This window comes from Calidifontibacillus oryziterrae (assembly GCF_000331575.1).
Classification (GTDB): domain Bacteria; phylum Bacillota; class Bacilli; order Bacillales; family Bacillaceae_J; genus Calidifontibacillus_A; species Calidifontibacillus_A oryziterrae.
Map to the genome: position 1 here is coordinate 621,212 of NZ_KB223527.1, position 230,686 is coordinate 851,897.

Here is a 230,686-nt window from a genome sequence, read left to right on the forward strand (position 1 = left end):
CAGTTCCTAGTGGTCCATAGTCCCACGTATTGGCTAAACCACCATAAATTTCAGAGCCTGGAAAAATAAACCCCCGATGCTTAGCGGTTGCAACAATTTGATCCATTGTTTTTTCTACTGACATTTCTGACACTCCTCGTAAAATATTAATTGAAAAATAAAAACTCCCCTCCCCAGACTATAACAATAGCCTAGGGACGAGAGTATTCCCGCGGTTCCACCCTAATTGGCACATCCAAAAAAAAGGTTGCGCCCACTTTACTAATCAAAAACTCAAGACTGCCGTTTCACTAAAATCTCTTTACAAGGCTCCCACCATCCCCTGCTCTCTTAAAAAGAGTTTCTTAGTTACTATAGTTCCATCATCGTTTAGGTAATATATTATCTTTTATTTTGGAATTATCATACCAATTTGTACGATAGACGTCAAGATTACCTCGTTAAATAGCTATTCGTTACGAATTACTTCAATGGCATTTGTCGTTTCAACATCACTGATTAAAGAACCTTCAGCTTGGGATTGATTTTGACCACCTTGGTCATTGTTGTCAGGTGAATCAATTTGACCTTGAACATTGATTGCTGCCGAAGTAGAAGTATTTCTTGATTGCTTCAATCCAAAATAGGCATCTAAAATTCTCCGCCCGATTGTTTTATTAACAGCATCTTTATCAGTACTCATCCATGGTACAACAACTGAAAAAGCTACTTCCGGATTATCATGTGGAGCATATCCAACCAAAGTCAAATTGTACGTATTATCACCGTAAAATTCTTTTTTAGGCCCATAGTAACGACTTTGGGCAGTTCCGGTCTTACCAGCAGGACTATAAGGAGCGTTGTAAAATTGCGTATATGCTGTTCCACCTGCTTCTTGGTATACTTGCCGAAACCCTTCCTGAACACGTTTTATATATTTATCATCCATATCAACTCGATTCAATACTTGTGGGGTGATTTGGTACACCACATTTCCTAGCTTTGAGTCATTGCTAGGTTGTCTTATTTCCTTTACAATTAATGGCTTCATTCGGTATCCACCATTCGCAATGGTAGAAATATATTGCGCCATTTGTAATGGTGTATAAGAATCATATTGCCCAATGCTTAAATAAAGTAGTAAACCTGGTTTTGTTTCCGTACCTCTATAACCTGTTGCCTCGTTCGGTAAATCAATGCCTGTTTTTACACCTAAGCCAAATTGACTAAAATAGTACCGCATTGTATCAAAATACTTGGGATTGATATTCAATGCTTCGTTATATCGGTACACCGCATTCGCCATACTTATTGTTGTTTTAAACATATAAACGTTTGAAGATTTTTTCAATGCTGTTAGATCATTAATCCGACCTAGCCTAGTATAAGATCCGGTTAATGGCGTATCTTTAATTTTTATTGGTTCATCATATTGATACGTTCCAATATCAATTGCACCTGTTTGATAACCTGTTAAAATTGTCGCACCTTTTACAGCTGACCCCATTTCATATTGACTTGTCATCGTTCCAATTGAAAAATCCTGAACTTCAACACTGCCATTATTATCAATCAACTGCTTTCCACCTAGCGATAATATTTCCCCTGTTTTTGGATTCATCATCACAACAAAGGCCCTATCCAGCATATAATTCCCGGAATTTTTTTTAGCTTGTAATAGTTCTTCCTCAATGATTTGCTCAACCTTTTTTTGTAATTCCATATCAATCGTCAAAACAAGATCCTGACCACGTTCACCAGAGGATACAGGAACTGTTTCAATAATATTACCAGACTTATCTTTAATATATTTAGTTTCTTCCTTCGTCCCTTTTAATACATCTTCATACTGCTCCTCTATATAACTTGCTCCAATTCTATCATTACGGCTGTATCCTCTTGATAAGTAATAATCTATTTTTTCGGACGGTAATCCGCTTGTTACATTGCCTAATATTGTTTGAAAAGTAGAACCATAATTGTATTTCCGATCCCAGTTTGTCATAATATCTACACCTGGAAGCTCGCCTAAATTCTCGCTAACAACTGCAAATTCCTCTTGAGAAACGTTGTCTTTTATAATATTTATTGTGAGATCATAGCCACGATCAAGTTCACGCTTAATCTTAAAGATTTCTAATTCCTCTGGTGTAAACACGGAAAGATCACTAGCTGTAATCCGTTCAAGCTGAAGCTTATACAATTCACTATCCTCTAGCTCAGCAAATTCTTTTTCACTATATTTTTCTTCCGCCTTTTCAGGGAATTTTATAAGCCAATAATCTTTTAAATCCCGTTCATCCTTATCGGAAATATCATCAATCGGTACTTCAATATATTTCGAAAGCTTAGTCGCCACTTCCAATCGTTCTTTTTGAGTCGTCCCAGGCATTCGGGAATAGACGATGGCATTGACTGGTTCATTATCAACAATAACCCGCCAATTGCTATCAAGAATTCTTCCTCTTGGTACTGGGTTTTTAACAATAATATTCTCTGTTCTTTCTAATTCCTTTTTATATTCCTCGCCATTAACTATTTGGACAACTCCTAATCGTAATATAACAATTGAAAATAAAAGGAAAACCGCAAAAAATAAAAAATTCAAGCGGAATGGTATATGTGATTTCTTTTTTTTCGTTAAATTTTCATGACTTTCCATCATTTTCCATCCTTATCTGTTGCACTGTATTGAATTTATCCCTTTTTTCTCTTAAGCTTCAAAAATATATATGATATAGATCATTATAGCATGTGTACGTAAAATCATTAAGTGTACAACAAAACCAAAAAAATAACCTTGCTAGTATGCCTAGAGTCAAGGTTATTCTAATTTATAATTATAGTAATTACTGGTCATCACTTTTATCTTCATTTTTATGGACACATCTATGACAAATGCCATGAAAAGTTAAACGATGGTCCTTTATAATAAAGTGCCAATCACGTTCAACTATTTTTTCAACATCACCTAATAAATCTTCCTGAATCTCGTCAACAGCTCCGCACTCCATACATACAAGGTGGTGGTGGAAATGTGCTGCACCTTCAGTACGTAAATCATAGCGGGAAACCCCATCACCAAAGTTAATCTTATCAACGATTTTTAATTCTGTTAACAGTTCTAACGTGCGATACACTGTTGCAAGCCCAATTTCGGGAGACTTTTCTTTTACGAGGAGGTATACATCTTCAGCACTTAAATGGTCTTCTTCATGCTCAAGCAATACACGAACGGTTGCTTCACGTTGCGGTGTCAATTTGTAGCTTTGAGAATGCAGCTGCTTCTTTATTCTTTCTATTCTACTTTCCATCGAAAAGACCCCTCCCTCGTATATCAATCTTATTATAATCTCAATGAAAAACTGTGTCAATTTAGAATAATAATTAGGAAGAGATTATAAGAGTTATTATATTGTAATAATTATACTTATTTATATATTATTTCAACAACACTTTTCATAAGAGAAGGAGATACATACGCTTCATAAGTTGACGCAAATCCTACTACCACCAATATTCCTGCCATCGTTAAGGTGTAACGGAAAAAATAAGGTAAAATTGGGTCATTTATTTTTTTTACAAACTGCTGACGAATCATCCTTAATGAAAACGAGATCGATATTGTCCCGACAAAGATAAATAGAGGGACTAAAATAAAATTTTGTGGCATGACGGATACGAACGATAATAAAAAACCATACCATCCCATTTGATTCACCAAAAATCCAACAGTAAACCCGACTACTACCCCTTTTAAAAATAATAGGATTAAGATAATCGGTAATCCGATAATGGATAATCCTAAAATCCACATTAAACCGATATTTTTTACATAATGCATAAAGCTTTGTTTAAACATTAATGTTGAGTTTGCAAATTCACCATTCACAATTTGTCCAAAAAATCGATTTAAATAATAATATAAATCGTCTTTTTGCGAAAAGCTTAAGCTATTAACAATAATAGCCCCGAACATAACCCCTATTAAAAAAAGAATAGTTGTAAATAAGTAAATCGAAGAGTTTTCACGAAAATGCATATTTATTATCGCTTTTAGCTGGCGAGTCATAGATATCCCCCTATTAACCGATAGTAAAATCAAAATCTAGTTATTGTATTCTATGAAATTATCGGAAATCTATGACTTTTATTTTTGGTATGCGTAAATTCTTCATTAGTTTAATTTTTATTAGTTCGTTTTATATTAACTCTTCCGTAGCGGCCACCACCACCCGCAGTTACAGAAAGACTCCCCTTCCTCGCTTGCAAAATGAACTGAGCTATCTGAGGGCCTACAATTTGCTGTAATTGCTGTTCTGGTACAGCATGAATGATATTCATTTCAGTTCCGAAATGATCTCGGAGCTTATTCAATGTTTTTGGCCCAAGCTTTGGAATAAATTCTAATGGAATTTGATGTATATAGGCTGGTCGTTCAATTTTATTATCATTTAAGACGGCTATTTGTTGAACTTGTTTTAATTGTTCAAGCCTTTCATAAACCCCTTGTGTAACTCTTGTATGACCACACTTTGGGCATGGTTGACGATCTATTATTTGTGTTAAGCATTTTTCACATGTCGTCCGATGATACTTCCCAAGCCTAGGGTCTAGTCCATAATTAACTATAATTTTTCTATTTTCTAGATGATGAAGCGCTTTCCCCAGTTCTTCAAAAGTCGGCTCCTGCATCTTTATCACTTGGTATTCCCTTGCAATCTTACCTAATGAATGAGCATCCGAGTTTGAAACAAATGTATAGCGTCGAAGTTCTACTATTTGGTCCGCCATCTCAGTATCAGAGCTTAATCCTAGTTCTATCGCGTCAATTAACATAGGATTTAATGCTTCAGTTAGTGATGATTTTACGCCACTGCCATATAAACTTTTAAATGGTGTGAAAACGTGTGCTGGGATAAACAAACCACCTAGCTGCTTTATTTTCACTTGTAAATTCTCGGCCGTTTCATAAATACGCTGCGTACTTAACGTAATATTTTTCATTCGCTTTGAAAGCCAATCGCTTAATTCATTCATTGTTTCAAGTGTTGGCATATATGCTAAAACATGCATTGGCCCTTGACAATGTTCATCATACACTTCAATTTCAGAGCCTAAAATCAAGGTTACATTCCCGTATCGAAGACCGCCACCTTCTAATTCACTCATCTTGCCATCAGCAAGTAAATTTACGAGCTCTTGCAATACTTCTGGGACGTGACAGTCTATGACACCAATCATATCCATACCTTTTATATTAGAAGCCTCTACTAAAATATTTTCAATTGTTAATGACTTTGCACCTGTAATTTTAACTGGTCGCCCCGTTTGGGTCCGACCAATATGTATATGCAAATCAACAAAGTACTTGTTCATTATTTTTTTATACTCTCTTTCAACTGTAGGTATTGTACGGCATATATTGTTTTTGCATCGAAAATTTTCTTTTCTTCTATTAGTTTCTGGGCTTCTTCAAGAGTTACCTCTACGGCATCTAGAAATTCGTCGTCATCAAGCTGTTGTGTGATGTCTAATCTTTCAAGTTGATCAGTATAAAACACATGGACTATTTCATTTGCGAATCCAGGTGACGTATAAAACGATTGAACTGGCACGATAGAGGTAGAATTATAGCCGGTTTCTTCAGCCAACTCCCTTTTTACACATTCAAGCGGTTCTTCTCCAGGCTCTAACTTTCCAGCTGGAATCTCATAAATAACACGTTCAAGCGGTTTGCGAAATTGGCGAACTAACAGGAGCTTCTTCTCGTCCGTTAGCGCAATGATCGCAACTGCACCAGGGTGCTTTACGATTTCCCTCATACTTTTTTCTCCATTCGGAAGCTCCACTTCCTCCAAATGAACTTTTATAATTCGTCCATTGTATATTTCATTAGTAGAAATCGTTTTTTCTATTAAATGATCCACTTTTTCATCCCCTAATGTTCTATTTTTGATATTTCTATCATAAAGTCTAGCAAAGACATTTGAAAGGAGCTTTTTCATGTTAAAGGTATATGTACAAGCTAACGGATTTAAAATGATAGGCAAAGCAAAAGATATATGCAAAAAGTTAAGAGAGTACGAAAATCGTCATATCACTGTAGTGGATTTTTTAAAAACCAATCAATGTACAGCAAATCATTCACCATATACATTTTTATATGATGGTCATACCTTTACATTATTTACTTATAATAACGAAGTTCATAGGCTAACTAATTATTATTTATTATTTCCTTCTAAAAATAAAAATAATAATAATAAAAATAAGTAATATAAAATTATTGTGGGTATCCATGTACAACATTTTGATAAGAAAGAATTACTTTGTTGAACATGAAACCCACTGTTTGATTTTATATAAGGGAACTTCATTTATAATTACATATACAAACCTGCTAAGAATATACCTAATGCTTCCTCATATATTTCGTCATATTGTGTGAGCGGTAGAGGATTCGTACCTAATCCGAGCTCTACTGTATAGCCTGGGCGGCGCCAATCTTGAATAAACCAATCCTTGTAACCAGCATAGCTATCTACCGTCCTAATTGGGTCGTAGCCACTAACTCGAGCAAATTCTTCAACAATCGTTCTTGCTTCTGGTGGTTCTAAATTTAAAAATCCCCAATAAATAACCTTTCCTTGTGTATGGAAAGCTAATACTCGATCAAAGTCCTTTCTCCTAGTTAACTCCGCCATTGCAATGGTCTCCGGTTCAGTTAACGGGCGTTCTCCTGGATAGTCTCTTGGCGAAGGTTGTTGAGGCTTTCGTGCTTGTTCTATTTCCCATCTAGCCGGGAACTGGTTATTCAGATCAACACCACGAATATTGGCTTTCCAGCCTGAAAAATTCCTGCTCCCGTTGTTAATCTCTACAACCCTACTTCGCCATGGCTCACCCTCTGGTGGTCCATCTATGACAAGATTTACCCCGTCTGGATTCACCATTGGCACAATAGATAAAGATACTAGAGAATAATAGGGATGCATATATAGGCCTCGAATCGGTGTTTGATTTGTCAATGCTAACAAATAGTCATTTAAAAATTGCATGATGACAGGTGTGGTAATCCATTCATTAGCATGAAACGAGCCATTATAATGTACTTTTTTCGCACCATTTCCAATGTTAACTTCAGGAATCGTGCGATTAAGAACAGTGTTGCCAATTGAGGGTATCTGAATAAACGGGTAAACATTTTTCAAACGAACTAGATGATCCATCATAATATCATAATCATATTGTTGCTTCCCTTGAACTATTCTCCAAGTTACCCTTAATGGCACATTAATCGTTTGACCAACTCGAAGTAGTTGCGGATTAATATTTGGATTCACTAAAAGTAAACTATCTAAAGGCAAATTACGGCGACTCGCGATTGCCCACAGTGTATCACCACGAACAATTTGATAATTTGTTATGACAAATCCTGGTATTTTGATCGATTGTCCTATAGAAAGCTGATTTGCCGGAATCCCACGATTGGAATCAATAATGAGCTGGAGTGGAACTTGGAACAATTGGCTATAATACCAATATGAATCACCTCGTCTTACAGTTATATCCATAAAAACAACTCCCTCACTTTTATTAAAAAATGAAACCATTCCTAACCAATTTATGAGGAAAAATATTACTTTATTCTCCATTGTACGAGCTGAAAAATTTACTTTTTTAACTATTTAGTATAAAATATTTATTAATAATAATTATCAATACATACATTAGGAGGAATAGTAAATGTTCGATGTTGTTATCATTGGTGCAGGGCCTTCAGGTGCTAGCGCTGCTTTATTTACTGCAAAAGCTGGAAAAAAAACTTTGGTAATTGATAATGATAAAAGCGTAACAAAACGGGCCTGGATGGAAAATCACTATGGAGTAATGGAAATTTCTGGACCGGATATGATTGAAATTGGAAAAAATCAAGCTGAAAAATTTGGTGCCGAAATCATTCAAGATACAGTTGTTAATGTTGTAAAAGCTGAGTCAGGATTTGTAGTTGAAGCTGAAAATCAAAAATTTGAAGGAAAGCATGTAATTTTTGCAACGGGTATGCTAGCAGATCTAGCGGAGAAGGTTGGATTAAATACTGTTCCAGGAACGGAGCCTCGCGTTAAAACAATTATCGCTGTGGATACTGCCGGAAAAACAAGTATTGATGGCATTTGGGCAGCAGGGACAATCGCTGGTGTCAGTATGCATACGATCATTACTGCTGGTGATGGGGCTAAAGTTGCAATTAATATAATTAGCGAGCTAAATGGTGAACGCTACGTTGATCATGATATTTTAAAAGCTTAAAAAGTAAATTTCTTTTCTACAAATGAAAAACAACGATAATCGCATTGATTTGCGACCATCGTTGTTTTTCTACTTTCTATTTAAACTTCCGCCAATCTAAATCACTTTCACCTAATAGTTCTTCAAATGATTTGTTCTTTTCACGCTGCCTGCGCTCCTCACGCTTACGCTCTTCCTCTGCCTCTTTTTGCTGATCAGCTTCTCGTTTTAGCTGTAGTTGTTTTTCCTTTAGTTTTGCATATACATTTTGATCTAAGTGATCAAGGACACTAATATTATCTTCGTTCTGCTTATTTTTTTCACTTAGCCTTTTCTGCGCTTTCTTTTTTGCCACAATAATCACCTCAAAATTAATTATATCATGTGGTAGATGCGCATTAAACTTATTATAAGTAGCGGTTATCGAATAGAAGCTATTCTATATTTTCAATAATAGTAGCAACTCCTTGGCCTCCACCTATACACAATGTTGCTAATCCATAGCGATCACCGCGACGCTTCAATTCATGGATAAGCGTAACCAATATCCGTGCTCCACTAGCACCAACAGGATGTCCTAAAGCAATTGCTCCACCATTTACATTTAATATTTCCTTATTAAAATGCAATTCGCGATCAACAGCAATTGATTGCGCCGCAAACGCCTCATTTGCTTCAATTAAGTTCATATCCTGTAAGCGTAGACCTGTTTTTGTGAGTGCTTTTTTTACGGCTTGAACAGGCCCTATTCCCATAATACTTGGATCTACACCAGCGCTAGCATTTCCACGAACGATAACAAGCGGCTTTATCCCTAAGCTTTCCGCTTTCTCGCGACTCATCATGACAAATGCCGCGGCACCATCGTTAATTCCAGATGCGTTCCCAGCCGTTACTGATCCATCCTTTTTAAAAGCTGGACGTAATGCTGCTAATTTCTCCAGCGTCGTACTAGCCTTTACATATTCATCAGTATCAAAAATTATCGGTTCTCCTTTTCGTTGGGGAATTTGTACAGCTACAATTTCTTCTTTGAATTTCCCAGTCGCTATTGCTTTTGTTGCTCTTTCTTGGCTTGTTAATGCAAATTGATCCTGCTCATCCCTTGTAATTTCATATTTATCACAAAGATTTTCTGCTGTCATTCCCATATGGTAGTCATTGAAGGCGCACCATAAGCCATCCTTAATCATACTATCAATAACATTATGGTCTCCCATTCGATAGCCATCTCGAGCACCCTGCAATAAATATGGGGCTTGACTCATATTCTCCATACCGCCTGCGACTACTATGTCTGCATCACCGACCATTATCGCTTGTGTGGCTAAATGAACGGCCTTTAAACCCGAGCCACATACTTTGTTTATTGTCATCGCTGACGTTTCCTGTGGTAAATTTGCATTAATCATTGCTTGTCTTGCTGGATTTTGACCTAATCCTGCTTGGAGAACGTTCCCCATAATAACCTCATCTACTTGATCAGCTTTTACACCTGCACGTTTTAAAGCTTCTTCGATTACAACTGCACCAAGCTTCGGTGCTGAAATATTTTTCAAGCTACCGCCAAAGCTACCAATCGCTGTTCTTACTGCACTTACAATTACGACATCTTTTAATGTCAAAATAATCTCCCCCTATCCCTTTATCGATACTTTACTATATATTTTCGGAACTGCTTACATATAATCCTTTTTACTAAAAAAATTAACTATTTTGACTCTCAAAAACTAACTTTAACCCCAAACCAATGTAAATTGATCCGACAATTTTGTTTTGCCAGCGTGAAATCAGGCCATTCTTCGGTAGCCAATTGCCGATTGAACTTGTTAGTAATGCTAATAAAGTTGTATACATAATACTCATGAACACAAAAACAAATCCTAGCATTAATAGCTGTAATACGACTGAAGACCCATCATTTCGTACAAATTGTGGTAAAAATGCAAGAAAGAAAAGCGCTGTTTTCGGGTTTAATAATTCGATTAATACAGCTTGGCGAAATGATACTGCAGGATTGGTTCTTTGTATTTCTACTGGCTGGTCCGCTTGTTTTTTAGATTTTTCAATAAATGCATGAATACCTAAATAAAGTAAATAGGCTGCCCCTAAGTATTTAATGATCTCAAAAGCAAATGCTGATGTCATCAAAATTGCCGAAAGTCCGAGAACTGCAGCAATTGTATGAATTAAATCTCCAACTGCTATCCCTACACCTGTTACTATTCCTGCTTTTTTCCCTCCTTTTACCGTTTGCGATATTGTTAACAATACCGCAGGCCCTGGAATAAGAAATAAGACTAGTACAACTAATATAAATGCTAGCATTTTTTGCCCCCCCATTTGATGCCTCTATCTTCATCTATTAAAATTCCTGAATTTTACAAAAATGTTAACACAATTCTAAATTAACATAACTTCGGTCATTCCGTAAGGTGTATGTTAAAAAACAATATTTTTCAAGCCTTGTGCCCACCGACTAGCTTGCTGCGGTGCAGAGTTGTACCCGCTTTTGTATACGACACTGCACGTAAAATTGCATTGGAACCATGCTTCTTACGAATTGCATCCATGACATAGCCTAATTCACGCTCTTTTATTTTGTTTTCTTGAAATAGGCTAAGCTGAACCATTTCATCGTCACATACATTAGATAATGTAATCGAAATTTGTCGAACGGTTCGATTCGTATAGTTTTCTTCAAACAGTTCCAAACAGGTACGATAAATTTCCATCGTTACGTTTGTTGGCTCCGCTATCGTTCGTGAGCGATGAAAGCCCCCACCGCCTTCATCCTTACTATAGCCGATCCCTAGACTGACCGTTCGACCACATTTTTTTTCAGTTCGAGCTCGTCTTGCCACCTCTTCACACATTTCCAAAATGACTTGCTTTATCTCCTTCGGATCGTCATAATCACGAAGTAAAATTTGTCCCTTTGCATAGCTAATTTGGCCTTGAATGATCGGTGCACCTAGCTTTGAGTAATCAATCCCATGGGCATGATAATAGAGCTGATTGCCGATAACACCAAACTTTTTTTCAAGCTGTGCTAACGGATAGTTTGCAAGCTGCCCAACTGTCATAATCCCCATTCGATTTAATGCTCGTTCAATTCTCGAGCCGATTCCCCACATTTCGCGAAGAGGGGTCACATTCCAAAGCTTTGCTCGCACATCCTCATATGTCCACTCGGCAATTCCTGAACCTTTCGCTTCAAGATCTAAACAAAGCTTTGCAAGAAGCATATTAGGACCAATTCCGATGGCACAAGGTAACCGAAATTTACTAGCAATGGCATCTCGAATTTTTTCAGCGGTTTCCCAAGCAGTTCCCCATAATCGCTCAGTCCCATCTATCTGCAAGAAGCTTTCATCTATGCTATACGTATGAATACATTCCTTTGGAACAAATTGATAAAAAAGCTTTGATATTTCCGTTGAAGTTTTCAAATAGGTTGCCATCGTCGCATTCACAATTTTAATTCTAGGATCATTTGGGATTTCAAATAGGCGATTTCCTGTTTTAATTCCAAATTCAGACTTCATTTTTGGAGACGAAGCCAATACAATACTTCCTTCCCGCTCTTTATCGCCAACTACTGCTAAATAGCAAGTAAGCGGGTCTAAACCAAGCTTAACTGCGGCACAGCTCGCAAAGAAGCTTTTCATATCAACACATAAAATTTTTTGATTCGGAACAGTTGAATAAGAAATCATTTGTGCACCCTCCATAACAACAGGAACTAATGTTCCTATATAATTATAGGGAATGCCTGTTCGTTTTTCAAGGGTATTACATCATAATTCCACCATCGACATGGAGCACCGTGCCATTTACATAATTTGCTTCATCAGAGGCTAAGAATAAGTATGCATTGGCAATATCCTCTGGTTTTCCTAGACGTCTTAACGGAATTTGCTCCACTAATTTTTGAAGTACTTTTTCAGGGACTTGTGCTGTCATATTTGTTTCAATAAATCCTGGTGCAACTGCATTCACGTTTATTCCTTTATAGCCCAGCTCCTTTGCCCATGATTTCGTCATTCCAACTACCCCGGCCTTTGTTGCAGCATAATTCGTTTGGCCAACATTGCCATACACGCCAGAAACTGAAGATGTATTAATAATTTTCCCTTTCCCTGCCTCAAGCATATGTGGTATGACAGCTTGAGTACAATAAAACACACCTGTTAAATTGACATCGATCACCTTTTGCCATGCATCCGCTGAAAGTTTAGCAAGCAAACCGTCACTCGTAATTCCAGCATTATTTATTAAAATATCAATTTTACCAAATTTCTCTATAGTCGTTTCTACCATCCTTATTACACTTTGCTGGTCAGCGACATTGACCTTAACAAATATTGCTGAACCACCTTGTTCATTGACCGCCATTAACACATGCTGACCATTTTCTTCATTAAAATCAGCAATAACAACCTTTGCTCCTTCTTTTGCAAAGCGGAGAACTGTCTGCTTGCCAAGTCCATTCGCACCACCGGTCACAATGGCCACTTTTCCTTGTAGTCTCATTAATATTTCTCCCCCCAGATGTTTAATGACAAAATTTTCAAACACATTACGTAACTTTATATTAACATAGGACAAAAAAAGTTATCGATTCTTTTCCGTGTTAAGTTTTGATTTTTGTAAAAACACCATTCTACTAAAAATGGTAAAATATAAAATATAGGCCCATAGCAACAATAAAAAAATATAGCAGTGACAAATAAAAAAGGGAGAGATTTAACAATGATGTTCTCAAAAATACTAGTAGCCTATGACGGCTCAGAACTATCAAAAAAAGCACTAAAAATGGCAATAGCTTTTGCCAAGGAGGATCCGAATTTATTTATTGAAGTCGTGCATGTTTATCAATTCCCAACAGTAGCAGTTGGTGAAGGAATGTTTACCCCACCTCCATCAGTAGCAATGGAATACTATAATCACGCTGAAGAAATCGTCGCCGAGGCGAAACAAGAACTAGAGAAAACAACAACAAACTGTAATGTTGTGTTAAAAGAAGGCAGTTTTGCTAAAAACATATTAGACCATGCTAAGGAAACAGGCTGTGAATTAATTTTAATCGGCAGCCGTGGATTAGGTGGTATAAAAGAATATTTCTTAGGTAGCGTTAGCCATCAAGTTGTGCAGCATTCTAAAATCCCTGTACTAATCGTAAAATAACGAAAAGACCCCTTTCGGGGGTCTTTCGTTTCGCTAGAAAAAAATCACCACGCACATTTAATTGGCTTAGTTTAATAGTGATCTATCTTAATTTAATTAATTGTTTCTGTTAATACACTCATATCCTCATATTTAAAGAAATAATCGAACGCTTCCTTTTCATCTTTCAAAAATGTAACAATTGTTTGGAAACGTAGTATATCAAATAATTTTTGCATCGTTTTTTCAACTCTAATAATCACTATCTCTCTATCCTTCTTTTTTGCCTCTACAATCGCATAAGCAATAATTCCAAATGCTCGACTGTTAGCGTATTTCGTTCCTTTCAAATCTAATATTAATTGTCTGGAGGGGCTTGCAAGTAACTCATTGATTTTGTCTTTAAATTCATTAAGATTATTTAATGAAACATCTTGACTCCATTGAATCTTTCGCATACCTAAACTACCTCCCTATTTGATTTAGATTTTGAATAGATAGAGAAATTGTTAAATGTTAAACTTTGCTGCTAGTTGACTTAAATTTTCAGCCATTTTTGCTAAATCCTGTGCAGTAGCTGCTGTTTCCTGTACGCCTGCAGCTGTTTGCTCTGACACAGCTGCAATGCTTTCAACAGATTGTAGTACTTCCTGTGATTGAGCATTTTGCTGTTCACTTGCAGCTGCAATTTCAGCTACTTTATTAGCAGAGATTTTCACCAGGCTAATAATCTCTTCAAATGCTTTTCCAGCATTATTTGCTTTTTCATTTCCTATATTTACAGCTTCTACGGAAGCATCTGTATTCGCTTGAATTGATTGAATTAATTCCGAAATTTCCTTTGTTGCTTTGCTGCTTCGTTCCGCTAATTTTCTAACTTCATCAGCAACAACAGCAAAGCCTTTACCAGCCTCACCGGCCCGAGCTGCCTCAATCGCTGCATTTAATGCCAATAGATTTGTTTGCTCCGCAATATCATCGATTACCTCAACGATTTCACCAATTTGCACCGATTTACTAGACAGTTCTAATATTTTTTCGCTAATTTGTTGCATTCCTTGTAATGTATCTTGAATAACTTCATTCCCTTTTCCTGCTGCTTCGACCATATTTTCAGATGCATTTGATGTATCATCAGCGTTTTTCGAAACAGCATGAATAGCTTGAGCCATTTCCTTTACCATTTCAGAAGCGAGTCCAGCATTGTTCGCTTGTAATTGGCTGCCCGATGCAATTTGCTCCGTACTTGCAGAAATTTCTTCTGAGCTTGCTGCTAAATTATTCGCATTTTCAAGCACATCGCCGATTAGTGCCCGCAATGAAGAAATCATATCGTTAATCGCACCTGCTAATTGGCCAACCTCATCCTTTGATTTAACACTAACCTTTTCCCCTGTTAAATCTCCGGCTGCAACCTTTTTCAACCGACGAACAATTTCAAGAATTGGAGCGGTAATCCGGTGTGCTAAAACAAAGGCAACAACTATTCCTAATGCAACTGCAATTACACTAATGATGATTGTCATATAGATAATTTGATTCCCAGTTTCGACAATTTCTTGCTTTAGTTGTCCCATTGTCGCTACATTCTCAGCGACAGCATTTTCAAAATCAGCAGTTAATTCATTCGATAGCTCTCGAACTCGGTCCGCTTCTTCTATAGCTGCTTCTGGATCTAGCCGATATAGTTCAATTAACCCATAAATATCTAGATCCCACTGCGCACTTTTTTCAAGGATTTCTGTTACTTCAGCTGATGAATTTAATTTTTGTAAGCTTTCCTGCGTACTTAAATTTTCATTTGTTAAGTTTTCAAATTCAGATGCATGCGTCTCATTACCGGTTAATAAAAAAGCACGTAAAATTGCTGTACGATTCGCTAAACTATAATTTAAATCTCGCCAATAAGTGAGCTCCTGTAGTTCATTCCCAAGAACGTGTTCAACCTCAGCTTTAAACTTATTAATTTGCAAATAACTATAGATCGATAAAATTAATAATAATGATAGAATAATAGCAAAACTGCCTAATATTTTACTACGTAAGCTTTTCATAGAAACACTTCTCCTTTGGAATCGGATAATATCAACTAATAACTTTTACATTATTATTGATAAAATGTACTTTCTTTACACTACTGTGTAGGTTAATTTGAATTGGAACAATTTTTTCCGTACTGTTACAAATAGGACAACATCCATGCTCTTTCATAATAGTCAAACAGTCTTTACACGTATATTTCATACCTTCTCATCCTTTCACTTTTTTAAGGTATTTCAATATGGGCTTTTCCCCTAGAATCCTTATCGAAGCTATCTACGATTAATCCTCCTCGTTATCGCCGTCACAGCGGAAGATTTTAAGAAGTTCTTGACACATCGTCACACGTCCAAACCAATATAGACTGTTATTGCTTTCATGCAAACCTTTAAGAGCTTCCGTTTGTTTTTCCTTTATTTTTTCACTCAAATGTTCTAAAGAAATCCTGTTCAAAACACCACCTCATTAAAATTTTTTAGAGAAGTGTCCGTGATTACCTAGGTAATTATTTGCAATTCTTCCTCTATTTCCAATTATGGAACTATTTAACATAATTAGTTATCGGGGTATTCCCTTAATATTCTTGATAAATTCCCCTAATTCGAGGTTTTTTTACAAAATAAGCCTACAATTCTTTTTTAAAATACGATTCCATTTTCGGTATTTGAACTTGAATGATCGTCCCTTTTCCCTTTTCAGTTGAAATTGAAAATGAACCATTAACAGAATAAGCACGTTCTCTCATCCCGATTAAACCAAGATTTTTCTCCTCATAGTATTCTGGCCTATATAAAAACCCTCGCCCATTATCTTTGATCATTACTGTAAGAGATGTTTCAGATTCTATTAAACTCACGTTGATTTGATCAGCGTGAGCATATTTCATCGCATTCGTTATCGATTCCTGACAAATTCGAAAAATAACATTTTCAACTTTTGGGTTAACCAAATGGTCAGAAAAACCTTCGTAAGTAATTGTAATCTTTTTGTTATAAAGTCTATTAATCCGCTCTATAAGAGATTTTAGTGCTGATATTAAACCAACCTCTTCTACTAAAGAAGGTCTAAGTTTAAACGCTAATTCTTTCACTTCAATCTTTAAATTTCCTAACATTAATTCTAAATTTTCAATTTGCTCATTTATTGTTGTATCCGAACCATTTTTTTTCAAAAGCTTTAGTTCTAGCGCCATCGCGAATACAGTTTGGCCAATGCTATCATGTAAATCTTGAGATACTCGTTTTCTTTCATTTTCTTTAATTTTGTTAATTTTTCTTTTGATCGAGCTTTTCGTTTGCACTAATTTTTTTTTCACTAATTCCAATTCTTGTTTTACTAACTCACATTCAAGATAAATCCGGCTAAATTTAGAGTAAAAAATCCCTTTCAATAAAAAGAAATAACCTAGCATATCAAAGAAATGAGCTGCTAGCAATTGCATTTCAAAGTTATTATTAGCTTTGAATAATACTGTTTCTCCTAAAAGCAACAATAATAGGCCAATAATAATAAATATATAATCAAGGTTTTTAGTTAGATAATAACAGTTTGATAGGATAAGAATACTTAAGAAAAGAAAGATGACTATAATAGAGACAAGTTTAATCCCAAAACTTGTTAATCCATTTTTAGAAATCAATAAAGGTAGGAATTCTGAAAAAGAAAAAAGTAACGCCACTGAGGTAAACGTAAAAGTTATGAATGAGAGTAGAATGTTATTTTTATTCATTGATAATTGATTTAAAAAGTTTTTAAATAAGAAAGCGAAACATATCCCTATGCTTTCGTATAATCTTGATAATGTTAAAAACCACTGATTAGAACGTACATAATTTTGATTTACTCCAGAAAACAAGTTGTTATAAGTAACCATATGGAAAAATTCATACGTTCCTACAGTAAAGAAAACTAAGCCAATAATAAATTCGAATCCACCATTATCATATTTATACGAAAAAGTTCCTTGCATAAAAATAAGGGAAGCTACAATAATTGTAAAAATTCCAAATAACGGGTGTAATAATACATAATAATCTGGATTATAAGGTTGATTAAATGTTTTATAGAAAATGTGAATGACTCCAATTACAACAATAAGTTTAATACCATGTTTAGCATATTTATTATTGAAGCGGTAAAAATACATATCTCCTCACCACCAATATAAATTTGCTTTAATAATTCAACAATCCTTTCTTAAGAGCATATTTGACCAATTCAGGCCTACTTTTTACACCTATTTTCCCTTTGATTCTCGCCTGGTAGGTTTCTAATGTTTTAACAGATAAAAACAGCATATTAGCTAATTCTTTATTTGTGTAGCCTTTTGCTATGTATCCTAGTATTTCTTGTTCCCGAGCTGATAATGGTTGTTGTTTGCTATTTACTTCTTGTTCATAATTCTTGTAAAAATCACTTAACTGTCTATTTCCTTTATGAAAAATATAATACTCACCGCTATTGACAACTTCTATTGCTTTTATTAAGTCAAAATTATCTGCGCTTTTTAATATGTAACCATCAGCGCCATTCTCTAATGCACTTAATACCATTTCCGGTTCGTCATGCATCGTTAAAATAAGCACTTTCACATTTGGTAGATGTTCCTTTATACGTTTTAGAGTCACCAATCCAGACTCACCAGGCATGCACAAATCCATAATGACTACATCAGGCAAGAGTTGCATAGTTTTCTCGAATGTTTCAATCCCATCCTTTGATTCACCTACAATGTTCACATTCTTCTCGCAACTTAGAAGTCTTACTATCCCTGTACGGACGATCGTATGGTCATCTGCAATTAATATGCTAATCTTCATTTACTCACCTCACAAATTTTCAAAATGATAAAGTAGTAACAACTAATTTCAAATATTTACCACCTCCTACTTTTATGTTAACTGACAAAAACTTCAAAAACAATTTAAATTCCGTTTAATTTTTCCAATAAAACTAACAAAAACCGACATATCGATGTCGGTTTATAGCGAAAAATGTATATTATTTTTTGTTAAGGAATTTTACAGCAAGCTTCTCAAAAAGACCAGGAAATAAGGTCTGCACAACACTTCCAGCATTCATCCAAACAGGTAAATTTAATTCCCGCCTCGGCAAAATCATCAGCTGAATAATTTGGTCTGCTACATAATCTGATTTAAGCATAAACCGTTTTACATTTTTCACATAATTCCCCGATTTATCTGCAATGGTAAAAAAGTTTGTTTCAATCGGGCCGGGGTTTACAGCAGATACAATAATATTTGTATTAATAAGTTCCATTCGGAGGCTGTTTGTAAAACCAAGAACCGCATGCTTTGTAGCTGAATACCCGCTTGATTTTGCCGTTGCAAATTTCCCTGCTTGCGAGGCAATGTTAATAATATGACCTTTATTATGGCCGATCATCGAGGGGAGGACTTCTTTCGTACAGGCAATTAACCCAAGAACATTTACCGCAAACATTCGTTCAATATCCTCAAATTTTGATTCATAGAACGAATCAAAAATGCCAAAACCAGCGTTGTTAATTAAAATATCAATATGACCAATATCATTTATAATGCCTTTAAAAACGACCTTCACTTGTTCAAAATCACTTACGTCAAGTTGATAATACAAACAATTTACTGCCGTCTTTTCATTAATAGATTCGCTAATTGCTCTTATTTTATCGATTGAACGGGCAAGTAATATTGGTCTCGCTCCCAATTCAGCTACCTTCATCGCAACTTTTTCCCCAATTCCAGATGAGGCTCCTGTAATTACTATGTTTTTACGATGTAGCTTTTGCAATCATCTCACCTCGACAGTTGTGAATATTAACAGGCGAAAAATTTCCAAACATCATTTGCTTTATCTATTGCAATTAAGTTTCTTTCTTCAAGTAAATCTAATTGACCTACAGCTACTGAAAGCGTTAAGCCTAGTTCTTTTTTATATAGTGTAGGATATAGTAGCTCGCTAATTTCAAATGCAGTTAATGGCTTTTCTTTTAACCATTCATATACACGACTCATTCGTTCCTCTTGTTTCTGCATCCGCATATCGATCAATGCATGACAATTTTCCACGTTTCTTCCATGTCCAGCTAACACCAGATTTATATCTAATTGCAAGCATTTTCGCAAAGATTCATGATATTGAAGTAATGCTTTCGCTCTTTCCGATTCACCAGGATATGGCGGCTCCACAAGAGGATTCGAGGAAACATGTTCGATAATTAAATCTCCAGCCATCATTAACCCGTCCTTTTCTCGATAAAGAGCGATATGACTACCCGCATGACCTGGAGTTTCAAGTATTTTCCAATCTTCTAACCCTCGGAGTAGATCACCATCATGTACTTCATGGGAAATCACACGATTATCACAAGCATAGGAAAGAGTTGCTTTCATACTTTCAATCACCGGCAAATGCATCCAGTCTTCAACGCCTAGGCGCTTAAAATATGTCATAAAAAAATCATCATGCAGCTTGATAAAATCCTCACTTTTGTTTAACCAAGGATTATTTTTCGGGTGACCTACTACAGTTAAATTCTCTGGCATAAATTGTAATAATCCAACATGATCAGGATGGTGATGTGTTAACACGACTTGTTCAATATCCTCAGGTTTTAGATTGATTTGTTTAAGTGATTCGCAAAAAACAGCCCAAGCTTCTTTAGTTTTTGGACCCATATCTACTAATGTTACTACATCGCCCTTGATTAAATACACGTTAATTGGTCCAACTGAAAACGGTGTAGGTAATACGATTTGATAAACACCGTTTATTTCATTGATTTGTATATCCACCTATATCTCCCTTTCTATCTACCACTATCCACTCGTTACTATTTTATCATTATAAAGTTATTTTTTACTAAAAAAAAACTATTGACATTATAAACTAAAAGCGCGCATAATATTTTAAATAAACAAAATATTTCATAAATTAATTCGGCGTTGAAAGGGATTAGTAAATATTGTTATTGCAAAAGAGAGTAAAGTCCACTGGCTGAAAGACTTTACTGCACCATGCATATTGAACCTACCCTGGAGCTATTAGGGAAACCTGATCGTATGCTCACGTTACAAGCAGCAAGAGGACATCAATAGTTTGTTTTACGATTGATGTCAATAAAGGTGGTACCGCGGATCAAGACCTTTCCGTCCTTTTTATGGACGGAAAGGTCTTTTTATTTTCATTTGGGGGGATTTAAAGTGTATAAAAATCTAACGTTTACATTTATTGGTGCAGGTTCTATGGCTGAAGCGATGGTATCTGGTATGTTGAATAGCACAATTTTTGTTGCAAAGCAATTAATTGTAACGAATCGTTCTAATACGGCGAAATTACAATTTTTTAAACAAGAATATGGAGTTAATGTTACTCATGATCAAGCAGCTGCCTTGGAAAAAGCGGATGTCGTTATTTTAGCTATGAAACCAAAGGATGTCACAGCTGCCCTTGATGGCTTGAAGCCGTTCATAACTGAAAATCATCTACTCGTATCTGTAATTGCCGGTGTATCTACAACAAGTATTGAGGATTTACTAGGAATTAACATCCCAATTATTCGTGCCATGCCGAATACATCTGCGGCAATCGGAGAATCGGCAACTGCAATATCAAGAGGTCAATACGCTATTGATCTACACCAAAAAATTGCTGAAACATTATTTTTAACAATCGGAACAGTATCATTAGTTGATGAAACAGATCTTCACGCTGTAACAGGCCTATCAGGAAGCGGACCTGCCTATGTCTATTATTTAGTAGAAGCAATGGAAAAAGCTGCGTTGGAGCTAGGATTAAATCAAAAAGTTAGTAAAGAACTAATTTTACAAACAATAAAGGGCGCGGCCGAAATGTTAAAAGCTTCACCAAAGCATCCTTCTACATTACGAAAAGAAGTCATGAGTCCCGGCGGAACAACCGAGGCTGGCTTAAAAGTATTAGAGGAATATCAATACCAGGAAGCGATGATCAATTGTATAAAACGTGCTGCTCATCGTTCTCATGAGATGGGTGCAGAAATCGAAAATATGATGATAAAACTAAGATAATAGTGACATAGCTGGATTCATAGCCCTTCTATATGATATTTTAAAGAAAGGCTTAGTTGCTATATTTTGTTAGCTACTAACTAATCCTAAACTCATTATGTTATGAAAGGGGATAATATCATGAATACGGCGCTCTTTTCAACTTTAACGATTAAAAATGTTACATTTAAAAACCGAATCGTAATGTCGCCAATGTGCATGTACTCATCTTCTAATCAAGATGGCAAGGTCCAAAACTGGCATTTAACTCATTATGCAAGTCGGGCAGTTGGACAGATCGGACTTATTATAGTTGAAGCGACGGCTGTTGAGCCACAAGGTAGAATTTCTAGTCACGATTTAGGGATTTGGGATGACGACCACATAGATGGATTGAGGAAAATAGTTGATCTCTGTCATGAGCATGGTGCAAAGGTTGGGATTCAACTCGCACATGCCGGAAGAAAAGCGAAACTAGAAGGGGAAATATTGGCTCCATCAGCAATTCCTTTTGAAGAAAAAATGAAAACTCCAAAAGAGATGAGCGAAGCAGAAATAACTGAAACCATTGCCGCTTTTCAAGCCGGAGCTCGCCGAGCAAAAGAAGCAGGATTTGATGTGGTTGAAATCCACGCTGCACACGGTTACTTAATTAATGAATTTCTTTCACCTTTAACGAATAAAAGGAGCGATCAGTTTGGTGGCAACGCCGAAAATCGTTTTCGCTTTTTACGTGAAGTGATCCGAGCAGTTATGACCGAGTGGGATGGTCCATTATTTGTTAGAATATCAGCGAGTGATCATCATCCTGAAGGGCTATCAATTCATGATTACGTAAACTATGCTAAAGAATTAAAAATCCTAGGTGTTGATTTAATTGATTGCAGCTCTGGATCTGTAGTCCCTGTTAATATCGATGTCTACCCTGGGTACCAAGTAAAATTTGCTGATCGAATTAAAAATGAGGCTCATATATTAACCGGTGCAGTAGGCTTATTAACATCAGGTCTACAAGCAGAGGAAATCTTAAGAAATAATCGAGCGGATTTGATATTTATCGGGAGAGAATTGCTGCGAAATCCTTATTGGGCATTTCATGCCGCTTGCCAATTAAATACAAAGATTGAAACTCCGAAACAATATGAACGGGGTTGGAATTTTTAAAAGATAGGTTTAGCAACCTATCTTTTATTTTTTGCTTAAGTTTGTCCATGCTGTTATAACACAACAAACTGTCTGTTATATAATTATCAACAGGTAAAAAAACAAGTGATTATAAGGATTTTATCACACTTTTTCAGATGTGTATTAATGTTTTTTTGAAAAATATTTAACATTTAACTTGGCTTTATGTATAATAGGATATATAATCTAGAAAACAATCATTTTTTTTTAAAAATTAGATTGCTAGGGGTGATTTAAAAAATGTCAATTTTACCAAAGAAGAATAGTTTAGGATTTTATGGTATTAGATTAGAGTCAATCGGTGGACTTGGAGCTAACTTGGCTGGAAAAATGCTTGCTGAAGCGGGCGTGTTAGGCTTAGGCTTAAACGGCTCTAACTTTTCATCCTATGGCTCTGAAAAGAAAGGATCACCTGTAAAAAGCTTTATCCGCTTTTGTGATCCAGATACTGAAATTCGCGTCCACAGCCCGATTATGAGACCGCATGTTGTTGGTGTTTTCCATGAAGCACTTTATAAAACGGTTGATGTTGTAAGCGGTTTACCAGCGGACGGAATTGTATTAGTAAACACTACTCGTGATTTTGATGAAGTAAAAGAAGATCTTCAGCTAGAATACGGCACGCTAGCAATTGTCGATGCACTTGGAATTGCTGTTGAGGAAAAAACAAAGGTCAATACTGCTATGCTCGGTGCGTTGTTCCGTATTTGTGATTTCCTCGATCCGGAAGCGATGAAACAAGTAATTCGAAAAACTTTTGAAAAGAAATACCCTCACCTTGTTGAAGCAAACATTCGTACGTTTGACCGAGGTTATAATAGTGTTCAATTTAAGGAATATAAAGTTCCTGAAGGTGCAGAAGGTAAAACTTTTAAACTTCCAGAACCACAGCTAGGTTACGAGACTCAAGAAATGGGTGGAATTATTACCGCTCAAGCAAATAGCATAACGAAAGATTTAAGCGGTTCTCGCCAAGGTTTTATCCCAAATTTGGAAATTGAAAAATGTATTAACTGCGCTCAATGCGACACCGTTTGCCCAGATTTCTGCTTTATTTGGGAAAAACGTAAAGATAAACGCGGTAGAGACCAAATGTTTTTAGAAGGAATTGATTATCAATATTGTAAAGGTTGTTTGAAATGTGTGGAGGTTTGTCCTACAGAAGCGTTAACTGATATTCGTGAAACAATTGGATTTGCTGAAAGTAATCGAGTGGCCCGTAATTTCCCAAGAGTATCTGGAGGAGTGATGTAAGGTGTCAATTTCTGAAGAAAATCTAAAAACTACTAGTAAGATTGAACAGACGGTTACATTTGAATCAGGTAATGAAATGGCTGCTATGGCTGCGGCACAAATTAACTACCACATTATGGGATACTTCCCAATTACACCATCAACAGAGGTGGCTCAATTTTTAGATCAAATGAAGGCTCGCGGCGAGCATGATATCAAATTAATTGCTGCAGATGGTGAACATGGATCAGCCGGTATTTGTTATGGTGCTGCTGTAGCTGGAGCTCGCGTCTTTAATGCAACTAGTGCAAACGGCTTTATGTACATGCTTGAACAGCTTCCAGTTCAATCTGGAACACGTTTCCCGATGGTTATGAATCTAGCAACACGTTCCGTTAGTGGACCATTAGATATTCGCGGTGACCATTCAGACCTTTACTTTGGTTTAAATATCGGCTGGGTCATTTTAACTGCCCGTACACCACAAGCTGTTTATGATATGAACATTATGGCCCTAAAAATCGCTGAACACTCTGATGTACGTTTGCCTGTTATAGTTGCCTATGACGGCTTCTTTACATCTCATCAAAAGCGTAAAGTTCAACATTTTACTGATCGAAAGATCGTGCAACAATTTGTTGGTGAACGGAAAACAGACTACCCTACTGCAATTGATCCAACAAAACCGGTGACAATTGGTGCCCACATGTTAGGTGATGATTTAATTAACAATCATTATCAGCAATCAAACGCCCTCTATAATGCTTATGATGTATATAAGAAAGTAGCGGAGGAGTATGAAGCTATTTCTGGTCGAAAATACAATGTATTAGACACATATATGATGGAAGATGCAGAAGTAGCATTATTCCTATTAAATTCAGCGGCAGAAACTGCTAAGGATGCAGTTGATACATTACGGGCTAAGGGCATTAAAGCTGGGGTTATTAGTCCAAACATTATTCGTCCATTCCCAACAGCTGACATTCGTAATGCCCTTAAAAATGTGAAGGCTTTGCTTGTTGGTGAACGTGCTGATTCTTACGGCGCAAATGGACCTAATTTAACTCATGAAATAAAGTCTGCTCTTCAAGATGATAAAGATAACAAAACAATCGTCTTAAGTCGGGTATTCGGTCTCGGTGGAAAAGACTTCTTTGATGAAGAAGCATTACAGATGTTCCAGCTTGCAATTGACGCGATGGAAAAAGGCTATGCTGAAAAGCCGTTTGACTACTTTGGGGTAGTACCTGGTGATCCGAAATCCAAATTGAAGCCAGTTATAGAACCGATGCACGGCAGTGCATTTAAATCAGGATTAATTGAAGTAACACCTGATCCAAAGACAAATAAAGTAAACGTTAAAGTTCCGCCATTACGCCAATTAACAGACAAACCTAAGCGTTTAGGTTCTGGTCATGGTGCTTGCCCAGGTTGTGGAATTTTCCCAGGGCTAGAGTTATTCTTTAAAGGAATTGAAGGTGATGTTGTAACATTGTTCCATACTGGATGTGGATACGTTGTTTCAACTGGTTATCCTTATACATCACATAAGCAAACAATGATTCATAATTTATTCCAAAATGGACCTGCAACATTATCTGGTACTGTGGAAGCTTTTTATGAAATGCGTCGTCGTGGTGAAGTTGAATTTGCAGATGATGTTACGTTTGTAATGATCACTGGTGATGGTGGAATGGACATTGGTATGGGCTCTGCCATTGGTACTGCAAACCGTAATCACAAGCTTATCATTCTTGAATATGATAACGAAGGTTATATGAATACTGGTTCCCAAATGTCATATTCAACTCCACTTGGCCATATGACAAGTACGACTAATGTAGGGAAAAACCAAAAAGGTAAAGCATTCCACCATAAAGATACAGCACAAATTATGGCTGCAACAAACATTCCTTATGTCTTTACTGGAACTGAGGCATTTCCACAGGACTTAGTGAAAAAAGCAGCTAAAGCACAATGGTATGCACAAAATGAAGGAATGGCATATGGAAAAATATTAATCACTTGCCCGTTAAACTGGAAATCAGAAGATCGTTTTGGTGCAACTATTATGGAAGCAGCAGTAAATTGTAACTTCTTCCCTCTATATGAGGTTGAACGTGGTGAAACAACGATCACATATAACCCAGAGGAAAAGAAATCTAAGGTTGAACTTACTGAATGGTTAAAATATATGGGCAAAACAAAGCATTTGTTAAAAGAAGAAAATGCCGAAATGCTCCGTGAGTTCGAACAAGAAATTGAGCGTCGTTGGCAACGGTTAAAATCAAAACACGAAAATCCTTATTTGTAAGGAAAAAGGCGCAGACGCCTAATGACTGCAAAAGAGCGTTTCACGTTTAAGTGAGACGCTCTTTCTACCTTCTAGTTAATGTATATCGCCAGAAGTCATTGGCGATTGAAACATCTTCGAAAACCTTCTTAGCTTCAGCTTCCAATTGATGAATATCTTGACCTTGGTAACGTGAGCTTATATGTGTTAAGATAAGCTTTTTTGCATTTGCATTCTTAGCAACTTGTGCTGCTTGAACTGTTGTCGAATGAAAATAATTATACGCAATTGTTTCGTCTTCATACGCAAACGTTGCTTCATGGACAAGTAAATCAACGTCACAAGCTAATTCAATTGCTTTTTCAGTGTAGCGTGTATCACCTAGTATCGCAAGTCTTCTACCTGGTTTGTCTTCTCCTACGAAATCATCACCATTGACGACTGTTCCATCTTTTAAAGTTATTGTTTCGCCATTTTTTAATTGTTGATAAATCGGCCCAGGAGATATGCCAAGCTCTGTTAATTTTTCAACTTGAAGTGCACCTTTTATATCTTTTTCAATTAATCGGTATCCAAAACTTATAATGCCGTGCTCTAATCTGCCTGCTTCGACGATAAACTGATCGTCCTCAAACACAATCCCCTCTTCTATTTCAGCGATTTCAAGTGGATATTTCAAATGAGTTGAACTTATTTTTAACGACACGTCAACAAATTCCTTAATTCCCTTCGGACCATATATCGTTAATAATGATTCACCATCTTGAAAAGAACGGCTGCCAAGCAAACCGGGTAATCCAAAAATATGATCACCATGGAGATGTGTGATAAAAATCTTCTCAATTTTTCGTGGCCTTATTGATGTATGTAAAATTTGATGCTGAGTCGCCTCTCCACAATCGAACAACCAAGTTGTTCCGCGTTCCTGCGACAGATCAAGTGCTATCGCCGTTACATTCCGATGCTTTGCAGGAACACCTGCACCTGTACCTAGAAATATTAACTCCAATGTTTGATCATCCTTTCCATACTTAGTCTTACTTTCCGAATTTATACTCCTTCTTTCCATACTTAGTCTTTCTTTCCGAACTTATAGTGTTTCTTTTCGTACTCAGTCTTTCTTTCCGAACTTATAGTCGCGTAAAAAGTCTTTTTGAAAGCTTGTAGTCGGTTCTATAGCTTCATCCGCGATATGTTTTTTGCTGGTAGACTTCGTAACGCCTTTTGCAATTATATGATCACCAAACTTATCCCTTAGCTTTTCTATGGTTGAAACTAAAGGTTCATCTCTAACATCACCCTCATATGTAAACAAATTTAATTGTTTCGTCGAGTCGTGCTTTTCTTCCAAATCTTGTGCAGTAATTCCTAATAAACGAATAGGTTGTTCATTCCAATGCTTTACAAATAATTGCCAGGCTGCTTTTAAAAGATCATCCTTCGTAAAAATTGCACTTTTTAGCTTCCGACTTCGAGTAACCGTTAGACGGTTATAATAGCGAATTGTTATTTGAACATTCCAAGTCACCATTTGCTGACGCCGCATCCTTTTTTCAACAGACTCCGCAAGTCGCTCCAAAACGCTTTTTATTTCTTGTTCATCCGTTGTATCCTCTGGCAACGTAGTCGAGTTCCCAATACTTTTGAAATCTGATACTGCATCTGGATCAACAGGACGCGGATCTATCCCATTCGCCCGTTCCTTTAAGCGTATACCATTGATCCCTAATAGCTGTTTAAGCTGGTATTCATCAGCTTTCGCTAGCTCACCGATTGTGATAATTCCAATTTGATTTAATTTTTCTGCGGTCCGTTTACCAATGCCATGCATGTTTTCAACCTTTAAAGGCCATAGTATATCGGGCACATCACGTTTTCGTAAAATTGTGATCCCCAACGGTTTTTTCATGTCTGAAGCCGTCTTTGCCAAAAATTTATTGGGGGCTATTCCAATACTACATGGGAGATCGAGTTCCGCTAGGATTTGTGTTTGAATTTTTTCAGCTATTTCAATTGGTGTTCCTAACGCTTTACTATCCGTTATATCCATATAACCTTCATCAATTGAAACAGGCTGGACCAAGGTACTATATTGTGCCAAAATTTGAAACATTGCTAATGAAGCTTTCCGATACTTTGCAAAATCCGGTCGCATGACAATGATCTCAGGACATAACCTTTTTGCTTCCCATAGCGGCATCGTTGTTTTGACACCTTTCGCCCTTGCCTCATAGCTACAAGTGACGATAATTCCACGCCGTTCTTCAGGATTTCCGGCTATCGCTAACGGTTTTCCTTTTAGCTCAGGATTATATGCCATTTCTACTGACGCATAGAAGCTATTCATATCAACGTGTAGTATTACGCGGCCTTTTTTAGGATATTGATTAGACATGACACTATCACTTCCGTAATTTAGAAAACTTACCCAATTATGGATTGTATCCACTTTTAAAGTTTTGCTCTTCTTTAATATAGCTTTTTTCATTATATAATGAAAGGGACTCCATTATGGGGCGACGCATCAGCAGTAATAGTTGAAGTCCAACGTCGTTTTAAATTACATAATGAAAGGGACTCCATTATGGGGCGACGCCCAAAAGTAGATTATCACTCTAATTTCCGGGGCGCAGTACATAAAAGTCCCTTTCGCTCATTATTGATTTACAACTTCATTAATAATCGCAACAACAAGTTCAGCTGTTTTTACAAGCTCCTCAATCGGCATTTTTTCATTTGTCGTATGAATTTCTTCATAGCCAACCGCTAAGTTAACGGTTGGGATACCATGACCTACAAAAATATTAGCATCGCTTCCACCGCCAGATTGTTGTAGTTTTGGGGTGCGTCCAATTTTGGCAACTGCTCTTTTCGCAACCTCAACAACATGGTCGCCATCGCCATATTTAAAGCCGGGGTACATCACTTCAACATCAACCATTGCTTCCCCACCCATTTCTTTAGATGTCGTTTCAAACGCTTCCTTCATTTTTGCTACTTGAGCATGCATTTTCTCATCAATCAATGAACGTGCTTCAGCCAAAATTTCAACATGGTCACAAACGATATTTGTTTGGGTTCCACCTTCAAAGCGGCCGATATTTGCTGTTGTTTCTTCATCGATTCGTCCTAATGGCATTTTTGAAATTGCTTTTGCTGCAATCGTAATCGCTGATACTCCTTTTTCAGGAGCTACTCCAGCATGGGCTGTTTTCCCTTTAATAATTGCATTTATTTTTGCCTGTGTCGGTGCTGCAACCACTATATCGCCAACAGGACCATCACTATCTAATGCATACCCATATTTTGCGGTCATTAACGATGGGTTAAGCACTTTTGCCCCTACAAGACCTGACTCCTCACCAACTGTAATCACAAACTCAATTGTCCCATGGTCAATGTTTTGTTCTTTAAGAACTTGAATTGCCTCAAACATCGCTGCAAGGCCTGCTTTGTCATCAGCCCCAAGTATTGTTGTTCCATTTGTCACAATGCGATCACCTTGAATCGAAGGCTTTACACCTTTACCTGGAACAACGGTATCCATATGCGAAGTAAAGTAAATCGTATCTATATTTTCTTTTGTCCCTTTTAAAGTACAAACTAAATTACCGGCACCATGACCAGTTTGCGAAGTTGTGTCATCCTCAACTACTGATAGTCCAAGCTCTTCAAATTTTTGTTTTAAATACTTTGCAATTTCAGTTTCATATTTCGTTTCTGAATCGACTTGAACAAGCTCTAGAAATTGGTTTATTAAACGATCTTTATTAATCATGGCTAGTATTCCTCCTCTGTTTACGGTTACGATATTATTATATAGCTACTTCAACCCAATTACCAATGTAGAGGAGTATATTGTTTCTACAAAAATTTATATAATGATTATCATAAAAATCAGATATTTCATTGTTTGTAGTGGGGAATCAATCCTAATTTAAAATTGCGTAATCTCTACTATTACACTCACCAAATTGATTATCACGCTGTTTTGCTGATTGTAAATCCTTTTTATTGTCAGCAAAACCAATCCCGCGCCGTTTTGCTGATCGTAAATCCTTTTTATTGTCAGCAAATCCAGTTTCACGCTGTTTTGCTGATCGTAAATCTATTTTATCGTCAGCAAATCCAGTCTCACGCCGTTTTGCTGATTGTAAATCCTTTTTATTGTCAGCAAATCCAGTCTCAGCCGTTTTGCTGATCGTAAATCCTTTTTATCGTCAGCAAATCCAGTTTCACGCCGTTTTGCTGATCGTAAATCCTTTTTATCGTCAGCAAATTGAGTCCCACGCTGTTTTGCTGATCGTAAATCCTTTTTATCGTCAGCAAATCCATTCTCACATCGTTTTGGTATGTCTAAAACACTGTTAGCATACAATTTGTTGTTGGTAAACTAGCGAATAAAACCTTGCCAGTTTCATAAATACTAAAACGGATTAAGCCTATGCTCAATCCGCTTTAGTAGATGATAAATTTTATATAAAATTTTTATAATGGAATATTGCCGTGTTTCTTGTTCGGCCTACTATCCTTTTTATTGCGAAGCATTTCAAGAGCTTGAATAATTTTAATCCGTGTTTCACGCGGATCGATAACATCATCAACCATTCCACGTGAAGCCGCAACATATGGATTCGCGAATTTTTCACGGTACTCATCGATTTTTTCTTGTCGTTTTGCTTCAGGATCTTCACTTTCATTGATTTCACGAGCGAAAATAATATTTGCCGCACCTTGTGGACCCATAACAGCAATTTCTGCATTTGGCCAAGCTAATACAATGTCGGCACCAATTGATTTACTGTTTAAGGCAACATAGGCACCACCGTAAGCTTTTCGTAAAATAACAGTTAGCTTTGGTACAGTTGCTTCCGAGTAAGCATAAAGAATTTTCGCGCCGTGGCGGATAATCCCGCCATGCTCCTGCTTTATGCCTGGGAAGAAGCCGGTCACATCTTCAAATGTAATAATCGGGATATTGTAGCAGTCACAGAAACGAATAAACCGGGCTGCTTTGTCTGATGAATCAATATCAAGACCACCTGCCATTACCTTTGGCTGGTTACAGACAAGTCCAACGGTCTCACCTTTAATTCTTGCTAGACCAATAACAACATTTTTCGCAAAACCTGATTGAATTTCCATAAAAGAATCTTTGTCAACTACCTCTTCAATCACAACTCGAACATCATATGGCCGGATTGCATCGAAAGGAATCGCGTCCGTTAAATTTGGACGGTAGTGATCGTCTTCTTCGTTGTATTCAACCATTGGCGGCTTTTCTTCATTACTTTGTGGTAAATAGCTTAATAATCTACGAACATCCTTTAATACCTGTTCTTCATTTTCAGCATGGAAATGAGCATTCCCACTTATTGTATTGTGAACCTTTGATCCGCCTAAATTTTCAGCAGAAATTTTCTCGCCTGTTACCGTCTCAATAACCTTTGGTCCGGTAATAAACATTTGGCTTGTTTTATTGACCATAAATACAAAATCCGTTATTGCAGGAGAATATACGGCTCCACCGGCACATGGACCCATAATGACAGAAATTTGCGGTACGACACCAGAATAGATAGAATTCCGGTAGAAGATATGGCCATATCCATCCAATGATACGACACCTTCCTGAATTCTCGCTCCCCCTGAGTCATTCAAGCCTATAATCGGCGCACCATTTTGTGCAGCTAAATCCATAATTTTTGCTATTTTCTTCGCATGCATCTCACCTAAGGCTCCACCAAAAACTGTGAAGTCTTGAGAAAATACAAATACTAGCCGGCCATTTATTTTTCCGTATCCTGTTACGACACCTTCACCAGGTCCTTTTTGATCTGTCATCCCAAAATCTGTACATCGATGTTCAATAAATGGATCTGTTTCAACAAATGTTCCTTCATCTAATAAAAGATCAATTCGCTCACGTGCTGTCATTTTCCCTTTCTCGTGTTGCTTATCGATGCGAGCGTCACCACCGCCAAGTTCAACTTCACGACGTCGATCATAAAGTTCATTAATTTTTTCGTAAATATCCATTACTTATTCTCCTTTTGTGGTTTTTCACATAGTTCATATAAAACTCTACCAGTTGATTTAGGATGTAAAAAGGCTACCTTCGCACCTGCAGCACCCTGTTTTGGTTCATTATTGATCATTTCTAAACCATTTTCTTTGATCTGCTTTATTCTATCCTCGATGTTATCAACACCTAACGCAATATGGTGAATTCCCTCGCCTTTTTTTTCAATAAATTTAGCGATCGGGCTTTCACCATGAAGTGGCTCTAACAATTCAATTTTGGACTCTCCAACCTTTAAAAAAGCAACTTTAACACCTTCTGATTCTACCTCTTCAATCCCTAAAAGGTTTAGCTTTAGTCCCTCGGTATAAAGCGGCAATGACGCTTCTAGCGATTTCACCGCAATTCCAATGTGGTCAATTTTTTTAGCCATACCTTCAACCCCCTTTTGATTCGACAATATTACTCTATTTATATATATATCCTATAATAGATTCGTGGTTAATCTAAAATTCTCCTGCTAGAGTTAGGAAAAATTCGCATTATTTTATTTAATTCGACAATTTTTTTCGGCTTGTGCCTTGTTATTAAAGAAGGTACAATTAAATAATAAAAGACGTTACGTAAAAAAGCAGTTGTAACAAAGGAGGCTGTTTTAATGAATCGAAAAATGATGAAGCTTATGGTTTATTTAATGATTGGTACAATGTTATTAACAACTTTACTAGCGGGAGTTAGTTTTTTATTTTAAAAACAAAAAGCGCAAGAGCTAGAAAAGTACATGAAAAGCCAACAGCAATCTGACGTGCTGTTGGCTTTATTAATAAATAGCATTATATTGTTTTGCAATCTCCGCAAACGACTGATCCGAACTTGTGATAACAATTTGAGTACCTATAGGTATCTGTTTGAATAATGCCTCAATTTCATTATTATGCATACGGATGCAGCCTTGGGTTATGTAGGTGCCAATTGATTGTGGATTATTGTTACCATGAACCCCATATATTCGGCCATCTGTATCATTAGCATCAAAACCAATCCATCTCGAACCTAATGGATTTTCCTTTGCTCCACCTGTAATATTCTTTTTTCGATAATAAGGATTAATCGCTTTAACAGTTATTGTAAATTTACCTTCGGGGGTAAGGTCTGCAGTTAAGCCGGTAGCAACAGAATAAACCTTTTGAATTTCCCCTTCATTTATGAAAGCTAGCTCATTTGTTTTTTTATTTACAATGAGAAAAGGATCTCCTGGAAGCGGATTTACGCCAAGTGGCCAAAGCGGTGATATAAACATAAGCATCAAAACAAGTTTGAGGATCACGTTATTCTACATCCCTTCCAAAACAACCTACTATCGTCTTATTTACTGATTAGCTTTAACATACTGCTATTTTCTATACATTATAGTAGCTTATCTAAGAAAGCTTTTGCACGATCAGACTTTGGATTCGTGAAAAACTCCTGTGGTGGGGCATCTTCTACTAATTTTCCATCATCTAAAAATAACACACGATCAGCAACTTCCTTAGCAAAACCCATTTCGTGAGTGACAATCGCCATGGTCATTCCAGTATGGGCTAACGATTTCATTACCTCTAATACTTCCTTAACCATTTCAGGATCAAGTGCAGAGGTCGGTTCATCAAAAAGCATCGCCTCTGGTTCCATTGCAAGTGCCCTAGCAATCGCCACCCTTTGTTTTTGACCGCCTGACAACCGATTAGGATACTCGTTCTCTTTACTCAAAAGTCCTACTCGATCCAGCAATTCCCGCGCTTTTTTTTCTGCTTCGTCCTTTGGTAATCCCTTCACTCTAATTGGGGAGTAGGTTAAGTTTTCCAAAGTTGTCATATGGGGAAACAAATTGAAGTGCTGAAATACCATCCCTATTTTTTCTCTAATGTTATTTATGTCGGTCTTAGAATTCGTAATTTCTTCATTATCAATCCACACTTTACCTGATGTTGGCTCTTCAAGTAAATTTAAACATCTTAAAAAAGTGGACTTCCCTGAACCTGAAGGACCAATAATTGCAACAACAGCTCCATCCTCAATCGTTGTTGAAATTCCTTTAAGAACTTCTAATTTATCAAATGATTTGTGTAAATTTTCAACTTTAATCACTGCGCTTCATTCTCCTCTCAATTGCTTTGCCAAGAAGAGTTAATCCCATGACCATCACATAATAAATAAGACCCGCTATTAACATCGGTGGTAGAAACGAATAATTATCACCGCCAACAATATACGAACGGCGCATAATATCGGTAACACCAATGACTGATACTAGTGCAGACTCTTTTGTCAATGAAATAAATTCGTTCATTAACGCTGGTAAAATATTTTTAATTGCTTGTGGTAAAATGATGTCCTTCATCATTAATTTATAAGGGACCCCTAATGCTAACGCTGCTTCACGCTGCCCCTTGTCAATAGCCTCGATTCCAGCACGGATTATTTCTGAAACATAAGCGCCTGAATTAAGTCCGAATGCGAGAACTGCAGCCATAAAACCTGGAATTTGAAAACCAATTAACTGCGGCAACCCGTAGTAAATAATCATTAATTGTAAAATTAAAGGTGTTCCACGGAAAATTGATGTATAGGCATCGCCAAACCACACAAGCGGCCTAATTCTCGAAATTTTAAATAAGCTTAGAAGCACCCCCAACAAAAAACCAAACAATATGGAAATGCTAACAATTCCTAACGTAACCCAGATCCCTTTCAATATATAAGGGATTGAGGGGACGATTGGTCCAAAATCTATAAACCCCATGCCCGTCCTCATTCCTCTCTATTCTTGACTATTACTGTACCTAGAAATTCAAAAGGAAAGCGGCAAACTTGTCATTCGCCGCTTCCAATTATTTTTATTGTTACGGCAGAACTAATTAAAATGGCAGTTGGTGCTTTTAGTTGTCGTTCGCCGCTAATTATTTTTATTGTTACTCTTCGCGGAACCATTTATTTATAATCTGTTCAAGTTCACCGCTCTCTTTCATTTCATTAATAACGCGATTAAAATCTGCCACCATTTCTTCACTACCTTTTTGGAAAGCTACCGCAAAACCGGTTTCTTCATCGTTATTAATAACAAATCCGGTTAAGTCTTCATTCCTCTCCAAATAGCCTTTGGCAACCATATCTTCTATGATTACCGCGCCATAACGTCCCGCTTTAAGCTCTTGAACAATTTCTGGAATTCGATTGCGACTATCAATCGTAATATCAATCGATTCGCTAATTTCTTCTGCTTTTTCCGCCTGAATCGAACCAAGTTGTACCCCTACTTTTTTCCCTGCTAAATCTTCTAAGGTGTTAATTCCACTATCCTTCTTTGTTACAATCATATTAGTAGCTACATAATAAGTATCCGAAAAGTCAACGCTTTGTCTACGTTCATCTGTTGCTGACATCCCTGCCAAAACAAAATCAACTGTACCGGTCTTTAACGCTTCAATCAAACCAGCAAATTCAATATCTCTAATTTCGATTTCATACCCTAACTTTTCTGTAACAGCTTTCGCTAGATCAACATCAAAACCGATAATTTCTTCGCTTTTAGCTGTATCGACGTATTCAAATGGCGGGTAATCAGCAGAAGTGCCCATGATTAAAACATTCTTTCCACTCGCTTGTCCACCATTTTGATCAGCCTGTTGTGCTGTATCTGTATCGCTTTGTCCACAGGCAGATAACAGACTTACAAGAAAAATCGCCATAATTCCAAATGAAATTAACTTTTTCAAAATAACGTCCTCCCTTAATTGTCTTTGTTGTCATTATGATTATTCTATAAACTAATAAATATAAATATTAACTAATATTTATACGATAAATGAATTTTATCATGTCTGTTATATGAATCAATAGTTTCGGAAAAAGCTTAAATATATAAATATTTCAGAATAATGAATAAAAGCGCAAGCGCCCCGATTAGCGACGTATAAACTAAGAGCGCATCGACTGAGATAAAGGAAACACGACGAGGACGAGTCGATGTTGATTTATCGCAAAAGAGATGAGCGAAGTTTACTAATCGCTGGACGCTGAAGCTGGACGACTACTCTCTTTGCTATAGTATTTACCCACAGGATCAAATATTATAATTTCCTAGAGAATTAAAAAGAGGACCGATTAACGATCCTCTCCCCAATTTTTTCTATAATTACACTTCTTCACAGTAAGCTTCAAATAATCCTTGTAGCTTTTGAACAACCTCAATCGGTTCAGAACCTTCGATTTCATGCCGTTCAATCATTCCCATGCATTTTCCATCTTTCATTAATGCGAAAGAAGGCGATGATGGCGGATACCCCTCAAAATAAGATCGGGCTTTTTCTGTTGCTTCTTTATCTTGCCCAGCAAAAACTGTTACCATTTGAGTAGGCACCTTATCATAATGAACTGCATGTGAAGCAGCTGGACGCGCAAGTCCACCTGCACAGCCACAAACAGAATTCACTAATACTAATGTCGTTCCAGACTTTTTAAAAGCCTCTTCTACATCCTCGGGTGTTCTTAGTTCTTGGAAACCAGCTGCAACAGCTTCGTTACGTGCCTGTTCCACTATATCATTCATAAAAAAATTGAAATCCACCTATTTCACTCCCTATTTATACATGTTAACTCGCTTTTTACGTAAAGTAGAGTTTAGATTAATACTACCAATTTATTTTTGGTGAAGCAAATTTAACACACTCTTTATAGTGAAAATTATTGGTGAAAAACTGTTAAATTCACGTTTATTTTATTTAAATTTGGGAACTATAATAATAAATCTAGGCCCCATACCCCTAGACTCCCTAGATTGCAGAAGGTGAGTAACCCCCATCACTCACCTTCTTTTTATTTGACTTGTTATATTTTATTAATTTCCTTCATAACGTTCAAATAATAGTTTTACAGCTTGAGTAACTGGCTGTTTGCCGCTAATGACATCCCTTTCAATTGATGGCATGATTTTTTTAACCTCCGGATGACGAAAGAACTTTTGTTCAAGCTGATCTTTGATCATGGAATAAATCCAATCCTTAACTTGGGACTCTCTTCTTTTCTGAAGCAATCCTGAAGCTTGAATATTACGTTGGAAGCTCTTCATTTCGTTCCAAATAATATCGATGCCTTTACTATAATAGCTAGAGCAGGTGAAAGCTTTTGTCTCCCACCCCTCCGTTGCTGGGCGCAAATAGTGAAGAATCTGATTGTACTCTTTTTGGGCAATAATGGCTTTTGTTTCATTATCGCCATCCGCTTTATTTATGATAATAATATCAGCAAGCTCCATAATGCCTTTTTTCATCCCTTGAAGTTCATCCCCAGCACCCGTAAGCACGATCAAAGCAAACATATCGACCATTGAGCGGACGACAATCTCACTCTGCCCAACCCCAACTGTTTCGATTAAGATTACATCATAGCCAGCAGCTTCACAAAGCAGCATTGTTTCACGTGTTTTCCGATTCACACCACCAAGGTTTCCACTCGAAGGAGACGGTCGAATAAACGCATTTTTCTTACGAGCCAGTTTCTCCATTCGCGTTTTATCACCAAGAACACTCCCACCTGTAATCGTACTTGATGGATCGACAGCCAAAACCGCAACACGAAGACCTTGATCACATAAATAGCTTCCTAATGCTTCGATAAATGTACTTTTACCGGCACCGGGAACACCAGTAATTCCAATCCGCAGCGCCTTCCCTGTGTACGGAAGAATCTGGTTAAGGATTTGTTGTGCCTTTTCAATATGTTTAGGTGCATTACTTTCAACAAGTGTTATTGCACGAGCAAGGATCGGCCGTTCATTATTTAAAATACCATTTACAACTTCATCAAGTGACAGACCGCGTTTTATAGGAGTATCTGACGGCAGCGATTTTGCTTGGCTTTGACTAAAGCCATCATGCCCGCCATCCACCCCCTTCATTATTTTCGTAGCAAAGCCTTTCGTTGCGTTTTCTGGTACCCATTCTGGTCTCTCATCTTTATCAGTCATAAACTAAAACACATCCTCAGCCTCATTAATACGACGGTTAATCTCTTCAATAACTTTTTGTGCTGATACCGGAATTACCGTACCAGGACCAAAGATCGCAGCTGCACCATTCTCCTTCAAATATTCGTAATCTTGAGCAGGGATAACTCCGCCACAAACGACGAGAATATCTTCACGTCCAAGTTTTTTTAATTCAGAAATAAGCTGCGGCAACAATGTTTTATGTCCTGCTGCCAATGAACTCATCCCAATAACGTGGACATCGTTTTCTACAGCTTGCATCGCTGTTTCTTCAGGGGTTTGGAATAGCGGACCGACATCAACGTCAAATCCTAAATCGGCAAATGCTGTTGCAACTACCTTCGCTCCACGGTCATGTCCATCCTGACCCATTTTCGCTATCATAATACGTGGACGGCGTCCTTCTTTCTCAGCGAACTCATCAGTCATTTGTTTAACTTTTTTAATTTCTTCCTCATCACTGAATTCAGTTGAATATACTCCACTAATAGAACGAATAACCGCTTTGTGACGGCCAGATACTTTTTCAATCGCATCGGAAATTTCACCTAATGATGCACGGGCACGAGCTGCTTCAACTGATAACGCTAGTAAATTACCTTCACCAGTTTCAGCTGCTTTAGTAAGTGCAGCTAACGCTTCTTGAACCTTTTGTTCATCACGATTTTTACGAAGCTTGCGTAAACGTTCGAGCTGTTGTTCTCTTACCAATGTGTTATCAACCTCTAAAATATCAATTGGCTCTTCTTTTTCTAGACGGTATTTATTTACACCAATAATGGATTCAACGCCAGAATCTATTTTTGCTTGGCGTCGGGCCGCGGCTTCTTCAATCCGCATTTTTGGAAGACCTGTTTCGATCGCTTTCGCCATACCACCGAGTTTTTCGATTTCTTCGATATGACCCCAAGCACGTTCAACAAGCTTTCCTGTTAGATACTCTACATAATAAGAACCCGCCCATGGATCAATTACGTTACAAATTCCAGTTTCATCCTGTAAATATAACTGCGTGTTTCTTGCAATTCGTGCTGAAAAATCAGTTGGTAAAGCAATCGCTTCATCGAGAGCATTCGTGTGCAAAGATTGGGTATGACCAAGTGCTGCAGCCATCGCTTCAATACAAGTCCGAGTTACGTTATTAAAAGGATCTTGCTCCGTTAAACTCCATCCAGATGTTTGAGAGTGAGTCCGCAACGCCATCGACTTATTATTTTTTGGATTAAACTGCTTCATTAATTTTGCCCAAATTAATCGACCTGCACGCATTTTTGCTACTTCCATAAAATAGTTCATGCCAATGGCCCAGAAAAACGATAACCGTGGAGCAAATTTGTCAATATCAATTCCAGCCTTTAATCCAGTACGTACATATTCCAAACCGTCTGCAAGTGTATAGGCAAGTTCAATATCTGCTGGTGCGCCTGCTTCTTGCATATGGTATCCAGAAATACTAATAGAATTAAACTTTGGCATGTATTGAGATGTATACTCAAAAATATCAGCTATGATTTTCATAGACATTTCAGGTGGATAAATATAAGTATTGCGAACCATGTATTCCTTTAAAATGTCATTTTGAATCGTACCTGCAAGCTGCTCAGGCTTAACCCCTTGCTCTTCTGCAGTCACAATATAAAAGGCCATAATTGGTAATACAGCCCCGTTCATCGTCATTGAAACAGACATTTGGTCGAGCGGAATCCCATCAAATAATATTTTCATATCTAATATTGAATCAATGGCAACACCTGCTTTTCCAACGTCACCAACAACCCGAGGATGATCTGAATCATAGCCGCGATGTGTAGCTAAATCGAAGGCAACCGATAATCCCTTTTGCCCTGCAGCCAAATTGCGACGGTAAAAAGCATTGCTTTCCTCAGCCGTAGAAAATCCAGCATATTGGCGAACTGTCCAAGGACGGGTGACATACATCGTAGGATATGGCCCTCTTACATACGGCGCAATCCCTGGCATGTAGTCCATATATTTATTATCTTCAATATCTTTCACTGTATAAAAAGGCTTTACATTGATTTGTTCATTTGTTGTAAATAACAATTCATCAAATGAGCGATCTATTTGTTGTTCAACTTGTTTTTTCCAAGTATCTACATCCACCTTCGTACGTTCCGTTTGATAGGATATTTGTGTGAAGTCAGGTTTCTTAGTCATTTTAGTTAACCCCCTTACGCGCTTGAAGCTGAGCTAATGTATGGTAGCAATTGGATTTTATATGAATAAATTCATCAACTCCAGCATCTCTAAATTGCTTCTCAAGCTCTGGTGATGGTTTACCTGCCACCATAATAAACATTTTTTGATTTTTTGTTTTTAGCCCTTCAGCTATGACAGGAACGAACTCAGGATATTGATCATCAGCTCCACAAATTATTACAGTATCTAAGCCAGATGATATTACAGCTGAAATTGCATCTTGAGATGAATCATAACCATTATTTGTTATAGCTTCAAATCCACCTGCTGCAAAGAAGCCAGCAGCAAAATCAGCACGAGCCTTATGCTTTGAAATCGGTCCAAGGTTTACAAAGAAAATTTTTGGATATGAACCGTGTACTTGTTTATAGTCTTCTGCAGCTTTTCTAAGCTGTTCGAAGCCTTCTGAACGACGATAGCTTGTTAACTTTTCAATTTGTGTGCCAGCACAATGGCCGCCCTTACAGTTTCTTGCTAAAACTGCAATCATTTCTTGAATAGTAGCACCTTGCACGGCCGCCTCTATAAATAGCGGGACTAATTGTTCACCACTATGAAGTGCTAATTGTATTTCACCTAAAGCTTTTTCCTTGAGGTCACGATTTTCTAACTTTAAAGCCTTTAGCTCCTCGATTCTCGAAGATTTGAAATCCGCAATATTTTCCCTTTCCTGTAGTGGTTTTTCATCTAAATTAGGATACATATTTGTGCCAACAATCCGATCCTTACGGAGTTCAACACTTGCTTTTTTCTTTGCAGCAGTTTCAGCAATTTGTTGCTGAACTTTACCTGATTTAAGTGATTCAAACATTCCACCACTTTTTTCAACTTGCAGAAAGTATTCCCAAGCCTTCTTGGCAACTGCGTCAGTTAAAGCTTCCACATACCATGAGCCTCCCGCAGGATCAATAACTTGATTTAAATATGACTCTTCTTGAAGGATGACTTGTGTATTTCGCGCAATCCTCCTTGAAAAAGAATCTGCTGGACGGATTGCCTCATCAAAAGGTGATACGTGCATGCTGTCAGCGCCACCAACTGCTCCGGCAAACGCCTCTGTTGTTGTTCGTAACATGTTTACATATGGATCATTTACAGTTTTTGTCCAACTAGATGTTCTTGCATGGATATACATTTTCTGCGATTCTTGATCCCCGCCAAAACTTTCTATAATTTTTGACCATAATAGTCGTGCTGCGCGAAGCTTGGCAATTTCCATAAATACATTGGAGCCAACAGCAAATGAGAAATAAATATGTTTAGAGACTTGATTAATCTCAAGTCCTCTGCTTAGCATTTCTGAGATGTATTCAACACCGGTTGCAAGTGCGTATGCCAATTCCTCAGTTGCACTTGCTCCTGCGTTATGATAAACCTCTCCTTGCACATAGACCACTTTTACTGCTGGTGTATGCTCATTAGACCATATAATTAAATCGGCCATTAAATTGTATAGTCGTTTCATACCAAGCTGAATATTTCCGGCTGCAGCAACAGTTCCTATTGGATCGAGACCGATATATGCTTCGATATCCTCTATTCCGCTATTTTGTTTCTCTAACAATGCGACTAAACCTGCATATAACGGGAGGGTACTAATGCCTGTTTGCATATATAACGGAATTTTCTTAAAGTCAATGTTTTGTAAAGCTGCTTCTAAATCAGCTAATGAAGATATAGGAATTCCATTTAAACCAACCCATTCTTCATTAGCTTCGTCTGAATCAAAGCCTCGCTTTGTCGCTTCGTCAACAGCCAAATTGACCATGGTTTGTCCATTTTGAAGATCATTAATTAGTGCTTCATTAAATGCTTGTGGACTTTTACCTGTAATTTCTTGGGCGATATCCCAAGCACTTGCTCTTTCTTTAATGTAGCGTGTACCTCTAACGAAAGAATGATCACCTGGCAGATCATTTATATGTGGAATATTTTCCACATCTTTCCTCACATATAACGGTTTTAATTCAATACCTTCATATGTTTTTGTTGTTAATGTTTCAAACGGTCTTCCCTTAAGTGATTCCTCTGCTGTTTCTTTCCAGCTATCTTCAGTTGGAAATGGAAATTCACAAAAATCATTCAAGTTAATTTTATCTTTTTCTGTTTTCATACACTTCGTCTCCATAGGAGACATGCCCACCCCTTTCCTTCAATAAGTTTCTCTGTCATATTTTTAAATTTTCAAAAAAGTTCACACCTGTTTCTATAGTAGTATAAATGGTTTGATGTAGCAATATTTCAAATAAATGAAAACATACAATTAGAAAATTTATTTTAAAAAACGCAATTTTTTATAATTATAAACATGAAAGAAGCCGTGCAACTCTTGTTACACGACTTTACTACATTGAATATATAAATTTGAAAAACCCGCTCCCTTTCCGCGGACGAATCATCGTGCAGCTTCGCTCATTCCTCGCTACAGGGTCTCGCCGGCTCGTTGTTCCGCAGGAGTGTCGCGGTTTCTTCTTCATTAATTAAAACTAGAATATTTCAATTCGTAAATTGTGAAGGTTGTAAACCATTAATAAATTGGCGTATTTTCATTTGTGATATTTTCCAAAATTTCTTTTATTCGTACTAAGAATCGTCCACATATTAATCCATCTAACACACGATGGTCGAGTGACATACAGAGATTGACCAAGTCACGAATTGCAATCATATTTTCATTGAATACAATAGGTCGTTTTACAATTGATTCAACTTGTAGGATTGCTGCTTGTGGATAATTAATAATTCCCATTGACTGAATCGATCCAAATGAGCCTGTATTATTTACCGTAAAGGTGCCACCCTCCATGTCTGTCAATGAAAGTTTCCCAGAACGGACCTTGTTTGCTAATTCATAAATTTCACGGGCAATGGCCTTGATCGTTTTTTCGTCAGCATTTTTGATAACAGGTACATATAACGCGTCTTCGGTTGCTACAGCAATCGAAATATTAATATCTTTCTTCTGAATAATTTTTTCTCCAGCCCACATCGAATTAATCATCGGGTATTCCTTTAATGCTTGAGCAACCGCTTTTACAAAAAAGGCAAAATACGTAAGCGGAAAACCTTCGTTCTTTATAAATTCATCTTTAATCGTCTCTCGATAGGCAACTAAGTTCGTCACATCAACCTCAATCATTGTCCAAGCATGTGGAGCTTCATGCTTGGAGCGAACCATATTGTTAGCTATCGCTTTCCGTACTGCTGTGACAGGAATTTCAATATCAAATGGTTCACCTACTGTTTGCTTTGCTTTTGAACTTGTAAGTTGTGATTGAGGAAATGTCTCAACCGACTTTTCAAAAGAAACCTTTTGGACTGGCTGTGCTTTTTCACTCTCTTCTTTTGTCTGCGGTATATTCCCTGTCTCGATAATTCGTTGTAAATCCTTCCTTGTAATTCTTCCCCCATTACCAGTGCCTACTACTTTTGATAAATCAATATTATGTTCTTGAGACAATCGTAAAACTGCCGGGGAATAACGATGTTTATTGGATTGATTCGTTTCATCAACATGTATCGTTGATATTTCTAGTTCATCTTTGTTATTATGGTCATCTCTGTTATCATTTCCAGATTGACCATCGGTTTCAATGTAACAAATTAATTCACCAACTTGTAAAGTTTCCCCTTCCTGTGCAATTAATTCGGTTATTACACCGGCATAGGATGATGGTATCTCCGCTGTTACTTTATCTGTTTGAACTTCTGCTAATGGATCATACTTTTTTACAATATCACCTTTCTTAACAAACCAAGCCGTTATTGTACCTTCGGTCACACTTTCACCCAACTTCGGCATTGTAATTTTTTCTAAAGCCACGCGAACACCTCCTAGTGCTGTTTGAACTCTATTTTCTAAAAATCTAGTTCTTTTTCCCCCTAATACTCTGCTAACTCTCTCATTGCTTTTTCGACCTTTTCAGGGGTTACCATAAAAAACTTTTCCATAGTTGGTGCGTATGGCATCGCTGGTATGTCTGGACCAGCTAACCGCATTATTGGTGCATCTAATTCAAATAAACAATTCTCAGCTATAATCGCTGCTACTTCACTTAAAATACTTCCTTCTTTGTTATCCTCTGTAACTAACAATACTTTCCCAGTTTTTGAAGCAGCTTCAATAATTGTATCTTTATCTAAAGGATAGACTGTGCGTAAATCTACGACGTGTGTTGATATACCGTCCTGCGCGAGCTTTTCAGCAGCTTCTAATGCGAAATGAACACATAAGCCATACGTGATAACAGTAATATCTTCACCTTCACGTTTTACATCCGCTTTTCCAATTGGTAGTACATAGTCATCATCAGGTACTTCCCCTTTGATTAGTCGGTATGCACGCTTATGCTCAAAGAAAATAACTGGATCATCATCACGAATTGCCGCTTTCAATAACCCCTTCACATCATATGGTGTTGATGGCATCACAATTTTTAAACCGGGCTGATTTGCAAATATAGCTTCAACTGATTGTGAATGGTAGAGGGCACCGTGTATACCACCGCCATATGGAGCACGAATTACCATTGGACAATTCCAATCATTATTGGAACGATAACGAATCCTAGCTGCTTCAGAAATAATTTGATTTACAGCCGGCATAATGAAATCAGCAAATTGTATCTCCGCTATCGGCCGGTGTCCATATAGGGCTGCACCAACACCAACTCCTACTATTGCTGATTCAGCTAACGGAGTATCAATTACCCGACTTTCACCGAATTCATCATAAAGGCCCATGGTTGCCTTAAAAACCCCACCCTTTTTGCCGACATCTTCACCTAAAACAAACACTTTATCGTCACGTTTCATTTCTTCATAAAGCGCTTTCGTAACAGCTTCGATGTATGACATAATAGCCATATTATCCCCCCTATTCTCCATATACATATTTCAATGCTTGTTCCGGGTCTGCATATGGAGCATTTTCCGCATATTCAGTCGCTTCATCGACAATATTTTGGGTACGATCAAATATTTCTTTTTCATTAAGGTCCGTTAAAATATTCACTTCTTTTAAATAATTTGAAAACTTAAAAATCGGGTCGTTCTTTTTGGACTTTTCAACCTCTTCACGGGAACGATACGTCCGATCATCATCATCACTTGAGTGTGGTGTTAAGCGATAGACAAGTGTTTCAATTAGAGATGGGCCTTCACCCCTTCGTGCTCTATTTGCTGCATTTTTAATTGCCTCATAGACAGCTAGCGGATCATTGCCATTCACAGTAACGCCTGGCATACCATAGCCAATAGCACGATCTGACACTTTTTCACACGATAATTGCTTTTCCAACGGTACGGAAATGGCATATTGGTTATTTTCACACATAAATATAACTGGTAATTTATGAACACCTGCAAAGTTTGCCCCTTCATGGAAGTCACCTTGGTTAGAGGACCCCTCACCAAACGTAACAAACGATACTAAATCTTTCCCTTCCATTTTTGCTGCTAGACCAATTCCTACTGCATGGGGAACCTGAGTAGTCACTGGTGAAGAACCCGTTACAATTCGATACTTCTTCTGGCCAAAATGGCCTGGCATTTGGCGCCCACCAGAGCTCGGGTCTTCTGCCTTTGCAAACCCGGATAATAACAAGTCTTTCGCCGTCATCCCAAAAGCAAGAACAACCCCAACATCACGATAATAAGGTAATACATAATCTTTTGTTCGATCTAAAGCAAACGCAGCGCCTACCTGTGCAGCCTCTTGACCTTGGCAAGATATAACAAATGGAATTTTACCTGATCGGTTTAATAGCCACATACGCTCATCAATTTTCCGTGCTAAAACCATTGTTTCGAACATTTCTAATAAGGTCTTTTCACTTAACCCCAGTGCTTCATGTCGATTTCCCGCCATATCGATTCCCCCTTATCTATTCTTATGAATGAATTGCCTTCCCATCAACCGCAAGTGCGGCTTCACCAATAGCCTCTGACAAAGTCGGATGGGGATGAATTGTGTGGGCGATTTCCCACGGTGTTGCGTCAAGTACTCTAGCAAGCCCCGCTTCTGAAATCATGTCTGTTACATGTGGTCCAATCATATGGACTCCGAGTAAATCATTATTATCCTTATCAACGACTAGCTTCACAAATCCATCAGATTCTCCAAACACTAGCGCCTTCCCAATTGCTTTGAAGGAAAATTTCCCAACTTTTACGTTGTATCCTTTTTCACTTGCTTCCTCTTCGGTATAGCCGACACTTGCAATTTCCGGATTGGAGTATACACATTTGGAAACAAGTGAATAGTCGATCGGATTTGGTGTTTTATTTGCAATATGTTCAACTGCAACTATTCCTTCATGTGAAGCAACGTGAGCTAACTGTAAACCACCGTTAACATCACCGATCGCATATATATGAGACTCTTTCGTTTGAAAAAATTGATTAGTTTTTATATAGCCACCTTCAACTTCTATAGCCGTATTTTGTAGGCCAATATCTTCGACATTCGCTCTTCTTCCAACTGAGACTAAAAGCATATCAGCAGAGTATATCTTTTCTTCCCCTTTTTGCTCTGCCATAATCGTAACACCATTACCTGCTTGTAATGTTTGTGGTAATACCCTTGCATTCGTTACTATTTTGATTTTTTTCTTCTTCATAATTCTTTGCATTTCTTTCGATATTTCACGGTCCTCTGTAGGTAAAATGCGATCAGCAAACTCAATGACTGTTACTTCAACACCAAAATCAGATAACATCGAGGCCCACTCTATACCAATCACACCGCCGCCAACAATAATAATAGAACTCGGTAAAGAATCCATCATTAGCGCCTCATCAGATGTAATGACATATTTCCCATCAATTTCAAGACCTGGAAGTGTTCTTGGCCTTGAACCAGTCGCGATTATAACATTTTTAGGGATTAGCATTTCATTTTCTCCGCCACTGTTCATTTCTACAGAAATTGTCCCGGGGGTTGGTGAAAAGATCGATGGACCTAATATCCTTCCCGTCCCTTCATAAACATCGATTTTCCCTTTTTTCATTAAATGCTCGATCCCACGAAGTAGTTGATTAATAACCTTTTGTTTTCGTTCTTGAACCTTGGAAAAATCAAGCTTTATATCCCCCAGAATAACGCCAAACTCTTCACCACGTTTAGCAGTTACGTATACTTCGGCACTTCTTAATAATGCTTTACTTGGTATACAGCCCTTATGCAAGCATGTTCCCCCAAGTTTATCCTTTTCAACAATTGCTGTTTTCAAACCAAGCTGCGCTGCCCGAATTGCAGCGACATAACCACCAGTACCGCCACCAAGGATGACGAGATCATATTCCGTTGCCATTATTTATTCCTCCTAACCAGTTCACACAAAGTTCTTCCTACTCACATCTTTTTAATTAATACGACGATTTATGATGTGCTTTCCATTTTGTAAAAATTGACTACGTGATTGCTTTAAGCTGTTAATTCTTTCTTCTGCTAATCTGTCTGCTGCTTTGTATGTTGGAATGCTATCACGTTTTGATATTTCTATTACTTTTGCAATATTTTCATAGATCGATTCAATCTTTTTCATTGCACGTTCCCTATTATAGCCATATAGCTCGTCAGCTACATTGATTACTCCACCTGCATTAATGACATAATCAGGGGCATATACAATCCCTAGCTCTTGAAGCTTCGTACCATGACGCTCCTCTCTTAATTGATTATTCGCCGATCCCGCAACAACCTTTGCCTTTAGCTGGGGTATCGTTTCATCATTAATAACTGCACCTAATGCACATGGAGAATAAATATCACAATCTATACTGTAAATATCATTAGGATCAACCGCTTTTGCGCCAAACTCGTGAACAACACGATCTACTGCTGCCTTATTAATATCAGTGACAATCAACTTTGCACCCTCATCAGATAAATGGCGACAGAGATGATAAGCAACATTGCCTGCACCCTGAACTGCAACAATTTTTCCTTCAAGTGAATCCGTTCCAAATGCTTCCTTGGCCGCAGCCTTCATTCCACGATATACACCATATGCAGTTGCTGGTGAGGGATTCCCTGATGAACCAAACGCGGGTGAAATTCCGGTTACATAGTCTGTTTCTTCATGAATTACATCCATATCCTCGACCGTAGTACCGACATCTTCAGCAGTTATATATCTCCCATTTAATCCTTGAATAAACCTCCCAAACGCACGAAACATAGCTTCACTTTTATCTTTACGAGGATCACCGATAATAACCGTTTTTCCGCCTCCTAGATTTAAACCTGCTGCTGCATTTTTATAAGTCATTCCTCTTCCTAATCGCAAAGCATCAACAATTGCATCCTCTTCTGTTTCATAGGTCCACATTCTCGTACCACCTAAAGCAGGCCCTAATGTCGTATCATGTATACAGATAATGGCTTTTAGTCCTGACTGTTTATCTTGACAAAATAAAAGTTGCTCATAATCATACTCTTCTAAATACTTAAAGATTTCCATTCAAACTTCCCCCTGAATTATTAGTTACACAATTTTCTTTCTTTTTATTAATAAAATATGCAAAAACTATGCCAACTTGAAAACATTGAAAGCGCTTTATAAATTAAAATGTTACTATGCAATAAATTGCAAATATGAATTTTATTGCACGCTGTTATTTGCAATATTATATTTTTCAATTTTATAGTACAGATTCCTTAATGAAATCTTTAAGTCGTTTGCTGTTTTTGTTTTATTCCCGTTATTTCTAATTAAGACTGTCTGAATTATTTCAGCTTCAAATTCTTCAAGTAAGCTAGATAACGGCCGAGAGCTTTCAAGTTTAACTTGAAATGGTTCTTTTCCTTCTTTTGCGTCTTTCAGTGGTTCTTGTAGCACTGGAAGATGAATAATATCTACTAAAACTTCATTATAATTCATATAAATGACAGCTCGAGCTAAAACATTTTCTAACTCCCTTACATTACCTGGCCATCGATATGTAAGCAAATAATCGATAGCCTTTGTAGTTAAGCCTTCAACTTTCCTTCCGTAATCTTGATTGATTTTTTGCAAAAGGTGATGGCATAATAACGGAATATCTTCCCTCCGATCTCGTAATGGGGGGATATGAATGGGAAGTTTATTAATTCGAAAAAATAAATCCTCACGGATTTTCCCTGTTGCCATAGCCTTTTCAAGATTTACATTTGTTGCTGCAATGACACGAACGTTAATTGGGATCGACTTTGTTCCACCTACCCTAACAATTTCATGCTCTTGCAATACCCTTAATAATTTAGCTTGTGTATTTGCAGATAACTCACCAATTTCATCAAGAAAAATACTACCATTGTTCGCTTCTTCAAATAAACCTTTTTTCCCACCTCGTTTTGCCCCCGAAAAAGCCCCTTCTTCATAGCCGAATAATTCACTTTCTAATAACGATTCTGATAAAGCAGCACAATTGACGCGTATAAATTTGTTAAATCTACGATCACTTGCATTATGTATAGCATGGGCAAATAATTCCTTCCCTGTTCCTGATTCTCCTCTTAATAAAACTGTTGCGGGGGTTTTCGCACCTAATTTCGCCTGTTCAATTGCAAACTGCATTTCGTCAGAAGAACCGATAATATCTTCAAAGGAGTACTTCGCTTCTAACGTCCTGATTATTTGCTTAGCCCGCTGGAGTTCTTCAGTAAGGGATTTTATCTCCGAAACATCATGTATGACACCAACGCTCCCTTTTAAAATTCCATCTACTATTACTGGTGCTACATTTACAATTACATCGCGACGTTTCGGCCCTACCTTCATACGAACTCCACGGACTGGTTTTTTTGTTTGAAGTACCTTTAGATGCATGCTTTCGCCTTCTGAGATATCGGCAGTAGCGGGTTTCCCAACAATTTGCTCGCTTGTTAATCCGGTTATTCGTGTATAGGCTGGGTTGATCATAATTCCATTCCCATGTTCATCGACAACAGATATTGCCTCATCTGACGATTGTATAATTGCTTCAAGCATTGACTTTATATCTTTGAGATTTGTTATTTCCTCTGCTAATTTTACAACATCAGTTATATCTTTAAATACTGCAAAAGCTCCGATGATATCGCCATGCTCATTTTTCATAGGAATTCTAGTTGTAATAATTTTTGAACCGTTGTCTAATTCTTGTTCTTGGTTCACCTCTAGCTTTCCAGTCTCCAATACTCTTGGTAGCTTAGAAGACGGGAAGACTGCGGTTATTTTTTCCCCAATAGCCTCATTTTTCTTTATACCCATAATTCGCTCTGAACTGTTATTAAATAATATAATTTCTTCATTAGTGTTGATTGCCATCATACCGTCATGAGTTGTATTTAAAATGACATTTTGAATATAAGATTGTTTTTTTAACTCTGATATTAAATTTTCTTTTTCAGACATTAATTTAACAGTTATATAAGCGACTGACCCAGGGATAATAACCATATTGGCAAAGCGCTTTTCCCGTATAGATTGAAATACCTTTTCATCACCTGTAGCGTCAACCACAACATCGACGTCCTCACTAAAAAAACACTCCCAATTTGAACCGGTTGGTATACGATGTTTTTTAGCAAATAGAATCCCAGGTGCATGTGAATTAATATCAATGATTGCCTTCACCCTCATTTGATCTGTATCCATAAATATTTTTAATAACGCTGTCCCCCCAACACCAGCACCTATTATTAAAACATTTTGCATAATTTTTCACCCCCACTCAATAATTCATGCAAATAATTTCATATGATACTATCTTCACCTACTACACTTCAAAAATCAATAGTTGTGCTATCATCAAGCAAATGTTCCGTGATATACTAATTTTATTGTTTATATAAAGAAAGGATTAGGTTATGAAACGATTTATTGCTTTAATGATTATTGTTATACCAGGTTTTCTTGCTATTTTAGGATTTAAGTTAATGCGGGACACAATTTTTGGTGTCTATCAGTTTAATATTCCTACCCTTTGGCTTCAATTTTTAATAGGACTTGTGTTATTTATGATCGGCCTAGGATTTGTTGCAGGATTTATCTTTCATAGAGACCGAAAAAGAAATAAAGTACAATCAAAATTTAAAAAAGGTCGTTAGCACCAATGCTAACGACCTTTCTATTTTAAAATTATTTAATTTCAATTGCTTCCTGTACTTGCACTTGACCAATATTCATGAAAAACTCTTCGTATAACGCGCGAACCGCACGAGCAGCATCTTCAGCAGCAACTGCAAACATCATGCTTACTTCAGATGAACCTTGGTTAATCATTTCAATATTTACACTAGCACGAGCAAAGGCAGCTGTAGCCTTAGCTGACGTTCCAACAAAGCTTGTCATACCCTCGCCAACTACCATAATCACAGCTTGATTATGACGAATCGAAATAGTGTCTACATTAAGTTCTGTTTTAATTCTTTCTAAAACGCGGTTTTCTTTTTCATCACTTAACTGATTTTCACGCAATATTACGGATAAGTCATCAATACCTGAAGGCATATGCTCATACGATATTCCTTCATCCTCTAATATTTGTAAAAGTCTACGACCAAACCCAATTTCCCTATTCATTAAATATTTACTTACATATATACTACAGAATCCAGCGTCACTTGCTATACCAGCTACTGGAATACTAGAATAATCTCTTTCCGCCACAATAAATGTACCTGGGGCAGCAGGGTTATTCGTGTTTTTAATGCATACTGGTATACCTGCACGGAATGCAGGAATTAAGGCCTCATCATGAAATACAGAAAAGCCTGCATAGGAAAGCTCACGCATTTCTTTATAGGTTAGCTCTTTAATTTCCTTAGGATTATCGACAATATTAGGATTCGCACAAAATACTGAGTCTACATCGGTAAAATTCTCATAAAGCTCAGCTTCTATACCTGCAGCGACTATCGCACCTGTTATATCAGATCCACCGCGTGAAAAGGTAACTAAATTCCCTTCTGGCGAGTAACCAAAAAATCCTGGAATGACAAGGATTTCATTGCGATTTTTTAATTTTTTTAGATTATCATACGTTTCAGGTAAAGCTTGTGCATTACCTGGATCATCAGTTACAACAATGCCCGCTTCCTTTGGATTCACATAGGCAGCTGCAACACCGATAGAATTTAAATATGCAGCAAATAATTTTGCATTGTTATCTTCTCCACTAGCCTTGATCCTGTCCATAAAACGATTTTTATTTGTTTTATCTGAATTGACTGTATCCGTTAAACTAGCTGATATTTCATCAATAATATGTGCTGAAAGATCTAAACCAGTCGCAATTTCCGCATATCGACTTACTATAGTGTCAAATTCTTTAGTAATCTGATCTCCATTTAAGCATCTTTCACCTAAAGCAATTAATAAATCCGTCGTTTTAATATCATTATTAAATCGTTTTCCAGGTGCTGAAACGACAACAATTCTTCGCTTCTTATCAGCTTGAATTATATTTGCTACCTTTCTTAATTGTTCAGCGCTAGCTACAGATGTTCCCCCGAATTTTGCAACTTTCATTATTACTAACCACCCATTTCAAATAAATAATAACTATTCTATCATATTTTTGATATTTTTAAAGAAAAATCTGAACTTCAGATTTTGGCAAAAGGTTCATCTATAACTTCCCTACAATCCATCGGGTTCTTAATCATTTGCCAATCGTTACTTAAATTAGGTGTTGAACTGGAACTGATAATGAATATGTAATTATCAATTTCAAATACTTCACTATCGTCGTGTTCAATCTGTAACTCATCACGGTTGAATTTAGCTTTCATAAAAATGGATGGGTGGACTTGTTTGAAATAAACATAAAAATCAATGGAGTACTTTTGAAAATAATCAATTTTCTGCTCAAGTGCACTTATAAATAGTTGTTTGTAATCCATCGTATATTGTTTTTTGAGCTCATCCTTCTCGTGCATTTGATATAAAATTGGTGAAATATTTTTAGTAATTGTATCAATAATCAATATTTCTTCCTCTTTTAAATTATCATTCGTTTCAATGACAACTAAATAACCGTCAATCGTTTCTTTCGACAATTGGAGCTTGTTTTCCATAAATAACGGGGATAGTACAATGCCGTTTACATCTCCAAATTTCTCGATAAGCTTATGATTTGTAAAATAGTCTGACACACGAATCGATTCATAATTATAATATGTCTCAATCGTAAGCTTATCCTTGACATTTTGAGGTATTTGATAATTTTGCCCATCAACATCATCTAAGCCAACACTTTTTATGATGATATAATCATTATTTTTCGATCTTACAGAGAAAAACGCTTTTTTCACACCATATCCAAGCTGAAGCGTTTGAAGTGTAAGCGAAAAGAGTTCATCCTTTGTTTTACCGGAATTTATTGTCCTCGATAATTTATTTAACATTGAGAGAGCTTTATATTTTTTTTCAATTTCCTCTTTTTGTGCTTTTATTTCGTTAAATAGCTTTGCATTTGTAATCGCAATATATGTTGTTGCGGCAAGCGATTCAATCAATTCAAAGTCAGCCCGACTATAGGAAACACCATTTACAGCTTCACTTATCGTAACAACACCCAAAATTTCATCCTTTACAATAAGAACGATATATTGAGCATCTAAATTCTCAAATTCTTGCCAGTTAACAAATAACGACTTAATCAGGTCCAAATCTTCTTTTATATGTAGGACAATGTTTGGAGATGCGTACTTCCTCTCCTTTAACTCGAGCTCTGTATAATAAACACTAAATGAGTTAACATTACGATAACCAGATATTTTAATTTTATTAGTTAAAGGATCAAATATCCCAAATGATGTAACCTTGCTTCCTGAAACTTCACTAAATACATCCGTCGCATTAGAATATAAATTTCCAAGTCTTAATTCAGATAATAATGCTTTCGTACTTTGGTTAATAACAAATAAGTTAAAAATTTTGCGATCCAAATCCGAATTAATCTTTTGAAAGTCTAAAAAGCGTTGATTATTCTCTAGCGAGTGGTTAATAAGCTTCATTAAATAATCAACCATGCTTAAATCATCAGAATCTAATTCAGAGTTTTTCTTCCCTTTTGAAACAATAAAACCTGCTAATTCTGTATCAATGATTAACGGAACTACAAGCCTTATACTAAATAACTCAATTGTTTCCGCAGGAAAATATGACTGTAAGTTAGTTGTAATGATATGACCATGAAAAAGCGGAATTTCATCTAATTTTTTTGTTGATGTAAGGCTATATTGATTAACATGATATCCATTTTCGGTTTTCATAACAAATGAATTGCCCTCACGAATAAATAACGCAGAGGACTCCAATGTTAACAACTCATTTACAAATCTGTATCCAAACTCCATGATTTGTTCAACATGAAACCTTTGAGTGAAAAAATCAATTGCATTTAATAAAACATCAAACCGCTTTAGTTTAGTATTTAATAATTCTTCCAAACCCCTCAGCCCCTATTCAAAATGCAACTCTTTACCTAAAGCATAAAATGTTCCCCGTACAGGATGATTTAGTTTCTTTTTATGGTGTTTAATTTCAAGTAATACCTCTGGAAAAGCCTCTTGTGAAATAAGAACTTGTCCTTCTCCTTTCGTCTCGAGGTAGTCCATTAATGCCTTTCTACCAATCTCGATATTTGAAACCTCTGACATTAACTCTTCATATTTTTGTACACGCTGCTTGTAATCAGATAACTGGTTCTCATCCAACTGTTTTAAAAAGCTTTCAAAAATCTCTAATTGTCTTTTTAATTGCTCAACTTCTGTGACTACTTTTTTATAATGTATTAACAGTTCATCTAACTGTTTTTTAATAGCATTTCGGTCAAAGCCTGCTACATTGACAACGGTTTTACGCTCCATTTTATTTCCAATATATGCTGCAACTACTTTTCCCTTTGCTTCAATAACCCCACCAATGACTTTCCCTTTACGGTCATCTGTAATGACGTTTTTGCCCTTAAGGCTACTTCCAATTGAATAATAACCAATATTAATATCCTCTTCTGCTTCTAGGAAACATTCATTGGCGTGCTTTATATAAATATTTTTGGCGGCAATTACCTGACTTTTTCCCTGACCAAAAATGCCTCCTTTAACAAAAACATCTCCATTTCGTGACTGAATTAACTTTGCCCCATTTATACCTAGCTCACTTAAAATTGAAATATCCCCAGTTGCTGTCACTGAGAATCCTGGTTGAACAGTTCCTTTTATTTCAACACTGCCATCAAAATCAATATTACCGGTTTCAACCCCAACATCACCATCAATAACTAAGTGATTACCAACGGATATTTTACCTTCTATAAATTTCACAACACCATCAATTTTAGCCCGAAGTATAGTTTTTCCATCTTCGTTGACAGCTTCGACTGTTTTTTTGTCATACAATAATCGCCGATCTTTGCCTTTCTTTTGCTTCAACGATTCACCTGTAACAGTTCGCCCTGGAGTTCCTTCTGTGCGTTCAATTTTTTCTCCTAGCCAAGTGCCCTTTTTTACCTCATCAATAAAGTTCATATCATAATAATCGGCTTTGCCATCTTCTCGAATCGCTGGTTTTCGTTCTGAGAGCTGATAATACTTAACCTTTGCCGGTTCACCATCAATTGGTGGAATACCCTTTGCAATTACAATTTCCCTGCGAGGAATTAATTCATTTTTTATAACTTCAGTTAAAATACCGTCTGTAATATTGTTTTGCTTTAAAGCTTCGACAACTTTACTCGTATAAGCCCCCATATTTTCGAAAAACTTGTGATCCGATTCGTTTATTTTTGCTTTAGCCTCCATTTTATCTTTCGATATCGTTATTTGAACTACCGGTCGCAAACTACCAATATGAATCTTAGCACCACTCGCTTCCTCTAGTGCCATTCTCAAATTCATAAATTGATTAATCTCAATTCTCGGCAATTTTTCAAGTAAGTCATTAAATTCTTTTATTAGGAATCCTGGTTTTTTGACGGTAATGTAAATAAATTCATTTTCTTCTTCAAGTTGAAAAAATTCATTTGAAAAGATTTCCATAGCCATCTGCCATTCCTTTCTGGATTTGAAGATTGTATTTTTAATTTTTCAACCTGTAGTAATTAAATAGTAAAATGTATATATTTATTATCTTATCATGAAATTGGTAAATTTTTTTAAAGTTCACTTAAAATTCTAAAAAAAAACACCCAGAAGGTGTTTTTTAAGAGTTATTATGATGCCTTATGTTCTAAGCGAAGCTTATCAGCAACCATCGCAATGAATTCGCTATTTGTCGGCTTTGCTTTTGACATGCTGACCGTGTATCCAAATAGGTTAGAAATCGAGTCAATATTACCTCGACTCCACGCTACTTCAATCGCATGGCGAATTGCACGTTCAACACGACTTGCTGTTGTATTGTATTTCTTAGCAATATCTGGATATAAAACCTTCGTAATCGAGCCTAATAGCTCGATATCATTATACACCATCGAAATGGCTTCTCGAAGATATAAATAGCCTTTAATGTGAGCCGGAACACCAATTTCATGAATAATGCTTGTAATATTGGCGTCTAAGCTTTTTGTTTTTGGTTCAGCAGCAGTTCTCGTTACAATAGGACGTTTTACAATAGTGGATGCTTTCCCAGAAACTTGACGTATCTGGTTTGCTAAGTTCTCCATATCGAATGGCTTTAACATAAAGTAGGATGCACCAAGCTCAACTGCCTTTGTTGTGACATCTTCTTGTCCAAAAGCGGTTAGCATAATTACGTTTGGTAAAGATGGTTTATGTAAATCACGCATTTTTTCTAATACTGCCAAGCCATCTAAATGCGGCATGATAATATCAAGTACTAACACATCAGGATTTTGTTCTTCCAATAAGTGTAAGCATTCCTGACCGTTATATGCTACACCTATTACTTCTATATCATCCTGATTTGATAAATAATCCTCTAAAAGCGATACTAATTCGCGATTATCATCTACTAAACATACTTTAATTTTTTTCAACACAAACGTTCCTCCTCAAATTCTAAATATTCTCTATTTTTTATTGTATCTAAAGAATTCGACAATGCAACTTTAATTCCTTTAATTTTTATAAAAAAATTATAAAAATCCTATAATATCTCTCGTTTTCTTCAAATTCCTCACTCGTTCGACGTTATTTGCTATATTATTACATTGCTTGCACGAGCTGGTCGAATTTAATCGAAGAAAAACCGAAAGCGAGCATTAGCTCGCTTTTTTCTCAGTTTCTGGCGATTTTTCATAAATATTAATCCCTGCTTCATTAAGCATCCATTCGATATGAACACCGTATCCGCTAGTAGGATCGTTTACGAAGACATGAGTGACAGCTCCGATTAATTTCCCTTCTTGAATTATAGGACTTCCACTCATCCCTTGAACAATTCCACCAGTTTTATCTAGAAGCTTTGGGTCGGTAATATTAATAACCATTCCCTTTGTTGCAGGAAATTTTTGAGGCACTGAACTTACAACTTCTACATCGAACTCCTGGACTTTATCTCCTTCTACTACAGTCAAAATCTTTGCTGGACCCTCTTTTACTTGATGTGATAGCGCAATAGGCATTGGATTGTCCATGATTCCATTTTTGACATCTGTATTTAATTTCCCAAAAATCCCAAATGGACTATTTTTAGATATATTGCCAATTATTTCGCGATCATTTGCAAAGCGGGCCAATTTTTCTCCGGGACTACCATTAGCCCCTTTCTCAATCGAAGTAACAGTTGAGCGAACTATTTGCCCATCATGAACAACAATTGGCTTTTTTGTATCCATGTCAGATATAACATGACCTAGCGCACCATACTTCTTTGATTCGGGGTGGTAAAATGTCATTGTTCCAATCCCAGCAGCAGAATCTCTTATATATAATCCAATTCGATAATGATCTTCATTTTTTGCCTTCAAAGGAATAAGCTCAGTTTCAAATTCATTTTCGTCCCGTTTTATTATTAATTTCAACGGCTTGTCATTTTTACCTGCTTGGTCAACATAATAGGAAACGTCACTCATCTTTTCAATTGGTTTATCATCAATTTTCATGATAATATCCCCAATTTCAATACCTGCTTTTTCTCCTGGAGATTCATTTCCTTGTTTTGTTTCAATAAGGTGATGCCCTACTACTAGAACACCTAACGTATTTAACCTAACACCTAACGATTGCCCACCTGGAATTATTTTAAAATCAGGTAGAACTTTTATATCAACATTTTTAACTGGAAAGTTCGCCATTTCTAACAGCATCTTTTCTTCCCCGCTTTCCTTTCCTTTTATAGAAAGCGTATTCTCTTCATCTCGTGCTATCGAATAAATGGCTTCTTCATTTATTTGTGAAAAGACAGGTAACGAAGTTACAGTTGCTTCCTGACCTTCAAAGAGAATAATTTCTCTTGGAATGGAAACATACTCTTTCATTGGTTCGAAAAAGCCAACACCAATTAAAAGAACAAGGAGAATTAAACCAACCAATTTTCTAAGCCATTCTTTTTTCAATCATTTCACTCTCCTCGCTCCAATCCCACACTATTATCATGGCTACAGTAATAATTTTGCCCTCATACTGTTCATTTATAACTTCCCCTATACAAAAAAGCTATCCACGTTTGGATAGCTCTTACATTTTTACTTAATTTACAGCAACCGATTGTTTTATTTTTTCTGCCATATCTAATAATTCCTTCGCATGCTTCTTTGTTAAATCTGTTATGTGAGTTCCAGATATCATCCGACCAATTTCTTTAATTTTATCAAGACTAGTTAGTTCATGAACAGTGGTTACCGTACGATCATCGTTCGTTTTCTTGGCAATATATATATGGGTATCAGCCATCGCTGCCACTTGTGGCAAGTGTGTAATACAAAGCACTTGAGAGGTGCTAGCAATTCGATATATCTTTTCAGCCATTGATTGGGCGACACGACCACTAACACCCGTATCAACCTCATCAAAAATTATCGAAGTTATACCTTGATGTTGAAAAAAAATACTTTTTAGCGCCAGCATGATTCTCGATAACTCTCCGCCTGACGCAATTTTAGAAAGTGGCTTTAACGGTTCACCTGGATTTGGGGATATAAAAAATTCAACCTTATCGATACCGTTCTCTAAAAATTCAAGCTGGTTTCCATTAAAATTGGTCATCCCATTTTCTCTTGTTTCCCCATTATTAAATTGAATATCGAAAACGGTTTTCGCCATATGAAGCTCCTGCAGTTCATTATGAATTGCTTTTATTAGTTGACTCGCGATTGCTTTACGAAGATTTGATAAGTTTTCTGCAGCAATTAACAGATTTTGATATGATTTTTCTAATTCCTTCTTTAACTTTTCTAGGTGAATATCACGATTATTAATTTTTTCAATTTCATCTTCGATTTTAGCCGCATATTCTAGAATGTCATCAATACTTTGTCCATATTTTCTCTTTAATAAACGAATTTCATTTAATCGTCCTTCGATAAAATCTAGACGATGGGGGTCAAATTCTAAATGTTCTAATTGATCTCGTAGTGAAGTGGCAGCCTCCTCTAATAAATAAAAGCTACTTGCAATATTTTCGTAAATTTCCTTCAAATTATCATTGAAGGTTGAAACATCCTGTAGATGATTCATCGCAAAACCAATAGAATCAACACCACGAAATTCTTCTGAAAGGGCTTCGTAGCTTTCGCGGACTGCTTTATGTATTTTTTCAAAATTCACTAGCTGAAGCTTTTCTTCCATTAATTGTTCCTCTTCACCGCTAGTTAATTTTGCATTGCTAATTTCTTCTATTTGAAATGTAATTAGATCTAAGCGATGAGCTAATTGCTGCTCATTTTCATTTAAACTCTTCAATTGCTTCCTTAAGTTCGAATACTCGGTATATAGGTTTTTATAGGTATGTAAAGCAGGCGCAATTTTCCCCTCATCAAATTGATCAATTAACGGTAAATGACGGTCAGCATTCATTAAATCTTGGTGTTCATGCTGTCCATGAATATCAACTAACGTTTTACCAATTTCACGAAGATTTCCGAGTGTGACTAACTTCCCATTAATACGACATACACTTTTACCAGTTGTTAAAATTTCACGATGAATCACAACCATTCCATCGATCGTCTCTATTCCTAATCGTTCAGCAGTTACAATACATGGATGTTTTTCATCATCTAATAGAAATAAACCTTGAATCTCGGCCTTATTACATCCATACCGAATAAATTCAGTTGATCCACGACCACCAGCTAATAAATGAATTGCATCAATAATAATTGATTTTCCTGCACCAGTTTCCCCAGTTAACACCGTTAGACCTTTTTGAAAAGAAATCGTTAACGATTCAATAATTGCAAAATTTTTAATAGACAGTTCTGCAAGCATTTTTTATCACACCTTTTTATCTCGTTCTTACAGCATATCGAGAAAACGATTTGAAATTTCTTCGGTATCCTCATTTGTGCGGCATATGATTAAAATCGTATCATCACCGCTGACAGTTCCTAAAATTTCATCCCAATCTAAGTGGTCAATTAATGCAGCTATTGCATTTGCATTGCCCGGAAGTGTCTTCATAACAATTAAATATCCTGCAGTGTCTATTTTTATAAAGGCATCCATAAGTGATCTTTTTAACTTTTGTAGTGGATTAAATCGTTGATCTGCAGGTAAACTGTATTTATAACGGCCATCTGCCATTGGCACTTTAACAAGATGTAACTCTTTTATGTCTCTTGAGACAGTTGCTTGTGTTATATTGAAACCAGCACGTTTCAATGTGTCTACTAATTCATCCTGTGTTTCAATGTCATTGTTTGCAATAATTTCTCTAATTTTTATATGTCGCTGTCCTTTATTCACTTTACCACCTCTTACCTACATACACTATAATAGCGATATGCAAATTATCCTTTTAATGTAGCATGTGCCTCATCAACTATGCTTTTAATATTGATCTCGGAGGTAGTCTGTTGATTTTCATGCCAATAAAGGTGTAATAAAAACTCAATATTGCCTTCTCCGCCTGTAATTGGAGAAAAGGATGCATCTTTAACTGTATACCCGATTGAACGAGCATAATCAATAATCTCTTCGACTACTTTTACATGTACTTTCCGATCACGAATTATTCCCTTTTTCCCGACCTCTTCCTTGCCAGCTTCAAATTGAGGCTTCACAAGGCTTACAATATCGCTTCCATTTACAAGCAATGTTTTTAAAACAGGTAGAATTAGTTTTAGGGATATAAACGATACATCAATTGTCGCAAAGTTAGGTAAACCGAATTGAAAATCTGAAGGAGTTACATAACGAAAATTAGTTCTTTCCATTACAACTACTCTTTCGTCTTGACGCAGCTTCCAAGCTAATTGGTTATATCCAACGTCTAAAGCATAAACAAGCTTTGCTCCATTTTGCAAAGAACAATCTGTAAATCCACCTGTTGATGCTCCAATATCGAGGACTATTTTTTCTTTAAGATTTATTTCAAAGCTATGGATCGCTTTTTCTAGCTTTAACCCACCTCTTGATACATATGGCATGATCTTTCCTTTAATCTCAAGCGGGGTGTCTATTTCGAGCTTTATTCCTGGTTTATCAACACGACCATCTGTTGTATAGACAAGTCCAGCCATGATAGCTCGCTTTGCTTTTTCCCTCGTTTCAATTAACCCTCTTTCAACTAATAAAATATCAACACGTTCCTTCTTTTTGCTCATTCCTTCAAGCCCTTTGCTGCTTTCTTAGTCTTTTATCATAAAGTGCCCGTACAGAATTCATAACCTCATCTGTTGTGATTCCAATTTCTTTTAATAAAGTCGAAACGCTACCATGTTCAATAAACTGATCTGGAATCCCAATTCTTGAAATAGATGCATCAAAGTATTCAAAATCATGGGCAAATTCCAATATTGAACTGCCGAAGCCACCTTGGAGAACGGCTTCCTCAATTGTAAGGATTGGCATGCCTATGCTTAAAATTTCATGAAGCATCTTTTCATCTAACGGTTTAATAAACCTTGCATTCACTACCTTAACACTGATTCCACTCTTTGCGAGTTGCTTTGCAGCTTCTAAAGCCATTTCAATCGTAGTACCAAAGGTAAGAATCGCAACATGGGTCCCTTCTTTTAATACTTCCCATGTCCCAATTGGGATTTCTGCTAATTGTTTATCCATTGGAACACCTAGACCATTTCCCCGAGGAAATCGTAAGGCGATAGGGCCATCATTATACTCTATAGCCGTATGAACCATATGTTGACCTTCATTTTCATCCTTAGGCATCATAATTACAATATTTGGGATATGCCTCAAAAAGGCAATATCATATATACCATGATGAGTTTCACCATCTGCACCAACTAAACCAGATCGATCTATTCCAAAAAACACATTTAAATTTTGGCGGCAAACATCATGAACCACTTGATCATAGCCACGCTGCAAAAATGTTGAATAAATCGCTACAAACGGTTTAAAATCTTGAGTAGCTAAGCCCGCTGCCATTGTAATCGCGTGTTGCTCGGCAATCCCAACATCGAAGAAACGATCTGGAAATTCTAAGGCAAAATCAACTAATTTTGATCCAACTGGCATAGCAGGAGTTATCGCAACTACTTTTTTATTCGTTCTTGCGATCCTTTGGACAGTATCACTAATTACTTTACTCCAGGCAGGAGCTGTATTGACAGGCTTAATTCCCTCCCCAGATTCAATTTTGTATGGGCCTACACCATGCCACTCTCCTGTTTTATCGAGTTCAGCTGGCTCGTATCCTTTTCCTTTTTTCGTAATAACATGGACTAGGACAGGACCTTTTGTCTTTCTTGCATAATGGAGATTATCAAATAATTCATTGAAATTATGACCATCAACAGGGCCTAAATATGTAAAGCCTAATTCTTCAAAAAACACACCAGATACAAGTAAATATTTTAATGAATCCTTTACTCGTTCAGCAGTCGCAGCAACTTTGCCGCCAATTGCAGGAATTTTCTTCATTAAATACTCTAGCTCGTCCTTCACCCATTGATATTTACCTGCTGTTCGAAGACGGCCTAATACAGTGTGCAAAGCCCCAACATTCGGAGCTATCGACATTTCATTATCATTTAAAATGACGATTATATCTTTTTTCTCATCTCCTATATGATTTAATGCTTCTAGTGCCATTCCACCCGTTAACGCACCATCACCAATAATCGGGACAATCTTCTCGTCCGTACCCTTTAAATCTCTAGCAATTGCCATCCCCATTGCTGCTGAAAGTGAAGTTGAACTATGACCTGTCTCCCAAACATCATGCTCTGATTCAATCATCTTTGGAAATCCAGATAATCCACGAAATTGCCGTAACGTATCAAAACCATCTGCTCGACCAGTTAAAATTTTATGTACATAGGATTGATGTCCAACGTCCCATAAAAATTTATCATAGGGACTGTCAAACACTTTATGTAATGCGATTGTTAATTCAACTACACCGAGATTTGGTCCTAAATGCCCCCCTGTTATTGAAAGCTTTTCTACCAAAAATTGTCTAATATTATTTGCAAGCACTTCCAATTCTTCATTCGTTAAGTTTTTTATTGCTTTTGGTTCCTTCAACGTTTCTAAATTCATAGAAACCCACTCACTTTCATTTCTGTTATTTACGCGTTGAATTTTTTCTACCTTTTTTTTCTTTTAAAATTTTTACTTTCAATTTATCTTCAACGAGATAAAATAATTGGCCAACTCGATAAATAATATCGGTAGAATAACGAATAGCAAATGATTTCCCTAACGCCTTGCCACCAACTGTTAAAGCGGCAACAACACTTGTAAATATTACCGATACTACGAATTGAAAGGCTGACTCTTCCCCATAACCAAAGCCGGTAGTTAATTGGATAATAACAATTGCTGAAGCTGTACCACTAACAATACCTGATATATCACCGATAACATCATTACAAAAACTCGCAAATCGATCAGCATGTCTTGTGATAAAAATTGCTTGTTTGGCTCCATGAACTTTCTTTGATGCCATTGCATGGAATGGGGTTTCATCAGCAGCCGTGGATGCAATTCCAAGCATATCAAAGAATATTCCAATCAAGACAATAACAAAGACGATTAGCATTCCTAATCCCCATTTTACACCACTAAGCAAAAACGTGGAAATAATTGAAAAAATAGCCGCTAACACAAATGTGATAACGGCAACACTTAAACCAAAACGTATCGATTTATGTAGCAATTGTTTCATTTATTTTCAACAATCTCCTTATAAATAAGGCTATCTTACTATTTCTTCTATACCAAATAAAAGTATGCCAAATTATAGTAGAGTGGTCATATAATGAGTAAAAACTGCGGCTTAGGTCCAGTAGGTTTTCCCAAGCAAGTACCAAGCGTTGCCACTTCGGCGGTTTCCCTTTAAACTCACCTTAGCCGTGTCACCAGCGACTAGACTGGATTACCACTTAGTCCGCACTATAATCCCCATTATATGTCACAATGGAACAGTCTAGGAGTTTTCCTCTACAGCCTTTAACCGGCTCCTAGCCTCTTTTGCAGAGCAGATTTCATATGACACGTTCATAAAGTTCGAGCGGCCTACTCGAGATCTTTAAGCTTTAACCATAATCCCCTCTAACTCCACTCAAGGCAGGCTACGCTGTTTGCGATACTTCCCAGCACGCAATCCAGGTTCATACCCCATCCCATAGGATTGAGTCGTGCTCTTATCCTACGCAAATGGGCCTCCGCGGAAGAAGGGTCAACGCCCACATGCCTTTGTGGATCGCCCTTCAACCTTAACTCCCAGCATCAACCCAAGGCTGGGCGCCTCAAGCCGACACAAGGAACTTCATCGATGTGCCCTTTAACGGATTTTTAGGCCCGTCTTCAAAGTCGGTAGACTGACTAGAATACTGCACCACCCAATATTACTACAATCATATCATAATCTAGATAATTGCTCAATGATCACGATTTACTATATAGTTAGTTATTTCCAAAAGAAGTTCACTATTTATATTTGCTTTTGATAAATATTGCTTAGCTTCATTCAAATGTTCTTCGCACTTTTCCTTAGCACCTGCTAATGTAAGTAACTTTGGATACGTACTTTTATGATTGTCTGTATCACTTCCGACCGGTTTACCAATTTGTTCCTCTGTCCCTTCCACATCAAGAATATCATCTTTAATTTGAAAGGCTAAACCTAAATGCTTTGCATATTGGCGAAGACTATTTAACTGCTCTAGAGATGCACCAGCAATGATCGCTCCAGCTTCGATTGGAAAGGATAACAGCTTTCCTGTCTTATGTTCATGGATATATTCCAATTCAGAAACGTCAAGGTTTTTATTTTCACCTAACAAATCAGCAACTTGCCCCCCAACCATTCCAGCAGGACCAGCAGCTTTTGCAAGCTTAGAAATCAGTTCAATTTTTATATTTGCTGGAAGATCCTCGCAATTAGCCATCACCTCAAAGCAATATGTTAATAACCCATCTCCAGCTAAGACAGCTATCGCCTCTCCAAATACTTTATGGTTAGTTGGGATACCTCTTCTTAAATCATCATCGTCCATGCTTGGTAAATCATCATGAATAAGCGAATATGTATGAATCATTTCTAGTGCAATGGCGACATCTAAACCGATTTTTTCACTTTTGTTAAATGCATTTAATGTTGCGAATAACAAAATAGGGCGGATTCGTTTCCCACCAGCTTTTAAGGAATAGGACATAGCTTCCTTAAGAATATCTGGAGCTGATAGCCTTTGGATATATGTTGGAAGCATATCATCAATCAACTGTTTTTTTTCAGTTAAATACCTTGAAAGAAGTTGATTCATTCCTCGCCAGCCTCCTCCATAAGAAAAGGCTTCATTTCCCCATCCTCTGCAAGTATTTGTTCCATTTGTTTTTCTACTGTTTGTAGCTTATCATGACAAACCTTCGAAAGACTCATCCCCTCCTGAAAATAGGCAATTGCTGCTTCTAAAGGAACATCGCCTGTTTCAAGCTTTTCCACAATCGATTCAAGTTTTTCCATCGCTTCTTCAAAGGTTAGCTTTTTCTCTTCACTCATTTTGTTGGCTCTCCTCCATTCCCCAAACTTGGCAATCTAGCTGACCATCGATTAACTGCACTTTAATCATTTCTCCTAGTTGGATTTGATTCACTGATTTCACTAATTTTTTTTCATCTGTATAAACAATGCTATAGCCTCTCTCCATTACACTCAACGGATTCAAAGCATTTAACTTTGTAAGTACGGTAGACATTTTTATTCGTTTTTCATTCATAATCATATTCATTGCCCGTTCGAACTCGTGCATTGTTCGATCAAACTGCTCCGTTGCTCTAGCTATTTGTGCAAAAGGATGGACTTGCTTTAGTCTTCGATTCATTTGAGTCCACTTGTCTTTCCTTGTATCAATATAATGCCCTGATTCTTTATTAAGCCGCTCAAACATACGATCTAATTCTTGTTCTTTTTGATTCAAAAGCTGCTTTGGATAACGAAACGCATACGATTTATAAAGATGAAGTAAATGCTTTTTTTCATTTTTTATTGTTTCTTTCATAGCTCTTACAAGTCTTATTCTTCTTGTTTGTACTCGATCAAGTAATTCCTCAATATGGGGAACCGCTAATTCCGCTGCCCCTGTCGGTGTTGGGGCGCGCATGTCAGCGACAAAGTCGCTAATCGTATAATCAGTTTCATGGCCAACAGCAGAAATAATTGGGATTTGCGATGAAAAAATTGCCCTTGCTACGATTTCTTCGTTAAATGGCCATAAATCTTCAATTGAACCACCACCACGCCCTGAAATGAGTACATCAAATCCACCAATTAAGTTTGCTCGTTCAATTGCTTTTACTATCGATAGAGCAGCATGATCCCCTTGTACTAATACCGGAAATATTGTAACCTGTGCAATTGGATAACGTCTTTTGATCGTCGTTAAGATATCTCGTATTGCTGCACCGGTTGGAGATGTGATCACACCAATATGCTCAGGATATTTTGGAATTGGTTTTTTCCTGTCTTGGGAAAATAGCCCTTCCGTTTCCAACTTTTTTTTCAGCTCTTCATACGCTAAATAAAGACTACCGATTCCATCCGGCTGCATTTCTTTGACGTATATTTGGTATTGACCGTATGATTCATAAATCGTTACCTCGCCCCTAATAAGCACTTTCATGCCGTCCTCAGGCTTAAACTTTATGTAGCGGTTATCACTAGCAAACATCACAGCTTGAATCCTTGCGTTTTCATCCTTTAATGTGAAATACATGTGCCCGCGGCTATGCCACTTAAAATTTGAAAGTTCGCCTTTTATCCATACTTCTTGGAGATGCGGATCTGTATCAAATTTTCGCTTTAAATAACGTGTTAAAGCTGTGACCGTTAAAAACTTTTGCTCGGTCATGAACAAACACCTTGCGATTGTTTTGCTGCTTCGATTGTATTATGCATAAGCATTGTAATCGTCAACGGACCTACTCCACCTGGAACAGGAGTAATGAAACTTGCAACATCCTTTGCTTCATCAAAAATCACATCACCACAAAGTTTGCCAGTTGGTAGACGGTTTACACCGACATCAATAACAACAGCACCTTCTTTAATGTATTCCTTACCGATAAAGTTAGCTCTGCCAACAGCAACTATTAAAATATCAGCTTGCTTTGTTATTTCTTTTAGATTTTTTGTCTTCGAATGGCAATATGTAACGGTTGCATTTTCATTTAAAAATAATTGACCAACAGGTTTACCGACAATATTACTGCGTCCGATAACAACGACATGCTTTCCTTCGATTTCGATGTTTTGAAGCTGCACCATTTTTAATACACCATACGGAGTACAGGAAATAAGCGCTTTTTGACCTGTCATCATTCTCCCAACATTTATCGGATGAAAGCCATCAACATCTTTCTCAGGTAATATCCTTTCTATTACTTTTTTTTCATCAATATGACTTGGCAATGGTAGTTGCACTAAAATCCCGTGAATGGAATCATCTTCGTTTAATTGATCAATCTCACTTAATAGCTGTTCTTCTGTTAAACTAGCTGGATGCTCAATTGCCTTATTATAAATCCCTATCTCTTCACATGCTTTTTTCTTACCTTTAACATAGGAATGAGAGGCTGGATCATCTCCAACTAAAATGACTGCCAACCCTGGTGTTAATCCTTGTTTTTTTAAATTATTTACCTCTTCCTTCATTTTCTCTCTTAAATCATTCGCAATTTCTTTACCACTTATAATTTTTGCTGCCACACTTTTTCCCCCTGAAAAATATTTATTGTATTTTGTTTTTTATTTTAGACAACACGCTATTTATAAACTTACTTGATTCTTCATCACCAAAATCTTTCGCTAATTCAATTGCTTCATTTATTGAAACACTATACGGGATATCCTCTAAAAATATCATTTCATACGTTGCCATTCTTAAAAGAGCACGGTCAACATTCCCTAAACGATTAAGCGACCATTTTTCGAGATTTTCACTAATCAACTTGTCAATTCGTTCAAGGTTGGTCATCGTTCCAATAACCAAGTCTTCTAAAAAAGGATCTGATTTATCTTCTTCTAGAGCAAAACGTATTGCTTCACTTGGTTCAATTTGACTTCGATCAATTTGAAATAATGATTGCAATGCTTTTTCTCTAGCTTTTCTTCTTTTCATTGAATGACATCCTTTCAAAATCTTATTCCCTTAAAATTTCTAAAAAAATACAGTATGAATATAGTTTACACTATATTTATCATTCACAATAATCATTGGTATGTATAACAAGATCATACCACAAAGTTATTAGAAAGACACGGCATGAAGCCAATAACAGCAATTGAAGATGTCCTTTCTTAATTTCTTAAACAATCAACGATCAAATAAAAATTCTGATTTTACAATAAATTAAGTATAAAGAAAAGAAGCTGCCCATTACGTCATTAATTATGACTTTTGGACAGCCGCCTTTACATTATAATATTATTGTTTACTCTGCTAGCCCTTCATTTTCATCCTTTTGTTCGAACTGAACGCCAACAACATGGATATTTATCTCATTTACTTCGAGAGCTGTCATGTTATACAAGGCTTGACGGATATTATCTTGAATCTTTTTAGCAACATCTGGTATAGATACACCAAACTTCATGACAACATAAACATCAATCTCAATACCATCTTCACCAAGCTCTACCTTTACACCTTTTCCATGATGCTTTCTTCCAAGCTTTTCAACAACACCAGTAGCAAAGTTTCCTCGCATTGAAGCAACCCCATCAACCTCTGCTGAAGCAATTCCAGCAATGACTTCGATTACTTCTGGAGCAATTTCTACTTTTCCAAGACCTGTAGAGTGCTCAGTCATATCTATTACTTGATTTTCAGACATGCAAACATCTCCTTCCAACAATCTTTTCTTAAGTATTACTTTTTCTCAGTTAAATCATACTTTTCAAGAAATTTTGTGTTAAAATCACCTGACACAAATTTCTCGTGATTTAATAATCGTAGATGGAAAGGAATCGTTGTGTCAATACCTTCAATCACAAATTCACTTAAAGCACGCTTCATCCGAGCTATCGCCTCTTCGCGAGTATCACCGTAACAAATTAATTTTGCAACCATTGAATCGTAAAATGGCGGGATTTTGTAACCCGGATAAACAGCTGAGTCAATGCGAACACCGAAGCCACCAGGAGGTAAATACATTTTGACTTCTCCCGGAGAAGGCATGAAGTTTTTATCTGGGTTTTCAGCGTTAATGCGGCATTCAATTGCCCAGCCTTCAAATTTTACATCTTCTTGTTTAATCGTTAACTCTTCACCTGAGGCGATACGAATCATCCATTTAATCAAATCAACACCCGTCACTAACTCTGTTACTGGATGTTCCACTTGAATACGTGTATTCATCTCCATGAAGTAAAATTGCTTATTGTTATAATCATAAATGAATTCAACCGTACCTGCACCTGAATAATTAACTGCTTGAGCAGCCTTAACAGCAGCCTCACCCATTTCTGCTCGTGTTTTTTCATCAATAGCAGGTGAAGGTGTTTCTTCTAAAAGCTTTTGCATCCGGCGTTGGACAGTACAGTCACGTTCACCTAAATGAATAACGTTACCGTGATTGTCAGCTAAAACTTGAATTTCTACATGACGGAAATCTTCAATGAATTTTTCAAGATAAATACCAGGATTCCCGAAAGCAGCAGCAGCTTCTTTTTGCGTAACATTGATACCCTTAATGAGCTCCTCTTCATCACGAGCAACTCGGATACCTTTACCGCCACCACCAGCAGTTGCCTTAATAATAACTGGATATCCACCAATTACTTCCTCTACAACCTTTTTGGCCTCTTCAATACTCTCAACAATTCCTGTTGAACCAGGAACTACAGGAACACCTGCTTGTCTCATTGTTTCACGAGCTACATCCTTTGTTCCCATTTTCGTGATTGCTTCAGGGCTAGGACCTACCCAAGTGACATTGCTATCACGGCAAAGCTCAGCAAAATCAGCATTTTCAGCTAAAAATCCATAACCTGGATGGATCGCATCTGTATTTGTAAGCTTTGCAACAGTAATTAGATTTGTTTTATTTAAATAGCTATCTTTGGATGCGACAGGCCCAATGCAATACGCCTCATCAGCTAATTGAACATGAAGAGCATCTTTATCCCCTTCAGAATAAACAGCAACAGTTTCAACACCAAGCTCTTTACATGCTCGGATAATTCGAACAGCTATTTCGCCTCTATTTGCTATCAGTAGTTTTTTAATCACGCCAGCACCCCCTATTCCGCTTTAACAAGAAATAGCGGTTGGCCATATTCAACTAGCTGGCCGTTTTTTACTAATACTTCAACAATTTCTCCTTCTACTTCTGCTTCAATTTCATTAAACAGCTTCATCGCTTCTACGATACAAACAACAGAGTTTGCTTTTACTTTATCGCCAACTTTAACATAATCTGCCTCTTCTGGTGATGGTGCTGCATAAAATGTACCTACCATTGGTGATACGATCTTATGTAGGTTAGCATCATCCACGTTTGCACTTACCTCTTTAACCTCAACAGGCGCTGCTTCCACTTTTACTTCAGCCTTCGGCGCACTTTGAGTCACTTGAGGTGCAGCTTGAACTGGAGGTACTGCTACTGGTGCTTGTACAACTTCTGGAACAACTGCACTCACACTCACACCATTATTTTTCTTTAGTTTAACTTTACAACCATCTTCCTCGTAAGTTAATTCATTCACACTTGATTGATCCATTAAGCGAATGAGTTCTCTGATTTCTTGAATTTTTAACACTAATACTACACTCCTTTACCCCTGCTCATTTGATTTTTTATTTACAAATATTAAATGTATAACGGAAAATAATTTTTAATTTCCCCATTATATATTTACATATATACACTATACGATAATCTTTATTTTAAATTCAACAATATATTTTTAGATTCATAATTTTTTGACATTTTTTTTAGTATAAAAACAATATTTTGTAACAAGAAAAAATTGTCAATCAATATGAAAGCGGACTAACAAATGTTAGTCCGCTGAACGGGCACTTTCGCTTTTCTTTGTCTAGCTGCAGTGCCCAGCAACTTCTAGACTTCCTTCTCCTCTGTACGATAAGTCAACATCGATTCACTTCGCTCATCGTGTTTCCTTTATCTCCTACGGCTCAGTCCAGTCATTTCGTTGCTGAACGGGCACTTTCGCTTTTCTAATTTATTGGTTGGAATTCGACCGCTACTTTTTTCGGCCCTAACTCTTCTCTTACTAAACGCATAATTTCATTTGCTGCTTTATTTGATCCCTCTTCTTTTGCTTTTACGTATACACGCACTTGATCTTCCTCTGCCTTAACTAGAGCATCCGCATAATTTTCATTTGCAAGAATCATTGTCTCAATGATTGCTTCCTTCGCTGCAAATGTATGAAGATCCTGCATTTTGTCTAGTGCTTCACTTCTTTTTTCAGCCGTAACATCGCTAGATGCAACAATAGCCTCGAGTTGTTCTTGCTCTTTGGAACGTTGTTCATCAATATCCATTCGTAGGGCTGTAAATAAATCATCAGTAGAAATACTTGAAGTAATTGTACCATCCTCCATTTCTTCAATTGACACATTTATTCCTTGATCAACTTGTTGCTCAAGGTTTTCCTCTTCCTCTTGCGTCATTAGCGCGTATTGATCCTTCATATTTGGTTGAGTGATGTAATAAACGGATAACACAATCACCAAACTTAACATAGTTAATAACCAAACTGTTTGTTTTTTCAATAACATTTATGATTCCCCCTTAGTTTTTTTTGGTAATACAGACACTCGATGATTCGGAACATCTAGAACTCTAGTAACGGCTTCTACAACCATTTGTTTTACTTTAATATTTTCGACCCCTTTTGCAACAACGAGTACGCCTCTAATTTCCGGTTTTTTCGTTTTAATTGCAATCGGTATCTCCTGGTCCCCATTACGAATGATTACTAATTGTTCATCTCGGGACATATCCTCAACCTTTCTCTTCCCCCCCTCGCGATCTACCTCATCAGTTTGTTGACTTTGGATTACGGTGTTTTTCTCAAATATTTTAGACTCTGTTGCGTCAAGATTTATCATGACTGTCACATCATCAACACCAATAATTTGCTCAAGTGTTTCCTTTAATTGATTTTCATACGCGGATTCATAATCAGTAAATTCCAGTGACCCTTCTGATTTGCTTTGTCCAAATACTGCCTTATCGTTACCCTTTGAAATTTGATTGCCAACCACTGGAACAGGTGAGTCAGTTTGTGTTTGAGTTTGGGAAGGTAATAGATTACTAATTAGCATAAAAACAATTCCAACCGCTAATAGTATTAATAAATAATTCATATATTTTTTTTCTTTTGGCTCGGTTTCTGTACGACTAACTAGTCCTTTAATCCAGCTGACAAATTCTTTATATTTCATTTTTTACATCTCCCCTCCCTCCATAAAAACAACGACTTTATCCTTATCTAGCTGCCAAGCTTCAGCCAAAAAGACTTGCATATTATAATTGCTATTCTTATCAAACTTTACAATCGGCATTGACGTATCTATGTTGACTTCATTTATTGGTTGCATATTATCTATATCTTCAGTTCGGTCCTTCATATTAATTACAACATGTACAGCCCGAAGATCTTCTGTACTTAGTTGTTCTGTATCTTCATTAAATTGAAGCTTCACTTCAGATAGTTCCATTCCATATTCATGCATGAATTCCTCCTCCACAACTGATTTCATCTGGACAGCCATTTGTTCTAAAATATATGCACGTTGTAAGGCTTGTATTTCTTTTTTCTTATTTTCTATTAAATTTTCTCCAGCTTTTTTTTCTTGAAGCGTTAACGTCATCATATTAGCGAGTACTTCCTCCATATTAGAATCAAATAGTTTCATCATTGGACTTAAAATAATTACAATTAATAGTAAACTTATGACCATTTTTGTATATTTTTGAATACTCGAATTCGGTAATAACAAATCAATAACAATTGCCAATAGCACAAACAAAATAATATTCGTAATCCAGCTTGTAAGGATATCCATGATATCACCTCAACATCATCGAAATATTGGCAGCTGACACAATAATCGTGATCGCTAGAAAAAACATTAACGACACGATTGCTAGTGCGGCAAATATATAAACAATGCTTTTGCTTATTACATCTAAACATTGAATGATTGGTCCACCACCAAGCGGCTGAAGGAGCGCAGCAACTGCCTTATAAATAAATGCCAAAACCAATACTTTAATAGCTGGAAAAACTGCCATGATTAGTAGAATTGCAACCCCTACTAAACCGATTGTATTTTTCAAAAGCACTGATGCACCTAAAACAGTATCGGCTGCATCTGTTAGTGTTCGTCCAAACACTGGTACAACATTATTCGTAACAAATTTAGCAGTCCGAATTGTAATTCCATCCGCAACCGATGCAGTCGTGCCCTGTACAGAAATAACCCCTAAAAAAATAGTTAAAAAGGTTCCTAGCATCCAAACTGCTATATTTTTTAACAGACCAGCTAATTGTGTAAGCTTATAGTGTTCTGTCAGTGTACTGACAATGCTTAAAATTGCAGATAAAAATAAAAGTGGAAGGGTTATTTTTTGAACAAGTAAGCCACTTGTATTCACAAGAAATATGATAATCGGATGAAAGAAGGCTACGGATGCTAAATTCCCTATCGAAGCAATCAATCCTAATAGCAAAGGAACAAGTGCAATCATAAAGCTAATCATATTTTGAATTGCCGCTTCAACATATGTAAGAGCTAAATGAAAGCTATTTAGAGCAATCACAAGTAATACTATATAAACAATTGCGTAAGCAACCTTGCTAACTGTATGGTGTTCAAATGCCGTCTGAATTGTCTGGAGTACAACACTGAAGATTGTAAGCATGATGAGTGTACCGAGGAGTTTACCGTTAGCCAGTAGCTCATATAAAATATATTTAATAAACCCTTTCAGCCACTCATGAATCGAAAACTGCTTGTCTCCTTTCACAAAATCAATAAATGAACCCTTTTGACTTTCAGGTAAAAACCCACCATATTCAGCAATTATTTCATCCCAAAAATGTTTGACCTCATTAATCCCGAGCTTCTCTAACTGATTATCTATCAAGCTTTTTTCAACATCTTGAGGGGAAGCTTGTACAAGTAAAGGTGAAAATACAAATAGTAAAGATATCGCAGCAATAAATAACAAATAATAAATCTTCAAGTTCACTAGTTTGATTAAGAGCAACTTATTCACCCCTGCTTTATAGTAGGTTTTAGGAAGGAATTAATGAAATAACGGTTTCAATAATTACAGTTAAAATCGGGATTGCCATTACAAGGATTAAAATTTTTCCTGCCATTTCAATTTTGGCAGCAATCGCCCCTTGCCCTGCATCCTTCGTTATTTGTGCACCAAACTCAGCGATATAGGCTATGCCAATAATTTTCAATATTGTTTCAAGGTACACCATATTTACATTAGCATTGATCGCAATTCTCTCAAGCATGCGAATAATTTCGTATATTTGCTCAACTAAAAACAGAAAGATGACAATACTCACAAAGATGACTAGCATGGAAGAGAATGCTGGCTTTTGTTCTTTTATAATTAACGCAAGAAAAGTTGCCGTCAGAGCGATCCCTACAATTTGCAAAATTTCAATGATAGTCCCCCCCTATCCGCGAGCTTATTGAAAGAGAAACACCCCTTTTATTTTTGTAAACAAATCCTGGAGCTTTGTTACAACCATGAATAATATATATATAAACGCAACCAACGTTACCCAATGCGCAAAGTCCTCTTTTCCCATTTGCTTCAGAATCGTATGTAAAAAAGCAATAACGATCCCTATCCCTGCGATATGAAAAATGATACTTGGGTTAAATTCCATCTACGTTTCCTCCTAAAACTGGACGTCACAGCAGTAAAATGACTATAAGTAAACCAGATAAAAATCCGAGACTTTTTACCATCTTTTCGTAACGCTCTTGTTTTTCTCTTGCATCATTTTCTTCCCTTTCTAAATGTGTTAAAGCCAATCGTATGTGTTTTTGTTGGTGTTCACGATCATGTTGACCTAGCGTTTCACCAAATTGCCGCAATACTTCATATTCACCTTGTCCAAATGCAGTCATTCCCCATATTTCATCAAGGCTTTCCGACCAAGCATTACTAACCGATGTCTCCCCTTGATAAAGTCGTTTGGCAAAACGTTCAAAAAACCAAGCTAACGGTTTCTTTATTTGCTCTGAAACATGAAGACTTGCTTCGCTCAATGGGGTGTGGCAGTACATGATCTCAGCCTCAAGCGATTGAAGTGCTACCTTAAGCTGCCTTAATTGTCTCGGGCGTTCCGTTAATTTTTTTGCTGCTTCAAAACCAGACCAAGTAGTGGCAAGAATTATTAATATTGCCCCAAGTAATTTCATTACTGAACCACACTCACTTTATCCGCTAGGTTAAGCCCATTTTCATCTAAAATCGCTGCAATTGTTCCCGGACCTCTTTTTCTTGAAAGTTCAATAATTCTAGTAAAAACGTGTAAGTTTAATAAAGGCTCTAATGACGGACGATTATATAATTCCTTGATAGAGGAGCCGTGTGCTGTTACGAATACAGTCACTCCGGCGTGAATGGCCTCTAAAATGGCCTCTGTATCCTCCTTCCGCCCAATTTCATCAACGATTATGACATCTGGGCTCATGGAACGGATCAACATCATCATTCCTTCCGCCTTTGGGCAAGCATCTAACACATCAATTCTTGGACCAAAATCATGTTGCGGTACACCTTTTATACAACCTGCTATTTCAGAGCGTTCATCCACAATCGCAACCTTAACCGAAGGAATCTTCGGCTCCGCGTTACCCGTGCTCATTAATCTTGCAATATCCCTTAATAGCGTCGTTTTGCCAGTTTGAGGTGGACCTACTAAGATTGTATTCATCCATCGATTATCGTAAATATAATGCAAAAGTGGGTCCGCTATACCAACTTTTTGCTTTGCTACACGTATATTAAATGATGAAACATCACGAATCGCCTTTACTTGTCCCTTTTCAGTAATCACCTTTCCTGCCAATCCGACACGATTGCCACCACGAATCGTTATATAGCCTCTGCGTAATTCCTCTTCAATTGCATAAATTGAATAATCACTTAATTTATTTAATAGTTGAATACTATCTTCCTTTGTAACAATATAGTCATTTGGATAATAGGGTAATCCATCAATTATAATTTCTAATGGGCGGTCAATGCGTAGACGAATTTCTTCAATACTATGTTGAACAGATGGAACAATGTTGCGAATTGTTTTTTCAACTTGTTTAGGCAATATTTCAAGTATGGAATCAAAATTATTCACTACCATTCTCACCCTCGTATGTAATCTACTACTTTCACTTTATGCACGCGCAGAGATTATATGACAACCTCTGATTATTTATAAATCCCATATAAAATTAAACCGACACCAAGACCAATATAGATCAATTTGCTATATGACAATTGATCGGCCAAACTAACGAGTCCAATCGTCATCGTCGTAATCAGAATAATTGGACCTACTATAGCCAATAACGCATTGACAGCAATTGCTTTTTTCACATCATTTAATAAAAGCATTGTTATTGCAGCTGATAGCTCAATTAATCCCGATAATATTCTTAATCCCGCCATTGACATGACGGTAGTATCCACCATCCCTAACCAGCGTTTCAAAATACTTCCCCCCATTTGTCCATTTGCTTAAAATGTATGACAAGGAAGTTAATTTAGACTAAAAAGGGAAAGAAAAAAGCGGGCTCGATATACCATGTCAAAGGGATGATTGCTTTGCAATCACTACTTTTGACAGGTAATAACGAACCCGCTTCATATCATTTTTCATTTAAGCTCTTGATACATATTTTGCTTCAGCTGTATTAATAACTAAAACATCACCTTCGTTTACAAACATTGGAACTTGAACTTGTAAACCTGTTTCTAAAACCGCATTCTTCGTAACGTTAGATGCAGTGTCACCCTTGACACCTGGTTCAGTTTCAATCACTTTTAATTCAACAGTATTTGGAAGTTCTACTCCAAGTGTTTCACCTTGGAATGACATAATATGCACTTCCATATTTTCTTTCAAAAACTTAAGCTCATATTCAATTTGGGCTGATGTTAATTCAATTTGCTCATAAGATTCATTATCCATAAATGTATGAACATCACCACTAGCATATAAGTATTGCATTCTACGATTTTCAATACGTGCTTTCGCTACCTTTTCACCTGCTCGAAAAGTCTTTTCTTGTACTGCTCCTGTACGTAGATTTCGTAATTTTGAACGAACAAAAGCCGCTCCTTTACCTGGTTTTACATGTTGGAATTCAATAACTTGCCATATTCCCCCATCCACTTCAATCGTTAATCCAGTTTTAAAGTCATTAACTGAAATCATTAAAAATCCTCCTAAATTTTATGTATTTAATAAAACCTACTTCATAACAAATATCATTATACAATTACTAATTCCTTAGTAGAATGAGTTAATGCTTCGTTACCGTCTTTTGTAATTACAACATCATCTTCAATTCGAACCCCGCCTAATCCTTGTATATAAATCCCAGGTTCAATAGTTACAACCATTCCGGGCTGCATAATTGTAGTTGATCTCATTGATAACGTAGGCCCTTCATGAATATCTAAACCGATACCATGACCAGTAGAATGTCCAAAATACTGACCAAAGCCTTGATCAGCTATATAATCTCTTGTTAATGCATCCGCTTCTTTCCCCGTGATTCCTGGCTTAATCCCTTTCATACCACGGATTTGGGCTTCAAGAACAACATCATAAATCGTCTTAAGTTTGTCGTTAGGTTCCCCTATAGCTATTGTTCTAGTTATATCAGAACAATAGCCTTGATAATAGGCACCAAAGTCGAGTGTTACAAATTCTCCTTCGTTTATTACCTTATCGGATGCTACACCATGTGGCAACGCAGAACGATGTCCTGATGCTACGATCGTATCAAATGAAGTGGATGTTGCACCTTGTCTTCTCATAAAAAACTCTAATTCATTGGCAACCTCTAGTTCTGTTAAGCCTGGTCTAATGTATTGAATGATGTGACTAAAGGCTAAATCAGCAATTTTTGCAGCTTCCTTTATTATCTGGATCTCTTCATACGTTTTAATTAACCTAAGCTTTTCAACAAGACCAGAAACAGGAATTAGATTTACAGGAAATGTTTTTTCATATAGTCTATAAGCTCCGAATGTTACTTGATCCTGTTCAAATCCTAATTTTTTTATTCCTAATTCGTTCAGTTGTCGGGCAATTTCATCATGAATGAGGCCTTTATGTTGGACAATATCAAAGTTTTTAACCTGGGAATGGGCCTGTTCAACATAGCGAAAATCTGTAATAAACTTTGCCCCTCTTAATGAAATGACGGCAACGCCGGCAGTACCAGTAAAACCAGTCAAATAACGTCTGTTTTTATCACTTGTAATTAATAATCCATCTATCTCATATTCATTAAACTGATCGCGAACACGATTAAGACGGTCCATGATCTACACCCTCTCATTATCCGTCGTTATTTTATAGAAACTTTACGATTGAAATCGTTCCTTAAATGCAATTACCGCAAGCTTATAACCCGTTACCCCTAAACCGACAATTTGTCCTTCACAAACTGGTGCTATCACCGAAGTATGACGAAACTCTTCGCGCTTATGTACGTTTGAAATATGGACTTCAATAACAGGAACATTGCCACTTGCTATTGCATCGCGAATCGCGTAACTATAATGTGTAAATGCACCAGGATTCATAATAATTCCAGCAAACTCATTTTGGGCATCATGGATGGTATCAATAATACTACCTTCATGATTTGATTGAAAACAAGTTACTGTAAAATCGTGTTGTGCAGCAAATTCAACGATTTGTTTCTCTAACTGTTGTAGGGTTGTTTGTCCGTATACACCGGGTTCTCGAATGCCTAGACGGTTAAGATTAGGGCCATTAATGAGGAGAATCTTTTTCACTTTTAAAACCCCTTTACCATTAAATGATGTTATGTAGAACCCCTACATTTTACCATAGCTCATCCTCATTGAATAGATTTTATGCTTTTTTCGTTTGTTCAGCATCATAAGAAATTGAATATCCAACAAAAACACCGAAAAGAACATATAGGCAAACGGTTGTAATAATCGTGTTACGGTTAAATTCCTTAACTTCCTCCAAATTTGGGAAAATCGGATTTAGCAAATAAAATACAAAGATCCATAGCACTATTCCATATACGATACTTGGCCATAGCTTTAAAATGTTTCGAAAAACAGCGTTATATAAAATCGCTGCCCCTATCGATACAATCCCAATTGCTACTATACCTAGCAAATGACCCGCTGTATCATTTTTCCATTCACCAAATGCCCATGGTTGTAATATCAAAGCAGGTCCCATTTCTGTAAAATTAAAATAGTAAGCAATATATCCGATAAAGCTCCAAAATACGCCACCAACAAACCCCGTAATAATGACCTTTGTCATATGAGATAATTCTTCATTTTTGCTATTTTGTTCAAGATTATCGTTCTTCTTATCCGCTTCCATAAAAACACCTCCAATATTATTATGTCCGTATGAATTTTAAACATGAGTAGGATCATTAAGCGAAAGAAATAAAATGATAGTCGCCATGATAGTCGCCATATAAAAAAAGAAATATCGCAAATTTTTCTTTGTTATTTTTTACCACTACAAAGGACATACTAATTATTGCATTAACCTAGAGGTTTAAAACCTTTTCTTGTAGAATATATATATATTAAAATTATTTTTAAATACTCGTAGGTTGGTGAAACACACAAATGTCAGAAAAAACACAGGCTTATGGTGGCCAGGCTGTTATTGAAGGTGTTATGTTTGCTGGAAAGCATACATCTGTTACAGCAATCAGAAGAAACGATCACTCTATTGAATATTTTCAAGTTGAAAAAGAAACTCGACCAATATTAGCAAAGCTTAAAAAAATTCCATTTTTGCGTGGTATTGTTGCCATAATCGAAGCTAGTGCAAACGGATCCAAACATTTAAATTTTTCAAGTGAACGCTATGATATTGATCCGAAGGATGACCTAGCTATTCAAGAAAACAAGAAAGAATCAAAGCTAACGCTAATTTTTGGTGTTGCTGCGATTGGTATTATTTCCTTCCTATTTGGGAAATTTATTTTCACATTAACTCCGGCTTTTCTAGCTGAATTATTTCGACCGATATTCCCTGGTCACGTGGCTCAAAATTTAATTGAAGGTTTTATTAAGTTTTTACTGCTCCTATCTTATATTTATTTTGTATCATTGACACCGTTAATTAAACGTGTCTTCCAGTATCACGGAGCAGAGCATAAGGTTATTAATACTTTTGAAAGTGGTAAACCATTAACAGTAGAAAATGTCCAAGCACATTCACGATTACATTATCGTTGTGGTTCGAGCTTTATGTTATTCACGGTAATAGTAGGGGTTTTTGTTTATATGTTAGTACCAACTGAGCCACTATGGGTAAGGGTAGTGAATCGTTTAGCTTTACTGCCTATCGTATTGGGAGTATCCTTTGAAGTTCTTCAGGTTACGAATAAAGTAAGAGAAATTCCGGGCTTACGTTATTTAGGTTATCCAGGTCTTTGGCTTCAATTATTAACGACAAAAGAACCTACTGATGACCAAGTGGAAGTATCAATAGCATCATTTACAAGAATGCTTGAATATGATAAAGAAATAGCTGAAACAAAAATAGCAGAAAATATTGTGTAAGGTAAGAAAATTCACAAGGGAGGTGGGCCTCTTGTTTCGCCGATCATCTATTCACCCAATTATTTTATTACTAATTGGTTTGGCAGGATTTGGATTGCTATATCGTCTCGTAATGAATCCGCTAGCCTTAATCGGAGAAATTTTGATCGCAGCTGTTATTGTTGGAGTAATCTATATGATCTATAAATTAATTATCCAAAAAAAGGTTGGTCCTGGATTTGGTCAAACAAATGCTAAGTATCGGAAAGCAGCTCAACAATCAAAAAGAAAATATAGTGATCCTTCTAACCAGCTTACTAAAGTAAGAGGTTTATCACAAAAAACTCCGATTATCAAAAAATCAATACGATCCAATCAACCTAGTAAAAGAAGAAGAGATCACAATTTAACAGTAATCGAAGGAAAAAAGAACAAGAAAAAGAATCGAGCCTTCTTTTGAATGCTTGATTCTTTTTTCATTCATTTATTTTTTAATTGTTAACGAACCTTTGAATAAATTCCTCTGCTTTTTTTCTTCCTTCTTGTATTAGTAGTTCTTTTTCTTTACTCGAAATATTAAATTCAGTTGCTTTTATTGTTTGAACAGGAATAAAGATTATTTGATCCGCAATTTGTTTGGAAATATACCGACTATCATGAGCTACAAGCATGGTTTCAACTAGTGCAGGAAGCATGTCGATGGCGTTATTTATTATATTAGGAGGAATATTTTCTAGCTTGGGACTAAGCTTAAAGCCAATTGTAGGTCTTACTTTTTCCTTATTAAAAAGCCAAATTGGAAAATTGCTTAGTAACGCACCATCAACAACTATAGACCTTACACCAAGACGGTCATAAATTTTTATCGGTTCAAAAAAATAGGGAATGCCCGCACTCATCCGTACAGCTTTTGCAATTGAAAAGGTTTTTGGATTTATGCCATATCCTTGTAAATCATCAGGTAAAATGATCATTTTCCCCCTGGTTAAATCGGATGCGATAATTTTGAGTGCGCCTTCTTCTAAATCACCAAACGTTTCTATACCTCTTTTCTTTAATAAATTTCTCATCCATTTTTCAAGGGAATCCCCCTTATATCTTCCAAGTCGCCAATAAAAGCTTAACCAGTGAATAAAAGGAATAGGTATCCGGGCTTTTCGTCGATCTAAAAAGTCTTTAAAGTTAACGTTTCGTAGCACCTCACTTAATTCCTTTGCGTTATACCCCGCAGAAAGCAAAGCTCCAATAATTGCACCCCCACTAGTTCCAGCAATATTTTTAAACGAATAACCTTCCTTCTCCATTACTTCTACGGCACCAAGAAAGGCAATTGCTTTCATCCCACCTCCAGAAAAAACAGCATCTATTTCCATACTTAGTTCCTCCTTCATTCAAGATGAAAGTACGATTGTATGAACGTTTCACTTTATCTTAAGCATAATGGTGGAAAAATAGAACTTTAAGGATATTTTTGTGATAATATATATAGTAGGAATAGACAATTAATGGAATAGAGCAATCCGGTCATTTCAATATTAATAACCTTTTCTCGGTATTATTGGAGGGATTTTGTTATGAAACAATATATGATCATGTGGTCGATCGTAAATCCACCCAGCTATTCAAAGCCGGAAGTTACAATCATCCGAACATTAATCAGCGGGGAATCACAAGACGAAGCGATTCAAACATGGATGAAAACAAGGTTACCATTGTTTTCCGTTTCACCGCATCAGGTGAAAATTCATCATGTTCAAGAATGGGCCTCATAATCAAGACCAAACCATATGGAATAGAAAAAAAGGAGCTGCCAAAAGTCATTTATTCTGACTTTCGGAACAGCTCCTTCTTATTTTTATAAGCCGCACTTTAATTGTGCATTGCAATTCGTGCATGTGTTACAGCCACCAACTGCTTCTACTGTACCTTTGCGGCAAACAGGACAAGTATTGCCTACCTCTGATCCAATTGTTACGTTTGTTGACCTAAGTTCACTAATTGTATCCACTAATACAACCTGTGGTTGTGGATGTGGTACTTTATCAAACTCTACGTCATCAAAATGATTATCTTCTGCTTTGAGCGTCAATACTTGAGCATCACGGCTACCATCAACATATACTGTTCCGCCTTTTGCTCCACCCTTGTACAGTCTTTCATACACTTTCTCAACCTGCTCTACAGAATATCCTTTTGGTGCATTTACTGTTTTACTAATTGAACTGTCTACCCAGCGCTGAATAATACATTGAACATCTGCGTGCGCTTCTGGCTTTAAATCCATTGCTGATACAAACCAATTTGGTAGGTTATCTGGATCAGCACCAGGATTATTATCTAAATACTCTTGAAGGATATCTGCCTTTACTTCGATAAATTTCCCTAAACGTCCACTACGGAAGTAAGAGAAAGAGAAATAAGGCTCAAGTCCAGTTGACACGCCAACCATTGTTCCAGTACTGCCTGTAGGAGCAACAGTTAGTAAATGCGAATTTCTAATTCCAGATTCTAAAATTTGTTTACGTACGTCTTCTGGCATTTTTTTCATATAGCCTGTATTAATAAACGCATTTCGTAAACGATTTGTTTCTTCAGGTGTTTCTCCTTGTAAAAATGGGAAGCTACCTTTTTCTTTTGCTAATTCAATTGATTCTTTATACGCTTCAATTGCAATTGCTTCAAATATTTCATCCACAAGCTGGTTTCCTTCTGGAGAGCCATATTCTGTTTCACAATATATTAACAGGTCATGCAATCCCATGACTCCTAAACCGACGCGACGTTCACCTAATGCTTGCTTTTTATTTTGCTCTAGGAAGTACGGAGTTGCATTAATGACGTTATCTTGCATGCGAACACCAACGCGCACTGTCTTTCTAAGCTTATCAAAATTAACTTTCTTATTTTCTTTGTCTGCCATCTGGCCAAGATTTACCGCAGCCAAGTTACAAACACTATAAGGCGCTAAAGGCTGTTCTCCACACGGATTTGTTGCTACTACTTGATGTCCATACGCTTTTGCGTTTGTCATATCATTCGCATTATCAATAAAGAAAATACCAGGCTCTGCTGAATATGTAGCGCAGATGTTAATCAAATTCCAAAGCTCTTTAGCCCGAATTTTACGATATACTCTAACTTTATTGCCAAGTCTTTCCCATTCACGAACGTCACCGATCTTATGCCATTCTTCGTTGTAATGTTTTAGTTCTTCGTCATTGTAGTTTTCTACATCTGGAAACTTCAACTCATATAAATCATCATTTTCAACAGCGTCCATAAATTCTTTTGTTAAACATACAGAAATATTTGCACCTGTTAAAAATTCCGGATTATGAACAGAGTAATTGCCACCAGCTTCTAGCTTTTCTTCAGCTTCGCGAATTGCTTTTGCTGTGAACCCACCGTATCCAGGAATATGCTTATAATTAACAATTCCTTGATATATATCTCTTTCTACTTCGGTTAACGGTGTAAATTTAAGCTTGTCCTTCGCAAGTTTTTTAATGCGATCATCTTCTGTATTTTCAATTAAAAAGCGTAATATTCTTGGGTTTTGCATTTTAGAAATGATGAATTCTATAATATCAGGATGCCAGTCCGCTAACATAATCATTTGCGCACCACGCCTTGATCCGCCTTGTTCCACTAAGTGTGTTAGCTTAGCAATATCATCTAACCAAGAAACTGAACCCGATGATTTACCATTCACACCACGAGCTAGAGCATTTCGAGGACGTAATGTCGAACCATTTGTTCCAACACCGCCACCACGGCTCATAATTTCCATTACTTGCGTGCGATGCTCAGAAATTCCACCTCTTGAATCCTGTACAAATGGCATAACATAACAGTTAAAGAATGTTACCGCTGTCCCAGATCCTGCTCCATATAGAACACGTCCGGCTGGTATGAAATTAAGATTTGCAAGCTCATCATAAAACTTTTCGAACCATTCTTGCCGTTTTTCAGGTGTTTCTTCAACCTCAGCTAATCCGGTTGCAACACGCTTTGCAATTTGCTCGTAATAAATTTCTAGAGGCTTTTCAATTACATCAATAGGTCGAGTAATCAGTCCATGTACTTTTTCTTCTTCCGTTTCAAGCACACCGCGAAATTCCTCTTCAACAAGTACTTGGGCTCTATTCTTTTCCCAATCAATTTCTAAAATAAATCCTGTTCCACGCGCTGGAAATTTAGGATCGTCCTTAATTGTAAGAACAACAAAATCACCTGGTGATAGTGTGATCTTTTCAGTATCCTTAAACGCATAACGGTCTAACATAACAAGACGAGACACACCTTTATGAGTTAATTTCATATCACCGGTGATTGGATGAACTTGTGGGAATAAGCGGATGTCGTTGTTAAGTCGATCAATATTCACTTTCATTTTCTCGGCGGTTGCCGTCACCATCATTTCATCTCCCCTTAAAACACTATTAAATTTGGGTAATAGTCAAAATCTAGTAGTTTGTCTAGTTGATTATCCATAATCATACCCTATCATACCAATCCATAAAATTCAATATATAGTATGGTAAATATTTTGAACACTACTATATATTGATAAAAATGCAAAATATTTATTTTTTGTCAAACTAGCAAATCATTAAAATCAAGAGGAATTTAAAGAATAAAGGGTGATTTTAGTTAAAATTACTTAAAAATGAACAATTTCATTGCTTGCAAAAAAAAAATCCAGATTTGGTGCAGGTTTTGGGATTTCATATAAAAAATGTGGCTTTAGTACCACATTTTTTGACAAATTTTTTTCACTTTTTGTAATTCCACTTATCATTTAAATATTTATTGTTTTCTATCTCTTTCACCATTAACAATTGTTCATTCGAAAGTACATATGGCTCAAGCTTTATTCCTAATCCTTTTTCAAATCCAGCTTTAAAGGCCATCTTAGCTTGATCAATTGTAATAGGTTGTTTGCAAAGATCATTAATCGCAACAGCCTTCTTTTTAAAATACTCCATCATTCGTTGCTTTATCCGTTCATTGTTAAATTTAAATAAGCTATATAGTAACTCAACATCAATATCTAGTAAAATCGAGCCATGCTGTAAAATGACACCCTTTTGTCTTGTTTGGGCACTGCCAACTACCTTCCGGTCTTCCACAACTAATTCATACCAGGACGGCGTATCAAAACAAACAGCAGAACGAGGTCTTTTTAATTCATTCACCTCGTGTTCTGTAGCTGGAACTGAAAAATAGGCATTTAATCCTAAATTTTTAAATCCCTCAAGGACCCCTTCTGAAATAACTCGGTATGACTCAGTTACAGATTGCGGCATATTTGGATGAAGTTCTGATACAATCACACTATATGTTAGCTCTTTATCATGTAACACTGCTCTTCCACCCGTTGGTCTTCTTACAAACCCTAAATTATTAATTCCTACAGCATCAATATTAATTTCTTTATCAACAGTTTGAAAATACCCAATAGATAATGTTGGTGGATTCCAACCGTAAAATCTAATGGTTGGCCTTATTTCCCCCTCACTATGCCAATTTAATAATGCCTCGTCTAAAGCCATATTAAAACTTGGTGTACCATTACCTGAATCAAGATAATTCCATACTTCTTTTTGCAATTAAACCATCCTTCACTTCAAGGTTGATAAATAGTCTATCAAATGATCAAGTTGATTTCAAAGAAGATATAAATTAATATCGATTTTTCTTTGCTTCTAATTCGATAACTTTATATAATAAAAGTTGGAACGAAGCAGAGAGGGGGATTATAATGGAATTTTTAATTGCATTAATCTTAACAATTATCGTAATCGCTATTTATTATTTTGGGACAAGCCTCTACCAAAAACGTTATTTAAAAACATTAACAGAAGAAGACTTTAAAGCGGGTTATCGAAAAGCACAAATTATCGACGTGCGTGAGCCTAGCGAATTCGAAAACGGTCATATATTAGGGGCGCGTAATATCCCTCTCAGTCAACTTTATGCACGTAAAATGGAAATACGCAAAGATATGCCTGTCTATCTTTATGATCAAACTGGATTTCGCAGTGCACGAGCTGCTGCCATTTGCAAAAAATTTGGCTGTAAAGATATTAGCCATTTAAAAGGCGGCTTCAAACAGTGGACAGGAAAGGTTAAGACTGGAAAATAACTACAAATAGCTTCTTCTACTAACAAAGGCTATAAGCGCCCTGATTAGCGACGTATAAACTAAGAGCGCATCGACTGAGATAAACAAAACACGTTGAGGGACGAGTCGATGTTGACTTATCGCAAAAGAGATGAGCGAAGTTTACTAGTCGCTGGGCGCTTGCGCTGGACGACTACTCTCTGTGCTATAGTATTTATCCACAGGATCAAATTTTCTAATTTCATAAACAGCAAAATAAGGAGTGGTGATTATTATACACCAGCTCCTTTTGTTTATTTTTCTACTTATTCTTTCTCATATTTAAGAACAGGCTTACGGGCAGCTAATGTTTCATCTAGCCGCTTCACAACAGTATTGTGTGGTGCCGTTTGCACAACCTCTGGAGATTCTTCTACTTCCTTCGCAATTTGAATCATTACATCAATAAATTCATCTAATGTTTCTTTAGATTCTGTTTCCGTCGGTTCAATCATCATACACTCTTCAACAATAAGAGGAAAGTATATAGTTGGTGGATGATAGCCAAAATCCAACAACCGCTTCGCCATATCTAGTGTGCGTACACCAAGCTTTTTCTGGCGCTTACCAGATAAAACAAATTCATGCTTACAATGCGTATCATGTGGCAGTTCAAAATATGGAGCAAGACGACGCATCATATAATTTGCATTTAATACGGCATATTCAGACACTAGCTTTAAGCCTTCAGCTCCCATTGTACGAATATACGCATAGGCGCGAACGTTAATACCGAAATTACCGTAAAACGGCTTTACGCGTCCAATAGATTGCGGTTTATTGTAATCAAAATAATAGCCTTCCTCATTTTTCGCAACTAATGGCACAGGTAGAAATGGAAGTAAATCAGCTTTTACCCCTACAGGACCTGAGCCGGGCCCACCACCGCCATGGGGACCTGTAAAGGTTTTATGAAGGTTTAAATGGACAACATCAAAGCCCATATCTCCTGGGCGAGCTTTCCCCAGAATTGCGTTCAAATTAGCGCCATCATAATAAAGCTTGCCACCAGCATCATGGACAATTTTCGCCATTTCAACAATTTGCTTTTCAAACAGCCCTAACGTATTGGGATTTGTTAACATCAGTGCGGCTGTATCATCACCGACGACACGCTTTAAATCCTCTAAATCTACTAAACCATTTTCATTAGATTGAACTGTAATCGTTTCAAATCCTGCTACTGTAGCAGAAGCTGGATTCGTTCCGTGTGCAGAATCGGGAACAATAACCTTTGTACGTTTATAATCCCCATTCGCTTCATGATAAGCTCGAATTAACATTAACCCCGTCCACTCACCATGTGCGCCTGCAGCTGGCTGTAATGTTACTTGATCCATCCCTGTTATTTCAGCAAGGTCTGTTTGTAATCCATGCATAAGTTCTAACGCACCTTGGATGGTTTCTTCGCTTTGATATGGATGGATATGACTAAACCCTGGTAGTCGAACAATTGCCTCGTTTACTTTTGGATTATACTTCATCGTACAAGAACCGAGGGGATAAAATCCGGAATCAACACCATGATTTCGATTTGATAACGATGTATAATGACGCATAATATCAAGCTCTGATACTTCAGGAAGCTCTGGCTCTGTTTGACGAATATATTCACTTGGTAATAGTTCTTCAACATTTACTTCTGGTACGTCTAACTGTGGAAGGCTGTAGCCGATTCGACCTTCTCTACTTACTTCAAATATCAATGGCTGATTTTCTTTATGCATGATAGCCCCCCATTTCTTTCACGAACGAATCGATTTCTACCTTCGTTCTTAACTCTGTAACAGCAATTAGCATATGATTTTTTAACTCTTTATAGGTACGCCCTAGATCAAAGCCGCCAATAATTCCTTCGCTTAAAAGCTGGTCATTTATTTCAGCAATTGATTTATTACATTTGACAACAAACTCATTGAAAAACGGACCAGTAAATGGTACTGTATAGCCTGCCTCTTCAAGCTTCCTTTTTGCATAGTTTGCTTTTGTAAGATTTTGCTTCGCCATTTCCTTAATCCCTTTTTTCCCTAATGCAGTCATCGCAACGGCCGCAGCAAGGGCATTTAATGCTTGGTTTGAACAAATGTTGGAAGTCGCTTTTTCACGACGAATATGTTGTTCTCGTGCTTGTAAAGTTAAGACAAATCCTCTTTTCCCTTCTTCATCCACCGTTTGACCAACTAATCGTCCAGGTACTTTTCTCATTAATTTCTTCGTTACTGCAAAATAACCACAATGTGGTCCACCTAATTGAGCTGGAATACCAAATGGTTGAACATCACCGATGACAATATCTGCACCAAATTGACCTGGCGGAGTTAAAAGTCCTAGCGCTAATGGATTACTAGAAACAACAAACATCCCTTTATGCCCATGAACAATTTCTTCAATTTCCTTTAACGATTCGATTTGACCAAAGAAGTTTGGATATTGAACAACGAAGCACGCTACATCATCAGACATTTTCCCTTTCAAATCTTCTAGATCTGTTTGGCCATTTTCGATTTCAACTTCTACAACCTCTAAATGCTGACCTCTTGCATACGTATTTAGCACCATTCGATATTCTGGATGGACAGCCTTTGAAATTAGTACTTTTTTACGATTTGTTTGCCCAGCACTAAGTGTTGCCGCTTCAGCTAAAGCTGTACCACCGTCATACATTGATGAATTGGCGACTTCCATTCCAGTTAGCTCACAAATCATCGTTTGAAACTCAAAAATTGCCTGAAGTTCCCCTTGTGAAATCTCAGGTTGGTACGGTGTATAGGCCGTGTAAAACTCAGATCTAGAAATGACATGGTCAACAATAACTGGAATATAGTGATCATATACACCTGCACCTAAAAAGGATGCATGCTTTGTCAAATCTTTATTCATATTTGCTAATCTTGTAAATTCCTTCATTAACTCAGGCTCTGCAAGAGGTGGTTGCAAATTCATCAATCCCTTAAAGCGAACTTCATCAGGAATATCTGCAAATAAATCATCTATTGATTCAACACCTATTGTTTGCAGCATTTCATTTTTATCTTTTTCCGTAACTGGTAAATAGCGATACTTCATCTTTCTCCCCCTTATTTTTGACGTTTATAAAATGGCGTCGATACTACTTTGGCTTTTGCAAATTTGTTAGGTCTAATTTCTATATGAACCTCAGTTCCAACCTCTGAAAATTCTGATTTTAATAGCACCAATCCTAGCGATTTATTTAAGGTTGGAGCTTGCGTCCCAGATGTTACAACCCCTATTTCCTTTTCACCACTATAAACTTTATAACCGTGACGAGGAATGCCCCGTTCCACCATTTCGATACCAACTAGTTTGCGTTCCAAACCTTGTTCTTTTTGCTTCAACAATGCGGTCTTCCCAATAAAGTCTACATCTTTAGTAAGACTAACCGCAAAGCCGATGCCAGCTTCTAGCGGAGAAATATCTGCGGATAATTCTTGACCATATAATGCAAGTGTAGCTTCAAAGCGTAGCGTGTCACGGGCTCCAAGTCCAATTGGTTGCACGCCTAATTCAGAACCCGTCTCAAGAATAGCACGCCAAAGTTTTGGAGCCTCGCTCTCACTACAATAAATTTCAAAGCCGTCTTCACCCGTATAGCCTGTTCGTGAAATAAGCGTTTGAATGCCAGCTATCTCAACTTCATCAGCAAATCGAAAATATTTAATTTCAGAAAGATCAAAACTTGTCAATTTTCCGAGAATTTCTTCGGCTAATGGGCCTTGAAGCGCCAATTGGGCAATTTCAACTGAAGCATTTTTTACTTCCACATTACCAAAGCTGTGTTTTTGTAACCATTCATAATCCTTTTCGGTATTAGCGGCGTTTACAACTAGTAAATAGTCATTGTCCGCCTTTTTGTAAACTAAGAGATCATCTACGGTTCCGCCGTTTTCGTAGCACATTGCTGTATATAATGCACCACCGTTTTTGACCTTTCTTATATCATTTGTCATTACCTTTTGTAAAAACGCCAAGCTATCTGTCCCAGTGACTTCAATTTCTCCCATATGCGAGACATCAAATAGCCCTGCTTTTGTTCTAACTACTTCATGTTCTTCTTTAATGGAACTAAATTGTACGGGTAAATCCCAACCACCAAAGTCAATTGTTTTCGCACCGTGTTCCTGATATAAAGGAAACAGCGGTGTCCGTTTTAATTCTCCCATCAAACCCCTCCTAATTAATTACTAAATTTAGTCTAAGGTACTGTTAAACAATATTAATGAAATTCACAAAATAAAAAACAGTGAAATTTTACAGAACCTAACTAAAAAAGACAGAGAAATCCACTTGAAATACAAGTGCAAATCTCTGTCCTGCTACCAGAAAGTTTTCAACCTTCGTAAGGTTTACTTCTCCGTGGGTGGCCTAAGAAAACTAGACTCTCTCCAGAGGTGCGTCAACCAAGAGTCTTTTTGCCTGAGAGATTCGCAAAATTTTATTCTTACTTGCTCCTTCGGCGCCACATTACCTTTAAGATTTAAAATGTGGTCTCTCCCCTTGATATCATTCGCCCATATATAATTGGATAAAAAAATGGATATACTTACGATAATTATACTATCATCCTACAATAAATTACTATAATGGGCAATATATTTTAAGAAAGGGATGATTCTATGCACGTTGACATCGAATTTGATCAAACTTGGCAAAGAGAATTTCTGCATAAAGTAGAAAATGACGGTCCATGGGCAAATTGGGAATTGTTTAAGCTTGCCTATGAAATTGAAAAAAAATTAATAATTTCAAATTTCGAAGGGTTACTTGCGCCAAAATATCTACCACATCTTACCCCATTACCTCACCAAATAAAAGCAGCGCAAACTGTGCTTGAACAAATGAATGGGAAAGCAATACTAGCGGATGAAGTTGGACTTGGTAAAACAATTGAAGCAGGTCTTATTTTAAAAGAGTATTTGGTCCGTGGTTTAGTAAAAAAAGTTTTAATTTTAGTTCCTGCTTCGCTAGTTTCACAGTGGGAGACAGAATTAAACAAGAAATTTTTTATTCCTGCTATTGCTCACAATAAGAAAAGTTATATATGGGAACAATGTGATATCGTCATCACATCTATTGATACGGCAAAACGTAATCCACATCGTGATATTATTTACAAGCAAGACTATGACATGGTTATTATCGATGAAGCCCATAAATTAAAAAATAATAAAACAAAAAACTATGAATTTGTTCAAAACTTAAAAAAGAAGTTTTGCCTGCTATTAACGGCAACTCCGATTCAAAATAAAGTTGAAGAAATTTTTAATCTCGTTTCATTATTAAAGCCCGGCCATTTAGGAAACCATACTAACTTTACAGAGGTGTTCTCAGCAAAAGAAAGAACTGTTGAAAATAATGAGTATTTAAAAGAACTAATCAATAAAGTAATGATTCGAAATCGACGAACAGATACGAATGTCGAATGGACAAAACGTAACATAAAGTCAATCACAATTGAACTTTCTAGAGAAGAAAAAGAGCTCTATGATTCTGTTATTGCATTAAAAAATGACCACACGGTAAATAAAAATCTTTTTTCTCTCATTACTTTACAAAGAGAAATTTGCTCCAGTCGTGAGGCGGCATATGTAACACTAAAAAACATGCTACAAAAAGAGGAAACTACTAATCGAATGGTTGAAATAATCCAAGAACTTATGCGTAAAATAGAACTCGTTCCGAAAAATTCAAAAGCAGAAAAAGCACTAGAAGTAATTCAACAAATTAATGATAAAGTCATTATTTTTACAGAATACAGGGCAACCCAACTATATTTGCAATGGTTTTTACAACAACATGGTATTACTTCTGTCCCATTTCGTGGTGGTTTTAAAAGAAGTAAGAAGGATTGGATGAAGGAGTTATTTAAAAACCAGGCACAGGTGCTAATCGCTACAGAGGCTGGGGGTGAGGGTATTAACCTCCAATTCTGCAATCACATTATCAATTATGACTTACCCTGGAATCCAATGCGGATTGAACAAAGAATTGGAAGAATCCACAGGCTAGGACAAGAACGAGACGTTCATATTTATAACTTTGCAACAAAAGGGACAGTTGAGGAGCACATCTTACAACTACTGTATGAAAAAATAAACCTGTTTGAAAAAGTAATTGGTAAACTTGATGAAATATTATCACGTTTAGACCTTTCCAATATCGAGAGCCATATAGAGGATATTCTTGCTAATTCCGAAAGTGATGGAGAAATCCGCATTAAAATGGACAATCTTTCTTCTATTATTAATTTTACTTTGAATGCAGAAGAGGTGCACCATGCAACAGCAAGATATTCATAACTATTTACTAAGCTTTTTCACAAACAATGAATGCGAAATAATTGAAGCTTCAGCAGGTCATTTTGTTACACAGTTAACAATTGACTTAGATAAACAGCTTATGAACCGCCCATTTTACTGGCATTACGTTGAAAAAACTGGTGGTGAGCCGAAACCAACGAGATTGGCGTTCATTACTGATCACAAAAAGGCTCCAAAAGATATTAAAGGGGAGACGATCCACTTAGGATCACCCCGTTTACAACAAATTTTTGCAACGACTAAAAAAATGGCTGCCCATATCCGTATGTATGAGCAAGCCACCCACTTCGGCAGAAATACCCCTCTGCAACCTTGGTTAGGATTAAATGTAAAGATATCTTACAAATGTGACCGAAAAAAAGAGTTATTTCTTTCTCTCGGTTTAAATTTAATAAGTGGAATAATTATTGACCAATTTCAGAGTAAAATCTCTAACAAGACATTAACTCCAAAAATACCAGACTTTTGTTTTACTTTATCACCGCTAATTAAACCTATGAGTGGTTTGAAGCGTATTGAAAATGTAATAGTCCAAATGATTGAAAATGACGATCATTCTTGGGCATCGGAAGCTCTATTGCGATGGGAAAAGGATCAACGATTATTAGATCACTTTTACGAAGAAAATATTGAAAAACCAGAAAGTTATTTTGTTGAAAAAAAGGCTTTGGAAGACCAATACAAACCAAGAATTAATATCAAAATAATAAATGGTGGCCTTTTTTACTTAACACAACACACAATGCAAACTTAAAAAAGAACAAAGGCTATAGGCGCCCTGATTAGCGACGTATAAACTAAGAGCGCATCGACTGAGATAAACAAAACACGTCGAGGGACGAGTCGATGTTGACTTATCGCAAAAGAGATGAGGGAAGTTTACTAGTCGCTGGGCGCTTGCGCTGGACGACTACTCTCTGTGCTATAGTATTTATCCATAGGATCAAATTTTTTAATTTCCTAAACAATTAAAAAGATCCCATGAGATCTTCCTCATGGGACAATAATATTTATTTAAAAGGGAGATCAACTTAGGGATTAAGGGCTCTTACGTACACCCCTTTTATGTCCGTTTGTATACAGGAGCTAACACATTGACCACAACCATTGCATAACTCTGCGTTAATTTTCGGCTTGCTGTTTTCTAATGTTAGCGCGCCTGGCACAGGACAAGCGCGGACACAATAATCACACATGACTTCTTGATAGGCAAGACAATTGTGTGTCGAAATTTTCGCAATTCCAATGGGTGGAGCAACACCATTTTCAGGTTTCTCAAGTGCATCTGTTGGACAAGACTCTATGCATTTATTGCAAAATGTACAAGCAATTTTATTTGGGTTTAAGAACGGTGTCCCAGCAAGCTTTGCACCACTTTCTACATTAAATAATTGAATCGTAGCTTCAGGACAAACATCCTTACAAATACCACATCTTGTACAAGTCGTTAAAAACACAATCTCATCTTGGGCACCGGGTGGTCGAATAAACTTCCTTTCTTGCTCAATTGTCGGTAAAACCATTTGTCCGAAGAGTCCAATTGCTGACTTAAAGTTTTCTGCGAGAAAATCTCTTCGGCTCTGTTTCATGCTCATAGTTCAGCGTTACCCCAATCGGTCGTTTCTTTTGCCTCTTCCATGTTATAATATACTACATTCACGCCCAAGACTCCTGGAATCTTCTCCAGAGCTTTTCCTGTTTTATAGCTTTGATCAATCGAATCGACTTCAAGTGAAATAACAATTTTACAGCCTTCTAGAACATGATGCACCTCGACGCCTTCAAATTCAGCCACTTTCTTTGCAACTTCCTCCGCAAGACCAGCTTTTGTAAAAATCAAGATACCTGATATCATCATAGTGTTTGTTCCTCCCTTAGTTAGTCTATAATCTCTAAGATGAAATTAATTAGTCATTATTACATGGAAGAGGGGTAATGTTTACCCCTCTTCATTCAAAATTTAATTATTCATTAAACGCTGCTTTCGTATCTAGTTGAGCAGCATGACACTGAACACAGTAATCACGGAAAATAGTTCCACCTTGTTCTTCATCATAATAATGGGCTGCTGTCGGATACATAGCGCCTGTTTCAGGGTGGTTATGACAAACTAAACAGCTTTCCTGGCGTTGTTCAGAATTCCAATAATTAGAATGGTCTGCTGGCATCATCGGTGGTGCACTTAATAATCCCATTGTTGCTGAATTTTCGCGGCCTTCATTATCCAATTGCGGAACTGCAACTACTTTCGTTCCTGTTAAGCCTACACTTCCTGTTGCAACTGGTTCTGCTTGTTCTTGTGTTGCTGGTTCAGTTGTTGTTGGTTCTTGCGTAGCTGTTTGCGAGCAAGCAACCGCTAATACTAATACAAGAAGAAATACGACGATAAACCCATACTTTTTAGCTCTCACGATGTTCCCCCCCTTTACGCCTTTACAACCTTAACAGCGCATTTTTTGTAATCCGGTTGTTTTGATATTGGATCATAACAGTCTAGTGTAACTAGATTAATCAATGTTTCTTCAGCAAAGAACGGTGCATAAACTAAGCCTTTAGGTGGCTTACCACGACCTCTTGTCGTTGATTTTATCAAACATTCTCCACGTCTAGACACAACTTTGACCATATCACCGTCTTGGATGCCCATTGCTGTTGCATCATCTGGATGAATTTCAAGAGTTGCTTCAGGTACAGCACGGTGTAATTCTGGGACACGACGAGTCATTGAACCACTATGCCAGTGTTCTAGGACACGACCTGTACATAACCATAATGGATATTCCGCATCAGGCACTTCAGCTGCTTCCTCAAATGGACGGAAGAATACAGTAGGACGATGATCAGCAGATTTATAGAAATCAATGTTATCATATTTTCCTACTTCACCAAATTCTTCAACACCGTATTGGTCATAGCCTTCTTCTTGCTTACCATGTGCATAACGCCAGCTTGTTTCTAACCATTGACCATTCACTTCTCGAACTGGCCAAGCAATACCATGCTGTTTAAAGTACTCCTCATATGGTGCCAACTGCTTCGCTTTCATTTTAAGCTTAAGACCTAGCTCTTGAATTTTTGGATTATCGCTTTCATGTGGATTTGAGAACATACGATATTCAGCCCACAATCTGCTGTTAACTTCATGCTGGTCTGCAATTAAATCATTCTTGTCTTTATCCCAAACAGAGCCAAATAACACGTCGAATTTGTCTTTGTCGCCAATTTTTTGACCTTCGAAAACGCGTTTTGCAACTTGGATCATTGTCCAAATATCCCATTTTGCTTCCCCTGGTGGCTCTGTACATTTTTCAAAAATAGAAGTACGGCGTTCAGCATTACCGAATTGTCCTTCACGCTCTACCCACATTGCAGCCGGGAAGACAACATTTGCCATCTTAGTTGACTCAGTTGGATATACTTCAGACACTACGATAAATCCGTCTATTACACCTTTACCATTAGCATCATTTCCGCGGAAACGGTTAAGCTTCGGTAATGTTTGGGCCCAGTTATTAGACATACTCCAAAGGAATTTCACATTTCCATTACCTAGTTCACGGAACATTTTAATTGTATGGAAACCTGGCTTTTCAATTGGATCTAAATATCCTTCTGGTAAATTCCAAATTAACTCTGTGTAACGACGATGATCTGGTACGTCAACGTTTAAGTCAGCTGGTAAGCGATGACTAAATACCCCAACTTCACGTGCAGTACCACATGCACTAGGCTGTCCAGTTAATGAGAATGGACCACTACCTGGTTTACTAATTTTCCCTGTTAACAAGTGAATATCATAAACAAGGTTATTAATCCATACACCACGAGTATGCTGGTTCATACCCATTGTCCATAATGACATGATTTTTTTGCTTGGATCTGCAAATTCTTTTGCAAGTTCTTCAATGTCTGCTGCAGGAACACCAGATAATTCAGATGCTTTTTCAAATGTATATGGAGCAACGCTTTCTTTTAATTCATCAAACGTTATCGTCCAGTTCTTACCTGCTGAAGCGCCTGGTTCTACGACATCGTAATTATCTTCAAAAGAGTGACCTAAATTTTCACTACCTGCTTTAAACTGGCAATGTGTTTCGACAAACTTTTTATCATATAATTCATTTGTAATTAAGTAGTTAATAATCGCATTGGCGATCGCTAAGTCTGTTTGTGGTCTAAATACTAATAGCTTATCTGCTGTTTCAGATGTCCGCGATTCGCGTGTAGTTAAATCGTAATGTTTCACATCTGTGCCACTTAATTTGCGGGCAGTTAAACGAGAATATAAAACCGGGTGCATTTCTGCCATATTTGCGCCCCAAGTTACGAATACATCGGCTAAGTCTAAGTCATGGTAGCAGCCCATTGGCTCATCAGACTGGAACGTCGTCATGAAGCCAACAACCGCACTTGCCATACAAAGACGCGCATTTGGATCAATACTGTTGCTTAGTAATCCAGCCTTCCAGATCTTAACAGATACATAGCCATCCATAATTGTTTGTTGGCCTGAACCCCAAAACGCAACAGATGCAGGGTTTTTTTCCACATTTTCTTTAATTTTACTAGCTACTAAATCCAATGCTTCTTCCCATGTTGCTTCACGGAAGCCATCCATTGTACCTTTTTTGCTATTATCTTCGCGAATTAGTGGCTTTGTTAAGCGGTCTTTACCAAATAGGATTTTCCCAAGGTAATAACCTTTAACGCAGTTTAAGCCTTTGCTGGAACGGTTATCAGGGTCACCTTTTACAGCGATTACCTTGTCGTCTTTAATACCGACAAGAACCCCACACCCTGTGCCACAGAATCGACAAACAGTTGTTTTCCACTGCTCAGGTTCAACGTTCTCCACTTGGGCTACTGGTTCTTCTGTTACTTCTGTTGGAGCATTTGACTTCTTTGAAGAACATCCAGCTGCAGCAAGTGCTGCTGTTACAGCTGTTGCTTTTAATAAAGTTCTTCTTGTTAGATTCATTGCTTAATCCTCCCTTTTACTCTCTAGATTGAAAATCTATTACTATATAAAAATAGTAAATAGCGACGGTAAAAATCTTTAAAATAAACCTTCTGAAGATCTAGGTACTACTTTGATTGGGAGAGGGTTATCTACAACACAACGTTGTACACAAATCCCGCAGCCAACACACTTTTCAGTATTAATGATAGGAGCAAATACTGCATGAATTGCGTCCCCTTCTCTCATTCGATAATCAATTGTAATTGCCTCATCAATTAATGGACATACACGATAACACACTTCACAACGCATACCTTGGTATGCAATACATGTTTCTGTATCGATCACAGCAACGCCCATATTCACATCCTGTACCTTTTCTATACCGGTAAGCGCTTCGGTTGGACACGCTTCCACACATGGAAAGTCTTCACAAAGCATGCAAGGGATATCGCGGACGTCAAGATATGGAGTGCCTAGCCCAAGCCCAAAATCTTCTTTCCCCATCTTGATGCTATCGTAAGGGCATGCAAGGTTGCATTTTCCACATCTAGTACATAATGCTAGAAATTCATCCTCATCAGCAGCGCCTGGAGGTCTAACCGCAGCTTTACTACCTGTCTTCATCATGTTTAGTAATTCAAAAGCAGCAAAACCACCAATTAAAACCTTTAAAAGGCCTTTACCTTCCATATCACTCTCCACTCCCTAAAAATTATAAAGTATCTAAAGAATTATGAAGCTTAAGCTATAGTCAAAGTATAGCTATATAGAATAAATATTATTGTGACAAATATCACGCAAACCCTTGAAATTAATTGACCATTTTGTGAAACAACTATGAATTTTACCAAAACTCTTTGGATAACCATTTAATTTTATATTTCACAGATAAAATGCAGTTAACCAAATCATATATAAAAAACCGAGATGACCTATTAGTCATCCCGGTTTTTATTAGTCCAATATAATTATAATATTTCTTTGTTTTCTACTTTCTTTTCAACTACTACATCATCGTCATTTACATCATCACTAGTTAATTCTCGCGCTGAATTTTTAAACTCTTTTAATGTTTGACCTGTTGCTCTTCCAAGTTCAGGCAGCTTCTTAGGGCCAAACACAATTAAAGCTAATAACAGAATAAGGATTAAACCTGGAATCCCGATATTCGTTAACATGGTTTTTTCCTCCTTACTGGTTTGCTCTTTCCCTCTTTATACGATAACAAACAACGAGTTCATTATCTGTGATTTATCTCACAGTAAAAGCGAGGGAATAAATCCCCTTACCCACCTATATAAGACATTTCAATTTTACTTTTCGGTCGATTTCCTTTTTTTGTTATTTCCATTCGTTCATCAGAATAACGATCCGTTCTTTTTTCCCAAACATTAATGATTGTTTTAAGAAGCTCCTCATCAGATATCTCGTTCCTCATTAAATTTTTTAAATCAAACCCCTGTTCAGCAAATAAACATGTATACATTTTCCCGTCAGCAGAAAGTCTTGCCCTCGTACACGATGAACAAAACGAGTCAGTAACAGAAGAAATAACTCCAAACTCGGCATTACAATCAGTATATTTATATCGACTTGCTACCTCACCAAAATAATTTGGATCAACAGGTTCTACAGGGATTTCTTTTGAAATCATGCCAACGATCTCCTTCTTTGACACAACCTGTTCTAGGTTCCAACCATTCGAATTACCTACATCCATAAATTCAATAAATCTAAGATTAATATTTTTCTCCTTAAAATATCGAGCCATTGGCAAAATTTGCTGGTCGTTCATACCTTTCTTGACAACCATATTTACCTTCACAACAAGACCTGCTTTTTGGGCGGCTTCTATGCCTTTAAGTACTACTTTAACACTTACATTCCTACCATTAATTTTACCAAAAAGCTCATCATCTAGTGCATCTAGGCTTACATTTACCCTATCTAAACCAGCATCTCTTAAAGTTTGAGCCTGTTTTGCTAGATGAACTCCATTCGTTGTAAGTGCAATATCTTTTATGCCTTCTACCAGTTTTATGCGGTTAATTAACAATGGTAAATCTTTACGTAAAAGCGGTTCACCACCGGTAAGTCTTATTTTTTCTACACCAATTAACGCAAAACGCTTTGTTAATCTTTCAATCTCATCAAATGTTAGCAGTAGATTCTTTGGTAGAAAAGCATAGTCATCACCAAATATTTCTTTTGGCATACAATATGCGCAACGGAAATTACATTGATCTATAACTGAGATTCTAAGATCTCGTAATGGGCGTTTTAATGTATCAAGTATTTTAGCTGTCTCTTTATTCATTCGTTATCACCCCTATAATCTCATTAACAAAACTCTATCACAATAGTAACAACCTGTAAAAAGAAAAAAAGCCCAAATCAAAAAATATTGGACTTTCCATAGAATTAACTACTCTTTTTCCTTCGCTTTAACAGTAACATTACAGATAATGGTAATAGGCCGAACATCCGCGTCAACATAGGTTCTTGCTCTAACTTCCGTTGCATTTTTATGTTCTGTCTTTCTTCCTTTGCTGTGTCTATATATTTAACAAATTGTTCTGTCACAAATTTTACATAATCATTGGATGACATAAGGAATCACCACCTATGTTTAATACTACAAGTAGTATATCCATGATTACTTCATTCTAAACTCTTACATTTTAATAATTTAGGTTACTTTTAGATTCTGACTTGCATTATATGTTAGGAAATTAACGGTCCCCACGATGTGTAAGAATTAATTGTTTAATTTTCGTGACAATTTGCGCTGGAATCTGACTCGTGGTATCAATCGTATAATGTGCTTCTCTATAAAGATCAATTCGTTCCATGTATATTCTCTTAATATTTTGCTGTTTGTCCCCATCAAGTAACGGTCTAGTTGTGTCTTGTTCAAGACGTTGAAATATTTCTTCAGGATCACAGTGTAGATAAATTACAATCCCATGATCCTTCATCCATTTGCGATTTTTCGGATTTAAAACAATTCCGCCACCAGTCGTAATAATAGTATCTTTAACCGTCAATGTTTTTAAAAAATGGTGCTCATATGTTCTAAACTTTTCTTCTCCTTCTTTTTCGAAAATTTCCCGGATTGTTTTATTTAATTGTTTTTCTATATACTGGTCTGTATCTACTACTGGAAGATTTAACTCCTCAGACAAAAGTCTTCCAATCGTTGTTTTCCCTGATCCCATAAACCCCGTTAAAAAAATTGATTTCATTGATTTACCCCTCCACCCAGTTTACAATTTCATTCGTTTCCTTATTTACTGTAGCTTGAAAAAAATGCTTTCTTTGTTTAAATGTGGAACAAGTTCCTTTCATAATCACTAGTTCCCCTTTAAATTCAAGCTGATAATCTACCGTTCCGGTTGGATATGTAAACGTCCCTGACAGTGGCTCCGTAGTGGTAGTATTTTTCAAAATAGAAAACAGATCAAATGCCCCCATTTGTGTGAGACCCTTCAAATATTCTAGTTGTTCAAGCTCAACATAAAATTGTTGCTCCACTTTATATATTTCTAGCTGTGCTAATATCACAACAGAAAAAAGTAGGGACAGCATGAACACAATTGGCAACGCAAAACCCTTTTGATTAAAAGATACCATACATCATGCCCACCTCTAAACATTTTTTACTACGATTGGTGCTAACGAAAGCCTTTTCTTAATCCATTTCCCATTTTGTTGGACCGTGACTATAACACCTCTTTCAACCAATTCATACGAAATATCCTCAATATCTTGAATAATTATTTCATTACCAGCTCCATTCACACGCCTTCTTATGTCATCATGATATTTTTCAAAACTGACAATTCTGCCATCCCCCATCGTTAACAATAGCGTACTTCCTGAGACGCTTATATAGCATGCTTCGACTATTTCTATCTCCATATGAGCAAATAAAAGATCAACATCATACGATATCGTAACCGAATTGGTCGCGAAGAGCTTGATCAACATTGGGAAAAAAGAAGCAATAATTAGAAATATTGAAAAACTAAACAGGAAATCTAACATAGTAAAGCCTTTATTCCTTAGCTCATTATTTTTTAATAAAATCACATACTTTCCCATTTTCATCCCACGGCACCTCCCACCTAACACAAAGTTTGACTAACTGTCCAAATTGTTCAAACGATAGTTGATATTTTCTTGTGGAAATTTCGATTTCATCACTTTGATGATTACCTTCATTATATAAATAAGACGCTTTTTCATTGTGTAATAGTAGTAATGCTTCCCGCTTATAGTCAATCATCGTTCTTTGCTGATAAGTATTTAGTAAAATTGGAGTTAGCAGCATTACTGTAGTGAATAGAACAAAGAATGAGGCTAATACTTCAATGATAGAAAATCCCTTATAGCTTCTTAACATATGTTAGTCCCTTCCCAAATAAAAATACAAAAACATAAACATCATTCTCGTAGTAGACATACATCTTACCAGACATTCTGATTCTTCCATTTTGTAGAAAAGTAACTGTTGAAGGCAATGTTGCTAGCTGGATTTTAAATTTCTTTGAATAAGTTCGATCGATAATAGTAGGCTGAAATCCACCAGGTTGAATCATATAGCGATAGTTACTTGGAAAAAAGGCGATATGGACTTCTGAGTTGTGACTCATCGCATACAATTGCGCATAGGAAACGTCAAGACGAAGTTGATTAAAGAAGTGATTAATTTGCATTTGTCGATAAAGTGGTTGAATTGAACTAATTGTAATTGTTGTAATTATAAAAACTAACAGTAAAACAGTCATTGACTCTACTAATGTGTAGCCTTCGGTTGTCTTTATCATAATTTATCCCGCAGCAGGATCAGAGATGTCATCACTAGTAGGTCTGAAAACTACACCGTCAACATAGCTAATATCTCCTAAATCTCCCGGACAAGTATAAGTTTCAATATAGCCACCCTCGACAAGCTTATCTAGACTCTCCGGCTGTGTTCCTGTCTCAATCTCATAAGCTTGGACCTGTGCTTCAATAAGCTTAACAAGAGCCTCACAGCCCTTATCCTTGACTATACTATTGTTCTTTGTGATATTTGGTATCGTAATAAGCAATAAAATGGATATGATCATCAAAACGACCATCATTTCAATAAGTGTAAAAGCCAATTGATTTTTAATAAAACGCATTTTTAATGCCTCCTGACAATTTATTTCAATACCATTCAAAAGGATTCGATGATAATAACAAAGTTCCAATTAGGTACAATTAATGAATTTTAATTTAATCCACTAAAAACTCTGAATCATAGTAAATAACGGGAGCATGATAGCCAAATACATTAGCACAACGCCAATACCAATTAAGATAATAATTGCAGGCTGGATTATACGGAGCGTTAATGAAAAAGCTTCCTCAACTTGTTCCAAAAGCAGTTTACTATATACTAAAAGTTCATCAGATAATATACTATTAGCCTGACCGTGTACAATTACTGCTGCTAAATCACGCTCATAGTAAGACGTTTCCCTTAAAATATTTTCTAGGCTTTCCCCTTCGAGCAAAAGCATTCTTATTCTATTTGCCTCTGCTTTATAAAACTTGATATGATTTTGTTCTGCGAAAACTACTAGGGCATCATTAATGGAAAATCCGTTACGTAATAACCCACCAATATGGAATGATAAAAAATATGAATGGTATTTTTTAATGAAATAGTTTAACAATGGAAGTTTACAAAGAAAGGCTTGCTTTTCAATTGGAGAGCTTTTGCGGAATTTATATAAATAGAAGCAAATAATTAGTAGGAGAATAACACAACAAATTCCGATGAGTAGCGGAAAAGAAGAGTTTATGCCTATAAAAACCATGAAGAGCTTTGATGGTGGTATATTCATTGATTCATAAAGTTGAATAAATTGCGGGATTAAGATTTGTTGCATCATGCCAAAGAGAATACTAATAAAGGCTAGTAAGAACATCGGATAACGGACGAGTTTGGCAATTTTCTTTCTATATAAATCCTTTTTCGCTAACATTTTCCCGGCATTTAACAAACCGATAGCCAATTCCCCATATTTCTCTGAAAAATAAATAAAACTCAATCCTTCCTTGGAAAAGTTAACCATTTGAAACACTACATGAAGTGGGCTTCCTTGCTTAAGCATTTCAATAATAATGCATAAATCCTGTTTTTTTGCTTTTGTCTCATTTAACATTAGAAATTCAAGCGCAGTTGGCAGTGAATATCCCCTTTGCATTAACTGACCAAGTCGGCAAAAAAGCTTTGATTGCTCCTGAAGCTTCCATACTTTGTTAGCCTTCATAAGTAACTCCGTAAAAATCTTCAGGAATATAGCCTAAAGCAATCCCCTTTATAATTAAATCCGCTAATGTTTTATAGTGATAAAAAGCTTTTTCCCCTTTTGCCTCTTTTAGTACTTGACGTAAATTTTCACCGTGAAGAATTTCATAAATGCTTAAGCGATTATACTTCCTTAATTGCAAACAATACGGAGAGCAATCACCATTACAATAAGGACATTTAATATTAACCAGCCTCTGTGCTTTTACCCCAACCAATGTTTGTTCAAGATCCTCAAACCCAACCCCCAAATCACGCAAGCGATATATAGCCCCTTTCGTATTTCTGGTGTGCAAGGTTGATAACACGAGATGTCCTGTTAGACTGGCTGTCACAGCAGCCTTTGCTGTTTCTTCGTCACGGATTTCCCCAACCATAATTATATCTGGATCATGACGCAAAATTGCTTTTAATCCCGTAGCATAAGTAATACCTGCCTTTTCATTAACTTGAACCTGCAAGCACCTCGCATCGAATTTCTTTTCAATTGGGTCTTCAAGTGTAATTATGTTACAGTGGAGTTTTTGTTGAACAGCATTTAATAATGCATATAGTGTAGTTGTTTTCCCAGAACCAGTTGGACCTGTTAAAATAATTAACCCGCTTGAACGAAGTGCTAATGAGTACAAAGTCTGAATAGAACGAGGAAATAATGAAAGAGTTGCTAAGGAAGAATTAATACTTTGAGGTAGTATTCGGATGACCATACTTTCGTGATGACAGGTTGGTAACGTTGAAATCCGGAGACTTATATACTTATTACGAATACAAAGCTCGATCGAACCGCTTTGCGGTCTCCTTTTTTCACCAATATCCATCCCGGCCAAAAATTTAAAATGAGAAATCATCTTTTCATAAATACGAAGCGATATTGTTTCTTTAGAAAATAAACGCTGTCGAATTCGAAACAAAATATTTGCTTCCTGCTTATTTGGAACAACATGGATGTCCGAAGCATTGATTGCTAACGCTTCGTGGATCAGCTTTTCGGCTTGTTCTTCGATAACCCCCAAATCAATCACCTACCTTTTTTTATAGTTATCGATCTATTTCGGCAAAAATCGACAAAATCCTGCTTTAACCTACAAAAATTTTAAACAGCAAAATAAATGTTAAAGTTTACCACAACTTTGAACGGTATATAACTATTTATAGAGAAAATGTGAAATATTTTCTCATAAAATGTGACCATTTTCAAACAAATACTGTTTACACAATAGAAACGATTCCAAAGTATCATAAACTATACTATAATGACTATATTGTAAATAGTATTAATGCTAGGGGTGAATAAGTTGGAACAGACGTTAAAAATAACGAATGTCCTATCAGATCCAACACGTTTCTCAATCTATCAATATATTACAAAACAGCATCAGGAAGTTACAGTCCAAGAAGTCGCAGACTCATTTAATATCCACCCAAACGTAGCAAGATTGCATCTATCTAAGCTTGAGGATGTTAATATGCTAATCTCGGAGACTAAGAAGACTGGAAAAGGAGGTAGACCCAGTAGATTATACCGTCTATCCGATGATGTTGTGCAGCTAAACTTTCCATTTAGAGACTATCAATTGCTATCGCAAATCGCAATTGGAACGTTAATGTCTCTTGGAGAAACTGGAATGCAAGGGTTATTAGAAACTGGTCGACGATTTGGTAAAGAAATTGTTGAAAAAGAGTTTAATAGAAACGGTGATCAACAATTAAGCTTTAAAGATAAACTTCATCTGCTTAAAGATGCTGCCTCATTATTAGGTTTTTATCCAGAATTTGACCACAATATTGAACAGACAAAAATATATTTTAAAATCTACAACTGTCCATTTAAAGAAGTAGCAACTCAAGATTCAGGTTCTGTTTGTAGAATGCATTTCGCCTTCTTGAACGGTATGTTTGAAAGCTTATTTAATAAAGTTCAGCTTATCGAAGAAGAAAATTTAATAAACGGTTGTGCATCATGTAAATATGTAGCAATCATCAATAATTAATTTTAATAAAGAAAGACGTTTCAGACATTTACACCGATGTGATTGTCCATTATAATAAGTAGAGTAATTATTACTCGCCTTTCGAGTTGTGAAGTTGTTGTAAAGGAGGGATACATAATGGGTAACATGTATCGTGTATTAGCATTTTGGACTGCGATTTTTAGTATCATGTTTTACCTAGGAGATATGTATGCTACATCGCTTCTATTTTTAGGAATTACAGGCTTCTTCCTAGCGGTTGGATTCTTGAAGCTATCTGAGCGTATGTATGTTTACATTTTTGGAGCCTTTTTAACTGTTTTCTTTATTGGCTTCACATACTGGACAACATTTATGATGCCACTAGGTGCAGTCGGACATTAAAAACAAAAAGGAATGCGAATTTAAAGTTTTCAAAACGGTAAAGGACATTGCAAATTATGCATTGTCCTTTTACTTTTCTACAGAAGAACACTTTTTGTCATTTGAAGTCCTTTCAGATCGCTGGTTGAAAGCAAAAACCACGCTTTCAAAAGCTCCTTCAAGTACATCCTCGCGACTATTTTTGCTATATTTCCTGAATTGACGTATGTTGTAAAATATCCTCAACTGATAAATCATCCAGCCCTTTTTGATGAATCATCACAGTAAAGCTTGAGCTTATCCCGTCATCAGCCAAAAGTGTCCGAATCGCACGATTTTGTTTACTTACTTCAGAAAATGGATTTGGATCATAATGATCCTGAAGGTATTGTAGAATACCTCCTCTAAATAAAAATTCAGTCTGTTTCATCATCTCAACCGTGATTAAACCGGCTTTATTTCCACTTTTCTTAAATGCATCTAAATGGATATGGGTTGTTAAATCCATCTCACCAGGATAAAGTAAAGGATTGTTTATTAGATTATGTTTATAGTAACCTCGTAGACTCCCGTCCCGATGAATTGGCTCAAGCCACTGTTCATTTGTATAACCATAATCGATTGTCACCATAATGCCTTCGTCAAACCAATTCTTTGTTTGCTCAATCCATTTTGTCATTGAAACCGGTATTTCAATTCTTTGACCTTCTTCTAAACATAATTCATAAACATCCATCCACATAAGGAGCTCTTCGTTGTTACAAGGGATAAGAACTTCAATTAATTGATTTTGTTCATTTACCGAAACCCTTACCTCATAAATTATTCCCGACTTTTTTTGAACGACATCCACGGGAAACGCATCAAACAACTCATTAGAAAGTACGATTCCTGTGAATCCTCCTATCTTTGTATTCAGCTCATGAATGGTTTCAAACTGAATCACCTTATCGATATGTTCAATGGTTTCCCGCTGAACTTGCCGGTGGTATGGACTCATCTCGACAATATAATATTCCAATGCTTGAAATAGATCGCTTTCCTTACGTTCCCATTCGTTTAATATGTAATTTGCAAGCCGCCCTGTACCGCCGCCTATTTCACAAATCCGCAATGGCAATGTTCCAGTTTTGGTTAGTTTTATAAATATATCACTGAGAACCTTAGCAAACACATTATGAACATTACTGCTTGTATAAAAGTCGCCGGCTTTACCTATTTTTGTTTTATCCTTCATATAGTAGCCAAGCTGACGATCATATAACACATACTCCATATATTGAGAATAGGAAATACTCCCCACTTCTGAAGACTTAATTAAATGAACAATTTGATCAAGCAAGAATACTACCCCTTTGCATTTTCACCATTGACATAGTGTTAAATGTGTTTTATAGTCTATATAGTGAATAAAGAATTCCCATTTGAACAATTAAACATACCCCCAAGAAACCCTTCCGAAATAAAAGGAAGGGTTTCTTATTTATCAAAACCCGTTCAGAAAAGGATTCATATTCATTTCTTTCCCAATTGTTGTTAATGGGCCATGACCAGAAGCAACGATCGTTTCCTCTGGGAGCACTAATAGCTTCTCATGTATGCTTTGTATTAATTGCCGGTGTGAGCCACCAGGTAAATCTGTTCTGCCTATGCTTCTAGCGAATAGCGCATCACCTGAGAATACAATCGTTTTCTCCTTCATGTAGAAAGATACACTTCCTGGTGAATGACCAGGTGTTTCATATACTTCGAAACAGAAAGAACCGATTTGTAATAAACCCTCTTCTGTTAAAACTTCATTTGCTCCTTTAGCTGTAATTTCCTCACGCAATCCAAAATATTTGGACCCATTTAATGATGGATTTGACAGCCAATCCTGCTCGTTTTCATGAACATAGACAGGGCAGCTCCATTTTCCAGTAATATCATCGACAGCTCCAATATGGTCAAAATGAGCATGAGTTAACAGGATCGCTATTGGAGTTAGACCTTTTTGTTCGAGGTTTTTAATTAACCGCTTTCCTTCACTTCCGGGATCAATAATTATGCATTCCTTTTGCTCGTCCTCGATAATATAAGCATTCGTTTGGAGTGGACCTAACGGGATCTGTTTCCACTTTAATTCCATTTAAAGACCTCCGTTTGCATATTCTTTTTTTATATTTTACACTATCTATAAAAGTATTTCTTGTACACATATTCAAATCTTTTAAAATTTGACACAGACATGTCTATTTTTGTCCTCGACAAAACTATCATAAACGATTAAAATAAGGGACAGGTGCAATTTATATTACATAATTCCTAAATTAAAATGGGTATATTTAAATGTAAGGGGGTAAAACAGTGGGTCTTGTTATCATTTTTACATTAGTAACATTATTATGTGCATACGGTACTTTGCGCTCTTTAAAAGCTAAGAACATGCTTGGAATCTTCTTTGCAGGGGCTTCTGTACTTGTGTTCGGTTGGTTTACTGTCATGACATTCATTGGAATTCTTGGCGGTCATGGTGTGCCAGGCGCTCACTAATTTCAACTCACAGTCCTAATAAAGGAGCGGTCCATAAAGTCATAAAAGACTTTTGGACAGCTTCTTTTTATTTTGTTGTAATAGTTATTAAATCAAACACCTGCTTAGTCGTTACATTGATCATTTTTTCTAGCTGCTGTCCCAACAAACACCACTCACCATTTGGTGAAAGCTTAATAGGGATGTTATTTGGTACTGTAGTTAACACTTCCGCCTCAACGCTACCATCCATTGACATCATAGTTAGTTTAAATCCTTCATTGTATTCAGTAATATCACCTGAACGGTATGGTGTCATATAATAAAATAATTTTTTCTGTTTATCATAATCATGACTAGGAAGCCACCAAGCCTCTGAGAAAGTATTTAAAACCGGAATATTTACATCTTTAATTCTTTCTCCTGTTATTGAATCGTAGAAACTGTACAATGATTCGGTACTATTACTTGGGTTAACTGAAATTGCCACAACTATATTATGATGAGCAAAAAACATAATACAATGTTCTAACCATTTTTCTTCTTTAAATGTTGTTAAGTTTTTCAAATATAATGGAGCGTCAATTTTTGGTTCTGTTTGATCCCATTTTAAATAACCTATTTGGTCATTACCTGTCCATTGCACGAAGGGATTATTAACCTGAACCTGTGTCATAATTCTTTTGCTAACATTAACTTTGTAGACCTCAAATTGTAAAGAAGGTAAAAACTTAGTCAAGATTAATTCATCATTTTTAAAAGGATTCCAACTAAATTGTAAATCATCAACAACTCCTGACCAAACAAATACTTCCTTTCCCATTTTATTTAATACGGATACTTTACTACCCCCACTTTTCTCTAATGTTTGAATAGCAAATAATGTGTGATCAGCATTCGCTTCAATTTTTACAAAAAATTCCTCAGATTGAAAAAAAAGATCAGTTTGGCCAGAATACAATTGCTTTAAATACAATGAGGATATACCGTTATTTTCAACCGAGTAAATGACAGTGCTATTATCATACCACTCATTAACCGAATTAAAATTCTGATTCTCTTTTAGTGAAATAGGTTTTATTAAACTACCTTCAAAAAAATCTTCAGTAATTGACTCTTTTACCTCGACATTTCTATCTATTATTGTGGCATCATTCACAACCTTAGGACTATTACAGCCAAATAATAGCGAACAGCATAGTAAAGCAATTATTTTTTTCATCTTTTCCCCCAAGAAAAACACCCCTCTCGTAAATGTCATCTTTTCAAGAGAAAGGTTATATGTAAACATCATTTTAAAGATTATTCTTGACCAACCATGCACCACCAATTACCCCAGCATTATTCCCTAGAGACGCAATAGCAAGATCAGTTGCCTCATATATCCGTGGAAGTGAGAATTGCTTAAAATACAGTGAAACTGAATTTAACAATAAGTCCCCCGCTTTTGAGACGCCCCCACCTAATACAATTTTACGGGGATTTATTGTAGTCGCGATATTAGCAATTGCTAAACCTAAATAATAACATGCTTTATCAAAGATTTCAGCTGCAAAATCATCTCCATCGCGGACACCCTCAACAACCATCTTTGCTGTTATAAAACCATAGTCAGAGTAGTTTTTATATAAAATACTTTCGGGATGCTTTGTTAAATCCTTCATAGCTAGCATCACTATACCTGTCGCAGAAGCAACAGTCTCAAGACATCCTTTTTTACCGCAATTACACGGGTAATCATTATCAATTACTGTAATATGACCAATTTCACCAGCCATCCCATTTGACCCATGGACAATTTCCCCGTTAACAATTACACCACCACCAACTCCAGTACCCAATGTAATGCATACAAGATCTTTGCAACCATAGCCAGCGCCCTTCCACATCTCACCTAGTGCTGCAATATTTGCGTCATTTTCAACAATAACAGGCAAATTGATTGCATCCTTTAGCTGTGATTTTAAGTCAAAATTTTTCCAGCCGATATTAATAGCTTCGTAAATAAAACCAGTTCTCGCATGAATAAAACCCGGAGCACCAATCCCAATTCCTTTAAAATTTGACTTTGTTTCACCTAGTTCCTGTAACTTGCTATCGATCGAAACGGATATATCCTTAACGATATGTTTCCCCGCATCGCTAGTGTTTGTTGGAATTTCCCATTTGGATACTATTTCACCATTCTGTGATACAATTGCAATTTTTATCGCTGTTCCGCCCACATCAATTCCGAGCAGCCCTTCTCCCATCGTAAACCATTCCTTTAATTTAGGCTATTTTGTTTAGCCTGTTCTCTACTTATTTCCTGACGAATCAATAGTAATGCCATTTGAAAATCCTTTATATCAATTAGTTGAGATCTATAAAGCTCACGGATTTCATCCTCCATTAATTCAAGATCGGCAATTCGATCCCCAATATATATAAAAACGCCGAACTGTTTGAGTAGCTGTCTAATATCATAGATCGTTCTCATCGTCCATCTCCCGCTTTAATAAAATTCTTCTTTAAGTATAGTAGAATTTGTTTACTTTAGCCATTGAAAAGAACAAAAAGCTTAAGTGCCTAAAGTTTTAACGATCTGGATCCTCTGGATGTAAAATAGCAGGTCTTTTTCGTTTTAATGGTATAGGTGCTCTAAATAGTACATCCCTAAATGCCCGATAAGAAAAAGGTATAAACGGCCAGAAATACGGTGTTTGAAATGATTTCATCTTGACCATTAGAATAATCCATGCTGTTATAGCGATAATAAAGCCATAAACTCCAAACCAAGCCGTAGCTACTAGAAATACAATACGAACTAAGCGGTTTGCTAAGCTCATTTCATAACTAGGCGTAGCAAACGTTCCAATCGCTGCAATTGATATATACAAGACAGTTTCATTTGTAAATAATCCTACTTCAACTGCTACTTGGCCAATCATTAATGCAGCAACTAATCCTAATGCTGTGGCAAGTGAGGATGGAGTATGTACTGCCGCCATTCTTAAAATATCAATCCCCAATTCAGCTAAAAGGAGCTGCGCAATTAATGGTACTTCTCCAGGATCATCGGGGCCGATAAACCGTAGTTGGTCTGGAAGGAATTCCGGATGAGTTGCAAATAAATACCATAGTGGTAATAAAAACAAGGCTGTCCAAATTGCAATAAAACGAATGACACGCAAGTACGCCCCAACTATCGGCTTTTGGCGATATTCCTCAGCGTGTTGAAGATGGTGCCAAAAGGTTGTAGGGGTAATCATGACACTTGGCGAGCCATCAATAATGATGACGACATGCCCTTCAAATAAATGTGAGGCCACTGTATCCGGTCTCTCTGTATAACGAACAATCGGGTATGGATTCCAATGCCTACCACCAATAAATTCCTCGATTGTTTTCTCTGCCATTGGTAAACCGTCAGTGTCAATATTTGTTAATGACTCTTTTATCTCCTTCACTAAATCAGGATCAGCTATATCTTCAATGTATGATATACAAACATCCGTTTTTGAACGCCGTCCAATTTGCATATATTCCATCCGTAAAGAACGGTCACGGACTCTTCTTCTTGTTAGTGCAGTATTAAATACGATAGTTTCAACATAGCCATCTCTCGACCCTCTAACTACTCGCTCCGTGTCTGGCTCCTCTGGCCCACGTACTGGATATGTTCTAGCATCAATAAGGATAACCTTGTTGATACCATCGACAACTAAGGCAGTTGGTCCTGCTAAAACAGTATCAACGACTGCATCTAAATCTTCACTTATTTCTACCTCAACATATGGAATATACGTTTTTAATAACCTTTCTAAAGGATTGCTATCCAAATCCTCAGGTTTTAGCTTTGCAAGTAGCTTTTGCAATAGATGCAAAATATCATCTTTTGCGAAGCCATCTATTAAAAACATAGCCATTTTCCGTCCTGCGTATTCCAAATCGAGATGAATGACATCAAAACTCTTATCTACACCTAGTTGTTCCTTTAAGTATTTGGCATTTGCTTCGATGTTTATTTCGACTTGATGCTTTATTTCTTTTTTACTTGGCAATGTATATCCTCCTAACATTGGCAATCTTCTAGATTCCATCATTAACCAATATTAGGGCAAACATACATTAATTAATCTGTTCTATTTGTTTCATCAAAAGTTGATATTGATGATCGTTTGGTTCAATTTTTAGCGCTGCTTCTATTGCTTCACTTGCTTTATCATAGTTCTGTTGATCAAAATATACTAGCGATAAATTATAATAAGCTTCATGAAAATCAGGTTTCTTTTCTACCACGTATTCCAAATGATGAATTGCCTTTTCAAAAAAACCTAATTTTATTTCTGTATACGAGAGAAGAAATATTATTTCAATTGGTAAATCATCCTGTTTTTGCTCTTGAATTAAATTAGATAATAATTGATATGCTTGTTCATCATTTCCTTCTTCTATTAATTGTCCTGCCATTTGCCCTACAACAAGTGGATCTTGAGGTTGGTCCTTGTATTTTACACCATAACCATAAATGGAACTGCTTAGCAAACATAAAATAACAAGAGCGACAAACTGTTTTGTATGCTTTTTATGCTTTGGTAGGTGAACAAACGCTGAGGCTAAGAAACCGCCAATTAAACCACCGATATGTGCTCCGTTATCAATCATGGGAACAACAAAACCGAGCCCCAAGTTTAATCCTAAAACTGCGATTACATTCATTCCCATTGTTCGGAAAAATAGGGAAGGATGTACAACTCCAAAGTAAAGTAGTGCGCCGAAACAACCAAAAATTGCACCTGAGGCTCCCGCTGAAACTTGTGTCGTAAACGCAAAGCTTACAATAGCTCCTAAAATCCCTGATGAAAAATAGATTATAAAAAAACGCCATGTCCCATAAATTCTTTCAACGGCTATTCCTAAGTAATAAAGCGCTACAGTATTCATAAATAAGTGAAAAAAGCCAATATGTAAAAAAACTGGAGAAATTAATCGCCACCACTCACCAGACAGGATTAATGGATTATACTTTGCCCCAAATTGTATAAGAGTTAATGTATCTGTACTGGAGCCAAACCATTCTAATAACAAGAACATTAGTATATTTACCGCAACCAAAATGTATGTTAGAAAAGGCTTTTTCGCAAAAAGAAGGCTTTTTTCTTTTTGAATTTTTGCTTTTTCTTCTTGACGGATCGATTGAATTAATTGTGGAATGTTCTGTTGTTCTTGCCATTCGTTATCATCTGTTTTGGATATTTGTAAGTTATTAAATAATTGAAGTAGCTTTTTAGAACGATTACTATGCTCAATTACAAATGTTGTAAGTTCATTACTATTACTTTTTTCTATTTGGTACTCCCAATCATCAACGGGTGGATATGTTGTTACATAAATGTTGAAAACCCTAAATTTTTTTCGATAGGTTTGCTTTTTCAAGTTATTCATTTGTCTTTTTACAGTATCGATGTCATGTAGTAACCAGTTAGTCCAATCGACATCATAGCGCAATAACCTTACGATTGTCCCATTTTTTCTATTTGATGATTCTAACCAAACCTCTCCATTCTCGTTCAAACTAAGCAAACGATAGTCATAGTTCAAAACGAGATCATAAACTAGGCTCCAATATAGTTGGTCTTGCTCCGAGGCGACTAACAACTAATCACCCTCTTTCTTCGATAATTTCCTTACCTAGTACTTCAATTACTTCGTTTAATGTTCTACATGTTTGCAGCGGTTGGTGATTGGTTGTCGGGACTTTTTCACGAGAATTAAGATAAATAGCATCCCAGCCCGCATTAATAGCACCAACTACATCCAACTCCCACGAATCACCAATATATAATGAAGGTGAGGATGTTGATTTGTTTAAGCTATGATGTGCAATCTCAAACAATTTTGAATTTGGCTTGGCAACTCCGTATTCCTGTGAAATAAAAATATTTTCAGGTGAAAACCACCTTTCAAAGTTCAGTGCTTTTAGCTTATTTTTCTGAACGTAGGTCCTTCCATTTGTGATTAAACCAAAAGGAATATTTCTTTCTGATAACTTGTTTAATAATAATGGCGCTGATTGAAACGGTTCTACAAATAAATGAACAATTGAATAGAAATAACTTTGAAATTCCCATGCCATCTCCGGTGTTATTTCAATTTGAAAATATTGGAGTGACTTAATAAACCTGATTTGTTGGTACTCCTGTTTCGACCAATTTTTCAATTTAATATTATCAAAAAGCTCATTACATTGCTTTTTAAATACTGGAAACCACTCATCTTTATCTGCCGGTTTTATTTGTGACCAATTCCCATCAAAGAAATGATGGAAGGTATAATGCATCCCTTTTTTAAATGCGGCCTCATAGTCAATTAACGTATTATCTAAATCTAAACAAACACAACCCCAATTCATAAAATACCACCATTCATATTTTCTTTTATCCTATTATACATACATTTTTTCCCTTTTTTAACCTAAAATGAAAAGGGGCTAAACAACAAAAAAGGTGCGGTTAAATAACCAACACCTTCTTAACGAAACATTTGACTCACGATTCGATTACGAACATATGGTAAGTTCATAAATGTTCTCACGGTCATTTTCCTCAACCATGGTTGACCAAGCACCATATTCATGATTTTGAATCGATTACGAAAAATAATTGTGGTGCTTATTGCTAGTAATAAAATACGTAATAGTAAGGTAGTCTGCATGTAAGATTTCCCTCCTTACTAATAGAATTCCTTATGAACTTAAGATTATCCAGCTAAATTTGCTATTTATCTTCTTTAATTGTTGTTAAAAATTGGAGCCATAGTATCCTTTAATACATGAACACTATGTGCAAACTTCTCTGTTTCTTCCTCATTTAGTTCTAAGTCTATAATTTCTCTGATTCCGTTTTGATTAACAATAGCAGGAACACCTATGTGTAAACCAGAATGACCATAATGTCCCTCTAAATAAGCAGAAACCGTTAATATTGAATTCTCATTATTTAAGATGGCTTTTGTTAACCGAACTAATCCCATCGCGATCCCATAAAACGTTGCACCTTTTCGATTAATGATATCGTATGCTGCATCACGGACATTAATGAAAATTTGGTTGAGGTCCTCTTTACAGTAGTTGGGATTATTCTTAATTATTTCTAAAATTGGCCGTCCACCAATATCAGCACTACTCCATACTGGCAGCTCGGTATCACCGTGTTCACCAATAATATAAGCATGAATATTTCGTGTATCAATTTGAAAGTACTTCCCTAATAAAAACCGAAATCTTGCTGTATCTAAAATTGTTCCAGAACCAATAACGCGTTCTTTCGACATATTAGAGAATTTCCAAGTTGCATATGTTAAAATGTCCACTGGGTTTGTTGCAACTAAAAATACTCCATTAAAACCACTAGCCATTACTTCAGTTACGATTGCTCTAAAAATATTTGTATTACGTTCGAGCAAATCTAAGCGAGTCTCACCAGGCTTTTGATTTGTACCAGCAGTGATAACAACAAGATCTGCATCTCTACAATCCGAATAGTCTCCATGCCAAATTTTCATAGCTGAAGGAGCAAACGGTAAACCATGGTTTAAATCCATAGAATCTCCTTCAGACTTTTCTTTGTTAACATCAATTAATACTAGTTCTTCAGCTATACCTTGATTCAGCAGAGCAAACGCATAGCTTGACCCCACAAAACCAGTTCCAATTAGGGCAATCCGTCGTGTATACCTTGTCATCATGCCACCCCACTGCTTTAGTTTTTGTTATAGTCCAATATACCTTGCGTATAGTGTTTTGGCTCTAACTTGATCTTCTGTCCCTTGAACAAGTACACGCCCATCCGGAAAAAGTACTAATCGCTCACCTTCTGGCAGTTCAACCTTTACTAAAAAGGGAGTTTTTTGAACTGTTCCAATTTGCTGGAGACGATCAGCCCATAATTGTAGATCAAATGATTCGCTTGCCCTTATTTGGACAGTTTCTCTTCCACATAATACTGTTATTATGTCTTTCTGAGCTAAATTTAATGCAGGGTATTGTTTTTGTTGACAAGTTGGACAATCTTTCCTTGGGGCAGTAAATTTCATTTCATAATGATAATTATTCCAAATATCGATAGTTTGTAGGTTTTTTCTTTGATTTTTTTTATCACCAACAAGATACTTTATTGCCTCTACTGCTTGGAAGGAAGCAACAATATCGACAATCGGCGAAATCACACCGATTGTATCACATGTTTGACCACCTTGATCACTTGAGGTAATAAAGCATCGTAAACAAGGGGTTTCATTTGGAACAAAGATTGCTGACATTCCTCTTGCGCTAACAGCTCCACCATAAACAAACGGAATTCCTTTTTTATAACAGGCATCGTTCAAAAGAAATCTTGTTTGAAAATTATCTGTTCCATCAACAACAATATCGATGTCATCCATTAATTGATCTATATTAGCAACTGACGCATCTGCAACAATCGCATCAATAACAATTTCTGAATTGATTTTAGAAAGCTTATTTTTTGCGGCAATTGCTTTCGGTAACGCAGCTTTTACATCATCCTCATCAAATAACATTTGCCGTTGCAGGTTGCTTTTTTCAACATAATCTCGGTCAACAAAGCGGACGAATCCAATTCCAGCGCGGACAAAATGATTGGCTAGTGCTGTGCCTAACGCTCCCATTCCGACAATAAGGACACGGCTATTGTTTAATCGCTTCTGCCCTTCTTTCCCAATAGGAGAAAACAACATTTGTCTAGAATACCTTGTATAATCAGTCATCATCCTTCAACTCCATTATTTAAATAAAAGCTAATATAACTAAAGAACCGAGCATGATAGCTAAAAAGTTTACAACTTCATTATTAAATAGTCTTAATCCTTGTTTATATTGGGTTTTCATCCCACAATGCTTCCTTTTTTCTGTGACCAAATAACACGACGGACAATAATAAGTAACCTGAACAGTGGCACCAAGGAATGTATCAACCAAATTACCTAAAAACCCTGCTAAAGCAATTAATAAAGCTATAGTCAATGATACCTCGTTCCATAAAAAATAGCTAACGATTCCGATCAATAGCGCTCCAAAAAATGCTGCTATTGTTCCTAGAAGTGACATTGCCCCAGACGTCCCTGCCTCTACTTGTTTCAGGGAAAGAAGATGTACAGGCTTCTTACGGCTGAGCGAACCTATTTCCGATGCCCATGTATCAGAATTGGCGGTTGCTAGTGCCGCAATAAAAATAAAAAGAAATAGGTCATTTTTTATAAAAGCAAAGCCAATGCTAGCAATTGCCGGCAAAAGTCCATTTGCCAATACCTGGTATCCATCTCTTTTCCCGCCTTTTTCATTTCTTTCGTCAGCCGATCTTTTTCGTTCCCGTTTAAATCGACTCCAAAAGCTTGATGTTACGAAGAAAGCACCTATTAAAAATAACCCTTTTATCCCCGTGCCCAGTACAATTAAAAAGCTAATTAAGAGTGCAACAATCCCACCGGAAACTGATAAAGCCTGGAACCTATACCCACCATAAACACCAAGAATGAGAGCTAATACTCCTACTATTTCACTACTTGTTATGTACATAAAATGACCTGCTCATTTGTAATAATCATCCCTATCGTACGGTCATGATCTTCCATTGGTATTGCATCAATAAGTTGTAGATCAAAAGCAAGCGAAATTGTTTTCCCTTTATATTTAGATAGAAAACGATCGTAATAACCACCACCAAACCCTAAACGGTGACCTTTTGTGGTGAAAGCAAGGCCTGGAACAATTAATAAGTCTAGTTCTTGTGGTATCACCATAGTTGTTTTATCCTCGATAGGCTCTTCTAATTGCGAATACACAACCTCTAGCTGTTCAAAGGATTCGATTATCCGGAACGTCATCTCTCTTCCAACCGGATCACATTTTGGTATAGCAATTTTCTTATGTAACTCCCAGCCTTTTTCAATAATAGACCTCGTATAAACCTCTTTATCTCTTGAGATTGTAATACCAACTGTTTCGGCATCCTTCCATTCATTCAGACTATAAAGGGAATTCGCAATTTTGTCAGACCAAGCTTTATATAAATCTTCTGTCATGTTTTCTATCTTTTCCTTCATCATCTTGCGAAGCAGTTGCTTTTGCATTTACACATCTCCCTCTCGCTTGTTTTATACTATCATAATAGTATTGATCAAAAAAAAACAGTAGGAAGAATATCCCTACTGTTTTACTTAGTTTCACGATGTAAAGTGTGAGTTTTGCAAGATGGACAATATTTTTTAAGCTCAATACGCTCTGTATTATTCCGCTTATTTTTTGTTGTAATATAGTTACGATGTCCGCTTTCTGTGCAAGCTAGTGTAACATTGACACGCATGTATTTCCCTCCAGACCTATATTTCAAAGTTTATTTACGGTATTTAGCCTTCGTCATAAAAAATGTGTAAAATTGACGATTACTCAGACTTAAATATAATATCAAATACCATGAAATTATTCAACCCTTATTTGTTTCATCGGTTTTATCTTATATATCAGTTCATTTTCAATAAAGTCGCTTATAAGCCAATCAGGGTCGTTTTTTATGATATTATTTAACAAATTTACTTCTTTTATAGTAGCGCCAAATGCAACCCAATAAAACCCATGTTTAATCTCATAAGGTAACATTTTTGCTTCTAAGGAGAAAGCACTTTTCACCTTGCCAGTAGAAATCGGGTTAAAGTTTAACCGGCCATTTTCTACATCCAATACGTTACGAACTGATAGATCATCCTTTTGTACAGTTGTATACTGTGAAATTCCTTTATTATCGATTACACCATTGAACAGTATACAACGCCCCTGACTTTCATGATATAAATTTCTATCCCCTAAACTAAAGAAAGTAGTGCCGCTATAATCAAAATCTTGTTGGAAAAATAACCTCAAATCCTGTTCTATTTTTGCATTATTGTGAATGGTAATTTTTCTGAAAAATAAATTTGTGTGAAAATATTCCTCTATTTCAAGCATTAATGAATGTCTACTACTCATAGCAGTTATATATGTCGATTGCTTATTCATTCTTTTATTTATATTGTTATCCCAGATTAATTCTTGGTCCCATTCTAGGCCATTATGTTTATTCCAAATTGCAAAAGTTTGGCGACAGACGAATTTAGCTGAATTTTCTTTATTGGCATTTCCAAGACAAATATTTCGCATTTGTAGACCGTCATACAACATTACACCTATATTCCGATTCGTTAATTTTCCATTATTCATAAAACGCACCCTTAATAATAATTTTTATTTGAATCTTCGAAAGCGTTTGCGAACTCTTGTAAAATCTAGCTTTTTAATTTCTTTAATCATATCACCATATAAACCACTACTACAATGAGGTGATTTTGTCGAAAAATCCAAATAGTTGGTAGAGAACGATTGACTTTTGAATATATTTTTTTAAATCATAGCTTTCGACAATACGCGTTAATTTTTTTATAGATTATTTAGCAAAATACTACAAAAAAGGCTATAATGAAGTAAGTGTAAGCAATATGTGAATTGGAGTGAGAGCTTAATGATTTCACTAGAGACAGCCATCATTGGTCTATTCTCTTTTTCAATTGTTTTATTAGTGCTATCTTTTTTTCAAAAAGACAAATATAAAGAGCTTGAAAGTCAAATTGAAACATTAACAATGACTGTTATGCAGGAAAATTATCAACTTAAAAAGAAAATGAAAGTTTTGGAAGAAGAACTTTTAGTAAACGAAAACTATACTGTACCACTTAGTGAAAAGGCAATTCGTGAAATGCAAGAATAATTTAAATAGAAGAGGATGAAACGGATGGCAAATAATTCTTTAAGAAGCTTTGCTTCAGGGATGATCATTGCTACTTCCATCTTTACAGCTATCTATTATTTTCAACCTGCCGAGGGCGGTGAAAAAACAATAGAAGAAGTGCGGACTATTACAGAGGAAGAAGTCCAGCAATATTTAGAAAATAAAAACTATATATCGATCCCGAAGCAGACATACGAGGAGCTAATGGAAAAACAAAATACGACTGATTTAAAATCTAAGGATAATCCTGAGGCCACTGATAAAGCATCTGAACAACTACTAGGCGGGAACACTGCTGCAGGTAATGAAGAAACCTCAAACAATAATAAGAAGTATGCAGAAGAGTCTACAAATTCAAAGCCCGTTACATATAAACTTGAAGTGGTGCGTGGTATGAATAGCATTCAAATTGCTAAGCAGCTTGAAAAGGCAGGAATTGTGAAAAGTAGCGAGGAATTTGAACAGTTCCTACTGAACAAAAAATGGAATCGTTCGATCCAAATTGGCACATATGATTTAAGCAATGAAATGTCATATGAAGAGATCGGTAGAATTATTACGAAAAAATAAGAAAAAGCCCTAATGGGCTTTTTTGTTTTAGCTATTTAAATTATATCGGATGCCTTTTACTAAATAGAAAACTCCTTCGGATATGTTTGTAGCATAATCAGCAATTCTTTCCACTGATTTAGCTACAAATGTTAACTGGGTAATCGTATTTATTATCTCTTTATCATCAGCTGCCATTTGCAAGCATTTTTGAATTGTTTCTCCATAAAGCTTATCAACCTCATCATCCATATCAGCTATTTTTTTGGCTAATACAACATCTTCATCAAGATAAGCTTTTAACGATAATGAAAGCATCTCAGATGCGACATCCACCATCTTTTGCAATGACGGTATCGACGCGTGCTTGGATGTATCACTAACCCTTATTGCTGATTTAGAAATATTTACAGCGTAATCTGCTACTCGTTCTAACTCTGAGGAAATTTTAAGAGCAACAATAATCCGTCTTAAGTCGATTGCAACAGGTGATTCCCTTGCGATTAACAGAATGGCTAAATCATTTATATCTTCTTCAAGATGATCGATATAAGAATCTTCATCGATAACTTGAATAGCACTTTCAACATCCTTATCGTGTAACGCTCTTATTGATTTCTCAAAAGCTTCCTTAGCTAAGTTTCCAAGCTCTAATAACTGTTCATTTAAATGATGTAATTTTTGATCGAAATTTTCTCTAAGTGCCATCCCCGTCTCCACTCCTTATTATTTGTTTATCCGAAACGTCCCGTGATATAATCTTCCGTTCTTTTATCACTAGGACTTGAAAAAAGTCGATCAGTCCCATCATATTCAATTACTTCGCCAGTTAGAAAAAATGCTGTTCGATCTGAAATTCTAGCAGCTTGTTGCATATTATGGGTGACGATTACAATACTGTAATGTTCCTTCAGCTGCTGACATAATTCTTCAATTTTTAATGTTGAAATTGGATCAAGGGCAGATGTTGGTTCGTCCATTAAAATAACGTCGGGTTCGATCGCTAAACATCTTGCAATACAAATACGTTGTTGCTGTCCACCTGATAATCCATAGGCATTTTCATGTAACCTGTCCTTTACCTCATCCCAAATAGCTGCCCCACGAAGACTTTTTTCAACAATCTCATCGAGAACCTTTTTATTTCGTATTCCATGAATCTTTGGGCCATAAGCAATGTTTTCATAAATAGACTTTGGAAATGGATTGGGTTTTTGAAAAACCATACCTACTCTTGTACGTAATTCTTCTACGCGATACGATTTATCAAAAATGTTTTTGCCTCGATATAAAATATCCCCAGATGTACGAACCGTCGGAATCATTTCAATCATTCGGTTTAATGTTTTTAAATATGTGGATTTTCCACAACCTGAAGGTCCGATAATAGCGGTAACCTCGTTTTCATAAATTGGTAGTGTAACGTGCTTCAGAGCATGGTCTTCCCCATACCAAAGATTTAAATCCTTTGTATCAAATACTATGTTTTTGATCGCGACTTTTTCTGTTACTTGCTTTTCATTAACTTTCACTTTTATTTGCTGAACGTTTTTGCTCAACTCTTTATCATCCTCTTGACAATAGATTTCTCCATCAACCTCAGTAGCTACTGGATTTTTTTCAATAGTAGTAGTCATTACTAACACAGCCCCCTAATATCTCTTTTGGAATTTGTTTCGGATTAGAATGGCAACAGAATTCATAATAAACAAGACAAGTAACAAAACAACAATTGTTGCTGCAGCTAGATTGGCATATTCTTTCGTTAAGACTGAATCAATTGTCCAATAATAAATTTGGATTGGCAATGCAGAGAAGTTATCCATAATACCATCTGGAACAGGCAAGAGTAATGCAGGTATACCTAGTACAACGAGTGGTGCTGTTTCACCAATTGCACGGGAAAGTGCTAAAATAACTCCTGTTAAAATCCCTGGTAACGCTGCTGGTAACACAATATTTTTAATCGTTTGCCACTTTGTTGCTCCCATTCCATAGGATGCTTCTCGTAAAAAGCTTGGAACAGCCCGGATCGATTCTTGGCTAGCAACGACAACGATTGGTAACACAAGTAACGACATCGTAAGTCCACCAGCTAAAATACTAGATCCTAAATGAAACATTCTTGCAAATACGGTTAAGCCTAAGAGTCCAAAAATAACTGAGGGAACACCCGCTAAATTAGTAATATTCGTTTGAATAAACGCTTGAACTTTGCCCTTTTTCGCATATTCTTCAAGATAAATAGCTGTACCTACTCCTAAAAATAAAGTGACAGGTGTGACAACAGCCATTAACCACAAAGTACCAATAATTACACCTTTGATCCCAGCTTTTTCCGCGAACATAGACAGTTTACTAGTTAAAAATTGAAGATCAAGCCAACCAATACTTTGAATAACTACACGATAAATTAAGATTCCAAGCACGATTAGCGCAAAAATAGTTGATAGAAAAAAAAGGAATTTAAAAGCTATATTTAAAAACAAACGTTTGTTCGTTCTTTTGGATACAAAATCATAATTAATATAATTCATGTTAATATTCCTCCCTAAATTTACGAGAAATATATTGCGCTACTAAATTCATAACTAATGTGAATATAAATAAAGTTAGTCCTACAGCATAAAGGCTATAATAACCAACTGTACCACTACCTGCATCTCCACTTGTAAACTCAACGATATACGCAGTCATTGTTTGCATTGGTTGGGTAATATCAAGGGTAAATACTTTATTCGAACCACTTGCTATCGCAACAATCATCGTTTCTCCAATTGCACGAGAAATCGCTAATACAAATGAAGCAACGATTCCAGATATGGCAGCAGGTATGACAACCTTCATCGTCACTTCAAACTTCGTTGCACCAAGAGCAAAGGCTCCTTCCCGCATTGAGTTTGGCACTGCACTCATTGCATCCTCCGATAGAGATGCAACAAGTGGAATAATCATAATTCCCATCACAATGCCGGGACTAAGCGCATTTACAGGTTCTAATGCTGGAATAAGTTGTCTTAATATTGGAGTTACAAATGTTAGTGCAAAAAAACCAAAAACGATCGTTGGAATGCCTGCGAGAACTTCAATAATAGGTTTTAACTTTTTTCTTACACGTTCTGACGCATACTCACTTAAAAAAATCGCTGTTGTTAACCCAATCGGAATGGCTACTAACATCGCAATTAATGTGGTAAGAATTGTAGCGTTCATTAATGGAAGAATTCCAAATGAAGGATCATTACCTAATGGTTTTAAAACCTTACCCGTATAAAACTCAATGAATGGAACTTCTTTAAAAAACAAAACAGCCTCAAAAACTAATGTAAATAAAATACCTATCGTTGTTAAAACTGAAATAGATGCTGTTAAAAAAAGCACGATTGGAACTGACTTTTCAATATATTTATTCCTTTTTCCACTTTTGCTTTTATCCAGAAACTCGCGAACATTGACTGTTTTCCCCATAAAAGCTTCCCCTTCCTAAACCGATTCATAATACATCAACAAGAAGATGAGAGTTTTCAGTTTTTCTCTCATCTTCTCGGTTTTACGTTCTTCTTTCAATCTACTATTCTATGATCTATTATTGCAGCGCATTTAATTGTTCTAAATAGCTGTTTAGTGTTGCTTCTGGAAGTGGAGCGAAGCCAGTTTCTCCAGCAAAATCATCTGCCATCGTTACAACATATTTAGCATAGTCTAATACTTGTGGCTTTTCTTTAGCATATTTTGCATTCAAATATGTGAATACCGGACGTGTAAACGGAGCATATGCGCCATCTTCTGCAATCGTATCTAACGATGGCTCAACCGGACCACTTCCAAAGTCGATGGCAACAGCCTGTAATTTATCAGTATTGTTAGCATAGTAACCATATCCGAAGAAAGCTATTGCGTTTTTATCTTGTGAAACAAGATCAACTAGCGTTGAGTATTCTTGTTGAAGATTAACTGTAGAAACTAACGGTTGTTCCTCAAGAATTGTTTCATAGAAAAATTCGTATGTTCCATGATTTTCGTTTGGACCATTAAATTTGATTTCTTCAGCTGGCCAATCAGGACGAATGTCAGACCATAAAACCTTATCATCACCTTTATATTTTCCAGCGATAAACATATTCACAACTTCTTCTTGAGTCATTTCTTTTGCCCATGTATTTTCTTTATTGATAACAATCGTTAATCCATCAAGGGCAACTTTAAATTCTAAAACGTCGTCACCAAATTTCAGACCTTGTTCTTCAAGCTGTGCTATTTCTTCATCTTTAATCTTTCTTGAAGCGTCAGAGAAATCTGTTTCACCTGGGATAAACTTTTTAAACCCTGCTGATGACCCAGCACGACCAACTTGAACACTTACGTTTTCCTCTTTCGTTGTCATATATTCTTCTGCTATACGAGCCATCAATGGATATACTGTTCCAGAACCATCAACAATTACATCTCCTTCTAATACCGTTGCTTCTTGATCTGGTTGTTCACTGTTTGCCGGAGTTTGTTCCTCATTCGCTGTGTTTGCGCCGCCACATGCAGCTGTGAAAATTACTAGAGTTGACATAACAAGCATTAAAAGAAGATTTTTTACATTTTTCATTTTCTAGGTCCCCCTAATTTGTTTTCTTTCAATTTCCCCTTCAAAGAAAACTTTAATAGTTTTCTGTAAACTGCGTATTAACTGAATGTAAAGCTTTTGTAAATAGAAAAAATGTGCTGAAAATTATTACAAAAAACAATAAAAAAGAACACTTAACTAAGTGCTCCTTTCCTTAAATAGGTGAACGGCCCTCGCCGTCTATTAAACGACGTCTTTTAATAAACGGTATTTTCTCACCTTCGTTATTCTTTTGTTTTCTTGTTTCGATATTTTTTATGAAAAAGTATATGATTAAATGCCCAGCACCGATAAAAATCAATAACCCAGGAATACCCTGCTCCTCATTAAATAGCGATATCGATAATAAAAATAACAAAATTGAAACAATTCTCCCTGAATTCAAATAAAGTTCACGAATAACAATATATTCAATTCGCATTTCTGCAGCCTGCCACGCCTTACCAATGACATCATAGGTTAATGACATGTATGGTACTAATAAAATAGGATAGGCAATTGCAATTACTACTGCATAAGTAATTAATTTTGCAAACGTAAGCTCAAAAATCACTAAAAATATTGATAAATATAACAATATCCCCCCAGTTAATATTGCTTTTTTGCGATTGTTCTTCTTAATATATTTCGTTGCTAGAAAATAAAAAATGAATGCAACTGCTGAATTTACTAAACCGAATGTTCCTAACGCTAGTTCACTTTTCGTAGTGATAAAAACCCACATACTAATGATAAATATGAACGATCCTTCTCTTATTCCTTGAAAAAAGGTTGCGTATAGGATCGCGTTCCAATCTTTGTTTTTCTTTCTTTCAAGGAAAATCCTCTTAAATGAGTAATTACCTTTTGCTGGCCTTCTATGTAATAAAAAACTTAGTAAAACTGCACCTATAAATAAGCTTAATGAGATGCTAAATATAACCGTATAACCTTTAAATTTTGGCAAGCTAGAAATGATCCAGCCTGCTACTATCGGACCTATCATTCCTGCCAAGGATGATAACACCCCAAAAAAGCCGTTAAAAAAGTCTCTTGTCTCGGGTTCAGTAATTTCAAACGTTAATACATTAAATGCTAACCAATAAAAGCCATATCCAATCCCTAATAAACCACCTAATAGCAGCAAGAAACTTGACGCTTTATCGTTAATAAATAATACCAATATATAAAAACATGACAAAAAGATTACCCCTAACCGTAAAACAAACACTCGATCAACGCGTTTTGCCCACTTTCCCGCAAGTATAAAGGATAATGGCTGCAAAATAACAATTGCTAAGTTATATAATGCAATGTCTCTAAACTCCCCTGACTGCTTCCACAGAAAAACATTCACGAAAGTATTGGATAATGCAATGCTTAATGAATATAACCCTCCGATTACTAATAGTAAAATTAAACTTTTATCAACTTCTTTATTACCAGTTACTTTTTTTATCATTTGAATCATTGTTTACTCCCCTTTATGTTCTAAGGCTTATCGTTCCTCAACTATTTCGTTGATATGCACTATTTAAAATGTGACTGAATTGTGACTTTTCTTACTGAAACTTTTTAACAATTTTCGTATGGTAATAAAGATGGAAAAGTAAAAAAGATGTTTTAAGGGGGTATATATATGTATCAAGAAGCAGCTTGGTTTACCACTATTATTTTTTGTTTTACTATTATCGGCATCTTTATTTTTGTTTTATTTAATGCAGGGACTCGAGAAGATTACGAGCCAGTAAAAAAACAATGGTATCGCTTCCGCAACCTTTATTTCTTAGCATTAATTGCAGTACTCGGTATTGCAACCGCTGTTACTCTTCAAGATCTTCCTTTTGACAGAGCTAAAGCACAAAGTGATCAGGAAGTTGTCGATGTAAAGGCTATGCAATTTGCTTTCCAATTATCAAAAAATGAATTTAAGGTTGGGCAACCGATTGAATTTAAAGTCACAAGTTCAGATGTAAATCATGGTTTTGGGATTTATGATGAAAACATGATTGTCCTTGCTCAAACGCAGGCAATGCCTGGATATACGAATTCTGTCTATTATACATTCGTGAAACCAGGAACATATAAAGTATTGTGCTTAGAGTATTGTGGGCTTGCCCATCATGTCATGCAGGCAGAAATCACTGTTAAATAAAAGAAAAATATTTTGGGGGTGTACGAAATGAATACGATCATTTCTGATGCTGTAGATCGTTCTACGAGAAGAACTGTTATTTTCCCTACATTATTAGGTGGCGGACTAATTTTACTCATGATGATTATCGGTTTGCTTATGCTATTAAACCAAGGAGAATTAATTCAAATTTCCGACGGTTTTTTCTATAAAATTATGACTCTTCATGGTACTGGGATGGTTGGCGCAGGAGCATTAGCTGGAGCTGCCATTATGTGGTATTTCCTTAGCCAATACGTTAGCTTAAATAAAGGAATTTTAACAGCAAATGTCGTTTTATTTTTAATTGGGGTAGTTATGGTTCTTATTAGTATTTTTGTATTTGACTTCGCTGCAGCTTGGACGTTCCTTTATCCCTTACCGGCAATTTCCGGTGGAATGTGGGGAGTAGCTGGTGCCACATTTTATCTTGGCGGAATGACAGTAATTGGGGTTGGGTTTCTTTTATTTTATCTAGAAACATCAAGAGCAATTATTAAAAAATATGGAAATTTAGGTAATGCACTAGGCTGGCCGCAAATATTCGGCAAAAAAATGAAGGAAGAACTTCCACCTACTGTAGTCGCAAGTACAATGGTGTCAATCGTTAATATTACAGCACTTATTGCTGGGGCAGCAGTTCTCATCATGAGTATCATTAATGTTTTCAATCCTAGCTTTACAATTGATCCGTTATTAGCGAAAAATCTTATTTATGCATTTGGCCATATTTTTGCAAACTCTATCATTTATATGGGTGTAATTGCTGTTTATGAAGTTTTGCCAAAGTATACGGGTAGACCGTGGAAAGCATATGGCGTATTTTTAATAGCTTGGAATATGTCTACATTATTCACGATTATAATTTACCCGCACCATTTATTAATGGACTTTGCAATGCCAAAATGGATGCTGATAGTAGGACAAGTTCTTTCATATTGTAATGGGCTTCCTGTTCTTGTTGTTACAGCATACGGGGCGTTAATGATTATTTATAGATCAGGTATTAAATGGGATATGACTTCAAGCTTTTTCTTTGTATCGATGTTCGGTTGGGTAATTGGTGTTGTACCAGCAATTGTTGATGCGACAATTGCTATTAATCATGTTATGCATAATACAAAGTGGGTGCCTGGCCATTTCCATATGTACATGGGAATTGGCGCTTGTTCCATGATTTTTGGATTTATATATTATTTATTAACTGTACAAGGATTAAAAAAGGAAACGCACGTTGATAAACTTTCATTTTGGCTTTATATATTATTTTTCTTAGGTTTAACGGGATCTTTCTTATATAGCGGAAAAGTAGGTGCTCCGAGACGTTGGTCACAGCACTTTCCTGAATGGGTAAGACCCGATCAAATTGGTGCAGCTTTTGCCGTGTTAATTATAATCGCAACTTTAGTATTTATTTTACGACTAGCAATGAAATCAAAGTATTTTGGATCTGACATAACTGAAAAACGAACTGGAAATGATCTGCATGCGTAGTAAAATTTCGATTTTGCTTGTATTGATAACGGGACTTTTTGTCATGTGGATAGGAACTGACGGGCTTCAAGCGTTTACGGCGGAAAAAGCCCGTCGTGTTCATATAACTGAAAATATGCCCACTCTACCTAGTGTTAGCTTTGAAGATAGTAATGGTAACATATTTCAAATTGATGACTTCAAGGATAAAATCGTCCTAGCCACATTTATATATACGAGTTGTGGTGATGTTTGTCCAATAATAGAAATGAAATTTAAAGAAGTATATGACAGTATTCCAAAGGAACATCTTGGAAAAGACATTGTTTTTATAAGTTTTAGCTTCGACCAAATTCGTGATACACCAGAAAAGTTAAAGCACTATGGAATTCATTTTGGTGTTGATGAGGTTACGTGGAAGATGGCTCGTTTTAAGGATATTGAAGATCAGCAGTCCTTTTTAGATTTAATTGGAGTAATTGTTATTCCAACTGAAAATGGTGGATTTGAACATAATTCAGCTATTTATATGATTAATGAAAATGGACAGCTTGTCGATATTTTTGATTATCAATATCCTGATAAAATTATTAATAAAGTGAACTCAATAGTTGAAACCACCTAGACTTTTTAGATTGTGGGGTAAAAAGGATGGTTAAAAGAAATTTATCATTTGGTGTTTGTTTGTTAATACTTTTGTCACTTCCGTCAATTAAAGAACTAATGGAATCATCTATGGTTGGTCAAATGATTGTACAGCTTCCATTACTCATATTATCTGGATTTCTTATTGGAAAAGCCGTTAAAACAAAAATACCAGTTGATCAAAAAGGCTTTAATAATGGTGGAATTTCTGGAATGCTACTTGCTATTTTCACGATTTTATTTTGGTTGCTACCGCGATCAATTGATGCATCGATTAATGATGAAATGTTTTCAATCGCAAAATTTACGACACTTCCATTGTTAGCAGGATTTCCAATTGCTTTAAGTTGGGAAAGATTGCACATTAATGGCCGAAATTTCATCTGGGCAAACCTTATTTCGATGCTTGTTGTTATGGGGTGGCTTTATTTAAACTCTCCCGTAAGGCTATGTAATAACTACCTGCTAGACCAACAAGTCTCTTTAGGAAAAACATTTCTCTTTCTAACAGGAGTATTAATTATTTCCGGTATTTTCCGTTCTTTTATGGTTGACCATCGTACAAACTAATTGTATACGATGAAAACAATTATTTGTTTTCCAACCATATAATCCGGGGTGTGAAAGCATGAATAAAAGTAAATTAGTATTACCCATTACAACGGTCGCAATGGCATTTTCATTTTTAACTTGGTCTGTTATATCTCCATTGGCAAATATGTTTCAGGAAATTTATCATTTAACTGCAACAGAAAAAAGTATCCTTGTTGCGATTCCTGTGCTTTTAGGATCAATTATGAGAATTCCACTTGGTATTTATACTGACCGTTACGGTGGTAGGAAACTGTTTACGGGTCTATTACTTTTCACAATCATTCCACTCATTGGTGCGGGATTTGCGGATTCGTTTGGAATCCTTTTATTCTGGGCATTTTTTATTGGAATGGCAGGAACTTCGTTTGCCATTTCAGTTACGTTTGTTTCAAAATTTACACCACCTGAAAAGCAAGGAACAGCTTTAGGTATAAATGCTTTGGGAAACATTGGTACAGCCTTAGCCGGGTTTACAATCCCTTCGATTGCAGCATCATTTGGAGTAGAATGGGCATTTTGGGGACTGATAATTCCCACGGTCATTATCGCATTGTCGATTTGGTTTGGTACACCTGAAACACCTAAGCCTACGGAAAATAAAACAATATTAGGAGCTTTATCTGTACTAAAGTATGGTCACACATGGACACTGTCCCTGTTTTATTTCGTTACGTTTGGTGCCTTTGTCGCATTAGGAATTTATTTACCAACATTACTTATCGACTTATACGGATTAACAGCAGTAGATGCCGGCTTCAGAGCCGCGGTTTTTGTAGTAGTGGCAACAGCAGTCAGACCCATCGGTGGATTCTTAGGCGATAAAATTGGAGCCGGTCGTGTGTTAACATATGTATATTTAAGTATTACACTGTTTGCTCTATTAATCGCTTTTACAATGGAAAACATTGCGATTATGACAATAGCATGCTTAATAATTGCCGTCATGGTCGGACTTGGTAATGGTTCTGTTTTCAAATTAGTTCCACAATTATTTCCAAAAGATACTGGTACTGTAACTGGTATTGTTGGAGCTTGGGGTGGCTTAGGTGGTTTTTTTCCACCGATCCTAATGGGTATCGTTAAGGATATAACAGGTACCTACATTTTGGGTTTTATCCTTTTATCCGCTATTGCCTTCGTTTGTTTTTTTATTAACCGATTGGTTTTTGACCGCCGTAAAAAGCAACAATTAGCAGACAATATAGCATAAAAAAACTCCTAAGTTGAATGCTTGTAGATTTAACCGCCTACAAGTTAATTCAACAGGAGTTTTTCCTTATAAAATCATTTAATATTTAAATTGTTATTTCGCCGAATTAAATCTTTTTGTAACCTCTTCCCAATTAACGACATTCCAAAATGCGCTAATATAATCTGGACGACGGTTTTGATAATTTAAATAGTATGCATGCTCCCATACATCTAGACCTAGGATAGGTGTTTTCCCTTCCATCAATGGTGTATCCTGATTAGGAGTACTAGTTACTTCAAGCTGTCCATTATTAACAACTAACCATGCCCAACCTGATCCAAATCTTGTTGCAGCTGCTTTTGCGAATTCTTCCTTGAACTTATCAAAGCTGCCAAACTTTTGATTGATTGCATCTGCTAAATCACCAGTAGGTTCTCCGCCACCATTAGGGCTCATAACTGTCCAGAATAAGCTGTGGTTTGCATGACCACCCCCATTGTTTCTAACCGCTGTGCGAACAGCCTCAGGAACTGCATCAAGGTTAGCCATTAAGTCTTCGATAGATTTACTCAATAATTCTTCATTTCCTTCAAGAGCAGCATTCAAATTAGTTACGTATGCATTATGGTGTTTCGAATGGTGAATCTCCATTGTTTTTGCATCAATATGTGGTTCTAATGCATTGTGTTCATACGGTAAAGATGGTAATTCAAATTTTGTCATCTTAAACTCCTCCTTAAATTTATGTAATCTGGAACCCTTGTTTTACAACATACTATATATTTAAGTTTAAAAAGTTCCTCGATATTTACACTACCATTTTTACCATTCATTTTCAAATAAAAAGCTTAGAGCTAGCGAGACAACAAGTTTATTCTATCCATTTTATCTTTTCTCTATGCTATTGAATAGATAACTTTTTTATTTGTGACTGGTTTTGTTGGTCATGGCTTTATTGTCATGGTTTTGTTGTCATACTTTTATTATCTGATTTCATTGCTTTATTGTCCGGAATTGCCGCTTTATTGTCCGATTTTATTGCTTTATTGTCCGGAATCGCCACTTTATTGTCCGATTACCTTTTTTTGGAAAAATATAGTTATCCAGTTACTGATTTCACTATTTTTTTAATCTCTAGAACAAAAAAACACCGTAAGTGGTGTTTTTTGGGATGGCTCGAGACAGAATCGAACTGCCGACACGAGGATTTTCAGTCCTCTGCTCTACCGACTGAGCTATCGAGCCATAATAATATTTAACTTACAACTTTATACTCCACTTGCAAAACGTCCTCTGTCCCTTCCTCTTCTAGCTTATTCTTTGATGCTTATGCGTCGGGACAACTCGCAGCTGATTCGCTGATGTGGTGCTCGTTGCTCTACCGACTGAGCTATCGAGCCATAATAATATTTAACTTACAACTTTATACTCCACTTGCAAAACGTCCTCTGTCCCTTCCTCTTCTAGCTTATTCTTTGATGCTTATGCGTCGGGACAACTCGCAGCTGATTCGCTGATGTGGTGCTCGTTGCTCTACCGACTGAGCTATCGAGCCATAATAATATTTAACTTACAACTTTATACTCCACTTGCAAAACGTCCTCTGTCCCTTCCTCTTCTAGCTTATTCTTTGATGCTTATGCGTCGGGACAACTCGCAGCTGATTCGCTGATGTGGTGCTCGTTGCTCTACCGACTGAGCTATCGAGCCATAATAATATTTAACTTACAACTTTATACTCCACTTGCAAAACGTCCTCTGTCCCTTCCTCTTCTAGCTTATTCTTTGATTGCAATGCGTCGGGACAACTCGCAGCTGATTCGCTGATGTGGTGCTCGTTGCTCTACCGACTGAGCTATCGAGCCATAATAATATTTAACTTACAACTTTATACTCCACTTGCAAAACGTCCTCTGTCCCTTCCTCTTCTAGCTTATTCTTTGATGCTTATGCGTCGGGACAACTCGCAGCTGATTCGCTGATGTGGTGCTCGTTGCTCTACCGACTGAGCTATCGAGCCATAATAATATTTAACTTACAACTTTATACTCCACTTGCAAAACGTCCTCTGTCCCTTCCTCTTCTAGCTTATTCTTTGATGCTTATGCGTCGGGACAACTCGCAGCTGATTCGCTGATGTGGTGCTCGTTGCTCTACCGACTGAGCTATCGAGCCATAATAATATTTAACTTACAACTTTATACTCCACTTGCAAAACGTCCTCTGTCCCTTCCTCTTCTAGCTTATTCTTTGATGCTTATGCGTCGGGACAACTCGCAGCTGATTCGCTGATGTGGTGCTCGTTGCTCTACCGACTGAGCTATCGAGCCATAATAATATTTAACTTACAACTTTATACTCCACTTGCAAAACGTCCTCTGTCCCTTCCTCTTCTAGCTTATTCTTTGATGCTTATGCGTCGGGACAACTCGCAGCTGATTCGCTGATGTGGTGCTCGTTGCTCTACCGACTGAGCTATCGAGCCATAATAATATTTAACTTACAACTTTATACTCCACTTGCAAAACGTCCTCCGATAATTATAAATGGTGGACCCTGCAGGACTCGAACCTGCGACCGATCGGTTATGAGCCGATAGCTCTAACCAGCTGAGCTAAGGGTCCTTATTAAGTATTTTAAATGGATGGGGCGACTGATGGGAATCGAACCCACGAATGCCGGAGCCACAATCCGGTGCGTTAACCACTTCGCCACAGTCGCCAAAAAGTGATTATTAAAAATAGCGGCGGAGGGAATCGAACCCACGACCTCACGGGTATGAACCGTACGCTCTAGCCAGCTGAGCTACACCGCCGTATGTGGCTCCACAGGCAGGATTCGAACCTGCGACCGATCGGTTAACAGCCGATAGCTCTACCACTGAGCTACTGTGGAATAAATCATTAGCGACATTTTTTAATATAACAAATATCAAGTTGAATGTCAATATTCCTCTTACAGGTTTTATACTATAATCGTAGTTTGAAAATATCACACAACTTCTTAATTATATATCAGAATGTATTTTTTTAAAATGTAAATATTGCATCTTAGAAAATAACTGTATAATAGTAGTAGTTCAAGAAAGGACGTGAAATTGTAACGATGAATATATTTAAACAATTCACCAAAAGCCTATATTCACCTAAAGATATGGCCTTATTTCGCTATCAAGGAATAGGTAAAACAATTGGTTTTGTATTCTTACTAATGTTTATATCAAGCTTAATTATTAGTATTTCTCTTGGAAATAGCTTTTTGAATTTCGCCAGTCTTGCTCAAGAAAAGTTTGCCACAGACATACCAGACTTTGTACTTTCTGATGGTACACTTCAAGCCGATATAAATAAGCCAATTATAAATGAAAATAGCGATTTCACTTTTATATTTGATACTACAGGGCAAATAACAATAAACGATGTATCCAAGTATCAAAATGCACTAGCGTTACTTAAAAAAGAAATGATTATCGCAAGTGAATCGCAACAACCGCAACAGATTCCTTATTCTACACTTGGTGATTTAAAAATTTCTAAAGAAGATGTAACAAGCTTTGTTAATTCTCTTGATACAATCATTTTAGTTTTTCTTCCTATAGCATTTATTTTTTTATACTTATTCACTGCGTTTATGAAATTTATCGGAATCTCTTTTCTAGCTGTCATCGGATTAATTTTATCTACACAAACAAATCGAAAGCTACAATACCGTAATTTATGGATTTTATCTGCCTATGCAGTAGCGATCCCAACAATCTTTTTTGCCATAATTGATGCATTAAAAATTTTTATTCCATTTTCTTTTTTACTATATTGGTTAACAGCCACGATAGTTTTATACTTAATAATTAAAGAAATTCCAAAACCTAAATCCCAAGATATAGCATAATAAGCGGCTTATGGCTGCTGTTTTTTTTATAGAGTTTATTGAAATCTATCATAATCACCCAAAGACAAGCATATGATCTTTACTAATATCAACAACAAGGTTTAACAAAGCTAAAATATTTAAAATGGGTGAAAAAAATGAGAAAATTAATCGGTACTCTAGTATTCCTTTTTGTTCTATATGTTGTGTATTATGACTTAAGTCAAGGAACATTAACAAATCCAACATCTGTTGTTTTAGTCGGAACCAATAATAGCGACCAAACTGAAGTGGATGAACCAATTCAAAAAGAGCTTGAAACTAGTTATAAAAGTGAGCCTCGTGAGCTTGAGCCTGAACTCTATTTTCAAGAAGTGAAAGTAACCGCTGGACAAACGGTCCTATCAGTCGTTGAACAAATGCACAATGGCCCAATTCCCGTTTCAATTTCTCAATTAGTTGCTGATTTCCAACTACTTAACCCAAATGTAGAACCAGAAAAGATTCAAATTGGTAAAGTTTATAAATTCCCTGTATATAATGAAGAGTAATCCCTGCTCCTTCCTTAAATCTAAACCGTAGGATTATTTTTACTTGTCATTTTTTTTATTACATTGATACAATGAGGTAGTGTATACAAAAAATGAAGGAGCGATTCATGTGCATGGTGAAATAACACATCGTACAAAAACTCGTCCTATTAAAGTAGGAAATTTAACAATTGGCGGTAATAATGAAGTAGTTATTCAAAGTATGACAACGACAAAGACACACGATGTTGAAGCTACAGTTGCTCAAATTAAACGTTTAGAAGAAGCTGGCTGTCAAATTGTTCGGGTTGCATGCCCAGATGAAAGGGCTGCAAATGCGATTCCTCATATAAAGAAGCAAATCAATATTCCCTTAGTTGTGGATATTCATTTTGACTACCGACTTGCATTAAAAGCAATTGAGGGCGGAGCGGATAAAATTCGCATTAATCCAGGAAATATTGGAAAACGCGAAAAGGTTGAAGCTGTTGTAAAAGCGGCTAAAGAAAAAGGAGTCCCAATTCGCATTGGCGTCAATGCAGGCTCTTTAGAAAAAAGGATACTAGATAAATATGGGTATCCAACAGCTGATGGTATGGTTGAAAGTGCTCTGCACCACATTAAAATATTAGAGGATCTTGATTTCCATAATATTATTGTTTCTTTGAAAGCTTCTGATGTTAACTTAGCAATTGAAGCTTACGAAAAAGCTTCTAAAGCTTTTGACTATCCTTTACATTTAGGAATTACTGAATCAGGCACATTATTTGCAGGGACAGTAAAAAGCGCTGCCGGATTAGGAGCCATTTTAAGCAAAGGCATTGGTAATACAATTCGTATTTCTTTAAGTGCAGACCCAGTTGAAGAAGTAAAAGTTGCTAGAGAATTGTTAAAATCATTTGGGCTTGCAGCAAATGCAGCAACCTTAATCTCTTGTCCAACCTGTGGGCGTATTGAAATTGACTTAATCAGCGTAGCAAATGAAATTGAAGATTATATCTCTGCAATTAAAGCACCAATTAAAGTAGCTGTTTTAGGTTGTGCGGTAAATGGTCCGGGAGAAGCTAGGGAAGCCGATATCGGTATTGCAGGAGCTCGGGGTGAAGGACTATTGTTCCGGCATGGGGAAATCGTCCGAAAAGTTCCGGAAAACATTTTGGTTGATGAGTTAAAAAAGGAAATCGACATACTTGCAGAAGAGTATGCTATGAAACAAAAATAATTGAAACAAAAATAATTGATATTTCGCCTTAATCTGAAAATAAAGACTATATATATTTCAATATTTAATACAGAAGTGCATAACTATAACATTTTAGAAAAAAGAGCTTGTCCACAACTTAGGACAAGCTCTTTGTATTTTGTAAAAAATTTTAATAATAAAACGGTCTAACAAACAAGGCAATCAGCATTGATACTGCACCAATACCAATAGCCCAACTACCAAGACCGGTTGCTCCTCTACGGCGTGCGATAAACCCTACGATGATCCCAGCAGCCCCCATTAGAACAGGCGCGAAAAATAGTGACAACAAGGAAAGCGCAAGCGCAATTGCCCCCATTCCTGCTCCACCTGTTACTTCTTCAGTTGCTCTGTCTAATCTTGGAGCAACCTCAGCGGCTGTTTCTTCCATAAAATTGTTATCGTCTTGTCGTTCGCTTTTTTCTTGAAATTCATTTTTTTTATCGTTAAACATTTCTTCTGCCATTCAATATCCCTCGCTTTCCTAAATTGAGGAGCATTTATATTATTGGCATAAAAAGCGATGAACATTTATGACAAAGTTTATCAATTTTGGGTTGCAAAATACTTTTGACCATAAAACAAAATACTTCATATGATAGTAATGTGCTTATTACCATCAGGAGGTTTTAATAAAAATGAATCCTTTTATTCAACAAATGATTAATCAAAAAATAAATACAATTACTGTTAATGAGTTAATCAAACACGGACGGACGTATAATATAATCCTTACTCCAAATGATGCATCAAAAATCATTAAAATATTAAAAACAGAACCCTATATAGATATTCAGGACGATGAACAACATAAAAGACTTATCAAAAAAATAGGTAAGGACGTAAGTCTAGATGTTGCCAAAAAAGCAAATGAACTTTTAAACCAATTTAAGAAAATGATGTAAGGTTCTCATGTTTGATGATGTAAGAAGTGAGAACCCTTTGTCTCTTAATTTATTGTTTTTTTATTTTTTCTAATAAGTCTGGTACAAAATTCTCTTGTCTTAGCATTTCAATTTCATATCTATATGGTGGCTTTTGATTCTTTTTATCGTCGCCAACATAAGGAGTTTCAAGAATTTTTGGTATATCTTTTAATTGTGGATGGTGTACAATTTTGCATAAAGCCTCAAATCCAATTTTCCCAAAACCAATATTTTCATGGCGGTCTTTTCGGGCACCCCGCTCATTTTTACTATCATTAATGTGAAGAACCTTTAACCGGTCAATGCCAATAATCCGATCAAATTGCTCTAACACACCATCAAAATCATTAATTATGTCGTAGCCTGCATCATGTGTATGGCATGTATCAAAGCAAATAGAAAGCCTTTCATTCAGCCTCACACCATCAATTATTTGTGCAAGCTCCTCAAAGGAACGGCCGCATTCTGAGCCTTTTCCAGCCATGGTTTCTAATGCTATGCTTACATTTTGATCTTTTGTAAGAACTTCATTTAGCCCTTCAATTATTTTTTCAATACCTTTTTCTGGCCCCGCTCCAACATGCGCTCCAGGATGGAGAACAATTTGTTTTGCACCAAGCGCCTCGGTTCGTTCAATTTCTGAGCGCAAAAAGTTTACCCCAAGCTCAAATGTTTCATTTTTTTCAGAATTGCCAATGTTAATAATATAAGGAGCATGAACAACTATTTGTTCAATACCATTTTCTTTCATATGCTTTAAACCTGCTTCAATGTTTAATTCTTCAATTGGTTTTCTCCTAGTGTTTTGTGGAGCACCTGTATAAATCATAAAAGTATTAGCTCCATAGGATGCTGCTTCTTCACTTGCCGAAAGTAACATGTTTTTTCCGCTCATTGATACATGAGAGCCAATTTTAATCATAATTCTCCCCCCAAAATCCTATCCTAATTTTACTTTTCCCGATTCATTTTCCTTCTTTGCTTCTTTACATACTTGTCAATTTCCTGTTTTCTTTTCTTTTTATAACCAGGTTTTACCTGTTTTTGTTTGCGAATGATTTTACCTGCTACCTTTTCAAGTTCCTGTTGCTCGCTTTTTCTTTCCTTTCTTTTTTCGCGGGCACCTAAATCAATCCATTCTTCATTCCTTAAGTCGCCATGTTGAAATTGTATCCCCATTTTCTCTAAACGATCTAACGAATCCTGATCACGAAGTTCATAGATTGTTACAGCAACTCCTGAGTATCCTGCTCTTGCTGTTCTTCCAACCCGATGTACATAAAAGTCTAAATCGGCAGGTAATTCGTAATTTATAACATGACTTACACCTTCTATATCAATTCCTCTAGCAGCCAAATCTGTAGCAACAATATATTGATATTCCAAGTCTCGAATTCGCTTCATCATTTGTTTTCTTTCTCTTGGTGTTAAATCTCCATGAATTCGCCCAACCTTTAACCCTTTTTCAAGTAAGCCATCGGCAACTTCATCAGCCATCTTTTTCGTATTTGTAAATATTAACGCTATGTAAGGGTTAAAATAACGAGCTAATTCAAACACGATCGTGACCTTATTCCGATGTCGTAAAGGTATTAACAAATGTTGAATTTTTTCTGCTGCGATTTGTTTAGGAGCAACATGAGTAAATGTAGGGTTTTCTAAATATTTTTTCAAAAACGGCTTTAGCTTCTCAGGTATTGTTGCCGAAAAAACAAGAATTTGTAAATCTTGTCCCATCCTCCCTGCAATTTGATCGACTTCTTGAATAAATCCCATATCAAGCATTAAGTCTGCTTCATCTACGATAAGCGTTTTCGTAGTGTGGACAAATAAAGCTTGTTCCTTTACTAAATCGTTAATTCGACCAGGTGTGCCAACTACTATTTGCGGCTGTACCTTTAGTTTTTCAATAGTCCGCTGTTTGTCAGTTCCACCAATAAACAATTTCGCCGTAATCGACTCATCTCTTGGCGCAAATTCTATGAGCTTCAGAACTTCCTCAAAGATTTGCGTCGCTAACTCTCTAGTCGGCGCGGTAATGACCACCTGTACTTGTTCTTTAGTCGGATTGATATTATTTACAACTGGCAATAAATAGGCATGTGTTTTCCCGGTACCAGTTTGTGATTGGCCAATTGCACTTTGGCCATTTTGAATCGTTGGGATAATTCGTTCCTGAATTTCAGTTGGTTCATAAAAACCTAAATGATCGATAGCCTCTAAAATAAATGCTTTAAAACCAAATTTGTTAAATTTTATTTTGCTCATATGATAAATCCCCTTGTATTTCAATTTCCTTTTCTTCATTCATATACATATTTCATAGTATAAGGTAAACAAATGAAAGACACAAATAATCGATTAATAGGTGAATACCCATTCTCCCTATTTCATAACACTTCATGATTTTATTAGCATATTTTATCATGAAGTCAACTTCAGTTAGCGGTTTCAAATTTGTTTCTGAAAGGAGGTTTTAACATGTACCAATATCGGACACCACGATTCCCACCTCAAGTACCTTTCCAAAATCCTGCAACTTTTATGCAATATCGCCAACCAATGCAAAGTAACTTTGGATCTAGAGGTATCGGTAGATTCATATCAAGATTATTCGGTAATGGTAGTGGGGCAAACGGAGCACCATTTAATCGTATGAATTTCCCTACCCCTTTAGGAGCGAGAGGGATGTTTGCACCTAATATGTATGCCGGCTTTGGCAATTCATTTGCTAACGTAGGACAAACAGGATTACCTAATATGGTCAATGGTATCTCTGGAATGTTAAACAACGTCCAAAAAACGATTGGTCTAGTCCAGCAATTCGGGCCATTGGTTCAGCAATATGGACCCTTCATCAAAAATATGCCCGCTATGTTAAAAATTATGAAAGAGCTAAATAGCATGGACTCTGCTGATACTACCGAACAGGAAGCTAGTACAGACAAAGGCGCTAAGGATCTAAAGGACATTCCAAATTTTGCAGAAACTGAGAATGAAGCAGTTCAAACAAATCAAGGACAATCAAGACCAAAGCTTTATATTTAATGAATCATTCTTTGTATTTCCTATAGCTCTCCCTTATAATAAAATCGAAGCACCCGTTCAGCAACACACGGACTGGACAATGAAGATGAGGAGGAGCTTTAGGATGGAAGTTATAAAAATTGCACCAAGAGGCTATTGCCATGGTGTAGTAGATGCTATGGTGATTGCACAAAATGCAGCTCTAGATAAAACTCTGCCAAGGCCAATTTATATATTAGGAATGATTGTTCATAATAAGCATGTGACTGATGCATTTGAAAAAGAAGGAATCATTACCTTAGATGCTAAAGGAAAAACTCGAAAGGAATTATTGGAAGAAATCACAGTAGGTACAATTATTTTTACTGCCCACGGCATATCACCTGAAGTAAAATCAATCGCAAAAGAACGTGGTCTTACTGTGCTAGATGCAACCTGCCCTGATGTAACAAGGACACATGATCTAATTAGAAACGTTAAAGAAAAAGGATATCATGTTATTTATATTGGTAAAAAAGGACATCCAGAGCCAGAAGGAGCGGTCGGCATTGCTCCGGAAATTGTCCATTTAATTGAAAACGAAGAAGATATTGAGCAATTAAATCTCCAAGCCGATAAAATCATTATTACAAACCAAACGACAATGAGCCAGTGGGATGTGCTTGATATTATAAAAAAAGTAAAAGAGAAATATCCTCATGCTGAGGTTCATAAAGAAATTTGTATGGCAACACAAGTCCGTCAGGAAGCCGTTGCTGAACAGGCAAAACAAGCTGATTTAACAATTGTTGTTGGTGATCCGCGCAGTAATAACTCGAACAGACTGGCACAAGTATCGGAAGAAATAGCTGGTACAAAAGCATATCGTATTGCTGACGTTTCTGAAATTGATATTAATTGGTTGCTGTCAATTCACAAGGTTGCTGTTACCGCAGGCGCTTCGACACCAACGCCAATAACAAAAGAAGTGATCGCATATTTGGAACAATTTGATCCAAATGATCGATCAACATGGGAGATAAAACGAAGCGTACCACTCAATAAAATCTTACCGAAAATTAAAACAACAAAATAAAATGATTCAAAAAAGAAGCGGGACCGATTTTCTGAACAAAAGCTTTGATTGCGTTGCAATCTCATCTTTTCGGATATGAATCGATCCCGCATTTTTTCAATAATAAATATTAACATTGTTTTAACACTGCCTGCCATCCCTTTTTATAGAAATTGAAACGGATCGGTGTTGACACTAGAGCAAATCACTTTTGTCTCAAATTTCTTTTCTGCTAAAAAGTCTTGTAAATATCTCTCGACACCCTTTTTCATAACCTTCTCGACATTGTGACCTGGATCAACCATTTTAAGCCCCGCCATCATTGCATCGTGAGCAACATGATAATAAATATCACCTGTTACATAAACATCTGCTCCTTTAAATTTCGCTTTTGACCAATATTTATTGCCGTCCCCACCTAAAACAGCTACTTTACGAATGTTCGAATCCAAGTCTCCGACCACTCTTACACCTTGGACATCAAGCGACTTCTTAACATAGCTTGCAAAATGCCGTAACGTCATTTCTTCGGGTAAATAGCCAATCCTTCCTAAGCCTAACAATTCTCCTTTATTTTCAAGGGGATAAATATCATATGCCGGTTCTTCATAAGGGTGTGTATTGAGGATGGCCCGCACAACTTTTGTTTGAATGGAGTTAGGTAAAATCGTTTCAATTCTAACCTCATTTACCTTCTCAAGCCTTCCTTTTTTACCTATATATGGATTTGTTCCGTCTAATGGTAGAAACGTACCAACTCCATCCAAATTGTATGTGCAATGGCTATAGTTGCCAATATGACCTGCACCAGCAGCAGAGATAGCATCTCTTACTTGATCAGCATAGTCCTCAGGAACAAACACAACAAGCTTTTTCAACTGATCCTCATACGTAGGTACTAGCACCTCTACATTTTGTAAGTTTAATGCTGACGCTAATAAATCGTTTACACCACCAATCGCTACATCTAAGTTCGTGTGAGCTGCATAAACCGCAATATTATGTTTTAAACACTTTTCGACAATACGTCCAGCTGGATTGTCTGTTACAATCGTCTTTAGGGGATTATAAATGACAGGGTGATGAGCAATAATTAAGTCAACATTATTTTCAATTGCCTCATCGATGACAGTTTCTAGCACATCAAGTGTTACCATGATTTTTTTTATCGGCTTATTTAAAGTACCTAGCTGCAAACCGATTTTATCACCATCCATTGCTAACGATTTAGGTGCAAGCTTTTCAAAAGCTTGAATAATTTCTTGGCCGTTTGCAAAACTCATTGCTTGAAAACCTCCTCAACCATCCGAATATTTTCTTCTATTTCTTTTCTCTTAGTTACTAATTCCTCAGTAACGGTAGCTTGTTCTAGTTGTTTTAAAATTTTTTTCCAATTAGAAAGTTCAAGAGACCACTTCTTTTTAAATGCAGCGTTATTAGTTTTCATTAAAAAAGGGCCGAGTAAAATCGCCGCTGCTTTTTTCTGCACATCCCTATAAGGATTATCCGGAATTCCACGTTCGGCTGTTAAAACTTCGTAAATTTTACCATCTTCTTCAAGAATTTGCTCATTAATTAGCTCCCAATCATTCTCAATCAACCATTTTCTTACATTACTTGCAGCAACATTTGGCTGCAAAATTAACCTATTTACTTTTGTTAACTTATCTTTTCCTTCCTCCAATATTTCACATATTAATTGCCCACCCATCCCGGCAATCGTTATTACATTTACATCTTCAGGATTTATTACTTCTAACCCATTCCCTTTTCTAACATCAATATATCCCTGTAAATTTAGTTTGTTAACCTGTTTTTGCGCAGATTGAAACGGCCCTTCGTTTACTTCTCCAGCAATTGCAGATGAAACAATCCCATTCAGTACAGCATAGCAAGGAAGATAGGCATGATCAGAACCGATATCGGCAATTTTGGAACCTATCGGGATTTCATTTGCAACGGTCAACAACCTTTTCGATAATAATAACTCATTCATTATATTCACCGTTCATCTTTCTTAAAAGTCTTTTTATTATCTTAATCATTCAGTTATAATCTTGCAACTTTCTCTTTATACCTATACTAGCATCGTATGAAAAAAGCTCTCTATCTTTTAGATAGAAAGCTTTAATAATTACTGATTATTTCTTTTCAGCTAACCATGTAGAAATTTGTTCTTTTGTTGCATCATCAACTTGTGGCATTGGTGGCATTATACTGTCGCCAACTTGACCATTAGTAATGATATTAGCAATTTCTTCAGCAGAAAGCTTCGAGCCAATCGTATCTAATGGTAATCCAACTCCACCTTCAAGGTTTTGACCATGACATGCAGCACAGTTTACTTTGTACAACCCTTCTGGGTCATCAGCAGCAGCTGTATCTGTTTCTGCAGTTTCAGTTTCACCTGCTTCCATAGCTGCTAGCAGCTTATCTGCATTGTTTAAACCATAGTAAGACATACCGATTGTAGCAATTATAGCAATTACAGCAATAATCGCAAATGGTATTAATGGATTGCGATTCATTTTTTTTCCTCCTTATGTATAAAATCATAATAGCCTGTTTAGTACAACACTATCTATTCTACTTGAAATATCAAATTCAGAAAAGGGGTTCTCGACAAGTTCTGAATATTTTTTTAGTTTTCCAACGGTCTTTTATTGTTAATACATGACGGATTCCTATATAACTATAAAAAAATGTATGTTATTAAAATAATTGCACCAGCAATTCCAGAAATGATCAAATATTTTAGTCGCAAAATATAGCCAATCCCAATCCACATAAAACAATTTGTTAAAATAATAATGATTAATGCAAAATCAACTGAAAACAAACTCGAAACAACATGGACAGATGCTAAAAATAAAATTAAAGCTCCAATTACTATCGAGATGTGAAGAAAAAAGCTGCTTTTTTGATAAAAATAGTAAGTACTACCTGAGCATACTAAGACAAAAATTGTGAATAGGCCAATTTGCAAATGAAACGACATTTCAGTAAAATAAATAACAACATAAGTTAATGGCAGTTGCAACACTAGATACAGTAAAAATATGTTTGAAAACAGCCTTTTAAATGAAAATGAATTTCTCTCAAAAGCTTCTTGTTCTGTGGCAGACCCTTCTGTATATAAGGATATTAAAAAATCACAATAATGCTCTGGTAAAAGACGATGGTCTTTCCAATATTTTATTTCCTTAAGAACAGTTTCTTTACGTTCTTTGTCCATAATTTTTGTGCGCACCCCAAAATAAAATAGTTTACTCCATTATACATGAAGTAAACTATTTAAGTGGCAATTATTTATTCTAGAAAGTCCTTTAGACGTTTACTTCTACTTGGATGACGAAGCTTTCTTAAAGCTTTTGCTTCGATTTGGCGAATTCGTTCACGGGTGACACCAAATACTTTACCTACTTCTTCAAGTGTCCTCGTTCTTCCATCGTCTAGGCCAAAACGAAGTCGAAGTACATTTTCTTCACGGTCTGTTAAAGTATCTAATACATCTTCAAGTTGTTCCTTTAACAATTCGTATGCAGCCGCGTCCGAAGGAGATTGAGCTTCTTGATCTTCAATGAAATCACCTAAATGTGAATCATCTTCTTCACCGATAGGCGTTTCTAACGAAACAGGTTCTTGAGCAATTTTTAAAATTTCCCGAACCTTTTCAGGAGTTAGATCCATTTCTTCACCGATTTCCTCTGGAGTTGGATCGCGCCCTAAGTCCTGCAATAATTGTCTTTGAACTCGTATCAATTTATTAATTGTCTCAACCATATGAACTGGAATTCGAATGGTTCTAGCTTGGTCAGCAATAGCACGTGTGATAGCCTGACGAATCCACCAAGTAGCATACGTACTAAATTTAAAACCTTTCCTATAATCAAATTTCTCAACCGCTTTAATTAAGCCCATGTTTCCTTCTTGAATTAAATCGAGAAATAACATACCTCTGCCAACATATCTTTTAGCAATACTTACAACAAGCCGTAAATTCGCCTCTGCAAGTCTTCGCTTAGCTTCTTCATCACCTTGCTCAATTCGGCCAGCTAATTCAATTTCTTCCTCAGCAGATAGTAGATCAACTCGTCCAATTTCTTTTAAATACATCCTCACAGGATCGTTTATTTTGATTCCTGGTGGTACGGTAAGATCGTTTAAATCAAACTCTTCTTCCTTTTCTAACTGGTTAAAACTAGGATCATCGTCATCTTCTTCATTATCATCTTGATCTACTTCATCTGACTGTCCAATTATATCAATACCTTTATCTGTAAGGTATTCATAAAATTCATCCATCTGGTCTGAATCAAGCTCAAAAGCTGCTAAACGTTCAGCAATCTCATCATACGTAATAAGACCACGTTTTTTCCCTTGTACTACAATCTGCTCTTTTACTTGGTCAAGAGTCAGTTCTAATTCAATATCCTTTGAACGAGCTCCTTTTTCAGCCATTGAATCCCCTCCTTCCAAGATTCCTTCCAACATAATAAAAACAAGCTATTTAAGTTCTTTTTTCATCTGGATAATTTCCATTGCAATTTGGGCTGCTTTTATAAAATCCTGATGTTTTTCCGCTTCTAATTTTTCATGTTCGATCTCTTTTATTTTTAACCATTTTGGATGATTCAACACTTGTTTAACATAATCTGAAAGTTCCTCTTCACTAATATTAATATTTATATCCAACATGGCTATTTCAGAAACGATTCTCGTTAATTGTTCATCATCTAATCGTTGGAGAAATGCACCTATATTTGGAGAATTGCCTTCTTCATAATAAGCATAAATAAAAAGTGCAATTGCATTATGGTAATCAATATTAAAGGAACAGCCAATTTGGTCTTTGATTACATAAGCGATCTCCTTATTCCTTAACATGTGTGCAAGTAAAATGCGTTCTGCATTATGAAACGCAGGTAATAGTTTTTTTTTAAGAATAAATCGATTACTGTTGCTATTATTATTTCGATTAAAAGTTGAAATATCCTTGTTTTTTCTCAATCTTCGTAAAATATCGTATTGCTGACTCTTTAGCGCATCCATAGATATAGAGAACTCATCAGCTATCTGTCGTAAATAATGATCTCTTTCTACAGCATTCGGTAACAATGATATTTCTTTCAATATTTCTTCAATATATGAAATAAATTGTCCCTCATCTTGAAGATTTTTCCCTCTTCTTAAATATTCCATTTTAAAAGCCATAAATGTAGTGCTGGACCCAATTACGTTTGTAACAAAACTTTCATTTCCATAAGCACGAATATAATCATCAGGATCGTATCCTTCAGGCATTCTAGCGACTTTCACATGGCAACCTGCGTTAGATAAAATTATCGCTGCACGGTACGCTGCGTTTATCCCTGCAGAATCTGCATCATAACAAATTACCACATTATCTGAATTTCTACGAATTATTTTTGCCTGATCTTCTGTTAGTGATGTACCAAGTGTTGCTATTCCGTTTTGCACACCTGCCCGCCATGCAGAAATTACGTCTATATACCCCTCAAATAAAATAACCTGCTGGTTTTTGCGAATTTCGGGCCTTGCTAGGTGAAACCCATACAATGTTTTACTTTTAGTAAATATCTTTGTTTCAGGGCTATTTAAGTATTTAGGTTCGCCTTCATTAATGATTCTTCCACCAAAAGCAATCGTACGTCCTTGATGATCCCAGATAGGAAACATGATGCGATTACGAAAGCGATCGAAAAAATTACCATCACTATCCCTTCTGCTTACTAAACCCGATTGAAACATTTCGTGAAGGTTAAAACCTCTTTTATCTAAGAACCTTGTCGCACGATCCCACGAGTCAGGGGCAAATCCTATTTGAAATTTACTAATTGATTCCTCAGTAAATCCTCTATTTTGTAAATACTGTAAAGCTTCACTTCCTTCTTTTGTATTCACCAAAATATGATGATAAAATTTTTGTAGTAGGTCATGGGCACGAAAAATATTTGCATAGTTTTTCGAGATATCTGTAGGAAAATCATCTTCTTTATTTATTGGAAGTTCTATATGTAGTTTCTCAGCTAAAATTGCCGCAGCGTCAGCAAAGCTGCACTTTTCGATCTCCATTATAAATGAAAAAACGTTCCCACCTGCTCCACAGCCAAAGCAATGGTAAAATTGATTTTCAGATGAAACTGAAAAGGATGGGGTCTTTTCACCATGGAAAGGACATAAGCCAAAATAATTACGCCCTTGTTTTTTTAATTGCACATATTCACTAACGACCTCAACAATATCAGCTTGCTGTCTAATTTGTTCTATGGTTTCTTCGGGAATTCTTTTTCCCATTCTAACATCACCATGTTTTCTACTGTCATTAAATATTCTAGTTTCCCAGCTAATTTTCCTTCAAATTTCGACAATATTTTTTAAAGAATTTTGTAATAATTTAAGTCATATTTTGTTATTCTACATTACAGCGAGGATTCCTTCTACAAAACAAATGTTTTATTATTTTATTCCTTCATAATTGCTCATTTGCTTACTTGTATAGTGTATTCTTTATTTGTCAAGTATAAACCAATAATTTTATTTTAATCACAAATTTTTATTATAATATAATATTATTTTTTTTTCTACATAAAAATTAAAATCTTCACTTAAAAAGTGAAGATTTATTTCCGATGTGGTTTATTTGTATAAATTCCTAGAATGACATTAGCCGTTTCTTCAACTGCCTTATTTGAAACATCAATAACCTCACAGCCAATTTTTTCAACTAATTCATTAAAATAGTCTAACTCTTCCTTTATTCTCTCAACGTTAGCATAGCTTGCATTGTCGCTTAACCCTAACGATTTTAATCTCTCTTTCCGAATGTTATTCAGTTTTTCCGGAGTAATTTTCAAAGCAAAGCAACGATTCGCTGGTACTTGAAACAGCTCCTCTGGTGGTTCAACTTCAGGCACAATCGGGACATTCGCAACTTTCAACCGCTTGTGGGCTAAATATTGGGAAAGTGGTGTTTTTGAAGTCCGTGATACCCCTATAAGGACGATATCGGCTTTTAATATCCCCCTCGGATCTCTGCCGTCATCATATTTAACTGCAAATTCAATTGCTTCAACTTTTCTAAAATAATCTTCATCAAGTTGTCGCACTCGCCCCGGCTCCTCACGCGGATGCTTTTTGTAGCTTTGTTTCATCTGATTCACCATTGGCCCAATTATATCAATAATAGGTACCCCTGCTTTCTCTGCTTCAGATGTTAAAAAATCACGCATTTCAGGAACTACTAAAGTAAATGCAATAATTGCTTGATTCTCTTGGGCTAAAGTTATCACTTCTGTCAATGTGCCCGTATCTTCAACATAAGGTACACGCTTTATGTTAATTTCAAATGATTGAAACTGACTAGCAGCCGCTTTAACAACAAGTTCCGCTGTTTCGCCAACTGAGTCGGAAACAACATAAACGATGGCCTTGTCCAAATTCCCCCATTCCCTTCTTTAGGTCATTATTAAATTACTTCATCCTTTGCAATGTCAATAAGTACTTTTGTCATATTTGTCTTTGTTAATCGTCCAATCACTTCATAACCATTCCCTACTTCTCTAACAACAGGAACAGCATCGATTTGCTTTTCAATAATTTTCCCTGCAACGTCAATAATTAAATCATCTTTAAAACAAAAGGTGATATTTGGCATTCTTGTCATAATGATATTTACTGGTATAGCTTCTAGATCCCGCTGACCAATACTTGCTCTTAATAGATCTTTTCTTGACAATACACCAACTAAAAGTGACTTCTTGTCAACAACAAATAACGTCCCTACATCTTCAAGAAACATTGTACAAATAGCATCATAAACGGAAACACTTTCATCGACAACAACTGGTATGGATTGATAATCAAAAACCTGTAGTTTTTTTACCTTTTCTGTTAACAATTGAGAGCCTGTCTTCCCAGAGTAAAAATAACCAACACGAGGACGAGCCTCAAGATAGCCTGCCATAGTCAGAATTGCTAAATCAGGTCTGAGAGTTGCTCTCGTTAAATTTAATTGATCAGCAATATTCTCGCCAGTAATTGGGCCATTATCCTTTACAATCTGTAAGATTCTTTCTTGTCTTTTATTAAGTTCGATCGTACTCACCACCTTGGATCATAAAAGCACAAAACATAGCAATCATCAAACTTATTTACAGAACAAGCAAAGCTTTTGTCAGTGAAAACTCATAAGCTATATTTATTAAACCCGGTTCCGTAAAAAAGCGTAATAATTAACACATCCTATTGATATATATATTATAGCTTAAATAATCCTATCAAAAAAGTATGTTACAATATTTAAATATATTATCGAAATAGTATATATTAAATTTTAAAATCATCAAGATGGTGGAGTTGGTCAATAAATCGTTTTGATTTCAAATGAAGCCCTGAGTATTCATCATACAACGACCCAATAATTAATTTAATCTCTTTTTTTGTGTGTTCACTAACGGATACTTTACCTAAGCGATGTAAATCAAAATAATAAAAAAGGCGAAGAAGCTTAATCGTAGCTTGGGAAATAGTAATTATAGTAGTATCTTTATAAACACAACGATGACAAAGAAAACCGCCTTCCCTTATTGAGAAGGCGAATTCCCCTTCATTGCTTGAACATAATACACAACCGTCTAGTTTTGGTCGAATCCCGGCTAAAGTAAGCATTTTCGTTTCAAAAATATATAATAAAATTTCCGGATCAATTCCTTCATTCATATAGTTTAAGGTTTGATAAAGAACCTCAAATAAGTAAGGATTCGTTGTTTTATTATCCGTTAATTTATCTGTAAGCTCTATAACATTAGCTGCATAAGCAGCTTGATATAAGTCTTCACGTATTCCTCTAAAGGAGGAAATGATTTCACCTTGCTGCAAGGTTCCTAACCCAGAACTAATTTGAACAAGATAATATCCATGTACGAAAACTTGTGAAATCGACGTGAACCGGCTTTTCGGCTTTTTAGCTCCCCTCGCAATTACAGCAATTTTACCCATTTCTCTTGTAAACAGCGTCACAATTTTATTCGTTTCACCGTAGTCATTTGTTCTTATTACAATACCTTCAACTTTTTGTAGCATTTTAAAAACACCATCCAATAAAAAAGGCAATAGGCGCCCTGATTAGCGACGTATAAACTAAGAGCGCATCGACTGAGATAAACAAAACACGTCGAGGGACGAGTCGATGTTGACTTATCGCAAAAGAGATGAGCGAAGTTTACTAGTCGCTGGGCGCTCGTGCTGGATTCCAAAGAGCAAAATTATATACTTTCTTATCTTTGAACAAAAGGCGCACGTCTAAGACGCTTAGCTTCTGTAGCTTTTCTTAGGCTAGAGCGATGGATCTGGATTAATACTTTCTTTGCAATCCTTATCCACTGGCGCCATTTGTATAATTTTTTTAAATAAGTACAAAAAGTATAAGGTTCAAGATAAAGGAGATTCTATTTCGACTAGCTCGTTAAAATCCTTTTTAGCAGTTTCTTGGCGTTCCCGTTCAATCTCTTTCATAAGCAGATATGTTTCCAAGTTTCCAGTTTGACTAAAGATTTTCCAGGTTAAATCTACCACAAGAAACCCCACCTTTCATTTTTAAAAACTAGTTTATTAACACTCCCTACATTTAGCTTGACCCTTCCTCATTCATTTCATGTTGGATAAAAATTGTCATTTAATATTCATCTTCTCTAAAACCAAAATCTCTGAGCTGTGATGCTCGATTACGCCAATCCTTCTGAACCTTAACCCACAATTCAAGGAATACCTTAGACCCTAATAAAGATTCAATATCAAGTCTTGCCAATCTCCCTACTTCCTTAAGCAGCTTCCCTTGCTTCCCAATTACAATTCCTTTCTGTGAATCACGCTCAACTATAATTGTTGCCGCCACATAGATCGTGTCATTGTCCCTTCTTTCCAAGGAGTCCATGACTACAGCGATAGAATGTGGAATTTCTTCCCTAGTTAAATGTAAAACCTTTTCGCGGATTAATTCAGTAATAATAAAGCGTTCAGGGTGATCAGTAACTTGATCCGCTGGATAGTATTGCGGCCCAGAGGGCATATATTTTTCAATTTGTTGTAGTAACGTTGATACATTATTTCCTTCTAGAGCTGAAATAGGCACGATTTCTTTAAAAGGATACAATTCCTTATACTCGCCAATAATCTGTAATAGCGAATCCGGATGTACTTTATCAATTTTATTAACAACAAGAAAGACAGGCTGCTTCGTTTGCTTCAAACGATCTATAATAAACTGATCACCTTTTCCAAACCCTTCCTCCGCATTGACCATAAATAAAATTAAGTCGACTTCGTTTAGTGTATTTTGTGCAACCTTCATCATGAAATCGCCAAGTTTATGCTTTGGTTTATGAATACCTGGTGTATCAATAAAAATAATTTGACTTTGATTTGTCGTATAAACGCCTTGGATTTTATTTCTTGTTGTTTGAGGTTTATCACTCATAATCGCTATTTTTTGCCCGATGACTTTATTAAGAAAGGTAGATTTCCCCACATTCGGTCTACCTATGATACATACAAACCCTGATTTATATTCATTGTTATTCATTTAAGTCCTCCGCTGCAAAGGCTCCTGGTAATAATTCTTGAACAGTTGTTTCATACACATTGCCTTTTAAATTTGTTAAATAGACGGGCATTGTTGGCAAACAAAGCTCAGACATTACTTGGCGACAAGCTCCACATGGTGAAACAGGACGTTCAGTGTCTGCAATAACAACCATCGCTTTATAGACTGTCTCTCCATCAGAGTATGCCTTAAACAAAGCCGTTCGTTCAGCACAATTGCATAAACTGTAAGCAGCGTTTTCGATATTACAACCAGTAAATACTTGGTTTGATTCAGTCAATAGTGCAGCTCCCACCTTAAATTTCGAATATGGAACATACGCTAAATCCCTTGCTTTTTTTGCATGTTCTGTTAAAGCCTTTAAATTTAACTCTTTTACCATTTTCATTTTTCCTTTCAAGTACCTTTAATTTTACATCAAATTGTATTCATTTTCATTAAATGTTCAAAATCGTAATCAAAAAGTAACAATTAACAGAAGATTCAAAAATCTCAACAAAGGCATTAGAAATATTACTACACCAATAATAACAGATATAATTGCAAAAACAAAAACAGCCGCTGCTGCAAAGTCTTTTGCTTGTTTTGCTAAAGGTTTATATTCTTCTGTTACTAAATCAACGGTTCGTTCTATTGCTGAATTTATAATTTCTAAGCAAAAAACAATTCCGATACAGAGAACAATAATGATCCATTCAACCTTTGATATTGAGAAAATATAACCTAAAAAAAGAACGATACATGCGATCGCCAAATGTATCTGCATATTTCGTTCACTTTCCACTACATTCTTCAATCCTTCAAATGCATACTTAAAACTTTGGAATAACCTTTTTATTTCTTTAGCGATGAAGTCCATATTGATCTAACAATTCCTTTTGTTTATTAAACATAATTTTCTCATCTTCCTCTGTTTGATGGTCATATCCTAACAAATGTAGAAATCCATGAATACATAAAAAACCTAACTCCCGCAAAAAGCTATGTGAATATAGTTCCGCTTGTTCAATTGCCCTAGGAATCGAAATAATGATGTCACCTAAGATGATTGGTAAGTCATCACCTACTAATGCGACTTCGCCATCACCTAACTCCTCCATTGCAAACGAAATGACATCAGTAGGCTTGTCCTTACCTCGATAAGTTCTATTAATTTCTTGTATTTCTCCGTCATCAACAAATGTAACAGATAACTCAGCATCCTCAGCAATATTTTCGTGCTTTGCTGCGAAATCCAATAGCTTTTCTATTTCAACCTTTGCAGCTTGATCAACCATTTCTAGCTCATCAATGAAATCAATAATCATACCTTTTCACCTTCACTTAACTAACGCTTTTTCAGCTACCTCACGTTTTGGTTTTGCAATTTCTGGATATTCAATTCTTGAGTGGAAAATTCCATTCAAAGTTTCACACATTGACTTTGCAGCACAATTTAATTCCTTTATCGTTATATCACACTCATCAAATTGTCCATCCTGAAGCCGTTCCGTTACAATCGATCTCACTAAATTCTCGATCTTCTGTGGTGTTGGATTTTTCATTGACCTTACAGCTGCTTCAACGCTATCTGCTATTCCTACAATAGCTGATTCCTTTGAACTTGCTTTAGGACCAGGATATCTAAAATCTGATTCGAGAACATCGCTATCAGCCTGTTCTTTTGCTTGATAATAAAAATATTTCAAGAGGGTCGTACCATGATGCTGTTCGGCAATATCGACTATTTCTTTTGGTATCTTATGTTGTCTAAGCATTTCTGCCCCATCGTATGGATGAGCAGTAATGATAGTTTTACTTAGTTGTGGCGATATATTATTATGCGGATTTTCAATATTCATTTGATTTTCAATATAAAATTGTGGCCGTTTTGTTTTACCAATATCATGATAATAAGCACCCACTCTAGCTAATAATCCATTTGCACCAATAGCCTCACAAGCTGCCTCTGAAAGGTTTGCAACCATTACGCTATGATGATAAGTACCGGGTGTTTCCATCAAAATTTTCCGTAGCAGTGGATGATTGGGATTCGATAATTCGATTAACTTCATCGTAGATAACATTCCAAAACCTGTTTCAAATACAGGCATTAAACCAAGAGTTAAGACTGCGGAAATAAAACCCGACAGAAATGCAAATGATAAATAAGTCCCAATCTCAATATTCGTATAGTTGCCATTACGCATCATAAATATTGCAGTAATAACAATAATATTTAATAAAGAGACATACAAACCCGCTTTTAAAATGTTTGAGCGATGATGCTGTTTATTAAGAAAAATTGTTCCACCTATCCCACTAAGTAAAAAATAAACACCTATCGAAAAATCAAATTTACCTATTATATCCCCATTGAATATTATGCTTCCACATATTGCTAGCATAACACTTGAGATAAGCGCAATTCGTTCATTCACAAGGATGCGAATTAACATCGTTGCCATGGCAATTGGAAAAATGTATCCTATTTCAGAGACAATTGGGAATAGACTTATGCCCTTCATTAATAAAATTGTAAATGTAAAGACTAACACATAGATCGGAAAGGCAATCGATTGATTACTGGTTTGCAAATCAAATTCTTTAAAGAAATAGGCAATGATAGCAATTAAAACACTAACAAATATTACCAAACCAATAAAAATATAATAATTTACTTCTTCTTTTAACAATCCAACAAGCTCTAGCTGTTTAAATGTGTCCCGATCAATAACTTGTCCTTCTCTTACGAGAACTTGTCCAGCAAGAATTTTCACAGGATTTACTTCATCCATAGCCTGTTGGCGCAATACTTCTGTACCCTTCATGTCATATACATAATTAGGAATAATTGCGTATTGTGCTAATTGAACCATTGCATTTCGTAAATTTTGTGGAAGGTTAACGTTTTTAAGCTCCTCATATGCTTGTTGCTTCTTTTGATCTTCTTCCCCAACCTTAATAGGTTGCTGCATAATTTGTTTAACCGCGGTAATCGTTGTCGTTTTAGCACTATCTAACTGCTGAGGTGAAGAGATTATCAATGTCTCCAACACGTTTCTCGACAGCAAATCTTGAAGTTCTGTCGGTATCATTTCTCGTAATTGATTTATTCTTTTATCGATTGTCATTGTTCCAGTTTCAGTAAGCTGAGTTTGAACATGCTCTTCTGTTCTATTCTCAGGTGATTCCTCTTCTGAATCTTCCAACTTATTTGCTTCGCTTTCTAGCATATTCACTTCATTAACAGCATCAAAAATTGCTGAAATGATCTCAACACGATTGACTGCATATTCTGTTTTTAATACATATTGATCTTCAACCTCAAGCGCCGCTTCTTGTTTCTTCTCTTCAGTTGCTTCTATATCTTCAATTGTTATTGGTGATAGAATATCATTTTTGGCTATTGAAAAAGGTTTAAGATCAAGCTTCTCCGGACTAACATTGTCATACATCGAACCGTATAAAACGATACCTAACATTACAAATAAGCCAATCAAGATAAATCTGTTGCTTTTAATGTTGTGAAGCCAATTTCGAAAGTTCTTCATTATAGTCTCCCCTCTATTACTAGTAAGACCCAATGAAACGAATGGTCTCTTTGGGTCTTAATTCATCTCTTCGTATGCTTTAATAATTTTCTGTACGAGCGGGTGACGAACAACATCTGATTGTTCTAGAAAAATAAACGAAATACCTGATAGGTTTTTTAATATATTAACGACAACACTCAGCCCAGATTTGATTCCTTTTGGTAAATCTACTTGAGTAATATCTCCTGTTATGACCATTTTCGAACCAAATCCTAACCGAGTTAAAAACATCTTCATTTGCTCTGGGGTTGTATTTTGTGCTTCATCCAAAATAACGAACGAGTCATCCAATGTTCTTCCGCGCATATAAGCCAAAGGTGCAATTTCGATCGTACCTCGTTCAATTAACCTCGCTACCTGATCTGATCCCAAAACGTCATGAAGAGCATCGTATAACGGGCGTAAGTACGGATCTACCTTTTCTTTCAAATCTCCTGGCAAGAAACCTAAGCTTTCCCCAGCTTCAACTGCTGGTCTAGTTAAGATAATTCTTTTTACAGTTCCTGCCTTTAAAGCTGCGACTGCCATGACAACTGCGAGATAGGTTTTTCCTGTACCAGCAGGTCCAATTCCAAATACTAAGTCATTACTTTTAATGGCAGAAATGTATTGTCTCTGTCCTAAAGTCTTTACACGAATCGATTTTCCTCTTACATTTTTCGTAATTTCTTGCTCATATAATTCTTCAAATTGATCAAGCATACCTCTTTGAGCTAGATCAACAGCATACACTACATCTCGTTCAGAAATACTTGCACCTTTCCTTATTACTTTTAATAGAGACATAAGAACTGCTTCCGCATGTAGAAGAGTTTCCTCCTCTCCAGATACACTTACTGATTCACCTCTAGTAACAATTGAAAGCTTTAATTTTTCCTCCAACATTTTTAAATTACGATCTTCTGTTCCGAATAATGATAAAGCCTCGTTCAAAGTCTGTAATTGAATGTTGATCGTTTTTAAATTATCTTGCATCCGTTAGTCTCCTTGAATAATTGGTTGTGGTTCAGCAATATCTTCAATAACCTGGTAGTGTATTGTTAATTTTACTTTACCATTCTCTTCTACTTGGTGCAAAACTTTTTCTCCCTTTATGACTGCATCATCATCAAGTTTTGCTTTAAGCTCAGTGCGGGCAGTGTTTTTTGCAACAGCTACAGCTGTCTCTTTATTATAATACCTGATGTATTCGTATTGTTCTCTAATAATTTTATTCTTATATGATATTGGCAAATCCCATTTAAGGAAGCGTATATGTTTTTCATAGTTTTCATTTACTAATTTTTTATAATCAACTTTTTCAAATCCCCAAACAGGAATGGTTATTCCGAAAACTTCAATATAATGCTTCTTTTTTTGCTCCCCTGTATATACATTAAACACGGTGTGAAGTGGTACAGAAATGGTAGACTTGTACCAAATTTCCCCAAATATTTTCCCTTTTGCTGCAACAATCTCCGTATTATTTTCTTTCCCAATAATTCCAGAGACGATAATTTGACCAGGCCTTACAAAATCATTGATTTTAATTATAGGTTGTCCTTGTTCTACAAAATAATCATAAATTACAGCTTTTTTCTTAGCTACTAAATGTCTCGGACTTAACAACTCTTGTTTTTCTGCTAACTTCTTCTCGACTACCTCTAAATGATAGGTCGTCCCATTCAATTTAACACCGACCCATGTAACGGACTGGAGCTCTTCCGTTAATTTGTTTTGAATTTCGTCATTTTCCGGCAATAAAAACAAAAGTTTTCCCTGCTTAATTCCCATTTTAGATAACTCTTTTCTAATGTCATGTTCAATCTTTGGATTTGCTCCTGTTATTTCGATATCCCATACCATATTTGATAAAAGTAAGATAGAAAAAAAGGCCAACATTATACCGATAACGACTCCACTATTAGTGGTAATCTTCTTTAGCAAAAAAGGCATTCCTTTTCGTCCAATAAATTCAAGCTTACAATCACTTTTACGAATTATTCGCCTTATCTTTTGGACGTCATTTAACAAAACATACCCTGTAATTGAATTTGTTTCAATTCGCTTTAAATTCCAAATTATTACGTTTTCTCGTACACATTCATTTAAAAACGGTTCGATTAATTTACCGGTTACTTTTATTTTTACATATCCTGCAAAGTAATTTGTCCATAAATTATTCATTTCCTTCCCCTTCCTTTATTTTCCTGAATCATTCACATAAATAACTTGATCAATTTTCCCTTCTAGCAAAATTTCCTCAGGTAACATCGTTTTCAATACAAACTGCTCTCCCTTAACTAATAACTGACCTTGCTTTAAGAGCAACCGTAACTCCTTATCAGAAAATTGAAGTAAACCGCGGTGATTTTCAATATAAATATGTATTTGTCCGATCATTGTAACTCGTGGAAGATCCATCATTACATCAGGAGGAAGCTCCATTTTTTGTGTTATCCATCTTTTCATTAGTTGTCTCAGTTTTTTCATAATAAAGGCCCCCCCTTTCAACTCATGTTTATGAAATGAAACCCGCTTTTAGCACAATAAACTTTCAAGGTGCCAGGGCGGTGTCCATAGAGGTTCCTGACCCCTCCATTAAATGGATGGACAATAGCTGAAAATGATATGGACAGCCAAAAAAAAGAAGCTAGCAGTTCGCTTAGCTTCTTTTCATATATGAGTACGTGTGTTTTTTCCTTGCCCGAGGCGGTCCGAGTATTTCGCCCCATATTAAACCATCGATCACTTTCTTTTTCGTCACGGAGTGCGCATTAATCTCAAGGTTTACAGAATGTGCTTTTATTTTTTTTTCTTGTATCTTTGGTCTATTCAGACTCGTAGGTTCTTTTTGTTCTTTTTTTCTTTCATCCATTTTTCGCAACTGTTCATAGTATGGATTTGTTTGAACATCAACTTCTATAGGTTCAGTTATCTCAAAATTGGTAGTCAATTCTTGTTTTCTATTCGTCTGCTGTTCACTTTCCACTTTCGGAAGTTCAAATTCTATTGTTGGCCAGTCAAGATTGGGATGAAATTCTTTTTTGGGTTTTGTTGGTTGTTCTGTACTTTGATTGGCGCGTTTTAAGAAACTTATTATCCCGCCAATGACGATAATAATGAAGGCTAAGTTTCCGAATATAAATTCGAACAAAGCGTCAATTCCCATTATTTTATTCCGTCCCCATCATCGTCATTTGACAATCTACCAATTGAATTTCTCATATCCGTATCTGCATCGATATTTCTAATATTCATGTAGTCCATCACGCCAATATTTCCGGACTTTAGAGCTTCTGCCATCGCAAGTGGAACCTTCGCCTCTGCTTCGACAACTTTCGCTTTCATTTCCTCTACTCTTGCTCTCATTTCTTGTTCTTGCGCAACCGCCATTGCACGGCGCTCCTCTGCCTTAGCCTGCGCTATTTTTTTATCAGCCTCAGCCTGGTCAGTTTGTAAACCGGCTCCGATGTTTTTACCAATATCAATATCCGCAATATCAATTGATAAAATTTCAAACGCTGTTCCAGCATCTAATCCTTTTGAAAGAACTGTTTGCGAAATCATGTCTGGATTTTCTAATACTTTTTTGTGATCTGTTTGCGAACCGATTGTACTTACGATTCCTTCGCCAACACGTGCTATAACAGTTTCTTCACCGGCACCGCCGACTAATCGATCTATATTAGCACGGACTGTAATTCTAGCCTTCGCCTTCACTTCAATCCCATCCATTGCGACGCCTGAAATAAATGGTGTTTCAATAACCTTTGGATTTACACTCATTTGGACAGCTTCAAGAACATCACGACCTGCAAGATCGATCGCTGCACAACGTTCAAAGCTTAATTCAATATTTGCTCGATGAGCAGCTATTAATGCGTTAACAACACGGTCAACATTACCACCTGCTAAGTAATGACTTTCAAGTTGGTTTGTATTTAGATTAAGCCCTGCTTTTACTGCTTTAATTAACGGATTAATCACTCGACTCGGAATAACACGACGAAGCCTCATACCAATTAACGTAAAGATACTAACTCTTACACCAGCTGCTAATGCAGAAATCCAAAGCATAACTGGAACGAAAGTAAATAAAATCGACAACGCAATTATGATTAAACCAATTAAAATAATTAAAAATATCGTTCCTTCTGTAATCATGTACCATTCTCCTTTTATTCATTAATTTCTCTAACAACAATCCTTGAACCCTCAGTTTTTATAATTTTAACTTTTTTCCCTTTTCCAATAAAACCACCTTCAGTAACAACATCTATACGCTCTTCATTAAAAATTGCGGTTCCCGATGGTCGTAATGGAGTAGAGGTCATACCCTCAAGCCCAACTAAGTCTGAGCGATTTGTATTGGAAACATAACCTTTATCACTACTCGTGGCATCGAACAGTATCAACTTCTTAAAAATTCCTTTTTCATAACCGAAAAATTTAAACAATATGACAGACCCTATTATTGTAACTAATAATGCTACTAATATTGAAAAAATCATATTCCCAATATTATCTGTTGCCAATAACAAACTTGTTACGATTGATCCGACACCAATAAACCCCATAATTCCTCCTGGTACAAAAAATTCGAGGACAATTAATATTATACCAATAACAAGTAATATAATCGATTCCATACCAGCCAACCCCGCAACCATATGTCCATAGAAAAATAAAATTAAAGCTGATAAACCCATAAAGCCTGGTACCCCAAAACCAGGGCTATAAAGCTCCATCACTAATCCTAAGCTTCCAATAGAAAGTAGAATTGGAACGACATAAGGATTTGTAATAAACCGAGCTAACTTTTCCGCAAAGCTTACATCCATTTGCTCTATCGTTGCGCCAGATAATCCCAAGTATTCTAACAACTCGGAACGAGTGCTTAAAATCTGCTCACAATAGCCTACTTCTAAAGCCTGCTCAGCAGTTAGTGTTAATAAAGACCCTTTTCCAGCTCCATACTCAGGTAAATCAATATTTTCGTCAGCCATTGCTAATGCATATTTTGGATCCCGTTTATTCAGCTCTGCTGATGATTTCATATCTGCAAACCATGCAGATTCTGCTTTTTTCCCAGCTGTGTTTCCTTGCAGATCGATAATTGCCGCTGATCCCATTGTTGAATGTGGCACCATTACAATTTGATCGGCATTTAATGCTAAATAAGCACCCGCTGATTTGGCAGTATTATTAATAAACGCAGTCGTCGGGATTTTTGTTTCTCTCATCCTTTTCGCAATTTTTTCTGCAGCATCAACTGCTCCACCTGGTGTATTCATTTCAAACACAATATAACTTGCACCAATTTCCTCAGCCTCATCAATTGAGCGGTCAATGAACGACGCTAAGCCTTGCTCGACTGTATCTTCAACCGGGATAAAATAGACAATTTGGTCATTTTTTGCGCCGGAATAATTTACATTAAAATTAAAAATAAATAGCAATAAAAATAAAAAAAGCAAACTGGAAATTTTTTTCAACCCATGAACACTTTTTTTCACTTTTCATCCCCCCTTCTTATATAGTTTATCAGTTGTTCATTTCCTATTATGTAATACGTAAAATAATTTAAAAAGGTTTCATTAAAAAACGACATCAATTAAATTGATGTCGTTTATCTCATAAAGTATTATGATAGATGTTTCAAAACTAGGCGATTGACAATTGAGCCGTCGGCTTTACCTTTAACCTTAGGCATTATTGCTCCCATCACCTTCCCCATATCAGCTTTTGATGACGCGTTCACTTCGGAAATTGTTTGTTTAACAATTTCTTCAAGCTGTTCCTCAGAAAGCTGCTCTGGCATATAATTCATTAAAATTTCAATTTCTACTTTAAGTTTATCCGCTAAGTCGTTTCGACCTGCATTTTCGAACTCAAGGAGGGAATCTTTACGTTGTTTTACTTCACGATTAAGAACGGTTAATTCTTCTTCTTCAGTCAAGTCTTTTCCAAGCTTGATTGCCTCATTTTGGATCGAAGACTTCACCATTCTAATAACAGAAAGCTTATCTTTATCTTTAGCTTTCATCGCTTGCTTCATATCGTCATTTAGACGGGTAAGAAGACTCATAAAAAACACCCTTCCTTAATACTTACGCTTCCTAGCAGCCTCAGATTTTTTCTTACGCCTTACACTAGGTTTCTCATAAAATTCACGCTTTCTTGCTTCAGAAAGTGTTCCATTTTTAGAAACGGATCTTTTGAATCGACGAAGTGCATCCTCAAGTGATTCATTTTTACGAACGCGAGTCGTTGACATAACTATTTCCCTCCCTCCGAAAAACCAATAACACCAAACATGCTTATACTTATAATAGAAAAAACATGTCTTTTGCCATTATATAATAAGGAATGAGCTTTTTCAACTAGTAAGCAAATAATTATACTAGGCATACCACGAAGATCGTCGTGTTTGTCGAACGATAATAGTCATGCTAAGAGCACCTTGTCCATACAATTTGTTGAGGACGGTGATGATAAGGTGATTGAAATTATTACATTATTTGCCGTATTCTTAGCAATTTTTATATATGGTATGACTGTTATGAGAATCGGCCTTTATAATCTCTCCCACCAAAAACTGCGGGTAATTTTATTAAAAATGACAAATACACCTTTTAAAGGGATGCTTATCGGTACGATTGTAACTGCAATTTTACAAAGTAGTTCTGCTGTTATGGTTATTACAATAGGCTTTATTGCGGCTGGATTATTATCTTTCAAACAATCGATTGGGATAATTCTTGGAACAAATATCGGCACAACCCTTACAGCAGAATTCTTAACGTTTGATTTATTTTATTCAATTTTTCCATTATTAATCATTGGAGCAATTTTACTATTAACAAATCATTTAGTGTCTTTTAGCAGTGGTGCTATGCTATTTGGATTAGGATGTCTATTCGTTGCGATGAATGGTTTTGAAAACTTAGCTGATCCATTAATGACCATACCTGTTGTCCACACCTCAATTGCACTCGCCAATGAAAATGGTTTAATCGGTATTGGCCTTGGTACACTCTTAACAGCAATTATTCAATCAAGTACGGCTACAACAGGGATTATTATGGGATTTATGAGTGAGAATTTAGTAACTCTTCCCTCTGGAATTGCCATTATATTTGGAGCTAATATCGGTACATGCATAACCGCCTTTATCGCAAGTATTGGTGCTAATAAAGAAGCCAAGCTTGCAGCATATGCACATATTTGGCTTAACATTTTAGGCGTTACATTATTCTTCCCATTTATATCATTTCTCGGAAAATTTGCGGAGGCATTGACTTCATTACCAGACGTACAGCTTGCCCATGTAAGTCTAATTTTCAATTTACTATCTTCAATTATTGCTTTGCCACTTGCTGGATTATTAGCAGCATTTATCGTCCGTATTCACGGTAAAACTGCGTGATTGAATATACAGAACATTAATAACTACTATCAGATTGTTCATCATTTACAATTGCAATTCCAGAGCTTGCACCAATTCTAGTAGCTCCGGCTTCTATAAGGGTAAGGGCTGTTTGACGATCCCGAACACCACCAGATGCCTTTACCCCAATTGTCGGACCTACAGTTTCGCGCATCAACTGAATGTCGAAAGCAGTAGCACCACCAGTTGAAAATCCAGTCGATGTTTTAACATAATTAGCCCCAGCTTTAACAGCTAATTGACAAGCTCGTACCTTCTCCTCGTTTGTTAACAAGCTAGTTTCGATAATCACTTTTACAAGTGCTTTCCCACGTGCTGAATCAACTACAGCGCGGATGTCATTTTCAACTACTTCATCTTTTTTATCCTTCAATGCTCCGATGTTTATTACCATATCTACCTCTGTTGCCCCTTTAGATATTGCGTCGGTTGTTTCAAATGCTTTTGTTTCTGATGTCGTTGCCCCTAAAGGAAACCCAATAACTGTACACACTTTAACATCTGAGCCTTTTAGTAGGTTTGCTGCAGTTTCAACCCAATATGGGTTTACACAAACAGAATAAAACCCGTATTGTTTTGCTTCCTCACATAATTTTTCAATTTGATCCTTCCGAGTATCTGCTTTTAATGCTGTATGATCAATCATATTCGCAATATTTATTGACATTAATTTCCATCCTTTCTAAAACAGGCATAGGGAGTTCTTCCGATCCATCATGAACACCACATGCCTACTTTGCTATGAACTTAACTTCACTTCATTTTTTACATTATCATCAACAATGCGAACAAATTCCCCCATATTATAAGGGTACCCTGCCTTTGTAATTTTTACTTTTACAATTTGTCCAATCATATCCTCACTACCAGGGAATACGACTTTCAAATAGTTATCTGTATAACCAACAAATAAATTGTTAGCAGTATCGTCCTCTGTAAACTTTTCTTCAGGAATTACTTCAAGGACATCACCTTCGTAATTTGAAGCATATTCTTTAGCTAATTGATCCGATAGTTCGATCAGGCGATGAACTCTTTCGTTTTTTGTCTCTTCTTCCACTTGGTCTTCCATTCGAGCGGCAGGTGTGCCTGTACGCTTTGAATAGGGGAAAACGTGGAGTTCTGAGAATTTGTTATCACGGATTAAATTATAGGTTTCCATAAATTCCTCTTCTGTTTCACCTGGAAAGCCAACAATAACATCAGAAGTTATCGCAAGTCCTGGTAATGCTTCCTTCAAACGATTGAGACGCTCTACAAAAAATTCAGTTGTATATTTACGACGCATTCTCTTTAAAACGGTGTTAGAACCAGATTGCAATGGAATATGGATATGGCGGACAATTTTTTCAGATCGATCAATCACTTCAATGACCTCATCCGTAATCTGACTTGCTTCAATCGATGAAATCCGAATTCGTTTTAGCCCGCTAACCTTTTCATCAAGATCTCGTAACAGCTTTGCAAAGCTGTAATCCTTCATATCTTCACCATAACCACCAGTATGAATACCTGTTAGCACAATTTCCTTATATCCAGCATTAACTAATTGTTGTGCTTGTAATATAACATCCTCCGGTTTACGTGACCGTAATAAGCCTCTAGCCCATGGAATTATACAAAACGTACAAAAATTGTTACATCCCTCTTGAATCTTCAAAGAAGCACGAGTTCGGTCTGTAAATGACGGAACATCCAACTCTTCAAAGATCTTTGCTTTCATAATATTCCCTACACCATTAATCGGAAGCCGTTCCAGATTAAATTGTTCAATATATTCAAGAAGCTTTTTGCGGTCTTGTGTACCGACCACGATATCGACTCCAGGAATGTCCAATACTTCAGCAGGTGAAGTTTGGGCATAACAACCAGTTACACACACTACAGCATCTGGGTTTTTTCGGATTGCTCTTCTTATAATTTGTCGACTTTTCTTATCTCCTGTATTTGTAACCGTACAAGTATTGATCACATATACATCCGCAATTTTTTCAAAATCAACTCGCTCATAGCCAGCATCATGAAAAAGCTGCCAAATTGCTTCTGTTTCATAATGATTTACTTTACATCCTAATGTATAAAAGGCCACTGAAGGCATACATTAATCACCCCAACAATTCAGTATGATAGGAAACAGCTGCTAGTATATATAAAGGGGCTGTTTCGGTTCTTAAAATTCTCGGACCAAAACTGCAAGAAATAAAACCATTTTCTCGTAAAGCTGACACTTCTTGATCGGTTAAGCCACCTTCAGGTCCAATTACTACTAATAAAGAGTCACCTTGCTTTAGCTCACGAAGAGTCATTGATAAATTTCTCATTTCCCCACGCTTTGCATCCTCCTCAAAGGCTACAATCTTATGGGTAAAATTGTTACTTTCCTTAATAATTTCACTAAATTTAACCGGCAGATTTATTTTCGGAATTTTGTTCCGGTATGATTGCTCTGCTGCTTCCTTAGCAATTTTCGCAAGTCGTTCTACCTTTTTTCTACCTTTTTTTTCATCCCACTTTACAATTGAGCGCGATGCAAAAAAAGGCAGAAATTCATTTGCACCTAGCTCTGTTCCTTTTTGAACAATATATTCTAATTTATCCCCTTTTGGCAACCCTTGAGCTATCGTCACAAGAACAGGTAACTCTCGGTTCTCATCCATCCATTCTACTATAGTGACAGAAACAAAGTCATCAGTTATTTCTTGGATTTTCCCTACAGCTACTTGTCCATTTTCAGTACAGCAAATTATTTGATCTCCCTGCTTCATCCTCATGACATGTAAAATATGATGGGCATCCTCTTTGCCAATTATAACTTTAGCATCAACGATCTGATCGATATTGACAAAATATCTTTGCATGAACAATCACCCTCTTGCTTTTATACAAATCTACCTACAATTACGACCCAGTCATCCAATTGCTTCGTTTCAATTATGTCAAAGCCTGCTTTCTTTATTTCTTCAAGTACGATATCTTTTTTATTTTTAATAATCCCAGAAGTAATAAATAACCCACCTTTTTTAAGGTTATTTGCTGCAGCATCAATGAATAAAAGAATGATCTCTGCTAATATATTTGCAACGATAATATCTACTTGTCCTACGACATTATCTAACAAATTGTTTTGTTTAACCGTAACAATTTCATCAACTTTATTAAGCTTCACGTTCATCAAAGCACTATTCACTGATACTTCATCTAAGTCATAAGCATCTACATGCCCAGCACCTAATTTAGCAGACGCTATGCTTAAAACGCCAGAACCTGTCCCTACATCGATAACGTGATCCTCTTGTTTTACTACTTTTTCTAGAGCTTGAATACATAGTACTGTAGTAGGGTGGGTTCCCGTACCAAATGCCATACCAGGATCTAGCTCTATCATAATTTCATCATCACTAATTGGCTCATACTCTTCCCATGTTGGGACAATAGTAATTTTTTCAGAAATCTTGACAGGGTGGTAATATTTCTTCCATGCATTTGCCCATTCTTCTTCGTGTACTTCATTTACATTTATGATATTATGACCAATGTCAATATCATACTCCCGTAAAGTATTGATCTTATTTTTTATTACATGAAGTGCTTGTTGAAATAAATTATTCGCCGGTAAGTAAGCTTTAATCAAGACCCCTTCTTTAGGGTAGTCAGCTGGATTTAATGAATAAATTTCACCATATACATTTTCCCGTTCTTTACTTAATTCCGCTGGATCTTCAATAACAACTCCGCTTGCACCTTCGTCATGGAGAATAGCAGAAATCGGTTCTACTGCCTCTTGTGTAGAGTGAATCGTAATTTCCATCCATTTCATATGTTTAAACACTCACTTTATATAAATTATAGTAAACAACCTAAAAATAAATGAGTCAAAACCGTTAGCTGACCGCGGACTTCAACTGTGCCGCTACGCTAAATCCTCGCTGCAGGGTCTCGATTAATCGTTATTCCACAGGAGTCTTGCGGTTTTGACTTCTTTGTTAAAGAATCAACATCTACAATTAATGGACTTATCCTTTAAACGCACGCTTTACCTTCGCAAAAAAGCTATCATCCTGTTCAGTTACATCATTGCCGCTTATTTCGGCAAATTCTCTAAGTAGTTCCTTTTGACGTGCATTTAAGCTGGTAGGTGTAATAACACGAATTTTAACATGCTGGTCACCTTGACCATAGCCTCTTACATTCGGCACACCTTTTCCTCGTAACCTGAAATTTGTACCAGTTTGCGTTCCAGCAGGTACTTTTAATTTTACTTTACCGTGTAACGTTGGTACCTCTATTTCATCACCAAGAGCGGCTTGTGAAAACGTGATTGGCATTTCGCAATAAATATCATCACCATCGCGTTCAAAAAATTCATGTTGTTTAATATGAAAAACAATAAACAAATCTCCTGGTGGTCCACCATTCACACCAGGTTCCCCTTGCCCAGATACACGTAACTGTTGGCCCTCATCAACTCCAGCTGGTATCTTAACATGAATTTTTTTTCGTTTTTTAACTTTCCCAGAGCCACCACATGTCGTACATTTATTTTTAATCATTTTCCCTGTTCCATTACAATAATTACATACACGGCGATTTACAATCCGACCAAATGGTGTATTTTGTTCAACATTTAGTTGCCCTGATCCATGACAATGCGAACAAGTTTCTGGCTTTGTCCCAGGCTTTGCACCGCTGCCGTGACATGTATCACATTCTACTTCCTTTGGAATTTCGATATCTGTTTCTTTACCAAAAGCTGCGTCTTTAAAATCCAATGTCATCGTATATTGCAAGTCCGCACCTTGCCTAGGCGCATTTGGATCGCGTCTTCGAGATCCACCGCCACCGAAAAACATATCGAAAATATCGCCAAAACCACCAAAATCAGCACCATCAAAACCACCGAAGCCACCTTGGGTAGGACCTGCATGACCAAATTGATCATATTGGGCACGCTTCGTATCATCACTAAGAACCTCATAGGCTTCAGTAATTTCTTTAAATTTTTCAGTAGCATCCGCTTCTTTATTTACGTCTGGGTGATATTTTCTTGCAAGCTGCCGATATGCTTTTTTAATTTCATCTTTTGTGGCGCCTTTTGCAACTCCGAGTATCTCGTAATAGTCTCGTTTACTCATTTCATATCCACTCCCGCTTGTTTCACATAACGTATATATTATCATTCCACAGCCATTATACGCAACTTTAGAGCCATGATTTATGACTTTCACAAATAATCTATGATAACAGAAATAAAAAGGTCAAAGCCAAGACAGGCCTGACTTTGACCATATTTAACAATGAGTTATTATTTCTTATCGTCTTCATTTACTTCTGTAAACTCGGCATCAACTACATTATCGTCCTGGCCTGCAGCGCTTGAAGCATCTGCTTGGTTTGCTTGAGCTTCCTGCGCAGCTTGTTCATAAAGCTTTACGGAAAGCTGTTGAACAACCTCTTGTAACGCATCCTTTTTGGTGCGAATTTCATTTAAATCATTTTTTTCAATTGCTTGTTTTAATGCCTCTTTGGCATCCTCGGCTTTTTTCTTATCGGCTTCATCTACTTTATCACCGAGGTCCTTCAATGTTTTATCAGTCGTAAACACTAGTTGATCAGCTTCATTACGAAGCTCAGCTTCTTCCTTGCGTTTTTTGTCTACCTCCGCATTTTGCTCAGCTTCTTTTACCATACGATCGATTTCTTCATCAGATAAAGTTGTAGATGATTGAATTGTAATCGATTGTTCCTTACCAGTTCCTTTATCAACAGCGCGTACATTTACAATCCCGTTTGCATCGATATCAAACGATACTTCGATTTGCGGAATTCCCCTTGGAGCTGGTGGAATATCTGTTAATTGGAAACGACCTAATGTCTTGTTATCTGCAGCCATCGGACGCTCTCCTTGAAGAACATGGATATCAACTGCTGTTTGATTATCAGCGGCAGTTGAGAATATTTGTGACTTACTTGTTGGAATGGTAGTGTTTCGCTCAATAAGCTTAGTAAATACGCCACCCATTGTTTCGATACCTAATGATAACGGTGTTACATCCAGTAAAACAACGTCCTTTACATCACCAGTTAATACCCCACCTTGTATCGCCGCCCCTAATGCAACTACTTCATCAGGGTTTACACCTTTATGTGGGTCTTTCCCGACTTCTTTCTTAATAGCTTCTACTACTGCAGGAATACGTGTAGACCCACCAACTAAAATTACTTTATCTATTTCACTCTTAGAAACACCAGCGTCACTTATTGCCTGGCGAACCGGACCCATTGTTTTATCGACTAAATGAGCTGATAACTCATCAAATTTCGCGCGAGATAACGTCATTTCAAGATGTAATGGTCCTGCTGCTCCTGCTGTTATAAACGGTAAAGAAATTTGTGTTGACGTTACACCTGATAAATCTTTTTTTGCTTTTTCAGCAGCATCCTTTAAACGCTGTAAAGCCATCTTATCCTGAGAAAGGTCAATGCCATTTTCCTTCTTAAATTCAGTGACTAAATAATCTATAATAACTTGGTCAAAATCATCGCCACCAAGACGATTGTCACCTGCAGTAGATTTTACTTCAAAAATACCGTCACCAAGCTCCAAAATCGAAACGTCAAACGTTCCTCCACCTAAGTCATATACTAAAATCGTTTGATTTTCATCACCTTTATCAAGTCCATATGCAAGCGCTGCCGCTGTAGGCTCATTAATAATCCTCTCTACTTCTAAACCGGCAATTCTACCTGCATCCTTCGTAGCTTGACGCTCAGCATCATTAAAGTAAGCTGGTACTGTAATGACAGCTTTCGTTACCGTTTCTCCTAAATATTCCTCTGCGTAAGACTTTAAATGCTGCAAAATAATCGCAGAAACTTCCTGTGGAGTATATTGCTTGCCCTCTGCTTCAACCTTATGATCCGTACCCATATGACGCTTAATGGATTGTATTGTATTAGGGTTTGTAATTGACTGGCGTTTCGCTACTTCACCTACTTGACGTTCACCATTTTTAAATGCTACTACTGAAGGAGTAGTACGGTTTCCTTCAGGGTTTGGAATAACCTTTGGTTCTCCACCTTCCATTACTGATACACAAGAGTTTGTTGTACCTAAATCAATACCTATAATTTTACTCATAAAAAATCCTCCTCAATTTCTTCAATGACTTCTATTTATTCATTCTATTGATTAACTTTGACCATTGTAGGTCGGATAACACGATCCTTTAGCTTGTAGCCCTTTTGCAGTTCATCCACTACAATATTAGGACCATAATTTTCATCTTCTACCTGCATAACTGCTTGATGAACAGTTGGATCAAATTCCTTTCCAATTGCTTCTATCAATTCAAGGCCTTCGGTTTGTAAGGCATCTATTAATTGCCTGTAAATCATTTCCATTCCCTTGAGCAATTGAGCTGTAGCCTCATTTTGTGATTCTGTATTCAAACTTAAAGCTCTTTCAAAATTGTCAAGAGCAGGCAAAATATTCTCTATTAAACTTTGGGCACGGTATTTAGCTTGTGCTTCCTCATCTAACCGGACACGGCGTCGATAGTTTTCAAAATCTGCCTGTAAACGTAATAACCGATCTTGTTTTTCAGATAATTCCTTTTGTAATTGTTGAATTTGTAATTGCTCCTCGGAAACGTTTTGATGATCACCATTTTCTGTAGCATCTTCTTCATTACCCGTTTCGTTAGCATTTTGAAAGGTGGCTTCCTCTTCAACTGCTTGTTCATTTTGTTGAATCTCCATATTTTCCTCGTCTACTTCTTTTTCTTTCTGCGAATAGCTTTCATTGACCACTATGTTCGCCTCCTACAAGCCCTTTTTGGTAAAGGTGAGGGACTAGAACCCATTCCACCTCGTATCTATTAATCTTTGTCCTTAACAATATGACCATTACGATTTGTTTTGATACAAAGAAGTTAACACCTTCGTTAAATCCTGCGAAAAGATATTCAGCAATGTAATTACCCGCGAATATTCCATTCTCGTTGGCCCGATAATCGCAATTGATCCCATCGGCTCATTTCCTATTGAATAGGTTGCGGTTATTACACTACAGTTTTGCATTTCCTCAAGCTGATTTTCTTGGCCAATTTTGACCGTTATCCCAGCTGATTTCGATTTAAACAAATTATAAATTACACTTTCTTGTTCAATAAGCGATAGCAGGGAGCGTATCTTTTGAATATCATTAAACTCCGGCTGCGTAAACATATTTGTTTTCCCACCATAAAACACTTTTTCAGAAGTATTTGGACCAAATGTCCGCCTTATTAGTTCAAAAACCTTTTCATAATCACTTAAATGAGTTTTCAATACACCGGAAAGTTCTTTATGAATTTTACCCTGTAGCTCAATTAGCGGGCATCCTTTTAACTTTTCATTCAATATGTTTACGAGTTTCTCCAGTTCGGATGGATCCAAGCCCTCTGGCAATGACATTGTTCGATGCTCCACATGCCCTGTATCCGTAACGATTATGGCAACTACACTTTCACGTGTAAGTGGAATCATTTGTAATTGCTTTAGCCTTGTTTCAAGATGCTCAGGTCCTAATACAATCGTCGTATAATTTGTAAACTCTGATAAAAGCTGTGCAGACTTCTTTGCGACATTTTCAAGCTCATAGATTCTCGCATCAAAAAGAGATCGTATTGTTTCTAACTCTTCTTTTCTTAGAATTGATGGTGATAAAAGATGATCAACATAAAATCGATAGCCCTTTTCTGATGGTATTCTTCCAGAAGATGTATGTGTTTTCTCAATAAAACCCATCTCTTCCAAATCCGCCATATCATTCCGAATGGTTGCTGGACTAAATGAAATATCTTCTTTTTTTGCAATTGTCCTAGAACCAACAGCTTGTGCAGAGCGAATAAAATCATCAATTATCACTTGCAATACTAAAAGCTGACGTTCCGTTAACATAGAAGTATCACCCCTGTTAGCACTCATGTCTATCGAGTGCTAATTCTATAATATAAAGTACCAAAAACTAGCCTATATTGTCAATAAGCTTGCTCGATCATTTTATAAAAGCTTGGAAAACTTCGTTCCCCAAAAACAAACCCTTTCGTGTAAGTCTAATAAAGTCAACCGTATCCTCTATTAATCCCCGCTTCACCTGCTCCGCAATTTCCTCTTTAAAAACTGATGATAGATCCTTATTAAACTTCTCTTTAAACTGTTGTTTGGAAACTCCTGCTGTTTTCCTTAACCCTAGAAAAACTTCTTCTTCCATCTTTTCTTGGATGGATAAAACTTGTTCCTCTATAAAAGCAAATCCTGATTGTTGGATCAATGACAAATACTTATTTAAAGGACCTGCATTCGCTCGCCGAATTCCAGCAATATAACTATGGGCGCCTGCACCAATTCCATAATATTCACTATTATTCCAATACGTTAAATTATGGCGGCTTTCATATCCGGGTTTTGCAAAGTTACTTACTTCATATTGTTGATATCCGTGTATGGCCATCTCATCTAGAAGAATATCATACATCGTTGCCTCAACGTCTACAGTTGGTAAATCAAGCTGTCCTTTACGCATCAAATTGTAAAATACCGTTTTAGGTTCAACTTGTAATGAGTAGCAGGAAAAATGCTGAATATTTAATGAAAATGCTTGTTTTAGTGTGGCTTTAAAACGATCGATAGTCTGCCCCGGCAAACTGTAAATTAAGTCCACATTTACGTTTTGGAAACCAACTTGCTTTGCTAAATAAATTGAATGCATTGCATCATTACCACGATGTGTTCTACCAATTTTCTCAAGTAAATCATCATCAAATGCTTGAACGCCAATACTGAGTCGATTCACACCTGCATTCTTAAGAATTTGTAATTTTCGAGGAGATAATTCACTTGGATTCGATTCAAACGTAAATTCTAGTTCGCCATTAGTATATCGCGCAGTATGATTTTGAATACTTTGTAATAATTGTTCAAGTTGTTGTTCTGAGAGGGATGTTGGCGTCCCCCCACCAACAAATATCGACTTTATTGTTCGTGGCGGATACTTTAAAAATACATTCGTCATTTCTTGATCCAACGCTAATAAATAGTCATCTACCGGCTGGCTTTTGATATAAAACTTGTTAAAATCACAATAATGGCAAATATGTTCACAAAACGGAATATGGATATAAACAGACTCTAACATTCCCTCACTTCTCTCTATCAAAAAAGCTGTCCAAAAGTTCGCAATTAATACTTTTGTGCAGCTTCTTTTCATAATCCAGCTCAGACACCTAAGCCCCTCGGATAAAATATCTGTCGGGGCTAACAAAGGTGCTTCCGCTTTTTATTTGTTATCATCCATTCTTAATACTGCCATAAAGGCCTCTTGTGGCACTTCTACTGATCCAACCTGCTTCATTCGCTTTTTCCCTTCTTTTTGCTTTTCTAATAACTTCCTTTTCCGGGAAATATCGCCTCCGTAGCATTTGGCTAACACATTTTTTCTCATCGCTTTAATTGTCGAACGAGCAACAATTTTGGTTCCAATAGCTGCTTGGACCGGTACCTCAAATTGCTGTCTAGGAATTAGTTCCTTTAGCTTTTCAACAATTACTTTACCCCGGTCATAAGCAAAGTCACGATGAACTATAAACGATAATGCATCGACCTGTTCACCATTTAATAAAATATCCATTTTAACTAGTTTTGATTGCTTATATCCTATTAATTCATAGTCAAAGGAAGCATAACCCTTTGTACTTGATTTTAAAATATCAAAAAAGTCATAAACAATTTCTGACAAAGGCAATTCATATGTGATGTTGACCCTGTTTTCATCAAGATATTGCATATCGATAAAATTACCACGCTTGTTTTGGCATAACTCCATAACGGCCCCGACATAATCATTTGGCACCATAATTGCTGCTTTTACATATGGTTCGTAGATTGCTTCGATACTTTGTGGGTCAGGCATATTTGATGGATTTTCAATCGTTAACTCTGTCCCATCTGTCATAGTAACCTTATAAATAACACTAGGCGCAGTCGTTATTAGATCAATCCCAAACTCTCTCTCTATTCTCTCTTGGATAATTTCCATGTGTAAAAGCCCTAAAAATCCGCATCTGAATCCAAACCCAAGAGCTTGAGATGTTTCCGCTTCAAATTGTAGTGACGAATCATTTAATTCTAATTTCTCAAGTGCTTCACGTAAATCATTGTATTCCTTTGAATCAATTGGATACAATCCACAAAAAACCATCGGATTTAATTTTCGATATCCTGGTAACGGTTCGACAGCCGGGGTGTTTGCACTAGTAATTGTATCCCCTACTCTAGTATCACCGACATTTTTTATCGAAGCAGTTAAAAAACCTACATCACCAACAGTAAGTTCCTCACGAGGTACAGGCTTCGGTGTAAAAACACCTACTTCATTCACTTCAAATTCTTTACCTGTAGCCATCATCCGAATCTTATCGCCAACCTTAACCGTTCCATCAACAATACGAATATAAGTAACAACACCACGGTATGGATCAAATAAAGAGTCGAAGATAAGAGCCTTCAAAGGACCCTCGGGATTACCAGTAGGCGCTGGAATCTTTTCAACGATTTGCTCTAAAATCTCCTCGATCCCGATTCCAGCTTTTGCTGAGGCAAGGACAGCCTCTGAAGCATCAAGACCGATTACATCTTCCACTTCTTGGCGAACTCGTTCTGGGTCAGCACTTGGTAAATCGATTTTATTAATAACAGGTAAAATTTCTAAATCATTATCCAATGCTAAATATACATTTGCTAATGTTTGTGCTTCAATTCCTTGTGCAGCATCGACAACAAGAATAGCACCCTCGCAAGCTGCTAGACTTCTTGAAACTTCATATGTAAAGTCTACATGTCCTGGAGTGTCTATTAAGTGTAAGATGTATTCATTTCCATCCTTTGCCCTGTATAATAATTGAACTGCGTTTAACTTAATCGTTATTCCGCGCTCTCGTTCTAAATCCATTGCGTCTAATATTTGCGCCTTCATTTCACGCTGGCTAATCGCACTCGTTTTTTCCAAAATTCGATCTGCTAACGTTGATTTCCCATGATCTATATGGGCAATAATCGAAAAGTTGCGGATTCTCTTCTGACGCTCTTGCCTAGTTTCTTTATTCATTCAACAACCACTCCTACTACGTGAGCAAAATTCACTGAACTTGATTATATCAATAACAAAGATAGGTTTCAATTATGAATCTTAGTGCAGTGTTAGGATTATTTCCGGCTCAAATTTCCTAAGTTCATAAAATGATTAGAAAAAACCAGCATTCACTCTACTCTCAACAAAAAAAGTTGACCACATTTGCAAGTGTTTTGCACTGCTTGGTCAACCTTATCATCGCAAAAATTACAACCCAAATACAGTAATCAATTTATCAAATGCAACAATTATTAACCTAACAAGTTGTTGAAATAGTTCAGTAATAAAACTTGCAGCATGGCTTCCTAATTGCGAAAAAAAATGAAAAGCCTTCATCTCTTCTAATTTCTTTTGTTTTTGTTCAATATCAAAAGTGGAAAACTCACGTCCAAGGATAGACGCTTGAACTTCACCGGCATCATCTTTTTTTAACTGAAAGGCACTATCGAATGTATGGTCGTCAAACCCCTTCATTTGATGAAGCCCCTCATTTACTTGCTGCATTCCTATAAGTACTCCAAAAAATAAAGTAATGACTAAAAAAAGAAATTTCACTACAAATCTTTTCATGTTATCCCTTCCTATTGTTTACCCATTTACTTTTTCAGCTTGCCAATAATATTCGCTAAAAACCTCTGCAATTGCTTCGACAGAACGATAGACTTCATCCAATGAGTTTTCAATCCCACCCATTTCAATCAAAATGGCATTTTCAGATAAATCTTGGTTGAATTTTCCGTTTGTTCCAATTCCTTGTTTCTTCGTTACGCCACGACTTAATCCAGGATACTTTTCGTCCAATAACGTATGGAATTCAGTAGCTAGCTTTAAATTTTGTTCATATTTCGCGTGCTCCCCACCTATGACAAACATAGTCCTAGCATAATTTTCACCATTAATTTTAACTGTAGTAAATTCACGGGGCTGTGAATCACGATGAAGATCAAGAAAGTAGGTCAAGTCCCGATTGTTCGCAATTGCATCCTTCATCGCAGGTCGAGAAACATCATATGAACTATGGTAATCAATCCCTTTCTCTTGCAATTTGTTCGTAAAATCTGTTAGCTCAACTTGAACACCAATCCCGCGATTTTCCAATTCTTGTCCAAGCTTTTCAGCAACTTTTGTTACATTAACCTCATGGTGATATGCTTCGTTATCTTTCGTCCCTGGTGGCAAATGCGGTAAATATGATTCACGCGAATGCGTAGCATAAATATATACAACCTTTCTTCCCTTTGTTGTTAATACCGGCGGAGCGACAGGATCGTCCTTATTCAATTCTTCCAAGCTTTCAATCGATGCTTCTCGTTCCTGAAGAAGTACTTCCATTGGCGGTGAGGATTCATATGGCATATTTGTATAATTTGTTCCTTCACCTGCTACAATGATTTCACCATCAAAAAGAGAAAAACCAGGTAGTTCTCTTCCTAGCAAGCTTCGCGGGTCATCTGGGTTTATACTTGTTGCAAGTTCAAAAACAAGTGTACTAATTTTGATAGGCTGTCTCTCAGATTCATCAATTGATTGTGTAAAATACTGATTTTCAAATCCTAGTATTTGCGCAAAAGCAGCTCCGTCGAGTCTGTTAGCCCACTGGTTGATAGAAGATGACGAGATTCTGAATTCTGGCTTTAATGCCGTTAGTATCCCTGTTATGATAAATACCACCATTATTGCAATTGGCAATAAAATAATAGGCTTTATTAACGAATGACTATTAAATGAGACTATTAAGTTTTTCAAAACTACTCACCCTCTCAAAGCTAGTCTATTATCTTTTATGCCCTAGCTTTGAGAAATAGAACAATAGAATAGATATAGACGTGAAACCAATATATTATTAGTGAGTATATGCACCGTAATTATCTTGATCGACTTCATAGTGAAGTGCGGCATTTAGCCCGGCAGCAATAACATTTGCCATATCTTCAATAAAAACATCAACTTCTTTAGGTGTAACCATTAAATTATGACCAAGAGGAGAGAGGACTTCATGAATTAGTTTTCGCTTTTCTTCATCTGCAAGTGTTCCTATCATACCTAAAAAAGAACGGCGTTGATCTTCACTAGGTAAATCTTGCTCCGTTAAAGTCTTTGTTTTCCCAAATGATAATCCTGCCGGTACTAATGATCGGCTTGGCCGATCCCCTTCCTTTAACTCACGACCGAAATGCTTAAGAATAAAATCGATCGTATCACTTGTAATCGAGACTGCATCGACAACTGTGGGAATACCGATTGCTATCACAGGAATTCCTAGCGTGTCTTTACTCAATTCCTTTCGCTTATTCCCTACGCCAGAACCCGGATGAATACCAGTATCAGAAATTTGGATCGTTGAGTTTACACGTTCTAGTGACCTAGCCGCCAATGCATCGATAGCGATGACAAAGTCTGGTTTCGTCTTCTCAATCACACCGTGTATGATATCGCTTGTTTCAATACCCGTAATCCCCATAACACCTGGAGCAATTGCACTGACAGAACGGAAGCCTTCTTCTACCGTTTCAGGCTGTAAATCAAACAAATGCTTCGTTATTAATAAATTTTCGACTGCAATCGGCCCTAAGGCATCAGGGGTAACATTCCAATTTCCAAGTCCAACAACAAGACAGCTATGTTCATCTTTTATTCCAATTTGTTTCATGAATGAAGTAAATTCCTTAGCGAATACCTTTTCTACTTCTTCCTGAAGGTCAGTATCTTGTTGACGGATTCCTTGAACCTCAAGAGTTAAATACTTCCCGGGTTTCTTCCCTAACCCTTTTGTACCAGCTTCTGTAATTTCAACTTCAATGACTTTTATATTCCCCACCAATTTTTCTTTTATTATCACACCTTCTACTGTAGATTTCTTTTGTTTCCTTTCGGTTTGCTCAGTTACCATCATTTCATGTGCTTCAATTGCCAAATCAGTTCGTACATTATATTTGGATAAATCTAAAGATTTGTTCATCTCGTTCATTTACTGATCCCTCCTAGTAAATCGGAAATACTGTTAAAATTTAGCATATCCGTTTAAGAAATAAACATGCATGACTTAAAAATCAAATAGATGTAAAATCCAATAGAAGCTATTGCAATACAACAAGCACTTTGGTAAAATATTGTTTGTTCTATGTAAAGCCTTATCGGCTTATCAGGAGGTGAAAGAAATGCCAAATATTAAATCAGCTATTAAACGAGTAAAAGTTAACGAAGGTCGTCGTGCTCAAAATATGTCTGTAAAATCTGATATGCGTACATCAGTTAAAAAAGTAGAGACACTTGTTGTTAATAATGATGTAGAAAATGCTAAGAGTGCCTATATCACAGCTGCTAAAAAGCTTGATAAAGCAGCTCGCAAAGGTCTTATTCATAAAAATGCTGCAGCTCGCCAAAAATCACGTTTAGCAAAAAAATTAAATGCATTGAATGCTTAATTCACACATATTAGAAGGACACGGGCCTTCCGTTTTCATTAGCGGAGTCGATGTCCTTTCTTAAAAACAAAAAGAAGCGTGATTAAAACGCTTCTTTTTTATTTTCATTATTAAGTCCAAGAATAAATAACTCTAGCAAAAGCTTTTTATCCATTTTACCGGTTTTCATTTTATAATCTGCCTCAGCCAAATCAGCAATGATCCTTACTAGCTCCTGCTCGCTAAATTGTTTACCTTGCTCTAGTGCACGCTTTACTCTAAATGGGTGTACTTTTATAAATGTCGCAGCTTGACTTTGCCCATATCCTCGTTTAGACAATTCTTTTACTTGATAAATCAATCGAAACTGTCCAGAAAGCAATGATAAAATCTTAATTGGTTCCTCTTTTTGTTCAATTAAATCATTCAAAATTGTGAATGCTTCTGCTTGTCTTCGAGTAACAATCATATCAATAAGTGCAAATATATTTTCTTCAAGGGTCCTCGGTACTATGACTTTTATTACCTCTTCATCAATTAATTCATCATCTCCAATGTATAAGATCATTTTATCGATTTCATTTGCTAATAGCATTAGCTTGGTCCCAACAATTCTTAAAAGAAGTTGTGCTGCTTCATCCTTAATTTGTTTTTGTCCATTTTTCACCCTACTTTTAATCCAGGTTACCAACATTTTCTCATCCATACTCGTTGCAAAAAGAACATCACCATGAGTTTTTATAAGCTTCACAATCTTTTTTCGTTCATCTAACTTTTCATAACGAGCAACAAAAATTACAACTGAATCTGGAGAGGGATTAATTATATAATTTTCTAGTTTTTTTAAATTATGTTCAATTTTATTTTTATCCTTTTGCGCGGTCAAAAAAATTGGCTCCTTTATAATGACAACCCGTTTTTCACCAATAAACGGAAGTGTTTCGGCATCTTCTAGTGCAACCTCTAACGGCACTTCGTTTAAATCAAAGACAGATACATTAAACTCTCTTTCATCTTCAGGGATAACTGTATCTACTATTAAATCTAAAGTTTCATTAATTAAATATTCTTCTGTTCCATATAATAAATATAGTGGAGCTATTTCGTTTTTTTTAATTTTTTTATGTAATTCATTTATTGTCATAACTTTTCACCTCAAGAAATCCGTTAATTCTATGCTAGACGGTTCTCATCATTTTGACAAGCGATTTATGTGAGGTGGAATGAATAATGGGGAAGACTGAAAATACAGTCCTCCCTTTATGATAAACGTTAAAGCTTGAGCCCCGGGATACTCAATCTTTAACGATTGTAACGTTGTATTCTTATGATGCACGATAATAATCGAAGTATATGTGACAACTCTTGTCAGCTGAGGAAAAACAATAATGACTTTTAGTTAACATGTAGATTTTTTTTTTGGATTAGCTTATACTAAAATGGCATATAGGAGGGGATTCAAATGAACGAATTTGAAAAAAATGTACAAAGCAAACGTAATGATGCCGTTGATTCCGGTGTTGGCTTTATCGTTTCTTTTGGATTTTTTGCAACAATTTTTATTATCGCAACTGTAATTAGTGTGTTAGGCTAACACATTGGGAAAGGGGACTGCAACAAAGCAGTCTTTTTTTCTTTGCTAATCTAATAATCAATAGTATTATACTGTATCCTATGGTAGCTTCCTTGTAAACGTTCCTTGATTTTCGTTAAATGTAAAACAAATTGCACCGTGCTTATCTGTTCGTAAAATCTGAGTATGTTGCCCTTTTAACAAATTTATTATTTCGGAGTGCGGATGCCCAAAACGATTCGATTCACCTACTGATAATAATGCATATTTAGGACTTAACCGTTCAATGAATGATTTTGAACTTGACGTTTTACTACCGTGATGACCTACTTTTAATACATCAACTGTTAGATTTGGAAATTGCGTCAATAATCTGGACTCTCCTTTTTCTTCAAGGTCACCTGTAAATAACCATTTATAACCACCTAATATTGTATAAATAACAACAGAACGATTATTTTTCGACTTCTCATCTCCATAGGGACTAAGCACATAAAACTGATAATTTTCGATCGCCCACCCATTCCCATTTTTCACCTGGGTAATTGGAATATTTTGGTCCTTAAAATACTTGTATAGCTGTTTTTCCTCATTATCGATCTCACCAAGACCAATCACTACTTCATTAACTTTCACATAATTGATGACGCTCCTGGCCCCACCGATATGATCGGCATCACCATGTGTTAATACGAGTTTATTTATCGTGCGAATTCCTCTTGCTTTTAAATATGGAGTCACAATATCCTCGCCAATATCAAAGCTTTTTTCTTGTTTTTCCCAATCTTGTTGTTCAAAGGAAGTTCTCCCACCAGTGTCAATTAAATAAACGCCTTTCCGATAAGGCAACTCTATTAAAATAGAGTCTCCTTGACCAACATCAATCATTGTTAGTAAGCCATTACTTGACATGTGTGGTGACCACCAATGATATAGAAAAAGAAATAACAACAATAGAATTTCTCTTTTGAGTTTGGAAATCCGCTTATGTTTTTCCCATCCTAAAAGAAAAAAAATGATTACTCCGTAATATAATGCTAATAGCCAAACTCTAGGTTTCCCAAATCGCAACGTAAGAGGTACATAGTTATCTACAACTTCGAGGAAAAAATAGGATGCATCTAAAATAACAGCTAGCGCCATTGTGATGATTACACCGATTGGTTCAAATAAAATATAAGCAAAATATGCGATAAATGAGAGCGGTAATATAATCAGAGAGATAAAGGGCACAAAAATAATGTTTAGCGGCAAGCTTAGAAGGGAAATTTCGTAAAAGTAATATAGTAATAACGGGACAGAAACTAATTGAGCAACCATTGTAACTGCCAATAGTTGTTGGATTCGACTTTCATACAAAGAGAAAATGAATGCAGCCGATACAATGAGAGCAAAGCTAACTAAGAAAGATAATTGGAAGCCTATTTCAAATATATAATAAGGATTTATTGCAATCATTATTAGAAATGCCAGACTTAATGCATCTAGTGGGCTGATTTTAGCTTTGAATTTTAGAGATAGAAGAAATAGCAATGTCATTAAACATGCCCTTACAACAGAGGGTGCGGCACCCGTAATCACAATATATAATGGTAGTGATAGTAATAGGATATTAAAACTATCCTCTCTAGTAACCCCAATACGAATTAACACATAATAGCTTGCTGCTACGACAAGCCCAACATGTAGACCGGAAATTGCTAGCAGGTGAATGATTCCAAATTTCTGAAAGTGGTCTAGTACGATTAAACTAATTTCATCCCTTTCTCCAAAAATCAATGCTTGAACAATGCCTACTGTTTTTTCCGGAAAATTTTCCTTTATAAAGGATAGTTGGTTTGAACGCCATTTTTGCAATAAATAATGGTTGGATTCCACCGCGGAGCATTGGGAAGGTAAAATACGATTCGGGGTAAGAGTCCAGTGAATATGCTTGTGAAATAAATACTGTTTATAATCAAAAGCATAAAAATTTCTTGCCGTCCTAGGTTCATTTAAATGACCAGTAAACCTACAGCTCATACCAATGTGTAAACTATGCAAAGATTGAAGCTCTTCTTCATTTTTGATTTGATAAAATACTTGGAGTTTTTCTTTCGTGGGAAGCTGATAAAAAAAAGACATTTGATTGCCATCAAATTGGGGGATCGAAGTTATAACTCCGCTAAAATGCTTATCATTTACAGTTAAAGTGGAATTGTTTTTGTCATCAACAAATTTGAAGTTTAAACTAAATAAAACGAATACAAGAGTACATACAATCAAGACCTTGGGATCTATTCTTTTAGTAATCAGCCAAATAAAGTAACTAAAAACTATGGCTAAACCAACGATTATAGATTGAAAAAAGGCAGCCAAAGTCCCTAGTAGAGCAGCTAAGGCAACATAAAACCAATTCCCTTTCAAGTAGGCCACCTCTCTATTTTAAAATTATTTCATCAGTTTTTAATCTTTAATTCGAATTACTTCTATATCTTTTAAGAAATATTGATTCCATTTATTTTCATAAGCATTTTCAAAAACAATTTTCTTTATTCCTGATTGTGCAAGTGTTTTTGCACAATTTTCACAAGGTTCATGTGTCACGTATGCAGTAGCCCCTTTTAAGTCATCTCTCTCTGCATGTAGTACCGCATTTACTTCAGCGTGAATTGTACGGATACACCTACCTTGTTCATTAATCAAACAACCTACATCCTCACAATGATCATGCCCGTGAATAGAGCCATTATAACCAGTAGAAATAATATGCTTTTCCTTTACAATTACACATCCAACACTTAACCGTGGACAAGTAGAACGGGTCGCCACTTCGCGGGCAATATCTAGAAAGTATTTGTCCCAATTTTTTCTAGGCATCATAAATAACCTCTTTTCAATTAATATAAAGTAAGTGTAGCTATTTTTTTAGATAATCGTCAATATATTTCTACAAGTCTTCTACCGTACAGTAATTTCATCTACAATCTTTTCCAATGACTTTTCACCTATACCGGAAACATTTAATAAATCATTTATTGTTTGAAATCTTCCGTGTTCTTCTCGGTATGTAATAATACTTTCTGCTTTGGACGGCCCAATACCTTGCAAACGTTGTAATTCCTCAACTGTAGCGGTATTAATATTTATTTTATTATGATCATTTTGACCATTAAGATTTACTTTAACATCTATATTTTCGCCAATTTTCGGTACATAGATGACCATCTCATCTTGAAGGCGAGCTGCTAAATTTATTTTAGTCTGATCAGCGTCTGCAGCAAATCCCCCAGCCATATTTATTGCATCCAACACCCTACTTCCTTCTAGCAATTCATAAACATTAGGTTGCAAAACTGCCCCCTTTACATCAACGATAATATACAATTCAGGCAAATCACCATTACTATCCGTCTGCTCAGTTATTTGTAATTCAGATGATAATGATTCAGTGAAATCTAGTATCTCTGTACTAGAATCTTCATCAGAATGGATATCGTTTTGTGTAGTAAAAACAGTGAATAAAATGATCGCTGCCAATACTATGAGTATTGGCTTCAAATATTTGGTAAGTAGTGATTTTATTTCCATACCATATAATCTCCTTTTACAAAGTTTAATGTATACAGTAGTAGCTACATCAAGTTTGTGCATATTTTTTCAATGCCATCATAGATATAGATAAAGGAACCTGTTTTGTTTAGGGGGGGAAAGAGCATTGAATATCGGTATTGTTGGAACTGGAAACATGGGCAAAATCCTAATTGATGCATTTCTCATATCATCTGCAGTTACAGAACAACAGTTATTTATAATAAATCGTTCAAAAGCTAAAGCTGAACATATAAAATGTGTGTATCCTAACATTCAAGTTATGAATTCAGTAGAAGATGTAATCAACCATTGCGATTTCATTTTCATTTGCGTGAAACCAGTCGACATATACTCGCTTCTTCAACAATGTCATACTACAATAAGAAAGGAGCAATGTATTATTTCGATCACCAGTCCAATCAGTGTAAAACAACTCGAATCAGTTGTACCTTGTTCCGTTGCTCGAGTCATACCTAGTATTAATAATCGTGTTTTAAGTGGAACTTCATTGCTTACTTTTGGGGAAAGCTGTAAGTATCATCATCAAAAGACGATCATACAATTAATGGAGAAAATTTCAGCACCCGTTGTGATTGAGGAAGAATTTACAAGAGTTGCTTCAGATATTACAAGTTGCGGACCAGCATTTTTTACATTTTTACTACGAAGATTTATTGAAGCAGCGGTTAATGAAACACAAATTCCAGAAGAGCAAGCAAGCTTACTAGCTACCAAAATGTTGATAGGAATGGGACAATTGATTGAACAGGAAGTTTACACATTAGAAACATTGCAAGAAAAAGTATGTGTAAAAGGCGGAATTACTGGTGAAGGAATTAAAGTACTCGAAGCCGAAGTGGGACAAATGTTTCATCATGTTATTCAAGCAACACATGCCAAGTTTTTTGATGAAAAGAAAAAAATCTCGGAGCAGTTTGGAATAATTAATTAATTCGTTATCGGAATTCAATATTCCTGCAATTTATCAAAAAAACCGAGAAAGTTCAATCTCTCTCGGTTTTAACTTTTTCCCCTATTATAGAATTGTACCTCTGATTAATATTACTAGATTAGTACTAAATCTGTTCTATGGCTTTTTTGTTCTAAGGTCTACGAACAACAAAAAAAATCCTTTCTGCTGTTTCCCATGGGCTTTTTTCAGTAAAATCAGCCGTTATTTCCAGAACATTAAAACCGATAACTTCTAGCCATTGTTTATACTGGCTAATCGGAAAGGCCCGCTGATAATGAAGTTCATCAAATCGTTCATATAGCCTATTCTGTTTTACAAAAAATGTCAGTTCATGCTCGACAGAATAGGGTGTTTCACCTTCAAAGCAATTCCATATATAAGCAATGTCGTCACCATTACTACAATACGATTGACCAATAAACAATTCCTCAATCTTATAAAGAGAATGAACATCAAATAAAAATAAACCTCCAGGAACGAGATAATGAAAGACATTTTGGAATGTTTGTTTGACATCCTCTTCTATTACTAAATAATTTAAAGAATCGCAAAAAATTCCGATGCAATCAAATGGCTTGAACCCTTCAAATTCCCGCATATCTTGTAGAAAATAAGCAACACTTACACCAGATTGTTCAGACTTTCTATTCGCTACTGCCAGCATATCCTCGGATAAATCAATTCCCGTTACGTTAAAACCCTTTTTTGCCAAAGGGATAGAAATTGCTCCTGTTCCACAACCAATGTCTAGAAAACGATTTCCACCATTTCCGTACTTTTTCATCATTTTCTCAACATAATCAATCCAGTTATTATAAGGGACATCATTCATCAGCTCATCATAAAGTAAAGCAAAGCTTCTATAAGCAGTCATATTATTGGGTAAGTCTTTCATGAATATTTACACGAGGAGCATCTCCCCAGAGACGTTCTAAATTATAATAGATTCTTTCATCACGATGAAAAATATGAACGATCACATCTTCTAAATCTATAAGTATCCAACGAGCCTCATCAAACCCTTCTAAACGCTTAACATTTAATCCGCTTTCATTTGCCTTTTCCTTTACCTCACGGGCAATTGCTTGGACTTGCTTTTCAGAATTCCCGTGGCAAATAATAAAATAATCAGCGACTAATGATACCCCTCTCATATCTAACACAGTAATATCTTCTGCCTTTTTATCATCAGCTGCTTTCGCGGCAATGTACAAAATATCCTGTTCAGTCATTAAAGGTAATTCCTCCTTTTTCTACTTTTATTAACGAATTGTATGTTTCCAATGTATCTGGATAAATTAGCTCACTTTTATCTAACAAAAATTTTATCGTATTTTTTAAGGCGGTAACAACAGCTGCATTTAAGCTTTGTTCTGCTATATTTCTTACAGCTTCAACTCCCGGAAAGCTTCTTCCTGGTTCAATATAATCAGCTAAAAAAATAATTTTATCAAGCGTATTCATTTGTTTGTTTCCGGTAGTATGATAGCGAATCGCCTGTAACACCTCTTCATCAGTGATACCTACTTCGGTTTTGACTAAATATGCACCAACTGGAGCATGCCACAATTCAGAATGAAAATCGAGTAACATTTCAGGCATTTTTTGATCGATAATAATAGCTTTCATCTCCTCTACAGGACGAAACTTAGCGTAATCGTGAAATATTGCGGCTAGCTCAGCCTTTTTAGTATCAACTCGATACTTTTGGGCTAAATTAAGAGCCGACTCCATTACACCTAATGTGTGCTCATATCGTTTACTTGTCAATTGTTGTTTGACAATTTGTAATGCCTTACTTCGCTCCATATAAATTTTTCTCCTCAATATATTGTTTCACAAGATCCGGTAAAAAATATTTCGTATTTTGCTTATTTTTAAAGCGGTCACGAAGCTGCGAAGAAGAAATCTCAAATTGCGGGACTTCTACTTCAATTATCGGATAATTGGACTTTACTTTGAAACTTGGACGTTTCACTCCGACAAATTGAACTTGTCTAACAAGTTCTTCAATATGCTGCCAATTTGGCAAATATTCTACCATATCAGCGCCAATAATAAAATAGAACTCAGCTTTAGGATACCTTTTCTGTAATAATCCGATTGTTTCATATGTATAAGAGGGACCTGAACGCTCAAATTCGATTGTCTGTAAAAAGAAATTAGGATTGTCGTCAATTGCTCTTTTTACCATTTCAATGCGTTCTTCACCTTTAGTTTTAGCGTTTTCTTTGTGCGGTGGTACATTTGTAGGCATAAACCATATTTCATCAAGCTGTAAGGCTGTTAAAACCTCCTGGGCTATAATTAAATGACCATAGTGTGGAGGATCGAATGTACCACCCAATATTCCAACCTTCACTATTATCACCTCACGGAAGTTCAATTTGTTTATTTTCAGAGGATTCTCTATAAATAACGATAATATTCCCGATAATTTGTACAAGCTCTGCACCTGAGCGAGATGATATTTCTCTTGCAACTTCATCCCGATCATCTTCACAATTTTGCAGGATGCTTACTTTAATTAATTCGCGAGCCTCTAATGCTTCACCAATTTGTTTCACCATATTCTCATTAACCCCACCCTTTCCAACTTGAAAAATTGGGTTTAAATGGTGTGCTTTTGCACGCAAAAACCGTTTTTGTTTTCCTGTTAACATTTAGTTTCCTCCTAGTTGTGTTCTCACAATTTTCTCCATCCCTTTAAAATCAGGCTTTTGACCTGTCCAGAGCTCAAAAGCAAGTGCACCTTGGCCAACAAACATTCCAACACCATTTTGAACGACCCCACCTAAACTGCGACCAAGCTTTAACCATTTTGTTTCAATTGGATTATAAATAATATCACTAAGTATTGTTCCAGCTTTCATATTTTTTAAATCAATAGGAATCATCCCAGTTTGTGGGCTCATCCCAACAGATGTAGTATTAATAATAATTTCATAATTGAACAGATTTTTTTCTGCTTCAATAATAGATAAAGCATTGGATGTTATCGGAAAAGAACAGGAGGCAATTAGCTCGTTTGCTTTTTCTACTGTTCTATTTGCAATATCAATGTGCTGGACTCCTAGTCGCGCAAGTGTAATATAAATTCCTCTAGCGGCCCCACCAGCTCCGACCAATAACATCTTTTTATGTAAAACGGAGTCACCAGCTAGTTGCATAAGTGATACAACAAACCCTTTTCCATCAGTGTTATAGCCAATAAGTTTACCATTTTTATTAACGACAGTGTTGACTGCGCCAATTTGTTTCGCTTCCTCATCGACCTCATCTAAATATTGGATGACATTTACTTTATGTGGAATAGTAATGTTAAATCCTGATATTCCTAAAACACGAATCCCTTGAATGGCAGCTTCCAAGTCTTTTGGATGAACATCAAATGCATGATAATGTCCATCAATGCCTAAATTCGCAAATTGGTCATTATGCATAAACGGCGACATCGAATGCCCGACTGGATGACCGATTAATCCAAATAATTTCCCCACTTTACCCCCAACTTTCAATATTCATTAATTCTGATAGGTATCATTATTGATAGTCCATAGTAATATTATAGAGATCAGATTAACGATTGTCTTATTGTGACCCCTACTCCATTCGGAGCATACGCAATTACTTTTGATCCAGGTTCATTACATGTAATCCATCCTAATCCATGAAATACAATATCTGTTTTCGCTTCTTTGATGGTAAATTCCTGTTTTTGCAGTGGTGGCAATTCCTGTGCTTTTTCTCCAAATGGTGGTTGTAACAGCTCACCTAAATGCTCCTTATAAAGCTGCTCAGCCTTTTCTATCTTTGTTCTATGTATATTTAATTCATTTGATACGTAGCATGTAAATGATTTTCTACCACCAGCTATATAGTCAAATCTTGCTAGTCCACCAAAAAACAACGTTTGACCTTCATTCAATTGAAAAATCCTCGGTTTAATTTCTTTTTTCGGAGAAATGATTTTGAGACCTTTCTCATCAACAAAATGTGCCATTTGATGGTGATTAATTATTCCAGGAGTATCATATAACGTTGCTCCATCATCCAAAGGTACACCAATCAGATCTAATGTAGTGCCTGGAAACTGTGATGTTGTGATTACATTGTCTTCGCCACTAAATTCTTTTATAATCCGATTAATGAAAGATGATTTACCTACATTTGTTGCACCAACAACATAAACATCTTTTCCTTCTCTATACATATCAATTTGCTCAGCTAACTCTTTTACTCCTTCACCCTTCGAAGCACTTATTAAATATACTTCCTCTGGTTTAAGACCTAACTGTTTTGCAGAATATTTCATCCATTGTATAAGCTTAGATCTTTTTACGGATTTAGGTAATAAATCGACCTTATTTCCAACTAGAATGATTTTATTTTTGCCAATAAAACGATGTAACCCTGGCAGCCAACTGCCATTAAAATCAAAAATATCAACAATTTTTACTACTAGAGAAGTAGAATAGCCAATGTTGTTTAAGATTTTTAAGAAATCATCATCTGTTAAGGAAACATCTTGAATTTCATTATAATGCTTTAACCGAAAACACCGTTGACAAATTAAGATTTCGTTCTTTAATGCCGATGGAGGAGCATAACCTACTTCGGCCTTGTTCTCAATTTGAATTTTGACACCACAGCCGGAACAATATTGTACTTCATTATCCAAACCTATTCCTCCCAATAAATCATGCCTTTTTTTCTCATATAATTAAGGATAGACCTTTCAATTTTTCGATTAATTCTTGTAAAAAAGCCATCTGTTTGCGCGACTGGAACAACAAGGATAGTATGCATACCTGATCGATTCCCGCCCAATACATCAGTTAAAAGCTGATCACCAACTACGACAATTTCCTCTTTTTTTAGCTTCATATCCTTTAAAGCTTTACGGAATGCTCGTCCCATCGGTTTTCTTGCCTCATATATATAATCAACTCCTATAGGATCAGAAAATTGTTTAACACGCTCCTGATTATTATTTGAAACAATAGTGATAATGATCCCTTGTTCTTTCATTTCTTGAAACCATTTTTTCAACTCAGGTGTTGCCTCAGGGCGATCCCATTCCACAAGGGTGTTATCTAAATCAGTAATAACCCCTTTTATTCCTCTTTTTTTTAGCTCTTCTGCTTTAATTTTAAAAATATCTTTCACATGCTCATCTGGCAAAAATAATTTTAGCAATCCCAACACCCCATAAAATGTTTCAACTTCATGTTCTCTACTAATAATAGCTAAACTATTTGCTAGTTTCAAAACATAAATCACTATTTTATATAAATTTGTCGAAATAGTGAAAACCGAAAAAACTTTTCGACAAGAAAGTAAAAAATTTCACATATGTGGATAACTTTATACACATTATTAACAGTTGATTTCGAAGGGATTATTCACATTATAAACATAATACCCACAAGTTATCCACTGCTACCTGTGGATATGTAGAACGGTTGTTCTATTAAAAAAATCATGGTAATGTATAAATACAAGATACAAATATACATTATATGCATAAAAAGTAAAATTATGACAATAAACAATTCTCTATTAGGAGGTGAATGGCCAGCACCCCTGGCTAAAAAATGAGAACATTATCTGACGAATTGCTGATTGAATCATTTTATAAGGCCATCGAACTAAACTTAAATCCAGATTTCATCCAACTCATTCAAACAGAAATTGATCGTCGCCATTTAAATAATAAAATTAGAAAAACTTCGTAAGAACATGGAAACATCCTGCCCAAATGGAACAGGATGTTTTTTCTCTTATTACATAAATGCTGTAAGATATCTAAAATACACATAAACATGTGCAATAATCAAGGCTACTAGTGTTAACGGTGCTCCGATTTTTAAGAAATGTAAATAACTGAAGCCATGTCCTTCACGTGAAGCCATCCCTGCAACAATTACGTTTGCAGATGCCCCAATCAACGTACCGTTCCCCCCAAGACAAGCTCCTAAAGATAGCGACCACCATAAAGCATTAATCTCTGGAGCATCGATTGAATAGCCCATACCTGTAGCCATATCTTGAATTAACGGAATCATCGTTGCAACAAACGGAATATTGTCAATCGTCGCTGATGCGATTCCGGATACCCACAATATTAAAATTGCCGCTGTCGGAATATTTCCACCAGTTAAGTCTAATGCTTGTTGTGCTAAGCTTTTAATAACACCAACGTCAACAAGACCACCTACTAATGTAAATAAACCTGCAAAGAAGAAAATTGTTACCCATTCAACACTATGGAAGACTTCCTCTAAGTCATGTTCCTTCACACCAATTAGCATTAAAACGGTTGCGCCACCAAGCGCAACAACAGCTGCCTCTAAATGAAGCACTGAATGAAGAACAAACCCCAAAATGGTACATCCAAGAACAATCAATGATTTTTTCAAAAGAACTTGGTCTTTAATATATTCTTTCTCATTTAACTGCATAAGTTTTGCTTTTTGTTCTTCTGTTACTTGTAGCTGCTTGCGATAAATAAAGTAAATAATTACTAATGTGACTCCAATAATGATAAGTACAACTGGGGTTAAATTAATTAAGAATTCGTTGAACGTCAAATGCTTAATAGCGTTTCCAATCATAATATTAGGTGGATCACCGATTAATGTAGCCGTTCCGCCAATATTAGAAAATAGTACTTCTGAAATTAAAAACGGAACAGGATTTACCCCTAAAAGTCTAGTAATTGAGAATGTAACAGGAACTATTAATAACACCGTTGTCACGTTATCAAGAAAAGCTGATGCTACAGCTGTTAGTAATGATAAAATGATTAGTATTTTAATTGGATCTCCTTTAGCTACCTTCGCTGATTTTAAAGCGACAAACTGGAATACACCAGTTTTACTAGTTATCCCTACTAAAATCATCATACCTACTAATAAAGTGATTGTTCCCCATTCGATATGATGTGTAAATGCGGCTTCTAAATCGACAATTTTAAAAGCGATCATTAAAAATGCACCTAATAGTGCAATGACAGCGCGATTTATTTTTTCAGAGATAATGAATGCATATGTAACTAAGAAAATAATAACCGCCATATATATTTGGAAATTAGAAACTTCCTGTACTACCGAATGCTCCACCTTATCAACCCCTTTTATTTTTCTTTATATATTTTCTTCAGTTGACTTTGCAAAAGTTCAACTTCTCCTCCATCTAGTGGGCATTTAAGTGCTTGTTGCTTAACATCCAAATCTTGAACTAGAAATTCGAATTGACAGCTCTTACATTTAAATTCAAGCAAACGATCAATAATAATTTTTGATGGAATACCTTGTTGATTTGTATCTATTAACTCAATATGAACACTAGGGTCGCTATTATCCTCAGCAATCATTTTTCCATCGATTTCATCCTTCGTTCGCCACCCTCGATCAATAAGATGTGATTCTAACTCATGGTGTGACGCTTCAGCAATTAGTTTCTTCCCAAGCTCCATAAGTTGCTCATTTGTTAACGATTCAAAGCTTACGTCTTCCCCGAGCTTTTTCCAATAGCTTCGCAGTTGATTCTCAGTTGCTACTAATTGGGCGATCTTATTTACAAGGACGTTTTTCATTATTTATACCCTCCTTACCTAAATTTTCAAATAACAATATGATTATAATTTATCAACATATGACCTATTTTTGAAGGAAAACTCCTATCCTTTGTCCCATTTTAACTCTTTCTCCCTTCAGTTCTTTTAGCGGTAAAAAGCAGTCCTTTTCAAATAGTAATACAACTGTAGAACCAAAGGAAAAATATCCGATTTCATCACCTTTTTGTAGGATATCATTTGGATGGGTTAGGGTAATGCTATTGATAAATAATGCACCAACCTTTGCAATAGCTATAAATCTATTATCCTGTTCGACTTCAGATATCATTCGATAATTTTTTGACAGTGGGGCTCGTCCGTACTTCAATCCCCATGAATTTACCGGATATGATTTCCCCCCAACCTCCCATTGAGACCGAATTGTACCTGATATTGGACTATGAATTCGGTGATAATCTTTCGGACTTAAATATAAAATCATATAAATTCCATTTTCATATTTTATAAATTTTTCATCGTTTCCTAGCATTTCTTTTATCGAGAATATTTGTCCTTTAACAACAATATCTTTTTGTTGGTTAATTATTCCTATATCCTCAACTAAGGCATCCACAGGACTGATGACACTATTAGGTTCGAAATTAATTGGACGTGCATCACTTTTTAGTGTACGAATGAAAAAATCGTGTAAACTATTATATTGATCTCTTGGATTTGCCGCTTCCGTTTCATCAATATTAAAAGCTTTGATAAAAGAAGGAATTAATGAACGACTCACTTTTGAAGTAGCAAACAATTTAATTAGTTTTGAAATAAAAATATTATTTGTTAAGTCAATTAATAAACGATAGAAAAACTTTATCACACTAGATCCTCCATACTAATTTATGTTATCACTTATAAACTAATTTTATCGAAGTTCAAATTATTTTAATCATACAATGTTCAAAATAAAGACTCAAGCAACACTTCATCAAAGAACAAGTAAAGCTCAAAACAAATTTGTTTTGAGCTTTTTTGAACCTTTCTATGCTTCAAAATATTTTTTCCTAAGTTGTTGAAATGAGCTTACACGAATTGGATCATGTTTTTTTAATGTAATCGAAAGTGCTTCTACTGGACAATTATCAACGCATTTACCACATAAGTTACAGTCCGCATCGTTTACATACGTTGTTATGCGATTAATTCCAGGCTCTAAAATTTCAGGGTCAGATAAACAAACTGAACGGCATTGGTCACACCCTAAACAAAGATTATGGTCAAATTTCACTCTGAACAAGCCCAGTTTGCCAATGGATTGATACATTCCACCTAGCGGACAAAGATAACGACACCATCCCCGCCTACTCACAACTAAATCATATAATACTATAGCCAAAACTATCAGTAACCCGATCGTTGTTGTTAGTACAAGGCTTCTCATTGTATTTCCAATCGGTGAAATGATTTCAAAAACAGGAATTCCAATTAAAAATGAAAGAATTAAGGTAATAATCGCTATATATATCTTGGTATGCCTGTCCATTGGCTTATCAGGCAACGGAATATAATTGCGGATTTTATCAGTCATCTCTAATAATGTATTTATAGGACAAACCCAGCTACAAAATACTCGTCCTTTTATTAATGCATAAAAAGCAAATATAATTAAGGCCCCACCAAGAAAACCCCATTGAATCTGCTTGGAAGCTAAAGTAACTTGTAATGCAGCAAACGGATCAGTGAGCGGAATTCCGAAAATTTCCGAGGAAGCTAAAGTCCCATAAAAAAAATTTTCACCCTCTACCTCGACTAATACCAAGGGTGACAAAAACCATAAAAGAATGAATCCTTGGACAATATGACGTGCAATCGACCATTTTTTGACTCTTTTTTTCTTCAACTTTTGCTGTTTATTTTGCATGATAAATCCCCCAAATTTGGATTTATTAAAATATTACTTTCATCTTACAACTAGGGGTATCGGATATATGTGATTTTCATCACGTTTCCGAAGCTGTAACACTTTTGTCATAAGGATGTCAAATTTTTTTCGATATACTTTTTGTATAAAATATGCCCAGCATAATGCTGGGCTTTACTTTCCTCTTTTCTTCCGCTCATTTCGAAAAAATTCATGAAAAAGCTTCATCAGCGCTCTCTTTTCAATTCTTGACACATAACTTCTTGATATCCCTAGTTCTTTGGCAATTTCACGTTGAGTTTTCTCCTGCTTCATATCGAGACCAAATCTCCCGACAATAACCTCCTTTTCGCGATCATCTAATATGTGAATATAATCATTGATTTTTTCAAGCTCCATTAATAGTTGAATCGTGTCAACAACGTCCTCATTTTCAGATTTTAGTATATCTATCAGGCTAATCTCATTACCTTCTTTATCCTGACCAATTGGGTCATGTAGTGAAACATCCTTCTTCGTTTTTTTCAAAGCACGGAGATGCATCAGTATTTCATTCTCAATACATCTTGCTGCATAAGTTGCTAGCTTTGTACCTTTGCCGTATGAATAACTTTCTATCGCTTTAATTAATCCAATTGTACCGATTGATATTAAGTCCTCTGCATCTTCTCCTGTATTCTCAAATTTCTTGACAATATGTGCAACAAGGCGGAGATTGTGTTCAATAAGGCGATTACGTGCTTCCATATCCCCTTTTTCCATTAATATTAGGTATTTTTTCTCGTCCTTTTCCGATAATGGTTGTGGGAAGGCATTGTTCTTTACATAAGAGACTAGGAAAAACAATTCTTTCAATAGATAACTCATTGCAGCAATAATTGATGACACATCTTCACCTCCAACAATATAGGTATTCGCCTAATTAATCTTATGCGAAGGCAAGAATGTCCGTGCCTGTACTTATTCGAAAACAAAAACAATAATTAGCTAAAGCTTTTGTATCATAGCAATTAAAATACTTTGTTTACTTTAAAAAATCGATTACAAATCGGAATCTTTTCGGTTTGCAAAACGTAATAATTACGATATAATAATCGGTGTTATATAGAAGGGGGATAATTTTCGAATGAAATTGAGCATTTTTTTAGAAAAAACAAAAGGTTTATTGTTATTAATTTTTGTATTATTAGTTGGCTTTGGTTGTTCAACTTCTGATATAGGAATGCAGTCAACTGAAAACAGTAATGAAAATGACACATTACAAATTTATACAACGTTATATCCTTTAGAAGACTTCACGAAAAAAATTGGTGGTGATCATATTGAAGTTAAGAGTATCATTCCACCTGGTGTAGATCCACACTCTTTTGAGCCTTCAACAAAATCTATGATCGATATTGCTAAAGCAGATGCATTTATATATAGCAGTCAGACAATGGAACAATATGCAGCTGAGATTTCAGAATCACTGAAAAATGAAGAAGTTGCAATAGTCGAAGCTGCTGATGGAATTGAAATGATTGAACATCACCACGAGGAAGAGAACAACACCAATCATGAAGAACATTATTCTCGTCCGAATGATATCACCCATAAAGAAGATGGCGGTGAAATTATTGATGACCATCAAGCAGATGAGAGTCACGAACACGCACACGATGATTTCGATCCCCATGTCTGGATGGATCCAATTCTTTCAATAAAGCTTTCTGAGAACATTAAAAATATGCTAGTCGAACTGAAACCAGCAGCAAAAAATGAGTTTGAATCTAATTTCCAATCCCTAAAGCAACAATTAGAAAAATTGGATCATGAATTTCATGTAATGGTCGGCCAAAAGAAAGATCCAAAAATCCTTGTTTCTCATGCTGCATATGGGTATTGGGAGAATAACTACGGAATTAAGCAAATTGCTGTCACAGGACTTTCACCAACAAATGAACCGTCTCAAAAACAACTGGAGGATATTATTCAAACAGCAAAGGAAAATAATATTAAATATGTGATTTTTGAAAAAAACATTACAACAAAAATAACTGAAATTGTAAAAAACGAACTAAAAGCTGAGGCGTTATATCTTCATAATCTTGCAATTTTAACTGATGAAGACATCAAAAGGAAGGATGATTATTTTTCTTTAATGAGAAAAAACATTGAAACGTTAGATCAAGCAATGAAATAGCCTATAAAAGGACCGAATTTGGTCCTTTTTAAATTCACATTTATAAAATTTAAAAATTAATACGTATATTGATAATGATAATCATTCATAATAAGTAATAATAGGTATTTTTTGCATAAGTATATCTCCAGAAAGCGTTGGTTATTATAGTACTGTAATACGATACCAACATTAAGAAGGAGATGATTGTAAATGGCACAAGACGTATTATGTGAAGTAAGCAATTGTACGTACTGGGCAAAAGGTAACAAGTGTGCAGCTGAATCCATCTATGTCGTAAGTAATAAAGGTGAGCAAGCCACAAATTCAACTGAAACTGACTGCAAAACATTTGAACCACAAGGAATATAAAACAATAATCATTTAACAATGACCCGGGGGAATCTTCCTTCCGGGTTATTGTTCCCCAAAAAACAAAGGGTAAAGCCCAAGATTGGACTTTACCCTACTTCGCTATAAAAACCTACTCCACTGCTTTACCTAAAAATGCTTTTAACATCCAAACATGCTTTTCAAGACTACCATGAATAGCTAGCAACATATCCCCAGTAATTTCATCATCTTGTTCTTCTGCTAACGCCATTCCTTCTTTTAATTCAGCAACTACATTTGAGAAATCCTTTATTAGTGTTTGTACCATTTGTTCTGCTGTTTCTTCTCCTGTTGCTTCTTCAATTGAGGACATTTCTAAACAACCCTTCATTGTTGCAACTGGTTGTCCACCTATTGTTAATAGGCGTTCAGCTAACTCATCGATATGTAAATTTGCTTCGTCATAAAACTCTTCAAATTTTGTGTGTAGAGTAAAGAAATGTCCACCTTTTACATACCAATGATAATTATGAAGCTTTACATAAAGTACGCTCCAATTTGCAATCTGTTTGTTTAATACATCTGTAAGTTGAGCCATAGAATCATCCCCTTTTTTTATAGTCCTATTTATGATTTCCAATAGGTATACATTTAAACATTACCAAATATTTCTTTAAATTAATGTGACAATTTTGTAAACTTTTTATAAAAAAAGCATCAGATGGAGTTAGCTGCCCCACTGATGCAAAGTAATAGTCAGAATAAATACGTATATTTTTATTAATATTCTATTATTGATATCCTTTTGCCGTTTCCTTCAATATTTTTTCCTTAAAGACGCGGTAGCTCCATAATTGATATCCAATTACAATTGGTACACATATAAGGGCGACAATAAGCATAATTGTTAAGTTCAGCTGACTACCTGCGGCATCAAATAAGTTTGTACTAAAAGCTGGGTCAATTTTGGAAGGCAGCATATTCGGGAACATTCCAATAAAGCCTGTTGCCATCAGTGAAAATATTGTTACACATACAGCCGTAAACGCTAATCCTATGCGCTCCTTTAAGACAAACCAAATGACTCCTAAGCTTGCAACCATTGCGAGTGCAGGAACAATCCATAAAACTGGTATGGCTGTATAGTTTTCAAATATCGGTGTTCGATTTGCTGTTGCTACTAGAAAAATGGCCACAACTGCAGCAGTTATCATTGCAAAAGATTTTGTTAACTTCATCGCTCTTTCAGCTACTTCACCTATAGTCTTTAGCTGTACCCATAATGAGCCCGATAGCAAGAACATAACGACAAACAAGATTCCACCTAATAAACCATATGGATGTAACAAACTCAACAAGGTTCCTTCATAGCCTCCTTCACCAATTAGTAAGCCATCAAAAAGATTAGCGAAAGCGACTCCAAATAGTAATGCTATTAATCCACTTGCGACAAAGAACGCCCACTTCCACATTGTTTGCCACTTTTCAGAATCATCCTTATGCATAAATTCCAATCCAGCTGCCCTAAAAAATAATGCAAACAGGATCAACATTAAAGGCGTATACAAGAAACTAAACATATTAGCATACGTTAATGGAAAGGCGGCAAACGTTGCACCACCAGCCGTAATTAACCATACCTCATTCCCACCCCAAAAAGGGCCAATTGCTTCTTGAAGTTGATTTCTTTCCAGTTTGTTTTTAGTCAAAAATGGAAATAACATCCCTGTACCTAACGCATAACCATCTAAAACAAAATAAACCGCCCAAAGTAATCCCCATAAACCAAACCAGATGATTGCTAGCATATCATGAGACATGTTTCATTCCTCCTACAGTTGCTGCATCTAAAACCTCGGGACCTTTTTTTGCATATTTAACAAGTAAATATACATCTGCAATAATTAAGATCGTATAAAATACAACTAGACCACTTAAAGAGAAAATAATTTGTGATAAAGAGATTGGTGAAACTCCTTCTGCTGTTTTCATTAATCCGTATACAACCCACGGTTGACGGCCTACCTCGGCAACGATCCAGCCTAAATTGATAGCTACATATGGAAGAAGAATTGAATATAACGTTGTTTTTAAATATCTTGGTGAATCTAATAGTCTATCCTTTCTATATAAGTAGTAGCCGTACCAGGCAATCGCTAAAAATAGTAAGCCTAGTGCAACCATTATTCGGAAGCTATAAAACACTAGGTTAACGGGTGGTCGTTCATCTGCAGGTATATCCTTCAAACCTGTAATCTCACCGTTAAAGCTATTTGTATAGAAAAAGCTTCCTAGCTTTGGTATCGATATAGCTTCAACGGCATTGCGCTCATTGGCAGGATCCGGAATTTGCAAAATATGAAATGGTGCTCCTTGTTCTGTTTCCCAAATAGCCTCCATTGCTGCACCTTTCGCTGGTTGGACACTTGCGACGTACGTACCGTTTTTATGACCGATAAACGGTGTCAACGTTGTTGCAACTAATGCCATAATCAACCCATATTTAAATGACTTTTTGAAGAAATCCACTTCATTTTTTCGTAATAAATGATATGCACTAATTCCCATGACAAAAAACGCACCGACGATATAACAAGCAATTACTGTGTGGAAAAACATATGCCATACATATGGATTGGTTAATACTGCACCAAAGTTTTCTAACTCGACGCGGCCATTTCTTAAAACATAGCCTACCGGATTTTGCATAAACCCGTTCGCAGTAATAATCCAAACAGCTGAAATGTTTGTGCCTAGCGCTACCATCCAAATTGCAAAGGCGCGCATTTTCGGAGAAAGCCGATCCTTTCCGAACAGCCAAATTCCAATAAAGGTTGATTCTAGGAAGAACGCTACTAATGCTTCAATCGCTAGGGGCGAACCAAAAATGTCCCCCATATACTTTGAGTACTCCGACCAGTTCGTACCAAATTGAAATTCCATTGTAATACCAGTCACAATACCGAGAACAAAGTTTATTGAAAATAATTTTCCCCAAAATCTTGCCATCCGATCATACATTGGATCTAATGTTGTTGCATATTTCGTTTGCATCATTGCTACTAGAATTACTAATCCAATAGTTAAAGGTACAAACAAGAAATGATAAATTACTGTAATTCCAAACTGCAAACGACTTAGTAATAAAACCTCATCCATTAAATAAATACCTCCATTAGTTCATAATGTTTAATTAATTAAACTAATTATTATTTAATATCCAATACTTGTTTAAATCGTGTTTAAACTGTGTTGCTTTGTCGAAATTTCTGTTACAACTTTTTGTCCAAGTTGTATTATCAAATACGCTAAGTTAATTGTTCATTGTTGTATTTTCGGCAGTTGTAGTTGCTTAATCTTAGGAATTCCGTATATTTTGAAAAAGTAGTGGTTAGAAAGAGAAATAAACGGAGATTTGAAGATAGAATAAAAAATAGTCATGAGGATTTTAGAGATTCCTCATGACTATATATTTATTTCTATATAACTAAAGATCCTTAATAATATTTAGTCACTTTTATTGGTATCCTTTTGCTGTTTCCTTTGTAATTTTATCTTTAAAGACCCGGTAGCTCCATAATTGATATCCGATTACAATTGGTACACATATAAGGGCAACAATTAACATAATCGTTAAGTTCAGCTGACTACCTGCAGCATCAAACAGATTTGTACTATACGCTGGATCAATTTTGGAAGGCAGCATATTCGGGAACATTCCAATAAAGCCTGTTGCCATCAGCGTAAATATTGTTACACATACAGCCGTAAACGCTAATCCTATACGCTCCTTTATGACAAACCATATGGCACCTAAACTGGCAACCATCGCGAGCGCTGGAACAATCCATAAAACAGGCATAGCTGCATAATTTTCAAATATTGGTGTACGATTACCTGTCGCTACTAGAAAAATGGCAACAATTGCTGCTGTTACAATTACGAATGGTTTTGCCAGTGCAGCAGCTCTATCGGCAACAACTCCACTTGTTTTCAGTTGCACCCATAATGATCCAGATAGCAAGAATATAACGACAAACAAGATTCCACCTAATAAGCCATATGGATGTAACAAACTCAATAAGTTTCCTTCATAGCCTACTTCACTAATTAGTAAGCCATCAAAAAGGTTGGCAAAAGCAACTCCGAATAGTAACGCTATCAATCCACTTGCGACAAAAAATGCCCACTTCCACATCTTTTGCCACTTTTCAGAATCATCCTTATGCATAAATTCCAATCCAACTGCCCTAAAAAACAACGCAAACAGGATGAACATTAATGGCGTGTACAAGAAACTAAACATATTCGCATACGTTAATGGAAAGGCGGCAAACGTTGCACCACCAGCTGTAATTAACCACACCTCATTTCCACCCCAAAAAGGACCAATTGCTTCTTGAAGTTGGTTTCTTTCCTGTTTGTTTTCAGATATGAATGGAAATAACATACCAGTCCCTAACGTATATCCGTCTAAGACAAAATAAACAGCCCAAAGTAATCCCCATAAACCGAACCAGATAATAGCTAACATATCATGAGACATGTTTCATTCCTCCTTCGGTAACACCTTCTAAGGCATCGGGGCCTTTTTTTGAATATTTAATAAGCAAATATACATCCGCAATAATCAAGATCGTATAAAATATTACAAGTCCACTTAAAGAAAAGATAATTTGTGATAAAGAAATTGGCGAAACCCCTTCTGCTGTTTTCATTAATCCGTACACTGCCCATGGCTGACGTCCTACCTCAGCAACGACCCAACCTAAATTGATAGCTACATATGGAAGAAGAATTGAATATAACGTTGTTTTTAAATACTTTGGTGAATCTATTAATTTATCTTTACGATCTAAATAAAAACCATACCAAGCAATTGCTAAAAATAATAATCCTAAAATAACCATAATTCGGAAACTATAAAATACAAGATTAACGGGTGGTCGTTCATCTGCAGGTATATCCTTCAAACCTGTAATCTCACCGTTAAAGCTATTTGTATAGAAAAAGCTTCCTAGCTTTGGTATTGAAATTGCTTCAACTAAGTTCCGCTCATTATCAGGGTCTGGAATTTGCAAAATATGAAATGGTGCTCCTTGTTCTGTTTCCCAAACAGCCTCCATCGCTGCACCTTTCGCTGGTTGAACACTTGTTACGTAAGTACCGTTTTTATGACCGATAAACGGTGTTAATGTTGTTGCAACTAATGCCATAATCAACCCATATTTAAATGACTTTTTAAAGAAATCAACTTCATTTTTCCGTAATAGATGATACGCACTAATTCCCATGACAAAAAACGAACCGACAATATAACAAGCAATTACTGTGTGGAAAAACATATGCCATACATACGGATTGGTTAATACTTGGTGCTCCTTGTTCTGTTTCCCAAATAGCCTCCATTGCTGCACCTTTCGCTGGTTGAACACTTGTTACGTAAGTACCGTTTTTATGACCGATAAACGGTGTTAATGTTGTTGCAACTAATGCCATAATCAACCCATATTTAAATGACTTTTTAAAGAAATCAACTTCATTTTTCCGTAATAGATGATACGCACTAATTCCCATGACAAAAAACGAACCGACAATATAACAAGCAATTACTGTGTGGAAAAACATATGCCATACATACGGATTGGTTAATACTGCTCCAAAGTTTTCTAACTCGACGCGGCCATTTCTTAAAACATAGCCTACTGGATTTTGCATAAACCCGTTCGCAGTAATAATCCAAACAGCTGAAATGTTTGTGCCTAGCGCTACCATCCAAATTGCAAAGGCGCGCATTTTCGGAGAAAGCCGATCCTTTCCGAACAGCCAAATTCCAATAAAGGTTGATTCTAGGAAGAAGGCTACTAATGCTTCAATCGCTAGCGGTGAACCAAAAATGTCCCCCATATACTTTGAGTACTCCGACCAGTTCGTACCAAATTGAAATTCCATCGTAATACCGGTCACAATACCAAGAACGAAGTTAATCGCAAATAATTTCCCCCAAAATCTTCCCATCCGATCATACATCGGATCTAGTGTTTTGGCGTATTTTGTTTCCATTATAGCTACTAAGATGACTAAACCTATTGTGAGGGGTACAAATAAAAAGTGATATATTACTGTGATTGCGAACTGCAGTCGACTTAATAATAGTATTTCCACTTGCTCATCCCTCCCTAAATTTATTAGGATAAAAACTTATCCTTACTTATAATGTAACAATTTCCATATGATAAAACTGTGTTGGGATTGTAGAATTTTGTCGAAATTTTTGTTACGTAATTATCAAGGTTTTGAAAATTGTGATAAATTCGCTCGACAATTAAAATAAGAAAATTTACCATAAATATTTCAAGAAACTTTTATAGCTATGAGGAGATTAGCAAATCCTTTATTTCACCTAAAAGAATTTTTCTAGACTTTACAATAGTTATTATTCTACAGTTCTAGCCTTCTATTACAAAAAGCTTGCCAAAAACACAAAACTCCCCTGCCGAAATAACAATTGGCAAGGGAGTGCGTCAACTATCTTTAGTTAATCTTTTTTAATTCATGAACCCAGTAAAGCTTTTCCGGTTCCCATTTCAACGTCGTAATTTTATGGCAGTCCTGAACATGTTGGCGATACTCTTCTATTGATTTGTAGCCTTCCTTGTTCGCATCTTCATTCGTCATATCTTTATTAGCTTGCTGATACACTGAGGTGATTTGATAATGGCTACCTTTAAGTTCCAGCACTTCTCCAACCTCTGCAAATTTGCCATGACGACGTACTGCTGTTTTTTCTCCACTTATTACTTTGGTTACATCCATTTCATTCGTAATAAGATTTTCAATCTGTAGTTTGATTCCTGTAGGGTGACCTGCCATGTTGTACATTCCTTTCCGAAAAAATAATTAATATCCGTTCATCTTTATTAAACTAATTCTTGCTGCTAAATCTTCAGCAGTAGTTGGGCCAATAATCTTATCACGAATTACTCCATTCGGGTCAATTATTAGTGTTTCTGGTTGCCCTACCACATTATATATTTTTGAGATTTTATCATCTTTATCTAGTAAATACGGGGAAGTTGTCTTGTATTCTTCAATAAAATCCTGAACTCGTTTTTTTGGTTCTCCGCGGTCAATAATTAATAGCGGGGATTCATCAGCATATTTCTGTTCATATAACTCTAGCTCCGGTGCTTCTTCCACACACGGTGCGCACCATGTTGCAAAAAAGTTAACGACAACAAATTTACCTCTATAATCAGAAAGCTTATGAATAGTACCGTTTGTATCTTCAAGTTCAAAGTCGTACGCTACATCGCCAACCTCAACAATTTCAACGCCATTAATTCCTTTAGCTAAAAAGAAAAATATAGCAACAACAAATACTAACACACCAATTTGGATGACCTTTTTATTCAAATTCCGGCACCTCCTCAAAAATAACGAAAGGGAGCCTGGCAATCTTTCTTTTACCAAGCGAACTTCCCTTTATTAATTGGATTTTTCAAGCTCTTCAATAAAATCTATTTCCTTAACAATTTTGCTTTGTCGTTTACCTAACACAACCATATATGCTGCGATTAATACCCAAATAATTGCGTATGCAGAAAATACATATCCCATTTTTGTTTCCTCCTTTAATTAATACAATCTATCCATTATCTAATTAAGAAAATCTTTGCATCTTACTAAGATAATTTATTCATCAATTTTTCTTGAACATGCTTTTTGTAACCCATGGCTGACGTCCTACCTCAGCAACGACCCAACCTAAATTGATAGCTACATATGGAAGAAGAATTGAATATAACGTTGTTTTTAAATACTTTGGTGAATCTATTAATTTATCTTTACGATCTAAATAAAAACCATACCAAGCAATTGCTAAAAATAATAATCCTAAAATAACCATAATTCGGAAACTATAAAATACAAGATTAACGGGTGGTCGTTCATCTGCAGGTATATCCTTCAAACCTGTAATCTCACCGTTAAAGCTATTTGTATAGAAAAAGCTTCCTAGCTTTGGTATTGAAATTGCTTCAACTAAGTTCCGCTCATTATCAGGGTCTGGAATTTGCAAAATATGAAATGGTGCTCCTTGTTCTGTTTCCCAAACAGCCTCCATCGCTGCACCTTTCGCTGGTTGAACACTTGTTACGTAAGTACCGTTTTTATGACCGATAAACGGTGTTAATGTTGTTGCAACTAATGCCATAATCAACCCATATTTAAATGACTTTTTAAAGAAATCAACTTCATTTTTCCGTAATAGATGATACGCACTAATTCCCATGACAAAAAACGAACCGACAATATAACAAGCAATTACTGTGTGGAAAAACATATGCCATACATACGGATTGGTTAATACTGCTCCAAAGTTTTCTAACTCGACGCGGCCATTTCTTAAAACATAGCCTACTGGATTTTGCATAAACCCGTTCGCAGTAATAATCCAAACAGCTGAAATGTTTGTGCCTAGCGCTACCATCCAAATTGCAAAGGCGCGCATTTTCGGAGAAAGCCGATCCTTTCCGAACAGCCAAATTCCAATAAAGGTTGATTCTAGGAAGAAGGCTACTAATGCTTCAATCGCTAGCGGTGAACCAAAAATGTCCCCCATATACTTTGAGTACTCCGACCAGTTCGTACCAAATTGAAATTCCATCGTAATACCGGTCACAATACCAAGAACGAAGTTAATCGCAAATAATTTCCCCCAAAATCTTCCCATCCGATCATACATCGGATCTAGTGTTTTGGCGTATTTTGTTTCCATTATAGCTACTAAGATGACTAAACCTATTGTGAGGGGTACAAATAAAAAGTGATATATTACTGTGATTGCGAACTGCAGTCGACTTAATAATAGTATTTCCACTTGCTCATCCCTCCCTAAATTTATTAGGATAAAAACTTATCCTTACTTATAATGTAACAATTTCCATATGATAAAACTGTGTTGGGATTGTAGAATTTTGTCGAAATTTTTGTTACGTAATTATCAAGGTTTTGAAAATTGTGATAAATTCGCTCGACAATTAAAATAAGAAAATTTACCATAAATATTTCAAGAAACTTTTATAGCTATGAGGAGATTAGCAAATCCTTTATTTCACCTAAAAGAATTTTTCTAGACTTTACAATAGTTATTATTCTACAGTTCTAGCCTTCTATTACAAAAAGCTTGCCAAAAACACAAAACTCCCCTGCCGAAATAACAATTGGCAAGGGAGTGCGTCAACTATCTTTAGTTAATCTTTTTTAATTCATGAACCCAGTAAAGCTTTTCCGGTTCCCATTTCAACGTCGTAATTTTATGGCAGTCCTGAACATGTTGGCGATACTCTTCTATTGATTTGTAGCCTTCCTTGTTCGCATCTTCATTCGTCATATCTTTATTAGCTTGCTGATACACTGAGGTGATTTGATAATGGCTACCTTTAAGTTCCAGCACTTCTCCAACCTCTGCAAATTTGCCATGACGACGTACTGCTGTTTTTTCTCCACTTATTACTTTGGTTACATCCATTTCATTCGTAATAAGATTTTCAATCTGTAGTTTGATTCCTGTAGGGTGACCTGCCATGTTGTACATTCCTTTCCGAAAAAATAATTAATATCCGTTCATCTTTATTAAACTAATTCTTGCTGCTAAATCTTCAGCAGTAGTTGGGCCAATAATCTTATCACGAATTACTCCATTCGGGTCAATTATTAGTGTTTCTGGTTGCCCTACCACATTATATATTTTTGAGATTTTATCATCTTTATCTAGTAAATACGGGGAAGTTGTCTTGTATTCTTCAATAAAATCCTGAACTCGTTTTTTTGGTTCTCCGCGGTCAATAATTAATAGCGGGGATTCATCAGCATATTTCTGTTCATATAACTCTAGCTCCGGTGCTTCTTCCACACACGGTGCGCACCATGTTGCAAAAAAGTTAACGACAACAAATTTACCTCTATAATCAGAAAGCTTATGAATAGTACCGTTTGTATCTTCAAGTTCAAAGTCGTACGCTACATCGCCAACCTCAACAATTTCAACGCCATTAATTCCTTTAGCTAAAAAGAAAAATATAGCAACAACAAATACTAACACACCAATTTGGATGACCTTTTTATTCAAATTCCGGCACCTCCTCAAAAATAACGAAAGGGAGCCTGGCAATCTTTCTTTTACCAAGCGAACTTCCCTTTATTAATTGGATTTTTCAAGCTCTTCAATAAAATCTATTTCCTTAACAATTTTGCTTTGTCGTTTACCTAACACAACCATATATGCTGCGATTAATACCCAAATAATTGCGTATGCAGAAAATACATATCCCATTTTTGTTTCCTCCTTTAATTAATACAATCTATCCATTATCTAATTAAGAAAATCTTTGCATCTTACTAAGATAATTTATTCATCAATTTTTCTTGAACATGCTTTTTGTAATTCTCTACAGCTAGCTTTGTTTTCTCAATGTATACACCTTTTTGCAATAACACGATATATAGAAGTGTGATGACACCTACTGTAAACAATAATGTAAGTAGCATTGGTGGTTCAATTCCACCCCCTGATTGGCTTGGACCGTCTCCAAAAACAATCGGATGAAGCTTAGAATTCCACCAACGAATTGCCATAAATACAATCGGTACATCAATAAATCCAATAATTCCAAAGACAGAAGCTAGTCTAGCTTTCTTTTCCCATGCCCCATCCATGTGGCGAATTATAATATAAGCAATATATATGAAGAAAAGGATCAGTGTTGTTGTTAAACGTGGCTCCCAAGTCCACCACGTATTCCAGGCACTTCTGCCCCAAATTGGACCTGTTGTTAATACCATGGCGGTAAAAACAACGCCAATCTCCGCTGAAATACCAGCCACAATATCAAAAATCCGCTTTCGTTTTATTAAAAACATGATACTGCAAATAAACACGACTCCAAATGCTAAAAACGCTACCCAAGCAGTACCAACATGGAAGTAGAAAATTTTTTGAACAACACCCATTGTTTTTTCTACTGGTGACCAAATAAATATTAAATAAAGGTCGACTATCATTAATGCTATTAATGTCCAAACAAATACATTATGAAGCTTTGATTGTTTCGGTAACTGTATATTTAAATTTTGATCTTTCACTCTCTACACCTCCAGCACATATTCAAACAGGATAAAACATATTACAAAGAACACTAGGTCATACGCTGTCATTAATTTCATCCACGAGTACGCACTAGCGATATTTTCAAAGTTAATCAAAATAATTTTCGTTGCTTGTACTGCGCCAATTACGACCGGACTTACAACCGGAAATAAAATGATTGGTAAAAGCATTTCACTGCTTTTTGAATTCGCTGATAAAGCACCTAAAAATGTTCCTACACTTATAAATCCAAATGTCCCCAACAAAACAACTGTAATTAATAATCCGATATTACCCACCATTTTAAAATCAAATAAGATAAATAATAATGGTATCGAAACAATTTGTACTAACAAGACTAAAACAAAATTAGCTAAAAACTTCCCTAAGTAAACGCTTGAGGGATCAATTGGCGCAACAATTAATCCGTTCATACTATCGTTTCCTTGCTCGGACAGAAACGACCGATTCAACCCAAGTATTCCTGAAAATATTGTAATCACCCAAATCATTCCGGGAATGACTGCTTTGACCGTGTTATTAGCCGGATCAAAAGCAAAGCTAAACGTTACAATTACTAGCGCAGAAAAAATTAGCATTGTACTAATGATTTGCTTTGTTTTCCACTCAGAATAAAGGTCCTTGTAGGTGATGACTAGCGCTGCTTTAAATAAATCAATCATCTTTAGCCCACCTGTCCTGCATATTTTTCGTATATATAGTCAACACTTCGATCCGTTACATGAAAATCATCAACTACAGAGCCTTGCTTCATAATTACAATGCGATCACACGTTTCAACAGTTTGAGCAAAATCATGAGTAACCATTAAAATTGTTGAACCCTTTGCTTTCATTTTTAAAATAACTTCGTTTAAAAGCTTCACAGCTTGTTGATCTAGACCTGTATGTGGCTCATCTAATATTAAAATCTCGGGTTCATGAATAATTGCTCTTGCTATTGCTAATCGTTGGACCATTCCTCGTGAAAATGATCTGACAGGTTCATGCATAAAAAATGTTAGCCCCACATCCCGAATTAATTCTTTTGCTTTCCTTTCACAATTTTCAACTTGATAAAGCTTACCAAAAAATATTAAATTTTCGAGTGGTGAAAAATGATCATACAAATAGCTATTATGGGCTAAAAAACCAATCTTATTTTTAACAAGAAACGGATCTTTTTTTATTGTCAGACCATTAATCGTCACAATTCCTGAGGAGGGCTTCATTAATCCACCAATAATTTTTAGCACAGTACTCTTTCCTGCACCATTTGGACCTAATATGCCAATCGTTTCACCTTGGTTCACAGTTAATGTGATACCGCGCAGAATATTCTTCTCTCCAATTGTTTTTGTAAGGCTTTCTATTGAAATCACCTTCAGCCCTCCTCGGCTATTCTGTAAACTTCTTAAGATCTAGTTTTACTTGAACTAAATGCTTCTTATAGGCAGTTATTTTTTGATCAAATTCTTCTTTATCGATATTCCCAGACGCTAAAGACTCCTCCAACTCTACAATTTTATTTAATAACATCGCTTTTTTTGTTAACAACTGTTGGAATTTACCTTCTTCACTATCAATATATAATTGTTCTTGTAATCTAGCTTTTTTGACAACAAACATGTAATAGTAGTAAATCCAAGCTATCAGGATTAGACCAAGAATGATCATCAAAATATGGGGATCAAATTCCCGTAGTGGAGATTCGTTCCATATTCGTAAATGTCCTGGGTTATGAAAAGAAGGTGCCGTTCTCGTAACCGCTGATTCTGCTGACATTAATAGCATTACGATTCCAGCCTCCTTTCCTTACGGAGTGCTTCTAGTTCTTGATCAATTTCATCTTCAACATTTTTTATAAAATCAGCACTTTCGCGCTGTGAACCCTTTTTCCCACTGTGCTTTTGTTCTTTACTAATAATCTCAGCAACCATAAGTTCATAAGCTTTCTTCATTTTTTTATAATCATCTTCAGATAGCTTATTCATTTTATAATCCATTTCAATTTCATTTAAAGTGGCATAAAGCTCTTGCTTGCTTATTTGATCGTCTGAAGCTACTTTTGAAAAATCATGATCCGTTCCTATACCATTGTTCCTACCGATAAGTGGCGAGAGAACGATATATAGACATCCAAGTACAAGTATGATACTAGCAATGATTGAAATCATATCCATTTGAGTTCACTTCCTAAAAGTACTTTTTCCGTTCCTCTTCGACGATAGACAACAATATTTCATTTTCCGTCTCATCTACCGCAGTATGCTTTACTTCTATCTCTGGTTCTGTTTGTCTAAGCTTTACCAACCTTTGGATAATGTAATAAACTAAAACGGTCGCTAGTAGTAAGATGATAAACGGTGTAATCCAAGCTGTTAAGCTGAAACCTTGTTTTAGTGGAGCCTTCAATGCTTCTTCACCCATTTGGTCCACATAGTAATCTAAGATTTCATCCTTGTTCATCCCGTTCGTCATCATTTCAGCAACTTCTTCATAATATAGCTGCTTGACGTTACACGTTGCTAGATCATCATTTCCATGTCCTTCCATGTCTAGCATGCTAACGACTTCCTGAAAGTCTTTGCGGCTATAATCAAACTCCTCTACTGCCAAAATATTATTTCCGAAAAGATTGCTAAGAAGGAGTATTGGAATTAATAATGAAAACAATCGAAATTTCAAGAGAATCGTCTCCTTTTTCAGTTACCCTTTTTCGTATTCCTAGGAAACTTTGCGCTCTGCTCCAGTGTATCTTGGTGTTATTTGATTATATTTTCCACCCCAGATTGCAAACAGTGTTCCAAACACCACAACAAAACCGCCTGTCCAAATCCATTTCACCAATGGATTTATCCTAACAACAAAAGTTGCACGCATATCTTGCTCCCAGGCACTAATTACTGTATAAAGGTCTTCCTGCCAGCTTGAAATTAATGCTACCTTTGTCGATGGCTGTTGCTGGTTTCCGAAGAACACTTTTTCCGGTTGAATTACTCCTACGTTTTTGCCGTTTTTCTCTACTTCAAGAGTGGCATAGACTACGTCGTTAATTCCTTCACGTCGCTGTGCAAGCTGTTTATAAGTGATTTTATAATCCTCGACTTCGATCGTTTCTCCGACTCCAACTGTTTTCATTGTCTCAACATCAAAGTTTTGTGAACCAATAATTCCAATAGCCATTAATGCAATCCCAAAGTGAACAATATACCCTCCATAACGGCGGCGGTTTTTTGTCAATAGTCTTACCAATGCGATTGGGTACGCTTCCTTCGTTACGGAACGACGCGCCATTACACCACGATAAATTTCAAGTATATGAGTTAGTAGCATAAACGATACAATCCCAAAGGAGATAAGCGGATATGCACCGCGAATTCCAAATACAAATAAAGCTATCGCAACAACAATTGCTAAAATTGCCGGAATCAAGAAATTCCTTTGAAGATTTTTCATTGATGACTTTTGCCACGCAATTAATGGACAGATAGCCATTACAAACATTAGGCCTAGAAAAATTGGAGACATTACCGTATTGAAAAACGGTATCCCAACCGTAACCTTTGTTCCTCTTACAGCTTCTGATACTAGAGGGAAAATTGTTCCCCAAAACACGGCAAACGTTGCCCCAACTAAAATTAAGTTGTTTATTAAAAAGCTGCTTTCCTTTGAAAGGAAGGATTCAAATTGTCCACTATCTTTTTTCAATAATTGATACCGGCTCATCATCACGTACATTGCAAAAATAACAGCAAACGCCATGAAGATTAAGAAGTATGTGCCTAAATTCGAATCACCAAAGGCGTGTACAGATGATAGTACTCCACTTCGAACAAGGAATGTGCCAAACAGTGTCAACGCATAAGTTAGAATGATTAAGCTTAAATTCCAAACCTTTAACATTTGCTTCCGTTCTTGAATCATGACGGAATGTAGAAACGCGGTAACAGTCAGCCACGGCATAAATGATGCATTCTCAACTGGGTCCCATGCCCAATAACCGCCCCAACCAAGTTCTAAATAGGCCCACCAACCGCCGATAACATTTCCTAACGTTAAAAATAACCAAGCAATCAAAGTCCATCGTCTTGTCATTCGAATCCAAAACGCGTCAACATTTTTTAAAATTAACGCAGAAATTGCAAATGCGAACGGCACAGCCATTCCTACATAACCTAGATATAGCGTAACTGGATGAAGAATCATCCCTGGATCTTGCAGCATTGGGTTTAACCCTTTACCATCTGCAGGAATGATTTCATTTAATTCAAATGGTTGCGCTGTTGTGGCTAATACAAAATAGAAAAAGATGGTATTTCCTAATAGAATCGAAGATATATAGGGAACCATTGGATTCCCTTTCATTTTCTTTGAGAAGGTAACCATCGCATTGTACATTGTTAAAAAGAATGTCCATAACAAGAGTGAACCAGCGTTTCCTGCCCACAATGCACAGAGCTTATATAATAATGGTAAATCTGAACTTGTGTAACTAGATACATATTTAAATTGATATTGATCTGTCGCTAATGCAAGGAAGAGTAGTGTCATTGCTATGCTAGATAGTAAGAACATTGTCATTACACTATTTTTTCCACTTGATACCCATTTTTGTTCCTGCTTCCGTATCCCAATGATGAAAGCTATGAGAGCGTATATCGAAATAGCAAGTCCTAAATAGATCGTTACTGTTCCAATGATGTACATTGTAATGCTCCTTCTATATGACGTTTATGAATCTTATAAATTGTCGCTAAGCTACAACAAATGATTTAATGTTTTTCCATTAGGCTTTGTTTTATTGTTGTATTTTTTCGTGCATTTCAGGATCATAATTACTTGGATCTTCACCTTCGTATTTGGAAGGACATTTTGTTTGAACCTTTTCTGCAGTAAATGAACCATCTTCCTTTACAAAGCCCTCAACCATTACGATAACACCTTCACTGAAGTTATCTGGCTTTACACCTTGATGAACAACATGTAAACTATTCCCTTTTTCATCTTGAATATCAAATTGTAACTCGATCTGATCAGCATTCCAGGTTATCGAGTCTTCGATTAAATTCCCTTGTGTCATTACGTACTTATCATCGTATTTCAAAGGATCGTTGATGAACTCTTCAAGCGTTAATTCTGTTCCACTTGAACCAGGTGTTGCTGCTATAAGCAAAATCACAATACCAAAAAAAATCGCGCTAAAGCCCATTAGCATTTTTGTGTTTTTCTTCACAACTGTCACTCCCTACTTAAGTTTTGAAAGCTGATCTACATACTCTTTTTCAGTTATTTTTCCTTCAGCTAATAATTTTCTAAGGTTTTTTTTATTATTTTCCGAGATTACTTGTTTACTATTTTTTGTTTTGTTTCTTTTTACAAACAAGATCACAAATACAACCAAAATAAGTATGATTAACGCAATGCCTGCGGAGATTTCAACGTTAAACGATTGCTGATTATTTCCTAACTCCTTCGTTTCAGCATCTTTTATCGGTTCAGTAATGTCACTATGTTCGAAACCATATTGTTCAATTTGTTCAACTGTCGTCGCGTTATCTTCCTTTATATATGAGAAATTGTAATTCTTCGTTTCGCCAGCTTTAACATCTGTGTACTCAAATAGATGCATTTTGACACCCATTGTGTCTCTTGCCTGATTTTCAGTTACAGGTGTAGTTTCAAAGCTTTCCGACCCAAGTGGTTCAAATAACATCACGTTCATTAAGTCAGCATCAGCTATCGCTGTGTAAGAATAATCAAAAGTTTTTTTACCCTCTGCAACTTTAATTGGTGTATAAAAATACTCAATCATAAACTTTGCGGATCCTGCAGGTTGAACAGGCTCATCCAACTGCAACGTAACTGAATTTTTATTTTCATTGATCGTATATTCCACTTGCTCCACTGTTTCTTCCACATCACCTTTAGGGTTGGCAGCAAGTGTCAGTGCGAAATTGTTTTCATTAGCAGGTATTGGAATTTCTATTTCTGTAATTGGCTCAGTAGATTTATTTTCAATTAAGCCATGAAAACCAATTAACAAATTCGGTCCATTAACATCTTTATTTGGGTGTAAATTGTATTCTGGCATAATTACAATTGTAATTTCTTTAAAGTTATAATCATTAGCTGTATTTGCAGACGTATTAGTTGGAGCTACGCCTATTAATACACTAAATAAAACAACAAAAACTGGTAAAATCCTTTTAAATCTATTACGTTGCACCAAATCCACCCCTTTTTCTATTAAATCTATCATGATTGTATTAGAAATCTTAGGTTAATAACATAAGCATAGAACTATTGTCAAAAATCATACATATATTAATTCATAAAATCGTCGCTGCTTTCTGTGATATATTTCACAGACATTTAACAAATTTAATGTTGTGTACGCAACGAAATAAATTTATAATAAAAACATAAGTAGTTTTGTGATTTATATCACGGATATTATAGTAGGATTACGAAACTTACAAAGAACAAGAAAGCACCGTACAACAAAAGAGTTGCACGATGCTATCAATAGCTGTACTTATTTTTGTACTACAGATAGTGTTGCTTGTTATTGTTGAGCTGGGAAGAATGCGTTTGTTACATGATCTCTTTTCTTAGTAGTATCTTGTTCGTTTAAAACAGCATTCGTTGCTTTTTCAATTTCAGCTTTTAACTCATCAATGTTCACACCAAGCTTCACTAATTCTTCAGTTGCAAGAATAATAGCTTCACTGCTTGCTTCAGAAGATGTTTTTAAAGAATCCATTGCACCTTGTGGGTTATGGAAACCAGTCGCATTTTCTGCTGCAATAATATCAAAGAACCATTGTCCTTTACGGACTAATTCTTGAGCTTCAGCAATTTTTGCTGCTGGCGCATTCGCAGTGATCATTCTGTTCACATAATAATGAGCAGATACACCAATTTCTTGAGCTTTATGAAGAGCACTAAAATGTGTCTCTTGTGTTGCTTCAACATTTGATTTTAACTCTTCAGCTGTTTTGTCAGCATGACAAGTACGGCATGAAGCTTCAATATTCTTTAATGGTGATGTCCAGTTGTGAGAAGAAACTTTCTTCTTACCGTCTGAACGCTCATAAGGCATATGGCAATCAGCGCAAGAAACGCCAGCTTTACCATGTGTACCTTCGATCCAAGTTTCAAACTCTGGATGCTGTGCTTTTAACATTGGTGCACCTGAAACGTTATGCTTCCAGTCTTGTGCAAAGCCTTTGTCTTTAGCAATAGTTTGATAGTATTCATACATATCTTCAGGCTTGAAGCCATTGTCCCAAGGGAACGTTACTTCGCCTTTATTTGAAGGATCAAAGTAGTATTCTACGTGACATTGGGCACAAACGTAAGTACGCATTTCGTTTTTAGTAGGATTTGAAATATCAATTCCTTGTGCTTCCATTGCTTTTGCAAACATCGGAAGTCCTACTTGTAATTCCATTGTTTGAGGATCATGACACAATGTACAACCGATTGGTGAATGACCCATTTCTTCAGCAGCTGGAATCACTTCACCGCGGAAGTTTGCTTTCCAATAAGCATCACCTAAGTTTTCTTCTTTTAGTAATACTGGTACTGCTGTTGATTTACAAGTTAAACATGCACCTGGTGATTTGTCGTTAATACGTAAAGTCTTTGTATTATCTTCGATTGCATAAGCGTGGCCACGGTCTTCATTATAATCTAATGCAAATCCGTATCCATTAAAGATAATTGGTAATAAAGGTTCTTTACTTAAATCAAATTTAGAAGTAGGTACAGAACCACCGTATGTTGTATCTGACATATCTTCCGTTGCATAAAAACTTTCATACTGAAGTGGGAATAAATCTTTGAATGCTTCATTGTTGATTGTATCGGCTGGCAACCCTGTATCAATCGGCTCTGAAGCATTATTATTTGCTGTTTTAGTTCCACATGCTGCCATGATTGCCATTGCGAAAATCGCAACCATTGCAAGCATCAGAACACGCTTCAAGCTACTCATTCACTACTCATCCTCTCTTCCGTTAATAAAGTACTCTCCTGGCGTATTCCACTCATCCGTTTTGAGCTTGTCCTTCTTACCATGAGGCACTTGTCTGTGACAATCAATACAATTTTCTTTCACATCATGGTCAACATTTTGGACTGTATTTTGATGGCAACTTATACAGTTTTCTTGAACGACATCTGTTGTATCCTGTTTTGCATGGATAACATCAGGAATATCATCCGCCTTAAATGTATTCATGTACACATCATGAGCGCCTGTTTTGGCTTTAAACATATACTTACTCACAATACTGTCTGTCGGAGCATGGCAATCATTACAAGCAAGATTAGCGTGTACAGAATCAGAAAAGCTACTATAAGCTGTGTCCATCGGATGACATGTTGAGCAAAATTCAGCAGAATCCGTATAGTGCAATGCATCTGCACTTGCAGCTGCTAAAACAATACCTAAAAATAACCCGATAAATGCCCAGAATTTTTTATCAAGTTTCTTTAGCTTCTCAAGCATGTTCTCACTCCTTTCTTCGAATATTATTGTGAAAGACTATACTACTTCACACTCAAACATTAGCATGACAACAGATGATTGAGAGCAAAAAAATGTAGCAAATGTTTGAACAAAATAAGACAATCTTATGAATGAAAGTTAGGAGATAACTTCCAGCTGTGTAATTACTGATACAAAAGTTTTTTACTATATACGTATTTTTTACTATCTAGATATTGGTAATGAATTTTTTATGAAAAAAGCAAATAACAACTGCAAAAAATTGTAAGTTGAAAATAGCTTTTTTATTCTTAATCCTTATTATGTAAAACGATTGCACCATAAGTTGTCGGAATTATGCTATAATATTTCGTGGTATTTTTACCTATTCTACAATTCATTAATGGAGGATATATTATATGACAAAAATTAATAACAGTATTGTGAAAGACATGGGCTTAGCTTCTAATGGAAAACTGAAAATTGATTGGGTAGAAAGCCATATGCCTGTATTAAATAAAATTCGTGAGCAATTTGAAAGAGAGCAGCCATTTAGAGGGTTAAAGGTTGCGATATCATTACATTTGGAAGCAAAAACTGCTTATTTGGCAAAAGTTGTCCAAGCTGGTGGCGCAAATGTAACAATTACAGGGAGTAATCCTTTATCAACACAAGATGATGTTGCAGCAGCTTTAGTTGAGGATGGTATTACAGTTTTTGCAAAGTATAATCCAGACCCAGCTGAATATAAGGAGCATTTAATTAAAACACTTGAAACACAACCTGACTTAATTATCGATGATGGCGGTGATTTAGTTACAATTCTACACTCTGAACGTAAAGATCTTCTTTCTCACGTACGCGGTGGATGCGAAGAAACTACAACTGGAGTGATCCGTAATCGCGCCCTTGAAAATTCAGGCGAGTTACAATTCCCAATGATTGCCGTTAACGATGCATATTGCAAATATTTATTTGACAACCGTTACGGTACAGGTCAATCAGTTTGGGATGGAATTAATCGGACAACAAATTTAGTTGTCGCAGGAAAAACTGTTGTTGTAGTTGGCTACGGCTGGTGTGGACGTGGTGTCGCGATGCGTGCTAAAGGCTTAGGTGCAAAAGTAATTGTAACTGAAATCGATGGAATCAAAGCGATTGAGGCTTATATGGATGGCTTCGAAGTCATGCCAATGAGCGAAGCTGCAAAGTATGGTGATTATTTTGTTACAGTCACTGGCAATCGTGATGTCATTCGTGGCGAACACATCGAAGTTATGAAGGATGGGGCTATTCTATCAAATGCTGGTCATTTTGATATTGAAATAAATAAGCCTGAGCTAGAAAAGCTTTCTTTATCTAAACGAACAGTACGTAAAGATATTGAAGAGCACGTTTTAAAGGATGGACGTAAAATTTATTTACTTGCTGAAGGACGACTAGTAAACCTTGCTGCAGGGGATGGTCATCCGGCAGAAATTATGGATATGACGTTTGCATTACAAGCATTATCACTTGCGTATGTAAATGAAAATTATAAAGAAATTGGAGCAAAGGTGGTTAAAGTTCCGTATGAGCTTGATGAAAAGGTTGCTCGCTTGAAGCTTGAAGCTCTTGGCTTAGGAATTGATACGTTAACAACCGAACAAAAAGCTTACTTAGAAAGCTGGAAAGAAGAATAATTTCAAATATAGAACAAAAGCTATAGGCGCCCTGATTAGCGACGTAAAAACTAAGAGCGCATCGACTGAGATAAAGGAAACACGACGAGAACAAAAAAGCGGATGACGATTTTGGCAGACACCGACTTAAAGCGCCACGTTCTGTGGCGCCGTCGGTACTAGTACATCCTGTACGTCGCGACGCTTGGATTACGAAGTAAACACCGCCTTTCGGACGGCAAATCGGACCCGCTTTCTTTTTTGTTTTTAATTTCAACTCATCCGCTCGAGCATTCCAACAATGATTTTATACGAATTATCTGCTGCATACTTTACAAATTCTAGGAAATTACTATTAGCCGAGCCATCGGCTTTATCAGATATCGAGCGAATAATGACGAACGGTACGTTATTCATACTACAAACTTGAGCAACTGCTGCTCCTTCCATCTCTGTACATGATCCTTCGAACTTTTCAAATAGTTGCTTAACCTTCTCTCGGTTGGCAACAAATTGATCCCCAGATAAAATTCGTCCTTTAATAATTGCTTGATTGTTCACTTCTTCATCGCTGACCTTTGAAGCTAATGTAATTAAAGCATCATCCGCTTTAAAAATAAAGCGATCCATGAAAGGAATTTCACCTTCTTTGAACCCTAGAGCTGTTGCATCCATATCATGCTGCATACAATCTACTGAAATCACAATATCGCCAATGTTCAAGGTAGGATCGACTGCACCTGCTACTCCAGTAAATAATACCTTTGATGCTTGAAAGCGATCGATTAATATTTGTGTACAAATACTTGCGTTTACTTTGCCAACGCCTGACTTACACACAACAACATTATGGCCGTTAATAACACCTCTATAATATTCAATTTCAGCCTTTACTTCCTTCGTTATATCGATCATGCTACTGAGAAGTGCTTCAATTTCTTCATTCATTGCGCCAATAATGCCAATCGTCACGTCAATACTCCTCCATCGTCATTGATAGCTTAAGCTTAATATTTAAACGTTTTAAAAGCACGGTTTGCTTCATATAACACTTTTTCTTTGTCCACGGTTAAACATTCTTTATTTTTCACAAGCTGTTTCCCTTGAACGAAAACATCCTTTACATCTCTACCCGATGCAGAATAGACAACATGCGAGACTGGGTCATGCTCTGGATGATAGAACGGCTGCTTTGTATCAAGAATAATCAAATCAGCCTGTTTATCCACTTCAAGTGATCCAATTTGCCCATTTAACCAGATTGCATTAGCTCCGTTAATTGTCGCCATTCGTAATGCTTCATTTGCATTTATTAATGTCGGATCATAATGAACAGCTTTATGTAAAAGTGCAACTTGTCTTAATTCCTCAAATAAATCTAAATTATTATTTGAAGCACTGCTATCTGTACCTAATGATACGGTTAGACCCTTTTCAAGCATCTTCGGTACGGGAGCAATCCCGCTTGCAAGCTTTAAATTACTAATTACATTATGTGAAATTTTTACATCATACTTTTTTAATATATCTATTTCTTCATCATTAACGTGAACAGCATGAGCAACTAATGTGGGGCGTGAAAATACGCCGATTTTTTCCAAATGTTTAACAGGTCTTTCACCATAATCTTTAACGTTTTGTTCAACTTCAAATTTTGTTTCTGACATATGGATATGAATCGGTAGGTCTAGTTCGGTTGCTTTATTTACAATTTGTTCAATATACTCGGGACCACAAGTGTATGGAGCATGCGGAGACATCATCGTTGTGATCCGACCATTTGCTGCCTTATGCCAATCTGTAGCAAATCGGCTTGCCTCAGCAAGCTTTTGTTGGCGAAGCTCCTCTGAGCCAAAGCCAATAACGCCTCGGCATAAGCGTGCTCTTATTCCCGATAACTCAACAGCCTTTGCCACTTCATCCATATTATCGTACATATCAACAAACGTAGTCGTTCCTGTTTGTAGCATCTCAATTATTGACAAATATGCTCCCCATTTTGCATGCTCGGGTGTATATTGTGCCTCTAGGGGCCACATTTTATCCTCAAGCCATACTTGTAATGGATAATCATCGGCAAATCCACGAAGCAAAGACATTGGCGTATGACCATGTGTATTAATAAATCCAGGTAGAATATAATCGGCTTTTGCATCGATGATTTCATCGTATGAAGATAGATCACTAGGGGTTTCACCAACATATGTAATCACACCATCTTTAAAAGCAACAGCCCCGTTTTTAATAACCTCATTATTATCATTTACAGTTATTACTGTTCCGTGAATTATAATCGTATTTATCATAATTGTCTCCTTAAGTTACATTAATCAATTTGAAAAAGTTACTCATCCATAGTTATTTTCGCTTCAGACTCAGTTAGATTTCTTTCTTGAATGCGGTCATTATCCTTTAACTGCTCCACAAGCATAGGCTTCCATCCCTTATCCGTCCATACGAGTTGAACGCGAAAATAAACTTGTTTGTCCTTTGAACTAACTGTAGAAACTACTTTATCAGGGCCACCACCATTACCCATCCACCAAATAATCATATTATCTATTGGTAAATCAGTAGCAACACTTACTGCTTCTGTCATTTCCTTCCAGTCCAAAGAGTCATCAGAAAAATTTGTTTGATGTTCACCTTGTTGTTTCGTCCCGATCGGCTCCCAGTTTTTTTCAATAGTACCGATTACAAGCGAATCATTGCTATCTTCATTATTATTAGAAATGTTCTTATCATTTGCTTCGGATGTATTTGGATTTCCTTTTTGACCAATATTTGTATCAATTTCAGACTGATTTGAAGAAGAACTTGAGCTGATATCTGTCTGTTCAGGATAAGTCTGTTTCTCTCCTTCTTCAGTCTCATTTTGATTATCTCTTTCTTCACTACTTTTATTATCATCTTCGACTGCTACACTTGCCTCATCATTTCCACCAGAAAAAATATTTATTGCCACAAAAGCAATTAAAATAGTAAAGATCGCAACAATGCTTGATATAATTACCTTATTTTTTCGCTTTCTTGCCCTATTTTGAAAACGTGGTCCTTCATATAAATCATCGAAATCATAACGCATTCCTATCCCTCATTTCTGTTTAGAAAAACACGCCTACACCTTGCGTTTACCTACCTCACATTCTACCATTTTTTATTTTACCCTAAAAGTTATTTGAGAGAATTACCGTTTTCGTTATGTAATTTATATAATTCCTTAACTAGTTTCTCAAAAATATCATATGTGTGTGTATTGTATTCATCCGCTTCAAGCTCGACTACAACTAACGCATACTTCGGTGCATGTGCAGGAAAGTAACCCGCAAACCATTTATTTACAATACCATCTCGCCCAGTTTCAGCTGTACCAGACTTCCCCGCAAGTTGATAAGGCAAATTTTTATAACGCATCCCTGTACCTTCAGAAATAACATGCTCTAGTAAATCTTTTATTTTCATAACACTATAAGGCGATAAGCGTTCATCTCCTAGTGCCTGATTAGGAAAAGAATAGAGGGTTGTTCCATTTTTATATTGAATCTCTGAAACTGCCCTTACTTGCTTCGCTTTTCCCCCTCTTGCAATTGTAGCCATCATATTTGCTACGGACAATGGACTAATCTTGACATCCTTTTGACCAATAGCAGTCTGATTTATTGCCTTTTTTACTTTTTTATCATGATCATTAAGCCAAATCTGGCCTGATTGTTCTTCTGGAAATTGGTAAAAATTTTGAAAGTGGAAAACATCACCCTGCCAGCCGACAGCTTCAATTAATCCAAGCTTGTTAGCGTATTCCTCAAAAAAATCGGGATTTCTGCTAATAAGGTCCTCCGCAAGCTTTGCAAATGTGTAGTTACAGCTATTAGCAAAACTTTGCTCAAAATTTAATACACCTAGCTGACGCTTGTCGAGACCGTCACCATATAAGTTTAGATCACAATTAAAAGTTCTCCCCCCTAGTTTTACATTCTCTTCAATTGCGGCCAATGCAGTTACAACCTTGAAGATAGATCCGGGAATTTGCGGCTCTATCATCTGATTTTTACCACCTTCATCACCAAGAGGATTTTTATGATTTATCCGTGGGCGACTAACCATCGCTACTACATCACTAGTCTCTACGTCTAATAACACCAATCCTCCTTTTTTCATGTCAAAATGATCAACTGTTTCGTCAGCAAGAAGCTGAATCGATTTATTTATTGTCGTTTTTATTGCTGTAGGATAATATGGATTAGCTGGAGCTGTATATTTTACATTTAACCCAAATAAAGGTTCACCTAGCTGATCAACATGATACAAAAGCTTAGATTCCCCTTCTGGTAATAAAAATTCATCAAATGCTTTTTGTAATCCGGTAATTCCAATTTCAGTATTGGCTGAAATTAAACCTCTTTCCAACTTTTCTCCATACTTCTTTTTCAAAAGCTGGTCGTTTTGACGCACTAAACCAATTAAATGCTCTCCTATGAACTGTTCAGTTTTTACTTGTTGATACAAAGCAAAAACACCTGGAACCTTTAGTTCATTGATTTTTTCTTGTTGCTGTTTTGTTAATTTAATAGGATTTTCACCACCAAATGCAAAAGGAGCATTTGCATTTTTAACAGCGTTTATTAATGTATGCTCCGAAACGCCAATAATACTTGCTATTTGTTTTGACGGCCAGGTTGTATCGTTAAGAAACGGAAATAATACTAGGCTTGGATAATAGTCACCTGTAATTGGTTCATCGTTTTTGTCTATAAAGCGACCTCTACCTGAATCTAAGATGATGGATTGAGTTCTTTGTTTGACACTTGCCTCTATTAAATTAATATGATGTTTTGAAAAATCCTCTGTTGTAAATAATTGAATTTGAGCGAGTCTTGCGATTAGCCCAATTAAAACCAACAATACAATCGTTACGACTGCTCTAGCTCTTCTTTTTAATTTAATTGACAACAAACACAATCACTCTCTCATACTTATTGGAACTGCTAAACAAAAAAATACACCTCATCATTATTGTTGACGAGGTGTAAATAATTGAAACATAATATCCCAACGATTAATTTACGTTTACTTCTTTAATTTTTACTTTTATATCTCCACCCGGAGTTTGAACAACAACTTCATCTCCAACCTGGCGCCCTAATAAGCTTTTCGCCATTGGAGAATCGTTTGATATTTTTCCTTCGAACGGATCTGCTTCAGCACTTCCAACGATTGTGTATTCTTCTTCATCCTCTTCTGTTCCATCAGCTGATAACTCCACAAATTTTACTTTTTTCCCTAACGAAACAACGTTTGGATTTGCCGCATCTGATTCAATGATAACAGCATTTCGAATCATTTTTTCCAACGTCGCAATTCTTGATTCGACAAATGCCTGTTCATCCTTTGCAGCATCATATTCAGAGTTCTCTGATAAATCTCCGAAGCCTCTTGCAGTTTTAATTCGTTCCACTACTTCCTTTCTTTTTTCTACTTTTAAATATTCTAATTCTTTATTTAGTTTTTCTTTACCTTCCTCTGTCATATAATAACTTTTTTCTTCTGCCATATCCCTACAACTCCTTTTATAAATAATTCTCAATATATGTATTATTAAGCTGTAATGTATGAAGTCCCCAAAATTCATACAAATTTTAAGTATGCTTTTAATATCCTATTACAAATTGACTTTTTCTTCAAGGATTGTTTGTATTTTTGTTACCATTAAATCAATTGCAACATCATTTTGTCCACCTTCAGGAATGATAAGATCCGCATATTTCTTTGTTGGTTCAACAAATTGTAGATGCATTGGTCTTACTACTGTCTCATATTGTTTAATTATAGAATCAATCGTCCGGCCTCTCTCTTTTATATCCCGAAGAATTCGACGTATAATCCGAACATCAGCATCTGTATCAACAAATAATTTTATATCCATTAGCTTCCGCAAATGTTCATCATCAAGGATTAAAATTCCCTCTAGTATAATCACGTCTTTTGGTTCAACGATAATGGATTGATTTGTAGAGCGCGTGTGTAATTTGTAATCATAAACAGGCTTCTCAATTTTTTCATAATTGAGAAGCTTGTTTATATGCTGAATTAATAATTCATTGTCAAAGGCTAGCGGATGATCATAATTTGTTTTTAATCTCTCTTCCATCGGTAAATGACTTTGGTCTTTATAATAATAGTCTTGTTCAAGCACTAATATGTTTTGATCTGAAAATTTTTCATATATGGCTCTTGTGACTGAGGTTTTCCCTGAGCCAGAACCGCCTGCAATCCCAATTACAATCGGCTTTTTCTTTCCACCATTAATACGTGGTGCTCCCATTCATTAAATCTCCTTTCGCATCATGTTGTAAAGGAACACCGGCTGATCCACTTTAAATTTTACGATTTGCAAAGGATGTCGGGCTGCATCAAGTTCATTTCCATCTTCATCCCAGATTTTATCAATAGTCATTTTAAAATTATCAATTTCTGGTCCAAAAAATTCAACCTCATCACCTGGTTTAAAGTGGTTCCGTTGTTGTAAAGTTACCATTTTTGTTTCGCTATTAAAGTCCAATACCATCCCTACGAAATCATAGGTCGTTTTTTTGCTATGATTACCAAACATCTGCTCTTTATACCCTGGGACGCCTTCGAAAAACGCAGGTGCTGTATCACGATTTGCACATTTATCAAGCTCGTCTAACCATTCTTGTTTGATAACAAAATTTTCCGGATCTGCACAATAAGTATCTATCACTTTACGGTAAACAGTGACAACTGTCGCAATATAGTGGATAGATTTCATTCGCCCTTCAATTTTCAAGCTATCTATTCCAAGTTCGATCATTCTAGGGATTGAAGCAATTAAATTTAAATCCTTTGGACTCATTGCAAAAGCAGGATCATTTTCCGTGAAAAATGGAGTTTCAGAAACATTTCCAGAGTGATCTTCAATTTTGTATAAGTCATAATCCCAGCGACACGATTGACAACAACCGCCGCGATTTGAGTCACGAGCTGTCATGTGATTGCTTAATGTACAACGACCAGAATAGGAGATACACATTGCCCCATGTATAAACGCTTCCACTTCTATATCAACTTTTTCTTTTATTTCGCGAATTTCTTCAGCACTCGTTTCACGGGCAAGGACGACACGCTCTAGTCCCTCATCTTTCCAAAACTGTGCAGCCTTCCAGTTCGCTAAAGATTGTTGTGTACTTAAGTGGATCTCAAGGTTTGGCGCTATTTTTTTGCATGTTTCAATAATAAGAGGATCTGCAACTATAATCCCAGCAACTCCTGCATCACTAATTGCTTTTAAATAATCCTCAAGCCCATCTATATTCTCATTATGGGCATAAATATTTGTGGTTACATAGATTCTTGCACCATATTTTTTTGCAAACTCAACACCTTCCGCCATTTCTTCAGGTGAAAAATTATCTGCATTTGAGCGTAATCCATACTCCTGTCCACCAATAAATACGGCATCAGCACCATAGTGTACGGCGATCTTTAGCTTTTCTAAATTTCCGGCTGGAGCAAGGAGCTCAGGCTTTTTAAAGATGACACGCTTGCCATCTACGATCGTTGAAATCTTATCTGTCATAGTAGCCATCAAAATACTCCTTTCTAATACACTGTCTCTTTAAAGAAAAATCCGGTATCTAACGGGCGATTGACAGGCTGGATTTTTTCTATTTCTTCATAAAATTGTTGCTTTTGCTCCTCATATTGATCACGATCTTCTACACATAAATCTATTGCCTGTCTGTATTTTCTCGTAACTTCAACAATATATTCAGACGATTTTAAAATCCCATCAATCTTAAAACAATCGATTTCAGCATCAATCATATCTGCTAATTCATCGATCAAACATATATCAGCTGGACTCATAATATGAGTACCGTTTTTATCTTCAAAAATTGGATATTTATTTCCACGTTCCTTATCAAAAAGAAACATATTGTCATGTTTTGAACGGTTTTCGACGGCCATCTTTTTCCCTTGAAATTCGAAATAATTTCCAATTAGCGTTCGCTTCGACTGAAACATTGCCGTCATTCCATGAACTTGAACTTCAATTTCTACATCTGCATTTTCTTTTATATCAATAACTGCATCCATATTTAACTCACGGGCTAGTACTGCCCGTTTTGCTCCCTTAGTTCCCCAATAATTACAGGTGAACCAGTTTGTTGCAGTTGTTTCCGTATTCCAATGTAATTTCATAGTTGGCGCTACTTCTCGTACAAATAAGAGTACGGCAGGATCACCAAAGACAATTGCATCTGCCTTTATTTCATCAACAAATTTTATATAATCTTTCAGATCCTCAATTTTTTCATTATGAAAAATTGCGTTTACCGCAACGTAGACTTTTACTTCATATTGATGCGCAATTTCAATAGCTTTTTTAAGATCTTCCCGTTTGAACTCTCCAGCCAGCCTGAGACCAAAATTTTCTTCGCCAATAATCACAGCATCAGCACCTGCCTCTGCTAACGTTCTAATATCTTCAACACATTTTGGTGTAACTAATAATTCTGGTTTTTTCATAAATTCTCACCTCTTACGACTAATAGCAATTCCATCGCCTATCGGCAAAATCAATGTGTCATACTCTTCATTGGTCATCAGCTCGCTATTATATTGCTTAAGTTTACTTACAATGCCTTGGTACCGTTTCTCTTCAAGATTATCTTTTGCAACTAAACCTCTAAATAAGACATTATCGGAAAATACTACTCCATTTTGGCTTAAGTATTGACTGTATAACTGAAAAAATCTAGAATACTGGCCCTTTGCTGCATCGATAAATATACAATCAAACGGGGCTAGTTCCTTTACTTGTTCCTCTAGTTCAAGAGCATCACCAAATAAAACCTTTATTTGTTTATCAAGTTTTTCATTTTGGATATTTTCTAGTGCTTTTTCATAACGCTCTTGCTCCCGTTCAATCGTGATAATCCTAGAATTTGGTAATGTTTTCGCCATCCGAATTGCCGAATAGCCGATAGCAGTCCCAATTTCTAAAATTGCTTGCGGTTGAAACAGCCGGAGAAGCTGTAACATAGTTTCAATACCGACTAATTCCATGATTGGCACATTATGTTCCTTTGCATAGGACTCAATTTTACTTAAAGCCTCTTCTCTTTTAGGGATTAGACTTTCTATATAGCTATTAATTTCATTTGATATAATCAAGAGAGTTCCTCCTTCAAACACTCAAAATATTTTACCACAACAACAGGGGGAATGCGAATTGAGAGCTCTAGGGCTCCCAATTGACATTCCCCTCATCATTATTCATTTTCTTTAAATTCATCCCACTCATGCTTATATTTATTTTTCACATTATTGTGCTCTGCTAATGTTTTTGTAAAAATGGTTTCACCATTAGGTCGAGAATAGAAATACAAAAAATTTCCATTTGCCGGGTTGACTGCTGCTGCCATTGATATCTCACCTGGACTAGCAATTGGACCTGGTGGTAATCCTATATTAATATAGGTGTTATACGGTGAGTCCGTCTCTAAATCGTTCAACGTAATTTGCACCTGATGCTTCCCTAATGAATAAAGTACAGTTGGATCAGTTTGAAGTGGCATATTCTGAGATATGCGATTATAAAAAACACTAGAAATTTTTTCACGGTCTGCTTTTTCAGTTGCTTCTTCTTCAATTAATGAGGCCATTGTAATGAATTCATGTATAGATAGCCCCTTCTCTTCCATTTGTTCAACAAACCCTGATACCATTTCCTCTGTCTTTGAAATCATAGGTTCAACTACTTCTTCAATACTTTTAATTACATCATAATATTGGTATGTAGCTGGAAATAAATAACCTTCGAGTGGATGTCGAATAT

Annotated in this window: 240 protein-coding genes, 5 tRNA genes, 3 pseudogenes, 1 riboswitch and 2 other annotated features (2 of these 251 cut by a window edge); of the genes and pseudogenes, 40 read left to right on the forward strand and 208 right to left on the reverse strand. The window is 36.3% G+C overall.

The genetic code is table 11. The annotated features are described in order from the left end of the window. From D612_RS0111680 to D612_RS0111705, 6 genes are all read right to left on the reverse strand, one after another. Window positions 1–124: the 5' portion of a glycine--tRNA ligase gene (locus tag D612_RS0111680; RefSeq protein WP_017755662.1), read on the reverse strand. Its footprint begins 1,265 nt before the window's first position; 124 of the gene's 1,389 nt are visible here — the first part of the coding sequence; its start codon is at window positions 122–124; its stop codon lies off the left edge, out of view. 66 nt (window positions 125–190) lie between these two features. Continuing rightward, window positions 191–375: a binding site (T-box leader), on the reverse strand. Window positions 376–448: 73 nt separating this feature from the next. Continuing rightward, the gene (locus D612_RS0111685; protein WP_017755663.1) at window positions 449–2,641 is read right to left on the reverse strand and encodes a peptidoglycan D,D-transpeptidase FtsI family protein; all 2,193 of its coding nucleotides are present in this window, start codon (window positions 2,639–2,641) and stop codon (window positions 449–451) included. Between the two features lie 187 nt (window positions 2,642–2,828). Continuing rightward, on the reverse strand, window positions 2,829–3,293 hold the full coding sequence (gene fur, locus D612_RS0111690) for a ferric iron uptake transcriptional regulator (protein WP_017755664.1): 465 nt from the start codon (window positions 3,291–3,293) through the stop codon (window positions 2,829–2,831). A gap of 116 nt (window positions 3,294–3,409) precedes the next feature. After that, window positions 3,410–4,051 carry a stage II sporulation protein M gene (spoIIM, locus tag D612_RS0111695; RefSeq protein ID WP_017755665.1) on the reverse strand — a complete coding sequence of 214 codons (642 nt, stop codon included), beginning with the start codon at window positions 4,049–4,051 and terminating at the stop codon, window positions 3,410–3,412. A gap of 110 nt (window positions 4,052–4,161) precedes the next feature. Continuing rightward, window positions 4,162–5,358 (reverse strand): endonuclease Q family protein, encoded by a 1,197-nt coding sequence (locus D612_RS0111700; RefSeq protein WP_017755666.1) that lies wholly within the window; start codon window positions 5,356–5,358, stop codon window positions 4,162–4,164. Next, on the reverse strand, window positions 5,358–5,909 hold the full coding sequence (locus tag D612_RS0111705; RefSeq protein WP_017755667.1) for an NUDIX domain-containing protein: 552 nt from the start codon (window positions 5,907–5,909) through the stop codon (window positions 5,358–5,360). The genes D612_RS0111700 and D612_RS0111705 overlap by 1 nt, the downstream gene beginning before the upstream one ends. Before the next feature lie 76 nt (window positions 5,910–5,985). Here D612_RS0111705 and mciZ point away from each other — a divergent pair, with 76 nt between their 5' ends. After that, entirely contained in the window at window positions 5,986–6,258 is a 273-nt protein-coding gene (gene mciZ / locus D612_RS0111710; RefSeq protein WP_017755668.1) for a Z-ring formation inhibitor MciZ, read from the forward strand. Window positions 6,259–6,365: 107 nt separating this feature from the next. Here mciZ and D612_RS0111715 read toward each other — a convergent pair whose 3' ends face one another. Further along, a complete protein-coding gene (locus D612_RS0111715) occupies window positions 6,366–7,556 on the reverse strand; it encodes a M14 family metallopeptidase (RefSeq protein ID WP_017755669.1) in 1,191 nt (396 codons plus the stop codon). Between the two features lie 172 nt (window positions 7,557–7,728). Between D612_RS0111715 and D612_RS0111720 the strand changes: the two genes are divergently transcribed. After that, window positions 7,729–8,292 (forward strand): NAD(P)/FAD-dependent oxidoreductase, encoded by a 564-nt coding sequence (locus D612_RS0111720; RefSeq protein ID WP_017755670.1) that lies wholly within the window; start codon window positions 7,729–7,731, stop codon window positions 8,290–8,292. Between the two features lie 76 nt (window positions 8,293–8,368). Here D612_RS0111720 and D612_RS0111725 read toward each other — a convergent pair whose 3' ends face one another. The 5 genes from D612_RS0111725 to fabG all read right to left on the reverse strand — a co-directional run bounded on the left by D612_RS0111725 (window position 8,369) and on the right by fabG (window position 12,807). Then, on the reverse strand, window positions 8,369–8,626 hold the full coding sequence (locus D612_RS0111725) for a YqkE family protein (RefSeq protein ID WP_017755671.1): 258 nt from the start codon (window positions 8,624–8,626) through the stop codon (window positions 8,369–8,371). 79 nt (window positions 8,627–8,705) lie between these two features. Continuing rightward, window positions 8,706–9,896, reverse strand: coding sequence for an acetyl-CoA C-acetyltransferase (locus D612_RS0111730; protein WP_017755672.1), 1,191 nt, complete (start codon window positions 9,894–9,896; stop codon window positions 8,706–8,708). Between the two features lie 82 nt (window positions 9,897–9,978). Next, a complete protein-coding gene (locus D612_RS0111735; protein WP_017755673.1) occupies window positions 9,979–10,599 on the reverse strand; it encodes a LysE family translocator in 621 nt (206 codons plus the stop codon). Window positions 10,600–10,730: 131 nt separating this feature from the next. Next, the gene (locus D612_RS0111740; RefSeq protein WP_017755674.1) at window positions 10,731–11,990 is read right to left on the reverse strand and encodes a Y-family DNA polymerase; all 1,260 of its coding nucleotides are present in this window, start codon (window positions 11,988–11,990) and stop codon (window positions 10,731–10,733) included. 76 nt (window positions 11,991–12,066) lie between these two features. Continuing rightward, window positions 12,067–12,807 (reverse strand): 3-oxoacyl-ACP reductase FabG, encoded by a 741-nt coding sequence (gene fabG / locus D612_RS0111745; protein ID WP_017755675.1) that lies wholly within the window; start codon window positions 12,805–12,807, stop codon window positions 12,067–12,069. Between the two features lie 219 nt (window positions 12,808–13,026). Here fabG and D612_RS0111750 point away from each other — a divergent pair, with 219 nt between their 5' ends. Further along, window positions 13,027–13,461 carry a universal stress protein gene (locus D612_RS0111750; RefSeq protein WP_017755676.1) on the forward strand — a complete coding sequence of 145 codons (435 nt, stop codon included), beginning with the start codon at window positions 13,027–13,029 and terminating at the stop codon, window positions 13,459–13,461. A 92-nt stretch (window positions 13,462–13,553) separates the two neighbouring features. On the opposite strand, the gene D612_RS0111755 is transcribed toward D612_RS0111750, so the two are convergent. From D612_RS0111755 to D612_RS0111785, 7 genes are all read right to left on the reverse strand, one after another. Then, complete coding sequence (locus D612_RS0111755) at window positions 13,554–13,898, reverse strand: STAS domain-containing protein (protein WP_017755677.1); 345 nt, start codon at window positions 13,896–13,898, stop codon at window positions 13,554–13,556. A gap of 51 nt (window positions 13,899–13,949) precedes the next feature. After that, window positions 13,950–15,494 (reverse strand): methyl-accepting chemotaxis protein, encoded by a 1,545-nt coding sequence (locus D612_RS0111760; protein WP_017755678.1) that lies wholly within the window; start codon window positions 15,492–15,494, stop codon window positions 13,950–13,952. A gap of 268 nt (window positions 15,495–15,762) precedes the next feature. Continuing rightward, the gene (locus D612_RS19490) at window positions 15,763–15,933 is read right to left on the reverse strand and encodes a hypothetical protein (RefSeq protein WP_017755680.1); all 171 of its coding nucleotides are present in this window, start codon (window positions 15,931–15,933) and stop codon (window positions 15,763–15,765) included. 172 nt (window positions 15,934–16,105) lie between these two features. Then, on the reverse strand, window positions 16,106–17,626 hold the full coding sequence (locus D612_RS0111770) for a sensor histidine kinase (RefSeq protein ID WP_017755681.1): 1,521 nt from the start codon (window positions 17,624–17,626) through the stop codon (window positions 16,106–16,108). Between the two features lie 28 nt (window positions 17,627–17,654). After that, window positions 17,655–18,299, reverse strand: a complete 645-nt coding sequence (locus D612_RS0111775; protein ID WP_017755682.1) for a response regulator transcription factor — start codon at window positions 18,297–18,299, stop codon at window positions 17,655–17,657. 181 nt (window positions 18,300–18,480) lie between these two features. Next, a complete protein-coding gene (locus D612_RS0111780; RefSeq protein ID WP_017755683.1) occupies window positions 18,481–19,272 on the reverse strand; it encodes an SDR family NAD(P)-dependent oxidoreductase in 792 nt (263 codons plus the stop codon). 26 nt (window positions 19,273–19,298) lie between these two features. Then, the gene (locus tag D612_RS0111785) at window positions 19,299–20,276 is read right to left on the reverse strand and encodes an MBL fold metallo-hydrolase (RefSeq protein WP_017755684.1); all 978 of its coding nucleotides are present in this window, start codon (window positions 20,274–20,276) and stop codon (window positions 19,299–19,301) included. A 141-nt stretch (window positions 20,277–20,417) separates the two neighbouring features. Then, window positions 20,418–20,641: a binding site (T-box leader), on the forward strand. Window positions 20,642–20,684: 43 nt separating this feature from the next. Between D612_RS0111785 and proI the strand changes: the two genes are divergently transcribed. The 4 genes from proI (at window position 20,685) to D612_RS0111805 (ending at window position 26,244) form a co-directional block, all read left to right on the forward strand. Beyond that, on the forward strand, window positions 20,685–21,530 hold the full coding sequence (proI, locus tag D612_RS0111790; RefSeq protein ID WP_017755685.1) for a pyrroline-5-carboxylate reductase ProI: 846 nt from the start codon (window positions 20,685–20,687) through the stop codon (window positions 21,528–21,530). Between the two features lie 120 nt (window positions 21,531–21,650). Next, window positions 21,651–22,673 (forward strand): NADPH dehydrogenase NamA, encoded by a 1,023-nt coding sequence (gene namA / locus D612_RS0111795; RefSeq protein WP_017755686.1) that lies wholly within the window; start codon window positions 21,651–21,653, stop codon window positions 22,671–22,673. Between the two features lie 261 nt (window positions 22,674–22,934). Continuing rightward, window positions 22,935–23,948 (forward strand): 2-oxoacid:acceptor oxidoreductase family protein, encoded by a 1,014-nt coding sequence (locus D612_RS0111800; RefSeq protein WP_017755687.1) that lies wholly within the window; start codon window positions 22,935–22,937, stop codon window positions 23,946–23,948. 76 nt (window positions 23,949–24,024) lie between these two features. After that, entirely contained in the window at window positions 24,025–26,244 is a 2,220-nt protein-coding gene (locus D612_RS0111805) for a thiamine pyrophosphate-dependent enzyme (RefSeq protein ID WP_407637470.1), read from the forward strand. 64 nt (window positions 26,245–26,308) lie between these two features. Here D612_RS0111805 and rnz read toward each other — a convergent pair whose 3' ends face one another. The 3 genes from rnz to D612_RS0111820 form a co-directional block, all read right to left on the reverse strand. Continuing rightward, window positions 26,309–27,232: a ribonuclease Z gene (gene rnz, locus D612_RS0111810; protein WP_026092478.1), complete on the reverse strand. Its 924-nt coding sequence runs from the start codon at window positions 27,230–27,232 to the stop codon at window positions 26,309–26,311. A gap of 102 nt (window positions 27,233–27,334) precedes the next feature. Further along, a complete protein-coding gene (locus D612_RS0111815; RefSeq protein WP_026092479.1) occupies window positions 27,335–28,618 on the reverse strand; it encodes a DNA polymerase IV in 1,284 nt (427 codons plus the stop codon). A 261-nt stretch (window positions 28,619–28,879) separates the two neighbouring features. Beyond that, on the reverse strand, window positions 28,880–30,001 hold the full coding sequence (locus D612_RS0111820) for a tripeptidase T (protein WP_017755691.1): 1,122 nt from the start codon (window positions 29,999–30,001) through the stop codon (window positions 28,880–28,882). Window positions 30,002–30,237: 236 nt separating this feature from the next. Here D612_RS0111820 and D612_RS19495 point away from each other — a divergent pair, with 236 nt between their 5' ends. After that, window positions 30,238–30,594 (forward strand): hypothetical protein, encoded by a 357-nt coding sequence (locus D612_RS19495; RefSeq protein ID WP_154649485.1) that lies wholly within the window; start codon window positions 30,238–30,240, stop codon window positions 30,592–30,594. A 117-nt stretch (window positions 30,595–30,711) separates the two neighbouring features. Here D612_RS19495 and D612_RS0111830 read toward each other — a convergent pair whose 3' ends face one another. Together D612_RS0111830 and mce are read right to left on the reverse strand one after the other, a co-directional pair. After that, window positions 30,712–32,262: an acyl-CoA carboxylase subunit beta gene (locus D612_RS0111830; protein WP_017755693.1), complete on the reverse strand. Its 1,551-nt coding sequence runs from the start codon at window positions 32,260–32,262 to the stop codon at window positions 30,712–30,714. Continuing rightward, window positions 32,262–32,678: a methylmalonyl-CoA epimerase gene (gene mce, locus D612_RS0111835; protein WP_017755694.1), complete on the reverse strand. Its 417-nt coding sequence runs from the start codon at window positions 32,676–32,678 to the stop codon at window positions 32,262–32,264. The genes D612_RS0111830 and mce overlap by 1 nt, the downstream gene beginning before the upstream one ends. 225 nt (window positions 32,679–32,903) lie before the next feature. On the opposite strand from mce, the gene prli42 reads away from it, so the two are divergent. Next, window positions 32,904–32,996, forward strand: a complete 93-nt coding sequence (prli42, locus tag D612_RS19500) for a stressosome-associated protein Prli42 (RefSeq protein WP_017755695.1) — start codon at window positions 32,904–32,906, stop codon at window positions 32,994–32,996. A gap of 69 nt (window positions 32,997–33,065) precedes the next feature. Here prli42 and D612_RS0111845 read toward each other — a convergent pair whose 3' ends face one another. The 14 genes from D612_RS0111845 to D612_RS0111910 form a co-directional block, all read right to left on the reverse strand. Next, complete coding sequence (locus tag D612_RS0111845; protein WP_017755696.1) at window positions 33,066–33,572, reverse strand: L,D-transpeptidase; 507 nt, start codon at window positions 33,570–33,572, stop codon at window positions 33,066–33,068. 80 nt (window positions 33,573–33,652) lie between these two features. Beyond that, window positions 33,653–34,375, reverse strand: coding sequence for an amino acid ABC transporter ATP-binding protein (locus tag D612_RS0111850; RefSeq protein WP_017755697.1), 723 nt, complete (start codon window positions 34,373–34,375; stop codon window positions 33,653–33,655). Continuing rightward, a complete protein-coding gene (locus tag D612_RS0111855; RefSeq protein ID WP_017755698.1) occupies window positions 34,368–35,030 on the reverse strand; it encodes an amino acid ABC transporter permease in 663 nt (220 codons plus the stop codon). The genes D612_RS0111850 and D612_RS0111855 overlap by 8 nt, the downstream gene beginning before the upstream one ends. A gap of 169 nt (window positions 35,031–35,199) precedes the next feature. Further along, the gene (locus D612_RS0111860; protein WP_017755699.1) at window positions 35,200–36,003 is read right to left on the reverse strand and encodes a transporter substrate-binding domain-containing protein; all 804 of its coding nucleotides are present in this window, start codon (window positions 36,001–36,003) and stop codon (window positions 35,200–35,202) included. 419 nt (window positions 36,004–36,422) lie between these two features. Further along, on the reverse strand, window positions 36,423–36,836 hold the full coding sequence (locus D612_RS0111865) for a BrxA/BrxB family bacilliredoxin (RefSeq protein WP_034726641.1): 414 nt from the start codon (window positions 36,834–36,836) through the stop codon (window positions 36,423–36,425). Between the two features lie 288 nt (window positions 36,837–37,124). Further along, complete coding sequence (meaB, locus tag D612_RS0111870; RefSeq protein ID WP_017755701.1) at window positions 37,125–38,252, reverse strand: methylmalonyl Co-A mutase-associated GTPase MeaB; 1,128 nt, start codon at window positions 38,250–38,252, stop codon at window positions 37,125–37,127. 3 nt (window positions 38,253–38,255) lie between these two features. Further along, complete coding sequence (scpA, locus tag D612_RS0111875; protein ID WP_017755702.1) at window positions 38,256–40,451, reverse strand: methylmalonyl-CoA mutase; 2,196 nt, start codon at window positions 40,449–40,451, stop codon at window positions 38,256–38,258. Window position 40,452: 1 nt separating this feature from the next. Continuing rightward, complete coding sequence (locus D612_RS0111880) at window positions 40,453–42,606, reverse strand: acyl-CoA mutase large subunit family protein (RefSeq protein WP_017755703.1); 2,154 nt, start codon at window positions 42,604–42,606, stop codon at window positions 40,453–40,455. 414 nt (window positions 42,607–43,020) lie between these two features. Further along, window positions 43,021–44,316: a dihydrolipoamide acetyltransferase family protein gene (locus D612_RS0111885; RefSeq protein WP_017755704.1), complete on the reverse strand. Its 1,296-nt coding sequence runs from the start codon at window positions 44,314–44,316 to the stop codon at window positions 43,021–43,023. Between the two features lie 59 nt (window positions 44,317–44,375). Then, window positions 44,376–45,359, reverse strand: coding sequence for an alpha-ketoacid dehydrogenase subunit beta (locus D612_RS0111890; protein WP_017755705.1), 984 nt, complete (start codon window positions 45,357–45,359; stop codon window positions 44,376–44,378). A gap of 10 nt (window positions 45,360–45,369) precedes the next feature. Beyond that, on the reverse strand, window positions 45,370–46,362 hold the full coding sequence (locus D612_RS0111895; RefSeq protein WP_017755706.1) for a thiamine pyrophosphate-dependent dehydrogenase E1 component subunit alpha: 993 nt from the start codon (window positions 46,360–46,362) through the stop codon (window positions 45,370–45,372). A gap of 22 nt (window positions 46,363–46,384) precedes the next feature. Then, the gene (gene lpdA, locus D612_RS0111900) at window positions 46,385–47,806 is read right to left on the reverse strand and encodes a dihydrolipoyl dehydrogenase (protein ID WP_017755707.1); all 1,422 of its coding nucleotides are present in this window, start codon (window positions 47,804–47,806) and stop codon (window positions 46,385–46,387) included. 51 nt (window positions 47,807–47,857) lie between these two features. Continuing rightward, window positions 47,858–48,958 carry a branched-chain amino acid dehydrogenase gene (gene bcd, locus D612_RS0111905; RefSeq protein ID WP_017755708.1) on the reverse strand — a complete coding sequence of 367 codons (1,101 nt, stop codon included), beginning with the start codon at window positions 48,956–48,958 and terminating at the stop codon, window positions 47,858–47,860. Window positions 48,959–49,099: 141 nt separating this feature from the next. Next, complete coding sequence (locus D612_RS0111910; RefSeq protein WP_017755709.1) at window positions 49,100–51,175, reverse strand: sigma-54 interaction domain-containing protein; 2,076 nt, start codon at window positions 51,173–51,175, stop codon at window positions 49,100–49,102. Window positions 51,176–51,327: 152 nt separating this feature from the next. Between D612_RS0111910 and D612_RS0111915 the strand changes: the two genes are divergently transcribed. Next, window positions 51,328–51,567 (forward strand): DUF2627 domain-containing protein, encoded by a 240-nt coding sequence (locus D612_RS0111915; RefSeq protein WP_017755710.1) that lies wholly within the window; start codon window positions 51,328–51,330, stop codon window positions 51,565–51,567. Window positions 51,568–51,598: 31 nt separating this feature from the next. Here D612_RS0111915 and D612_RS0111920 read toward each other — a convergent pair whose 3' ends face one another. The 31 genes from D612_RS0111920 to D612_RS0112070 all read right to left on the reverse strand — a co-directional run bounded on the left by D612_RS0111920 (window position 51,599) and on the right by D612_RS0112070 (window position 80,689). After that, window positions 51,599–52,990, reverse strand: a complete 1,392-nt coding sequence (locus D612_RS0111920; RefSeq protein WP_017755711.1) for an aspartate kinase — start codon at window positions 52,988–52,990, stop codon at window positions 51,599–51,601. A gap of 77 nt (window positions 52,991–53,067) precedes the next feature. After that, window positions 53,068–54,915 (reverse strand): GAF domain-containing protein, encoded by a 1,848-nt coding sequence (locus tag D612_RS0111925; protein ID WP_017755712.1) that lies wholly within the window; start codon window positions 54,913–54,915, stop codon window positions 53,068–53,070. A 12-nt stretch (window positions 54,916–54,927) separates the two neighbouring features. Then, on the reverse strand, window positions 54,928–56,511 hold the full coding sequence (locus tag D612_RS0111930) for a DUF342 domain-containing protein (RefSeq protein WP_017755713.1): 1,584 nt from the start codon (window positions 56,509–56,511) through the stop codon (window positions 54,928–54,930). 167 nt (window positions 56,512–56,678) lie between these two features. Continuing rightward, complete coding sequence (spo0A, locus tag D612_RS0111935) at window positions 56,679–57,464, reverse strand: sporulation transcription factor Spo0A (RefSeq protein WP_026092482.1); 786 nt, start codon at window positions 57,462–57,464, stop codon at window positions 56,679–56,681. A gap of 225 nt (window positions 57,465–57,689) precedes the next feature. Further along, the gene (gene spoIVB / locus D612_RS0111940; RefSeq protein WP_017755715.1) at window positions 57,690–58,985 is read right to left on the reverse strand and encodes a SpoIVB peptidase; all 1,296 of its coding nucleotides are present in this window, start codon (window positions 58,983–58,985) and stop codon (window positions 57,690–57,692) included. Between the two features lie 133 nt (window positions 58,986–59,118). Beyond that, entirely contained in the window at window positions 59,119–60,858 is a 1,740-nt protein-coding gene (gene recN / locus D612_RS0111945; protein WP_017755716.1) for a DNA repair protein RecN, read from the reverse strand. A gap of 27 nt (window positions 60,859–60,885) precedes the next feature. Beyond that, window positions 60,886–61,335, reverse strand: a complete 450-nt coding sequence (ahrC, locus tag D612_RS0111950) for a transcriptional regulator AhrC/ArgR (protein ID WP_017755717.1) — start codon at window positions 61,333–61,335, stop codon at window positions 60,886–60,888. Window positions 61,336–61,379: 44 nt separating this feature from the next. Continuing rightward, window positions 61,380–62,195, reverse strand: a complete 816-nt coding sequence (locus D612_RS0111955; RefSeq protein ID WP_017755718.1) for a TlyA family RNA methyltransferase — start codon at window positions 62,193–62,195, stop codon at window positions 61,380–61,382. Window positions 62,196–62,199: 4 nt separating this feature from the next. Continuing rightward, on the reverse strand, window positions 62,200–64,101 hold the full coding sequence (gene dxs, locus D612_RS0111960) for a 1-deoxy-D-xylulose-5-phosphate synthase (protein WP_017755719.1): 1,902 nt from the start codon (window positions 64,099–64,101) through the stop codon (window positions 62,200–62,202). Window positions 64,102–64,126: 25 nt separating this feature from the next. Then, window positions 64,127–64,729 (reverse strand): hypothetical protein, encoded by a 603-nt coding sequence (locus tag D612_RS0111965; protein WP_017755720.1) that lies wholly within the window; start codon window positions 64,727–64,729, stop codon window positions 64,127–64,129. A 715-nt stretch (window positions 64,730–65,444) separates the two neighbouring features. Next, window positions 65,445–66,329, reverse strand: a complete 885-nt coding sequence (locus D612_RS0111970) for a polyprenyl synthetase family protein (protein ID WP_017755721.1) — start codon at window positions 66,327–66,329, stop codon at window positions 65,445–65,447. Then, on the reverse strand, window positions 66,326–66,565 hold the full coding sequence (locus D612_RS0111975) for an exodeoxyribonuclease VII small subunit (RefSeq protein ID WP_017755722.1): 240 nt from the start codon (window positions 66,563–66,565) through the stop codon (window positions 66,326–66,328). The genes D612_RS0111970 and D612_RS0111975 overlap by 4 nt, the downstream gene beginning before the upstream one ends. After that, the gene (xseA, locus tag D612_RS0111980) at window positions 66,558–67,913 is read right to left on the reverse strand and encodes an exodeoxyribonuclease VII large subunit (RefSeq protein WP_017755723.1); all 1,356 of its coding nucleotides are present in this window, start codon (window positions 67,911–67,913) and stop codon (window positions 66,558–66,560) included. Before xseA ends, D612_RS0111975 begins: the two co-directional genes overlap by 8 nt. Further along, on the reverse strand, window positions 67,910–68,770 hold the full coding sequence (gene folD, locus D612_RS0111985; RefSeq protein WP_017755724.1) for a bifunctional methylenetetrahydrofolate dehydrogenase/methenyltetrahydrofolate cyclohydrolase FolD: 861 nt from the start codon (window positions 68,768–68,770) through the stop codon (window positions 67,910–67,912). The genes xseA and folD overlap by 4 nt, the downstream gene beginning before the upstream one ends. A 22-nt stretch (window positions 68,771–68,792) precedes the next feature. Beyond that, window positions 68,793–69,182 carry a transcription antitermination factor NusB gene (gene nusB / locus D612_RS0111990; RefSeq protein WP_017755725.1) on the reverse strand — a complete coding sequence of 130 codons (390 nt, stop codon included), beginning with the start codon at window positions 69,180–69,182 and terminating at the stop codon, window positions 68,793–68,795. Window positions 69,183–69,495: 313 nt separating this feature from the next. Next, window positions 69,496–69,897, reverse strand: a complete 402-nt coding sequence (locus D612_RS0111995; RefSeq protein WP_017755726.1) for an Asp23/Gls24 family envelope stress response protein — start codon at window positions 69,895–69,897, stop codon at window positions 69,496–69,498. Between the two features lie 35 nt (window positions 69,898–69,932). Next, window positions 69,933–71,294 carry an acetyl-CoA carboxylase biotin carboxylase subunit gene (gene accC / locus D612_RS0112000; protein WP_017755727.1) on the reverse strand — a complete coding sequence of 454 codons (1,362 nt, stop codon included), beginning with the start codon at window positions 71,292–71,294 and terminating at the stop codon, window positions 69,933–69,935. An 11-nt stretch (window positions 71,295–71,305) separates the two neighbouring features. Next, window positions 71,306–71,824, reverse strand: a complete 519-nt coding sequence (accB, locus tag D612_RS0112005; RefSeq protein ID WP_017755728.1) for an acetyl-CoA carboxylase biotin carboxyl carrier protein — start codon at window positions 71,822–71,824, stop codon at window positions 71,306–71,308. A gap of 421 nt (window positions 71,825–72,245) precedes the next feature. Further along, window positions 72,246–72,812, reverse strand: coding sequence for a SpoIIIAH-like family protein (locus D612_RS0112010; RefSeq protein ID WP_017755729.1), 567 nt, complete (start codon window positions 72,810–72,812; stop codon window positions 72,246–72,248). Beyond that, window positions 72,813–73,481 (reverse strand): stage III sporulation protein AG, encoded by a 669-nt coding sequence (spoIIIAG, locus tag D612_RS0112015; protein ID WP_017755730.1) that lies wholly within the window; start codon window positions 73,479–73,481, stop codon window positions 72,813–72,815. It lies immediately after the preceding gene. Between the two features lie 3 nt (window positions 73,482–73,484). Continuing rightward, window positions 73,485–74,105, reverse strand: coding sequence for a stage III sporulation protein AF (gene spoIIIAF / locus D612_RS0112020; RefSeq protein WP_017755731.1), 621 nt, complete (start codon window positions 74,103–74,105; stop codon window positions 73,485–73,487). A 4-nt stretch (window positions 74,106–74,109) separates the two neighbouring features. Further along, window positions 74,110–75,312, reverse strand: coding sequence for a stage III sporulation protein AE (spoIIIAE, locus tag D612_RS0112025; RefSeq protein WP_017755732.1), 1,203 nt, complete (start codon window positions 75,310–75,312; stop codon window positions 74,110–74,112). Between the two features lie 28 nt (window positions 75,313–75,340). After that, a complete protein-coding gene (gene spoIIIAD, locus D612_RS0112030; protein WP_071591163.1) occupies window positions 75,341–75,730 on the reverse strand; it encodes a stage III sporulation protein AD in 390 nt (129 codons plus the stop codon). 24 nt (window positions 75,731–75,754) lie between these two features. Continuing rightward, window positions 75,755–75,958: a stage III sporulation protein AC gene (spoIIIAC, locus tag D612_RS0112035; RefSeq protein ID WP_017755734.1), complete on the reverse strand. Its 204-nt coding sequence runs from the start codon at window positions 75,956–75,958 to the stop codon at window positions 75,755–75,757. A 25-nt stretch (window positions 75,959–75,983) separates the two neighbouring features. Beyond that, a complete protein-coding gene (gene spoIIIAB, locus D612_RS0112040; RefSeq protein WP_017755735.1) occupies window positions 75,984–76,496 on the reverse strand; it encodes a stage III sporulation protein SpoIIIAB in 513 nt (170 codons plus the stop codon). Continuing rightward, window positions 76,496–77,440, reverse strand: coding sequence for a stage III sporulation protein AA (gene spoIIIAA, locus D612_RS0112045; protein ID WP_017755736.1), 945 nt, complete (start codon window positions 77,438–77,440; stop codon window positions 76,496–76,498). Before spoIIIAA ends, spoIIIAB begins: the two co-directional genes overlap by 1 nt. 68 nt (window positions 77,441–77,508) lie before the next feature. After that, window positions 77,509–77,772, reverse strand: coding sequence for a YqhV family protein (locus tag D612_RS0112050; protein WP_407637471.1), 264 nt, complete (start codon window positions 77,770–77,772; stop codon window positions 77,509–77,511). Window positions 77,773–77,959: 187 nt separating this feature from the next. After that, window positions 77,960–78,517, reverse strand: coding sequence for an elongation factor P (gene efp, locus D612_RS0112055; protein ID WP_017755738.1), 558 nt, complete (start codon window positions 78,515–78,517; stop codon window positions 77,960–77,962). A 56-nt stretch (window positions 78,518–78,573) separates the two neighbouring features. Beyond that, entirely contained in the window at window positions 78,574–79,635 is a 1,062-nt protein-coding gene (locus D612_RS0112060; RefSeq protein ID WP_017755739.1) for a M24 family metallopeptidase, read from the reverse strand. Window positions 79,636–79,677: 42 nt separating this feature from the next. After that, the gene (gene aroQ / locus D612_RS0112065) at window positions 79,678–80,115 is read right to left on the reverse strand and encodes a type II 3-dehydroquinate dehydratase (RefSeq protein WP_017755740.1); all 438 of its coding nucleotides are present in this window, start codon (window positions 80,113–80,115) and stop codon (window positions 79,678–79,680) included. A 79-nt stretch (window positions 80,116–80,194) separates the two neighbouring features. Then, entirely contained in the window at window positions 80,195–80,689 is a 495-nt protein-coding gene (locus tag D612_RS0112070; RefSeq protein ID WP_017755741.1) for a YqhR family membrane protein, read from the reverse strand. A 257-nt stretch (window positions 80,690–80,946) separates the two neighbouring features. Here D612_RS0112070 and D612_RS0112075 point away from each other — a divergent pair, with 257 nt between their 5' ends. Both D612_RS0112075 and D612_RS0112080 read left to right on the forward strand, forming a co-directional pair. Further along, the gene (locus D612_RS0112075) at window positions 80,947–81,891 is read left to right on the forward strand and encodes a DUF1385 domain-containing protein (protein ID WP_017755742.1); all 945 of its coding nucleotides are present in this window, start codon (window positions 80,947–80,949) and stop codon (window positions 81,889–81,891) included. 22 nt (window positions 81,892–81,913) lie between these two features. Continuing rightward, window positions 81,914–82,330: an SA1362 family protein gene (locus D612_RS0112080; RefSeq protein WP_233274996.1), complete on the forward strand. Its 417-nt coding sequence runs from the start codon at window positions 81,914–81,916 to the stop codon at window positions 82,328–82,330. Window positions 82,331–82,361: 31 nt separating this feature from the next. On the opposite strand, the gene D612_RS0112085 is transcribed toward D612_RS0112080, so the two are convergent. Beyond that, the gene (locus D612_RS0112085) at window positions 82,362–83,243 is read right to left on the reverse strand and encodes a patatin-like phospholipase family protein (RefSeq protein ID WP_017755744.1); all 882 of its coding nucleotides are present in this window, start codon (window positions 83,241–83,243) and stop codon (window positions 82,362–82,364) included. A 201-nt stretch (window positions 83,244–83,444) separates the two neighbouring features. Between D612_RS0112085 and D612_RS0112090 the strand changes: the two genes are divergently transcribed. Further along, a complete protein-coding gene (locus D612_RS0112090) occupies window positions 83,445–83,642 on the forward strand; it encodes a hypothetical protein (protein WP_017755745.1) in 198 nt (65 codons plus the stop codon). 83 nt (window positions 83,643–83,725) lie between these two features. On the opposite strand, the gene D612_RS0112095 is transcribed toward D612_RS0112090, so the two are convergent. Together D612_RS0112095 and D612_RS0112105 are read right to left on the reverse strand one after the other, a co-directional pair. Then, window positions 83,726–86,287 carry a vitamin B12-dependent ribonucleotide reductase gene (locus tag D612_RS0112095; RefSeq protein ID WP_026092485.1) on the reverse strand — a complete coding sequence of 854 codons (2,562 nt, stop codon included), beginning with the start codon at window positions 86,285–86,287 and terminating at the stop codon, window positions 83,726–83,728. 358 nt (window positions 86,288–86,645) lie between these two features. Further along, on the reverse strand, window positions 86,646–87,482 hold the full coding sequence (locus D612_RS0112105; RefSeq protein ID WP_017755748.1) for a lipoate--protein ligase family protein: 837 nt from the start codon (window positions 87,480–87,482) through the stop codon (window positions 86,646–86,648). 152 nt (window positions 87,483–87,634) lie between these two features. On the opposite strand from D612_RS0112105, the gene D612_RS0112110 reads away from it, so the two are divergent. Beyond that, window positions 87,635–88,018, forward strand: a complete 384-nt coding sequence (locus D612_RS0112110) for a rhodanese-like domain-containing protein (RefSeq protein ID WP_017755749.1) — start codon at window positions 87,635–87,637, stop codon at window positions 88,016–88,018. 284 nt (window positions 88,019–88,302) lie between these two features. On the opposite strand, the gene gcvPB is transcribed toward D612_RS0112110, so the two are convergent. From gcvPB to gcvT, 3 genes are read right to left on the reverse strand one after another with little or no spacing between them, the layout of a single operon-like run. Then, entirely contained in the window at window positions 88,303–89,763 is a 1,461-nt protein-coding gene (gene gcvPB, locus D612_RS0112115; protein WP_017755750.1) for an aminomethyl-transferring glycine dehydrogenase subunit GcvPB, read from the reverse strand. Next, window positions 89,756–91,102 carry an aminomethyl-transferring glycine dehydrogenase subunit GcvPA gene (gene gcvPA / locus D612_RS0112120; protein WP_017755751.1) on the reverse strand — a complete coding sequence of 449 codons (1,347 nt, stop codon included), beginning with the start codon at window positions 91,100–91,102 and terminating at the stop codon, window positions 89,756–89,758. The genes gcvPB and gcvPA overlap by 8 nt, the downstream gene beginning before the upstream one ends. 11 nt (window positions 91,103–91,113) lie before the next feature. Then, a complete protein-coding gene (gene gcvT, locus D612_RS0112125) occupies window positions 91,114–92,217 on the reverse strand; it encodes a glycine cleavage system aminomethyltransferase GcvT (protein WP_017755752.1) in 1,104 nt (367 codons plus the stop codon). A 231-nt stretch (window positions 92,218–92,448) separates the two neighbouring features. Continuing rightward, window positions 92,449–92,561: riboswitch (glycine riboswitch) on the reverse strand. A 109-nt stretch (window positions 92,562–92,670) separates the two neighbouring features. Between gcvT and D612_RS0112130 the strand changes: the two genes are divergently transcribed. After that, on the forward strand, window positions 92,671–94,353 hold the full coding sequence (locus D612_RS0112130) for a DEAD/DEAH box helicase (protein ID WP_017755753.1): 1,683 nt from the start codon (window positions 92,671–92,673) through the stop codon (window positions 94,351–94,353). Further along, the gene (locus D612_RS0112135) at window positions 94,331–95,128 is read left to right on the forward strand and encodes a YqhG family protein (protein WP_017755754.1); all 798 of its coding nucleotides are present in this window, start codon (window positions 94,331–94,333) and stop codon (window positions 95,126–95,128) included. Before D612_RS0112130 ends, D612_RS0112135 begins: the two co-directional genes overlap by 23 nt. A gap of 277 nt (window positions 95,129–95,405) precedes the next feature. Here D612_RS0112135 and D612_RS0112140 read toward each other — a convergent pair whose 3' ends face one another. The 16 genes from D612_RS0112140 to comGA form a co-directional block, all read right to left on the reverse strand. After that, window positions 95,406–95,969 carry a 4Fe-4S dicluster domain-containing protein gene (locus D612_RS0112140; protein ID WP_017755755.1) on the reverse strand — a complete coding sequence of 188 codons (564 nt, stop codon included), beginning with the start codon at window positions 95,967–95,969 and terminating at the stop codon, window positions 95,406–95,408. Next, complete coding sequence (locus D612_RS0112145) at window positions 95,966–96,232, reverse strand: chaperone NapD (RefSeq protein ID WP_017755756.1); 267 nt, start codon at window positions 96,230–96,232, stop codon at window positions 95,966–95,968. The genes D612_RS0112140 and D612_RS0112145 overlap by 4 nt, the downstream gene beginning before the upstream one ends. A 106-nt stretch (window positions 96,233–96,338) precedes the next feature. Then, on the reverse strand, window positions 96,339–96,785 hold the full coding sequence (locus D612_RS0112150; RefSeq protein ID WP_017755757.1) for a nitrate reductase cytochrome c-type subunit: 447 nt from the start codon (window positions 96,783–96,785) through the stop codon (window positions 96,339–96,341). A 14-nt stretch (window positions 96,786–96,799) separates the two neighbouring features. After that, window positions 96,800–99,352 (reverse strand): nitrate reductase catalytic subunit NapA, encoded by a 2,553-nt coding sequence (gene napA / locus D612_RS0112155; protein ID WP_017755758.1) that lies wholly within the window; start codon window positions 99,350–99,352, stop codon window positions 96,800–96,802. Window positions 99,353–99,430: 78 nt separating this feature from the next. Continuing rightward, the gene (locus D612_RS0112160) at window positions 99,431–100,027 is read right to left on the reverse strand and encodes a 4Fe-4S dicluster domain-containing protein (protein WP_017755759.1); all 597 of its coding nucleotides are present in this window, start codon (window positions 100,025–100,027) and stop codon (window positions 99,431–99,433) included. A gap of 278 nt (window positions 100,028–100,305) precedes the next feature. Continuing rightward, complete coding sequence (tatA, locus tag D612_RS0112165) at window positions 100,306–100,515, reverse strand: twin-arginine translocase TatA/TatE family subunit (RefSeq protein WP_017755760.1); 210 nt, start codon at window positions 100,513–100,515, stop codon at window positions 100,306–100,308. Window positions 100,516–100,622: 107 nt separating this feature from the next. Continuing rightward, window positions 100,623–101,654 carry a GTP 3',8-cyclase MoaA gene (gene moaA / locus D612_RS0112170; protein WP_017755761.1) on the reverse strand — a complete coding sequence of 344 codons (1,032 nt, stop codon included), beginning with the start codon at window positions 101,652–101,654 and terminating at the stop codon, window positions 100,623–100,625. A gap of 104 nt (window positions 101,655–101,758) precedes the next feature. After that, entirely contained in the window at window positions 101,759–101,947 is a 189-nt protein-coding gene (locus D612_RS0112175; protein ID WP_017755762.1) for a YqzE family protein, read from the reverse strand. A 122-nt stretch (window positions 101,948–102,069) separates the two neighbouring features. After that, complete coding sequence (locus D612_RS0112180) at window positions 102,070–102,582, reverse strand: shikimate kinase (protein ID WP_017755763.1); 513 nt, start codon at window positions 102,580–102,582, stop codon at window positions 102,070–102,072. A 4-nt stretch (window positions 102,583–102,586) separates the two neighbouring features. Next, entirely contained in the window at window positions 102,587–102,970 is a 384-nt protein-coding gene (gene comGG / locus D612_RS0112185) for a competence type IV pilus minor pilin ComGG (protein ID WP_017755764.1), read from the reverse strand. A 15-nt stretch (window positions 102,971–102,985) separates the two neighbouring features. Continuing rightward, entirely contained in the window at window positions 102,986–103,447 is a 462-nt protein-coding gene (locus D612_RS0112190) for a competence type IV pilus minor pilin ComGF (protein WP_017755765.1), read from the reverse strand. Next, window positions 103,410–103,742, reverse strand: a complete 333-nt coding sequence (locus D612_RS0112195; protein WP_017755766.1) for a hypothetical protein — start codon at window positions 103,740–103,742, stop codon at window positions 103,410–103,412. Before D612_RS0112195 ends, D612_RS0112190 begins: the two co-directional genes overlap by 38 nt. After that, window positions 103,726–104,166 carry a competence type IV pilus minor pilin ComGD gene (gene comGD, locus D612_RS0112200; protein WP_017755767.1) on the reverse strand — a complete coding sequence of 147 codons (441 nt, stop codon included), beginning with the start codon at window positions 104,164–104,166 and terminating at the stop codon, window positions 103,726–103,728. The genes D612_RS0112195 and comGD overlap by 17 nt, the downstream gene beginning before the upstream one ends. A gap of 3 nt (window positions 104,167–104,169) precedes the next feature. Next, window positions 104,170–104,508: a competence type IV pilus major pilin ComGC gene (comGC, locus tag D612_RS18335; RefSeq protein WP_017755768.1), complete on the reverse strand. Its 339-nt coding sequence runs from the start codon at window positions 104,506–104,508 to the stop codon at window positions 104,170–104,172. 102 nt (window positions 104,509–104,610) lie between these two features. Next, window positions 104,611–105,645 (reverse strand): competence type IV pilus assembly protein ComGB, encoded by a 1,035-nt coding sequence (comGB, locus tag D612_RS0112210; protein WP_017755769.1) that lies wholly within the window; start codon window positions 105,643–105,645, stop codon window positions 104,611–104,613. After that, the gene (gene comGA / locus D612_RS0112215) at window positions 105,635–106,696 is read right to left on the reverse strand and encodes a competence type IV pilus ATPase ComGA (RefSeq protein WP_017755770.1); all 1,062 of its coding nucleotides are present in this window, start codon (window positions 106,694–106,696) and stop codon (window positions 105,635–105,637) included. Before comGA ends, comGB begins: the two co-directional genes overlap by 11 nt. A 282-nt stretch (window positions 106,697–106,978) precedes the next feature. Here comGA and D612_RS0112220 point away from each other — a divergent pair, with 282 nt between their 5' ends. Both D612_RS0112220 and D612_RS0112225 read left to right on the forward strand, forming a co-directional pair. Further along, entirely contained in the window at window positions 106,979–107,674 is a 696-nt protein-coding gene (locus tag D612_RS0112220) for a helix-turn-helix transcriptional regulator (protein WP_017755771.1), read from the forward strand. 117 nt (window positions 107,675–107,791) lie between these two features. Then, entirely contained in the window at window positions 107,792–108,037 is a 246-nt protein-coding gene (locus D612_RS0112225; RefSeq protein WP_017755772.1) for a DUF2626 family protein, read from the forward strand. Window positions 108,038–108,221: 184 nt separating this feature from the next. Here the strand turns inward: D612_RS0112225 and D612_RS0112230 are convergent, their stop codons facing one another. Together D612_RS0112230 and D612_RS0112235 are read right to left on the reverse strand one after the other, a co-directional pair. Further along, entirely contained in the window at window positions 108,222–109,358 is a 1,137-nt protein-coding gene (locus D612_RS0112230; protein ID WP_017755773.1) for a class I SAM-dependent methyltransferase, read from the reverse strand. Between the two features lie 144 nt (window positions 109,359–109,502). Next, window positions 109,503–110,144: an MBL fold metallo-hydrolase gene (locus D612_RS0112235; RefSeq protein ID WP_017755774.1), complete on the reverse strand. Its 642-nt coding sequence runs from the start codon at window positions 110,142–110,144 to the stop codon at window positions 109,503–109,505. A gap of 218 nt (window positions 110,145–110,362) precedes the next feature. Here D612_RS0112235 and D612_RS0112240 point away from each other — a divergent pair, with 218 nt between their 5' ends. Next, on the forward strand, window positions 110,363–110,548 hold the full coding sequence (locus tag D612_RS0112240) for a DUF2759 domain-containing protein (RefSeq protein ID WP_017755775.1): 186 nt from the start codon (window positions 110,363–110,365) through the stop codon (window positions 110,546–110,548). Window positions 110,549–110,615: 67 nt separating this feature from the next. Here the strand turns inward: D612_RS0112240 and D612_RS0112245 are convergent, their stop codons facing one another. The 13 genes from D612_RS0112245 to D612_RS0112305 all read right to left on the reverse strand — a co-directional run bounded on the left by D612_RS0112245 (window position 110,616) and on the right by D612_RS0112305 (window position 121,781). After that, window positions 110,616–111,749 carry a YqgU-like beta propeller domain-containing protein gene (locus D612_RS0112245; RefSeq protein ID WP_154649487.1) on the reverse strand — a complete coding sequence of 378 codons (1,134 nt, stop codon included), beginning with the start codon at window positions 111,747–111,749 and terminating at the stop codon, window positions 110,616–110,618. A gap of 73 nt (window positions 111,750–111,822) precedes the next feature. Beyond that, a complete protein-coding gene (locus tag D612_RS0112250; protein ID WP_017755777.1) occupies window positions 111,823–112,779 on the reverse strand; it encodes an ROK family glucokinase in 957 nt (318 codons plus the stop codon). A 14-nt stretch (window positions 112,780–112,793) separates the two neighbouring features. Continuing rightward, on the reverse strand, window positions 112,794–113,006 hold the full coding sequence (locus D612_RS0112255; RefSeq protein ID WP_017755778.1) for a YqgQ family protein: 213 nt from the start codon (window positions 113,004–113,006) through the stop codon (window positions 112,794–112,796). Between the two features lie 97 nt (window positions 113,007–113,103). After that, entirely contained in the window at window positions 113,104–114,609 is a 1,506-nt protein-coding gene (locus D612_RS0112260) for a spore germination protein (RefSeq protein WP_407637463.1), read from the reverse strand. 28 nt (window positions 114,610–114,637) lie between these two features. After that, window positions 114,638–116,167 (reverse strand): rhomboid family intramembrane serine protease, encoded by a 1,530-nt coding sequence (locus D612_RS0112265; protein WP_017755780.1) that lies wholly within the window; start codon window positions 116,165–116,167, stop codon window positions 114,638–114,640. Window positions 116,168–116,171: 4 nt separating this feature from the next. Further along, the gene (locus tag D612_RS0112270; protein ID WP_017755781.1) at window positions 116,172–116,921 is read right to left on the reverse strand and encodes an HAD family hydrolase; all 750 of its coding nucleotides are present in this window, start codon (window positions 116,919–116,921) and stop codon (window positions 116,172–116,174) included. 119 nt (window positions 116,922–117,040) lie between these two features. Beyond that, window positions 117,041–117,223, reverse strand: coding sequence for a hypothetical protein (locus D612_RS0112275; RefSeq protein WP_017755782.1), 183 nt, complete (start codon window positions 117,221–117,223; stop codon window positions 117,041–117,043). Between the two features lie 75 nt (window positions 117,224–117,298). Continuing rightward, on the reverse strand, window positions 117,299–118,252 hold the full coding sequence (locus D612_RS0112280; RefSeq protein WP_017755783.1) for an L-lactate dehydrogenase: 954 nt from the start codon (window positions 118,250–118,252) through the stop codon (window positions 117,299–117,301). Window positions 118,253–118,279: 27 nt separating this feature from the next. After that, complete coding sequence (locus tag D612_RS0112285) at window positions 118,280–119,299, reverse strand: ThiF family adenylyltransferase (RefSeq protein WP_017755784.1); 1,020 nt, start codon at window positions 119,297–119,299, stop codon at window positions 118,280–118,282. A 16-nt stretch (window positions 119,300–119,315) separates the two neighbouring features. Beyond that, window positions 119,316–120,104 carry a DUF92 domain-containing protein gene (locus D612_RS0112290; protein ID WP_017755785.1) on the reverse strand — a complete coding sequence of 263 codons (789 nt, stop codon included), beginning with the start codon at window positions 120,102–120,104 and terminating at the stop codon, window positions 119,316–119,318. After that, window positions 120,095–120,658 carry a 5-formyltetrahydrofolate cyclo-ligase gene (locus D612_RS0112295; RefSeq protein WP_017755786.1) on the reverse strand — a complete coding sequence of 188 codons (564 nt, stop codon included), beginning with the start codon at window positions 120,656–120,658 and terminating at the stop codon, window positions 120,095–120,097. Before D612_RS0112295 ends, D612_RS0112290 begins: the two co-directional genes overlap by 10 nt. 83 nt (window positions 120,659–120,741) lie before the next feature. Further along, the gene (gene rpmG, locus D612_RS0112300) at window positions 120,742–120,891 is read right to left on the reverse strand and encodes a 50S ribosomal protein L33 (RefSeq protein ID WP_017755787.1); all 150 of its coding nucleotides are present in this window, start codon (window positions 120,889–120,891) and stop codon (window positions 120,742–120,744) included. A gap of 116 nt (window positions 120,892–121,007) precedes the next feature. After that, window positions 121,008–121,781, reverse strand: a complete 774-nt coding sequence (locus D612_RS0112305; RefSeq protein WP_017755788.1) for a hypothetical protein — start codon at window positions 121,779–121,781, stop codon at window positions 121,008–121,010. 298 nt (window positions 121,782–122,079) lie between these two features. Between D612_RS0112305 and D612_RS0112310 the strand changes: the two genes are divergently transcribed. Both D612_RS0112310 and D612_RS0112315 read left to right on the forward strand, forming a co-directional pair. Next, window positions 122,080–122,325, forward strand: a complete 246-nt coding sequence (locus D612_RS0112310) for a hypothetical protein (RefSeq protein ID WP_017755789.1) — start codon at window positions 122,080–122,082, stop codon at window positions 122,323–122,325. A gap of 24 nt (window positions 122,326–122,349) precedes the next feature. Continuing rightward, window positions 122,350–122,916, forward strand: coding sequence for an MltG/YceG/YrrL family protein (locus D612_RS0112315; RefSeq protein ID WP_017755790.1), 567 nt, complete (start codon window positions 122,350–122,352; stop codon window positions 122,914–122,916). 27 nt (window positions 122,917–122,943) lie between these two features. On the opposite strand, the gene phoU is transcribed toward D612_RS0112315, so the two are convergent. From phoU to D612_RS0112345, 6 genes are all read right to left on the reverse strand, one after another. After that, window positions 122,944–123,603, reverse strand: a complete 660-nt coding sequence (phoU, locus tag D612_RS0112320; RefSeq protein WP_017755791.1) for a phosphate signaling complex protein PhoU — start codon at window positions 123,601–123,603, stop codon at window positions 122,944–122,946. Window positions 123,604–123,629: 26 nt separating this feature from the next. Continuing rightward, window positions 123,630–124,532, reverse strand: coding sequence for a phosphate ABC transporter ATP-binding protein PstB (gene pstB / locus D612_RS0112325; RefSeq protein ID WP_017755792.1), 903 nt, complete (start codon window positions 124,530–124,532; stop codon window positions 123,630–123,632). Between the two features lie 15 nt (window positions 124,533–124,547). Continuing rightward, complete coding sequence (gene pstA, locus D612_RS0112330) at window positions 124,548–125,432, reverse strand: phosphate ABC transporter permease PstA (RefSeq protein ID WP_017755793.1); 885 nt, start codon at window positions 125,430–125,432, stop codon at window positions 124,548–124,550. 1 nt (window position 125,433) lies between these two features. Beyond that, the gene (gene pstC / locus D612_RS0112335) at window positions 125,434–126,363 is read right to left on the reverse strand and encodes a phosphate ABC transporter permease subunit PstC (RefSeq protein ID WP_017755794.1); all 930 of its coding nucleotides are present in this window, start codon (window positions 126,361–126,363) and stop codon (window positions 125,434–125,436) included. Between the two features lie 118 nt (window positions 126,364–126,481). After that, a complete protein-coding gene (locus tag D612_RS0112340) occupies window positions 126,482–127,492 on the reverse strand; it encodes a PstS family phosphate ABC transporter substrate-binding protein (protein ID WP_017755795.1) in 1,011 nt (336 codons plus the stop codon). Between the two features lie 172 nt (window positions 127,493–127,664). Beyond that, a complete protein-coding gene (locus tag D612_RS0112345) occupies window positions 127,665–128,960 on the reverse strand; it encodes an MFS transporter (protein WP_017755796.1) in 1,296 nt (431 codons plus the stop codon). Window positions 128,961–129,128: 168 nt separating this feature from the next. Between D612_RS0112345 and D612_RS0112350 the strand changes: the two genes are divergently transcribed. From D612_RS0112350 to D612_RS0112370, 5 genes are read left to right on the forward strand one after another with little or no spacing between them, the layout of a single operon-like run. Further along, entirely contained in the window at window positions 129,129–129,644 is a 516-nt protein-coding gene (locus D612_RS0112350) for a cupredoxin domain-containing protein (protein WP_017755797.1), read from the forward strand. 27 nt (window positions 129,645–129,671) lie between these two features. Beyond that, window positions 129,672–131,156: a cbb3-type cytochrome c oxidase subunit I gene (locus D612_RS0112355; protein ID WP_017755798.1), complete on the forward strand. Its 1,485-nt coding sequence runs from the start codon at window positions 129,672–129,674 to the stop codon at window positions 131,154–131,156. Beyond that, a complete protein-coding gene (locus D612_RS0112360) occupies window positions 131,149–131,760 on the forward strand; it encodes an SCO family protein (RefSeq protein WP_017755799.1) in 612 nt (203 codons plus the stop codon). The genes D612_RS0112355 and D612_RS0112360 overlap by 8 nt, the downstream gene beginning before the upstream one ends. A 26-nt stretch (window positions 131,761–131,786) precedes the next feature. Continuing rightward, the gene (locus D612_RS0112365; RefSeq protein ID WP_017755800.1) at window positions 131,787–132,350 is read left to right on the forward strand and encodes a hypothetical protein; all 564 of its coding nucleotides are present in this window, start codon (window positions 131,787–131,789) and stop codon (window positions 132,348–132,350) included. Between the two features lie 58 nt (window positions 132,351–132,408). Next, window positions 132,409–133,584, forward strand: coding sequence for an MFS transporter (locus tag D612_RS0112370; RefSeq protein WP_017755801.1), 1,176 nt, complete (start codon window positions 132,409–132,411; stop codon window positions 133,582–133,584). Window positions 133,585–133,677: 93 nt separating this feature from the next. On the opposite strand, the gene D612_RS0112375 is transcribed toward D612_RS0112370, so the two are convergent. From D612_RS0112375 to D612_RS0112400, 6 genes are all read right to left on the reverse strand, one after another. Then, window positions 133,678–134,289: a superoxide dismutase gene (locus tag D612_RS0112375; protein WP_017755802.1), complete on the reverse strand. Its 612-nt coding sequence runs from the start codon at window positions 134,287–134,289 to the stop codon at window positions 133,678–133,680. Between the two features lie 449 nt (window positions 134,290–134,738). After that, window positions 134,739–134,811: transfer RNA gene (locus D612_RS0112380), tRNA-Phe, on the reverse strand. A gap of 1,302 nt (window positions 134,812–136,113) precedes the next feature. Beyond that, window positions 136,114–136,190, reverse strand: a tRNA-Ile gene (locus D612_RS0112385). Between the two features lie 21 nt (window positions 136,191–136,211). Continuing rightward, window positions 136,212–136,287, reverse strand: a tRNA-His gene (locus D612_RS0112390). Between the two features lie 20 nt (window positions 136,288–136,307). Beyond that, window positions 136,308–136,381, reverse strand: a tRNA-Met gene (locus D612_RS0112395). 5 nt (window positions 136,382–136,386) lie between these two features. Continuing rightward, window positions 136,387–136,461 (reverse strand) — tRNA-Asn (locus tag D612_RS0112400). A 210-nt stretch (window positions 136,462–136,671) separates the two neighbouring features. Between D612_RS0112400 and D612_RS0112405 the strand changes: the two genes are divergently transcribed. From D612_RS0112405 to ispG, 3 genes are all read left to right on the forward strand, one after another. Further along, complete coding sequence (locus tag D612_RS0112405; RefSeq protein ID WP_017755803.1) at window positions 136,672–137,454, forward strand: DUF1189 domain-containing protein; 783 nt, start codon at window positions 136,672–136,674, stop codon at window positions 137,452–137,454. Window positions 137,455–137,591: 137 nt separating this feature from the next. Next, window positions 137,592–137,984, forward strand: a complete 393-nt coding sequence (locus tag D612_RS0112410; RefSeq protein WP_017755804.1) for a hypothetical protein — start codon at window positions 137,592–137,594, stop codon at window positions 137,982–137,984. Between the two features lie 121 nt (window positions 137,985–138,105). Continuing rightward, a complete protein-coding gene (ispG, locus tag D612_RS0112415) occupies window positions 138,106–139,185 on the forward strand; it encodes a flavodoxin-dependent (E)-4-hydroxy-3-methylbut-2-enyl-diphosphate synthase (protein WP_154649528.1) in 1,080 nt (359 codons plus the stop codon). A 151-nt stretch (window positions 139,186–139,336) separates the two neighbouring features. On the opposite strand, the gene D612_RS0112420 is transcribed toward ispG, so the two are convergent. Beyond that, a complete protein-coding gene (locus D612_RS0112420) occupies window positions 139,337–139,672 on the reverse strand; it encodes a hypothetical protein (RefSeq protein ID WP_017755806.1) in 336 nt (111 codons plus the stop codon). 172 nt (window positions 139,673–139,844) lie between these two features. Here D612_RS0112420 and D612_RS0112425 point away from each other — a divergent pair, with 172 nt between their 5' ends. Beyond that, entirely contained in the window at window positions 139,845–140,111 is a 267-nt protein-coding gene (locus tag D612_RS0112425; RefSeq protein ID WP_017755807.1) for a DUF2624 family protein, read from the forward strand. Between the two features lie 49 nt (window positions 140,112–140,160). Here the strand turns inward: D612_RS0112425 and D612_RS0112430 are convergent, their stop codons facing one another. Further along, entirely contained in the window at window positions 140,161–141,054 is an 894-nt protein-coding gene (locus D612_RS0112430; RefSeq protein WP_017755808.1) for a deoxyribonuclease IV, read from the reverse strand. Window positions 141,055–141,083: 29 nt separating this feature from the next. Continuing rightward, the gene (locus D612_RS0112435; RefSeq protein ID WP_017755809.1) at window positions 141,084–142,400 is read right to left on the reverse strand and encodes a DEAD/DEAH box helicase; all 1,317 of its coding nucleotides are present in this window, start codon (window positions 142,398–142,400) and stop codon (window positions 141,084–141,086) included. 213 nt (window positions 142,401–142,613) lie between these two features. Here D612_RS0112435 and vrrA point away from each other — a divergent pair, with 213 nt between their 5' ends. Continuing rightward, on the forward strand, window positions 142,614–143,180 hold the full coding sequence (gene vrrA / locus D612_RS18775; protein ID WP_017755810.1) for a VrrA/YqfQ family protein: 567 nt from the start codon (window positions 142,614–142,616) through the stop codon (window positions 143,178–143,180). 103 nt (window positions 143,181–143,283) lie between these two features. Next, complete coding sequence (locus D612_RS0112445) at window positions 143,284–144,234, forward strand: 4-hydroxy-3-methylbut-2-enyl diphosphate reductase (protein WP_017755811.1); 951 nt, start codon at window positions 143,284–143,286, stop codon at window positions 144,232–144,234. 143 nt (window positions 144,235–144,377) lie between these two features. On the opposite strand, the gene D612_RS0112450 is transcribed toward D612_RS0112445, so the two are convergent. The 23 genes from D612_RS0112450 to rpsU form a co-directional block, all read right to left on the reverse strand. After that, window positions 144,378–145,496 (reverse strand): Nif3-like dinuclear metal center hexameric protein, encoded by a 1,119-nt coding sequence (locus D612_RS0112450; RefSeq protein ID WP_017755812.1) that lies wholly within the window; start codon window positions 145,494–145,496, stop codon window positions 144,378–144,380. Further along, window positions 145,493–146,209 carry a tRNA (adenine(22)-N(1))-methyltransferase gene (locus tag D612_RS0112455; RefSeq protein ID WP_017755813.1) on the reverse strand — a complete coding sequence of 239 codons (717 nt, stop codon included), beginning with the start codon at window positions 146,207–146,209 and terminating at the stop codon, window positions 145,493–145,495. The genes D612_RS0112450 and D612_RS0112455 overlap by 4 nt, the downstream gene beginning before the upstream one ends. A gap of 145 nt (window positions 146,210–146,354) precedes the next feature. Further along, the gene (locus tag D612_RS0112460) at window positions 146,355–146,741 is read right to left on the reverse strand and encodes a c-type cytochrome (RefSeq protein WP_017755814.1); all 387 of its coding nucleotides are present in this window, start codon (window positions 146,739–146,741) and stop codon (window positions 146,355–146,357) included. A gap of 164 nt (window positions 146,742–146,905) precedes the next feature. Further along, complete coding sequence (locus D612_RS0112465; RefSeq protein ID WP_017755815.1) at window positions 146,906–147,448, reverse strand: hypothetical protein; 543 nt, start codon at window positions 147,446–147,448, stop codon at window positions 146,906–146,908. 74 nt (window positions 147,449–147,522) lie between these two features. Further along, a complete protein-coding gene (gene rpoD, locus D612_RS0112470; RefSeq protein WP_017755816.1) occupies window positions 147,523–148,674 on the reverse strand; it encodes an RNA polymerase sigma factor RpoD in 1,152 nt (383 codons plus the stop codon). A 45-nt stretch (window positions 148,675–148,719) separates the two neighbouring features. After that, complete coding sequence (gene dnaG / locus D612_RS0112475) at window positions 148,720–150,531, reverse strand: DNA primase (RefSeq protein ID WP_017755817.1); 1,812 nt, start codon at window positions 150,529–150,531, stop codon at window positions 148,720–148,722. 326 nt (window positions 150,532–150,857) lie between these two features. After that, on the reverse strand, window positions 150,858–151,673 hold the full coding sequence (locus D612_RS0112480) for a pyruvate, water dikinase regulatory protein (protein WP_017755818.1): 816 nt from the start codon (window positions 151,671–151,673) through the stop codon (window positions 150,858–150,860). 29 nt (window positions 151,674–151,702) lie between these two features. Continuing rightward, window positions 151,703–152,344 (reverse strand): helix-turn-helix transcriptional regulator, encoded by a 642-nt coding sequence (locus tag D612_RS0112485; RefSeq protein ID WP_034726330.1) that lies wholly within the window; start codon window positions 152,342–152,344, stop codon window positions 151,703–151,705. A 218-nt stretch (window positions 152,345–152,562) separates the two neighbouring features. Next, a complete protein-coding gene (gene recO, locus D612_RS0112490; RefSeq protein ID WP_017755820.1) occupies window positions 152,563–153,318 on the reverse strand; it encodes a DNA repair protein RecO in 756 nt (251 codons plus the stop codon). A 348-nt stretch (window positions 153,319–153,666) separates the two neighbouring features. Further along, window positions 153,667–153,810 (reverse strand): YqzL family protein, encoded by a 144-nt coding sequence (locus D612_RS19085; protein ID WP_017755821.1) that lies wholly within the window; start codon window positions 153,808–153,810, stop codon window positions 153,667–153,669. A gap of 100 nt (window positions 153,811–153,910) precedes the next feature. After that, window positions 153,911–154,816, reverse strand: coding sequence for a GTPase Era (gene era, locus D612_RS0112500; protein WP_017755822.1), 906 nt, complete (start codon window positions 154,814–154,816; stop codon window positions 153,911–153,913). After that, entirely contained in the window at window positions 154,809–155,219 is a 411-nt protein-coding gene (gene cdd, locus D612_RS0112505) for a cytidine deaminase (RefSeq protein WP_017755823.1), read from the reverse strand. Before cdd ends, era begins: the two co-directional genes overlap by 8 nt. Window positions 155,220–155,294: 75 nt before the next feature. Continuing rightward, complete coding sequence (locus D612_RS0112510; protein WP_017755824.1) at window positions 155,295–155,696, reverse strand: diacylglycerol kinase family protein; 402 nt, start codon at window positions 155,694–155,696, stop codon at window positions 155,295–155,297. Continuing rightward, a complete protein-coding gene (gene ybeY / locus D612_RS0112515; protein WP_017755825.1) occupies window positions 155,680–156,144 on the reverse strand; it encodes an rRNA maturation RNase YbeY in 465 nt (154 codons plus the stop codon). Before ybeY ends, D612_RS0112510 begins: the two co-directional genes overlap by 17 nt. Before the next feature lie 12 nt (window positions 156,145–156,156). Further along, entirely contained in the window at window positions 156,157–158,370 is a 2,214-nt protein-coding gene (locus D612_RS0112520) for an HD family phosphohydrolase (RefSeq protein ID WP_017755826.1), read from the reverse strand. Window positions 158,371–158,427: 57 nt separating this feature from the next. Beyond that, window positions 158,428–159,387 (reverse strand): PhoH family protein, encoded by a 960-nt coding sequence (locus tag D612_RS0112525; protein WP_017755827.1) that lies wholly within the window; start codon window positions 159,385–159,387, stop codon window positions 158,428–158,430. Between the two features lie 3 nt (window positions 159,388–159,390). Continuing rightward, a complete protein-coding gene (gene yqfD, locus D612_RS0112530; RefSeq protein WP_017755828.1) occupies window positions 159,391–160,578 on the reverse strand; it encodes a sporulation protein YqfD in 1,188 nt (395 codons plus the stop codon). A 15-nt stretch (window positions 160,579–160,593) separates the two neighbouring features. Then, window positions 160,594–160,887, reverse strand: coding sequence for a sporulation protein YqfC (gene yqfC / locus D612_RS0112535; RefSeq protein WP_026092491.1), 294 nt, complete (start codon window positions 160,885–160,887; stop codon window positions 160,594–160,596). Between the two features lie 169 nt (window positions 160,888–161,056). After that, window positions 161,057–161,563: a hypothetical protein gene (locus D612_RS0112540; protein WP_017755830.1), complete on the reverse strand. Its 507-nt coding sequence runs from the start codon at window positions 161,561–161,563 to the stop codon at window positions 161,057–161,059. After that, window positions 161,563–162,558: a flotillin-like protein FloA gene (floA, locus tag D612_RS0112545; protein WP_017755831.1), complete on the reverse strand. Its 996-nt coding sequence runs from the start codon at window positions 162,556–162,558 to the stop codon at window positions 161,563–161,565. The genes D612_RS0112540 and floA overlap by 1 nt, the downstream gene beginning before the upstream one ends. A 14-nt stretch (window positions 162,559–162,572) precedes the next feature. After that, window positions 162,573–163,910, reverse strand: a complete 1,338-nt coding sequence (locus D612_RS0112550) for an NfeD family protein (protein WP_017755832.1) — start codon at window positions 163,908–163,910, stop codon at window positions 162,573–162,575. Between the two features lie 128 nt (window positions 163,911–164,038). Then, window positions 164,039–164,482: a GatB/YqeY domain-containing protein gene (locus tag D612_RS0112555; protein ID WP_017755833.1), complete on the reverse strand. Its 444-nt coding sequence runs from the start codon at window positions 164,480–164,482 to the stop codon at window positions 164,039–164,041. Window positions 164,483–164,497: 15 nt separating this feature from the next. Further along, entirely contained in the window at window positions 164,498–164,671 is a 174-nt protein-coding gene (gene rpsU / locus D612_RS0112560) for a 30S ribosomal protein S21 (RefSeq protein WP_017755834.1), read from the reverse strand. 222 nt (window positions 164,672–164,893) lie between these two features. Between rpsU and D612_RS0112565 the strand changes: the two genes are divergently transcribed. Further along, window positions 164,894–165,823, forward strand: coding sequence for a Na/Pi symporter (locus D612_RS0112565; RefSeq protein WP_017755835.1), 930 nt, complete (start codon window positions 164,894–164,896; stop codon window positions 165,821–165,823). A gap of 16 nt (window positions 165,824–165,839) precedes the next feature. Here D612_RS0112565 and deoC read toward each other — a convergent pair whose 3' ends face one another. From deoC to gpr, 13 genes are all read right to left on the reverse strand, one after another. Beyond that, on the reverse strand, window positions 165,840–166,511 hold the full coding sequence (gene deoC / locus D612_RS0112570) for a deoxyribose-phosphate aldolase (protein WP_017755836.1): 672 nt from the start codon (window positions 166,509–166,511) through the stop codon (window positions 165,840–165,842). 72 nt (window positions 166,512–166,583) lie between these two features. Further along, window positions 166,584–167,942 (reverse strand): tRNA (N(6)-L-threonylcarbamoyladenosine(37)-C(2))-methylthiotransferase MtaB, encoded by a 1,359-nt coding sequence (gene mtaB, locus D612_RS0112575; RefSeq protein WP_017755837.1) that lies wholly within the window; start codon window positions 167,940–167,942, stop codon window positions 166,584–166,586. Between the two features lie 7 nt (window positions 167,943–167,949). Then, window positions 167,950–168,702 carry a 16S rRNA (uracil(1498)-N(3))-methyltransferase gene (locus D612_RS0112580; protein ID WP_017755838.1) on the reverse strand — a complete coding sequence of 251 codons (753 nt, stop codon included), beginning with the start codon at window positions 168,700–168,702 and terminating at the stop codon, window positions 167,950–167,952. Window positions 168,703–168,722: 20 nt separating this feature from the next. After that, window positions 168,723–169,661: a 50S ribosomal protein L11 methyltransferase gene (gene prmA, locus D612_RS0112585; protein WP_017755839.1), complete on the reverse strand. Its 939-nt coding sequence runs from the start codon at window positions 169,659–169,661 to the stop codon at window positions 168,723–168,725. Between the two features lie 196 nt (window positions 169,662–169,857). Beyond that, complete coding sequence (dnaJ, locus tag D612_RS0112590; protein WP_017755840.1) at window positions 169,858–170,976, reverse strand: molecular chaperone DnaJ; 1,119 nt, start codon at window positions 170,974–170,976, stop codon at window positions 169,858–169,860. A 170-nt stretch (window positions 170,977–171,146) separates the two neighbouring features. Beyond that, complete coding sequence (gene dnaK, locus D612_RS0112595; RefSeq protein ID WP_017755841.1) at window positions 171,147–172,982, reverse strand: molecular chaperone DnaK; 1,836 nt, start codon at window positions 172,980–172,982, stop codon at window positions 171,147–171,149. A 44-nt stretch (window positions 172,983–173,026) separates the two neighbouring features. Beyond that, complete coding sequence (grpE, locus tag D612_RS0112600) at window positions 173,027–173,602, reverse strand: nucleotide exchange factor GrpE (RefSeq protein WP_026092493.1); 576 nt, start codon at window positions 173,600–173,602, stop codon at window positions 173,027–173,029. A 147-nt stretch (window positions 173,603–173,749) separates the two neighbouring features. Next, window positions 173,750–174,784 (reverse strand): heat-inducible transcriptional repressor HrcA, encoded by a 1,035-nt coding sequence (gene hrcA, locus D612_RS0112605; RefSeq protein ID WP_017755843.1) that lies wholly within the window; start codon window positions 174,782–174,784, stop codon window positions 173,750–173,752. Between the two features lie 97 nt (window positions 174,785–174,881). Next, complete coding sequence (hemW, locus tag D612_RS0112610) at window positions 174,882–176,021, reverse strand: radical SAM family heme chaperone HemW (RefSeq protein WP_026092494.1); 1,140 nt, start codon at window positions 176,019–176,021, stop codon at window positions 174,882–174,884. Window positions 176,022–176,162: 141 nt separating this feature from the next. After that, complete coding sequence (gene lepA, locus D612_RS0112615) at window positions 176,163–177,989, reverse strand: translation elongation factor 4 (RefSeq protein WP_017755845.1); 1,827 nt, start codon at window positions 177,987–177,989, stop codon at window positions 176,163–176,165. Between the two features lie 231 nt (window positions 177,990–178,220). After that, window positions 178,221–178,583 carry a YqxA family protein gene (locus tag D612_RS0112620; RefSeq protein WP_017755846.1) on the reverse strand — a complete coding sequence of 121 codons (363 nt, stop codon included), beginning with the start codon at window positions 178,581–178,583 and terminating at the stop codon, window positions 178,221–178,223. A gap of 18 nt (window positions 178,584–178,601) precedes the next feature. Beyond that, window positions 178,602–179,759, reverse strand: coding sequence for a stage II sporulation protein P (spoIIP, locus tag D612_RS0112625; protein WP_017755847.1), 1,158 nt, complete (start codon window positions 179,757–179,759; stop codon window positions 178,602–178,604). 97 nt (window positions 179,760–179,856) lie between these two features. After that, complete coding sequence (gene gpr / locus D612_RS0112630; protein WP_026092495.1) at window positions 179,857–180,972, reverse strand: GPR endopeptidase; 1,116 nt, start codon at window positions 180,970–180,972, stop codon at window positions 179,857–179,859. A 199-nt stretch (window positions 180,973–181,171) separates the two neighbouring features. On the opposite strand from gpr, the gene rpsT reads away from it, so the two are divergent. Then, window positions 181,172–181,438 (forward strand): 30S ribosomal protein S20, encoded by a 267-nt coding sequence (gene rpsT, locus D612_RS0112635; RefSeq protein WP_017755849.1) that lies wholly within the window; start codon window positions 181,172–181,174, stop codon window positions 181,436–181,438. A gap of 82 nt (window positions 181,439–181,520) precedes the next feature. Here rpsT and holA read toward each other — a convergent pair whose 3' ends face one another. Beyond that, entirely contained in the window at window positions 181,521–182,561 is a 1,041-nt protein-coding gene (gene holA / locus D612_RS0112640) for a DNA polymerase III subunit delta (protein WP_017755850.1), read from the reverse strand. 318 nt (window positions 182,562–182,879) lie between these two features. Between holA and D612_RS19090 the strand changes: the two genes are divergently transcribed. Then, the gene (locus tag D612_RS19090; RefSeq protein ID WP_017755851.1) at window positions 182,880–183,011 is read left to right on the forward strand and encodes a YqzM family protein; all 132 of its coding nucleotides are present in this window, start codon (window positions 182,880–182,882) and stop codon (window positions 183,009–183,011) included. Window positions 183,012–183,089: 78 nt separating this feature from the next. Here D612_RS19090 and D612_RS0112650 read toward each other — a convergent pair whose 3' ends face one another. From D612_RS0112650 to D612_RS0112660, 3 genes are all read right to left on the reverse strand, one after another. Further along, on the reverse strand, window positions 183,090–185,396 hold the full coding sequence (locus D612_RS0112650; RefSeq protein WP_017755852.1) for a DNA internalization-related competence protein ComEC/Rec2: 2,307 nt from the start codon (window positions 185,394–185,396) through the stop codon (window positions 183,090–183,092). A 39-nt stretch (window positions 185,397–185,435) separates the two neighbouring features. After that, entirely contained in the window at window positions 185,436–185,849 is a 414-nt protein-coding gene (locus D612_RS0112655) for a deoxycytidylate deaminase (protein ID WP_026092496.1), read from the reverse strand. Between the two features lie 81 nt (window positions 185,850–185,930). After that, entirely contained in the window at window positions 185,931–186,560 is a 630-nt protein-coding gene (locus D612_RS0112660) for a helix-hairpin-helix domain-containing protein (RefSeq protein ID WP_017755854.1), read from the reverse strand. Window positions 186,561–186,687: 127 nt separating this feature from the next. Between D612_RS0112660 and comER the strand changes: the two genes are divergently transcribed. Beyond that, a complete protein-coding gene (comER, locus tag D612_RS0112665; protein WP_017755855.1) occupies window positions 186,688–187,515 on the forward strand; it encodes a late competence protein ComER in 828 nt (275 codons plus the stop codon). Between the two features lie 151 nt (window positions 187,516–187,666). On the opposite strand, the gene D612_RS0112670 is transcribed toward comER, so the two are convergent. From D612_RS0112670 to D612_RS0112705, 8 genes are all read right to left on the reverse strand, one after another. Further along, entirely contained in the window at window positions 187,667–188,431 is a 765-nt protein-coding gene (locus D612_RS0112670) for a class I SAM-dependent DNA methyltransferase (RefSeq protein WP_017755856.1), read from the reverse strand. Next, complete coding sequence (rsfS, locus tag D612_RS0112675) at window positions 188,412–188,768, reverse strand: ribosome silencing factor (RefSeq protein WP_017755857.1); 357 nt, start codon at window positions 188,766–188,768, stop codon at window positions 188,412–188,414. Before rsfS ends, D612_RS0112670 begins: the two co-directional genes overlap by 20 nt. Next, the gene (gene yqeK, locus D612_RS0112680; RefSeq protein ID WP_017755858.1) at window positions 188,761–189,345 is read right to left on the reverse strand and encodes a bis(5'-nucleosyl)-tetraphosphatase (symmetrical) YqeK; all 585 of its coding nucleotides are present in this window, start codon (window positions 189,343–189,345) and stop codon (window positions 188,761–188,763) included. Before yqeK ends, rsfS begins: the two co-directional genes overlap by 8 nt. Next, entirely contained in the window at window positions 189,332–189,901 is a 570-nt protein-coding gene (locus D612_RS0112685; RefSeq protein WP_026092498.1) for a nicotinate-nucleotide adenylyltransferase, read from the reverse strand. The genes yqeK and D612_RS0112685 overlap by 14 nt, the downstream gene beginning before the upstream one ends. 7 nt (window positions 189,902–189,908) lie before the next feature. Continuing rightward, window positions 189,909–190,199: a ribosome assembly RNA-binding protein YhbY gene (gene yhbY / locus D612_RS0112690; protein WP_017755860.1), complete on the reverse strand. Its 291-nt coding sequence runs from the start codon at window positions 190,197–190,199 to the stop codon at window positions 189,909–189,911. Then, a complete protein-coding gene (gene aroE, locus D612_RS0112695; protein ID WP_017755861.1) occupies window positions 190,200–191,036 on the reverse strand; it encodes a shikimate dehydrogenase in 837 nt (278 codons plus the stop codon). It lies immediately after the preceding gene. A 74-nt stretch (window positions 191,037–191,110) separates the two neighbouring features. Continuing rightward, window positions 191,111–192,217 carry a ribosome biogenesis GTPase YqeH gene (gene yqeH / locus D612_RS0112700; protein ID WP_017755862.1) on the reverse strand — a complete coding sequence of 369 codons (1,107 nt, stop codon included), beginning with the start codon at window positions 192,215–192,217 and terminating at the stop codon, window positions 191,111–191,113. Window positions 192,218–192,219: 2 nt separating this feature from the next. Then, the gene (locus tag D612_RS0112705) at window positions 192,220–192,741 is read right to left on the reverse strand and encodes a YqeG family HAD IIIA-type phosphatase (protein ID WP_324603078.1); all 522 of its coding nucleotides are present in this window, start codon (window positions 192,739–192,741) and stop codon (window positions 192,220–192,222) included. 392 nt (window positions 192,742–193,133) lie between these two features. Between D612_RS0112705 and sda the strand changes: the two genes are divergently transcribed. Further along, entirely contained in the window at window positions 193,134–193,274 is a 141-nt protein-coding gene (sda, locus tag D612_RS0112710) for a sporulation histidine kinase inhibitor Sda (protein WP_017755864.1), read from the forward strand. Between the two features lie 48 nt (window positions 193,275–193,322). Here sda and D612_RS0112715 read toward each other — a convergent pair whose 3' ends face one another. From D612_RS0112715 to sigK, 5 genes are all read right to left on the reverse strand, one after another. Next, the gene (locus D612_RS0112715) at window positions 193,323–194,615 is read right to left on the reverse strand and encodes an ArsB/NhaD family transporter (RefSeq protein ID WP_205619899.1); all 1,293 of its coding nucleotides are present in this window, start codon (window positions 194,613–194,615) and stop codon (window positions 193,323–193,325) included. A 59-nt stretch (window positions 194,616–194,674) separates the two neighbouring features. Beyond that, on the reverse strand, window positions 194,675–195,136 hold the full coding sequence (locus D612_RS0112720) for a hypothetical protein (RefSeq protein ID WP_017755866.1): 462 nt from the start codon (window positions 195,134–195,136) through the stop codon (window positions 194,675–194,677). 64 nt (window positions 195,137–195,200) lie between these two features. Continuing rightward, entirely contained in the window at window positions 195,201–195,983 is a 783-nt protein-coding gene (locus tag D612_RS0112725; RefSeq protein WP_017755867.1) for a phosphatidylserine decarboxylase, read from the reverse strand. A gap of 162 nt (window positions 195,984–196,145) precedes the next feature. Next, the gene (locus tag D612_RS0112730; protein ID WP_017755868.1) at window positions 196,146–197,024 is read right to left on the reverse strand and encodes a NapH/MauN family ferredoxin-type protein; all 879 of its coding nucleotides are present in this window, start codon (window positions 197,022–197,024) and stop codon (window positions 196,146–196,148) included. 174 nt (window positions 197,025–197,198) lie between these two features. After that, window positions 197,199–197,912, reverse strand: a complete 714-nt coding sequence (gene sigK, locus D612_RS0112735) for an RNA polymerase sporulation sigma factor SigK (RefSeq protein ID WP_017755869.1) — start codon at window positions 197,910–197,912, stop codon at window positions 197,199–197,201. 238 nt (window positions 197,913–198,150) lie between these two features. On the opposite strand from sigK, the gene D612_RS0112740 reads away from it, so the two are divergent. Together D612_RS0112740 and D612_RS19095 are read left to right on the forward strand one after the other, a co-directional pair. Continuing rightward, complete coding sequence (locus D612_RS0112740; protein WP_017755870.1) at window positions 198,151–199,206, forward strand: metal ABC transporter solute-binding protein, Zn/Mn family; 1,056 nt, start codon at window positions 198,151–198,153, stop codon at window positions 199,204–199,206. A 192-nt stretch (window positions 199,207–199,398) separates the two neighbouring features. Then, window positions 199,399–199,557 carry a DUF1540 domain-containing protein gene (locus tag D612_RS19095; protein ID WP_017755871.1) on the forward strand — a complete coding sequence of 53 codons (159 nt, stop codon included), beginning with the start codon at window positions 199,399–199,401 and terminating at the stop codon, window positions 199,555–199,557. Window positions 199,558–199,669: 112 nt separating this feature from the next. On the opposite strand, the gene D612_RS0112750 is transcribed toward D612_RS19095, so the two are convergent. The 24 genes and pseudogenes from D612_RS0112750 to D612_RS0112860 form a co-directional block, all read right to left on the reverse strand. Next, complete coding sequence (locus D612_RS0112750; RefSeq protein WP_017755872.1) at window positions 199,670–200,116, reverse strand: Dps family protein; 447 nt, start codon at window positions 200,114–200,116, stop codon at window positions 199,670–199,672. Window positions 200,117–200,309: 193 nt separating this feature from the next. Continuing rightward, window positions 200,310–201,338: a cytochrome d ubiquinol oxidase subunit II gene (gene cydB, locus D612_RS0112755; RefSeq protein ID WP_017755873.1), complete on the reverse strand. Its 1,029-nt coding sequence runs from the start codon at window positions 201,336–201,338 to the stop codon at window positions 200,310–200,312. Beyond that, window positions 201,328–202,677, reverse strand: a complete 1,350-nt coding sequence (locus tag D612_RS0112760) for a cytochrome ubiquinol oxidase subunit I (protein WP_017755874.1) — start codon at window positions 202,675–202,677, stop codon at window positions 201,328–201,330. The genes cydB (D612_RS0112755) and D612_RS0112760 overlap by 11 nt, the downstream gene beginning before the upstream one ends. Window positions 202,678–203,035: 358 nt before the next feature. Next, window positions 203,036–204,064, reverse strand: coding sequence for a cytochrome d ubiquinol oxidase subunit II (gene cydB / locus D612_RS0112765; protein WP_017755875.1), 1,029 nt, complete (start codon window positions 204,062–204,064; stop codon window positions 203,036–203,038). After that, window positions 204,054–204,890 (reverse strand): annotated as a pseudogene (locus D612_RS18345) (cytochrome ubiquinol oxidase subunit I); the annotation flags it as partial. The gene cydB (D612_RS0112765) and the pseudogene D612_RS18345, both read right to left, overlap by 11 nt. Before the next feature lie 9 nt (window positions 204,891–204,899). Next, window positions 204,900–205,683: pseudogene (locus D612_RS18350) on the reverse strand (cytochrome ubiquinol oxidase subunit I); the annotation flags it as partial. A 369-nt stretch (window positions 205,684–206,052) separates the two neighbouring features. Then, a complete protein-coding gene (locus tag D612_RS0112775) occupies window positions 206,053–206,391 on the reverse strand; it encodes an ASCH domain-containing protein (protein ID WP_017755876.1) in 339 nt (112 codons plus the stop codon). Window positions 206,392–206,418: 27 nt separating this feature from the next. Next, a complete protein-coding gene (locus tag D612_RS0112780) occupies window positions 206,419–206,934 on the reverse strand; it encodes a TlpA family protein disulfide reductase (protein WP_017755877.1) in 516 nt (171 codons plus the stop codon). Window positions 206,935–207,006: 72 nt separating this feature from the next. Then, a complete protein-coding gene (locus D612_RS19100) occupies window positions 207,007–207,138 on the reverse strand; it encodes a CcmD family protein (RefSeq protein WP_017755878.1) in 132 nt (43 codons plus the stop codon). Window positions 207,139–207,229: 91 nt separating this feature from the next. Continuing rightward, window positions 207,230–208,399: pseudogene (locus D612_RS0112790) on the reverse strand (cytochrome ubiquinol oxidase subunit I); the annotation flags it as partial. A gap of 369 nt (window positions 208,400–208,768) precedes the next feature. Continuing rightward, window positions 208,769–209,107 (reverse strand): ASCH domain-containing protein, encoded by a 339-nt coding sequence (locus D612_RS0112795; protein WP_017755876.1) that lies wholly within the window; start codon window positions 209,105–209,107, stop codon window positions 208,769–208,771. Between the two features lie 27 nt (window positions 209,108–209,134). Next, on the reverse strand, window positions 209,135–209,650 hold the full coding sequence (locus D612_RS0112800; protein WP_017755877.1) for a TlpA family protein disulfide reductase: 516 nt from the start codon (window positions 209,648–209,650) through the stop codon (window positions 209,135–209,137). Between the two features lie 72 nt (window positions 209,651–209,722). Next, a complete protein-coding gene (locus D612_RS19105) occupies window positions 209,723–209,854 on the reverse strand; it encodes a CcmD family protein (protein ID WP_017755878.1) in 132 nt (43 codons plus the stop codon). A 65-nt stretch (window positions 209,855–209,919) separates the two neighbouring features. Beyond that, the gene (locus D612_RS0112810; protein WP_017755880.1) at window positions 209,920–210,663 is read right to left on the reverse strand and encodes a cytochrome c biogenesis protein; all 744 of its coding nucleotides are present in this window, start codon (window positions 210,661–210,663) and stop codon (window positions 209,920–209,922) included. Window positions 210,664–210,666: 3 nt separating this feature from the next. Further along, window positions 210,667–211,350, reverse strand: coding sequence for a heme exporter protein CcmB (locus D612_RS0112815; protein WP_017755881.1), 684 nt, complete (start codon window positions 211,348–211,350; stop codon window positions 210,667–210,669). Between the two features lie 2 nt (window positions 211,351–211,352). Continuing rightward, window positions 211,353–212,048, reverse strand: coding sequence for a heme ABC exporter ATP-binding protein CcmA (ccmA, locus tag D612_RS0112820; RefSeq protein WP_017755882.1), 696 nt, complete (start codon window positions 212,046–212,048; stop codon window positions 211,353–211,355). A 16-nt stretch (window positions 212,049–212,064) separates the two neighbouring features. Continuing rightward, the gene (locus tag D612_RS0112825; protein WP_017755883.1) at window positions 212,065–212,460 is read right to left on the reverse strand and encodes a hypothetical protein; all 396 of its coding nucleotides are present in this window, start codon (window positions 212,458–212,460) and stop codon (window positions 212,065–212,067) included. After that, window positions 212,460–212,849, reverse strand: coding sequence for a hypothetical protein (locus tag D612_RS0112830; protein ID WP_017755884.1), 390 nt, complete (start codon window positions 212,847–212,849; stop codon window positions 212,460–212,462). Before D612_RS0112830 ends, D612_RS0112825 begins: the two co-directional genes overlap by 1 nt. A 13-nt stretch (window positions 212,850–212,862) precedes the next feature. Beyond that, entirely contained in the window at window positions 212,863–213,354 is a 492-nt protein-coding gene (locus tag D612_RS0112835) for a cytochrome c-type biogenesis protein CcmH (protein WP_017755885.1), read from the reverse strand. A 39-nt stretch (window positions 213,355–213,393) separates the two neighbouring features. Further along, a complete protein-coding gene (locus tag D612_RS0112840) occupies window positions 213,394–215,376 on the reverse strand; it encodes a heme lyase CcmF/NrfE family subunit (protein ID WP_017755886.1) in 1,983 nt (660 codons plus the stop codon). A 91-nt stretch (window positions 215,377–215,467) separates the two neighbouring features. Continuing rightward, on the reverse strand, window positions 215,468–215,902 hold the full coding sequence (locus D612_RS0112845) for a cytochrome c maturation protein CcmE (RefSeq protein WP_017755887.1): 435 nt from the start codon (window positions 215,900–215,902) through the stop codon (window positions 215,468–215,470). Between the two features lie 12 nt (window positions 215,903–215,914). Next, window positions 215,915–216,895, reverse strand: a complete 981-nt coding sequence (locus tag D612_RS0112850) for a hypothetical protein (RefSeq protein ID WP_017755888.1) — start codon at window positions 216,893–216,895, stop codon at window positions 215,915–215,917. A gap of 339 nt (window positions 216,896–217,234) precedes the next feature. Continuing rightward, complete coding sequence (locus D612_RS0112855) at window positions 217,235–218,668, reverse strand: ammonia-forming cytochrome c nitrite reductase subunit c552 (protein WP_017755889.1); 1,434 nt, start codon at window positions 218,666–218,668, stop codon at window positions 217,235–217,237. Window positions 218,669–218,671: 3 nt separating this feature from the next. Then, a complete protein-coding gene (locus D612_RS0112860) occupies window positions 218,672–219,184 on the reverse strand; it encodes a cytochrome c3 family protein (protein WP_017755890.1) in 513 nt (170 codons plus the stop codon). Window positions 219,185–219,582: 398 nt separating this feature from the next. Between D612_RS0112860 and D612_RS0112865 the strand changes: the two genes are divergently transcribed. Then, on the forward strand, window positions 219,583–220,845 hold the full coding sequence (locus D612_RS0112865; RefSeq protein WP_017755891.1) for an adenosylhomocysteinase: 1,263 nt from the start codon (window positions 219,583–219,585) through the stop codon (window positions 220,843–220,845). Between the two features lie 252 nt (window positions 220,846–221,097). On the opposite strand, the gene D612_RS0112870 is transcribed toward D612_RS0112865, so the two are convergent. From D612_RS0112870 to mltG, 10 genes are all read right to left on the reverse strand, one after another. Beyond that, window positions 221,098–221,796 carry a 5'-methylthioadenosine/adenosylhomocysteine nucleosidase gene (locus tag D612_RS0112870; RefSeq protein WP_017755892.1) on the reverse strand — a complete coding sequence of 233 codons (699 nt, stop codon included), beginning with the start codon at window positions 221,794–221,796 and terminating at the stop codon, window positions 221,098–221,100. A 35-nt stretch (window positions 221,797–221,831) separates the two neighbouring features. Further along, complete coding sequence (locus D612_RS0112875) at window positions 221,832–223,130, reverse strand: amidohydrolase family protein (RefSeq protein WP_017755893.1); 1,299 nt, start codon at window positions 223,128–223,130, stop codon at window positions 221,832–221,834. 38 nt (window positions 223,131–223,168) lie between these two features. Then, the gene (locus D612_RS18780; protein WP_017755894.1) at window positions 223,169–223,909 is read right to left on the reverse strand and encodes a YrrS family protein; all 741 of its coding nucleotides are present in this window, start codon (window positions 223,907–223,909) and stop codon (window positions 223,169–223,171) included. Window positions 223,910–223,998: 89 nt separating this feature from the next. Then, window positions 223,999–225,777: a peptidoglycan D,D-transpeptidase FtsI family protein gene (locus D612_RS0112885; RefSeq protein ID WP_017755895.1), complete on the reverse strand. Its 1,779-nt coding sequence runs from the start codon at window positions 225,775–225,777 to the stop codon at window positions 223,999–224,001. A 103-nt stretch (window positions 225,778–225,880) separates the two neighbouring features. Next, a complete protein-coding gene (gene greA, locus D612_RS0112890) occupies window positions 225,881–226,375 on the reverse strand; it encodes a transcription elongation factor GreA (protein WP_017755896.1) in 495 nt (164 codons plus the stop codon). Window positions 226,376–226,483: 108 nt separating this feature from the next. Further along, window positions 226,484–227,146, reverse strand: coding sequence for a uridine kinase (udk, locus tag D612_RS0112895; protein ID WP_017755897.1), 663 nt, complete (start codon window positions 227,144–227,146; stop codon window positions 226,484–226,486). Window positions 227,147–227,149: 3 nt separating this feature from the next. Continuing rightward, on the reverse strand, window positions 227,150–228,430 hold the full coding sequence (locus D612_RS0112900) for a peptidase U32 family protein (protein ID WP_017755898.1): 1,281 nt from the start codon (window positions 228,428–228,430) through the stop codon (window positions 227,150–227,152). Between the two features lie 14 nt (window positions 228,431–228,444). Further along, complete coding sequence (locus D612_RS0112905; RefSeq protein ID WP_017755899.1) at window positions 228,445–229,374, reverse strand: peptidase U32 family protein; 930 nt, start codon at window positions 229,372–229,374, stop codon at window positions 228,445–228,447. 6 nt (window positions 229,375–229,380) lie between these two features. Then, window positions 229,381–230,019, reverse strand: coding sequence for an O-methyltransferase (locus D612_RS0112910; RefSeq protein WP_026092502.1), 639 nt, complete (start codon window positions 230,017–230,019; stop codon window positions 229,381–229,383). Between the two features lie 101 nt (window positions 230,020–230,120). Beyond that, on the reverse strand, window positions 230,121–230,686 hold the 3' end of the coding sequence (gene mltG / locus D612_RS0112920) for an endolytic transglycosylase MltG (RefSeq protein ID WP_017755901.1). The gene runs 583 nt beyond the window's last position; the window shows 566 of its 1,149 coding nt (coding positions 584–1,149); its start codon lies beyond the right edge, outside the window; it ends in the stop codon at window positions 230,121–230,123.

Excerpts from the sequence above, each read along its gene's own strand:
- D612_RS0112135 (WP_017755754.1), top strand. The coding sequence starts at position 94,331 with ATGCAACAGCAAGATATTCATAACTATTTACTAAGCTTTTTCACAAAC.
- dxs (WP_017755719.1), bottom strand. The coding sequence starts at position 64,101 with ATGAATTTAGAAACGTTGAAGGAACCAAAAGCAATAAAAAACTTAACG.
- spoIIIAA (WP_017755736.1), bottom strand. The coding sequence starts at position 77,440 with ATGGTAGTGAATAATTTTGATTCCATACTTGAAATATTGCCTAAACAA.
- D612_RS0112085 (WP_017755744.1), bottom strand. The coding sequence starts at position 83,243 with ATGGAAATAGATGCTGTTTTTTCTGGAGGTGGGATGAAAGCAATTGCC.
- D612_RS0112075 (WP_017755742.1), top strand. The coding sequence starts at position 80,947 with ATGTCAGAAAAAACACAGGCTTATGGTGGCCAGGCTGTTATTGAAGGT.
- comGD (WP_017755767.1), bottom strand. The coding sequence starts at position 104,166 with ATGATAAAGACAACCGAAGGCTACACATTAGTAGAGTCAATGACTGTT.
- vrrA (WP_017755810.1), top strand. The coding sequence starts at position 142,614 with ATGTACCAATATCGGACACCACGATTCCCACCTCAAGTACCTTTCCAA.
- D612_RS0111915 (WP_017755710.1), top strand. The coding sequence starts at position 51,328 with ATGAAACGATTTATTGCTTTAATGATTATTGTTATACCAGGTTTTCTT.
- D612_RS0112260 (WP_407637463.1), bottom strand. The coding sequence starts at position 114,609 with ATGGAATCTAGAAGATTGCCAATGTTAGGAGGATATACATTGCCAAGT.
- yhbY (WP_017755860.1), bottom strand. The coding sequence starts at position 190,199 with ATGTTAACAGGAAAACAAAAACGGTTTTTGCGTGCAAAAGCACACCAT.
- D612_RS0112280 (WP_017755783.1), bottom strand. The coding sequence starts at position 118,252 with ATGACAAGGTATACACGACGGATTGCCCTAATTGGAACTGGTTTTGTG.
- D612_RS0111970 (WP_017755721.1), bottom strand. The coding sequence starts at position 66,329 with ATGAATCAACTTCTTTCAAGGTATTTAACTGAAAAAAAACAGTTGATT.
- D612_RS0111955 (WP_017755718.1), bottom strand. The coding sequence starts at position 62,195 with ATGAGCAAAAAGAAGGAACGTGTTGATATTTTATTAGTTGAAAGAGGG.
- rsfS (WP_017755857.1), bottom strand. The coding sequence starts at position 188,768 with ATGACTGAACAGGATATTTTGTACATTGCCGCGAAAGCAGCTGATGAT.
- D612_RS0112140 (WP_017755755.1), bottom strand. The coding sequence starts at position 95,969 with ATGAGCATGAAACAGAGCCGAAGAGATTTTCTCGCAGAAAACTTTAAG.
- D612_RS0111805 (WP_407637470.1), top strand. The coding sequence starts at position 24,025 with ATGGCTGCTATGGCTGCGGCACAAATTAACTACCACATTATGGGATAC.
- gcvPA (WP_017755751.1), bottom strand. The coding sequence starts at position 91,102 with ATGAAGTATCGCTATTTACCAGTTACGGAAAAAGATAAAAATGAAATG.
- D612_RS0112175 (WP_017755762.1), bottom strand. The coding sequence starts at position 101,947 with ATGTCATCCAATGATTATGTAAAATTTGTGACAGAACAATTTGTTAAA.
- D612_RS0112455 (WP_017755813.1), bottom strand. The coding sequence starts at position 146,209 with ATGAATGAGTTATTATTATCGAAAAGGTTGTTGACCGTTGCAAATGAA.
- D612_RS19100 (WP_017755878.1), bottom strand. The coding sequence starts at position 207,138 with ATGGGATATGTATTTTCTGCATACGCAATTATTTGGGTATTAATCGCA.
- D612_RS0112715 (WP_205619899.1), bottom strand. The coding sequence starts at position 194,615 with ATGGCGGTTATTATTTTCTTAGTTACATATGCATTCATTATCTCTGAA.
- hemW (WP_026092494.1), bottom strand. The coding sequence starts at position 176,021 with ATGTTAGAGTCTGTTTATATCCATATTCCGTTTTGTGAACATATTTGC.
- holA (WP_017755850.1), bottom strand. The coding sequence starts at position 182,561 with ATGACAATAAATGAATTACATAAAAAAATTAAAAAAAACGAAATAGCT.
- D612_RS0112435 (WP_017755809.1), bottom strand. The coding sequence starts at position 142,400 with ATGAGCAAAATAAAATTTAACAAATTTGGTTTTAAAGCATTTATTTTA.
- yqfD (WP_017755828.1), bottom strand. The coding sequence starts at position 160,578 with ATGAATAATTTATGGACAAATTACTTTGCAGGATATGTAAAAATAAAA.
- D612_RS0111740 (WP_017755674.1), bottom strand. The coding sequence starts at position 11,990 with ATGATTTCTTATTCAACTGTTCCGAATCAAAAAATTTTATGTGTTGAT.
- D612_RS19105 (WP_017755878.1), bottom strand. The coding sequence starts at position 209,854 with ATGGGATATGTATTTTCTGCATACGCAATTATTTGGGTATTAATCGCA.
- D612_RS0112855 (WP_017755889.1), bottom strand. The coding sequence starts at position 218,668 with ATGAGTAGCTTGAAGCGTGTTCTGATGCTTGCAATGGTTGCGATTTTC.
- D612_RS0112840 (WP_017755886.1), bottom strand. The coding sequence starts at position 215,376 with ATGTACATCATTGGAACAGTAACGATCTATTTAGGACTTGCTATTTCG.
- D612_RS0112235 (WP_017755774.1), bottom strand. The coding sequence starts at position 110,144 with ATGGAATTAAAGTGGAAACAGATCCCGTTAGGTCCACTCCAAACGAAT.
- D612_RS0112160 (WP_017755759.1), bottom strand. The coding sequence starts at position 100,027 with ATGGAAGGTAAAGGCCTTTTAAAGGTTTTAATTGGTGGTTTTGCTGCT.
- D612_RS0112180 (WP_017755763.1), bottom strand. The coding sequence starts at position 102,582 with ATGAAATCAATTTTTTTAACGGGGTTTATGGGATCAGGGAAAACAACG.
- D612_RS0112245 (WP_154649487.1), bottom strand. The coding sequence starts at position 111,749 with ATGAAAAAAATAATTGCTTTACTATGCTGTTCGCTATTATTTGGCTGT.
- napA (WP_017755758.1), bottom strand. The coding sequence starts at position 99,352 with ATGAATCTAACAAGAAGAACTTTATTAAAAGCAACAGCTGTAACAGCA.
- D612_RS0111815 (WP_026092479.1), bottom strand. The coding sequence starts at position 28,618 with ATGTCTAATCAATATCCTAAAAAAGGCCGCGTAATACTACACGTTGAT.
- rpsU (WP_017755834.1), bottom strand. The coding sequence starts at position 164,671 with ATGTCAACGACTCGCGTTCGTAAAAATGAATCACTTGAGGATGCACTT.
- D612_RS0112510 (WP_017755824.1), bottom strand. The coding sequence starts at position 155,696 with ATGGACTTCATCGCTAAAGAAATAAAAAGGTTATTCCAAAGTTTTAAG.
- D612_RS0111820 (WP_017755691.1), bottom strand. The coding sequence starts at position 30,001 with ATGATTAATAAAGATCGTTTAATAAACCAATTTCTAGAGCTTGTTCAA.
- fur (WP_017755664.1), bottom strand. The coding sequence starts at position 3,293 with ATGGAAAGTAGAATAGAAAGAATAAAGAAGCAGCTGCATTCTCAAAGC.
- D612_RS0112315 (WP_017755790.1), top strand. The coding sequence starts at position 122,350 with ATGGCAAATAATTCTTTAAGAAGCTTTGCTTCAGGGATGATCATTGCT.
- grpE (WP_026092493.1), bottom strand. The coding sequence starts at position 173,602 with ATGGAGATTCAACAAAATGAACAAGCAGTTGAAGAGGAAGCCACCTTT.
- D612_RS0112070 (WP_017755741.1), bottom strand. The coding sequence starts at position 80,689 with ATGGAAGCGGATAAGAAGAACGATAATCTTGAACAAAATAGCAAAAAT.
- D612_RS0111770 (WP_017755681.1), bottom strand. The coding sequence starts at position 17,626 with ATGTATTTTTACCGCTTCAATAATAAATATGCTAAACATGGTATTAAA.
- D612_RS0112295 (WP_017755786.1), bottom strand. The coding sequence starts at position 120,658 with ATGCAAAAGCAACTGCTTCGCAAGATGATGAAGGAAAAGATAGAAAAC.
- phoU (WP_017755791.1), bottom strand. The coding sequence starts at position 123,603 with ATGGCACTTAGAGAAAATTTCGATCAAAAATTACATCATTTAAATGAA.
- D612_RS0112255 (WP_017755778.1), bottom strand. The coding sequence starts at position 113,006 with ATGAGAACGATCTATGATATTAGACAGCTACTCAAACAGTTCGGCGTT.
- D612_RS0112090 (WP_017755745.1), top strand. The coding sequence starts at position 83,445 with ATGAAACAATATATGATCATGTGGTCGATCGTAAATCCACCCAGCTAT.
- lepA (WP_017755845.1), bottom strand. The coding sequence starts at position 177,989 with ATGAATAAAGAAACTAGGCAAGAGCGTCAGAAGAGAATCCGCAACTTT.
- pstB (WP_017755792.1), bottom strand. The coding sequence starts at position 124,532 with ATGACTACTACTATTGAAAAAAATCCAGTAGCTACTGAGGTTGATGGA.
- efp (WP_017755738.1), bottom strand. The coding sequence starts at position 78,517 with ATGATTTCAGTTAATGACTTTAAAACTGGATTAACGATTGAAGTGGAT.
- ybeY (WP_017755825.1), bottom strand. The coding sequence starts at position 156,144 with ATGATTATTGATTTCATTGATGAGCTAGAAATGGTTGATCAAGCTGCA.
- spoIIIAB (WP_017755735.1), bottom strand. The coding sequence starts at position 76,496 with ATGAAATTACTTGGGGCAATATTAATAATTCTTGCCACTACTTGGTCT.
- D612_RS0111965 (WP_017755720.1), bottom strand. The coding sequence starts at position 64,729 with ATGAAACAATTGCTACATAAATCGATACGTTTTGGTTTAAGTGTTGCC.
- D612_RS0111720 (WP_017755670.1), top strand. The coding sequence starts at position 7,729 with ATGTTCGATGTTGTTATCATTGGTGCAGGGCCTTCAGGTGCTAGCGCT.
- D612_RS0112875 (WP_017755893.1), bottom strand. The coding sequence starts at position 223,130 with ATGATAAATACGATTATAATTCACGGAACAGTAATAACTGTAAATGAT.
- pstA (WP_017755793.1), bottom strand. The coding sequence starts at position 125,432 with ATGAATTATATTAATTATGATTTTGTATCCAAAAGAACGAACAAACGT.
- hrcA (WP_017755843.1), bottom strand. The coding sequence starts at position 174,784 with ATGTTAACGGAACGTCAGCTTTTAGTATTGCAAGTGATAATTGATGAT.
- D612_RS0112750 (WP_017755872.1), bottom strand. The coding sequence starts at position 200,116 with ATGGCTCAACTTACAGATGTATTAAACAAACAGATTGCAAATTGGAGC.
- D612_RS0112010 (WP_017755729.1), bottom strand. The coding sequence starts at position 72,812 with ATGTTATTGAAAAAACAAACAGTTTGGTTATTAACTATGTTAAGTTTG.
- D612_RS0112365 (WP_017755800.1), top strand. The coding sequence starts at position 131,787 with ATGGTTAAAAGAAATTTATCATTTGGTGTTTGTTTGTTAATACTTTTG.
- rpmG (WP_017755787.1), bottom strand. The coding sequence starts at position 120,891 with ATGCGTGTCAATGTTACACTAGCTTGCACAGAAAGCGGACATCGTAAC.
- D612_RS0112370 (WP_017755801.1), top strand. The coding sequence starts at position 132,409 with ATGAATAAAAGTAAATTAGTATTACCCATTACAACGGTCGCAATGGCA.
- D612_RS0112190 (WP_017755765.1), bottom strand. The coding sequence starts at position 103,447 with ATGAAAATGGGAAAGTATGTGATTTTATTAAAAAATAATGAGCTAAGG.
- pstC (WP_017755794.1), bottom strand. The coding sequence starts at position 126,363 with ATGGGGAAAACAGTCAATGTTCGCGAGTTTCTGGATAAAAGCAAAAGT.
- D612_RS0112830 (WP_017755884.1), bottom strand. The coding sequence starts at position 212,849 with ATGGATATGATTTCAATCATTGCTAGTATCATACTTGTACTTGGATGT.
- D612_RS0112305 (WP_017755788.1), bottom strand. The coding sequence starts at position 121,781 with ATGAATAATGGAAAATTAACGAATCGGAATATAGGTGTAATGTTGTAT.
- D612_RS0112720 (WP_017755866.1), bottom strand. The coding sequence starts at position 195,136 with ATGAAAAACGTCCTTGTAAATAAGATCGCCCAATTAGTAGCAACTGAG.
- D612_RS19090 (WP_017755851.1), top strand. The coding sequence starts at position 182,880 with ATGAACGAATTTGAAAAAAATGTACAAAGCAAACGTAATGATGCCGTT.
- D612_RS0112445 (WP_017755811.1), top strand. The coding sequence starts at position 143,284 with ATGGAAGTTATAAAAATTGCACCAAGAGGCTATTGCCATGGTGTAGTA.
- D612_RS0111910 (WP_017755709.1), bottom strand. The coding sequence starts at position 51,175 with ATGCAAAATGTTTTAATAATAGGTGCTGGTGTTGGGGGGACAGCGTTA.
- namA (WP_017755686.1), top strand. The coding sequence starts at position 21,651 with ATGAATACGGCGCTCTTTTCAACTTTAACGATTAAAAATGTTACATTT.
- D612_RS0112825 (WP_017755883.1), bottom strand. The coding sequence starts at position 212,460 with ATGCTATTAATGTCAGCAGAATCAGCGGTTACGAGAACGGCACCTTCT.
- scpA (WP_017755702.1), bottom strand. The coding sequence starts at position 40,451 with ATGACTAAGAAACCTGACTTCACACAAATATCCTATCAAACGGAACGT.
- D612_RS0112775 (WP_017755876.1), bottom strand. The coding sequence starts at position 206,391 with ATGGCAGGTCACCCTACAGGAATCAAACTACAGATTGAAAATCTTATT.
- D612_RS0111685 (WP_017755663.1), bottom strand. The coding sequence starts at position 2,641 with ATGGAAAGTCATGAAAATTTAACGAAAAAAAAGAAATCACATATACCA.
- tatA (WP_017755760.1), bottom strand. The coding sequence starts at position 100,515 with ATGTTAACGAATATCGGGATTCCAGGTTTAATCCTTATTCTGTTATTA.
- D612_RS0112580 (WP_017755838.1), bottom strand. The coding sequence starts at position 168,702 with ATGCAAAGATATTTTGTCAATATCGATCAGATCGTTGATGCTAAAGTT.
- D612_RS0112225 (WP_017755772.1), top strand. The coding sequence starts at position 107,792 with ATGGGTAACATGTATCGTGTATTAGCATTTTGGACTGCGATTTTTAGT.
- D612_RS0112740 (WP_017755870.1), top strand. The coding sequence starts at position 198,151 with ATGAAATTGAGCATTTTTTTAGAAAAAACAAAAGGTTTATTGTTATTA.
- D612_RS0112860 (WP_017755890.1), bottom strand. The coding sequence starts at position 219,184 with ATGCTTGAGAAGCTAAAGAAACTTGATAAAAAATTCTGGGCATTTATC.
- D612_RS0112270 (WP_017755781.1), bottom strand. The coding sequence starts at position 116,921 with ATGAATTGGGGTTGTGTTTGTTTAGATTTAGATAATACGTTAATTGAC.
- D612_RS0111760 (WP_017755678.1), bottom strand. The coding sequence starts at position 15,494 with ATGAAAAGCTTACGTAGTAAAATATTAGGCAGTTTTGCTATTATTCTA.
- D612_RS0112555 (WP_017755833.1), bottom strand. The coding sequence starts at position 164,482 with ATGAGTCTTCTTACCCGTCTAAATGACGATATGAAGCAAGCGATGAAA.
- D612_RS0112195 (WP_017755766.1), bottom strand. The coding sequence starts at position 103,742 with ATGTTAAGAAGCTATAAGGGATTTTCTATCATTGAAGTATTAGCCTCA.
- mtaB (WP_017755837.1), bottom strand. The coding sequence starts at position 167,942 with ATGCCTTCAGTGGCCTTTTATACATTAGGATGTAAAGTAAATCATTAT.
- D612_RS0112660 (WP_017755854.1), bottom strand. The coding sequence starts at position 186,560 with ATGGAAATAAAATCACTACTTACCAAATATTTGAAGCCAATACTCATA.
- cydB (WP_017755873.1), bottom strand. The coding sequence starts at position 201,338 with ATGTCTCATGATATGCTAGCAATCATCTGGTTTGGTTTATGGGGATTA.
- yqeK (WP_017755858.1), bottom strand. The coding sequence starts at position 189,345 with ATGGAGCGAAGTAAGGCATTACAAATTGTCAAACAACAATTGACAAGT.
- D612_RS0111890 (WP_017755705.1), bottom strand. The coding sequence starts at position 45,359 with ATGGCTATTATGTCATACATCGAAGCTGTTACGAAAGCGCTTTATGAA.
- meaB (WP_017755701.1), bottom strand. The coding sequence starts at position 38,252 with ATGACTGATAAAGATGAGAGACCAGAATGGGTACCAGAAAACGCAACG.
- rpsT (WP_017755849.1), top strand. The coding sequence starts at position 181,172 with ATGCCAAATATTAAATCAGCTATTAAACGAGTAAAAGTTAACGAAGGT.
- D612_RS0112865 (WP_017755891.1), top strand. The coding sequence starts at position 219,583 with ATGACAAAAATTAATAACAGTATTGTGAAAGACATGGGCTTAGCTTCT.
- D612_RS0112425 (WP_017755807.1), top strand. The coding sequence starts at position 139,845 with ATGAATCCTTTTATTCAACAAATGATTAATCAAAAAATAAATACAATT.
- D612_RS0111830 (WP_017755693.1), bottom strand. The coding sequence starts at position 32,262 with ATGGATATTTACGAAAAAATTAATGAACTTTATGATCGACGTCGTGAA.
- comGG (WP_017755764.1), bottom strand. The coding sequence starts at position 102,970 with ATGGTATCTTTTAATCAAAAGGGTTTTGCGTTGCCAATTGTGTTCATG.
- bcd (WP_017755708.1), bottom strand. The coding sequence starts at position 48,958 with ATGGAAATCTTTAAGTATTTAGAAGAGTATGATTATGAGCAACTTTTA.
- D612_RS0111895 (WP_017755706.1), bottom strand. The coding sequence starts at position 46,362 with ATGGCGGGAAATCGACATGAAGCACTGGGGTTAAGTGAAAAGACCTTA.
- gcvT (WP_017755752.1), bottom strand. The coding sequence starts at position 92,217 with ATGGGAGAATTAAAACGGACACCGCTGTTTCCTTTATATCAGGAACAC.
- era (WP_017755822.1), bottom strand. The coding sequence starts at position 154,816 with ATGAATAACAATGAATATAAATCAGGGTTTGTATGTATCATAGGTAGA.
- D612_RS0112375 (WP_017755802.1), bottom strand. The coding sequence starts at position 134,289 with ATGACAAAATTTGAATTACCATCTTTACCGTATGAACACAATGCATTA.
- comGC (WP_017755768.1), bottom strand. The coding sequence starts at position 104,508 with ATGCGTTTTATTAAAAATCAATTGGCTTTTACACTTATTGAAATGATG.
- udk (WP_017755897.1), bottom strand. The coding sequence starts at position 227,146 with ATGGGAGCACCACGTATTAATGGTGGAAAGAAAAAGCCGATTGTAATT.
- D612_RS18780 (WP_017755894.1), bottom strand. The coding sequence starts at position 223,909 with ATGCGTTATGATTTCGATGATTTATATGAAGGACCACGTTTTCAAAAT.
- D612_RS0112540 (WP_017755830.1), bottom strand. The coding sequence starts at position 161,563 with ATGGGAATTGACGCTTTGTTCGAATTTATATTCGGAAACTTAGCCTTC.
- D612_RS0112410 (WP_017755804.1), top strand. The coding sequence starts at position 137,592 with ATGAGAAAATTAATCGGTACTCTAGTATTCCTTTTTGTTCTATATGTT.
- D612_RS0112815 (WP_017755881.1), bottom strand. The coding sequence starts at position 211,350 with ATGATTGATTTATTTAAAGCAGCGCTAGTCATCACCTACAAGGACCTT.
- D612_RS0112130 (WP_017755753.1), top strand. The coding sequence starts at position 92,671 with ATGCACGTTGACATCGAATTTGATCAAACTTGGCAAAGAGAATTTCTG.
- D612_RS0111855 (WP_017755698.1), bottom strand. The coding sequence starts at position 35,030 with ATGGGGTTTATAGATTTTGGACCAATCGTCCCCTCAATCCCTTATATA.
- deoC (WP_017755836.1), bottom strand. The coding sequence starts at position 166,511 with ATGTCAATAAATATTGCGAATATGATTGATCATACAGCATTAAAAGCA.
- D612_RS0111975 (WP_017755722.1), bottom strand. The coding sequence starts at position 66,565 with ATGAGTGAAGAGAAAAAGCTAACCTTTGAAGAAGCGATGGAAAAACTT.
- dnaK (WP_017755841.1), bottom strand. The coding sequence starts at position 172,982 with ATGAGTAAAATTATAGGTATTGATTTAGGTACAACAAACTCTTGTGTA.
- D612_RS0111755 (WP_017755677.1), bottom strand. The coding sequence starts at position 13,898 with ATGCGAAAGATTCAATGGAGTCAAGATGTTTCATTAAATAATCTTAAT.
- D612_RS0112405 (WP_017755803.1), top strand. The coding sequence starts at position 136,672 with ATGAATATATTTAAACAATTCACCAAAAGCCTATATTCACCTAAAGAT.
- D612_RS0111715 (WP_017755669.1), bottom strand. The coding sequence starts at position 7,556 with ATGGATATAACTGTAAGACGAGGTGATTCATATTGGTATTATAGCCAA.
- rpoD (WP_017755816.1), bottom strand. The coding sequence starts at position 148,674 with ATGGCTGAAAAAGGAGCTCGTTCAAAGGATATTGAATTAGAACTGACT.
- D612_RS0112795 (WP_017755876.1), bottom strand. The coding sequence starts at position 209,107 with ATGGCAGGTCACCCTACAGGAATCAAACTACAGATTGAAAATCTTATT.
- cydB (WP_017755875.1), bottom strand. The coding sequence starts at position 204,064 with ATGTCTCATGATATGTTAGCTATTATCTGGTTCGGTTTATGGGGATTA.
- cdd (WP_017755823.1), bottom strand. The coding sequence starts at position 155,219 with ATGGTAAAAGAGTTAAATTTAAAGGCTTTAACAGAACATGCAAAAAAA.
- D612_RS0111920 (WP_017755711.1), bottom strand. The coding sequence starts at position 52,990 with ATGAAAGTTGCAAAATTCGGGGGAACATCTGTAGCTAGCGCTGAACAA.
- D612_RS0112670 (WP_017755856.1), bottom strand. The coding sequence starts at position 188,431 with ATGAAAGACTTACCCAATAATATGACTGCTTATAGAAGCTTTGCTTTA.
- D612_RS0112730 (WP_017755868.1), bottom strand. The coding sequence starts at position 197,024 with ATGCAAAATAAACAGCAAAAGTTGAAGAAAAAAAGAGTCAAAAAATGG.
- comGB (WP_017755769.1), bottom strand. The coding sequence starts at position 105,645 with ATGAAGGCTAACAAAGTATGGAAGCTTCAGGAGCAATCAAAGCTTTTT.
- D612_RS0111995 (WP_017755726.1), bottom strand. The coding sequence starts at position 69,897 with ATGTCTGAAAATCAAGTAATAGATATGACTGAGCACTCTACAGGTCTT.
- D612_RS0111865 (WP_034726641.1), bottom strand. The coding sequence starts at position 36,836 with ATGAATGATATAGTGGAACAGGCACGTAACGAAGCTGTTGCAGCTGGT.
- D612_RS0112285 (WP_017755784.1), bottom strand. The coding sequence starts at position 119,299 with ATGATGACTGATTATACAAGGTATTCTAGACAAATGTTGTTTTCTCCT.
- spoIIIAG (WP_017755730.1), bottom strand. The coding sequence starts at position 73,481 with ATGAAATATAAAGAATTTGTCAGCTGGATTAAAGGACTAGTTAGTCGT.
- sda (WP_017755864.1), top strand. The coding sequence starts at position 193,134 with ATGAGAACATTATCTGACGAATTGCTGATTGAATCATTTTATAAGGCC.
- D612_RS0111800 (WP_017755687.1), top strand. The coding sequence starts at position 22,935 with ATGTCAATTTTACCAAAGAAGAATAGTTTAGGATTTTATGGTATTAGA.
- D612_RS0112095 (WP_026092485.1), bottom strand. The coding sequence starts at position 86,287 with ATGGTGACGGCAACCGCCGAGAAAATGAAAGTGAATATTGATCGACTT.
- mciZ (WP_017755668.1), top strand. The coding sequence starts at position 5,986 with ATGTTAAAGGTATATGTACAAGCTAACGGATTTAAAATGATAGGCAAA.
- spoIIM (WP_017755665.1), bottom strand. The coding sequence starts at position 4,051 with ATGACTCGCCAGCTAAAAGCGATAATAAATATGCATTTTCGTGAAAAC.
- D612_RS0112355 (WP_017755798.1), top strand. The coding sequence starts at position 129,672 with ATGAATACGATCATTTCTGATGCTGTAGATCGTTCTACGAGAAGAACT.
- dnaG (WP_017755817.1), bottom strand. The coding sequence starts at position 150,531 with ATGGGAAAAAGAATTCCCGAAGAAACCATAGAACAAATTAGACAGCAA.
- D612_RS19095 (WP_017755871.1), top strand. The coding sequence starts at position 199,399 with ATGGCACAAGACGTATTATGTGAAGTAAGCAATTGTACGTACTGGGCA.
- D612_RS0111750 (WP_017755676.1), top strand. The coding sequence starts at position 13,027 with ATGATGTTCTCAAAAATACTAGTAGCCTATGACGGCTCAGAACTATCA.
- D612_RS0112145 (WP_017755756.1), bottom strand. The coding sequence starts at position 96,232 with ATGATGATATCAGGTATCTTGATTTTTACAAAAGCTGGTCTTGCGGAG.
- D612_RS0112905 (WP_017755899.1), bottom strand. The coding sequence starts at position 229,374 with ATGAAAAAACCAGAATTATTAGTTACACCAAAATGTGTTGAAGATATT.
- fabG (WP_017755675.1), bottom strand. The coding sequence starts at position 12,807 with ATGAGACTACAAGGAAAAGTGGCCATTGTGACCGGTGGTGCGAATGGA.
- lpdA (WP_017755707.1), bottom strand. The coding sequence starts at position 47,806 with ATGGCAACGGAATATGATCTCGTCATCCTTGGTGGCGGTACTGGTGGT.
- D612_RS0112450 (WP_017755812.1), bottom strand. The coding sequence starts at position 145,496 with ATGAGTTTTGCAAACGGCCAAGAAATTATTCAAGCTTTTGAAAAGCTT.
- moaA (WP_017755761.1), bottom strand. The coding sequence starts at position 101,654 with ATGAATAAAGAGACAGCTAAAATACTTGATACATTAAAACGCCCATTA.
- D612_RS0112050 (WP_407637471.1), bottom strand. The coding sequence starts at position 77,772 with ATGGTGGATACTACCGTCATGTCAATGGCGGGATTAAGAATATTATCG.
- D612_RS0112465 (WP_017755815.1), bottom strand. The coding sequence starts at position 147,448 with ATGGACAAAGAACGTAAAGAAACTGTTCTTAAGGAAATAAAATATTGG.
- spoIIIAF (WP_017755731.1), bottom strand. The coding sequence starts at position 74,105 with ATGGATATCCTTACAAGCTGGATTACGAATATTATTTTGTTTGTGCTA.
- D612_RS0112310 (WP_017755789.1), top strand. The coding sequence starts at position 122,080 with ATGATTTCACTAGAGACAGCCATCATTGGTCTATTCTCTTTTTCAATT.
- greA (WP_017755896.1), bottom strand. The coding sequence starts at position 226,375 with ATGGCAGAAGAAAAAAGTTATTATATGACAGAGGAAGGTAAAGAAAAA.
- recN (WP_017755716.1), bottom strand. The coding sequence starts at position 60,858 with ATGCTTGCAGAACTGTCTATTAAAAATTTTGCAATTATTGAATCGTTA.
- D612_RS0112460 (WP_017755814.1), bottom strand. The coding sequence starts at position 146,741 with ATGAATCGCAATCCATTAATACCATTTGCGATTATTGCTGTAATTGCT.
- D612_RS0112360 (WP_017755799.1), top strand. The coding sequence starts at position 131,149 with ATGCGTAGTAAAATTTCGATTTTGCTTGTATTGATAACGGGACTTTTT.
- D612_RS0112655 (WP_026092496.1), bottom strand. The coding sequence starts at position 185,849 with ATGCCTAGAAAAAATTGGGACAAATACTTTCTAGATATTGCCCGCGAA.
- D612_RS0111775 (WP_017755682.1), bottom strand. The coding sequence starts at position 18,299 with ATGAAGATTAGCATATTAATTGCAGATGACCATACGATCGTCCGTACA.
- D612_RS0111880 (WP_017755703.1), bottom strand. The coding sequence starts at position 42,606 with ATGAAAACAGAAAAAGATAAAATTAACTTGAATGATTTTTGTGAATTT.
- D612_RS0111700 (WP_017755666.1), bottom strand. The coding sequence starts at position 5,358 with ATGAACAAGTACTTTGTTGATTTGCATATACATATTGGTCGGACCCAA.
- nusB (WP_017755725.1), bottom strand. The coding sequence starts at position 69,182 with ATGAAAAGAAGAAAAGCTAGAGAAAAAGCATTGCAATCATTATTTCAA.
- prmA (WP_017755839.1), bottom strand. The coding sequence starts at position 169,661 with ATGAAATGGATGGAAATTACGATTCACTCTACACAAGAGGCAGTAGAA.
- D612_RS0111930 (WP_017755713.1), bottom strand. The coding sequence starts at position 56,511 with ATGGCTATGGAAATCTTTTCAAATGAATTTTTTCAACTTGAAGAAGAA.
- D612_RS0112430 (WP_017755808.1), bottom strand. The coding sequence starts at position 141,054 with ATGATTAAAATTGGCTCTCATGTATCAATGAGCGGAAAAAACATGTTA.
- D612_RS0112110 (WP_017755749.1), top strand. The coding sequence starts at position 87,635 with ATGGAATTTTTAATTGCATTAATCTTAACAATTATCGTAATCGCTATT.
- D612_RS0112520 (WP_017755826.1), bottom strand. The coding sequence starts at position 158,370 with ATGAAGAACTTTCGAAATTGGCTTCACAACATTAAAAGCAACAGATTT.
- D612_RS0111735 (WP_017755673.1), bottom strand. The coding sequence starts at position 10,599 with ATGCTAGCATTTATATTAGTTGTACTAGTCTTATTTCTTATTCCAGGG.
- D612_RS0112250 (WP_017755777.1), bottom strand. The coding sequence starts at position 112,779 with ATGGGAGAAGGGCTGCTCGGAATTGATGTGGGCGGAACAGCGATAAAA.
- prli42 (WP_017755695.1), top strand. The coding sequence starts at position 32,904 with ATGAATCGAAAAATGATGAAGCTTATGGTTTATTTAATGATTGGTACA.
- D612_RS0112420 (WP_017755806.1), bottom strand. The coding sequence starts at position 139,672 with ATGGCAGAAGAAATGTTTAACGATAAAAAAAATGAATTTCAAGAAAAA.
- recO (WP_017755820.1), bottom strand. The coding sequence starts at position 153,318 with ATGCTACAAAAAGTTGAAGGTATTGTAATAAGAACAAATGACTACGGT.
- D612_RS0112345 (WP_017755796.1), bottom strand. The coding sequence starts at position 128,960 with ATGATTCAAATGATAAAAAAAGTAACTGGTAATAAAGAAGTTGATAAA.
- D612_RS0112900 (WP_017755898.1), bottom strand. The coding sequence starts at position 228,430 with ATGGCTACTATGACAGATAAGATTTCAACGATCGTAGATGGCAAGCGT.
- D612_RS0112760 (WP_017755874.1), bottom strand. The coding sequence starts at position 202,677 with ATGGATGAGGTTTTATTACTAAGTCGTTTGCAGTTTGGAATTACAGTA.
- D612_RS0112620 (WP_017755846.1), bottom strand. The coding sequence starts at position 178,583 with ATGAAAAGATTTGTAGTGAAATTTCTTTTTTTAGTCATTACTTTATTT.
- dnaJ (WP_017755840.1), bottom strand. The coding sequence starts at position 170,976 with ATGAGTAAACGAGACTATTACGAGATACTCGGAGTTGCAAAAGGCGCC.
- D612_RS0112350 (WP_017755797.1), top strand. The coding sequence starts at position 129,129 with ATGTATCAAGAAGCAGCTTGGTTTACCACTATTATTTTTTGTTTTACT.
- gpr (WP_026092495.1), bottom strand. The coding sequence starts at position 180,972 with ATGAACAAATCTTTAGATTTATCCAAATATAATGTACGAACTGATTTG.
- floA (WP_017755831.1), bottom strand. The coding sequence starts at position 162,558 with ATGATTACAGAAGGAACGATATTTTTAATTATTTTAATTGGTTTAATC.
- xseA (WP_017755723.1), bottom strand. The coding sequence starts at position 67,913 with ATGACCGAGCAAAAGTTTTTAACGGTCACAGCTTTAACACGTTATTTA.
- D612_RS0112525 (WP_017755827.1), bottom strand. The coding sequence starts at position 159,387 with ATGCAAGATAATTTAAAAACGATCAACATTCAATTACAGACTTTGAAC.
- D612_RS0112275 (WP_017755782.1), bottom strand. The coding sequence starts at position 117,223 with ATGCAGACTACCTTACTATTACGTATTTTATTACTAGCAATAAGCACC.
- gcvPB (WP_017755750.1), bottom strand. The coding sequence starts at position 89,763 with ATGCATAAAGAAAATCAGCCATTGATATTTGAAGTAAGTAGAGAAGGT.
- D612_RS0112060 (WP_017755739.1), bottom strand. The coding sequence starts at position 79,635 with ATGGACCGTCTTAATCGTGTTCGCGATCAGTTTAATGAATATGAGATA.
- D612_RS0112290 (WP_017755785.1), bottom strand. The coding sequence starts at position 120,104 with ATGTACATAACAAGTAGTGAAATAGTAGGAGTATTAGCTCTCATTCTT.
- mce (WP_017755694.1), bottom strand. The coding sequence starts at position 32,678 with ATGGCTAAAAAAATTGACCACATTGGAATTGCGGTGAAATCGCTAGAA.
- D612_RS0112340 (WP_017755795.1), bottom strand. The coding sequence starts at position 127,492 with ATGAAAAATGTAAAAAATCTTCTTTTAATGCTTGTTATGTCAACTCTA.
- spoIIIAC (WP_017755734.1), bottom strand. The coding sequence starts at position 75,958 with ATGGAATTTAACCCAAGTATCATTTTTCATATCGCAGGGATAGGGATC.